At 32.1% G+C, this 230,686-nt stretch carries 212 protein-coding genes, 2 tRNA genes, 2 pseudogenes and 1 riboswitch (2 of these 217 only partly in view); of the genes and pseudogenes, 110 read left to right on the forward strand and 106 right to left on the reverse strand.

Annotation, left to right across the window (positions count from 1 at the left end; genetic code table 11):
• From rplU to NMK29_RS22450, 6 genes are all read left to right on the forward strand, one after another.
• On the forward strand, window positions 1-384 hold the 3' portion of the coding sequence (gene rplU, locus NMK29_RS22425) for a 50S ribosomal protein L21 (protein WP_108804844.1). The gene continues 297 nt to the left of window position 1, outside the view; 384 of the gene's 681 nt are visible here — the last part of the coding sequence; its start codon lies off the left edge, out of view; its stop codon occupies window positions 382-384.
• Between the two features lie 36 nt (window positions 385-420).
• Window positions 421-681 carry a 50S ribosomal protein L27 gene (gene rpmA, locus NMK29_RS22430; RefSeq protein WP_027394801.1) on the forward strand — a complete coding sequence of 87 codons (261 nt, stop codon included), beginning with the start codon at window positions 421-423 and terminating at the stop codon, window positions 679-681.
• Window positions 682-774: 93 nt separating this feature from the next.
• Window positions 775-1,110 carry a hypothetical protein gene (locus tag NMK29_RS22435; RefSeq protein WP_108804845.1) on the forward strand — a complete coding sequence of 112 codons (336 nt, stop codon included), beginning with the start codon at window positions 775-777 and terminating at the stop codon, window positions 1,108-1,110.
• 109 nt (window positions 1,111-1,219) lie between these two features.
• Complete coding sequence (locus tag NMK29_RS22440; RefSeq protein WP_108804846.1) at window positions 1,220-2,809, forward strand: tetratricopeptide repeat protein; 1,590 nt, start codon at window positions 1,220-1,222, stop codon at window positions 2,807-2,809.
• A 177-nt stretch (window positions 2,810-2,986) separates the two neighbouring features.
• Window positions 2,987-5,854, forward strand: coding sequence for a TonB-dependent receptor (locus tag NMK29_RS22445; RefSeq protein ID WP_108804847.1), 2,868 nt, complete (start codon window positions 2,987-2,989; stop codon window positions 5,852-5,854).
• Window positions 5,855-5,871: 17 nt separating this feature from the next.
• Entirely contained in the window at window positions 5,872-6,882 is a 1,011-nt protein-coding gene (locus NMK29_RS22450; RefSeq protein ID WP_108804848.1) for a phytase, read from the forward strand.
• Window positions 6,883-7,000: 118 nt separating this feature from the next.
• On the opposite strand, the gene ahcY is transcribed toward NMK29_RS22450, so the two are convergent.
• Complete coding sequence (gene ahcY / locus NMK29_RS22455; protein WP_108805468.1) at window positions 7,001-8,317, reverse strand: adenosylhomocysteinase; 1,317 nt, start codon at window positions 8,315-8,317, stop codon at window positions 7,001-7,003.
• 138 nt (window positions 8,318-8,455) lie between these two features.
• Here ahcY and NMK29_RS22460 point away from each other — a divergent pair, with 138 nt between their 5' ends.
• The 8 genes from NMK29_RS22460 (at window position 8,456) to NMK29_RS22495 (ending at window position 14,551) form a co-directional block, all read left to right on the forward strand.
• Window positions 8,456-9,085, forward strand: coding sequence for a 4'-phosphopantetheinyl transferase superfamily protein (locus tag NMK29_RS22460; protein ID WP_027394807.1), 630 nt, complete (start codon window positions 8,456-8,458; stop codon window positions 9,083-9,085).
• 34 nt (window positions 9,086-9,119) lie between these two features.
• Entirely contained in the window at window positions 9,120-9,380 is a 261-nt protein-coding gene (locus tag NMK29_RS22465; RefSeq protein ID WP_027394808.1) for a hypothetical protein, read from the forward strand.
• Complete coding sequence (gene pnuC / locus NMK29_RS22470) at window positions 9,364-9,996, forward strand: nicotinamide riboside transporter PnuC (protein ID WP_108804849.1); 633 nt, start codon at window positions 9,364-9,366, stop codon at window positions 9,994-9,996. Before NMK29_RS22465 ends, pnuC begins: the two co-directional genes overlap by 17 nt.
• Complete coding sequence (locus NMK29_RS22475; RefSeq protein ID WP_108804850.1) at window positions 9,957-10,526, forward strand: AAA family ATPase; 570 nt, start codon at window positions 9,957-9,959, stop codon at window positions 10,524-10,526. The genes pnuC and NMK29_RS22475 overlap by 40 nt, the downstream gene beginning before the upstream one ends.
• Window positions 10,523-12,088 carry a DUF4301 family protein gene (locus tag NMK29_RS22480; protein WP_108804851.1) on the forward strand — a complete coding sequence of 522 codons (1,566 nt, stop codon included), beginning with the start codon at window positions 10,523-10,525 and terminating at the stop codon, window positions 12,086-12,088. Before NMK29_RS22475 ends, NMK29_RS22480 begins: the two co-directional genes overlap by 4 nt.
• A complete protein-coding gene (gene arfB / locus NMK29_RS22485) occupies window positions 12,085-12,486 on the forward strand; it encodes an alternative ribosome rescue aminoacyl-tRNA hydrolase ArfB (RefSeq protein ID WP_108804852.1) in 402 nt (133 codons plus the stop codon). Before NMK29_RS22480 ends, arfB begins: the two co-directional genes overlap by 4 nt.
• Before the next feature lie 199 nt (window positions 12,487-12,685).
• The gene (locus NMK29_RS22490; RefSeq protein WP_108804853.1) at window positions 12,686-13,015 is read left to right on the forward strand and encodes a hypothetical protein; all 330 of its coding nucleotides are present in this window, start codon (window positions 12,686-12,688) and stop codon (window positions 13,013-13,015) included.
• A 183-nt stretch (window positions 13,016-13,198) separates the two neighbouring features.
• Window positions 13,199-14,551, forward strand: coding sequence for a sigma-54 dependent transcriptional regulator (locus NMK29_RS22495; RefSeq protein ID WP_108804854.1), 1,353 nt, complete (start codon window positions 13,199-13,201; stop codon window positions 14,549-14,551).
• Here the strand turns inward: NMK29_RS22495 and NMK29_RS22500 are convergent.
• Complete coding sequence (locus NMK29_RS22500; RefSeq protein ID WP_108804855.1) at window positions 14,548-16,983, reverse strand: hybrid sensor histidine kinase/response regulator; 2,436 nt, start codon at window positions 16,981-16,983, stop codon at window positions 14,548-14,550. The two genes, NMK29_RS22495 and NMK29_RS22500, sit on opposite strands and share 4 nt — an antisense overlap.
• 317 nt (window positions 16,984-17,300) lie before the next feature.
• On the opposite strand from NMK29_RS22500, the gene NMK29_RS22505 reads away from it, so the two are divergent.
• From NMK29_RS22505 to moeB, 9 genes are all read left to right on the forward strand, one after another.
• Window positions 17,301-19,484, forward strand: a complete 2,184-nt coding sequence (locus tag NMK29_RS22505; protein ID WP_108804856.1) for a TonB-dependent receptor — start codon at window positions 17,301-17,303, stop codon at window positions 19,482-19,484.
• A gap of 63 nt (window positions 19,485-19,547) precedes the next feature.
• Window positions 19,548-19,645, forward strand: a riboswitch (TPP riboswitch).
• An 83-nt stretch (window positions 19,646-19,728) separates the two neighbouring features.
• Window positions 19,729-19,929: a sulfur carrier protein ThiS gene (gene thiS, locus NMK29_RS22510; protein WP_108804857.1), complete on the forward strand. Its 201-nt coding sequence runs from the start codon at window positions 19,729-19,731 to the stop codon at window positions 19,927-19,929.
• Window positions 19,930-19,974: 45 nt separating this feature from the next.
• Entirely contained in the window at window positions 19,975-21,834 is a 1,860-nt protein-coding gene (gene thiC / locus NMK29_RS22515; RefSeq protein ID WP_108804858.1) for a phosphomethylpyrimidine synthase ThiC, read from the forward strand.
• Between the two features lie 76 nt (window positions 21,835-21,910).
• Window positions 21,911-22,519, forward strand: a complete 609-nt coding sequence (locus NMK29_RS22520; protein WP_108805469.1) for a thiamine phosphate synthase — start codon at window positions 21,911-21,913, stop codon at window positions 22,517-22,519.
• Between the two features lie 7 nt (window positions 22,520-22,526).
• Window positions 22,527-23,282, forward strand: coding sequence for a hydroxymethylpyrimidine/phosphomethylpyrimidine kinase (locus tag NMK29_RS22525; protein WP_108804859.1), 756 nt, complete (start codon window positions 22,527-22,529; stop codon window positions 23,280-23,282).
• A 6-nt stretch (window positions 23,283-23,288) separates the two neighbouring features.
• Window positions 23,289-23,915: a thiamine phosphate synthase gene (locus NMK29_RS22530; protein WP_108804860.1), complete on the forward strand. Its 627-nt coding sequence runs from the start codon at window positions 23,289-23,291 to the stop codon at window positions 23,913-23,915.
• A 7-nt stretch (window positions 23,916-23,922) separates the two neighbouring features.
• A complete protein-coding gene (locus NMK29_RS22535) occupies window positions 23,923-24,693 on the forward strand; it encodes a thiazole synthase (RefSeq protein ID WP_108804861.1) in 771 nt (256 codons plus the stop codon).
• Window positions 24,686-25,798: a 2-iminoacetate synthase ThiH gene (gene thiH / locus NMK29_RS22540; RefSeq protein ID WP_108804862.1), complete on the forward strand. Its 1,113-nt coding sequence runs from the start codon at window positions 24,686-24,688 to the stop codon at window positions 25,796-25,798. The genes NMK29_RS22535 and thiH overlap by 8 nt, the downstream gene beginning before the upstream one ends.
• Before the next feature lie 30 nt (window positions 25,799-25,828).
• Complete coding sequence (moeB, locus tag NMK29_RS22545) at window positions 25,829-26,890, forward strand: molybdopterin-synthase adenylyltransferase MoeB (protein ID WP_108804863.1); 1,062 nt, start codon at window positions 25,829-25,831, stop codon at window positions 26,888-26,890.
• Here the strand turns inward: moeB and NMK29_RS22550 are convergent.
• Window positions 26,887-27,321 carry a hypothetical protein gene (locus NMK29_RS22550; RefSeq protein ID WP_108804864.1) on the reverse strand — a complete coding sequence of 145 codons (435 nt, stop codon included), beginning with the start codon at window positions 27,319-27,321 and terminating at the stop codon, window positions 26,887-26,889. The genes moeB and NMK29_RS22550 overlap by 4 nt on opposite strands.
• A 170-nt stretch (window positions 27,322-27,491) precedes the next feature.
• On the opposite strand from NMK29_RS22550, the gene greA reads away from it, so the two are divergent.
• The 3 genes from greA (at window position 27,492) to NMK29_RS22565 (ending at window position 28,896) form a co-directional block, all read left to right on the forward strand.
• Complete coding sequence (gene greA, locus NMK29_RS22555) at window positions 27,492-27,968, forward strand: transcription elongation factor GreA (RefSeq protein WP_108804865.1); 477 nt, start codon at window positions 27,492-27,494, stop codon at window positions 27,966-27,968.
• A 120-nt stretch (window positions 27,969-28,088) separates the two neighbouring features.
• Window positions 28,089-28,478 carry an HIT family protein gene (locus NMK29_RS22560; RefSeq protein WP_108804866.1) on the forward strand — a complete coding sequence of 130 codons (390 nt, stop codon included), beginning with the start codon at window positions 28,089-28,091 and terminating at the stop codon, window positions 28,476-28,478.
• A 1-nt stretch (window position 28,479) separates the two neighbouring features.
• On the forward strand, window positions 28,480-28,896 hold the full coding sequence (locus NMK29_RS22565) for a thioesterase family protein (protein ID WP_108804867.1): 417 nt from the start codon (window positions 28,480-28,482) through the stop codon (window positions 28,894-28,896).
• 7 nt (window positions 28,897-28,903) lie between these two features.
• On the opposite strand, the gene NMK29_RS22570 is transcribed toward NMK29_RS22565, so the two are convergent.
• Both NMK29_RS22570 and NMK29_RS22575 read right to left on the reverse strand, forming a co-directional pair.
• Window positions 28,904-29,263 carry a hypothetical protein gene (locus tag NMK29_RS22570; protein WP_108804868.1) on the reverse strand — a complete coding sequence of 120 codons (360 nt, stop codon included), beginning with the start codon at window positions 29,261-29,263 and terminating at the stop codon, window positions 28,904-28,906.
• A 37-nt stretch (window positions 29,264-29,300) separates the two neighbouring features.
• Entirely contained in the window at window positions 29,301-30,515 is a 1,215-nt protein-coding gene (locus NMK29_RS22575) for a HAMP domain-containing sensor histidine kinase (protein ID WP_108804869.1), read from the reverse strand.
• Window positions 30,516-30,651: 136 nt separating this feature from the next.
• On the opposite strand from NMK29_RS22575, the gene NMK29_RS22580 reads away from it, so the two are divergent.
• The 4 genes from NMK29_RS22580 to upp all read left to right on the forward strand — a co-directional run bounded on the left by NMK29_RS22580 (window position 30,652) and on the right by upp (window position 33,473).
• The gene (locus tag NMK29_RS22580) at window positions 30,652-31,527 is read left to right on the forward strand and encodes a flavin reductase family protein (protein ID WP_108804870.1); all 876 of its coding nucleotides are present in this window, start codon (window positions 30,652-30,654) and stop codon (window positions 31,525-31,527) included.
• Between the two features lie 8 nt (window positions 31,528-31,535).
• The gene (locus tag NMK29_RS22585; RefSeq protein WP_027394832.1) at window positions 31,536-31,910 is read left to right on the forward strand and encodes a DUF3127 domain-containing protein; all 375 of its coding nucleotides are present in this window, start codon (window positions 31,536-31,538) and stop codon (window positions 31,908-31,910) included.
• 243 nt (window positions 31,911-32,153) lie between these two features.
• Window positions 32,154-32,792: a leucyl/phenylalanyl-tRNA--protein transferase gene (gene aat, locus NMK29_RS22590; RefSeq protein ID WP_108805470.1), complete on the forward strand. Its 639-nt coding sequence runs from the start codon at window positions 32,154-32,156 to the stop codon at window positions 32,790-32,792.
• A gap of 27 nt (window positions 32,793-32,819) precedes the next feature.
• Window positions 32,820-33,473 (forward strand): uracil phosphoribosyltransferase, encoded by a 654-nt coding sequence (gene upp / locus NMK29_RS22595; protein ID WP_108804871.1) that lies wholly within the window; start codon window positions 32,820-32,822, stop codon window positions 33,471-33,473.
• Window positions 33,474-33,480: 7 nt separating this feature from the next.
• Here upp and NMK29_RS22600 read toward each other — a convergent pair whose 3' ends face one another.
• Together NMK29_RS22600 and NMK29_RS22605 are read right to left on the reverse strand one after the other, a co-directional pair.
• Window positions 33,481-33,888, reverse strand: coding sequence for an ACT domain-containing protein (locus NMK29_RS22600; protein WP_108804872.1), 408 nt, complete (start codon window positions 33,886-33,888; stop codon window positions 33,481-33,483).
• 2 nt (window positions 33,889-33,890) lie between these two features.
• Window positions 33,891-34,454: a DNA-3-methyladenine glycosylase I gene (locus tag NMK29_RS22605; protein ID WP_108804873.1), complete on the reverse strand. Its 564-nt coding sequence runs from the start codon at window positions 34,452-34,454 to the stop codon at window positions 33,891-33,893.
• Window positions 34,455-34,690: 236 nt separating this feature from the next.
• Here NMK29_RS22605 and NMK29_RS22610 point away from each other — a divergent pair, with 236 nt between their 5' ends.
• The gene (locus NMK29_RS22610) at window positions 34,691-35,302 is read left to right on the forward strand and encodes a thioredoxin family protein (protein WP_199915064.1); all 612 of its coding nucleotides are present in this window, start codon (window positions 34,691-34,693) and stop codon (window positions 35,300-35,302) included.
• Window position 35,303: 1 nt separating this feature from the next.
• Here NMK29_RS22610 and NMK29_RS22615 read toward each other — a convergent pair whose 3' ends face one another.
• The 7 genes from NMK29_RS22615 to NMK29_RS22645 all read right to left on the reverse strand — a co-directional run bounded on the left by NMK29_RS22615 (window position 35,304) and on the right by NMK29_RS22645 (window position 39,994).
• The gene (locus NMK29_RS22615) at window positions 35,304-36,008 is read right to left on the reverse strand and encodes a hypothetical protein (RefSeq protein ID WP_159092317.1); all 705 of its coding nucleotides are present in this window, start codon (window positions 36,006-36,008) and stop codon (window positions 35,304-35,306) included.
• A 31-nt stretch (window positions 36,009-36,039) separates the two neighbouring features.
• Complete coding sequence (gene truB / locus NMK29_RS22620; RefSeq protein WP_108804875.1) at window positions 36,040-36,747, reverse strand: tRNA pseudouridine(55) synthase TruB; 708 nt, start codon at window positions 36,745-36,747, stop codon at window positions 36,040-36,042.
• A gap of 9 nt (window positions 36,748-36,756) precedes the next feature.
• Window positions 36,757-37,551 (reverse strand): undecaprenyl-diphosphate phosphatase, encoded by a 795-nt coding sequence (locus NMK29_RS22625; protein WP_108804876.1) that lies wholly within the window; start codon window positions 37,549-37,551, stop codon window positions 36,757-36,759.
• 62 nt (window positions 37,552-37,613) lie between these two features.
• Complete coding sequence (locus tag NMK29_RS22630) at window positions 37,614-37,877, reverse strand: DUF3098 domain-containing protein (RefSeq protein WP_108804877.1); 264 nt, start codon at window positions 37,875-37,877, stop codon at window positions 37,614-37,616.
• Window positions 37,861-38,265, reverse strand: coding sequence for a hypothetical protein (locus NMK29_RS22635; RefSeq protein ID WP_108804878.1), 405 nt, complete (start codon window positions 38,263-38,265; stop codon window positions 37,861-37,863). The genes NMK29_RS22630 and NMK29_RS22635 overlap by 17 nt, the downstream gene beginning before the upstream one ends.
• Window positions 38,266-38,270: 5 nt before the next feature.
• Window positions 38,271-39,104: a prolipoprotein diacylglyceryl transferase gene (lgt, locus tag NMK29_RS22640; RefSeq protein ID WP_108804879.1), complete on the reverse strand. Its 834-nt coding sequence runs from the start codon at window positions 39,102-39,104 to the stop codon at window positions 38,271-38,273.
• An 11-nt stretch (window positions 39,105-39,115) separates the two neighbouring features.
• Window positions 39,116-39,994 carry an ABC transporter permease gene (locus NMK29_RS22645; RefSeq protein ID WP_108804880.1) on the reverse strand — a complete coding sequence of 293 codons (879 nt, stop codon included), beginning with the start codon at window positions 39,992-39,994 and terminating at the stop codon, window positions 39,116-39,118.
• 107 nt (window positions 39,995-40,101) lie between these two features.
• Here NMK29_RS22645 and NMK29_RS22650 point away from each other — a divergent pair, with 107 nt between their 5' ends.
• The 6 genes from NMK29_RS22650 (at window position 40,102) to NMK29_RS22675 (ending at window position 47,822) form a co-directional block, all read left to right on the forward strand.
• The gene (locus tag NMK29_RS22650; RefSeq protein ID WP_108804881.1) at window positions 40,102-41,034 is read left to right on the forward strand and encodes a ketopantoate reductase family protein; all 933 of its coding nucleotides are present in this window, start codon (window positions 40,102-40,104) and stop codon (window positions 41,032-41,034) included.
• Window positions 41,035-41,093: 59 nt separating this feature from the next.
• Window positions 41,094-43,907, forward strand: a complete 2,814-nt coding sequence (gene leuS, locus NMK29_RS22655; RefSeq protein ID WP_108804882.1) for a leucine--tRNA ligase — start codon at window positions 41,094-41,096, stop codon at window positions 43,905-43,907.
• A 90-nt stretch (window positions 43,908-43,997) separates the two neighbouring features.
• On the forward strand, window positions 43,998-44,279 hold the full coding sequence (locus NMK29_RS22660; RefSeq protein ID WP_234424318.1) for a SemiSWEET transporter: 282 nt from the start codon (window positions 43,998-44,000) through the stop codon (window positions 44,277-44,279).
• Window positions 44,280-44,412: 133 nt separating this feature from the next.
• Window positions 44,413-45,528, forward strand: a complete 1,116-nt coding sequence (gene ald / locus NMK29_RS22665) for an alanine dehydrogenase (protein WP_027394848.1) — start codon at window positions 44,413-44,415, stop codon at window positions 45,526-45,528.
• 105 nt (window positions 45,529-45,633) lie between these two features.
• Window positions 45,634-46,326: a zinc metallopeptidase gene (locus tag NMK29_RS22670; protein ID WP_108804883.1), complete on the forward strand. Its 693-nt coding sequence runs from the start codon at window positions 45,634-45,636 to the stop codon at window positions 46,324-46,326.
• Between the two features lie 80 nt (window positions 46,327-46,406).
• On the forward strand, window positions 46,407-47,822 hold the full coding sequence (locus NMK29_RS22675; protein WP_159092318.1) for an NAD(P)/FAD-dependent oxidoreductase: 1,416 nt from the start codon (window positions 46,407-46,409) through the stop codon (window positions 47,820-47,822).
• On the opposite strand, the gene NMK29_RS22680 is transcribed toward NMK29_RS22675, so the two are convergent.
• The 3 genes from NMK29_RS22680 to NMK29_RS22690 form a co-directional block, all read right to left on the reverse strand.
• Window positions 47,811-49,154 (reverse strand): glycosyltransferase family 39 protein, encoded by a 1,344-nt coding sequence (locus tag NMK29_RS22680; protein ID WP_108804885.1) that lies wholly within the window; start codon window positions 49,152-49,154, stop codon window positions 47,811-47,813. The two genes, NMK29_RS22675 and NMK29_RS22680, sit on opposite strands and share 12 nt — an antisense overlap.
• Complete coding sequence (locus NMK29_RS22685; RefSeq protein WP_027394851.1) at window positions 49,151-49,621, reverse strand: Lrp/AsnC ligand binding domain-containing protein; 471 nt, start codon at window positions 49,619-49,621, stop codon at window positions 49,151-49,153. The genes NMK29_RS22680 and NMK29_RS22685 overlap by 4 nt, the downstream gene beginning before the upstream one ends.
• A 69-nt stretch (window positions 49,622-49,690) precedes the next feature.
• The gene (locus NMK29_RS22690) at window positions 49,691-51,061 is read right to left on the reverse strand and encodes a saccharopine dehydrogenase family protein (protein ID WP_108804886.1); all 1,371 of its coding nucleotides are present in this window, start codon (window positions 51,059-51,061) and stop codon (window positions 49,691-49,693) included.
• A gap of 153 nt (window positions 51,062-51,214) precedes the next feature.
• Here NMK29_RS22690 and NMK29_RS22695 point away from each other — a divergent pair, with 153 nt between their 5' ends.
• Both NMK29_RS22695 and pckA read left to right on the forward strand, forming a co-directional pair.
• The gene (locus NMK29_RS22695; protein ID WP_108804887.1) at window positions 51,215-51,598 is read left to right on the forward strand and encodes a DUF423 domain-containing protein; all 384 of its coding nucleotides are present in this window, start codon (window positions 51,215-51,217) and stop codon (window positions 51,596-51,598) included.
• Between the two features lie 67 nt (window positions 51,599-51,665).
• Entirely contained in the window at window positions 51,666-53,282 is a 1,617-nt protein-coding gene (gene pckA, locus NMK29_RS22700) for a phosphoenolpyruvate carboxykinase (ATP) (protein ID WP_108804888.1), read from the forward strand.
• A 107-nt stretch (window positions 53,283-53,389) separates the two neighbouring features.
• Here the strand turns inward: pckA and NMK29_RS22705 are convergent, their stop codons facing one another.
• Both NMK29_RS22705 and NMK29_RS23920 read right to left on the reverse strand, forming a co-directional pair.
• A complete protein-coding gene (locus NMK29_RS22705) occupies window positions 53,390-54,136 on the reverse strand; it encodes a uroporphyrinogen-III synthase (protein ID WP_027394855.1) in 747 nt (248 codons plus the stop codon).
• Between the two features lie 35 nt (window positions 54,137-54,171).
• Complete coding sequence (locus NMK29_RS23920; RefSeq protein ID WP_108804889.1) at window positions 54,172-54,825, reverse strand: DUF4271 domain-containing protein; 654 nt, start codon at window positions 54,823-54,825, stop codon at window positions 54,172-54,174.
• Window positions 54,826-55,001: 176 nt separating this feature from the next.
• Between NMK29_RS23920 and NMK29_RS22710 the strand changes: the two genes are divergently transcribed.
• Genes NMK29_RS22710 through NMK29_RS22720 form a run of 3 tightly spaced genes read left to right on the forward strand, consistent with a single transcriptional unit; the run spans window position 55,002 to window position 57,615 of the window.
• Window positions 55,002-55,733 (forward strand): polyprenol monophosphomannose synthase, encoded by a 732-nt coding sequence (locus NMK29_RS22710; protein WP_108804890.1) that lies wholly within the window; start codon window positions 55,002-55,004, stop codon window positions 55,731-55,733.
• Window positions 55,734-55,735: 2 nt separating this feature from the next.
• Window positions 55,736-57,076, forward strand: coding sequence for a dihydroorotase (locus tag NMK29_RS22715; protein WP_108804891.1), 1,341 nt, complete (start codon window positions 55,736-55,738; stop codon window positions 57,074-57,076).
• Window positions 57,073-57,615, forward strand: a complete 543-nt coding sequence (locus NMK29_RS22720; RefSeq protein ID WP_108804892.1) for a DUF4296 domain-containing protein — start codon at window positions 57,073-57,075, stop codon at window positions 57,613-57,615. The genes NMK29_RS22715 and NMK29_RS22720 overlap by 4 nt, the downstream gene beginning before the upstream one ends.
• Here NMK29_RS22720 and NMK29_RS22725 read toward each other — a convergent pair.
• Together NMK29_RS22725 and NMK29_RS22730 are read right to left on the reverse strand one after the other, a co-directional pair.
• Window positions 57,584-58,594, reverse strand: a complete 1,011-nt coding sequence (locus NMK29_RS22725) for an NAD-dependent epimerase/dehydratase family protein (RefSeq protein WP_108804893.1) — start codon at window positions 58,592-58,594, stop codon at window positions 57,584-57,586. The genes NMK29_RS22720 and NMK29_RS22725 overlap by 32 nt on opposite strands.
• Window positions 58,595-58,702: 108 nt before the next feature.
• A complete protein-coding gene (locus tag NMK29_RS22730; RefSeq protein ID WP_108804894.1) occupies window positions 58,703-61,615 on the reverse strand; it encodes a CHAT domain-containing protein in 2,913 nt (970 codons plus the stop codon).
• A gap of 244 nt (window positions 61,616-61,859) precedes the next feature.
• On the opposite strand from NMK29_RS22730, the gene NMK29_RS22735 reads away from it, so the two are divergent.
• The 3 genes from NMK29_RS22735 (at window position 61,860) to tyrS (ending at window position 64,564) form a co-directional block, all read left to right on the forward strand.
• Entirely contained in the window at window positions 61,860-62,441 is a 582-nt protein-coding gene (locus NMK29_RS22735; RefSeq protein WP_108804895.1) for an RNA polymerase sigma factor, read from the forward strand.
• Between the two features lie 4 nt (window positions 62,442-62,445).
• Window positions 62,446-63,183: a hypothetical protein gene (locus NMK29_RS22740; RefSeq protein WP_108804896.1), complete on the forward strand. Its 738-nt coding sequence runs from the start codon at window positions 62,446-62,448 to the stop codon at window positions 63,181-63,183.
• 85 nt (window positions 63,184-63,268) lie between these two features.
• A complete protein-coding gene (gene tyrS, locus NMK29_RS22745; protein ID WP_108804897.1) occupies window positions 63,269-64,564 on the forward strand; it encodes a tyrosine--tRNA ligase in 1,296 nt (431 codons plus the stop codon).
• Window positions 64,565-64,695: 131 nt separating this feature from the next.
• Here the strand turns inward: tyrS and NMK29_RS22750 are convergent, their stop codons facing one another.
• The 3 genes from NMK29_RS22750 to NMK29_RS22760 form a co-directional block, all read right to left on the reverse strand.
• Entirely contained in the window at window positions 64,696-65,145 is a 450-nt protein-coding gene (locus NMK29_RS22750; protein WP_027394865.1) for a YHS domain-containing (seleno)protein, read from the reverse strand.
• Between the two features lie 245 nt (window positions 65,146-65,390).
• On the reverse strand, window positions 65,391-66,371 hold the full coding sequence (locus NMK29_RS22755; protein WP_108804898.1) for an acyl transferase: 981 nt from the start codon (window positions 66,369-66,371) through the stop codon (window positions 65,391-65,393).
• A 127-nt stretch (window positions 66,372-66,498) separates the two neighbouring features.
• Window positions 66,499-66,828, reverse strand: a complete 330-nt coding sequence (locus tag NMK29_RS22760; RefSeq protein ID WP_108804899.1) for a T9SS type A sorting domain-containing protein — start codon at window positions 66,826-66,828, stop codon at window positions 66,499-66,501.
• 307 nt (window positions 66,829-67,135) lie between these two features.
• Between NMK29_RS22760 and NMK29_RS22765 the strand changes: the two genes are divergently transcribed.
• Window positions 67,136-68,542, forward strand: a complete 1,407-nt coding sequence (locus NMK29_RS22765) for an MATE family efflux transporter (RefSeq protein ID WP_108804900.1) — start codon at window positions 67,136-67,138, stop codon at window positions 68,540-68,542.
• Between the two features lie 75 nt (window positions 68,543-68,617).
• Here the strand turns inward: NMK29_RS22765 and NMK29_RS22770 are convergent, their stop codons facing one another.
• The 5 genes from NMK29_RS22770 to NMK29_RS22790 form a co-directional block, all read right to left on the reverse strand.
• Window positions 68,618-70,534 (reverse strand): hypothetical protein, encoded by a 1,917-nt coding sequence (locus tag NMK29_RS22770; RefSeq protein ID WP_234424319.1) that lies wholly within the window; start codon window positions 70,532-70,534, stop codon window positions 68,618-68,620.
• A gap of 29 nt (window positions 70,535-70,563) precedes the next feature.
• Window positions 70,564-73,413: a TonB-dependent receptor gene (locus NMK29_RS22775; RefSeq protein ID WP_108804902.1), complete on the reverse strand. Its 2,850-nt coding sequence runs from the start codon at window positions 73,411-73,413 to the stop codon at window positions 70,564-70,566.
• Window positions 73,414-74,425: 1,012 nt separating this feature from the next.
• Window positions 74,426-75,589, reverse strand: coding sequence for a multidrug transporter (locus NMK29_RS22780; RefSeq protein WP_108804903.1), 1,164 nt, complete (start codon window positions 75,587-75,589; stop codon window positions 74,426-74,428).
• Window positions 75,590-75,633: 44 nt separating this feature from the next.
• Window positions 75,634-78,489 (reverse strand): TonB-dependent receptor, encoded by a 2,856-nt coding sequence (locus NMK29_RS22785; protein WP_108804904.1) that lies wholly within the window; start codon window positions 78,487-78,489, stop codon window positions 75,634-75,636.
• A 383-nt stretch (window positions 78,490-78,872) separates the two neighbouring features.
• Complete coding sequence (locus tag NMK29_RS22790; protein ID WP_108804905.1) at window positions 78,873-79,232, reverse strand: toxin-antitoxin system YwqK family antitoxin; 360 nt, start codon at window positions 79,230-79,232, stop codon at window positions 78,873-78,875.
• Between the two features lie 516 nt (window positions 79,233-79,748).
• Here NMK29_RS22790 and NMK29_RS22795 point away from each other — a divergent pair.
• The 3 genes from NMK29_RS22795 to NMK29_RS22805 all read left to right on the forward strand — a co-directional run bounded on the left by NMK29_RS22795 (window position 79,749) and on the right by NMK29_RS22805 (window position 84,041).
• Window positions 79,749-82,136, forward strand: a complete 2,388-nt coding sequence (locus tag NMK29_RS22795) for an inorganic phosphate transporter (RefSeq protein ID WP_108804906.1) — start codon at window positions 79,749-79,751, stop codon at window positions 82,134-82,136.
• Between the two features lie 142 nt (window positions 82,137-82,278).
• The gene (locus NMK29_RS22800; protein ID WP_027394875.1) at window positions 82,279-82,962 is read left to right on the forward strand and encodes a response regulator transcription factor; all 684 of its coding nucleotides are present in this window, start codon (window positions 82,279-82,281) and stop codon (window positions 82,960-82,962) included.
• Complete coding sequence (locus tag NMK29_RS22805) at window positions 82,962-84,041, forward strand: cell wall metabolism sensor histidine kinase WalK (protein WP_108804907.1); 1,080 nt, start codon at window positions 82,962-82,964, stop codon at window positions 84,039-84,041. The genes NMK29_RS22800 and NMK29_RS22805 overlap by 1 nt, the downstream gene beginning before the upstream one ends.
• Here NMK29_RS22805 and NMK29_RS22810 read toward each other — a convergent pair.
• Complete coding sequence (locus NMK29_RS22810; RefSeq protein WP_108804908.1) at window positions 83,979-85,034, reverse strand: glycosyltransferase; 1,056 nt, start codon at window positions 85,032-85,034, stop codon at window positions 83,979-83,981. The two genes, NMK29_RS22805 and NMK29_RS22810, sit on opposite strands and share 63 nt — an antisense overlap.
• Before the next feature lie 307 nt (window positions 85,035-85,341).
• Here NMK29_RS22810 and trmB point away from each other — a divergent pair, with 307 nt between their 5' ends.
• From trmB to NMK29_RS22825, 3 genes are read left to right on the forward strand one after another with little or no spacing between them, the layout of a single operon-like run.
• Window positions 85,342-86,016 (forward strand): tRNA (guanosine(46)-N7)-methyltransferase TrmB, encoded by a 675-nt coding sequence (gene trmB / locus NMK29_RS22815; protein ID WP_108804909.1) that lies wholly within the window; start codon window positions 85,342-85,344, stop codon window positions 86,014-86,016.
• Window positions 86,017-86,029: 13 nt separating this feature from the next.
• A complete protein-coding gene (locus tag NMK29_RS22820) occupies window positions 86,030-86,668 on the forward strand; it encodes a LysE family translocator (protein ID WP_108804910.1) in 639 nt (212 codons plus the stop codon).
• Window positions 86,655-86,987 carry an MGMT family protein gene (locus NMK29_RS22825; RefSeq protein ID WP_108804911.1) on the forward strand — a complete coding sequence of 111 codons (333 nt, stop codon included), beginning with the start codon at window positions 86,655-86,657 and terminating at the stop codon, window positions 86,985-86,987. Before NMK29_RS22820 ends, NMK29_RS22825 begins: the two co-directional genes overlap by 14 nt.
• Before the next feature lie 22 nt (window positions 86,988-87,009).
• On the opposite strand, the gene NMK29_RS22830 is transcribed toward NMK29_RS22825, so the two are convergent.
• Window positions 87,010-87,840 (reverse strand): hypothetical protein, encoded by an 831-nt coding sequence (locus tag NMK29_RS22830; RefSeq protein ID WP_108804912.1) that lies wholly within the window; start codon window positions 87,838-87,840, stop codon window positions 87,010-87,012.
• A 196-nt stretch (window positions 87,841-88,036) separates the two neighbouring features.
• On the opposite strand from NMK29_RS22830, the gene NMK29_RS22835 reads away from it, so the two are divergent.
• From NMK29_RS22835 to NMK29_RS22845, 3 genes are all read left to right on the forward strand, one after another.
• A complete protein-coding gene (locus tag NMK29_RS22835; protein WP_108805473.1) occupies window positions 88,037-89,179 on the forward strand; it encodes an Mrp/NBP35 family ATP-binding protein in 1,143 nt (380 codons plus the stop codon).
• 3 nt (window positions 89,180-89,182) lie between these two features.
• On the forward strand, window positions 89,183-89,422 hold the full coding sequence (locus NMK29_RS22840) for a NifU family protein (protein ID WP_027394883.1): 240 nt from the start codon (window positions 89,183-89,185) through the stop codon (window positions 89,420-89,422).
• Between the two features lie 102 nt (window positions 89,423-89,524).
• Window positions 89,525-90,079 (forward strand): hypothetical protein, encoded by a 555-nt coding sequence (locus NMK29_RS22845; protein WP_108804913.1) that lies wholly within the window; start codon window positions 89,525-89,527, stop codon window positions 90,077-90,079.
• Here the strand turns inward: NMK29_RS22845 and NMK29_RS22850 are convergent.
• From NMK29_RS22850 to NMK29_RS22890, 9 genes are all read right to left on the reverse strand, one after another.
• A complete protein-coding gene (locus NMK29_RS22850; protein WP_199915065.1) occupies window positions 90,076-91,203 on the reverse strand; it encodes an acyltransferase family protein in 1,128 nt (375 codons plus the stop codon). The two genes, NMK29_RS22845 and NMK29_RS22850, sit on opposite strands and share 4 nt — an antisense overlap.
• Window positions 91,204-91,312: 109 nt before the next feature.
• Window positions 91,313-92,491 (reverse strand): AraC family transcriptional regulator, encoded by a 1,179-nt coding sequence (locus tag NMK29_RS22855; RefSeq protein WP_108804914.1) that lies wholly within the window; start codon window positions 92,489-92,491, stop codon window positions 91,313-91,315.
• Between the two features lie 11 nt (window positions 92,492-92,502).
• Window positions 92,503-93,399 (reverse strand): metallophosphoesterase family protein, encoded by an 897-nt coding sequence (locus NMK29_RS22860; protein ID WP_108804915.1) that lies wholly within the window; start codon window positions 93,397-93,399, stop codon window positions 92,503-92,505.
• A gap of 64 nt (window positions 93,400-93,463) precedes the next feature.
• Window positions 93,464-93,898 (reverse strand): hypothetical protein, encoded by a 435-nt coding sequence (locus NMK29_RS22865; protein WP_027394888.1) that lies wholly within the window; start codon window positions 93,896-93,898, stop codon window positions 93,464-93,466.
• A 110-nt stretch (window positions 93,899-94,008) separates the two neighbouring features.
• The gene (locus NMK29_RS22870; RefSeq protein ID WP_108804916.1) at window positions 94,009-95,634 is read right to left on the reverse strand and encodes a hypothetical protein; all 1,626 of its coding nucleotides are present in this window, start codon (window positions 95,632-95,634) and stop codon (window positions 94,009-94,011) included.
• Window positions 95,635-95,655: 21 nt separating this feature from the next.
• Complete coding sequence (locus tag NMK29_RS22875) at window positions 95,656-96,804, reverse strand: NAD(P)/FAD-dependent oxidoreductase (protein ID WP_159092319.1); 1,149 nt, start codon at window positions 96,802-96,804, stop codon at window positions 95,656-95,658.
• Window positions 96,804-97,247, reverse strand: a complete 444-nt coding sequence (locus NMK29_RS22880) for a hypothetical protein (protein WP_108804918.1) — start codon at window positions 97,245-97,247, stop codon at window positions 96,804-96,806. The genes NMK29_RS22875 and NMK29_RS22880 overlap by 1 nt, the downstream gene beginning before the upstream one ends.
• A 6-nt stretch (window positions 97,248-97,253) precedes the next feature.
• On the reverse strand, window positions 97,254-99,467 hold the full coding sequence (locus NMK29_RS22885) for a LodA/GoxA family CTQ-dependent oxidase (protein ID WP_108804919.1): 2,214 nt from the start codon (window positions 99,465-99,467) through the stop codon (window positions 97,254-97,256).
• Window positions 99,468-99,483: 16 nt separating this feature from the next.
• Window positions 99,484-101,742, reverse strand: coding sequence for a tyrosinase family protein (locus NMK29_RS22890; protein WP_108804920.1), 2,259 nt, complete (start codon window positions 101,740-101,742; stop codon window positions 99,484-99,486).
• Between the two features lie 844 nt (window positions 101,743-102,586).
• On the opposite strand from NMK29_RS22890, the gene NMK29_RS22895 reads away from it, so the two are divergent.
• Window positions 102,587-102,874 (forward strand): hypothetical protein, encoded by a 288-nt coding sequence (locus NMK29_RS22895; RefSeq protein ID WP_108804921.1) that lies wholly within the window; start codon window positions 102,587-102,589, stop codon window positions 102,872-102,874.
• Between the two features lie 55 nt (window positions 102,875-102,929).
• Entirely contained in the window at window positions 102,930-103,895 is a 966-nt protein-coding gene (locus NMK29_RS22900; protein ID WP_108804922.1) for a sodium-dependent bicarbonate transport family permease, read from the forward strand.
• A 124-nt stretch (window positions 103,896-104,019) separates the two neighbouring features.
• Here NMK29_RS22900 and NMK29_RS22905 read toward each other — a convergent pair whose 3' ends face one another.
• Window positions 104,020-104,937 carry a LysR family transcriptional regulator gene (locus NMK29_RS22905; protein ID WP_108804923.1) on the reverse strand — a complete coding sequence of 306 codons (918 nt, stop codon included), beginning with the start codon at window positions 104,935-104,937 and terminating at the stop codon, window positions 104,020-104,022.
• Between the two features lie 179 nt (window positions 104,938-105,116).
• On the opposite strand from NMK29_RS22905, the gene NMK29_RS22910 reads away from it, so the two are divergent.
• The 9 genes from NMK29_RS22910 (at window position 105,117) to NMK29_RS22950 (ending at window position 114,604) form a co-directional block, all read left to right on the forward strand.
• A complete protein-coding gene (locus NMK29_RS22910) occupies window positions 105,117-105,341 on the forward strand; it encodes a hypothetical protein (RefSeq protein WP_108804924.1) in 225 nt (74 codons plus the stop codon).
• A gap of 274 nt (window positions 105,342-105,615) precedes the next feature.
• Entirely contained in the window at window positions 105,616-107,424 is a 1,809-nt protein-coding gene (locus tag NMK29_RS22915) for a sodium:solute symporter family protein (protein ID WP_108804925.1), read from the forward strand.
• Between the two features lie 128 nt (window positions 107,425-107,552).
• Entirely contained in the window at window positions 107,553-108,329 is a 777-nt protein-coding gene (locus tag NMK29_RS22920) for an N-acetylmuramoyl-L-alanine amidase (RefSeq protein WP_108804926.1), read from the forward strand.
• Between the two features lie 111 nt (window positions 108,330-108,440).
• Window positions 108,441-109,112: a hypothetical protein gene (locus NMK29_RS22925; protein ID WP_159092320.1), complete on the forward strand. Its 672-nt coding sequence runs from the start codon at window positions 108,441-108,443 to the stop codon at window positions 109,110-109,112.
• Between the two features lie 7 nt (window positions 109,113-109,119).
• Complete coding sequence (locus NMK29_RS22930; RefSeq protein WP_108804928.1) at window positions 109,120-109,704, forward strand: hypothetical protein; 585 nt, start codon at window positions 109,120-109,122, stop codon at window positions 109,702-109,704.
• A 176-nt stretch (window positions 109,705-109,880) separates the two neighbouring features.
• On the forward strand, window positions 109,881-110,267 hold the full coding sequence (locus tag NMK29_RS22935; protein ID WP_108804929.1) for a hypothetical protein: 387 nt from the start codon (window positions 109,881-109,883) through the stop codon (window positions 110,265-110,267).
• A gap of 33 nt (window positions 110,268-110,300) precedes the next feature.
• Window positions 110,301-110,846: a hypothetical protein gene (locus NMK29_RS22940; RefSeq protein ID WP_108804930.1), complete on the forward strand. Its 546-nt coding sequence runs from the start codon at window positions 110,301-110,303 to the stop codon at window positions 110,844-110,846.
• Window positions 110,847-111,004: 158 nt separating this feature from the next.
• Window positions 111,005-112,750, forward strand: coding sequence for a tetratricopeptide repeat protein (locus tag NMK29_RS22945; protein ID WP_108804931.1), 1,746 nt, complete (start codon window positions 111,005-111,007; stop codon window positions 112,748-112,750).
• 204 nt (window positions 112,751-112,954) lie between these two features.
• On the forward strand, window positions 112,955-114,604 hold the full coding sequence (locus NMK29_RS22950) for an alpha/beta fold hydrolase (protein ID WP_108804932.1): 1,650 nt from the start codon (window positions 112,955-112,957) through the stop codon (window positions 114,602-114,604).
• Window positions 114,605-114,651: 47 nt separating this feature from the next.
• Here the strand turns inward: NMK29_RS22950 and NMK29_RS22955 are convergent, their stop codons facing one another.
• Complete coding sequence (locus NMK29_RS22955; protein WP_159092321.1) at window positions 114,652-115,050, reverse strand: two-component system response regulator; 399 nt, start codon at window positions 115,048-115,050, stop codon at window positions 114,652-114,654.
• A gap of 160 nt (window positions 115,051-115,210) precedes the next feature.
• On the opposite strand from NMK29_RS22955, the pseudogene NMK29_RS22960 reads away from it, so the two are divergent.
• Window positions 115,211-115,453: pseudogene (locus tag NMK29_RS22960) on the forward strand (OmpA family protein); the annotation flags it as partial.
• Window positions 115,454-115,645: 192 nt separating this feature from the next.
• Here the strand turns inward: NMK29_RS22960 and NMK29_RS22965 are convergent.
• The 5 genes from NMK29_RS22965 to NMK29_RS22980 all read right to left on the reverse strand — a co-directional run bounded on the left by NMK29_RS22965 (window position 115,646) and on the right by NMK29_RS22980 (window position 119,535).
• A complete protein-coding gene (locus tag NMK29_RS22965; protein ID WP_108804935.1) occupies window positions 115,646-116,329 on the reverse strand; it encodes a hypothetical protein in 684 nt (227 codons plus the stop codon).
• 65 nt (window positions 116,330-116,394) lie between these two features.
• Entirely contained in the window at window positions 116,395-116,517 is a 123-nt protein-coding gene (locus NMK29_RS23835) for a hypothetical protein (RefSeq protein ID WP_255411833.1), read from the reverse strand.
• Window positions 116,518-116,546: 29 nt separating this feature from the next.
• Window positions 116,547-117,035 carry an Imm52 family immunity protein gene (locus NMK29_RS22970; RefSeq protein ID WP_108804936.1) on the reverse strand — a complete coding sequence of 163 codons (489 nt, stop codon included), beginning with the start codon at window positions 117,033-117,035 and terminating at the stop codon, window positions 116,547-116,549.
• Entirely contained in the window at window positions 117,036-119,201 is a 2,166-nt protein-coding gene (locus NMK29_RS22975; protein ID WP_108804937.1) for a Tox-REase-5 domain-containing protein, read from the reverse strand. It abuts the gene before it with no gap.
• 252 nt (window positions 119,202-119,453) lie between these two features.
• Window positions 119,454-119,535: transfer RNA gene (locus NMK29_RS22980), tRNA-Leu, on the reverse strand.
• Between the two features lie 122 nt (window positions 119,536-119,657).
• On the opposite strand from NMK29_RS22980, the gene NMK29_RS22985 reads away from it, so the two are divergent.
• The 4 genes from NMK29_RS22985 (at window position 119,658) to NMK29_RS23000 (ending at window position 124,879) form a co-directional block, all read left to right on the forward strand.
• Window positions 119,658-121,046 carry a dipeptidase gene (locus NMK29_RS22985; RefSeq protein WP_108804938.1) on the forward strand — a complete coding sequence of 463 codons (1,389 nt, stop codon included), beginning with the start codon at window positions 119,658-119,660 and terminating at the stop codon, window positions 121,044-121,046.
• Between the two features lie 134 nt (window positions 121,047-121,180).
• Window positions 121,181-121,552: a BlaI/MecI/CopY family transcriptional regulator gene (locus NMK29_RS22990; protein WP_108804939.1), complete on the forward strand. Its 372-nt coding sequence runs from the start codon at window positions 121,181-121,183 to the stop codon at window positions 121,550-121,552.
• Window positions 121,549-123,651 (forward strand): M56 family metallopeptidase, encoded by a 2,103-nt coding sequence (locus NMK29_RS22995; RefSeq protein ID WP_108804940.1) that lies wholly within the window; start codon window positions 121,549-121,551, stop codon window positions 123,649-123,651. The genes NMK29_RS22990 and NMK29_RS22995 overlap by 4 nt, the downstream gene beginning before the upstream one ends.
• Before the next feature lie 127 nt (window positions 123,652-123,778).
• Window positions 123,779-124,879, forward strand: coding sequence for a DUF4407 domain-containing protein (locus NMK29_RS23000; RefSeq protein WP_108804941.1), 1,101 nt, complete (start codon window positions 123,779-123,781; stop codon window positions 124,877-124,879).
• A 60-nt stretch (window positions 124,880-124,939) separates the two neighbouring features.
• Here the strand turns inward: NMK29_RS23000 and NMK29_RS23005 are convergent, their stop codons facing one another.
• The 4 genes from NMK29_RS23005 to NMK29_RS23020 form a co-directional block, all read right to left on the reverse strand.
• Window positions 124,940-126,184: an FAD-binding oxidoreductase gene (locus NMK29_RS23005; RefSeq protein ID WP_108804942.1), complete on the reverse strand. Its 1,245-nt coding sequence runs from the start codon at window positions 126,182-126,184 to the stop codon at window positions 124,940-124,942.
• A gap of 15 nt (window positions 126,185-126,199) precedes the next feature.
• Complete coding sequence (locus tag NMK29_RS23010) at window positions 126,200-127,210, reverse strand: 4-hydroxyproline epimerase (RefSeq protein ID WP_108804943.1); 1,011 nt, start codon at window positions 127,208-127,210, stop codon at window positions 126,200-126,202.
• A gap of 2 nt (window positions 127,211-127,212) precedes the next feature.
• Window positions 127,213-128,796 (reverse strand): aldehyde dehydrogenase (NADP(+)), encoded by a 1,584-nt coding sequence (locus NMK29_RS23015; RefSeq protein WP_108804944.1) that lies wholly within the window; start codon window positions 128,794-128,796, stop codon window positions 127,213-127,215.
• A gap of 83 nt (window positions 128,797-128,879) precedes the next feature.
• A complete protein-coding gene (locus NMK29_RS23020) occupies window positions 128,880-129,800 on the reverse strand; it encodes a dihydrodipicolinate synthase family protein (RefSeq protein ID WP_027392990.1) in 921 nt (306 codons plus the stop codon).
• Window positions 129,801-129,938: 138 nt separating this feature from the next.
• Between NMK29_RS23020 and NMK29_RS23025 the strand changes: the two genes are divergently transcribed.
• On the forward strand, window positions 129,939-130,799 hold the full coding sequence (locus NMK29_RS23025) for an AraC family transcriptional regulator (RefSeq protein ID WP_108804945.1): 861 nt from the start codon (window positions 129,939-129,941) through the stop codon (window positions 130,797-130,799).
• Here NMK29_RS23025 and NMK29_RS23030 read toward each other — a convergent pair.
• From NMK29_RS23030 to NMK29_RS23100, 15 genes are all read right to left on the reverse strand, one after another.
• Window positions 130,776-132,545 (reverse strand): DNA mismatch repair protein MutS, encoded by a 1,770-nt coding sequence (locus tag NMK29_RS23030; RefSeq protein WP_108804946.1) that lies wholly within the window; start codon window positions 132,543-132,545, stop codon window positions 130,776-130,778. The genes NMK29_RS23025 and NMK29_RS23030 overlap by 24 nt on opposite strands.
• 72 nt (window positions 132,546-132,617) lie before the next feature.
• A complete protein-coding gene (locus NMK29_RS23035; protein ID WP_108804947.1) occupies window positions 132,618-132,974 on the reverse strand; it encodes an MmcQ/YjbR family DNA-binding protein in 357 nt (118 codons plus the stop codon).
• Window positions 132,965-133,366 (reverse strand): GNAT family N-acetyltransferase, encoded by a 402-nt coding sequence (locus NMK29_RS23040; RefSeq protein WP_108804948.1) that lies wholly within the window; start codon window positions 133,364-133,366, stop codon window positions 132,965-132,967. Before NMK29_RS23040 ends, NMK29_RS23035 begins: the two co-directional genes overlap by 10 nt.
• 4 nt (window positions 133,367-133,370) lie before the next feature.
• Window positions 133,371-133,985 (reverse strand): DUF4230 domain-containing protein, encoded by a 615-nt coding sequence (locus tag NMK29_RS23045; RefSeq protein WP_108804949.1) that lies wholly within the window; start codon window positions 133,983-133,985, stop codon window positions 133,371-133,373.
• Between the two features lies 1 nt (window position 133,986).
• The gene (locus NMK29_RS23050; RefSeq protein WP_108804950.1) at window positions 133,987-134,343 is read right to left on the reverse strand and encodes a DUF4260 domain-containing protein; all 357 of its coding nucleotides are present in this window, start codon (window positions 134,341-134,343) and stop codon (window positions 133,987-133,989) included.
• Complete coding sequence (locus tag NMK29_RS23055) at window positions 134,340-135,092, reverse strand: cyclase family protein (RefSeq protein WP_108804951.1); 753 nt, start codon at window positions 135,090-135,092, stop codon at window positions 134,340-134,342. Before NMK29_RS23055 ends, NMK29_RS23050 begins: the two co-directional genes overlap by 4 nt.
• A gap of 39 nt (window positions 135,093-135,131) precedes the next feature.
• A complete protein-coding gene (gene hemW / locus NMK29_RS23060; RefSeq protein WP_108804952.1) occupies window positions 135,132-136,268 on the reverse strand; it encodes a radical SAM family heme chaperone HemW in 1,137 nt (378 codons plus the stop codon).
• A gap of 22 nt (window positions 136,269-136,290) precedes the next feature.
• Window positions 136,291-137,628 (reverse strand): hypothetical protein, encoded by a 1,338-nt coding sequence (locus tag NMK29_RS23065; protein WP_108804953.1) that lies wholly within the window; start codon window positions 137,626-137,628, stop codon window positions 136,291-136,293.
• Window positions 137,625-138,182: a crossover junction endodeoxyribonuclease RuvC gene (gene ruvC, locus NMK29_RS23070; protein ID WP_027392999.1), complete on the reverse strand. Its 558-nt coding sequence runs from the start codon at window positions 138,180-138,182 to the stop codon at window positions 137,625-137,627. Before ruvC ends, NMK29_RS23065 begins: the two co-directional genes overlap by 4 nt.
• 36 nt (window positions 138,183-138,218) lie before the next feature.
• Entirely contained in the window at window positions 138,219-138,698 is a 480-nt protein-coding gene (locus NMK29_RS23075) for a hypothetical protein (RefSeq protein ID WP_108804954.1), read from the reverse strand.
• Between the two features lie 119 nt (window positions 138,699-138,817).
• Entirely contained in the window at window positions 138,818-140,017 is a 1,200-nt protein-coding gene (locus NMK29_RS23080; RefSeq protein ID WP_108804955.1) for a tetratricopeptide repeat protein, read from the reverse strand.
• Complete coding sequence (locus NMK29_RS23085) at window positions 139,998-140,369, reverse strand: BlaI/MecI/CopY family transcriptional regulator (RefSeq protein WP_108804956.1); 372 nt, start codon at window positions 140,367-140,369, stop codon at window positions 139,998-140,000. The genes NMK29_RS23080 and NMK29_RS23085 overlap by 20 nt, the downstream gene beginning before the upstream one ends.
• Window positions 140,370-140,408: 39 nt before the next feature.
• Complete coding sequence (locus tag NMK29_RS23090; RefSeq protein ID WP_108804957.1) at window positions 140,409-142,511, reverse strand: peptidylprolyl isomerase; 2,103 nt, start codon at window positions 142,509-142,511, stop codon at window positions 140,409-140,411.
• Window positions 142,512-142,538: 27 nt separating this feature from the next.
• On the reverse strand, window positions 142,539-144,419 hold the full coding sequence (locus NMK29_RS23095) for a M56 family metallopeptidase (RefSeq protein ID WP_108804958.1): 1,881 nt from the start codon (window positions 144,417-144,419) through the stop codon (window positions 142,539-142,541).
• A gap of 320 nt (window positions 144,420-144,739) precedes the next feature.
• On the reverse strand, window positions 144,740-145,162 hold the full coding sequence (locus tag NMK29_RS23100) for a hypothetical protein (protein WP_108804959.1): 423 nt from the start codon (window positions 145,160-145,162) through the stop codon (window positions 144,740-144,742).
• Window positions 145,163-145,314: 152 nt separating this feature from the next.
• On the opposite strand from NMK29_RS23100, the gene NMK29_RS23105 reads away from it, so the two are divergent.
• Window positions 145,315-145,815, forward strand: coding sequence for a DUF456 domain-containing protein (locus NMK29_RS23105; RefSeq protein WP_108804960.1), 501 nt, complete (start codon window positions 145,315-145,317; stop codon window positions 145,813-145,815).
• A 543-nt stretch (window positions 145,816-146,358) separates the two neighbouring features.
• Here the strand turns inward: NMK29_RS23105 and NMK29_RS23110 are convergent.
• The 6 genes from NMK29_RS23110 to NMK29_RS23135 all read right to left on the reverse strand — a co-directional run bounded on the left by NMK29_RS23110 (window position 146,359) and on the right by NMK29_RS23135 (window position 151,229).
• Window positions 146,359-146,432 (reverse strand) — tRNA-Asp (locus NMK29_RS23110).
• Window positions 146,433-146,518: 86 nt separating this feature from the next.
• Entirely contained in the window at window positions 146,519-147,448 is a 930-nt protein-coding gene (locus tag NMK29_RS23115; protein WP_108804961.1) for a DUF58 domain-containing protein, read from the reverse strand.
• Between the two features lie 125 nt (window positions 147,449-147,573).
• Window positions 147,574-147,891 (reverse strand): thioredoxin, encoded by a 318-nt coding sequence (gene trxA, locus NMK29_RS23120; RefSeq protein WP_027394894.1) that lies wholly within the window; start codon window positions 147,889-147,891, stop codon window positions 147,574-147,576.
• Between the two features lie 179 nt (window positions 147,892-148,070).
• Window positions 148,071-148,913 carry a multiheme c-type cytochrome gene (locus NMK29_RS23125; protein ID WP_108804962.1) on the reverse strand — a complete coding sequence of 281 codons (843 nt, stop codon included), beginning with the start codon at window positions 148,911-148,913 and terminating at the stop codon, window positions 148,071-148,073.
• A 101-nt stretch (window positions 148,914-149,014) separates the two neighbouring features.
• A complete protein-coding gene (locus NMK29_RS23130; protein WP_108804963.1) occupies window positions 149,015-149,299 on the reverse strand; it encodes a hypothetical protein in 285 nt (94 codons plus the stop codon).
• 49 nt (window positions 149,300-149,348) lie between these two features.
• Window positions 149,349-151,229, reverse strand: coding sequence for a tetratricopeptide repeat protein (locus tag NMK29_RS23135; RefSeq protein ID WP_108804964.1), 1,881 nt, complete (start codon window positions 151,227-151,229; stop codon window positions 149,349-149,351).
• Window positions 151,230-151,539: 310 nt separating this feature from the next.
• Here NMK29_RS23135 and NMK29_RS23140 point away from each other — a divergent pair, with 310 nt between their 5' ends.
• Both NMK29_RS23140 and NMK29_RS23145 read left to right on the forward strand, forming a co-directional pair.
• The gene (locus NMK29_RS23140; protein ID WP_108804965.1) at window positions 151,540-153,090 is read left to right on the forward strand and encodes a thiol-activated cytolysin family protein; all 1,551 of its coding nucleotides are present in this window, start codon (window positions 151,540-151,542) and stop codon (window positions 153,088-153,090) included.
• Window positions 153,091-153,209: 119 nt separating this feature from the next.
• Complete coding sequence (locus NMK29_RS23145) at window positions 153,210-153,704, forward strand: RNA polymerase sigma factor (protein WP_108804966.1); 495 nt, start codon at window positions 153,210-153,212, stop codon at window positions 153,702-153,704.
• 228 nt (window positions 153,705-153,932) lie between these two features.
• Here NMK29_RS23145 and NMK29_RS23150 read toward each other — a convergent pair whose 3' ends face one another.
• The 3 genes from NMK29_RS23150 to NMK29_RS23160 form a co-directional block, all read right to left on the reverse strand.
• Window positions 153,933-155,309 (reverse strand): hypothetical protein, encoded by a 1,377-nt coding sequence (locus tag NMK29_RS23150; RefSeq protein ID WP_234424320.1) that lies wholly within the window; start codon window positions 155,307-155,309, stop codon window positions 153,933-153,935.
• Between the two features lie 424 nt (window positions 155,310-155,733).
• Entirely contained in the window at window positions 155,734-160,119 is a 4,386-nt protein-coding gene (gene dnaE / locus NMK29_RS23155) for a DNA polymerase III subunit alpha (protein ID WP_108804967.1), read from the reverse strand.
• Between the two features lie 239 nt (window positions 160,120-160,358).
• Window positions 160,359-161,243 carry a DUF6252 family protein gene (locus NMK29_RS23160; protein WP_108804968.1) on the reverse strand — a complete coding sequence of 295 codons (885 nt, stop codon included), beginning with the start codon at window positions 161,241-161,243 and terminating at the stop codon, window positions 160,359-160,361.
• Window positions 161,244-161,607: 364 nt separating this feature from the next.
• On the opposite strand from NMK29_RS23160, the gene NMK29_RS23165 reads away from it, so the two are divergent.
• Genes NMK29_RS23165 through NMK29_RS23175 form a run of 3 tightly spaced genes read left to right on the forward strand, consistent with a single transcriptional unit; the run spans window position 161,608 to window position 163,394 of the window.
• A complete protein-coding gene (locus tag NMK29_RS23165) occupies window positions 161,608-162,138 on the forward strand; it encodes a 30S ribosomal protein S16 (protein ID WP_027394899.1) in 531 nt (176 codons plus the stop codon).
• A 14-nt stretch (window positions 162,139-162,152) separates the two neighbouring features.
• Window positions 162,153-162,677: a ribosome maturation factor RimM gene (gene rimM / locus NMK29_RS23170; RefSeq protein WP_108804969.1), complete on the forward strand. Its 525-nt coding sequence runs from the start codon at window positions 162,153-162,155 to the stop codon at window positions 162,675-162,677.
• A gap of 3 nt (window positions 162,678-162,680) precedes the next feature.
• On the forward strand, window positions 162,681-163,394 hold the full coding sequence (locus NMK29_RS23175; RefSeq protein WP_108804970.1) for a tRNA1(Val) (adenine(37)-N6)-methyltransferase: 714 nt from the start codon (window positions 162,681-162,683) through the stop codon (window positions 163,392-163,394).
• Between the two features lie 107 nt (window positions 163,395-163,501).
• On the opposite strand, the gene NMK29_RS23180 is transcribed toward NMK29_RS23175, so the two are convergent.
• A complete protein-coding gene (locus NMK29_RS23180; protein WP_108804971.1) occupies window positions 163,502-163,813 on the reverse strand; it encodes a hypothetical protein in 312 nt (103 codons plus the stop codon).
• Window positions 163,814-164,204: 391 nt separating this feature from the next.
• Here NMK29_RS23180 and NMK29_RS23185 point away from each other — a divergent pair, with 391 nt between their 5' ends.
• The 5 genes from NMK29_RS23185 (at window position 164,205) to NMK29_RS23205 (ending at window position 168,772) form a co-directional block, all read left to right on the forward strand.
• Window positions 164,205-165,383 (forward strand): acyl-CoA dehydrogenase family protein, encoded by a 1,179-nt coding sequence (locus tag NMK29_RS23185; RefSeq protein ID WP_108804972.1) that lies wholly within the window; start codon window positions 164,205-164,207, stop codon window positions 165,381-165,383.
• 86 nt (window positions 165,384-165,469) lie between these two features.
• Window positions 165,470-166,147: a glycerophosphodiester phosphodiesterase family protein gene (locus NMK29_RS23190; protein ID WP_108804973.1), complete on the forward strand. Its 678-nt coding sequence runs from the start codon at window positions 165,470-165,472 to the stop codon at window positions 166,145-166,147.
• On the forward strand, window positions 166,147-167,355 hold the full coding sequence (locus NMK29_RS23195) for an NAD(P)/FAD-dependent oxidoreductase (protein WP_108804974.1): 1,209 nt from the start codon (window positions 166,147-166,149) through the stop codon (window positions 167,353-167,355). The genes NMK29_RS23190 and NMK29_RS23195 overlap by 1 nt, the downstream gene beginning before the upstream one ends.
• Window positions 167,356-167,357: 2 nt before the next feature.
• Window positions 167,358-167,915 carry a DUF1697 domain-containing protein gene (locus NMK29_RS23200; protein ID WP_108804975.1) on the forward strand — a complete coding sequence of 186 codons (558 nt, stop codon included), beginning with the start codon at window positions 167,358-167,360 and terminating at the stop codon, window positions 167,913-167,915.
• A 74-nt stretch (window positions 167,916-167,989) separates the two neighbouring features.
• On the forward strand, window positions 167,990-168,772 hold the full coding sequence (locus NMK29_RS23205) for a hypothetical protein (RefSeq protein ID WP_027394907.1): 783 nt from the start codon (window positions 167,990-167,992) through the stop codon (window positions 168,770-168,772).
• 88 nt (window positions 168,773-168,860) lie between these two features.
• Here NMK29_RS23205 and NMK29_RS23210 read toward each other — a convergent pair whose 3' ends face one another.
• Window positions 168,861-169,418 (reverse strand): TetR/AcrR family transcriptional regulator, encoded by a 558-nt coding sequence (locus NMK29_RS23210; RefSeq protein ID WP_027394908.1) that lies wholly within the window; start codon window positions 169,416-169,418, stop codon window positions 168,861-168,863.
• Window positions 169,419-169,445: 27 nt separating this feature from the next.
• Window positions 169,446-169,919 carry a TspO/MBR family protein gene (locus NMK29_RS23215; protein ID WP_108804976.1) on the reverse strand — a complete coding sequence of 158 codons (474 nt, stop codon included), beginning with the start codon at window positions 169,917-169,919 and terminating at the stop codon, window positions 169,446-169,448.
• Window positions 169,920-170,019: 100 nt separating this feature from the next.
• Here NMK29_RS23215 and NMK29_RS23220 point away from each other — a divergent pair, with 100 nt between their 5' ends.
• From NMK29_RS23220 to NMK29_RS23230, 3 genes and pseudogenes are all read left to right on the forward strand, one after another.
• On the forward strand, window positions 170,020-171,105 hold the full coding sequence (locus tag NMK29_RS23220; RefSeq protein WP_108804977.1) for a diphosphomevalonate/mevalonate 3,5-bisphosphate decarboxylase family protein: 1,086 nt from the start codon (window positions 170,020-170,022) through the stop codon (window positions 171,103-171,105).
• Between the two features lie 47 nt (window positions 171,106-171,152).
• A pseudogene (locus NMK29_RS23225) lies at window positions 171,153-172,089 on the forward strand (mevalonate kinase).
• A gap of 15 nt (window positions 172,090-172,104) precedes the next feature.
• Window positions 172,105-173,013: a geranylgeranylglycerol-phosphate geranylgeranyltransferase gene (locus NMK29_RS23230; RefSeq protein ID WP_108804979.1), complete on the forward strand. Its 909-nt coding sequence runs from the start codon at window positions 172,105-172,107 to the stop codon at window positions 173,011-173,013.
• A gap of 64 nt (window positions 173,014-173,077) precedes the next feature.
• Here the strand turns inward: NMK29_RS23230 and NMK29_RS23235 are convergent, their stop codons facing one another.
• The gene (locus tag NMK29_RS23235) at window positions 173,078-173,422 is read right to left on the reverse strand and encodes a hypothetical protein (protein ID WP_108804980.1); all 345 of its coding nucleotides are present in this window, start codon (window positions 173,420-173,422) and stop codon (window positions 173,078-173,080) included.
• Between the two features lie 457 nt (window positions 173,423-173,879).
• Between NMK29_RS23235 and NMK29_RS23240 the strand changes: the two genes are divergently transcribed.
• The 3 genes from NMK29_RS23240 to NMK29_RS23250 are packed head-to-tail and all read left to right on the forward strand — an operon-like array spanning window position 173,880 to window position 176,489.
• Window positions 173,880-174,836 carry a carbon-nitrogen hydrolase family protein gene (locus tag NMK29_RS23240; protein WP_108804981.1) on the forward strand — a complete coding sequence of 319 codons (957 nt, stop codon included), beginning with the start codon at window positions 173,880-173,882 and terminating at the stop codon, window positions 174,834-174,836.
• Between the two features lie 48 nt (window positions 174,837-174,884).
• On the forward strand, window positions 174,885-175,724 hold the full coding sequence (locus NMK29_RS23245; protein WP_108804982.1) for a pseudouridine synthase: 840 nt from the start codon (window positions 174,885-174,887) through the stop codon (window positions 175,722-175,724).
• A 30-nt stretch (window positions 175,725-175,754) separates the two neighbouring features.
• On the forward strand, window positions 175,755-176,489 hold the full coding sequence (locus tag NMK29_RS23250) for a protein phosphatase 2C domain-containing protein (RefSeq protein ID WP_108804983.1): 735 nt from the start codon (window positions 175,755-175,757) through the stop codon (window positions 176,487-176,489).
• Here NMK29_RS23250 and NMK29_RS23255 read toward each other — a convergent pair whose 3' ends face one another.
• From NMK29_RS23255 to NMK29_RS23280, 6 genes are read right to left on the reverse strand one after another with little or no spacing between them, the layout of a single operon-like run.
• Window positions 176,490-177,317, reverse strand: coding sequence for an alpha/beta hydrolase (locus NMK29_RS23255; RefSeq protein WP_108804984.1), 828 nt, complete (start codon window positions 177,315-177,317; stop codon window positions 176,490-176,492).
• Entirely contained in the window at window positions 177,307-177,750 is a 444-nt protein-coding gene (locus tag NMK29_RS23260) for a hypothetical protein (RefSeq protein ID WP_108804985.1), read from the reverse strand. The genes NMK29_RS23255 and NMK29_RS23260 overlap by 11 nt, the downstream gene beginning before the upstream one ends.
• On the reverse strand, window positions 177,747-179,126 hold the full coding sequence (locus tag NMK29_RS23265; RefSeq protein ID WP_108804986.1) for a mannosyltransferase: 1,380 nt from the start codon (window positions 179,124-179,126) through the stop codon (window positions 177,747-177,749). Before NMK29_RS23265 ends, NMK29_RS23260 begins: the two co-directional genes overlap by 4 nt.
• Window positions 179,126-180,598, reverse strand: coding sequence for a cellulose synthase family protein (locus NMK29_RS23270; protein WP_108804987.1), 1,473 nt, complete (start codon window positions 180,596-180,598; stop codon window positions 179,126-179,128). The genes NMK29_RS23265 and NMK29_RS23270 overlap by 1 nt, the downstream gene beginning before the upstream one ends.
• Window positions 180,598-181,290 (reverse strand): glycosyltransferase family 2 protein, encoded by a 693-nt coding sequence (locus tag NMK29_RS23275; RefSeq protein ID WP_108804988.1) that lies wholly within the window; start codon window positions 181,288-181,290, stop codon window positions 180,598-180,600. The genes NMK29_RS23270 and NMK29_RS23275 overlap by 1 nt, the downstream gene beginning before the upstream one ends.
• A complete protein-coding gene (locus NMK29_RS23280) occupies window positions 181,291-181,785 on the reverse strand; it encodes a toxin-antitoxin system YwqK family antitoxin (RefSeq protein ID WP_159092323.1) in 495 nt (164 codons plus the stop codon).
• Window positions 181,786-182,015: 230 nt separating this feature from the next.
• Between NMK29_RS23280 and NMK29_RS23285 the strand changes: the two genes are divergently transcribed.
• Both NMK29_RS23285 and NMK29_RS23290 read left to right on the forward strand, forming a co-directional pair.
• A complete protein-coding gene (locus NMK29_RS23285) occupies window positions 182,016-183,287 on the forward strand; it encodes a sensor histidine kinase KdpD (protein WP_108804990.1) in 1,272 nt (423 codons plus the stop codon).
• Window positions 183,288-183,573: 286 nt separating this feature from the next.
• On the forward strand, window positions 183,574-184,851 hold the full coding sequence (locus NMK29_RS23290; protein ID WP_108804991.1) for a sensor histidine kinase KdpD: 1,278 nt from the start codon (window positions 183,574-183,576) through the stop codon (window positions 184,849-184,851).
• A gap of 76 nt (window positions 184,852-184,927) precedes the next feature.
• Here NMK29_RS23290 and NMK29_RS23295 read toward each other — a convergent pair whose 3' ends face one another.
• Window positions 184,928-186,565 (reverse strand): 4Fe-4S dicluster domain-containing protein, encoded by a 1,638-nt coding sequence (locus NMK29_RS23295; RefSeq protein WP_108804992.1) that lies wholly within the window; start codon window positions 186,563-186,565, stop codon window positions 184,928-184,930.
• A gap of 3 nt (window positions 186,566-186,568) precedes the next feature.
• Window positions 186,569-187,870, reverse strand: a complete 1,302-nt coding sequence (locus NMK29_RS23300; protein ID WP_108804993.1) for an NAD(P)/FAD-dependent oxidoreductase — start codon at window positions 187,868-187,870, stop codon at window positions 186,569-186,571.
• Between the two features lie 309 nt (window positions 187,871-188,179).
• On the opposite strand from NMK29_RS23300, the gene NMK29_RS23305 reads away from it, so the two are divergent.
• The 9 genes from NMK29_RS23305 to NMK29_RS23345 all read left to right on the forward strand — a co-directional run bounded on the left by NMK29_RS23305 (window position 188,180) and on the right by NMK29_RS23345 (window position 196,530).
• Complete coding sequence (locus NMK29_RS23305; protein WP_108804994.1) at window positions 188,180-188,890, forward strand: DUF547 domain-containing protein; 711 nt, start codon at window positions 188,180-188,182, stop codon at window positions 188,888-188,890.
• Window positions 188,891-188,961: 71 nt separating this feature from the next.
• Complete coding sequence (locus NMK29_RS23310) at window positions 188,962-189,882, forward strand: hypothetical protein (RefSeq protein WP_108804995.1); 921 nt, start codon at window positions 188,962-188,964, stop codon at window positions 189,880-189,882.
• 162 nt (window positions 189,883-190,044) lie between these two features.
• Entirely contained in the window at window positions 190,045-191,043 is a 999-nt protein-coding gene (locus NMK29_RS23315; protein ID WP_108804996.1) for a glycoside hydrolase, read from the forward strand.
• Window positions 191,036-191,773, forward strand: coding sequence for a hypothetical protein (locus NMK29_RS23320; protein ID WP_234424321.1), 738 nt, complete (start codon window positions 191,036-191,038; stop codon window positions 191,771-191,773). The genes NMK29_RS23315 and NMK29_RS23320 overlap by 8 nt, the downstream gene beginning before the upstream one ends.
• 62 nt (window positions 191,774-191,835) lie before the next feature.
• Window positions 191,836-193,098, forward strand: a complete 1,263-nt coding sequence (locus NMK29_RS23325) for a POTRA domain-containing protein (protein ID WP_108804997.1) — start codon at window positions 191,836-191,838, stop codon at window positions 193,096-193,098.
• A 58-nt stretch (window positions 193,099-193,156) separates the two neighbouring features.
• The gene (locus NMK29_RS23330) at window positions 193,157-194,419 is read left to right on the forward strand and encodes a POTRA domain-containing protein (RefSeq protein WP_108804998.1); all 1,263 of its coding nucleotides are present in this window, start codon (window positions 193,157-193,159) and stop codon (window positions 194,417-194,419) included.
• An 89-nt stretch (window positions 194,420-194,508) separates the two neighbouring features.
• Window positions 194,509-195,069 (forward strand): TetR/AcrR family transcriptional regulator, encoded by a 561-nt coding sequence (locus NMK29_RS23335; protein WP_108804999.1) that lies wholly within the window; start codon window positions 194,509-194,511, stop codon window positions 195,067-195,069.
• 51 nt (window positions 195,070-195,120) lie between these two features.
• A complete protein-coding gene (locus NMK29_RS23340; RefSeq protein WP_199915066.1) occupies window positions 195,121-195,531 on the forward strand; it encodes a nuclear transport factor 2 family protein in 411 nt (136 codons plus the stop codon).
• Between the two features lie 24 nt (window positions 195,532-195,555).
• Window positions 195,556-196,530: an alpha/beta fold hydrolase gene (locus tag NMK29_RS23345; protein WP_108805001.1), complete on the forward strand. Its 975-nt coding sequence runs from the start codon at window positions 195,556-195,558 to the stop codon at window positions 196,528-196,530.
• Between the two features lie 54 nt (window positions 196,531-196,584).
• On the opposite strand, the gene NMK29_RS23350 is transcribed toward NMK29_RS23345, so the two are convergent.
• The 10 genes from NMK29_RS23350 to NMK29_RS23395 form a co-directional block, all read right to left on the reverse strand.
• A complete protein-coding gene (locus NMK29_RS23350) occupies window positions 196,585-196,788 on the reverse strand; it encodes a hypothetical protein (protein WP_159092324.1) in 204 nt (67 codons plus the stop codon).
• 100 nt (window positions 196,789-196,888) lie between these two features.
• Window positions 196,889-197,494, reverse strand: a complete 606-nt coding sequence (locus tag NMK29_RS23355) for an FMN-dependent NADH-azoreductase (RefSeq protein ID WP_108805003.1) — start codon at window positions 197,492-197,494, stop codon at window positions 196,889-196,891.
• Window positions 197,495-197,498: 4 nt separating this feature from the next.
• Window positions 197,499-198,368, reverse strand: coding sequence for an NAD(P)-dependent oxidoreductase (locus NMK29_RS23360; RefSeq protein ID WP_108805004.1), 870 nt, complete (start codon window positions 198,366-198,368; stop codon window positions 197,499-197,501).
• Between the two features lie 92 nt (window positions 198,369-198,460).
• Window positions 198,461-199,327 carry a helix-turn-helix transcriptional regulator gene (locus NMK29_RS23365; protein ID WP_108805005.1) on the reverse strand — a complete coding sequence of 289 codons (867 nt, stop codon included), beginning with the start codon at window positions 199,325-199,327 and terminating at the stop codon, window positions 198,461-198,463.
• 75 nt (window positions 199,328-199,402) lie between these two features.
• Window positions 199,403-199,978, reverse strand: coding sequence for a YceI family protein (locus NMK29_RS23370; RefSeq protein ID WP_108805006.1), 576 nt, complete (start codon window positions 199,976-199,978; stop codon window positions 199,403-199,405).
• A gap of 1 nt (window position 199,979) precedes the next feature.
• Window positions 199,980-200,468, reverse strand: coding sequence for a hypothetical protein (locus tag NMK29_RS23375; RefSeq protein ID WP_108805476.1), 489 nt, complete (start codon window positions 200,466-200,468; stop codon window positions 199,980-199,982).
• A gap of 7 nt (window positions 200,469-200,475) precedes the next feature.
• The gene (locus NMK29_RS23380; RefSeq protein ID WP_108805007.1) at window positions 200,476-200,877 is read right to left on the reverse strand and encodes a hypothetical protein; all 402 of its coding nucleotides are present in this window, start codon (window positions 200,875-200,877) and stop codon (window positions 200,476-200,478) included.
• Window positions 200,878-200,999: 122 nt separating this feature from the next.
• On the reverse strand, window positions 201,000-202,115 hold the full coding sequence (locus NMK29_RS23385) for an AraC family transcriptional regulator (RefSeq protein WP_108805008.1): 1,116 nt from the start codon (window positions 202,113-202,115) through the stop codon (window positions 201,000-201,002).
• Window positions 202,116-202,139: 24 nt separating this feature from the next.
• The gene (locus tag NMK29_RS23390) at window positions 202,140-202,850 is read right to left on the reverse strand and encodes a TIGR04283 family arsenosugar biosynthesis glycosyltransferase (RefSeq protein WP_108805009.1); all 711 of its coding nucleotides are present in this window, start codon (window positions 202,848-202,850) and stop codon (window positions 202,140-202,142) included.
• A 27-nt stretch (window positions 202,851-202,877) separates the two neighbouring features.
• Window positions 202,878-203,591, reverse strand: coding sequence for a DUF547 domain-containing protein (locus tag NMK29_RS23395; protein WP_108805010.1), 714 nt, complete (start codon window positions 203,589-203,591; stop codon window positions 202,878-202,880).
• A gap of 231 nt (window positions 203,592-203,822) precedes the next feature.
• Between NMK29_RS23395 and NMK29_RS23400 the strand changes: the two genes are divergently transcribed.
• Window positions 203,823-204,092 (forward strand): hypothetical protein, encoded by a 270-nt coding sequence (locus NMK29_RS23400; protein WP_254097298.1) that lies wholly within the window; start codon window positions 203,823-203,825, stop codon window positions 204,090-204,092.
• A complete protein-coding gene (locus NMK29_RS23405; protein ID WP_254097300.1) occupies window positions 204,055-205,044 on the forward strand; it encodes an NADH oxidase in 990 nt (329 codons plus the stop codon). Before NMK29_RS23400 ends, NMK29_RS23405 begins: the two co-directional genes overlap by 38 nt.
• A gap of 54 nt (window positions 205,045-205,098) precedes the next feature.
• On the opposite strand, the gene arsM is transcribed toward NMK29_RS23405, so the two are convergent.
• From arsM to NMK29_RS23440, 7 genes are all read right to left on the reverse strand, one after another.
• Window positions 205,099-206,067 carry an arsenosugar biosynthesis arsenite methyltransferase ArsM gene (gene arsM / locus NMK29_RS23410; RefSeq protein WP_108805012.1) on the reverse strand — a complete coding sequence of 323 codons (969 nt, stop codon included), beginning with the start codon at window positions 206,065-206,067 and terminating at the stop codon, window positions 205,099-205,101.
• Between the two features lie 29 nt (window positions 206,068-206,096).
• Window positions 206,097-206,909 carry a purine-nucleoside phosphorylase gene (locus NMK29_RS23415; RefSeq protein WP_027394944.1) on the reverse strand — a complete coding sequence of 271 codons (813 nt, stop codon included), beginning with the start codon at window positions 206,907-206,909 and terminating at the stop codon, window positions 206,097-206,099.
• Window positions 206,906-207,517 carry a TIGR04282 family arsenosugar biosynthesis glycosyltransferase gene (locus NMK29_RS23420; protein WP_027394945.1) on the reverse strand — a complete coding sequence of 204 codons (612 nt, stop codon included), beginning with the start codon at window positions 207,515-207,517 and terminating at the stop codon, window positions 206,906-206,908. The genes NMK29_RS23415 and NMK29_RS23420 overlap by 4 nt, the downstream gene beginning before the upstream one ends.
• Complete coding sequence (locus tag NMK29_RS23425; RefSeq protein ID WP_027394946.1) at window positions 207,517-208,017, reverse strand: rhodanese-like domain-containing protein; 501 nt, start codon at window positions 208,015-208,017, stop codon at window positions 207,517-207,519. The genes NMK29_RS23420 and NMK29_RS23425 overlap by 1 nt, the downstream gene beginning before the upstream one ends.
• Window positions 208,018-208,126: 109 nt before the next feature.
• On the reverse strand, window positions 208,127-208,813 hold the full coding sequence (locus NMK29_RS23430) for a DUF2064 domain-containing protein (RefSeq protein WP_108805013.1): 687 nt from the start codon (window positions 208,811-208,813) through the stop codon (window positions 208,127-208,129).
• Between the two features lie 2 nt (window positions 208,814-208,815).
• A complete protein-coding gene (gene arsS, locus NMK29_RS23435; protein ID WP_108805014.1) occupies window positions 208,816-209,871 on the reverse strand; it encodes an arsenosugar biosynthesis radical SAM (seleno)protein ArsS in 1,056 nt (351 codons plus the stop codon).
• 60 nt (window positions 209,872-209,931) lie between these two features.
• Window positions 209,932-210,267: an arsenosugar biosynthesis-associated peroxidase-like protein gene (locus NMK29_RS23440; protein ID WP_027394949.1), complete on the reverse strand. Its 336-nt coding sequence runs from the start codon at window positions 210,265-210,267 to the stop codon at window positions 209,932-209,934.
• A 719-nt stretch (window positions 210,268-210,986) separates the two neighbouring features.
• On the opposite strand from NMK29_RS23440, the gene bglX reads away from it, so the two are divergent.
• The 4 genes from bglX to NMK29_RS23460 all read left to right on the forward strand — a co-directional run bounded on the left by bglX (window position 210,987) and on the right by NMK29_RS23460 (window position 219,473).
• Window positions 210,987-213,236, forward strand: coding sequence for a beta-glucosidase BglX (gene bglX / locus NMK29_RS23445; RefSeq protein ID WP_108805015.1), 2,250 nt, complete (start codon window positions 210,987-210,989; stop codon window positions 213,234-213,236).
• A 3-nt stretch (window positions 213,237-213,239) separates the two neighbouring features.
• The gene (locus NMK29_RS23450; protein WP_108805477.1) at window positions 213,240-215,513 is read left to right on the forward strand and encodes a glycoside hydrolase family 3 N-terminal domain-containing protein; all 2,274 of its coding nucleotides are present in this window, start codon (window positions 213,240-213,242) and stop codon (window positions 215,511-215,513) included.
• 138 nt (window positions 215,514-215,651) lie between these two features.
• On the forward strand, window positions 215,652-218,438 hold the full coding sequence (locus NMK29_RS23455) for a LuxR C-terminal-related transcriptional regulator (protein ID WP_108805016.1): 2,787 nt from the start codon (window positions 215,652-215,654) through the stop codon (window positions 218,436-218,438).
• 21 nt (window positions 218,439-218,459) lie between these two features.
• A complete protein-coding gene (locus NMK29_RS23460) occupies window positions 218,460-219,473 on the forward strand; it encodes a LacI family DNA-binding transcriptional regulator (RefSeq protein ID WP_108805017.1) in 1,014 nt (337 codons plus the stop codon).
• A gap of 2 nt (window positions 219,474-219,475) precedes the next feature.
• Here the strand turns inward: NMK29_RS23460 and NMK29_RS23465 are convergent, their stop codons facing one another.
• Complete coding sequence (locus NMK29_RS23465) at window positions 219,476-221,527, reverse strand: glycoside hydrolase family 65 protein (RefSeq protein WP_108805018.1); 2,052 nt, start codon at window positions 221,525-221,527, stop codon at window positions 219,476-219,478.
• Between the two features lie 196 nt (window positions 221,528-221,723).
• The gene (locus tag NMK29_RS23470) at window positions 221,724-222,755 is read right to left on the reverse strand and encodes a LacI family DNA-binding transcriptional regulator (RefSeq protein ID WP_108805019.1); all 1,032 of its coding nucleotides are present in this window, start codon (window positions 222,753-222,755) and stop codon (window positions 221,724-221,726) included.
• A gap of 702 nt (window positions 222,756-223,457) precedes the next feature.
• Here NMK29_RS23470 and NMK29_RS23475 point away from each other — a divergent pair.
• The 4 genes from NMK29_RS23475 to NMK29_RS23490 form a co-directional block, all read left to right on the forward strand.
• Window positions 223,458-225,143, forward strand: coding sequence for an alpha-glucosidase (locus NMK29_RS23475; protein ID WP_108805020.1), 1,686 nt, complete (start codon window positions 223,458-223,460; stop codon window positions 225,141-225,143).
• A gap of 279 nt (window positions 225,144-225,422) precedes the next feature.
• Window positions 225,423-228,515: a SusC/RagA family TonB-linked outer membrane protein gene (locus NMK29_RS23480; RefSeq protein ID WP_108805021.1), complete on the forward strand. Its 3,093-nt coding sequence runs from the start codon at window positions 225,423-225,425 to the stop codon at window positions 228,513-228,515.
• Between the two features lie 12 nt (window positions 228,516-228,527).
• The gene (locus NMK29_RS23485; protein WP_108805022.1) at window positions 228,528-230,066 is read left to right on the forward strand and encodes a RagB/SusD family nutrient uptake outer membrane protein; all 1,539 of its coding nucleotides are present in this window, start codon (window positions 228,528-228,530) and stop codon (window positions 230,064-230,066) included.
• Window positions 230,067-230,155: 89 nt separating this feature from the next.
• On the forward strand, window positions 230,156-230,686 hold the 5' portion of the coding sequence (locus NMK29_RS23490) for a VCBS repeat-containing protein (protein ID WP_108805023.1). 2,781 nt of this gene lie beyond the right edge of the window; the window shows 531 of its 3,312 coding nt (coding positions 1-531); its start codon is at window positions 230,156-230,158; its stop codon lies off the right edge, out of view.

Here is a 230,686-nt window from a genome sequence, read left to right on the forward strand (position 1 = left end):
AGTATAGTTGCTTCTGGAGCTAAAAAAGCTGCACCAAAGAAAGAAGCTAAGAAAACTGAAAAGAAAGTAGAAGCTAAAGTTGCTGCTCCTAAAAAAGAAGAAGCACCAAAGAAAGCTGCTCCTAAGAAATCAGCTAAAGCAGATGATCTAAAAAAGATTGAAGGTATCGGACCAAAAATAGCTGAAACTTTAAAGGCTAATGGAATCGTTACTTTTGCTGATCTTTCTAAAGCAGATCCTAAGCAAATTGCAGAGTTCATTAAAGATGTACGTGGAAATCACGTTCCTGATACTTGGCCTAAGCAAGCTGAAATGGCTGCTGATGGTAAGTGGGATGAGTTAAAAGAATGGCAAGATAAATTAGACGGCGGGATTGAAAAATAATCTCCGTTATTATTAACGATATAAAACCTTAAGAAAATGGCTCATAAAAAAGGAGTTGGTAGTTCTAAGAATGGTAGAGAATCAGAATCGAAACGTTTAGGTGTTAAGATTTTTGGTGGACAAGCTGCCATAGCCGGTAACATCATTGTAAGACAAAGAGGTACGGCACACAAACCAGGTGAGAATGTTTATGCTGGTAAAGACCACACGTTACACGCAAGAGTAGATGGTGTAGTTAAATTCACTAAGAAAAAAGATAATAAATCTTATGTTTCTATAGTTCCTTTTGAAGCATAAGAATATTTTCCTTTGTAATAAAGATGAAGCCCTTTTCAAATTAATTTGAAAAGGGCTTTTTATTTAAACTATAACTCTTAAAATATAAATTTCATGAAATTATCAATGCATAGAATTTTGTTCTTTTTTGTTTTTCTGGTAACCACAACCACCGCAATATCTCAGGAAATACCAAAATATGATTATTTAGAAATCATTGTAGTCCAAAAAGCTAATAATAGTGGGCGGGTTAAAAGGGTGAAAGTACAAGAACAAAAATCATTGGAAGGTAAGCAGATCACGATTAAAGAAATCGAAGATTTAGAAGGGACTTCTGATTTGTTAAACTATATGAATGCTGCTAATTGGGAGTTCGTAGATCGTCAATCTGTGGTGTCCGAAGAAAATGATCCCGTATGGATGAGTTATATTTTTAGGAAGAGGAAATAAAAGACTAAGGTGTAACATAAAAATAATATCTAAATAACATTCTATAATAGGTGTATCACTAGATTTATAAGATTTTTACTTTTTAGTAAGAGTTTTGTAATAGATTGTTATGAGACAAGAATTGTCATGGTTACTTATATGTATATTGTTAATTATTTCTTTTTGTAAAGTTGTTGCACAGGTTGATAATAGTTTAGAAAAAGATAAGAAACAGATTAATGATGCATTGCAGGTTTTAAGAGTAGAGTTAAGAACTGCTCAGAAAAAAGGATCACCTATTGGTATTGCTGAGAAGTATTTTCTTTTAGGTGGCTTTTATCAAAATGCAAGAGTATATGATGAAGCTTTAGAACAATATAATAAGGCTCTAGTTTTAATTGAAGAGAAAGACACTCTTTTTGTCCTTCTGAAAAACGAGATAGGTAACATATATCTCTCTACAAAGAATTTTCCTAAAGCCAAGCAGTATTTTAATCAGAGCAAATCAATATCCTCTAAATTTGGATATAAAAAAGGAGTAGCTATTGCTAAAAGATTGCTAGGGTCTTGTTTTGAAAAAGAAGGCGATTATCTTAGAGCTTTGCAATATCAAAAAGAGAGTCTTAAAATATTCTCGGAACTTCAGAATATTGAAGGTGTTGCTGTTGTAAATGAAAACTTAGGAAGTATATACGAAGATTTAGAACAGTACGATGTAGCTTATGAATATTTTAAAAAGTCAAATGAGTACTTTGAAAAAATGGATAAGGCTGGAAAAATTAGCGTTTTTAATAATTTAGGAGATATATGTAGAAAAACTGGAAATTATAGTAAAGCTATAGAATATACGAATAAAGCGCATCAATGGGCGCTGTATTTTCAGGATAAATATCAAATTAAAAGCGCTCACAAGGATCTTTCTAAAACTTATAACCTTATGGGAGATTTTAAAAAAGCTTTTGATCATCTTTCCAAAAGTGAAAAAATTAATGAAGAGCTTATTCTGTCTGAAAATATTAATCAACTGAATACACTTCAGGTAATTTATGAAACCAAACGAAAAGAAGCTCAAATAAGTGCATTATTGCAACAAAAAGAAATTAGTCGTGCTAATCAAAATCTGTTATTAGTTAGTTTAGCTGCTATTATGTTAATTGTAAGTGTCCTATATATTTATTATCGAAAGAAAGGGAAAGAGAGCTTAAAAATTCAGGAGTTTGAACAAAGAACTTTGAAAGCAGAATTAGAGAAGAAGGAGTTTGAAGAAAAAAACTTACAAAGGGAAATTCACTTAAAGACATCTACATTATCCAGATATAGCCTTCATCTGTCTCAGAAAAATAAAATTTTATCTGATTTGTCTTCTACCCTATCTAATATAGCGGATAGAAAAGGGATAGATGTAAATACCAATATAAAACGTATAGTAAAAGAGATTAATTTCAACTTAAAGCAAGAAAGAGAATGGGACGAATTCCATAATTTTTTTAAAGAGATTCATCCAGATTTTATTAAGAGATTATCCCAGTTATCTGAAGACAAACTATCACCTTCAGAATTGCGTTTAGGAATGTTATTACGACTCAATTTATCTTCAAAAGAAATTGCTTCTATTCTTAGAGTTACTCCGGATAGTGTAAGAGTAGCTCGATATAGATTACGAAAAAAACTACCTATAAACCAAAAAGAAGAGTTGGTCAATTTTATGATTGCTTTGTAGTAAAAACCAGAAAAATGAACTGTTCTTTTAGTCTATGTTATTGTAATGTAAAAAAATCTTAATTGTTGCCTTGTTGTTTATCGTTATTAAGAAAAATGTTTATCCTTTGTTGCTTTACGTTTTTAAAGTAAAACATTGTGTAGCAGTAGTTTTATAGTGATTTTAAAACACTAACAAATGACACCAATCAAATTACTAAAATTAGTATCTGTAACGCTCATTTTCTTTTTGAGTACACATTTTGTACAGGCTCAGAAAGGTTCTGTTAAAGGAATTATTACCGATGAGAATGGAATTTCCATGCCAGGAGCTTCTATTATAATTAATTCGATAAACAAAGCAACCATTTCTGATTTTGACGGAAAGTTTACACTTGTTAATATAGAGGAAGGCAGCTATATGATCTTAGTGAAATATCTTGGATATGCTGATTTACAAAAAAAAGTGAATGTCTCTTCTTCTCGAACTACTTTTGTCTCTTTATCACTGCAAGCAGAAGGTGTTCAATTAGATGATGTTACTATTTCGGCTTATGGAAATAGCGGGCAAGCAAGAGCTTTAAATACGCAGAAGAATAATATTAATATTACTAATGTAGTATCAACGGATCAAATAGGAAAATTTCCTGATGCTAACATTGGAGATGCGGTAAAGCGTATTCCAGGGATAACTATGCAGGTAGATCAAGGAGAGGCACGAAATATTATTGTAAGAGGTTTATCTCCTCAGTTAAATTCTGTAACATTAAATGGAAGTAGAATCCCTTCTGCAGAAGGTGATAATAGAAATGTACAGATGGATTTAATACCGTCCGATATGATTCAAACCATAGAGGTTAATAAGGCAGTAACTCCCGATATGGAGGCGGATGCTTTAGGAGGGTCTGTTAATCTAGTAACTAGAACAGCTCCACAAGGGTTTAGGCTTTCTGCTACCTTGGGTTCAGGAATTAATTTCATTACAGATAAAAGAATATTAAATGGTTCTTTTTTAGTTGGAGATCGATCTAAAAACAAAAAGTTTGGATGGATGTTATCAGCATCAATTAATGATAATGATTTTGGGTCTGACAATATCGAGGCGCAATGGACAGATGAGTTTGAGTTTTATACAGGTGTTGATGATGCCGATGGCGAACCAATATTAGATGAGGTTTCTGTAAATCCGTATACTAATGAATTTCAGATAAGAACATATCTCGTTCAGAGAATTAGAAGAAGTTTTGCAGCAAATTTTGATTACGAATTTGATAATAACAATTCGATGTATCTGAAAACAATCTATAACTGGCGCGATGATAGAGAAAATAGATTTCGATTAGAGCATCAAATATTAGATGCGGAAGATATAGAAGCAAGCGATTTTGAGGTGGTGAATGGGAATCTTACTCGTTTTCCAGTCCAAGTAGCGCGACAAACGAAAGGCGGAATAGATAATAATAGGAGTAAAAACCGAAGATTAGAAGATCAGCGTATGCAGAATTATAGTTTAGGTGGAGATCATTTGTTTGGAAATGTTAAGATAGATTGGATGGTCTCATTTGCTAAAGCGTCAGAGGAAAGGCTTAATGAAAGATATGCGGAATATCAATCAGAATATAGTATAATTAATGATAACTCTGATCCAGAATTTCCGATATATATGCCTGTTAATAGTGCTGATGCTAATGATGTATCTGCTTTTGAATTTGGTGAGATTACCGAAGAAAATCAATATACAGAAGAGCAAGACATTAACTTCTTTGTAAATGCTGAATTATCCTCGGATTTTTTTGGTAAGGGTAATGGAACTATAAAGTTTGGAATACGAAGTAGATTGAAAAGTAAATTAAGAGATAATGACTTTTTTGAATTTGATTTAGAAGGAAGTGTTCCTACGTTGGGAAATGTTCCTACCCGTAGTTATAGTGATCCTGATTTTCTTGCTGGAAGTCAATACCAAGCTGGATTATATGCAGATGAAAGATGGTTGGGAAGCCTTAGTCTTGTAGATGGAGAATCGGTTCCTGATGAGTTTTTAAGAGCTAATTATGATGTAGAAGAAGATGTGTTGGCAGGATATCTTATGGCGAATCAAAAGCTTTCAGAAAAGTTTAGCCTATTGGCAGGTATTAGATTAGAACATACCAAAATTAATGCTACTGGAAATCAAATTGAAGATGAAGAAAATAGAGTGGGTGAGGTAACAGAAGAGCAATCATATATAAATGTGTTGCCAGGAATACATTTGAAATATGATCTTAATTCGCAAACCGTTTTTAGATTTGCTTGGACCAATACATTAGCAAGACCCAATTATGTTGATTTAGTGCCATCTCTTGATGTATTATTTGGGGATGAGGAGATTGTTACGGGTAACCCTGATCTTGATCCAACTACTTCTATGAATTTTGATGTAATGGCTGAACATTATTTTAAATCAGTTGGAATATTATCTGGAGGTTTATTTTACAAAAAAATAGATAATTTTATTTATACTTTTAGAGGAGAAACTGAGGATGATGGATTTGGTGCAGGTACAGAGGGGTTTGATATTTTTCAGCCACTTAATGGAGAAAATGCTTCTATTTTTGGAGCAGAGTTATCTATTCAACGTCAACTAGATTTTTTACCTGGTTTTGCTAAGAATTTTAGTGTATATCTTAATTACACATTTCTTACTTCTAGTGCAGATGGAATCCGAAATGAAGATGGAGAAGAACGATCAGATCTCGATCTTCCGAATACATCACCAAATATGTTTAACGGATCTTTAGGATATAACAACAATAAGCTAAGTTTACGATTGTCTGCTAATTTTTCTGATGCATATATAGATGAGATAGGTGGAAACTCTTTTGAAGACAGGTATTATGATAAGCAGTTTTTTCTGGATTTTAATGTAAGCTATGCAATTACGAAGAATTTAAGTGTTTATGCAGATTTAAATAATATTACCAATCAACCATTACGTTTTTATCAGGGAATATCAGAAAGAACAATGCAGGCAGAATATTACGAAAGACGCCTTACTTTTGGTTTGAAATATGATCTTTTTAAGAAATAATACAGATAATTTATTTTATGAAAATTTATAGACTAATTCTTGTAGTGAGTGCTTCACTTATTATTTCGTGCGATAAAAAAGAACCGTTAATCAAACCAGATTTGATTACAGAAAAAGTGTTATATGATACTGATGACCCTGCAATATGGGTTCATCCAACTGATCCTTCGAAAAGTATAATTTTTGGAACCGATAAAGATACTAACGGGGCTATTTATGCCTTTGATTTAGATGGGAAGGTAATTCCTGAAAAAGTGATCAGAGATATAAAATACCCAAATAATATCGATTTGGAATATGGATTTAGGTTAAATGATTCTACTACAACTGATATTATTGTTTTTACTGAAAGAGAAAAAAATCAAATCCGCTTATTTTCGGTTCCTGATATGAAACCACTTGATGATGGTGGTTTTCCTGTTTTTGAAGATGAAAAAAACCTAGAGTTAAGAAGGCCTATGGGAATAGGTTTGTATAAAAATCCGGATAACCATAGTGTTACCGCAATTGTAAGTAGGAAATCAGGACCCGAAAATGATTACCTCTACCAATATCAACTGGTAAGTGATAGTTTGGGAGTACACGCTAAGTTAGTTAGGAAATTTGGAAAGTTTAGTAAGCAAAAGGAGATAGAAGCAATAGCAGTAGACGATGAGCTTGGGTTTGTGTATTATTCTGATGAAGGTGTTGGTATTAGAAAATATTATGCAGACGTTAAGATGGGAAATGAAGAATTAGCTTTTTTTGGAGGTGAATTTTTTAAAGAAGATATTGAAGGTATTGCGATTGCTTCCAAAGAAAATGGTCAGGGTTTTTTAATTGTGTCTGATCAGCAAAAGGGACAATTTAATGTTTTCTCTAGAAAAGATAATAGTTATATTAAGGCTATAAATTTAGGAACTACAGCAACAGATGGGTGTGATGTAGTTACAATTCCCTTGGGTACTACTTTTACAAAGGGTCTTTTTGTTGCAATGAATGAGCAAAAGGATTTTTATTTCTACGATTTAAGTAGATTGGGGTTGTAAACTTATTTATAGTTTAAGCTGAAAAAAAAAACTCCTTGTCTAAAACAAGGAGTTTTTTATAATATATTCCTGCTAAAAACTTAAATTCAATTTTAAGTAGAGGAATTATTATCTGATTTTAGTATCTGTAATGTTCAGGTTTAAAAGGACCTTCAATAGTTACACCAATATATTCAGCTTGATCGTTTCTTAATTCTGTTAATTCTACTCCGATCTTCTCTAAGTGTAATTTTGCTACTTTTTCATCTAAATGTTTTGGTAGCATATATACTTCATTACCATATTTTTCACTGTTTTTCCAAAGCTCAATTTGTGCTAACGTCTGATTTGTAAAAGAATTACTCATTACAAAACTTGGGTGACCTGTAGCACAACCTAGATTTACTAAACGACCTTCAGCAAGAATGATTACATCATTTCCGTTTACGTTATACTTGTCGACTTGAGGTTTGATAGTATCTTTAGTGTGACCATACTTTTCGTTTAGCCAAGCCATATCGATTTCATTATCAAAATGTCCGATATTACATACGATAGCTTTATCCTTTAATGCTTCAAAATGATGACCCTGAACGATATCTTTATTTCCTGTTGTGGTAATTACAATATCACTATTTCCAATAACAGTTTCTAGTTTTTTTACTTCAAAACCGTCCATTGCTGCTTGTAGAGCACAAATAGGATCAATCTCAGTCACAGTAACGATACTTCCTGCACCTTTAAAAGAAGCTGCAGTACCTTTACCAACATCACCATAACCACAAACAGTAACTCGTTTTCCTGCTAGCATCACATCGGTTGCTCTTCTTATTGCATCTACTGCACTTTCTTTACATCCGTATTTGTTATCAAATTTAGATTTAGTAACAGAGTCATTTACATTGATAGCAGGCATTGGTAACGTTCCATTTTTTACTCTTTCATATAATCTATGAACACCTGTTGTAGTTTCTTCCGATAAACCTTTAATTCCCTCAGCTAATTCTGGATAACGATCTAATACCATATTTGTTAAATCACCACCATCATCAAGAATCATATTTAATGGTTTGCGATCTTCTCCAAAGAATAAAGTTTGCTCAATACACCAGTCAAACTCTTCCTCGTTCATGCCTTTCCAAGCATATACAGGAATTCCTGCATCAGCAATAGCAGCTGCAGCTTGATCTTGTGTAGAAAATATGTTACAAGAACTCCAAGTAACCTCTGCACCAAGAGCTTGTAATGTTTCTATTAACACAGCAGTTTGGATAGTCATATGAAGACACCCTGCGATACGAGAACCTTTAAGAGGTTGTTCGTCTTTATATTCTTCTCTAAGGGACATAAGACCTGGCATCTCAGCTTCTGCTAGTTCGATTTCTTTTCTTCCCCAGGCAGCTAATGAAATGTCTTTAACTTTGTAAGGAACATAAGGTACTGTTTTGGTACTCATAGTATCTGTTTTATGTTTATGAAGTGCAATAATTTTAGTATTTCGCACTAAATTATTCTAAATTCGTCTCCTGAAAATCAAGATACTGATGTCCTGAATTTCAGTTTGCAAAGGTACATAATAACTTTAAGAATTCACATGCCTCTTTACAAAACTATAACAGTAGATGATAGTACTAATATATTGATTTGGAAGATAGAAGAGTCTTTTGAAACTCTATCTGAAGGAATTAAGTTAACAGATCATTGTCAGAATCGCGTTGATAATATGAAATCTGATATGCATAGAAGAGGGTTTATGAGTGTCCGTCATTTATTAGCAGTTTTTGGATACAATGATCACGATTTATATTATGATGATTTTGGTAAGCCACATCTAAAAGATGGAAAGCAAATTTCAATAACACATTCTTACGAGTATGCAGGAATTATTATAAGCGATAAACTTGTGGGTATTGATATTGAAAAACAACGCGAAAAAATTCTTAGAATTGCTCATAAGTTTGTAGATTCTGAACAAGATTTTGTAAATCAACAAGAGGACAAAACCCGAGTGTTGACTGTTATTTGGGGAGCAAAGGAATCCTTGTATAAATTATATGGTACTGCAGGGTTGAGTTTTGAACAAAATATACATATTATGCCATTTGATCTAAATATGCCTTTTACTGCAGGTAGTATTCATTATAATGAAACGATTAGTCATTATGATATAACTTTTTTAGAATTTGATGGGTTTACCTGTGTATATGCTTTGCCCTATGTCTGAGTATAAGAACTAGAATTTTTGAAAATTTGACAAGATGCAGATATCAATAGAGTTAACACTTACCCCTTTACAAAATGATTTTGAAGAACACATTATTAAGTTTATAAAAAGACTTAGAGATTCAAAATTTATAGTATTAGAAAATCCTTTGAGTACTCAGGTATATGGAGGTTATGATGAGGTAATGCCGTTTTTAACTAAAGAAATTAGGAAAGCCTTTGGAGATATGGAGCATGTTTTGGTTTATATGAAAATGGTAAAAAGTAATAGAAGTGACTATGAGCCAAATTTTTGATTTTCTTTTCGGACAATATGCAGAATATTCTACACTAGATATTTCTTTAGAAGTTATTGCGGTATTGTTCGGGATAGCAAGTGTTTTTTTTGCTTGGTTTAATAAAATATGGGTGTATCCTACGGGATTAATTAGTACTTCTATTTATGTGTATTTACTATTGAAATGGTCTTTATTAGGTGATATGATGATCAACGCATATTATTTTGTGATGAGTATATATGGTTGGTATATATGGACGAGGAAAGTAGATGAAACACATACGACTCCAATTTCTAGAACCACTTCTGGAGAAAAGAAAATACAATTTTTGATTTTTATAGGGACTTTAGTTTTTGTATTTGTTGTTTATAGAACATTTGATAAATGGAATGATTGGACCGCATATGTAGACACATTGACAACGGCAATATTTTTTGTCGGGATGTGGTTAATGGCGAGAAGAAAAATAGAGAATTGGATTTTTTGGATTATAGGAGATATTATTTCTATTCCCTTGTACTTTTATAAAGGGTTTACTTTTACAAGTTTTCAGTATGTGATCTTTACATTTATGGCAATTCAAGGATATTTAGCATGGAAGAAAAGCTTAGACAAGAACCTAGTGACTGCATAAGAATTGTATTATTTGGTCCTGAATCAACCGGTAAAACTACCTTATCCAGACAATTGGCAAATCATTATAATGTTTCTTGGGTGCCAGAATATATGAGAATATATCTTCAAAATAAATGGAATACTCTTAGAGAAGTTTGTGTATACGAAGATTTGATTCCTATTGCTACTGGACAAATGGAATTAGAGAATAAGGCCGTTAAAAAGGAAGATAAAATAGTGTTTTGTGATACAAATCTTTTAGAAATTAAAGTGTATTCGGAAGCGTATTATAATGGATCCGTTCCAGAAATTATACGGAAATTTTCGCAAGAAAACACATATGATTTGTATCTTTTGACCTATATTGACACTCCTTGGGTTCCTGATGATTTAAGAGATAAGCCACATCAGAGACAAGAAATGTTTTTGCGATTCAAAAAATCTTTAGAAGAGAATAATTGTAATTATATTATTTTAAAAGGAGATTCTGAGACTCGCTTTAAAAAAGCAAAAACTAACATTGACCAAATAATAAACGAATCAAAGTGAATATTACAGATAAGGATATCAAACTCATTAGATCAAAAGAATTAACTGTAGAAAAAGTATTATCTCAGATAGAGACATTTAAGAACGAGATTCCTTTTGTAGCATTAAGAAGTGCTGCTAGTTTAGAGAATGGAATTTTAAAGTTTTCTGAACACTATCAATCTGAGCTAACTAAATTATATGAATCAAGATCTACTAATTTAGATACAACTAAGTTCGTTCCTGCTTCTGGAGCCGCAACGAGAATGTTTAAAGAGTTGTTTAAGTTTTTAGATAATTACGAATATCGAAAAGAAAGTCTGAATTCATATACCAACCATGAGAAAGCTAATGCAATACGACTTTTTTTAATAGGACTAGAGAAGTTTCCTTTCTATGATATAGTTATGCAAAAAGTGAAAAGTTCTTATCCTAATTTTGCATCACTCTCAGAAGGACGACAGCTTCACATTTTTGTGGAAATGATGTTGAAGGAAAAAGGATTAAATTTTGGAGCTTATCCAAAAGGACTATTACCGTTTCATAAATATACTAGTAGCATATCTACTTCTTTTGAGGAACATTTGTTTGAAGCTGCCGGGTATAATAAAAATATTAACGGTGATTCTAAATTACATTTTACAATTTCTAAAGAACATTTAGATGCATTTAAAGATGAATTCGAAAGAATTAAGAAAAAAGTGGAAGCAGAGACTGATACAAATTTTATAATTACATATTCTTTTCAAAAATCAGAAACAGATACAATTGCAGTAGATGAAAATAATGAACCATTTAGAAAAGAAGATGGATCATTGTTGTTTAGACCAGGAGGGCATGGTGCCTTAATAGAAAATCTGAATGATTTAGATTCTGATATTATATATATCAAGAATATTGATAATGTAGTGGTTAGGAAATACCAGGATGAAGTGTCTGGGTATAAAAAAGTATTAGCAGGTAAGTTAATTGAGATTCAGGATGAAGCATTTAGAATATTAAATGCAATTGATAAAAAAGCTCCTACAGAGGCAGAATTAAAGGATATCAAGAAATTTTTGGTGGAACAGCTAAATGTAAGACTGCCTTTGGATTTTGATAAGTTTTCAGAAAATTATAAACTTCAATTTTTAAAAGAATCATTAGACAGACCAATTAGAGTTTGTGGTATGGTGATTAACGAAGGAGAGCCTGGAGGAGGACCTTTTTGGATTAAAAAAGAAAATGGAAGATTGGTTTTACAAATTATAGAAACACCACAAATAAATTCGGAAGATAATAGACAGCAGGATATTTTAAAAAGTGCTACGCATTTTAATCCAGTGGATTTGGTTTGTGGCGTTCGAGATTATAAAGGTAATAAGTTTAATTTATTAGATTTTGTCGATCCTGATGCTGGGTTTATAACTACAAAATCACTAAATGGTAAAGTTTTGAAAGCGTTAGAATTACCTGGATTGTGGAATGGAGCTATGGCGAATTGGATAAGTGTTTTTGTAGAAGTTCCATTAACCACATTTAATCCTGTTAAAACTGTAAATGATTTATTAAAGTCTGCGCATCAAGTAAAACTTTTCTCGTGAATACCGCTATCATAATTAATGAATTTAAGTTTAAAGCGGTTAGAAGTTCCGGTGCTGGCGGGCAACACGTAAATAAAGTATCTTCTAAAGTTGAACTTGTTTTTAATATATCCGATTCTAAAGGGTTGACTGATGATGAAAAGTTGATAATTACTCAAAAGTTAACTTCAAGAATTACCAAATCTGGTGACCTAGTATTATATTGTGGGGATACCAGAAGCCAGCATAGAAATAAGGAACTTGTAATTAGTAGGTGTTTAGATGTTTTAAAAGCAAGCTTATATATTCCTAAACCTAGAAAACGGTCTAAACCTACTAAATCTTCAATCAAGAAACGATTAGAAAGCAAAAAAAAACAAGCTTTAAAAAAGTCTAATCGTAAAAAACCACTGTTGTAACGGTTACCGTTCTGAAAGTGTGTAAAATTTCTACACTTTTGTGTGGATTTCATAAATTTCTACAGTTTTTTGTTTTCATAAAAAATACTTAAACACCTATAAAACAGTGCATTATGTTATTTTCTTTAGCTATTAAGTTTTTGGAACAATTATTCCTATTTATAATATCGTAAGACAAGTTTTTACAATAATTATAAAAATGAAAAATTTACAAATGATCATCGCGATAGTAGTTAGCATTATATCAGCACAAGGAGTGATTGCTCAAGATGAGTTGGCGGAAAATGACGGATGGGAATTTATGGATTATGAATATGAAGTACAGGAGTATGCAGAGATTGAAATTGTAGAATTACCAATGTCAATTCAAGATGCTGCTGCAAGAGATTTCGAAAACTTACGTATATACAAAGCCTACATTTCTAAGGATAATACCTATAAAATTATTCTTAAAGGTAAAGATAACTACACTAAAGTTGTATTTGCTAGCGCTAATGGCGAATGGATAAAGCCAGACGACAAATCTTAAATCTAGGGGTAGAAAAGGATATCGTTTTGCAACCAAAAGACGATATAAAGTTGTTTAGTGCTAAAAAGAGACCCAATCCCAAGGGTCTCTTTTTTATTTTTTACGTTTCTTTGATGTAGAGAATTATTAAATGTTTTTAATGTTTAATTTTATGTAATACATTTAGAATTAAATGATGTCAATATGTCCAAATTACTGATTGTTGAAGATGATGTTGCTTTTTGTACAATGCTTAAAACTTTTTTGCAGAAAAAAGGATATGAGGTATATACTTCATTTTCTGGTGGCGAAGCGGTTTTGCAAATTCAAGAGCACACATTTGATGTTGTACTTACCGATGTAAGGTTACCGGATAGAGATGGAATTACCTTATTAGAAGATATTAGAGCAAAAAACCCGAAAACTCAAGTAGTAATTATGACGGGTTATGCAGAGATTAATATGGCGGTTAGTGCTATTAAGCAAGGGGCTTTTGACTATGTTTCTAAGCCATTTAATCCAGATAAGATACTTCAGATTATAGAAAATGCCTTAAAAGCTGATATTAAGGAACTAGAACCAAATGTAAATAAAGAGTCTAAGAAGAATGATGTGGTTATTGCTAATAATAATTCCTTTGTAAAAGGAATTAGTGATGCTTCTAAAAAACTAAATGAATATGTTGCATTGGTAGCACCTACACGTATGTCAGTGCTTGTAATAGGAGATAGTGGTACCGGAAAAGAATATGTGGCTAGTAGTATTCATAAAGCTAGCAAAAGATCAGATAAACCTTTTGTTCCTGTTGATTGTGGTGCAATTCCGAAAGAAATAGCTTCAAGTGAATTTTTTGGTCATATTAAAGGATCTTTTACAGGGGCAGTAAATGACAAAGTAGGACATTTTGAAGCTGCTAACGGAGGTACACTGTTTTTAGATGAAATAGGTAATCTTAGTTATGAATTGCAAGTTCAGCTACTTCGGGCGTTACAAGAACGAAAAATCAAGCCAGTAGGTAGTAATAAGGAAATAGAGGTGGATATTAGGGTTATTGCTGCTACCAATGAAGATCTTAGTAACGCTGTTAAAGAAGGAGAATTTAGAGAAGATCTGTACCATCGACTAAATGAATTTTCGATAAAAGTCCCTCCATTAAAAGATAGAATAGAAGATTTGATGCTTTTTGCGAATTATTTTTTAGAAGAATCTAATGTAGAACTAGATAAGCATGTAGTAGGTTTTGCGGATGAGGTATTGGATACTTTTAAAAAATACGATTGGCCAGGAAACTTAAGGGAGTTGAAAAATATTGTAAAGAGATCAGTTTTGCTATCTCAAAATGAGATGATAACTATGGATATACTACCTAGTGATATAGCGTATGCTTCTCATAATTCTAAACAAACGTACGGTTTGTTTAAAAATCAGAATGAACAGGAGTTGATTTTGGATGCTTTAGAAAAAGCAAATGGCAATAAGGCTAAAGCAGCACGTATGTTGGATATCGATAGAAAAACACTATACAATAAGTTAAAACAATACGATATAAGTCTTTAGTTTTTGACTTTTAATTTATTGATTAAATCTTCTATTTTGTGTATTCCTTCTTCCGTAAGTGAAAGTATTTTATTAGGTGTGAACTCGTAATCGTCTTGATGTTCTAAAGTGTTTAAAATAGGAACAATTTCCCTTGCTTTTATTTGCTTAAACATGGGTAACATTTTATGAGCTAATCTTTTAATTTGTTCAAAGTCTTCATTACTAATGGCAGATTTTAATTCTGTTATGTGATCTATTGTGCTATTGCAGAAAGTTTCTAAAATGGCATAAAGAGACTCTGAATCTCCTTGAGCAAAAAGCATTAGATCGTTTAATGAGTAATTGGCGTCTTTTTCTTGATCAGACGTGTTATTTTCATACCCAAGATCTACATCGATGGTTTTAATTTTTAAAACACCTGCGATTAAATCTATTAAAGCTTGTGGAGCATATGGTTTACGAAGGCTTCCAGAAAAACCTGCATCTTCATATTCTGATAAAGAAATTGCAGTTCTACCTGATAACGCAATAATTGGTAAATCGTTATATTTAGAATTATTCTGAATTTCTTTTAGTAGTTCAAAACCATCCATTTTAGGCATTTGTATATCGGTCAGAATTAGATCGTACTCGTTTTTGTTTAAAAGCTCCAATGCATCTATTCCATGTTCTGCTATATCATACGACAACCCTATTAGTGATACTACCTCACTAGTTAAATCTAATTGACTAAGATCATCATCAACGATAAGCACTTTTTTATTAGTGAAATGCTGAATTTCTACAGATTCATTGTCTTCTTCTGTAATTTGAGTTTTAGCAAGTTCAATAGGTATACAAAATATAAAATTACTTCCTTTTTCAACTTCACTCTCTAACTTGATTTTTCCATTAAGTAGTTTGATTATTTTTTTGGTAATTGCTAGACCTAAACCAAAACCACCATATTTTTTTTCCGTATCGTCATCTCCTTGGGAGAATTCTTCGAAAATGTATTTCTGTTGTTCCTTAGTAATTCCAATACCGGTATCTTTTACAGAAATTACAAGCTCCTTTTCCGCAAGACCGTTTTCAGTTATTTTACCATCTATAGTAATTGAACCTTGATCAGTAAACTTATAGGCGTTGTTTAATAAGTTAGTGAGAATTTGTTTGATTCTAAATGGATCTCCTAAGTACTGCTTGTTTAGACTTTTATCCACGTTTATAAAAACCTCTAGGTTTTTAGTATCGTTCACAGGGATGATACTGGTAATAGTATTTTCTATTAACTTTTTAGGAGAAAAAGGTAATTCTTCTATAACCATTCTACCAGCCTCAAGTTTAGATAGATCCAAGAGATCATTTACTAAATGAAGAATATAATCAGAGGATTTTTTTAGATGTCCTAAATAGTGTTTTTGTTTATTAGTTAACCCTGTTTTTTCTAATAAATCGGAATACCCAATAACTGTATTTAAAGGAGAGCGAAGATCGTGAGTCACTGTGTTTATTAACGATTCTCTAGTTTTTAGTAAAGTTTCTTTATAGGTCTTTTCTGCTTCTAATTCGTTTCGATATTTCTGACTCTTTGATACATCTTTGGTGATCAAAAAGAGAAAAGTAATAGCGATTATTAAGCTAATTGCAGTAATAATTATAATGAATTGAGCAGTTTTATCAAGAATATTATTAGATCGTTCTAGTTTCGCCACATATTCCTTTCGCTCATTATCTTCTATAGCAGCCATCAAATCTCGAAGCTGTCGAGTAATAATTTGATCGTTCTTTAAGAGTTTATTTTCTCTAGCTTTGATCTGTCTTTGGTATCTTCTTTCTTTTTCCTCAGCATCCGAAAGTGCCTGATAAATAGATCTGGCAATAGAATCAATAGTTTGATTGGTTAAACGCTCTTCATTATCTTTTCTCGTATATTCTAACCAAGCTATGATAGCCTCTTTTTTTTGAGGACTATATTTTCTAAAGCGTTTATCATAATCGGTATAATTCCCAAAATTCTCATTCTTCTTTAGTTGGTCCATTACATTTTCCTGCAACCCTTTTTCTTTACTTTGCTCATATATTGCAATAAGTTTCTCAAAGTTTTGGTTTTTATTGTCAATTAAAACCTTAATGCTGTCAATTTTTCTGGATTGTAATGTGTCAAGAGACATTGTACTAACTCTATCTATGGTACTTATAATAGAATCAATTTTTGTTTTATAATTTTTGAATTTCTCTGTATCTGAGGTTTGGATGATATTTCTTGTTAGACTTTCTGCCTCGTAAAGACCGGTTATGGCTTCGCCAACTAAGAAAAGTTTTTCATTGTTATCATTTTTAATTTTAGTGATTTCAGAATAATTGCTAAACTGCCTGTAGATCACCCAAAAAGCAATTACTGCAAGTACAATTGCCAGTGTGTAACCAGCAATTATTTTTAACGTAATAGAACGTTTTGTATTTTTCATACTATACTAACTTCAAAAAAACAGAAGCATTGTTTTTATCTTTAATAAAGTTACAATAAATCAATTAAACATAGTACTTTTGCGGCAAAATCTCAAAGGGGTGCAACGTCTTAAAAAATAATTTTTTTAGACAAAGCTGAGATCATACCCGATGAACCTGGGCAGGTAATGCTGCCAAGGGACGCTAGAAGTTATTAATGTCCTTGGATAATAGTACTTTAGGGAATAATAATTATGCTTTTTATGCAGTGTAATTATATTAAACTAATTTTAATCGTTGAATAATTACTCCTTTTATTCGTATCAATATTTTACGAATGAAAAACATATTGTTTTATCTCATCATCTTTTTATTGAGCCTACAGATCTCAGCTCAGGAAAAGCAAAAAGATTCCATAACCAATAAAGTTGAAAAACTGGATGAAGTTCTAGTTAAATCTGTTCGTGTTGATGCAGATTCGCCAATAACACATTCTAATCTTTCTAAAGAAGAATTGGCTACTCGTAATCTTGGTCAGGATATACCAATATTACTTAACTATTTACCAGGCGTTGTAACTACCACGGATGCAGGAGCAGGAGTCGGGTATACATATATTAGAGTGAGAGGTAGTGATGCATCCCGAGTAAATGTTACTTTAAATGGAATTCCTTTTAATGATGCGGAGAGTCAAGGTACCTTTTGGGTTAACCTACCTGATTTTGCATCTTCTGTAGAAAACTTACAACTTCAGCGTGGAGTTGGAACTTCTACCAATGGTTCTGGAGCCTTTGGAGCTAGTTTAAATCTACTAACGGATGCTGTTTCCGAAAATGCAAATGCAGAAATTTCTAATTCATTTGGGTCTTTTGGTACAAGAAGACATAATCTTAAGTTTAGTACTGGATTGCTCAAGGATCATATAGAAATTGCAGGTCGTTTATCGGCAATTGCATCTGATGGGTATATTGATAGAGCATCATCGGATTTGAAATCATATTTTTTACAAGGTTCTTATGTAGATGACAATACATTAATTAAGGCAGTTGCTTTTGGAGGGCATGAAATTACATATCAATCTTGGTTCGGAATAGATGAAGCAACTTTAGAAAGTGATCGTACTTTTAATCCTGCAGGTCAATATACAGATGAGGACGGAAATACACGTTTTTATGATAATGAAGTAGATAACTATAAACAAGATCATTATCAATTACATTGGAACCAGAAATATAATAATTATTGGTCTACTAATGTGGGACTTAATTATACGTATGGTAGAGGGTTTTTTGAGCAGTATAAAGAGGATGAAGATTTTGCTGATTATGACTTTACTCCTATTGTTATCGGTGGTGAAACTATCAATACTACAGATTTAGTTCGTCGTCGATGGTTAGACAATGATTTTTATGTAATTAATGCCACCGCTAATTATAAGAATAATAATTTGGATGTTGATTTTGGTGCATTTTATAGTTTTTATGACGGTGATCATTTTGGAGAAGTAATTTGGGCACAAAATGCTGGAGGATCAGAAATCAGGGATAATTATTATTTCGGTAATGGAAAGAAAAATGAGTTTACCATTTTTGGAAAAACTACCTATAGAGTTAACAATAAATGGAGCGCATTTGTAGATTTACAAGGGCGTTTTGTAGGGTATAAAACAACTGGTTTAACATCCGATCGAGTTCCATTAGAAGTAGACGAAGACTATGATTTCTTTAATCCAAAATTGGGAACTACTTATCAAATCAATACTTCTAATCAGTTATATGCATCTTATGCAAGAGCGAATCGCGAGCCAAGAAGAAGTGATTTTGAAAATGGAATTAATAAGGCAGAAAAACTTAATGATATCGAATTAGGGTGGAGATTTAATAAAAAGAGAACAATAGTAAATGCCAATTTATATTACATGTGGTACAAAGACCAATTAGTGCTTACTGGAGCATTAGATGATGTAGGAGCGCCAGTAAGAGCTACAAGTGGAGAAAGTTATCGTTTAGGGATAGAAATTGATGCTGATATAACCATTACGGACAAATTTATTGTAAAGCCTAATATAGCTATTAGTACTAATAAAAATAAAGATTTTGTAACTTCTAGAGATGGTAGTTTAGTGAATTTAGGAAACACTAATATTTCTTATTCACCAAATATAGTAGCAGGTAATATGTTTATATACCAACCTATTAAAAATCTTCAGCTTGGATTTCTTTCTAAATTTGTTGGAGAACAATATATGGGTAATATAGATAGTGAAACTTCTAAATTGGATAGTTTCTTTATAAATGACCTAAATGTAGTATATGAGATCAAAAACATTCCAGTATTTAAATCTATTGTGCTAACAGGTTTGGTGAATAATATTTTTGATGCAGAATATGTGTCTAATGGATATTTCTTCACTTTTGATGATGATTTTAGTAATCCAGGGACAGTTACAACGGTTGAAGGAGCAGGATTCTATCCACAAGCTGGAATTAACTTTTTACTTGGAGCAACATTAAAATTTTAAACTAAAAGACCTAGAAAACTAACATTTCTTAGTATAGTTTTCTAGGTTTTATTATTTTTATCAAATGAACTTTAGGGGTGACTCCTTATTATGGAGTCTGAGAAATACCCTTTGAACCTGATGCAGTTAGTACTGACGAAGGGAAAAGTTAATCTCATTTCTTATATGATACGATATATAAGAATATGATTTTCTTCTCAAAGAATAGGTTTTACCTAAAGTTTATGGATTTAAATCTAGATAAATGACCATAAACGTTAATAATCAAAAACAAATTATTTCAGAAAATAGTTCGATAGATTTTCTATTAGAAGAGTTGTCACTTTCTAAAAACGGAATTGCTATTGCAATTAATAATCAAATCATAACCAAAGATACATGGAGTGATACCATCGTTAAGGTAAATGATGATGTTACAATCATTCGTGCTACACAAGGAGGATAAATAAAATACTAACTAGGCTTATTAAAAAGTTAAAACTACTTACTTATGAAGAAAAAAGATACTGCACCACAGGAGGGGAAAATAACAACAACTCCTTTTCCAAGTTCTAAGAAGATCTACGTAAATGGAAATATCCATCCAAAGATTAAAGTGGCTATGCGAGAAATAGAGTTAAGTGATACTGTAGATTCGATGACTCGTAAGAAAACACCCAATGAATCAGTAGTAGTGTATGATACCAGTGGGCCATATACTGATCCGAGCAAAGAAATTAATGTACACGAAGGGATTGAGCGTATTCGAGAACAATGGATTTTGGATCGTGGTGATGTAGAAGAATTGGATAATTTTTCTTCAGAATATTGTAATCAACGTCTAAATGATGCAAGTTTAGATCATCTTAGGTTTAACCATTTAAGAAAGCCTAAGAGAGCAAAAGCAGGAAAGAATGTTTCCCAAATGTATTATGCGAAGCAAGGAATCATAACTCCTGAAATGGAATATGTTGCTATTCGAGAAAATCAAAAAATTGAAGAAGCTACCAGAATTGCTAATCAACATCCAGGTCAAGATTTTGGGGCAAGTATTCCTAAAAAAATCACAGCAGAGTTTGTAAGAGAAGAAGTAGCTAGAGGAAGAGCAGTAATCCCTTCTAATATAAATCATCCAGAAGCAGAGCCAATGATCTTGGGGCGTAATTTTTTGGTAAAGATAAATGCCAATATTGGTAACTCTGCTACAACTTCTAGTATAGAAGAAGAAGTAGAAAAAGCGGTTTGGGCTTGCCGTTGGGGAGCTGATAATATTATGGATCTTTCTACAGGTCAGAATATTCACGAAACAAGAGAATGGATCGTTCGTAATTCTCCAGTACCAATTGGTACAGTGCCTATTTATCAAGCTTTAGAAAAGGTAAATGGAAAAGCAGAAGACCTTACTTGGGAAATTTTTAGAGATACCTTGATAGAGCAAGCAGAACAAGGAGTAGATTATTTTACGATACACGCAGGTGTACGTTTAGCATATGTTCCTATGACAGCAAAAAGAGTTACAGGAATTGTTTCTCGAGGAGGTTCTATTATGGCAAAATGGTGTTTAGCGCATCATAAAGAAAGTTTCTTGTATACACATTTTGAAGAAATATGTGAGATTATGAAATCCTACGATGTAGCTTTCTCTTTAGGAGATGGTTTACGTCCAGGGAGTATAGCTGATGCTAATGACGAAGCACAATTTGCAGAATTAGAAACGCTAGGTGAATTAACAAAAATTGCTTGGAAACACGATGTACAAACTTTTATAGAAGGACCAGGGCACGTTCCTATGCATATGATTAAACAAAATATGGATAAGCAATTAGAGGCTTGTGGAGAAGCACCTTTTTATACATTAGGTCCTTTAACAACCGACATTGCACCAGGATATGATCATATAACATCAGGAATTGGTGCAGCAATGATAGGTTGGTATGGTACAGCCATGTTATGTTATGTAACTCCTAAAGAACATTTAGGTTTGCCTAATAAAGAAGATGTTCGCGTTGGTGTGATAACCTATAAGTTAGCGGCTCACGCAGCTGATTTAGCAAAAGGACATCCAGGAGCACAACATAGGGATGACGCATTGAGTAAAGCTCGATTTGAATTCCGCTGGGAAGATCAATTCAATTTAGCTCTAGATCCAGAAAGAGCCAGAGAATATCATGATGAGACATTACCGGCAGAAGGAGCAAAGATTGCTCATTTTTGTAGTATGTGTGGTCCAAAATTTTGTTCTATGAAAATCTCACAAGAAGTACGTGATTATGCTGCTCAAAAAGAAATTGATGATCAGAAAGCTCTAGAAGAAGGAATGCAGGAGAAAGCAGAGGAGTTTAAAGAAAAGGGAAGCAAAGTATATCTATAAGTATAAGTTGTCGGGCATTGAGTTTCTGTAATTATGATACTCAATGCTTGATATCCAATTACCTGACACCAAAAAGATGATTATAGTATTAACATCAGAAAAACCAATTCCTAACGAAGCCAATCAGATTAATCAATTATTTAAAGCTGGTTTAGAAATATTACATCTTCGTAAACCGACTTTTACGATTGATGGATATCGATCTTTGTTAGATTTAATAGAGGCTAAATATCATAATAGAATAATGACGCATCAGTTTCCTGAGCTTACTCAAGAATATAAATTAAGAGGGATTCATTTACAAGAGCAAGCACGTATTGATCTAGAAGATGCATTAGAAGTTACTATTAAAGTTTATACTAATAAAGGGTTTTCTGTGACAAGTTCTTTTCATTCTAAAGAGGATATTGAAGCATGTAAAGCAGATTTCGAATATGTTTTATTAAGTCCGGTTTTTGGATCAATTTCTAAAGCAGGTTATGAAGGGAAAGGTTTTGACGTAAACGACTTGAATCATACCATTATCGGAATGGGAGGAATTAATGAAACTACTTTACAAAAAACCTATGATTTAGGATTTAAAGGAGTTGGTGTTTTAGGTGGTATTTGGAATACTGAAGATCCTATAAATAGTTTTTCTAAAATACAGGAAGCAAATAATGTAGTGTTAAAAAACACGATTTAGATTCTATATGCAAAATCGTCCTAATGTACTTACAATTGCCGGTTTTGACCCTTCTTCGGGAGCGGGATTAACAGCAGACATTAAAGCTTTTGAAGCTTTAAAATGTTATGGAATAGCGGTTTGTACGGCAAATACTATTCAGAATGACAAAGATTTTGAGGTATGTCATTGGATCGAAGAACAAATTATAAAGGATCAGATAGAAGTTTTATTGAAAAGATTTAAGATTGATTATGTAAAAATCGGGATTATCCAAAATTGGAAAGTACTTCTTGATATTACTAACTTTCTTTTAGAGAAGAATAGTAATATGAAAATTGTCTTAGATCCAGTTTTGAAATCAAGTTCGGCTTATGATTTTCATGCGCTTTCAATTGTAGCACCTGAATTCGAAGAGATATTAGATAAAATATATCTTTTGACTCCAAATTATAGTGAAATTAAGGCTTTTTATCCTGATAAAACTATTGAAGAAACGATACAACATATTTCTAATAAAACGAATGTATTGCTAAAAGGAGGCCATCGAGAAGAAATGCTGGGAAAAGACGAATTATTTACCAAACAGGGAACATGCTTTGTGTTAAATCCTAAAAACAAAAACATGACTGAAAAACATGGAAGTGGTTGTGTATTATCATCAGCTATAACAGCATATTTATCTCAAGGTTTTCCGTTATTAAAATCCTGTTATAGAGGAAAGCGGTACATAGAAAAAGTGCTAAGTTCTAACACCTCGCTTTTGGGGTATCATAAATTCTAAAATATAATGACTACACTACAATATATCTCTCAAGGCGAATCTCCACAAGAACATTTACAACATATTGGGGAAGCATGTGAAGCTGGTGTTCGATGGGTACAATTACGTTTAAAGGATATGGATCCTGCTACGGTATTAAATACAGCTTTAAAATGTAGAGAAATCTGTGATCAATATGCAGCTGTTATGATTGTTAATGATAGCGTAAGCATAGCAAAAGCTTCTCAAGCTGATGGTGTGCATTTGGGATTAGAAGATATGAATCCTAAAGAGGCAAGAACTATTTTAGGAGATAATTTTATTATCGGAGGTACCGCTAATACATTACAAGATTGTATAAAACATAAGGAAGATGGAGTGGATTATATAGGATTAGGACCTTTTAGACATACCAATACCAAAAAAAAGTTAAGTCCAGTATTAGGATTAGAAGGATATCAAAAAATTATTTCAGAATTGAATGATGATAATACTCCAATAGTCGCAATTGGAGGTGTTGAGCAGAATGACATAGGTCAAATTTTAGATACTGGAGTAAATGGAATTGCTGTCTCGGGAATGCTTACAAAGCAAGATGATTTAGAAGAAAGAATAAAAAACATAAAAAAACTAATGGCTATAACCGAAAGCTAAACATACAATGGATACATTAAAAATTGCAGACAAAGAGTTTTCGTCTAGGTTGTTTACTGGAACAGGAAAATTTAGTTCGTCGAATCAGATGAGAGAAGCATTAATAGTTTCTGAAAGTGAGTTGATAACGGTGGCACTTAAAAGAGTTGATGTTACAAATGAAGAAGATGATATACTGACTCATTTAGATCATCCAAGAATTAATTTACTACCAAATACTTCTGGAGTTAGAGATGCTAAAGAAGCTGTTTTTGCTTCTCAATTGGCAAGAGAAGCTCTAGAGACTAATTGGATTAAATTAGAGATTCATCCAGATCCAAAATATTTATTGCCAGATGCTATTGAAACATTAAAAGCGGCAGAAGAGCTGGTAAGACTTGGTTTTGTTGTGATGCCTTATATACATGCAGATCCTGTTTTATGTAAGCGATTAGAAGAAGTAGGTGCGCAATGTGTGATGCCCTTAGGAGCGCCAATAGGAAGTAATAAAGGGTTAAAGACATTGGATTTTTTAGAAATAATTATAGATCAAAGTAATGTTCCTGTAATAGTAGATGCCGGTATAGGTAGTCCATCTCACGCAGCTCATGCAATGGAAATCGGTGCTGATGCGGTCTTAGTAAATACAGCTATTGCTGTTTCGGAAGACCCAGTAGCAATGGCTAAAGCTTTTAAAATGTCGGTTGAAGCAGGTAGGTTGGCATATAAAGCTAAATTGGCTCCTATCAAAAAACACGCGGAAGCAAGTAGTCCTTTAACAAGTTTTTTGAATGAGTAATTTCAAAAATATATTTGATCAATATAATTGGGACTCTGTCTTATCTGATATTCTTAGGAAAACTGAACGGGATGTTCAGAAAGCTTTAGATACAAGTAATAGGAATATTGAGGATTTTAAGGCTTTAATTTCTCCAGCGGCTAAACCATATTTGGAGCAAATGGCACAATTGAGCTATCAGGTTACAAAGAAACGGTTCGGAAATACGATACAGATGTATGCCCCCATGTATCTAAGTAATGAATGTCAAAATATTTGCACATATTGTGGTTTTAGTATGACTAATAAAATTCCTCGCAGAACTTTAACCAATGAGGAAATACTTAAAGAAGTAGCTTTTTTGAAATCCAAAGGCTATGATCACATTCTTTTAGTTACTGGAGAAGCCAATAAAACCGTTGGAGTTGATTATATTGATAATGCAATTAAATTAATACATTCTCAATTTGCTAATATCACTATAGAAGTACAACCATTAGATCAAAAAGATTATGAGTTATTGATTGATAGTGGTTTATATGCGGTTTTAGTATATCAAGAAACATATCATAAAGGAGAGTATAAAAAACATCATCCGAAAGGAAGAAAATCAAATTTTGATTATCGATTAGAGACTCCAGATAGATTGGGACGCGCAGGAATTCATAAAATAGGTCTAGGTGCTTTATTTGGTTTAGAAGATTGGAGAGCTGATAGTTTTTTTACTGCTTTACATCTGCAGTATTTACAGAAGACGTATTGGAAGACCAAATATTCTATATCATTTCCCAGGTTGAGACCTCATAGTGGCGGATTAGAACCAAAAGTTGAAATGACAGATGCTGATTTAGTACAGTTAATCTGTGCATTCCGTTTATTGGATGAGGATGTCGAGTTGTCTATGTCCACCAGAGAAAGTGAAGTTTTTCGAGAAAACATTGTGAATCTAGGGATTACTTCTATTAGTGCAGAATCAAAGACAAATCCAGGAGGCTATGCTGTGGAACCTCAATCATTAGAACAGTTTGAAATTTCTGATGAACGTTCTACAGAAGAAGTAGTAAAGATGTTAAAGTCTAAAGGTTTGGAAGTAGTTTGGAAGGATTGGGCTCATAATTGGAAATAAATTGTAATACCTTTATAGTTTGTTTGTAAAATGCTAGATAAAGAAGAGAAAATACAATATAGCCGTCATATTTTATTAAATGAGATAGGTTTAGAAGGCCAAGAAAAATTAAAGTCAGCTAAGGTTTTAGTGATTGGTGCAGGTGGATTGGGCTGCCCGATTTTACAATATCTAACTGCCGTTGGTATTGGTACTATTGGGATTGTAGATTACGACGTTGTTGATCAAACAAATCTTCAAAGACAAGTTTTATATACGATAGATGATGTCGGAAAATCAAAGGCTAAGGTAGCTTCAGAAAAATTATCAAGACTAAATTCTTTTGTGTTTTTTAAAGTATATGAAGAGAAATTAGATAAGGATAATGCATTAGAACTTTTTTCTGAATATGATATTATCGTAGACGGAAGCGATAATTTTCCAACTCGTTATTTAGTAAACGACGCGTGTGTGATCACTGATAAACCATTAGTATTTGGCTCTATATTTAAATTTCAAGGACAAGTGTCTGTATTAAATTATGAAAATGGTCCTACATATCGATGTTTGTTTCCTAATCCTCCAGAACCTGGTGCTGTTCCTAATTGTTCTGATATAGGAGTATTGGGAGTATTACCTGGGATTATTGGTAGTCTTCAGGCAAATGAAGTGATTAAGATAATAGTAGGAATAGGTAAAGTTTTGAAAGGGAAGTTACTTTATTTTGATGCGCTTACTTTACAACAGCAAATTTTAAGTTTTAATAAAAATGAAAGTATCCAAGTGGATCAATTAGTAAATGACTATGATTTTTTCTGCGGGATTAAACCACATACTTTCGAGGAAATTTCTGCTGCCGAACTAAAGAAAAATTTAGAAAATTATCAAATTCTAGATGTTAGGTCTCAAAAAGAATTTGAGCATTTTAATATTGGAGGTATTCATATCCCTTTAGATACGATATCCACCAGAACTTCTGAGCTAAACAATAAAAAATCAATTATAGTTTGCTGTCAGTCCGGTTTACGTAGTAAGAAAGCGATCGAAATTATTAATGATTTTAGAGATGACCTTCATTTACTTAATCTAAAAGATGGTTTGTCTACCTATTAATTAGAAACGACTAAAATATTCCCTTCTCTTCTAATTTGATATCTTAAAAGAGGAAATCCTCCTTCTCCTTCCAATTGTTGTCCATTAATAATTTCATACGCATTATCATTTCCACAATTAGATTCAGCTCTAATTCCTGTTACGCTCAATGCTGAACAGCTACTAGGAGTGATGTTAGGATCACTCAATTCAAAAGCAGAATACAACGTGTTATCTATATTATAAATAATAACTCCTTTAATCCCTACTCCTTCGATTCTGATTACTTCGAAGTTTCCAGGAAATTTAAGCTCGTTAAATTGTGGTAAGTCTAAATTTACCGTATGATTAAAACCTATAGAAGGGAGATTAGGGTTGCTAGAACGACCATCATCACTGCTACAAGAGAGTATAAGTGCTGAAATAAAAACTACTAATATTATCTTTTTCATTTTTTTGTTGTATTAATAATAAAGAGATATATTCTTTACTAATCCAAGTGCAATTTTTTAAATGACCAAATTAAGTAAAAATGTGATTCGGTATTATTTTTTATTATATTTGTTTATAGTTAAAGTCCCATAGCCGTGGGATTTTTTGTATTTATATAAACGATGAAGTTATGAGCAAAGTATCTTATTACACTGCAGAAGGGCTAAAAAAGTTAAGAGACGAATTAAATAACCTTAAAGATATAGAGAGACCAAAGGCATCACAGGCTATTGCAGAAGCTCGTGATAAAGGTGATTTAAGTGAAAATGCTGAGTATGACGCGGCAAAAGAAGCACAAGGATTGTTAGAGATGAGAATTTCTAAATTAGAAGAAACATTATCCGGAGCGCGCTTAATAGATGAATCTCAATTAGACACTTCAAAAGCACTAATACATTCTACGGTTAAAATTAAAAACCAAACGAATGGTGCACAAATGACTTATAAGTTAGTTGCACAGAGTGAGGCTGATCTTAAAACAGGTAAAATATCTGTTGATTCACCTATTGGAAAAGGTCTTTTAGGAAAAAGTGTTGGAGAAGTAGCAGAAATTCAGGTTCCTAATGGGATTATGAAATTTGATGTTGTTGAAATTACACGAGAGTAAAATATTACAGGTAGTTGCGAAAACCTTTCTTAAAAAAATGAGAAAGGTTTTTTTATGACCTTTATTTTGCCAGAAATATCCTATATTTCGTTTTAATAAACCAACTAAAAGTTTTAACGGATGTCTACCCTGTTCACTAAGATTATTAATGGCGAAATACCTTCTTATAAAGTTGCTGAAGATGAGCATTTTTATGCTTTTTTGGATATAAATCCCAATGCCAAAGGACATACTTTATGTATTCCTAAAAAAGAAGAAAACAAAATATTTGATCTCGATGAAGAAACTTATATCGAATTAATGCGTTTTTCTCGCAAAGTAGCTAAGGCAATTGAAAAATCAGTTGTTTGTAAGAGAGTTGGTGTTGCAGTAGTAGGCCTAGAAGTACCCCATGTGCACGTTCATTTAATACCAATTAATGAAATGAAAGAAATGACTTTTCAATCAAAAGTATCAATGACTACAAATGAATTTGAACTGTTAGCCGAAAAGATTCAATCGAATTTATAAAATGAGTACTACTTCAGAATTTAAATTGTCACTACAATTAAGAATTGATTGGAGTGAAATGGATACGTATCAGCATGTAAATAATGTGAATTTCATGAAGTATATGCAAAGTGCTCGTGTTCAGTTTTGGGAAGTTTCTGGATTGGCCAAATTACATGCCGAAACTAAGAAAGGACCAATGCTTGTTTCTACAAAATGTGATTTTAAAAATCCTCTTTTCTTTCCTGGAAATGTATTGATTAAAACCAGAGTAGCGTTTATAAAAAACTCTAGTTTTGGATTGTATCATGAACTTTATAACGATAATGAAGTATTATGTGCTATAGGTAATGATGTAGCAGTTTGTTTTGATTTTAGTATAGATAAGACTTTTAGTATCCCGGATGAATTACGGGAAGTAATGAGTCAGTATGTGTAATACATAATTACATTTGAAAAAGATCTGGACGCAGAAGAAATATACCTAACGCCACAGCAATAATAACTACTACAATGACTATTAGATAAAATAACCCAGTAAATTTAATTCCTGATGGTTTTAGGTTAATGGTCTTTTTGTGATAATTATATACTCTTTCGATATCATCTGTCCAGCGTCCTGGAAAAATAGTAGTCTCGCATTTTTTGCAATCCATGCTTTCAACAACTTCTTTCTTGGTTTTGATAAAAAGTTTAGAAAATGATTTCTTTTGCTTGAATGAAAGTAATAGACTTTCCGTAGAATAACATTCTGGGCAATTATTATTTAGAACAGTTTCTTTTAAAACAATATACTCGGTTTTCACTTTATAAGGTTTGTAACTTATAACGTTTATAAGAGAATTATGTTATAATAGCAGTATCAGATTTACTTAATGTAATCTGAAAAGTAGTGCCCTTGCCTATTTCCGATCTTAAAACTCTAATTTTACCAGAGTGATAATCCTCAATAATTCTTTTAGCTAGCGAAAGACCAAGCCCCCAACCTCTAGTTTTAGAGGTATAACCAGGTTCGAATATTTTAGTAAACTTACTTTTAGGAATTCCTTTTCCAGTATCCGTAATTCTAATATATACACGTTTGGAGTCTTGGGATAAATCAATATTTAAATCTCCTTTACCACGCATTGCATCAATAGCATTTTTAACTAAATTTTCAATAGTCCAGCTATACAACTGAGAATTTAAATGAACTGGAATAGGTTTTTCAAGTAAATTAATTGAAAAATTAATCAACTTAGAACTTCGAGATTGTAAATAAGTGTATGCCTCACTTGTTTCTTGTACAATGTCTACTTCTTCTAATTTAGGAATAGACCCGATTTTAGAAAAACGCTCGGTAATAACTTTTAATCTAGAAATATCTTTTTCTATTTCTACGATATATTCTGGATTAACGTGTTCTACTTTTAAAATTTCATTCCATCCAACTAAAGAAGAAAGAGGTGTCCCAATTTGATGAGCGGTTTCTTTAGCCATGCCAGCCCAGAGCTTATTTTGTTCACTAGCTTTAGAAGTAGTAAAGAAAAAATAAATAACACCAATCAAAAGAAAGATGATCAGGGCAATTGCTATTGGGTAATATTTTAATTTATTTAGAATAGAAGAATTTCCATAATATACATATTGCACTGTTCCTTTAAGATCTAGTACTATCGGTTCATTTTCAGATTTCATACGTTCTAAATAATCAACCAGTTCTTCTTCGGTAACATTATCAGGTAAATTAAGCGTTGTGCTCGCTATGTTTATTTCTCCTGATGGACTTTTGATTAACTCACTTTCAGAATTTGTAATTATTGTTGGAATAGTAGTATTGGTACGATTAATAAGGTTAGATAATTCTAAATATTCGTCTAGGCTAAAATCACTAGATCCATCTATTCCAGAACTACTTAAGGCTTTAAATGATTGTGCCCAAACTTGCATTTTAATATTTTCATCCTTTTTTAATCGTTGCAGAAATATGGACGTATTCCATAAGACTAGACCTGTAATAACAAGAACTGCAAATATTATAAAGTAACTAGCTAGATTACGTTCATCAGAAAAATTCATAAAAAATGTGTTACCAAACTCTAAATATAAACGTTTTAAAACTAATTTATTGTTTCTAAACTAAGGTAAGTAAAACCAATCGATTGAAACCTAAGAGCTATAAAGTTTAAGTATCTTTGTGTAATAGATTTTATTTATGATACGTATAGATCCTTCAGAAGTTTCCACAGGTAAATTACATGGAATGATGCTTGGAGCAATTGGTCCTAGACCTATCGCTTTTGCAAGTACAATAGATGAAGCAGGTAACCCTAACCTCTCACCTTTTAGTTTTTTTAATGTTTTTAGCGCTAATCCTCCAATTCTTATTTTTTCACCTGCAAGAAGAGTTAGAGATAATTCTACTAAGCATACTTTAGAGAATAGCATAGCTACAAAGGAAGTGGTTATCAATATTGTTAATTATGATATTGTTCAGCAAATGTCATTATCAAGCACAGAATATCCAGATGGAGTAAATGAGTTTGATAAAGCTGGTTTAACGATGTTGCCATCCGAAAAGATAAAATCATTTAGAGTAGCAGAAGCTCCTGTTCAGTTTGAGTGTAAAGTGAATGAGATAGTTTCTTTGGGTAGTGAAGGAGGTGCTGGGAATCTTGTTATTTGTGAAGTATTATTAATGCACGTGAAAAAAGACATACTTGATAGTGATGGTAAAATTGATCAACACAAAATTGATCAAGTTGCTCGTATGGGTGGTAATTGGTATACAAGAGCTAATATGGGTATGTTTGAGGTTCCAAAACCACTAAGTACAATCGGCATAGGTATAGATGCTTTGCCCGATAATGTAAAAAATAGTACTGTGTTTACTGGAAACGATTTAGGAAAATTAGGTAATGTAGAAAGAATACCTGCAAATATTGAGGTTCAAGATTTTGTTAATAACAATAGTGATATTAAGGATAAAATTCAGGATGCTAACCTAATAGAAATTCATAAATTTGCACAGCAGTATTTGGATATGGATGATATTAATACTGCCTGGAATATTTTAGCAGCAATACAATAATTAAAAAGATGGAAGTACAAGGTAAAGTAAAGATGGTCGGTGAGACACAAACTTTTGGGAACAATGGTTTCAGAAAGCGTGAGATAGTGGTTACTACAGAAGAACAATATCCGCAACATATAATGGTAGAGTTTGTTCAGGATAAATGTGATTTATTAAACAGCTTTCAGGTAGGTCAGGATGTAAAAATAAGTATCAATTTACGTGGTCGTGAATGGGTAAACCCTCAAGGAGAGACTAAGTATTTTAACTCAATCCAAGGATGGAGAATAGAAAACTTACAAGCAGCTGCTCCTTCTGGTTCAGCTCCTATGCCACCAGCAGATGCATTTGAACCTGCAACAAACCTTAAGGAAGAAGATCATGATGATTTACCATTCTAGGTAAATCAATATATATAGCTTAGCATTAAGCCTGTTCTAGTGCCTAGTGAAAAAGTAAAAAGTCCGATACATTAGTATCGGACTTTTCATATTGTGGTTTTAGGTTAACCTTTTAATAAAACTCAAAAAAGCAATGATGAACAAAATTTATCTTAAAAGGTTCTAACAAATATTGCGATTTTTTTGGTCAATTCAAACAACTAATTGATATTTAACGTTGTAGAAACGTTAGAGCATTCAGATTTGTATATACTTAATGATTCCATAGATTTTCCACCCGTGTCTGCGGCTAATAAAGACGGGTTATTGGCGATAGGAGGAGATCTTTCTATCCCTAGATTGTTGCACGCATATTATAACGGTATTTTTCCTTGGTATGATGATGATCAACCAATTTTATGGTTTAGTCCTGATCCCAGAATGATTCTTTTTCCGGAAGATCTTAAGATTAGTAAAAGTATGAGAAAACTGATTCGAAATAATTCTTTCGAAGTTACTTTTAATAAAAATTTCGAAAGTGTAATTAAAAATTGTGCAACTATCGATCGTACGGATCAATTAGGTACTTGGATAACTTCTGATATGCAAGAGGCATACATGATGCTTCATGAGATGGGATACGCTATTTCTGTAGAGGTGTGGGAAAATTCAGAAATTGTAGGGGGTTTATATGGTATATGGTTAGAAGACAAAAAATTATTTTGTGGAGAGAGTATGTTTTCTAAAGTAAGTAATGCATCAAAATATGGGTTTATTAAGTTAATTGAGTTTTTACAGATAAAAGGATTGCAATTGGTAGATTGTCAGATTCACACTGATCATTTAGAAAGTTTAGGAGCAAAAGAAATCTCAAGAGATGCTTTTATGGAATATTTAAAGTAGTTTTATATCTATTAAATTTTACTTAGTATGATTATTCACAATCTTGAAACTGAAAATTCTATTTTAAATCAATTTATTAGTGAAATTAGGGATCAAGTGGTTCAAAAAGATAGGATGCGTTTTAGAAAAAATATAGAACGTATAGGAGAAGTTTTAGGTTATGAATTAAGTAAAACTTTAGAATACACTACAAAGAGTGTTCAAACACCACTAGGCAATAGAGAAATTTCTGAACCAGAAAAAGCATTGGTTTTGTGTTCTATTTTACGAGCAGGTTTGCCCCTACATCAGGGACTGCTTAATTATTTTGATACTGCAGAGAATGCATTTATATCTGCTTATAGAGATCATTCTGATAATACTGATGATTTTGATGTAATTGTTAATTATCTGGCATCTCCTTCTTTAGAAAATAAAACATTGTTATTGGCGGATCCTATGCTTGCCACAGGAAAAACGTTAGAGAACACTATAAATGCTATGAAAAGTCATGGAAAACCAAAGCAAATTCATATCATATCTGTTATTGGCTCTCGTAAAGGTGTAGAATATATTAAGGATGTTTTTCCAAAAAATACGCATCTTTGGATCGCTGCCATAGATGAAGAATTAAATAGTAAAGGTTATATTATTCCTGGATTAGGAGATTCTGGGGATTTATCATATGGAACAAAATTATAAAGCTCCACTACTTGTTCGGATAATTTTGCGATAATCTTTTAAGAACCTCAATTGTTTTTTCTGCATCCTCCGTGTTAACGAAAATATGATCATGAAAATAACCTGCAATAACGTTGCAACTTATTTCATTAGCTGCTAATTCTTTAGAAAAAATTGCAGTAAGCCCAACTGCATCAAGAGAAGAATGAATTTTTAGTGTTATCCAAGAGGCAATAAATTCGTATTTTAAGTTCAGATTATCAGCTGTTTCGCGTTTTAGAACGAGTGTAATCCCTTCTTGTTCTTTGAACTCACAGATAATATCTTTTCTTTCGATTAAATCTGTCGCTTTTACTGTAGTAAATACATACACTCCAGGTTGTAGTTCTGGAGTCATTTTTTGAATTAGGTTAGTTAAATTCTTTTCGCCGGTCATTTTTAAACTTCATTGTATCTAAAACAATCTACAGTGTGATCATTTACCATTCCGATAGCTTGCATAAATGCATAAATAACAGTTGATCCAACAAACTTGAAACCACGTTTTTTTAAGTCCTTACTAATAATATCAGAAATTTCTGTGGTAGCAGGACACTCTTTATGATGTTTCCATTTATTTACAATAGTTTTGTTGTCTATAAACCCCCAAATATAAGAGTCAAAACTTCCGAACTCTTCTTGGATTTTCATGAAATTTTGAGCATTAGTAATTGCGGAATTTACTTTTAGTTTATTTCTAATAATACCAGCATTTTGAAGTAATTCTTCTTTCTTGGATTCATTATATTGCGCTACTATTTTATAATCAAAGTTGTCAAAAGCAACTCTAAAATTTTCTCGTTTTTTAAGAATAGTAATCCAGCTTAATCCAGCTTGAAATGTCTCTAAAACAAGAAACTCAAATAGAAGACGCTCATCGTGTAGAGGAACTCCCCATTCATTATCGTGATAGGATTCATATAAAGAATCTCCCACACACCATCCACATCTATGCTTTTCCATAATCTGATTTTTTGATTTTTTAAAAATACATTATTCTAGTATATGTTTTGAAATCATAGGAGATTGTTTTTTACTGAAATCAAAGTTATCATTTACTAAAAAGATAATTTTATCTAAACAATAAATGAAGCATAAAATGTATTTTTGAAAAGCTATTTAGTTATTCGGTATCGAATATTATTTGTAAGTTTTAAGCTTTTATATCGTCCTATTGTGTAAGATGTAAGCAAATAAACATGGAGACAACTACAATGACAATAAATGAATTAATAGAAGGAGGAATAGAGAATTCCTATTCTTATCAAGAATATAGAAATATAGTGAGCAGTTTGTTGGCTGAAGGAAAATCAACCGGACATGAACAATCTGATGCACTCACTAATTATAGTATGTTAAATGATCGTAGAATGAAACGATTAGACAAGACTATAAAAATTAATGAAACTATAGTAGATACGGTTTCAAAAGCGGAAACAAACATTACTTGGTTAGTATTAACAGAAGGTTGGTGTGGTGATGCTGCGCAATCCTTACCAGTAATCAATAAGCTTTCTGAAATGAATGAAGGAATTGATCTTAGAATTGTATCAAGAGATGATAATGATGAATTAATGAATAATTTTTTAACTAATGGTGGAAAATCTATACCTAAGTTAATAGCATATGATAAAGATACGCAGCAAGTAGTAAATACTTGGGGTCCAAGACCATCAGTGGCTACTAAAATGGTAAACGATTATAAAGAGGCGCACGGAAGTTTAGATCCTCAGTTTAAACAAGATTTACAAGTTTGGTATAATAAAGATAAAGGACAAAATGTGGCGGAAGATTTGGTGAAATTATTATAATTTACCCTCCATAATTGAAATAATAGGTAATAAATCCTTTTTGTTCTTTTAAATCTGAAGAAGAAAATAGTGCATCTTGTGCATAGTCTAAAGCATTGTCAAAAAGACATTCATTCCTAGTAGTGGATTTCTTTTTGTCAATTTTAGCATCAATCACATAGCCGTTTTGGTTCACCTCAATTTTTACAACAACTTTTCCGCTTCCATTACAGGTATAAATAGGATTAGGGATATCCTTTTTTTCTCTTCCTTTTAAGGTAAAGGTAACAGAGCTATTTCGATTGTTTACCTCTTCAGTAATTGGTTTTTCTTCTTTTTTTGCCTCAGGAACTTCTTCAGTTGTAATGTCTTCTTCAATTGCTTCTTGACCTTCGGTAAGTTGGTCACTATTAGACGTTTCTTCCGTTGCTTCTGCAGTTTCGGTAAGTGATTTTATTCTTTGTTCAAAATCTTCAGAATCTTCAAAATCTTCATTAAAGGCATCGTGAGTTCTTTTGGAAGCTATTAATTGTCGATCTTCTTCTTGCGGAATTTCAGGTTCTTCTTCTTTAGTAAGTTCTTCCATTAATTCTTCTGGAATTTCCATAAGAATCTCAGATTGTTCTTTTTTCTTATTGACCATGTTAACATTATAGAGTGTCATAACGAAAATACCCATCAACATTGATGTGATTATTAAAGCTTTATGTTTTTCTATAAATTCCATAGGTATCTATAACTACTTTTCTTCTTGAATATTATGCAGTTTCAATTTCTGTACGCAACTGTTTCTCAAATGTTTCGGGACTGATAGCATCATGTACCGAGAATTCACCTATTTTAGTTCTTCTTAAAACACTTAGGTGACCACCACTTTTTAATGCTTTTCCAAAATCGTTCGCTAATGATCTAATATATGTTCCCTTTCCGCAGACTACTTTAAAATCTACTTCGGGTAATTTTATTCTTGTAATTTCAAATTCTGTAATTGTAATTTTTCTAGAAGCGATTGTTACTTCTTCTCCTTCGCGAGCATATTCATAGAGTCGTTTTCCATCTTTTTTTAAAGCAGAAAAAACAGGAGGATATTGTTCGATTTCACCAATAAATTGTTTTGTAGTGGTGTGTATTATTTCCTCCGAAATATGATCTATAGGAAACGTTTGATCAACTTCTGTTTCTAAATCATAAGAAGGAGTGGTTGCTCCTAGCGTAATAGTTCCAGTATATTCCTTGGTTTGTCCCATAAATTCTTGTATTCTTTTTGTGAATTTACCGGTACATATAATAAGTAATCCTGAAGCAAGAGGATCTAAAGTTCCTGCGTGTCCTACCTTTATTTTTTTAATCCCAAAATTTTTACGAATTAACCAACGAAGTTTGTTAACAACCTGAAAGGATGTCCATTGTAAAGGTTTGTCGATCAAAAGGACTTGACCGTCTTTATAATCTTGTTCGGTTAACATTATTGGGGGCTATTTAATAAAACCAAAAATGATGGCTACAACGCCAACAATAATACAATATAAGGCAAAATATGATAATTTACTCTTTTTTACTAAAGAAATCATCCAAGTGCAGGCAAAAAGGCCTGATATAAATGCAGCAATGAACCCAAGAATTAAAGGTGTATTGCTTTCTGTAGAAAAATTTAAATCTCCACTCAATAAGTCTTTTCCAATTTTACCAAAAATTAATGGAATTACCATTAAGAAGGAAAATCGAGCCGCTTTTGTTTTGTCATTACCAAGTAATACAGAAGTAGAAATGGTAGCACCACTTCGGGAAATTCCAGGTAACATAGCAATCGCTTGCGCAATTCCTATAATAAAGGCATTAGATGTAGTAACTATCTTATTTGTATCCTTAGCTTTATCCGCTAGCCATAAAAGAATTGCGGTAATAATTAGCATAAAACCTACTAGAAGAATATTTCCTCCGAAAAGTTGTTCTAATTGTTCTTCAAAAAATAAACCAACTAATACTGCAGGAATCATAGATACTATAATTCTTAAAGAAAACATGGTTTCATCATTCTTTTTGAATTGCAGAAGACCTTTGATAATTTGAAAAATATCTTTTCTAAATATAACAATAGTACTAAGTGCAGTTGCAAAATGTAAGACTACTGTAAATAGTAATGATTCTTCTGGGACACTTTCATCACCAAGAATGGCTTTACCAAGCTCTAAATGGCCACTAGAAGAAACAGGTAAGAATTCCGTAAGCCCTTGAATAACACCTAAAATAATCGCATCAATAGTTTCCATAAGGAACAATTTGTAAAATTCGATGCAAATATATAATTACCAGAATAGAAATTGTTTGTTTGTTAGCTTTTCTTCTTATCAGGATTCAATAAAATAGCGTAGACCTCAATTCCGAAACCAATTAAAACGACCATAGGAGCTAATCGGATTCTTCTGAAACTATAGATATCAGGATTAAAAACGTTAGGATCGTCACTTCCTCCTCCTGCCATAAGAATAAATCCTAGTGCAATTACTGCAATTCCGATCGCCATTACTACATAGTTCTTTTTACCAAAAACAAAATCCGGTTTGTGTACTGAAGTATTATTAGAATGTTTGCTCATGAATATCGTTGTTAATTTCATTAAAAATTACCTGATCATCAATCATTAGTTTAGCTATATGCCCCATGATCTTGTCAGGTGTAAATATAGTCCATCTATGAATAGGATACAAAACCACTTTTTTATTTAGTATTTGATCTTGTAACTCTTCTATGGTTAATCCATATTCTAATCCACGATTGATATAATAGTAATGAGTATCGTTTTCTAAAGTGATAGCAATGTCAAAACCACTTCGTTCTTCTATGTTAGAAACAACTCCTGTTATTTTTATTACATCATCTGGTTGTACATTTTGTATAGGTTTAAAGGTTTGAAAAGCAATTGTTATAAAAACTATAAAAAGAACAAAAGAACAAGCAAACCAAATTTTCCCTAATTTTTTCATATGCTTTAAGTTTGAGAAGTAACTACTTCTGTTTTCTTGATTTTCAAAATTATTAAAATTGTACCAGCAACAATAAATGGAATACTAAGCATTTGCCCCATGTTTAATACCAAACTATCCTCAAAAGCTACCTGATTCTCTTTAGAAAATTCTATGATGAATCTAGCAGAAAACATTAGAATCAAAAATATGCCAAATACAACTCCATTTTGGTTAAAGAATATTTTCTTTTTGTTTATAAACCAGAGAATCGCAAAAATAGTTAGAAAAGAAAAGGCTTCGTACAGTTGAGTAGGATGTCTAGCGATTAAATCATCTTTCATAAAAACGACTCCATAGTTGCTATTGGTTGGTTTGCCATAGATTTCTGAATTCATGAAATTTCCAAATCGAATAAAAGCACATCCTATAGGGATTACAATAGCTGTTTTATCCATAATCCATAAAAAAGGTAGTTTGGTCTTTTTTATGAAAAATGAAATAGCAATTAAAATTCCAATTGCACCACCATGGCTAGCAAGACCTGTAAAACCAGTAAAATTCCAACCATCAGAAGATATCTTAAATGGGAGAAAAATTTCTAAAAGGTGCTGTGAGAAATATTCAAAATCGTAAAATAGACAATGTCCTAATCTTGCACCCACTAGAGTTCCTACGAATATGTAGTTGGCAAGTGTGTCTAGATTTTTTAAAGAAATATTTTCTGTTATAAATATCTTTTTTAAAACAGCATAACTTAATAAAAGTCCTATTACAAATAACAGCCCATAATATTTCAACGGAAAAACACCAAAAAGGGTAGTGATTTCTGGGTTAACGTTCCAATAAATTGGTTCCATGAATTTACTTTTTAATAATATAATTCATCAGTTCTCAGATTTAGAAAACGTTGTGTAGCAAAAAATGTACTAATCCAGGTAATTAAAATCCCGATCCCAAAAACTCCACCGAATAAACCAATCAATAATATTTTGTCACTAAGTAATGTTAACTCCGGAAAAGCCTTATCTAAATAATATAAAACTACTCCAACTCCAATTAGCGCAACAATAGCACCTATCATCCCTAAGCGAACACTTTTCCAAACAAAAGGTTTGCGTATAAACCTTTTCGTGGCGCCTACCATCTGCATAGTCTTAATAATAAATCGTTTAGAATAAACGGAAAGTCTTATAGAACTATTAATTAAAAGTACTGCGATAAAAGTAAAAATCCCACTAATCAACAACACCCAAAAGCTAATTTTCTTGATGTTATCATTTAGCAAGGATATAAGCGGTTTATCATATGTTACTTCGTCAACAAAATCTTTTTTGGTAATAGTAGTAGTAATTTCATCAATTTTTACTTGATCTACAAAGTCGGCTTTAAGATAAACATCAATTGAATTTTGTAAAGGATTATAACCAAGAAAATCCATAAAATTCTCTCCTATATCTTTGCTGTGCTCTTCGGCCGCTTCTTCCTTAGAAATGTAGGTAGTTGATTTTGTGTATTCTGCAAGTGCTAAACTTTTTTCCATCTGTTTTATCTCTACTTCTTTGGCAGTATCTTTTAAATAAATGGTAAGTGCAATTTTTTCTTTAAAGTGATCAGCTACTTTTTTAGTGTTTAATACCAAAAGCCCTAATAAACCTAAAAGGAAAAGTACCAGAGAGATACTAATCACCACAGAGAAGTAAGAGGATATTAGTCTACGCTTCTGATATTTTTCGAAAGATGAGCCCATAGAGATTTGTTTTGCAGGTAAAAATAATAAAGAATAGTTAACTAATTTTGGTTTCTTAATAAATAACGCAAACTTACAAGCATTGTTATTTTAATATAGCTTATAATATGCATACAGTAATTATTGGTGTTGGCGGTGTTGGAGGATATTTCGGAGGGAAAATATCTCATTCTGGACAAAAAGTATCTATGATTGCTAGAGGAAACCATCTTCAAGCAATACTTAATAATGGATTAAAGATTAAAAGTATTGATGGGGATTTCGAAACTCAGCCTTTTCTTGTAACGGATAATATCGAAAAAGTTGATAAGGCGGACTTGATATTAATATGTACTAAATCTTGGCAGGTAAAACAAGCAACCGAACTGATTAAACCAATTCTAAAAGATAATACCCTCGTGATTCCTTTGCAAAATGGTGCAGATAATGCGGAGAAAGTGATGTCTGTAATTGATAAAAAGCATGTATTAGGCGGATTGTGTAAAATTTATAGTAAGATAGAATCTCCTGGAATTATTTCACATTTTGGTCATACTCCAGAGGTGATTTTTGGAGAATTAAATGAAAATACTTCGCAGCATTTATTAAAAGTAAAAGAAGTTTTTGATAAATCAGGATTTAAGAATAGAGTTTCAGAAAAAATTCAAGTAGATATCTGGAGTAAATTTATGTTCATTGCTACCGTTAGTGGCCTAGGGGCATTGACAAGAGCAACAATAGGAGAAATGTATGCGCATCCAGAATTGAATAAAATGCTTAAGAATACTGCTCTCGAGATATATAAAGTCGCTCTAAAAAAAGAAGTTGTAATGCCACCAAACATTGTGGAGGGAATTATGAATTTTATAGGTAAACAGCCGTATACTGCAACAGCCTCTACACAGCGGGATATTATGGAGGGTAAGCCTTCAGAGTTAGATAATTTTAATGGATTTATTGTGAAAGAAGGTGAAAAACTAGGCGTAGAGACACCTACAAATACATTTATTTATAGTTGTTTACAACCAATGGAAGCAAAAGCTAGAAAGGCTAAAAACTAAGATAAAAAAGTACACTTAACTCGCATAAAATCGTAAATTTGCGGTCTTAATTTCAGATCATGAGTTACGATTTTAATACGATTGAAGCCAGATGGCAAGCCTATTGGGCAGAGAATGGAACGTTTAAAGCTGAAAATAATAGCGATAAACCAAAATATTATGTACTTGATATGTTCCCTTATCCGTCTGGAGCTGGACTTCATGTTGGGCATCCATTAGGATATATTGCTAGTGATATCTATGCTCGATATAAACGACACAAAGGTTTCAATGTATTACATCCACAAGGATATGACTCATTTGGGTTGCCAGCAGAGCAATATGCTATCCAGACTGGGCAACATCCTGCAATTACTACTAAGGATAATATTGCTAGATATCGTCAACAATTAGATAAGATTGGTTTTTCTTTTGATTGGAGTCGAGAAGTTAAAACGAGTGATCCTACATTTTATAAATGGACTCAGTGGATTTTTATTCAGCTTTTTAATTCTTGGTATGATAATAACGCTGATAAAGCAAGACCAATTGCTGAATTAGAACAATTGTTTTCCGAAGAAGGAAATACAAATATTAATGCAGTATGTGATGAAGATGTGATTGTTTTCACGTCTGAAGATTGGAATGCTTTTTCATCTAAAGAAAAACAAGAAGTATTATTAAAATATAGATTAACCTATCTTGCCGAAACAGAAGTTAACTGGTGTCCGCAATTAGGAACAGTGTTAGCAAATGACGAAATCGTTAATGGAGTTTCTGAACGTGGTGGTTATCCGGTGATCCGTAAAAAGATGACGCAATGGAGTATGCGTATTTCTGCATATGCACAACGTTTAATTGACGGATTAAATACGATTGATTGGCCACAGCCTCTAAAAGATTCTCAAACGAATTGGATTGGTCGTTCAGAAGGAGCAAGTGTAACCTTTAATGTAAAAGGTCATGATGAGGTGATCGATGTGTTTACTACGCGTCCCGATACTATTTTTGGTGTAAGTTTTATGACATTGGCTCCAGAACATGAATTGGTAGCTAAAATTACTACTCCCGAACAAAAAGAAGCGATAAATACATATATAGAAGCTACAGCAAAACGTAGTGAACGTGATCGTATGGCTGATGTAAAAACAATCAGTGGTGTTTTTACAGGTGCTTACGCAGAGCATCCATTTACAAAAGAACCTGTGCCGATCTGGATTGGCGATTATGTGTTAGCGGGATACGGAACTGGAGCAGTTATGGCTGTACCTTGCGGAGATCAACGTGATTATGATTTTGCAAAACACTTTGGGATTGATATTCCTAATATTTTTGAAGACGTAGATATTTCTGAAGAAGCTTTTGCAGATAAAGACAATACGATTATTGCTAATTCTGATTTCTTAAATGGTTTGAAATATAAAAAAGCAGTAAAAACTGCGATTTATGAACTAGAGAAATTAGGTCAAGGAAAAGGTAAAATTAATTATAGATTGCGTGATGCAGTATTTAGTCGTCAGCGATATTGGGGAGAGCCGTTTCCGGTATATTATGTAGATAGTATGCCGCAAATGATTGAGCTAAAACATTTACCAATAGAATTACCTGAAGTAGAAAAATATTTACCAACCGAAACAGGTGAACCGCCATTAGGTAGAGCAGATGTTTGGGCTTGGGATACTACTAAAAATGAAGTCGTATCTAATGATTTTATAGATCATGATACAGTTTTTCCTTTGGAGTTAAATACCATGCCGGGTTGGGCGGGAAGTTCATATTACTTTAATAGATACATGGATCCTAATAATGAAGATGAGGTTTTTTCACAGGATGCAATTAACTACTGGAAAGAAGTAGATCTATATATAGGAGGAAGTGAGCACGCAACTGGTCACTTATTATATGCACGTTTCTGGCAGAAATTTTTATTTGATAGAGGAATTGTTCCTGTGGATGAATTTGCGAAAAAGTTGATCAACCAAGGGATGATTTTGGGTACAAGTGCAATTGTTTATAGGGTCAGTGGCACGAATAAATATATTTCCAAAGGATTGAAAGATCAGTACGATGTAGAGGAACTTAGAGTGGATGTTAATATGATAAATGCATCTGATGAGTTATTGCCTGAGGATTTAAAAAATTGGCAACCGCAATTTAAGGATGCAGAATTTGAACTTGAAAATGGTAAGTACATTGTCGGGAGAGAGGTAGAGAAAATGTCTAAAAGATGGTTTAATGTGGTAAATCCGGATGGTGTTTGCGATCAATATGGAGCTGATAGTTTACGATTATACGAAATGTTCTTAGGACCATTGGAGCAAGCAAAACCTTGGAATACAGCAGGAATTACTGGTGTGCATGGATTTTTAAAGAGATTATGGAAACTATACCATAATGGAGATGTGTTTGGTGTGACTGATTCAGAACCCACAAAAGATAACTTAAAGACATTGCATAAAACCATCAAAAAGGTAGAAGAAGATATAGAGAACTTTTCTTTTAATACTTCGGTAAGTACCTTTATGATTGCAGTAAATGAATTAACTGCTCAGAAATGTAATAGCAAAGAAATTTTAGAACCGTTATTGGTACTGGTTTCTCCTTACGCTCCGCATATTGCAGAAGAATTATGGAATAAATTAGGCCATAATGAATCTATAGCTACAGCTGCTTTTCCAGTTTTTGAGGAAAAACATTTGGTAGAAAGCACAAAACAATATCCTATATCCTTTAATGGTAAGATGCGTTTTACAATGGAACTTCCTTTGGATTTAAGTAAAGAAGATATTGAGGCTGCAGTTATGGCACACGAAAAAACACAACAACAATTAGATGGACGTACGCCTAAAAAAGTAATCGTTGTACCTGGAAAGATTGTGAATGTTGTTGGGTAGTTCTTAGAAAGAAATTTATGTCAGTTTGAGCCTGTCGAAGACTTTTGTGTTGTAATACTTCGACAGGCTCAGTGTGACTATAATAAGTTTATGACTTTTTTAGTAACAGATATGATCAACTCAGTAGAAATTCTTGGATTTGTTGCAGCAACCTTAACAACAGCTGCTTTTTTACCACAGGTGTATAAAACCTGGAAGACTAAATCTGCTGAAAGTTTATCACTATCTATGTTATTAATTTTTGTGACTGGAGTATCATGTTGGCTGGGTTATGGTCTTTTGATAAAAAGTTTACCTATAATTTTATGCAATCTGATTACTTTGATATCAGGCTTTTTATTGCTCTATTTTAAAATTCGCTATAAAAACTAAAGAAAACTGCCAATCCTGATTGTTTTTTAACAAGTTTTACTAAGTTTTGGTAAATTACGGATAAGATATTTTTTAAGTGTATTTTATTGGTTTATTTCAAGAAAACTTCTATTTTCGACCCAAAAATAAGAATATGATAATTGGTGTTCCTAAGGAAATCAAGAATAACGAGAACAGAGTAGGTGTTACGCCTGCTGGTACGATGGCACTCGTTGGACATGGTCACACTGTTTTCATTCAGCAAAATGCTGGTCTTCAGAGTGGTTTTAGTGACGAAGAATATATTGAGGCTGGTGCAAAAATATTACCTACTATAGAAGAGGTGTATGCAACGGCAGAAATGATTATAAAGGTGAAGGAGCCTATAGAACCAGAATATAAATTGATCAAGAAAGATCAATTATTATTCACTTATTTCCATTTCGCATCAAGTGAGCCTTTAACAAAAGCTATGATCGAGAATGGATCGGTTTGTATCTCTTACGAAACAGTAGAAGATCCTGATCGTAGTTTGCCATTACTTACACCGATGAGTGAAGTAGCGGGACGTATGTCGATCCAACAAGGAGCTAAATATTTGGAGAAACCATTAAAAGGAAGAGGAATTCTTCTTGGTGGTGTGCCTGGAGTTGCTCCAGCTAAGGTATTAGTTCTTGGTGGTGGTGTAGTAGGTACTCAAGCAGCTAAGATGGCAGCAGGAATGGGAGCTGATGTAACTATTCTTGATATTAGTATGAAAAGATTACGTTACCTAGATGACGTAATGCCTGCCAATGTAAATACTGAATTTTCTAACGAATATACAGTTCGTAAACATATAAAAACATCTGATTTAATTATTGGAGGTGTATTAATACCAGGAGCAAAAGCGCCTAAGCTTATCACTCGTGATATGCTTAAAGATATGCGAACAGGAACGGTATTGGTAGATGTAGCTGTAGATCAAGGCGGTTGTTTTGAAACTACAAAACCAACTACACATCAAGATCCAGTTTATATTATAGATGATGTGGTGCATTATTCTGTAGCAAATATGCCAGGAGCAGTACCTTATACGTCAACTTTGGCACTTACCAATGTAACTTTGTCATATGCTATCCAATTAGCAAATAAAGGTTGGAAAGCAGCTTGTGCAGATAACGAACCTCTTAAAAAAGGATTAAACGTAATCAATGGAGATGTTGTGTATCCTGCTATTTCAGAAGCATTTAACCTTCCTCTGGAAGATGTAAATAACTATTTAAGTTAAACTCGACTTATTGGCTAACTCAAGTTTATTTAACTGAAAACCTCGTCTTTATGGCGAGGTTTTTGCTTTTATTGTTGTAAATTTAATAACAAAAAGTTTTTAATTATGATGGGATATTATGTAATAGCAGGGATTATCTTCTTAGTAAGTTCTTATGTTAGTAATAAACTAAAAAGTAAATTCAAGCATTATTCTAATGTACACTTACAAAATGGAATGAGTGGAGCTGAGATTGCTCAAAAAATGTTGGATGATAATGGGATACGTGATGTAAAGGTTATTTCGACTAAAGGACAATTAACGGATCACTATAATCCTAGAAATAAAACAGTTAATCTAAGCGAGGTAGTGTATAGTCAAAGAAATGCAGCCGCTGCAGCCGTAGCAGCTCATGAGGTGGGTCATGCAGTACAACATGCAACAGCATATAGTTGGCTTACAATGAGATCTAAGATTGTTCCGGCTGTAGGTATTGCTAGTAAGTTGTCGAACCTTGTTATCATGGTTGGTTTAGGATTGTCTTTTACAGGTTCTTTACTTGGAAATACAATCTTTCTAATTGGTATTATTTTGTTTGCAGTGACTACATTATTCGCTTTTATTACACTTCCGGTGGAGTATGATGCTAGTAATCGTGCGTTAGCTTGGTTAGAAGATAATAGAATGGTTAACCAAGAAGAATATAATGGTGCAAAAGATGCGTTAAAATGGGCAGCAAGAACTTATTTAGTAGCTGCTTTAGGATCCTTAGCGACATTACTTTATTTTATATCCATGTTTTTAGGCAGAAGAGATTAGATAATATAGAAGGATATTAGCCTTTGTCTTGTTTTTATTTCAGTATCTTTTGGCACTAATTTTATATATAAAATAAATTGGTGAAAAAGGTAATTATCATTGGTGCTGGACCAGCAGGATTAAGCGCTGCGTATACGCTAAGTAAAAATGATATAGATGTGGTGGTTTTTGAGGCATCTCCTAATATTGGAGGAATGTCTAGAAGTTTTGACCTTTGGGGACAAAGAGTAGACTTAGGGCCGCATAGGTTCTTTTCTAAAGAACCTAAAATCAATAATTTTTTTGATGAAATAATAAAAGAAGATTATACATTAGTAAGTCGTCTTACACGTATATATTACAAAAAACGTTTTTTTGATTACCCTCTTAAATTGTTAAATGTACTGAGTAATCTATCAATTGCTACCATTTTTAGTATTCTATTTTATTATGGAAAACAGCGCATATTCCCAATTAGAAATCCGGAAACCTTCGAAAAATGGGTTACTAATCGTTTTGGAAAAAAGCTATATACTATTTTCTTTAAATATTATACAGAAAAATTATGGGGTATACCCTGCTCTAAAATTGATGCCGATTGGGCTGCGCAACGAATAAAAGGACTCTCTTTGTTTGAAGCGGTATGGAACGCTTTTAAAGGAAATAAGGGAAATAAACATAAAACTTTGGTGGATGAATTTTCATATCCCAAAAATGGTACAGGTACTCTATATGAACGTTCAGCTAGTTATGTCGAGGAGAATGGTGGCGTTATACATAAAAATAAGCCTGTTCAGAGTATAGTTATAGAGAATAATCAGTGTAAAGGAGTAATAACAATAGATGGAGAGAAACATGAAGCTGATTATGTAATATCATCTATGCCGCTAACCTCTTTGCTCAAAGGAATAGGTTCTGTTCCAAAGTCGGTTTTAGACGCCTCTAATAAGTTATATTTTAGAAACACAATTTTGGTGTATTTAGAGATAGATAGAGATGATTTATTTGAGGATAATTGGATTTACGTGCATTCTCCAGAAGTTAGACATGGGAGAATTACTAATTTTAGGAATTGGTGTCCAAGTTTAAATAAAGGTAAAAACAGCACTATTCTGTGTTTAGAATTTTGGGCTTTTGATGCAGACCCAGTATGGAAAGAAAAGGATCAATATCTTAGCGATTTAGCTATCAAAGAGCTGAAAACTCTAAAATTAATAGGAGAGACAGAAATAATAGAAAATACCAAGATTGTACGAGTTCCTAAATGTTATCCTGTATACGAAATAGGATATCGTAAGCATCTTGATGTTATAGAAGATTATCTTATTGGGATAGACAAATTAACTCCAATAGGTAGATATGGTGCTTTTAAATATAATAATCAGGATCATTCTATTTTAATGGGAATCCTAGCAGCAGAGAATATCGTAAACAACACCAAAATTGATTTATGGAAAATTAATACAGATACAGAATATCAGGAAGATGGTGAAGTTAAGGATGTATTAATTCAATAATTTCTTTCTTTTTTTCTCAGTGTAGTAACTCTTTAGTGAAGTTGTTAAATTACTAAAGCCTAATACGGATATAATTAAATAACTAGGTAGAATAGGTACGAAAAATCTTGAAGCTCCCAAAGGACCTGTCAGTGCAACGATATATAAAATAATAAATAATATTGTTGCTAATATGAAACTTGTTTCACGATAATTCTTTATCCAAAACCAAATAAACCCAACGCCTTTTAAGAGGTTAAAAATCAAAATAATACTCAGGATAAAAAGAAGGGGTATTGGTTGGTTTTTTAGAAAGGTTATTGCTCCTCGAACACCTTTATTATTAATATGGTGCAGTAGACCAACTTCTGGGTTCTCAGAATGCATTTTGAAAAAATTAAATAAATCAAATCTACCCGGATCTATAAATATTCGTACACATCCTTTTGCGTGAAATATACCGTAGCCTACGATGTCATCTTTTAGATACGAGATCACCTCTCTTTTTATAAAATCTTGTTGCTTTTTGTAACTATTAATTGCTATTGCATCTTGTTTGATTTGATTAGAAATTGTTCTCGCTTTTTCTGCACCGAATTTATTCTCATGAAAGTATTTTAGATTCCATTCTAATAAATTAATGTTCTGAATGCTCGAAAAATCAGAACTTCCGGTTCTTTTAAAATTCCACGATACGTATAAGATAAAAATTAGGATTGGTAAAATAGCGCTAAAAGGGCTAAATCGGATTTTGGTTTTTTTATATAGTAAATAAGTGATAAAAATATTAGGAACTATAAATAAATAAAAAACAGGTTTTGTTAGAAACAATAGTATTATAACTATTTGATACCAAAGGACATTTTTCCAAGAAGGGGTTTTTAAGCACTGATGCAATCTATAGATGAGCAGTACTATAATGAATTGAAAAAAAATCTCACTCATTATAAGATTGCTGTATATGAATTGATTTATAGATGTAATAATAAAAAAGAAAAAGAGACCATTATTTATTTTGAAATTATTTTCCTCAAACACTTTTTTGATCAGTAATATGCTGCATATGGAAATAAGATTTTGACACAGTAATATTCCTATTTTGGTTTTTAAAAATAAAGAAGAGATAATGATAAATATACTATATAAAGGAGGTCTTTTTGTATAATGTCGGTAATCTATAGCGTCATTCAAATCTCTTGAGTAGAATTCGAAATTAGTTAAAATGTTCTTAGCTAATTCATAATATTCATAGGAGTCCATTAAGAAAAAATCTCCAATGAAAATTTTTATTATCAAGAATAAAAGATGAAATCCTATTAAGCCAATAGTAAAAGGACTAATCTTGATTGTCATATTTTTATCTGTCTGCTTATTTGTTGGTCTAAAGATATAAATGTTTCGGTTCTTGAAACACCTTCGATGGCTTGTATTTCTTTATTTAATACATTCATCAAATGTTCATTGTCTTTACAAAGGATTTTAATAAAAATAGACCAATTTCCAGTGGTGTAATGACATTCGATAACTTCAGGGATATCTTTTAACTGTCTAACCGCTTTTGGGTTGCTGACAGCTTTATCTAAGTAGACTCCGACAAAAGCCATAGTTTTGTATCCTAAAATTTTTGGATCGATAATAAATTTAGATCCCGCGATAAGGCCAGAAGCTTCTAGTTTTCTTAATCTTTGGTGAATAGCAGCACCCGAAATACCAATTTTTCTGGCAATTTCTAGGATAGGTCTTCGCGCATCTTCCATAAGGTTACGAAGAATCTCTTTGTCTATACCATCTATTTTTAGATTACCATATTGGCTTTTCATAAAGATATATGATTACAATTATTAACCAAAAATAGAGGATAAGATTTAAAATCAGAACTTTTTTTAGAATTATCCTTTAACACCATCAGGATTATATCCCAGGTATTCACGCTCTTTTTCATTAAATATAATTCCGTACTCTTCTAGTTCTTTTAGTATAGGTGCGTATATTTCTTCTGTAATAGGTATTTGTACTCCGGTAGATGTGATTTCTTTATTTAGTATTTTTAACGTTGCCATTGCCACAGGAAGTCCAACAGTTTTTGCCATAGAAGTGTATTTTTGATCTTCTCCAATGCTAACCATGGTAGCGTCTATTTGTTTGCGCTCTCCATTAAGTTCATATCCAAACTTATGGTACATAACAATCATATCTTTATCACCTTCATCTAATGTCCATTTGTCCATTAAAATTTTTTGTAGGATCTGTGCTGGTGTTGCATTAGGAATCCCGACTTTTTTATCAATGTTAAAAATGTCGAGTTCTAATAACTTATCCCATATTATATCATCTTGATCGATTTTTAGATAGTGGCGTAGCTTTAATTCTACTGAATCTGTGGGTGAGTATGCTAGAAATGAATTTGTGAAATCACGGTAACTCATATGCTCTGAGTTGGTTAGTGTGTAATCATCTGCAGTCATTCCTAATTGCACAAAAATATTCCAAGCTTTAGAAAATCCAACTCTTCTTATTGTACCGCGGTACAAAGTTAGAATGTCTTCTAAGCCATATATGCTTTGGTATTTTAATGAATTTCTATTCGCATATGCTTCAAAACGACCATATTTTTCTACTTCTAGAAATTCTGTCCTTCTAAATAGTTTATGATAAGGGATGTATTTGTAAGTTCCTTCTTGAAGAAATTCTGCAGCACCTCCTTGTCCCGCCACGACTACATTTCTAGGATTCCAAGTGAATTTATAGTTCCAAAGATTGGTGTCACTTTCTGGGGCTACTAATCCTCCAGTAAAAGATTCGAATAAAATTATTTTACCACCTTGATTTCTTATTCTATCAATCACTTGCATAGCACTCATGTGATCAATACCAGGATCTACTCCAATTTCGTTCATGAAGATAAGTCCTTTTTTCTTAACTTCTTCGTGTAGTTCTTTCATTTCCTTGCTCACGTAAGAAGCAGTTACCATTGATTTTTCTAATCTTAGACAATCTTTGGCAACTTCAATATGAAATCTTGCAGGTAACATGGAAACTACAATATCAGCATCTTCGATAGCTTTTTTTCTAGAGTTTTGATCAAAAACATCTAGGGTAATAGCCTTGGTATTAGGATGGTTAGCAGCTAATGCTTTTGCGTTTGAAAGAGAAATGTCTCCAATGGTAATATCTAAATTTTCAGAAATAGATTTGTCCTGAAAATATTTGATTAAAACTGCTGTTGATTTACCTGCGCCAATGACTAGTATCTTTCGCATATCTAAATATTATTTTGATAACTTTGATGCGAATGTAGTAAATACATCAAAAAGTAAGTTCTCTATTTTGGCGTATTCGTTATATTTTGAGATAAAATTTGTCTAAAATTCATTTTTTATTTAAAAAAATGATCAATTATTGCTGAAAAAGGAATGAATAAAACAATTTTGATTACCGGAGGAGTTGCGGCTTTACTAGCTGTACTATTAGGAGCATTTGGAGCACATGGATTGGAGAAACTCGTAGATGGGAGTAATATCGAATCCTTTAAGACGGGTATTCGTTATCAAATGTATCATGCAATTTTTTGCATTATTTTAGGTAACATGACTATAATACAAGATGTTGCCAAAAAACGTATTTTTTATTTCTTCTTAATAGGAATGATTCTTTTTTCCGGGTCAATTTATCTTTTGGTTATGGATGAATTATTAGGAATTTCTTTGTCAAGTATTGGATTTATTACGCCTTTAGGAGGGTTGATGTTAATTCTTGGTTGGATTTTCTTTATAATTTCTCTTGTTAAGATTAAGTGATTTTTTTGACGGTTGGTGTAGTTTTTATTTATAATTTTGTCAAACATAACAAACACAACATATTTTTATGGAACCACTGTATCCAATTACGAAAACGATTTCGTTAAAGCATTACGGTATTGAAAATGCGACAATACGCTACCAGTTATCTCCAGAAGAGCTTCAGGAAGAAACGGTGCAAAAAGAACAAGGAAAACTTACCAAAAATGGGACACTAGCTGTTAATACGGGTGAGTTTACTGGTCGTTCGCCAATGGATCGTTTTATTGTAAAAGATCAAATAACCGCCGAAAAAATTTGGTGGGGTGATATCAATATTCCTTTCGAGCCAGATGCTTTTGATAAGCTGTATGACAAAGTTATCTCGTATCTTTCTGGTAAGGAGATATTTGTAAGAGATAGCTATGCTTGTGCAGATCCTGATTATAAACTAAACATAAGAGTGATCAATGAGTATCCTTGGTCTAATATGTTTGCTTATAATATGTTTCTTAGGCCAACAGAAGAGGAGTTAAAAGGATTTGATCCAGAATGGACGGTGATTAATGCTCCGGGTTTTATGGCTGATGCATCTGTTGATGGTACACGCCAGCATAATTTTGCGATATTAAATTTTACTAAAAAAATAGCACTTATTGGTGGAACCGGATATACTGGTGAGATCAAAAAAGGTATTTTTTCTGCATTGAATTTCATATTACCTGTATATAAAGATACTCTTCCAATGCATTGCTCAGCTAATGTAGGTGAAAAAGGAGATACAGCTATCTTTTTTGGTCTTTCTGGAACAGGTAAGACTACTTTGTCTACGGACCCTAATCGTAAATTAATTGGGGACGATGAACACGGATGGACAAAAGAAAATACTATTTTCAATTTCGAAGGTGGTTGCTATGCGAAGGTAATTGATCTTTCTGCAGAAAAAGAACCAGAGATATATGGAGCCATTAAAAAAGGAGCGATTCTTGAAAATGTAATAATGGATAATGATGGAGAGGTTGATTATGCAGATACTTCTATAACTCAGAATACACGAGTAAGTTATCCAATTTATCATATTGAAAATATTCAGGAGTCTTCTATTGGTAAAAACCCAAAGAACATATTCTTTTTAACTGCTGATGCATTTGGTGTAATGCCTCCTATTTCAAAGCTAACTCCAAGTCAAGCTGCATATCATTTTATATCTGGGTATACGGCTAAAGTTGCTGGAACTGAAGCTGGAGTTGTAGAACCGACACCTTCTTTTTCCGCTTGTTTTGGTGCGCCATTTATGCCATTACACCCAGCTAAATATGCTGAGATGTTAGTTAAGAAAATGAAGGATACTGGTGTTAATGTATGGTTAGTGAATACAGGATGGACAGGCGGTCCTTACGGTGTAGGGACTAGGATTAAGCTTAAGTACACACGTGCTATGATTCAGGCGGTTCTTAATGGTGATCTAGGATTATATTCCTACGATAACTATCATATTCATTCTGTGTTTGGAGTTGCCCAGCCAAGAGAGTGTCCTGGAGTTCCAACAACTGTTCTTAGTCCAAGAGCTACTTGGAATAATGATGAAGAATATTATAAAACTGCATTTAAGTTAACAAATGCGTTTAGAGAGAATTTCAAAAAGTTTGAATCGTATGCAAATGAGGAGATCCGTAGAGGAGGTCCACAACGATATGGTTTTTAGAGATAACTAACGAAAAGTAATTTTCAGAAACAATAAAGCCAGGAATTTAAATTCCTGGCTTTATTGTTTTATTAAACTATATGTATAAGTAGTTATATAGTATATATTTATTTTTTGTTTGCTTCTTTAATGTATTTCTGTAATGCCATAGTCATTGAAGGTGTTTCTGGAGTGGGAGCTTGTATGTTCACTTCCAAGTTATGTTCTTTAGCAGCTTTTACTGTAGAATTTCCAAAAACGGCAATACGTGTATCATTCTGTTTGAAATCAGGGAAGTTTTCAAATAGTGATTTTATCCCAGAAGGGCTAAAAAACACTAGTATATCGTAAAATACATCTCTTAAGTTAGAGAGGTCACTAACTACTGTTTTGTAAAAAATAGCTTGCTTCCATTGTACCTTTAAATTGTCTAAAGTATCTGGAATTTCTGGCTTTAATTTATCTGAAGAAGGTAATAAAAACTTCTCATTTTTATATTTCTTAATCAAAGGAGTTAACTCTTGAAAAGTACGTTTACCTACGTAAATCTTCCTTTTTCTATAAACTACATACTTTTGCAAGTAATAAGCAACTGCCTCACTCTGACAAAAATACTTAAGAGCGTCAGGAACTTTAAAACGCATTTCTTCAGCAATTCTGAAAAAATGATCTACAGAGTTTCTGCTGGTAAGTATAATAGCAGTGTATTGCGATAAATCCACTTTTTGTTGTCTCACTTCCTTAGCATCTACGCCCTCTACGTGAATAAACGGTATAAAGTCAATTTTTACCTTTTCTTTCTCCTCAAGTTCGAAATAAGGCGAATTTTCTACTTTAGGCTCTGGCTGTGAGACCAAAATCGTTTTCACTTTCATATATAGTCTTTATTTCTAATACGTCATCCTAATAATTATATAATTAGCTTGTACAGCATAAAATAGGGTGCGATTTCAAGAGCGCAAAGATACAAAATAAAATAAAACAAGTTGTTTAAAATGACGTTTTCATTCCTTCTGTATACAGAAAAAAGTATGATTAGGTTTAATAGTAGTAAAGAAACTATCAATATAATCATAACAATTTTTGAAGGTTTCACACTATAAACGAATAATAAATTAAGAGGTAATAAAATAACCCCCAAAAAATTACGATATGATATTTTATAGAATAAATAATCTTCAATCAAAGTTTCGATTGAAAATATTGTCGAAATAATCTTTTCAATTAAAATTTTACATATAAAGACAAAAAGGTAAAGAGAAGCAATTTTAAAATAGAACATCATATCAATACTATCTCCTTGCCATTGGAAAGCCTCTATACATAAATATGCAAAAAGAGATATAGAAAGAATCTGTGCTAAAATAAGAACGGAGTTGAAAAATGTAGAAAGTTTATTTCCTTTTTGATTAACAACTACATATTTGTTAGTGTTAAAAAGCATTATAAATTCAGAAAAACGAATAGAATTTATAAGTTTAGCAGATGCTAATAACGTAATTGATACCATAATTACTATGGTGATCCAATCTGTCGAAATAAGTTCTCTCGCAATAAATTTCATACTCTTTTAAAGAGGTAAAATTAAGTCATACGTATAACATAATAAAATAAAGTGTTGTAAATAAAGATGCAACACTATTTTTTTGGGATAGTTATATAAATAAACAATAATAATAGCCTTAAAAACTGAAAATAATCTAGTGATTATTTAGTTATATTTGCCTGAAAACAGCTTAGATGGTGGATGCCGTAGTAATTATTCCTACCTATAATGAAATTGAAAATGTGGAGCGTATAATAAAAAATGTGCTTGCACTCCAACGTGATTTCGATATTCTGATTGTAGATGATAACTCTCCAGATGGTACAGCAGCAAAAGTTAAGGTGCTGCAGGAAGAGTATCCGGAACATTTGTTTTTGTTGGAAAGGGAAGGTAAGTTGGGGCTGGGTACGGCTTATATTACAGGATTTAAATGGGCTTTAGAAAAATCCTATGAATATATTTTTGAAATGGATGCGGATTTTTCACATAATCCAAATGATTTAATAAGATTGTATAATGCTTGTGCTAAAGGGACATCACAGGTAGCGGTAGGATCGAGATATGTAACAGGTGTGAATGTTGTTAATTGGCCAATGAGTAGAGTACTTTTATCTTGGTTAGCATCAAAATATGTGCGCTTTATTACTGGAATGAATATTCATGATACTACAGCAGGTTTTGTTTGCTACAAAAGAGAGGTTTTGGAAAAAATCGATCTTAATAAAATAAAGTTTGTTGGATATGCTTTTCAAATTGAAATGAAGTACAAAGCTTATTTATCAAAATTTAAAATAAAAGAAATACCCGTAATATTTACGGACCGAACACGTGGTACTTCTAAGATGAGTAAAGGAATTATTTCTGAAGCTGTTTTTGGAGTTTTACGAATGAAATTAAAGAGTATGTTTAATAGTTATGAAATATGATCATGAATAGTGTATTGATTAAGAATGCTAATATTGTTAATGAAGGAAAGATTTTTAACGGAGATGTATACATAGAGAATGGCTTCTTTAAAGAAATAGCTTCCCAAATTAGTGCTAAATCTCCAGATGTGCAGGTGTTTGATGCTGAAGGAAAATATCTTTTGCCAGGAGTTATAGATGATCAAGTTCATTTTAGAGAACCAGGGCTAACACATAAGGCCACGATAGAGACAGAATCTAGAGCTGCTATAGCCGGAGGAATTACCTCTTTTATTGAGATGCCAAATACAAATCCACAGACAACTACGATAGAAAAGCTTGAAGAAAAGTTTGATATAGCGGCTAAAACTAGTTATGCTAACTACTCTTTTATGTTTGGAGGGACAAATGATAATCTCGAGGAAATACTAAAAGTAGATCCGAATAATGTAGCAGGTCTTAAGTTATTTTTAGGTTCCTCTACAGGGAATATGTTAGTTGATAATCCTGAAGTGTTAGAAAAAATATTTTCATCGACGGACTTGTTAATTTCGGTACATTGTGAGGATGAGGAAACTATTAAAAATAATACTGCAATATATAAAGAACGATATGGAGATGATATTCCTATTGATATGCACCCTATAATTAGAAGTGAAGAAGCCTGCTATTTATCATCTTCTAGAGCTGTTGCTTTAGCTAAAAAAACCGGAGCGAGGTTGCATGTTTTTCATCTTTCTACGGCAAAGGAATTAGAGTTATTTACAAATAAAATACCATTAAAAGATAAAAAAATTACGGCAGAGGTATGTATACACCACCTTTGGTTTTCTAATGAGGATTATAGGCAAAAAGGTACTTTGATAAAATGGAATCCTGCTGTGAAAACATCAAAAGATAGAGATGCTTTGTTTCAAGCATTGCTTGATGATAAATTAGACGTGATTGCTACAGATCATGCTCCTCATACTAAAGAGGAAAAAGACAATGTATATACAAAAGCTCCTTCAGGAGGACCATTAGTACAGCATGCATTACCTGCTATGTTGGAGTTTTATCATAGAGATAAGATTTCTTTAGAAAAAATTGTAGAGAAAATGTGTCATAATCCTGCGATCTTATTTCAGGTAGAGAAGAGAGGTTACATTAAAGAAGGGTATTGTGCTGATGCGGTTTTAGTGGATCTAAATGCTCCGTGGACTGTTAATACTGATAATATAGCATATAAATGCGGTTGGTCACCATTTGAGGGAACTACCTTTAAGTCAAGAATCACTCACACGTTCGTTAATGGAAGTTTAGTATACAAGAATTTTAAATTTTATGACGTGAAAAATGCGCAACGATTAACTTTTGATAGATGAAAAAGAGCTTAGTATATAGTGTTTTTGCAATCATTTTGGTTAGTTTTTCTTGTCAAAAATTAAACTCACCAGATAAGCCTGATAATCTTATTGCAGAGGACAAGATGGTTGAAATACTTACAGATATTGCCTTTGTAAAAGCGGCAAAAGGAAGTTATAAAAAGGTTTTTGATATCCAGAAAATAAACCCGGAATCTTATATTCTCGAAAAACATGGGATTGATAGTTTAGTTTTTGAAGCTAATAATAATTGGTATACCAGTCAGTTGGATCAATATGAAGAGATTTTCAATAAAGTGAAAAGTAATTTAGAAGTCTCAAAAATTAAATTTGAAAAATTAAAAAAGGAAGAGGATTCATTAAAAAAGATATCAGACTCTATTAAAAGGGTAAAAAATAACCTTAAAGATGATAAAATTTTACCCGAAGATCTGGATGAACTAGAATCGATTAAGGAAGAACTAATGGACGTAGAAAAGGAAAATGCTGTAAAGAAAAGAAGCCTTCCTAATGCTGCTTCTGGAAAAAAGAAGCAGTAGTTTCAATAGCTTTTTCCATAGGAGTGAAACTATAGGTAAGTTCTTTTTTTATTTTATCATTTTCGTAAAAGGAATTAGAGAAAGCACTTTTTATAGAAGACTTAAATATGGTTCTTTTTGTTCTAAAGAATATATGGCTGAACTTTTGTAAGTAAAAGGCAACTTTCATTAAAAATGGAGATACTTTCTTTTTGGGAGTAGGTTTATTAAGTGCCTTAGCAATCATTGAGAATGCACTTTTAAAGCTCAAGTTTTCTGAAACTAATATGTATCGCTGATTTTTTATTTCACTATTCATAAGTCGATGCATTATTTTTACTACATCATTTACAGCTACATATCCTGTGGTGCCTGTGGTATAGAATTTCATTCCTTTATGGATTTTCTTAAATAAATATCCACTTCCAGAATTATAGAAACCACGACCAATAATAATACCCGGATTTACAATTACAGTATCTAATCCTTCTTGTGTACCACGCCAAACTTCCATTTCGGCACCATATTTTGTAATAGCATAAACAGAATCAGAAATTTCTGGATTCCACTCCGAAGTTTCATTAATTGGTTTTTGTAAATTGTTTTCGCTTATTGTTGCTATGGAACTTACATAGCAAAGCTTCTGTATATTATGAATCAGCGATAAATTTACAATATTAGCAGTGCCTTGTATATTAGTTTTACGAAGTTTTTTATAGTGAGAAGGGTTAAATGATATCATAGCTGCGCAATGGTATACATGAGTGATTCCATCAAAAGCGTTTGTAAGATTAGGAATATCATTAAGATCGCCTTGTACCCAATCTATAGTATCGAATGCATTTTTATCTTCAGGTTTACAGCATTGAACAAATATATTTTTTGCATATTCTTTTTTATCAATTGTTCTGTATAATGCGCGTACTTGATGCTTTTCTTCAACTAGTTTAATTAATAAATGAGTGCCTACTAAGCCTGTAGCTCCGGTAACTAATATCATAGTTTTTGTTCTATAATACTAATGTAAACAATTAGTGATTAATAATAAGTTTGGTTCGTTAAAAAGTAGTAACCTTTTGGATGAATAGTAGCTCTAGTTATGAAAGTTTTATAAAGTCTGTTTTTTCTTTTTATACCAAAAATATCCTAGAATAAATAAAATTAGTATTGAAACAATAATCATGGGCCAATACCAACTATAGTAGCTGTTAAATTTAATCGGAGCAGTGTCTCCTAAAACATAAAAACCTCCCCAATAAAAAGGATGTATACGATTTATATTGGCGTTTTTTAAGTATTGAAGTTTTGCTTGTTGTAAAGCTTCTGCTTTACTCATGCCTTCCTTTAAATTGGTATAAAAATATTTCATTAAATCAGGCGTGGTTTGATCAGATACTTCCCAACTACTCAATAATAGACTTTTAGCACCAGCATACTGGAAAGCAGTTCCAAGACTCATGATACCTTCACCTTTGGCGATTTTTCCTGTTCCAGTATTACACGCACTGAGAACGGTAAGTTCTGCAGGGATGTTTAAAGCAAACAATTCGTGACTATGTAAAAGATCGTCTTCTATTGAATCATTACTTTGAGTAAAAAAGAGTTTCGAGTTTTCAGGTTTTTCGTTATCGACCTCACCGTGTAATGCAAGATGTAGAATGTTGTATTGACTTACATTTTTTTTAAAATTCTTTTCTACAGCTTCTAATCCATAAAAGTAATTTCCATTGATAATGTTTGCAATTGATTTGATTTCTTTTCGAGTTCCAGGAAGATCGTTTTCATATTCAGTAAGAGCAGATAAGCTAATAGTATTTGAATTTTGTTGGTCAGTGTTATTTGAGAAAGAAAATGCCAGACATTCCTTCTGCATCTGTGTGAAATTGAAAACACTTTTTTCTCGTGGTGCTAGCAATAAGTTAGCAGAGTTTGCATATGAAATTACATGTTCTTTCAATAAATATGATAACTCTTTTGGATTGTTAGTGTCGTCTTTTTTACTTAATAATAAATCAAAATTAAGATGCCATAAAGCTCCGTCTGGTACAATGATTAATTCAGTCCCAGTAAATAAATGCTTTAAAGGAGCTATTAAATTCTGATATAAATCATAAGCAACCGTTTTATATTCTAGTGTTTGCTTACCTGTAATTGTTCTCCTAAATTCTTTAATTTTTTCTTCTAATTCAGGACCGTTTAGTTCCTTTACTTCTATTTTGTTTTTGGTAATTATAAATGCATAAATGATATCATCGGATACAAAGAATTCCAATAAAGTAGTGTTGTTTTTTAGTGTTTTTTGAATATCATCAACTAGGATAATTGTATTTTGATATTTCAGTCTATGATATTTAGGGTAGTTATTTTTTATAATGATGGTTAATGAGTCTTCTATGTTTTTTAAGCGAGATAACTTGTTTTCATATTCTTGAATTCTTGAATTATTTGCAGTGGATTTAGATTTTTCTTCTATGATTCTAGATTGATAAAACGCTCTATTAATTCTTTGATTTTTTTCTAACTCTAATAATTCTTTAGATAATCCTGCAAATTCCTTTGTCTTTGATTCATTGATTAAATCTTTAAGTGTGTTGGCTTTGCTTTTTTCGATATAGTAAATTATCTTTTCAAGAGTCTGTTGTTCCTCTATTTCTTTATAAAATAGGAATTGAGTTTTTATAGCATCAGAATAAACTTCTCTTGCGCTGGAGGCAAATGCTATTTTATCTTGATAATTCTGATAAGATTTTCTGATGTAATCGATAAGGATGTCCGCTTCCTCATATATTTTTAGGCTGATACATAAATCTTCTATATTTTCATTTTCAATATATTTAGATTGTAATGTTTTTGCTTTTCCATGAAGAACGGTCAGCAGTAATTTTAAATCATAATACTCGCTGGGATCAAAAAAGGTTTCATCATTATTAGATGATTGGTCTTTTTTGTTTGCAATTACAGCTTTGTTATAATAAGTAATCGCTGTGTTAAAATCCTTCTTTTTGTCATATGCTTTGGCAATATTATAATAGAAGTCGGATGTAAGTAAATGATTTGTTCCATATGTTTTCTTAAAGGTGTCTAACCCCTTTTCATAATATTTAATGGCTTCTTCAAATTTCTTTTTTCTGATATAAATACTAGCGATTCTTAAGTTCAGATTTACAATTTTAGGATCGTTTAGATCTAAAATTGAAGAGTAAGCTTTAAGAGATTTTTGATAATAATCTAGAGAAAGGTCATATTCTTTTTTACGGTTATATATATCCCCTATATCAGAATAAAGTTTGGCGACTTTTAAGTTATTTTGACCATAAGCATTAATGTATACGGCTATACTTTTTTGGTAGTAGGATAACGATTTTTCATACTCCTGTTTATTACTATAAAGAGCTCCAATATTTTGGTAGCTTTTTCCATTTTCTATATAGTTTTCACCAAATAATTTAGTTCCTATCTTTATGCTTTTGTCATAGTATTCGATAGCTTTAGTGTTTTCTCCATTCTTGGTAAAGACTACTCCTATGTTATCGTATATAAAAGCAGTCATATCTTTTTTTCTTAGATATTGAAATGTTATTAATGACTTTTCATAATTTTCTAAAGCTAAATCATATTGGAATAGGTTTTTATAAGTAACACCGATATTTAAAAATCCGTAACCTGCATAAAAATGATACCTTCCATATCTTTTGATGGCAAGATTTAAAAAGGTTTTAAAATAATCAAGAGCAATTTCGTGTTGCCCAATATTTTTATAGATTAGACCAATTCGATCGTAATAAATAATAGTTTTTTCATGATTCTGTCCATATATTTTAAGCTCAACATCAAGTGCTTTTTTGAAATAAATAACAGAGCGCTCTAGTTTCTTTTCTGCTAATAGTGATTCTGCTTTTTTTAAATATTTGGCAGCTAAAATACTATCCTGAGCTGATTGTGCGGAAACTTTGTTAAAAGGGATGACAAGAATAAAAAAGCATAAGATCTTTAGATAAAAAAGATATTCTAGTCGTTCCATAGATTACAAGATAGGCAAATGGTGATTAACTTATTCCACCTCTTTATATAATAACTTATTATTTTAAGTTAAGAAAAGAGGATGTTTTTGAAAATTGTCTTAAAATTGTTTTTTATAAGATTTCAATCAAAAATAGATAACGTTATCTATTTATTTATAGCATAGAAGGTAAAAATGTTACTTTTACTAATAAAATAAAATTTAAAATAAAAGGTAACAGATTGCCGTTTGATGACATTAACCTATGAGTATTAATGAAGAACGAAAAATTTTAGAAGGAATTGCAGCAGGAGATGCTAAGGTTATTAAATCTTTCTATAAAGACAATTATAATTACATTAAAGGATATATCTTAAAGAATTCTGGAGATGATGTAGATGTAGAAGATGTATTCCAGGATGCAATGATAGTTATTTATCAGAAACTTAAATCAGGTACATTAGAGATGAATGTTTCGATACGAACCTATCTTTATGCAGTATGTAAGAATATTTGGAGAAGTAGATTACGAAAGAAAAAGAAATTAATTGTGGATAATGATGCGATAGAGGCTAATGAAGAAATAGAAGCGTCTATAGCAGAGGACATAGAAAATAGGGAACGTGAGCATGTATACAGGAAATATTTTCTTAAACTAAGTGATAGTTGTAAAGAATTACTAAATCTGGTTTTTGATGGGAATAGTATGAAGGAGATCGCAAATATCACAGGGTATTCTGATGGATATACAAGAAAGAAAAAATTTGAATGTAAAAAATCACTTCTTGAAAAAATCGAAAAGGATCCCATGTATAAGGAGTTAAAAATAACTTCGTTAAAAGAATAATGGTATGGAAAGGACTCAGGAATTATTTGAAAAAATAGAGAGATATTTAGATAAAACATTATCCGAAGAAGAAGCAATTGCTTTCGAAACGGAAATGGCTACTAATCCAGAACTTAAACACGAAGTAGAGAAACACGAAGAATTGCATAAAGTTTTAAGTGATACAGATGTGTTGGATTTTAAGAAGAAATTACAAAAAATTGGAGAAGAAGTGAAAAATGAAAAATTAGAAGAAACTAAAACGTCATTTTTTCCATATCTAAAAATTGCGGCTTCTATAGTTGTGATTATTGGTGCTGGAACATTGTTATGGAATACGTTTAACTCATCCAATGATTTTTCTAATTTATATGGATCTTATTATGAATTATATCCAGTAGAAGATGCTACAAGAGGAAATATTCTAGAGCAATTGGATATTATTATGAAGAATTATGACCAAGGTAATCATGATAAGGTGGTAGAGGAGCTTGAAGAAAATGCTTCTTTAGTCACTTCCGAGCAATTAGAACTTTATTTAGGGAATAGCTATCTCCATATAGGAAAAGAAAAAGAAGCGCTATTGCAGTTTGAAAAAATAAAAGAGGATAGTAAATATCACGAAGGTGCTAGTTGGTATCGAGCTCTTACCTATCTTAAGTTAGGAAATACAGATACTTCTTTAGAAATCTTAGATGATATCATCAAATTTGATGGAATTTACAAAGAGAAAGCAATACAACTGAAAGGAGATTTAGAATAGTTGTATTAGAAATGATTTCTTAATTATTCATAGTAGTATATAATCCATATTTCTATCTTTGCCGCATAAATTGAATACTACTAAAATGGCCGTAAACTTTATAGAAGAACTACGCTGGAGAGGAATGTTGCATGATGCCATGCCTGGAACAGAAGAATACCTAATGGAACAGATGAGAGCTGCATATGTAGGGTTTGATCCTACTGCAGATTCTTTGCATATCGGGAATTTAGTTCCAATTATGTTGTTGGCACATTATCAACGAGCGGGTCATAAGCCATTTGCTTTAGTTGGAGGTGCTACTGGAATGATTGGAGACCCTTCTGGTAAATCTGCTGAGCGTAATCTCTTAGACGAAAAAACGTTACGTCATAATCAAGAGTCAATAAAAGCACAGCTAGCTCAGTTTTTAGATTTTGAAAGCAATGCCGCTAATGCTGCAGTTTTAGTAAATAACTATGATTGGATGAAAGACTTTTCATTCCTTGACTTTATTAGGGATGTAGGTAAGCATATTACGGTAAACTATATGATGGCTAAGGATTCTGTAAAGAATAGAATTTCCTCTGAGTCTTCTGATGGAATGTCTTTTACAGAATTTACATATCAATTGGTACAAGGATATGACTTTTTACATTTATATAAAGAACATGACTGTACGCTACAGATGGGAGGTAGTGATCAATGGGGGAATATCACCACAGGTACCGAACTAATAAGACGTATCGGCGGTGGAAAAGGATATGCTTTGACTTGTCCGTTGATTACAAAATCGGATGGCTCTAAATTTGGTAAGTCAGAAGGAGGAAATGTTTGGTTAGATGCTAAAAGAACATCTCCTTATAAGTTTTACCAATATTGGCTAAATACTAGTGATGAGGATGCAGAGAAGTACATTAAGATTTTTACATTTTTGACTAAAGATGAAATAGAAAATTTGGTTACTGAACATGCTGAAGCACCGCACCAAAGAATTCTTCAGAAGAAATTAGCTGACGAAATTACAATTATGGTGCATTCTCAGGAAGATCTTGATAATGCGATTAAAGCTTCTAATATTTTATTTGGAAGATCTACTTCTGAAGATTTAAAAGGGTTGGATGAAGCCACGTTTCTAGACGTTTTTGAGGGAGTTCCGCAAGCTGAAATTCCTAAGAGTATCATTGCTGATGGATTGGATGTAATTGGCGCGCTAGCTGAGCATACCGGTTTTTTGAAATCTAATGGAGAAGCTAGAAGAGCGCTTAAGGAGAACTCTATTTCTGTAAATAAAGAAAAAATTAAAGAAGGGTATTCAATAGCTACTGAGGATCTGATTAATGATCAATTTGTATTATTACAAAGAGGAAAGAAAAACTATTTTGTAATTAGAGCGGTATAAGTTTTTTGAGCTCATTAAATAACATAAAAAACAAAGCCTACCAGAATTTCTTCTTAGTAGGCTTTGTCAACTAACCAATCAATTATTGAAAAAAACTTAGCGTTCTATATTGTTTATCGAAACTTATTCGATTATTTTTTCGTTTTTATTTTTTGCCAATTCACATCGGCTTTTTCTTTTAATACCACAGCACCTTCTTCATTCCATTTTGTCAATGTGTTTATTCCCCAAGAATTGTAGAATAAGTACAGTTTTCCATCTCTAATTTCATATGTTTCAGGATCAATGTCTACTTTTTCTGCTTTTGCTCCAACCGCATAAGCGCAGTATCCTCCGTATTGTGGGATAAACTTTTCTGGATTGCTTTTAAATTTCTCCAGATTAGATTGACTTACAAATTTATATTTTGCATTATCATAGGTTGCCGTATATCTACTATCACCCTTTGTCGCTTTATTATTAAAGTATTCAGTAACATCATATCCTTCGGCTACAAATCCCTTTTTTACATTATAATCAACTTGCTGTGCTGAGACTGTTGTAGCTAATCCTAAAAACAATAAGACTATGAACTTTTTCATTTTATGCAATGTTTTTTTGTTGTTACATCCATTCAGTCGTTAAAAAAACAGAACATTACAATTTTAACATAATTATAAGTTTTTTTAGTATAGTTGAATACAAGTTCTATGTATTCTCAATCTAAATTTTCTTTCACTTATAAATACGTTTCATAAAAGTGAAAGTTGCATAAAAAACAAAAGTTTTTTAAAAATTGTTCTTTGTGAATTTTTAAGTAAATAGATGATCTATAAAAGAAACAAGGTTATAACGTCATTAAGTTGCAACCTCTAATATCACTGTTGTCAAATCGACCGAGAATTTCGAAACTTCCGTCATCATAGGTTTTTCCGAGGTCTTGTGTAGCAATAAACGAACATGAATTTATGTTTGCCAAGTCAATAATATTAATTCCTCCTGTTTTATTCGTTTCTAGAGGAGTAAGTGCATCCTCAGGATCTCGTGTAGAAATATTCATCCATGGTGGACAATGAAAAAGACCATCACCTTTAGAATATGCTTGAGATAATAACTCTGTCATGCCGTATTCACTATGGATTTTAGAAATACCAAATCCTTTTTTTAGAATTTGATGCAGTTCTTCACGAATGATCTCTTTTCGTCGACCTTTCATTCCTCCCGTTTCCATAACAATAGTATTCTCATTAAGTTGAATATCGTTACTTTCGATAAGATCTAATAGAGCAAAAGAAACACCAATCAATATAATTTTTTTATGTTCTTTAGTAAGTTCTTTAAGGGTCGTGATAAGCTTTTTAGTTTCATCAAGGTAAAAACCACTATTCGTTTGTTTACTGTTCTTAATTAATTTATCCGCCATATATACTAGAGAAGAACCTTCGCGTTCTAGATAAGAAGGTAAAAGTGCCAATATTGTATAGTCTGTTATATCTCCGTAAAAGTAACTGAATCCTTTAGAGAAGCTATTTTCATAAATGCCTAAATTGGTTACATAATGTTTACTGGTAATACTACCAGTTGTTCCACTACTAGTAAAAACTTGTTGAACATTAGAGGGTGAGCTAGTAATTTTTTCTTGTTTAAAAAACTCTACAGGCAGGAATGGGATTTCTTTACTTGTGGTAACAGCACTTTTGGTAATTCCAAGAAGATTACAAAAACGTTGGTATACCTGGCAATTAATATATTGATGTTGAAATACTCTTATCGCCATTTTTTCAAAATCTTCATTATTTTGAATCGTAAAAATTGTCTCAGAGAGCATATAGGCGTGTGGAGGTTATTTTAAAACAAAGGTATAAAAAAAACACACTACATGAAATAGCGTGTTTGTATGTTATAAAAACTAGCTTTATTAAATATTTTTATTACTACTAATAAAATATTACTAATTATTGTCTAATTAATTTTTTAGAAAAATCTTCTTCTCCGATCTTAATTTTTAAAACATAAACACCAGGAGGGAGCGATGAAATATCTAACTGCTCTTTAGTTGTGATTACCTTAAATAATACGGTTCTACCTAAAACACTATAAACTCTACAAGTCATTGATTTCCCAGATTTAGAAGTAATATTAAGAATATTACCAGAAACCGGATTTGGAAATACTTGAACTTCTTCTTGATCGTCTGTTTTTATAGTGGATTGTGCACTAACTCCAGTAGAAAAGGAGAGTACAAAAATGCCAGTAAGTATGAGTAGTAAGTAGATTTTTTTCATAAAACTTTATTTTGGGACCATAAAAGTACAATATTTTATTAATAATTGAGTTAGGGTTGTCGTTTTTAAATGTTAAATCTCTACAAAAAAAACGATTTTATTTTCTTAATTACGGTTTTACCATTTTTAAATCCCTGTTTTGATTTTTGTAGTTTCATAAAAAAAGTAGATATTTGTTTATTATGAAGTTATAAGGAATTATGTACGTCTTTTTGGAAATATCGGTCTCGGTATTATGTAGCTAAAGAAATCTTCTTTAGCTAGTTTCCATTTATATCTTTTTTTTTTCAACGTAATTCTTTTATTTATGACACAAAATAAACTTACTCTCACCAAACTGTTCTCATATTTTAAATTAGCCGTTAGTGGCAAGGAACAACAATTTACGTCCGGAAGTATCCGTAAGGCTGTTTTTATGCTTGCAATTCCTATGATCTTAGAGATGATGATGGAATCTATTTTTGCTTTAGTTGATGCGTATTGGGTTTCTAACTTAGGCGCAAACGCAATTGCTACTGTAGGTTTAACAGAATCAGTGATTACTTTAATTTATGCTGTGGCAATTGGACTCAGTATGGGTGTTACCGCAATAGTAGCTCGCAGAGTTGGAGAAAAGGATATTGAAGGAGCTTCACAAGCAGCAGTTCAATCTATTTTTTTAGGAATTTCTGTAGCGGTAATTATTAGTGTAATAGGGATACTTTATCCGAAAGAAATTTTAGCTCTTATGGGTGCTGAGGCAGATTTAATAGCTGATGGATATGGGTATACTCAGGTTTTATTAGGAGGAAATATAACAATTATGTTATTGTTTCTGATTAATGCAGTTTTCCGAGGAGCAGGAGATGCTTCTGTTGCTATGAAAGTTCTAATAGTTTCTAATTTGTTAAATATTATTTTAGACCCACTTTTTATTTTTGGGTTTGGACCAATTCCAAGTTTTGGTGTACAGGGAGCCGCTATTGCAACAACAATTGGTAGAGGTAGTGCGGTACTATTACAACTTGCAATTCTTTTCTTTGGATGGAGTAAAATCAAAGTGGCTTTTAAGGATATTGTTCTTAGATCGAAAGTGATGATTAATTTAATTAAGGTATCTCTTGGCGGGATTGGTCAGTTCATTATAGGTACTTCTAGTTGGGTATTTTTAATGCGCATTATGGCGGAGTTTGGGAGCGAGGTACTTGCAGGGTATACTATTGCAATTAGAGTATTGATGTTTACATTAATGCCATCATGGGGGATGAGTAATGCGGCTGCAACATTAGTAGGGCAAAATCTAGGAGCAGCTAAGCCAGATCGAGCAGAACAATCAGTATGGAAAACCGGGAAATACAATGCTTATTTTATGATTGTTGTATCTGTACTATATTTAATTTTTGCAGAGGTAATTATCAAGATTTTTAGCAGTGAGCCTGAAGTGGTAAAATATGGAGCTTTAAGTTTACGAGTAATTGCGGCAGGTTATGTGTTTTATGCATATGGTATGGTGATTATTCAATCTTTTAATGGAGCAGGAGATACCAAAACACCAACTATTATTAATTTCTTTTGCTTTTGGGTGTTTCAATTACCATTCGCCTATTTGGCTGCAATAGTATTGGATTGGGGAGCTATGGGAGTTTTCTTAGCAATTACATTTGCAGAAGTGTTAATTGCTGTTGTTGGAATTATATGGTTTAGGAAGGGCACTTGGAAATCAGTAAAAGTATAAACAAAAAACACCCTCAAATTTGAGGGTGTTTTCTATATAAGATGAGATTTTATCTCTTTCTTTTATAATTTAGTTCTATAAAGAAGTTGCCCAAGCAAAATCAGCTGCTACTGTCGTAGAAGTACTATATGTTGTAGCTTCTGCTGCATCAGCACCATCAGCTTGTAAGTTAGAAGCTGGCGCGCTATCTCTAAAATCAAACTGAGTATCAAATCCAGTTAATGAAAGACCAGTAATAGTTGCTCCAGAGTTGTTTTTGATTTGTATCCCTGTTCCTCCCATTGTAGAAACTGCAGTAAAGTTAACCAGTGTTGGGTTGTTATTTACACCATCAGCTTCGATGGCAGTAGAGAAATCAGCGATGGTGATGTTTACGAATGTGTTCGTAAGTGTACCGTTCCATCCTTCAGTCCAGTCTACAGCATCATCTTCAAGATTTTCTGCATAGAAATTAGTCATGTTTACAGTTCCTCCGAAGAATTCAACTCCGTCATCAGAACCTCCGATAACAGCAACGTTAGTAATTGTAGTTCCACTACCTACTGCATAAAGAGTTAAACCATTGAACTGAGAATCAGCATTGATCTGAGCACCTGTATTTTTAAGAACTAAGTAATTAATAGTACCAGAATTATCTGTATCGTTAGTACCACCATAAACAAGACCACCTACTTCAGCAATAGCGTTTACTCCTTCGGTAGTAGTAGCGTCACCACAAATAAGCAATCCACCCCAAGCTTGACCGTCATTTGACTCCATTACTACTGGATCAGCCATTGTTCCCTGGATATCTATAGAAGCTCCTTTTAATACAGCTAAGTAGTTTGCAGTTCCAGACTCAGAAGTAATTGTAGTTCCAGCTGGAATTGTTAAAGTAGCACCATTACTTACTAAAACAGGTCCACTTATTTCGTATGCTACAGAAGCATCAAGCGTAAGATCGCTAGAAATAGTAGCAGGAAGTACGTTACCAGAACCAGTTCCTGCATCAATTACCCAAGCAAATAAACTAGCGTTTGTAGAAGATGTACTAAATACAGCGTCATCAGCAGTATCTGCATCAGCTCCGTCAATTTGTAAGTTAGAAGCTGGAGCGCTATCTCTAAAATCGAAAGATGTATCAAATCCAGTTAAAGTTAAACCGTTGATAGTAGCACCAGAATCATTTTTGATTTGGATTGCAGTTCCTCCAGTAGAAGAGATTGCAGTAAAATTAACAAGTGTTGGGTTGTTATTTACACCATCAGCTTCGATTGCAGTAGAGAAATCTGTAATTGTGTTTAAAACATATCCGTTAGTAAGTGTTCCATTCCAACCTTCAGTCCAGTCTACAGCATCATCTTCATTGTTCTGTAAGTACATGTTAGTTACAGATACTGTTCCACCAAAAAATTCTACTCCATCATCAGTACCATTAATAATACCAACATTGTCAATCGTAGTTCCAGAACCTACTGCATATAACGTAAGACCATTAAATTGTGAATCTGCATTTATTTGAGCACCAGCATCTCTAATTATTAAATAATCAATATTTCCAGAGCTATCTGCGTCATTAGTTCCTCCATAGATAAGACCACCTACTTCTGCTGTAGCATCAGAACCTTCAGTAGTGGTAGCATCTCCGCAGATTACTAAACCACCCCAAGCTCCTGCTGTACCATTAGAACGCATAATAACTGGATTAGCTGCTGTTCCTTGAATATCAATATCAGCACCTTTTAAAACCGCAAGGTAGTTTTCAACACCTGATTCAGATACGATTTCAGTACCTGCAGGTATAGTAAGAGTAACTCCTGACGCAACAGTTACAGTTCCTGTAATTGAGTATGTAACACTAGCGTCTAATGTAAGATCCTCACTGATAAGACCATTTAATATAGAATCATCAATAGGTGTTATTGGTCCACCATTGTCATCATCACTACCACAGGAAACTGAAAGTAACCCCGTAATTAGTGCAAAGCTTAATAATTTACTTAACGTTTTCATCATTGTTTATATTTAATTAAAATAAAGTTTTAAAATTTATAACTAACACTTAAAGAAGTTTCTATTCCTGTAGAATAAGATAAAATGGTGCTCTCAAATTGATCACCACTCACAACCTCTTGAATGAATTGAGATCTTTTTATAGTTGGGTTTAATAAATTTTTGGCGGTTAGACCTATGCTCCAGCGGTCATTAATTTCTTTATTAGCAATAAAGTCTAATGTCACAAAACCTTGTTCTATAATTTCACCATTGAAAAATACGTCGGGTTGTTGTTGATTTCTGGGAGCTCCTAATGCAAAAATCTTATCTGATGTATAGTTACCTGTTAGTGTAAGTTCATATGGGAATTCTTCACCAGAATTAAAAGTAAGTGCTAGGTTAGAGATCCAGTCAGATGCACCTTCTAATCCAATTTCGGTTCTGTTCCCATACTTAAAGGTCTGTTCAAGAGTTCCGTCTTCTCTAATAACATCTTTTAAATCCTGCACGTGATCTAAATAAGATATGTTTCCACTAAGTCTTAAATTAGGATTTGATTCTCGTTTCTTAATTATATATACTCTTCCTTCTAGTTCGAATCCTAAAATACGAGCTCTATCACCTGTATTGAAGTAAGAGAAAATATCCTCTCCTCCTCTTTGTAATCCACGGTTTATAGGATCTTCAATTCTTTTATAGAATGTACTAAAGGATAGTAATTCATCACTTTCTGGGAAAAATTCTACCTTGAAATCTACGTTGTAGTTTGTAGATCTTTCAACGTTAGGATTTCCCTGAAATACCTGTCCAACTTGCGATACGTATTGGAAAGGCGCAATTTCTTTAAATTCAGGTAATGTCTGCCCTAAACTTCCTGAAAGACGTAATGCTAACTTTTCATTTACTGCATATTTTAAGTTAACATATGGGTATAGGTTATCATATTCTTTGTTAGAAGAACCAATTCTAGCTTGACCAGTAGCAGGGTTCACGAAGTTTCCTACATCAAAGCTAACATCGATTTCATCTTTCTGATAACGAACACCAACTTGTGCTGTGAAGTTGTTAAATATTCCCGTAAAGTTTGCGTTACCAGAATAAGAAAGAAGCTCTGCGTCATAAGTATCTATTGGCTGCGTATTAAGTTGTAGTGCACCAGTGTCAAAATTTTGTTGAGTGAAGATATCACCTAAAGCATCTATTGATGTAGGGTTGATTTCTACATTACCTTCTTCAACTCCGAAAAATTGAGATAAGAAATCTCTGGTTTTATTTCTAAAATCTCCACCAATATTTAATACAAAAATATCTTCTTCATCTTCGTTTTGCTTAAGAACCCATTCATCAGAAATTCTAGCATTAATTTCTTGATCGGTAATTTCTTGAACAGATTTTCTTTGCTGAAACCCTCCGGTAAATCCAAGTTCTATAATCCCATCTTCGTTCTCAGGTGTATTTGGGTTGTCATTAAGAATATTTACCTCATTACGAATTCTATTAGGTTCGTTAGCTACTAAATAGTTGAATCCAGCTGCCCATTCTAAGTTATTCTTTTCAGAAAGTGTATGTTCTCCGATAAGTTGTGTTGCTGATAGAAAAGTGCTCTTTATATTTTGATCTCTAAGAAATTGAGATCCTTCTTCGATATTATCTAGTTCTTCGAAAAACTCTGTAGTACGTTCACGTCCTGCTTCTAAGGTTTCTTCAAAAACTTTATTTATAGCAAAAGTGTTGAAAGATAATTTATGATCATTGTTAACTTTGTATTGTGTATGAAACATAGCAGTCGAATTCACTGTACGTAACCAACGTCTTAAATCATCTTCTGGTACGATGTCCCGTAGGTTTCCTTGATCATATTCTCTGAATAAACCTTCACGATACTCATAATCAACGGATTGACCTCCACTGAAATAAACTTTCCAATTTCTTTCTTCACCTAAGATACCTCCAACATTAAACCCAAATCCGTAGTTAATAGGTGTGGATGCTTCTGTAGTATTCCAAGACTGTTGAGTTAAAGCGTTTACAAGATTATTAGCTTCAAACTCACGGCTATATATTCCTAAAGAAATATCATTGTTATTAGCTGTTGTCTTAAAATTGCTAAAAATATCACTATCTGCAGCATTCGAATTAACTCCTGCACTAACACTTACACCAATATCTTTGGTTTTTGTAACCTGTTTAGAAACGATGTCGATATTTCCAGAAGCAAGATCCGCCGAATTAGAAGGAGCAAAGGTTTTACTTATGGAAACATTTCCAATAAATCTTGTTGGGAATAATTCTAAGTCTATATTTTTTTTGTCGATGTTGTCGGAAGGTATCGGTAATCCATTAAGAGTAGTGCTTAGATAACGATCACCTAAACCACGTACATAAATATCTCCAGATCCTTCTGCTTTAGATACACCAGATATTTTGGTGGTAGCTGCGGAGGCGTTAGATACTCCAAGTCGTGTTAGTTGTTCTGCTCCTATACTCTCTTTTATTTGAACTGCATTTTTTTGTTCTAATAATAAAGCTTCTTCTCTTTCTCTACTTGTTTGCACTTTTATCACGACTTCTTCAAGCGCTGCTGCAGTAGCGCCAAGAGCAGTGTCAATTACAGTTACCTTATTAGGCTCTATAACTACATCAGGAATACGTAACGTTTCATATCCCGTAAAACTAAATTCTAAGGTGTATGTTCCTGGAGTGATGTTAGTGATTTCATATTTTCCATCAAAATCCGAGGATGTACCTTGAGTTGTACCTACAATAACAATATTGGCAAATGGTAATGGTTGGTTGTTTACTTCTTTGTCTAGAAGTGTTCCGGCAATGGATCCGGTTTCTTGTGCAAAATTTAATCCAAGATAAAACAGTGCGATAACTGTGAAAAATTTTCTCATTTCGTGTCCTTAAAAAATCTGATACAAATAAATACGGTTTTACAGTAAGAAATCTTATCCTACTATTATCCTTAGTTTAAGGGATTGTAATTTGGTATAAATGAGAGAAAAGTTGTTTTTAGTACTCTTTTTTATTTTGTTTTACCGATTAAACCTCAAAAACAAAATACTGATAATCAGGTAGTTAAAATACATTTCGTTTTACCTGCTAAAATTGATTTTGTTTTTTAAAAATCACAGGAGCAGATTACGTTAATTTGTATAAAACTTTACAAAAAGATTATCTTAGTGTTAAATGGGGGCTATTTTAGATTTTTGGGTTAACAATCAGATAAACTCGTGCTAACTATACTTAATATATTTTTGTATTTTTTTAGGAATTACCTTAAAATTCTCTTGCATTTATAATAGTCTTATTTGTAAACTCTTAAAAAAGCTTCTTTTTAAGAGTTTAATAAAAAAGAGAAGGCTGAAGAGAAACATTATTGTTGTTGGATAATAATGATCTTCCAGCCTTCTACGAACACGTATCTTTATATCAATCGAATATCTTCTGATTCTTAAAGAAACTGAACTGATAATTTTGTATTTGTTTAAATATTTTTTTGGGATAAAATCTGAAAGCAAATTACAGGAGTTTAGCTGTGATTTGTTTTAACTTATTATTATTCTTGAATTAAGGAAGTGTAACTTTTACCAAAAAGTAATAGATAGGTTTGATTTAGGTTTTTAGCACTGTGATTTGGTTTTTTTAGATAGCATCGAGAATTAATTGTTTGTTTTTCAGTAGGTTTTGTTGCGTTTACTGGTTTTGAGCGTGTTTATTATGATATTTTAATAATAGACTTTTTTATTTTTAATTATTAAAAAAGTATTATCTCAACGTTAAATGACATTAAACTTTCAGAAGTGCTTTACAGTTATTTAAAATAAGATCTCGTAAAAAAAAGCATCTTGAAAATCTTCAAGATGCTTTTAAATAGCTTAATATTAGCTGAATTCTTATTTCGAATTAGTTACGAGTCCATCCAGAATTCCATGAGTTGTAATCTGCACCAGTTCCATTACCAACACCAGTGATTACATCTGCTTCTCCAAAAGTGGTTCCAGTATCATTTTTAAGAGTAAGAGTAATATCATCAAAAGTGATATCTGTAACAGAAGTTTCATCGCTTAATACACCGTTTCCAGTCTCGGTATCATCAAGGTCAAAACCTTCTGCAAAACCTTCTAATAACACATTGGTAAATACAGCTCTTGTTCCAGCACGTAATCTGATAGCTTCATTCTCATTAGAAGAACCAAGTCCATTAATGGTTAGGTTTGTAACTGTAGGAGCAGACCAAAATACAGGATTAGAGTTGTTTCCGATATCTGTATTAAAACCATCACCTTCTATTCCTTTGTCATGAGATTGTCTGTGCTCGATATATACATTTGTTAAAGTTCCTGTAAATCCTTCAGTCCAGTCTACAGAATCATCCTGCGAACCTACAACAGATATGAATGAAGCGTTAACCGTTCCTCCAAAAAACTCTACTCCATCATCTGCTCCTTCAAAAGCTTGTATGTATTCTATTGTAGTTCCATTTCCTACTGCGTAGAATGAAAATCCATTATTTTCTGAAGCTGCATCCGCTGCACCACCAGAATATTCGATACGAACGTATCTAAGGATCCCTGAGTTGTCATCTACTACACTACCACCGTATGGTAATCCTCCAATTTCGGAAGTAGAAGTTGCGTCTCCTCCAACAACGGAGTTTATAGGTGCTTTACCTAATAAGATTAAACCTCCCCAGTCTCCAGGATTAGGAGTTGAGGTAGCAGAAGTAAATACAATTGGGTTAGAAGAAGTTCCTTCTGCGTTGATTATTCCTCCTTGTAATACAGCGATGTATACATCAGATCCGGTTGCTGCACGTACAACTACACCAGGCTCTACAGTTAATGTAAAACCTTCAGGAACTATAAGTGCGCTAGTAAGCGAGTACTCAGTATTTGACTCAAGAGTAAGGTCTTCTGTAAGAGTACCTCCTATAACTTCACTCGTAGGATCAACTGGAGAACCATCACCATTGATGTTAATCGTTATGTCTGATGTATCGTCACTTGCACATGCAGCGAAAAGCATTGCAATGACAGTAATTTTTAAAAGAAATATGTTTGCTTTCATGATTTTTATTTTAATTAATTGTATTCGTGTTCGTTTTAATTGGGTTAAAATGTATATTTAAATTGTAATCCGATATTTACTCCTCTTTTATAACTAGATAGCGCAAATTCATCTATTGGATTTATTTCATTAGTTGCATTTCTACTAAATGGAATGCCTAAAGTGGTAAGTACATCTTCTGATATAGTAGCATTTTCTCGAACTCTTTCAATCGTTGGGTTCAACAGGTTTTTAACACTAAGGTTAATTTCAAAGTTATCACGTACTTTGTTTTTCCAGACGAAATCTAATGTCGGCACTCCCTTTTCAACTATGTTTCCTAATTGTCCTGCTCCTAATGCATCGATACGATCAGAAAAATAAGAAAACACAAGGTTTGCTACAGGCTTATAATCTCCAAAAGTTGGCGTATAACTTACATCAGCATTGATCAAAAATGGTGATGCACCTTGTAGTTGATCAGAATCTCTATTAAAATTGGTATTGAAGGTTCCCGAAACAGTTTTTAAATCTTGTTTTGTAGCTGTATACGTAACGTTTAGACCTGCAGAAAGAAGACTTTCTTCTTCAGTGTTTAATAACAATGCTTTACGTGCTTCTAATTCAAGACCAAAAACTTCTGCTTTATCTCCTGTTCTAAAGAAACGTTGTGTTCCTGTAGCGTCATTCGCAGATACTAAGTTTACAGGATCGTTAATTTGTTTTGCAAAAGCAGCAATAGAAAATATCTGCCCTCTATTAAAGAACCATTCGTATTTTAAATCTAGATTGATAATAGAAGAGAATGCAGGATCATTTAATAGGTCTGGATTACCACCGATACGATCAGTTACATTTTCATATACAAATGGAGCAACTTCTTTAAATTCTGGATTAGAAACGGTTCTACTCACAGAAAAACGTAAATTTTGATCCTCGTTTAATGCATATTTTACATTTAAGCTAGGTAATAAAAAAGTCTCTGTTGCCTCATTACGTCCAGGATTGTTAAATGCAAGGTTGATTACATCGTATTCAATGCTTTGTTTGAATGATTCTACACGCAATCCAGGAACAAATGTCCATTTCTCTCCGTATTTATAGATTGCATTAGCATATAATGCGTGTATATCTAAGTTTCCAGTATAAGTGTTTTCTGGAAGTCCCGGAAGATTTGTGTTTCCTAATCCAGCTGAAGGATCTAAAGCATTTATCACTACTGTATTATAGGTAACACCTAGATTATCAATATTAAAAATTGAATTGAAATCATTAACATCAGTAACTTCTGTTCTTGGTTCAATAATACTTAATCCAAAACGTTGATTATCAAAATCACGTTGTTTTATACGTCCGTTATATCCAAAATTGAAGGACAGATTTTCTGATTGCTCGTACGCTACGTTTATACGACCGTTCCATTCTTGGTCTTCGATATTTTGAAAATAGCGTTGGTTGTCAAAATCTACGTTACGGAAAAGAACTGGGTTTGTAGTTGGATCATTATCTAATGCCAGATCAAACTGCTCTAATGCAATACGCTTTCTATCTGGTTGACGAGCAAGAACACTGTTAAAACCAATTCCGTAATCTACTTTTATTTTTTCATTAATGTTACTAACTCCAGATAGTTGATTCACATAAATCATGTCTTGTTCGAATTGAACATTTTGAGTAAAAAAACCAAAGTCGTCAATATCTGCAATAGTATTTCGATTAAATCCTTTCCCATCAATTCCAAAACGCTCTATATCATCTTTAGCATCGTTAATAAATAAAGAAGTAAACTTTATTCTATGATCAGGATTAATACTATATACAATATTTGCCATTGCAGTAGTAGTACGGCTATATTCAAAGCTTTCAGCATCTCTAAATATTTGATTCTCTGCGGCAGTTACATTTGCTGCTTGTCCTCTTGCGTATTCATAACTACTTCCAAAAGAAGCGGTTCCAAAGATGCTTAGTTTTGATTCCTCACCAATTTCCCAGGATTTCCCCGCTGTAATTGATCCAGAAAGTCCAACCGGTCCTTCTGATGAAACAGGATCAATACCGTGAGATAGTACAACAGCAAATGGATCATTTTTATATCTATTGTAAAATCCAAAGAATCCCGTTCCTTCACTTTTTACGAACTTTTCTCCGATTGCAGCTGTGTTTATTGTATTACCTAGATCTACATTAACATATGCTTTTCCGACGTGTTCTTTGGCAATAATATCTACATTACCTGCTGCAAAATCACCATAAAAATTGGCAGCATATGTTTTGCTTACACCTATGTTCTGAATAACATCAGATGAAAAGAGACCAAGATCTATATTTTTCTTATCTACATTATTTGCTGGTAATGATAAACCATTAAATGTAGTGTTCAGGTATCTGTCTCCAAGACCTCTAACATAAACATTACCTCCACCTTCTTGTTTTGAGATTCCAGAAATTTTAGTAACAGCTCCAGCAGCGTTACTCACACCTTTGTTCGAAAGTTCCTGAGCTCCAATGCTCTGTTTCTGAACTACAGCACCTTTTTGGTCTAAAAGAAGTGCTTGCACACTTTCTTTTTTTCTACTAGTTGTTTTAATAACAACTTCATCTAAGGCTGCTGCACTAGCACCAATGGATGCGTTTACAGTAGTAGTTTCATTTGGTTTTACGATAACTTCTTTTTCAAGTGTTTCATATCCAACAAAACTAAATTCTACAACGTATGTTCCGGGTTCTAAATTTTCAATAGTATATAGACCATCAAAATCTGTAGTAGTACCTTTACTAGTTCCTTTGATTAAAACATTAGCAAAGGGTAATGGTTGACTGTTTGCTTCTTTATCAAGCAAAGTACCGGCTATAGAGCCAGTTTCCTGCGCACTAACTATTCCAACAACGAATAGTGCACAGAGAATAACAATATTTCTCATAACGTGTTCTAAATTCGGTGCAAATAACGTTAGCTATTGTTACTTGTGCGTTACTTAGAAATTAAATAAGAGTAATTATAGTGTTATGTAATTGTTACCTAAAAAGGGTTGATAAGATTATTGTGATTAATTTTTAAGAAAGTGATTTTTGTATAAAGTCTTAATTTATAAGGTGTTTAGAGGTGATTTGTTTTTGTTTACCTAATTGTTAAGAAGCGTGCTATTTGTAGTTTATGTAAATTTATTTTTAAAAAATGAATTTTGAATTCTGTCTATAAACTTCGAAAAGGAAATGTTTTTTTTTAGTTTTATTGAGATGTGTATAATAAAAAAACGCCCAGAATTTCTGAGCGTTTCACATTAATTATATTGGCAAATTTTAATTATTGTTCGTAATTAACAACAACGTCACTTTTATTGGACCAAGTTGTTACAGATGCGATGTTATTATCTGAATAATTTACTTCTGATAGTTTTTCACCTTTCCAAAAGAACCATTTTCCAGTTTTCACTCCATTATTATATTGTCCCATAGCGATTTTCTTTCCAGATACATCGTATGATTTCCATTCTCCGTGTAACTTTCCTTCTTTATTGTAAAATCCTTGTTGACGGATTTCACCATTGTCATAAAAGTAAGTTCCTTTTATAGAGTTTCCTTCTTTTTCGAAAGTAGGTTTCGCATCTTGAGCCATCATCACTCCAGAAAAAAGGATCGCAAGTGTTAATAATAAATTCTTCATAATATATTTTTTAATTGGGGATTCTTAATGATTACATTACAAATGTAACACTAATTTTACTTTTAAGCAACATTTGCGTAACATTAAGTTAACATTAAAAATATAATTAATTGAAAATGAGAATTTTATAATTTAAACATTGTTGTTTTTGTTAATATTCGAAGTTGTAAATTAAGAAAAATGAGTAGTTCAATTAAGTTATATGCATTGGGGATATATAAAGTTAAACTTCGATAGGGCCAATTTTTTAAAGTGTTGATTTCTTTAAAAATTTCTCAAAACTAGTATATAATAAGGCCTGAAAAAACATTGCATTAAAACTGATTAAAGTTTTTAATAAGAAGGGGTTTTTTAAAAGTTGATTTGTATAAATGATCTTCGTCTTGAGATGATTATGATTTTAATCATAATCGGGACGCGCATCATTTTTAGAATAGAGAAAAAAGATAACATTTCAATAACATACGACTAGATTATTAGTAACATTTTTGTGGTTTATAAGATTGTAAGAAAAATATGAACGACATTTATATTTTAATGATTGTTGCGCTAGCTATTTTAGCTATCGCTGATTTAGTGGTTGGGGTTAGTAACGATGCGGTTAATTTTTTAAATTCTGCGATAGGATCTAAGGCGATTTCTTTTAGAACTATTATGATTGTTGCTAGTATAGGAATAGCTGCAGGAGCAATATTTTCCAGTGGATTAATGGAGGTTGCTCGTAAAGGTATTTTTGTTCCTGGCGAGTTTTATTTTGATGAGATCATGATCATTTTTATGGCGGTTATGATTACCGATATTTTGCTATTGGATTTTTTCAATACTTTAGGTATGCCAACATCAACAACGGTTTCTATAGTTTTTGAATTGTTGGGAGCAGCGGTTTGTGTCGCTTTGATTAAGATTGCTGCGGATGCAGATCTTTCTTTTGGAGATTTAGGAAATTATATAAATACTAAAAAAGCAGGTGAAATTATTGCGGGGATTTTACTCTCTGTAGTGGTTGCATTCTCTATAGGAGCAATTGTTCAATACGTGTCCCGATTATTATTGTCTTTTAATTTTGCTAAAAAAGCAAAGTGGGTAGGAGCATTGTTTGGAGGAATTGCATTAACAGCAATACTTTATTTTATTTTTATTAAGGGTATTAAAGGAACCAATTACGCTAAATTAGTAGTTGATACATTTTCTAATGACACTAATTTGGGATTTTTAGAATGGGCTAACTTGTATTTTGAAAGTTCTTATGAAACAATTAAAGAATTGGCAGCTGCTAAGAAAGATCTGTTTAAGATTGATGCAGAGGCAGGTACAATTTCTACTACTTTAAGAGGTTTTTTAGAATCTAATGTTTTGTCTATAGTAGTTGCTGGATTCGGATTATTATCCTTGATCTCTTATGTGTTTATGAGCTTTTTAAAAGTAAATATATATAAGTTGATTATAATAGTAGGAACTTTTGCGTTAGCGCTTGCTTTTGCGGGTAATGACTTGGTTAATTTTATAGGTGTTCCTATCGCTGCTTGGGAAGGGTATCAAATGTGGAGTTCCTCTGGAGTGCCAGCTACTGAGTTTTTGATGTCTTCATTAAGCGGTAAAGCAGAAACACCAACCCTACTTTTATTAGGAGCAGGACTTATTATGGTTTTAACACTTTGGTTTTCTTCTAAAGCAAAAAATGTTGTGAAGACCTCGATTGATTTATCGCGTCAAGGAGAAGGAGATGAGAAATTTAGTCCTAATTTTCTTTCAAGAGGTGTAGTAAGAGGAACGGTTTTTATTTCTGAAGTTATATCATCAATTACACCTGCTTCATTTAAGAAGTTTTCGGATAAACAGTTTGAACAAGTTGCAGCTCCTGTAGTTGCTAGAAAAGAAGATCTTCCGGCATTTGATATGGTAAGAGCTGCTGTTAATCTTATGGTCGCAGGAGTGCTGATTTCTATAGCAACTTCTATGAAACTACCGCTGTCCACAACCTATGTGACATTTATGGTAGCAATGGGTACCTCATTAGCAGATAGAGCTTGGGGAACTGAAAGTGCCGTGTATCGTGTAGCAGGAGTATTAAATGTAATTGGAGGTTGGTTTTTTACAGCAATCAGTGCATTTTTGGCAGCTGCTTTAATAGCATTTTTGATCAACTTTAATCAGCCGATAATGACGGGTGTTTTATTGTTGGTAGCAATTATACTGTTAGTAAGAAATACTATTAGATATCGTAATAAAACTAGAGCAGATAAAGCAGAAGATAGTCTTAAGAAATCAGAGAGTAGTTCTATCCAAGGAGTGATTGAAGAAAGTGCTGGTAATATTAAATCTTTTGTAAATAGAGGGAATAAAATTTATAGTAGTACCGTAGATAGTTTGGCAAAATATGATCTTGCATCTCTTAAAAAGAGTAGAAAAGGAATTGCTAAATTAGAAACTGAGGTCGAAGAATTAAGAGATAGTATTTTCTATTTTATTAAAAACCTTGATGAATCAAGTGTAGGAGCTAGTAGCTTTTATATTTCGATTCTAGGACATTTAGAGGACATTACTCAGTCTTTAGATTATATTTCTAAAAACAGTCATAAGCATGTGAATAATAATCACAAAAAACTACGATTTAACCAAATCAAGGATCTTAAAGAAATCGAGGATCAATTACAAGAGTTTTTTGTTAGTATCAAGAATATTTTCGATAGTAGAGAATTTAATGGTCTGAATAGTATTATTGAAGAAAAACAAGGATTGTTTACATTAGTAAATGATAAAATTAACAAACAAGTAGAACGAACAAGAACAGAAGAAAGTAGTCCTAAAAATACAACGCTCTATTTTGGACTTCTTATGGAGACGAAAGATCTTATAACGGCTACTATGAATTTGCTAACTACTTATAGAGATCATCAAGATTAATTATTGAATCAATTTTATTAAGTTAACTTAATGTTATGCTTATGAAATTTTTACGTTAGTTTATTGTTTCCTGGATGAATGTTTATCAATACTTCATTTTAACCTTAGTATATTTACGATAGTGAAGTAATTCAATAAGAAAATGAATAAAAAAGATATTACAATTTTACTAGTAGATGATGAGCCGGATATTTTAGAAATAGTTGGCTATAATTTAACTGCCGAAGGCTATAACGTCTTAACGGCAGAAAATGGTAATGAAGCTGTTAAAATTGCTAAGAAGAAAAAACCGCATTTGATCATCCTAGATGTGATGATGCCAGAAATGGATGGTATTGAGGCTTGCGAGCAGATTCGTAAAATACCAGATTTACAAAATACAATTATTACTTTTCTAACAGCTCGTGGAGAAGATTATTCTCAAGTAGCAGGATTTGATGCTGGAGCAGATGATTATATAACAAAACCTATTAGACCAAAAGTATTGGTTAGTAAGGTAAAAGCTTTGCTACGTAGATTAAAAGAAGATGACTCTAATGATAATGTTGTTAAGATAGGTAATCTTGTTATTAATAGAGATGAGTATAAAATTGTAAAAGACAAAAAAGAAATAATATTACCAAGAAAAGAGTTTGAATTACTATCTTTATTAGCCTCTAAACCAGGTAAAGTCTTTAAAAGAGAAGATATACTTGATAAAGTTTGGGGTAATGAGGTAATTGTAGGCGGACGTACTATTGATGTTCATATCCGAAAATTGAGAGAAAAATTAGGAGATGAAAGTTTTAAAACAATAAAAGGAGTCGGCTATAAGTTTGTAGTATAATGGCAGAAAATTTTAAGAGATCGTACAGGTTTGCATATCTGTCATCTTTGTACATAACGTTATTATTAACGCTCTTAGTGAGCGTTTTTTTATATACCCAAAATCAATTTAATCTACTATTTATAGTGGGTTTTATTTTGCTGTGTTATGGGATATGTTTTCTTATTATACAATATCGTGTTCAGAAATTTATTTATCGAAGGGTACGAAAGATATACGATGATATTGAAATGTTGGATATGGATACTTTAGGCGAAAGTCCAGTTACGACAGATATGAAAACGTTAATTAAGGAAGTCGAAAAATTTGCTCAAAAACGAAAAACGGAAATAGAAACCCTAAAGGTTAGAGAAGATTATCGTAAAGAGTTTATGGGTAATGTTTCTCATGAGCTTAAAACACCATTATTTACAGTGCAAGGATATATTCTAACACTGATTGATGGAGCGATGAATGATCCTGCAATTCTAGATAAATATTTAAATCGTGCTAATAAAGGAGTAGAACGACTTATCTATATCGTCAAAGATTTGGATATGATCACCAAATTAGAAGTGGGAGATTTAAATCTTAACTATACTAATTTTGACATTATAGAATTAGTACAAAGTGTTTTTGATCTATTCGAAATGAAAGCGTCAAAAAAGAACATTGCTTTGACTTTTGATATGAATTATCAAGATCCAGTAATTGTTCATGGAGATAAGGAAAGAATCCAACAGGTACTATCCAATCTGATTGTTAATTCTATTAAGTATGGAAAAGAAGATGGTACAACAGAAGTAAGTATAGAAAATCTAATTAAAAATAAAGTAATCGTTAGAGTAACCGATAATGGCGAAGGTATTGCCCAAGCCCATATACCAAGATTATTCGAACGTTTTTATCGAGTAGATAAAAGTGGTTCCCGTAAAGAAGGAGGTTCTGGACTCGGCCTGGCTATTGTAAAACATATTATCGAAGCACATCATGAACGCATTTATGTAGAAAGTGATTATCGCATAGGAAGTGAATTTTCATTTACTTTGGAAAAAGTGAAAAAGTTCCCTGTAGTCGATGTCGGTGCTAAAACTACTTAACCCTTTATAAGCATTTAAATCATACAATTTCTTTAGTGTAAACTCATTCTGTTTGCAACTGGGAACTAGCTTATTGTTAGTAAGTCGTTCTGCCAGGTATTCTTGTTCAAATTGACCAGGAGTAGGTATAAAAAAGGCTTTTTTCTTTAATTTGGCAAGATCCATTACAGTCGTATATCCTGATCTAGAAATTATGATATTACTGCTGTTAATAGTGTTTTCTAAGGCTATTCCAGTAAGGTAATTATGTATGGTGATATTGTTTTTTACATAGGTCTCCTGATTTTCTTCAATAATTCCTCTAACAAAAACTATTTTTTTATCACTGCGTTCAAATTCCTGAAACAGTTTTTCTTCTAGCATGGTTCGTTGTGGTTCCGGCCCAGATAATAATACCATAATATCATATTTCTTTGGCAAGTTTTGATAGTTAAACCTGCTTAAAGGGCCTAGGTAAGTAACAGGGATGTTACTGTGTTTTGGATGACCTAGTTCTCCACTTAAACTTGGATCATCCGCCATATCAGGAACCCAACAAACATCAAATTTCTTAATGTATTTATTATGGATTTTTGTACTAATAGAAGTTGTTTTCCCACTTAGAACCGTAAGCTGATGGGTAATAAATACAGATGGTAAGCTTTTATATCTAACCCCCATTCTATTATCGGATATAATACCATAAAAATCATCAGATTCTACAATACGTTTAGTCGCTTTTTTTTCGGCTGTAATTGCGTGTGCAATTTTCGGGCTATTAAGCAACATCTTTAGTTTAAAATTACTAGCTTTTTTAGAATATTCTATATTATAGGAAGGAATTTCTTCTGTTCTTAATTCTGGAAATTCTTTTCTTAATAAAGCTAGTGCTGCTCCATCAGAGGCTATAACAGGTTCGAAACCTTCGTGAATTAAGGCATGAATTATCGGAATACAGCGGGTTGCATGACCTAAACCCCAATTAAGGGGTGCTACAAGTACTTTTTTACTCAAAATCTAAGGTTTTGTAAGTTAATCATTCAAAAATTGCTAGTGCTATTTTAAAATTAATAGTATTCTTCTAAGTATATATTTCCTTAATTTTACCAAAAAATTATGTTTAGGTTAGTGCAATAATCTTTTCATAATATTAAAGATGTATAAAAAGAGTGAAATCAACAATACAATAGCGTAATGGATGTATTGTATATGTTTTTAAGTAGTTAGGATTGATTCTTTTTAATGAAGAAAAAGAAATCAAGACTTATATGTAACATAAAACAAGTTAAATAGTCAAATACATATAGAAGAAGATAAACACGTGGGAAGTAAGAATAAATTAAAGCGGTTTAATGAGAATAGGAGTTTTCAGAATGTAGTAGAGCCTACAAGAGAAGAAGTACTTAGTAATTCTCTGGGATTTAAAGGGAAATGGAGAGAGAATTTTTTTAAAAATGAAAATCCTATTATATTAGAACTAGGATGTGGTAAAGGAGAGTATACTGTTGGATTAGCTGAAAAATATCCTGACAAAAATTTTATTGGAATAGATATTAAAGGTGCTCGGTTTTGGAGAGGAGCTAAAACAGCTATTGAGAAAGAGATGAACAATGTTGCTTTTATTCGTACTCAGATAGAGTTGGTGGATCACATTTTTGATACAGGAGAAATTGATGAGATTTGGATAACTTTCCCTGATCCGCAGATTAAATATAAGCGTACAAAACATCGTATGACCAACCACGACTTTTTACAACGCTATAAAAAGATTCTTAAAGCAGATGGAATAATGCATCTTAAAACAGATAGTGAATTTATGCATGGATATACGCTAGGATTATTACACGGAGAAGGTCATGAAGTGTTGTATGCTAATCATAATGTATATCATCAAGAAGGATCTCCAGAAGCAGTAACTTCCATTCAAACTTTTTATGAAAAACAATATTTGGAAGAAAATAAACCTATAACTTACATCCAGTTTAAAATTACCTAATTGCGTCATCGATTTGGAAACTACTAAACTCTTTCTCGTTACTTTTTTTGCATCCTTGGTAGGAGTTATTCCTCCAGGATTAATTAACATGACTGTGGCCAAGACATGCTTAGAAAGAGGTAAGAAAAATGGTGTCTTAGTCGCTATAGGTGCTTCTGCGGTGGTTTTTATACAAGCTTTACTAGCTATTTTACTCGCAAAATATATATTTTTTAATCCTTATGTAAAAAATATGTTGCTCAGAACAGGTGCGGTAATATTTTTCTTAATGGCTGTTTATTTTTTTGTAAAAGCAAAACAAAGAAGAACTAAGATTAAAGTATATAAACATGCAGGTTCGCGTAGTCTTTTTAAAGGAATGATGATGTCTCTTGTAAATGTGTTACCGATACCCTATTTCTGTACTATAGCAGCAGCAATGAGCGTTAGTGGAAAGATACAATATGATGCATTGAGAATCGTAGCCTTTGGGATTGCTGCGGGAACAGGAACTTTTGTAACCTTATATTTCTATGTGCTTTCTTTTCTTAAAATAGAAAAGAAGACGGCTTCTATAACAAAGTATTCTAATTATTTTATGGGAATACTAATGTTGGTTTTGGTTATGCTAACTTTAGCTAGAATAATATATACTTGGGATGAAGGATACTAATGATAATTTTTTTGATAGAGTTTACGAAGTGGCAAAACTGATTCCTTATGGAAGAGTAACTTCCTATGGTGCTATTGCAAAATATCTTGGAGCAGCAAGAAGCGCGAGAATGGTGGGTTGGGCTATGAATGCTTCTGGTAAACAAGAAGATGTGCCTGCCCATAGGGTAGTAAATAGAAAAGGAATTTTAACTGGAAAACATCATTTTGATGGAACGAACTTAATGCAACAGTTACTAGAAAATGAAGATGTTGAAGTAATTGATAATCAAATACAGAATTTTGAAAAGTTATTTTGGGATCCCATGGAAGAATTATAGATTTCTTACTACTTCTTATTTCTTAAATAAAAACTCCTAAACCAACAGAAAACGTAGAAAAACCAATACCACCAATTCGTAGGTATTCATATCCTCCATTAAATTTAAATTGGTTGATATGATAGTTAAGCAATGCATTGAACTTATCCGAAGAACGTGTGTTAATTAAAGATTGGTTATAATTTAGTTCTATACTTAGTGGTTTTGCAAAAAAGTATTCTGCTCCGATAGCATAGGTAAACCCTAACTCCTCTACATCTCCAGCAATATAAGTGGCACCCATACCCCAATAGGCATTAAATTTTTCTGTACGAACTCTATAATATTTTGCTAGAAATGTAAATGTAGCAAGAGAATTATTTCCAAAAAAAGTATTGTTCTCCCATAATTGCAGGTAATCCGCTTCAATACTAACTCTCTTTAAAAATCTAAAATCCGCATTGATATGATTGCCATATAATTCATTGTTTTCGGCTATAAATCGATTGGTTAGGGTAACTCTAGAAAGGTTGGTGTCTCCATCCCAATTATATGCATAGTTTCCCCTATTAGAACTATGATAAGGATATTTAGTGATAAATGCATTACTAGCAAGATGCTCTTTTTCTGTAGGACTTTCAATTAAACCATAATAGGTTGCGTATAACCCCATTTCTATAAAAACCATAGCTAATCCAATCCAAAGAGAATTATCTTCATAAGAAGAACTGGATGATGATCTAGATCTAGAAGATGATGAGTAATAGTTGCTACTTTTATTCAATCCTTTTTCTGCTTTTTCTAGTTTTCCTTGACCAAAGGAATAGGATGAAATGATGATGCATAATAATGAGAAAAGAAGTGTTCGTTTCATAAGTAATGATTGATTTAATCTAGAAATTCTAGTTTATCACAAACCATACCATTAAAGCATATAAGCATATTGTTACTGATGATATAGTCATAGGAGATTTCAATATTTATAGGTTTTAGAATCTTAACTTTTAGACCTATCTTTGCCTTCAGAATCATTCTATATTGATTCGTTTTTAGAAAAAGGAAAAATACACATGAAGTTAGAAAAATCAGAGATATTAAAAGCTTTGGAAACGATTACAGTTGCTGGAGAGGGAAAGAATATGGTGGAGAGCGGTGCCGTTAAAAATGTTATCACTTTTGGAGATGAAGTAATCGTTGATTTAGAATTATCTACTCCTGCATTGCACATTAAGAAAAGAGCAGAAGTTGATATTATGAAAGCTATTCATGAAAAGGTATATGAAAAAGCTAAAATAAAAGTAAATATTAAAGTAGAAGCACCCGCTCCTAAACAATCAGAAAAAAATGTAATCAAAGGAAAAGCAATTCCTGGTATTAAAAATATTATTGCAGTCGCTTCTGGTAAAGGAGGTGTTGGTAAATCTACTGTGACTTCTAATTTGGCAGTAACCTTATCAAAAATGGGATTTAGCGTTGGGCTATTAGATGCAGATATCTATGGACCATCTGCTCCGATTATGTTCGATGTAGAAAGAGAGAGACCATTATCAGTAAAGGTTGGTGATAAATCCAAAATGAAGCCTGTAGAGAATTACGGAGTAAAAATATTATCGATAGGATTTTTTACGCAACCCAATCAAGCCGTTGTTTGGAGAGGTCCAATGGCAGCAAAAGCATTAAATCAGATGATTTTTGATGCCGCTTGGGGAGAATTAGATTTTCTGTTGCTGGATTTACCTCCAGGAACAGGTGATATTCACTTATCGATTATGCAATCTTTACCGATTACAGGAGCAGTAGTAGTTAGTACACCTCAGAATGTAGCACTTGCCGATGCTAGAAAAGGAGTAGCAATGTTTCAACAAGAAAGTATTAGTGTACCTGTATTAGGTATTATAGAAAATATGGCATATTTTACTCCAGAAGAGCTTCCTAACAATAAATATTATATCTTTGGTAAAGAAGGAGCTAAACATCTTGCAGAAGATATTGAGGTTCCGTTTTTAGGAGAAATACCCTTAGTACAAAGTATACGTGAGGCAGGAGATGTAGGTCGACCTGCAGCATTGCAAACAGCAACTCCTATAGAAAAGGCTTTCGAAGAATTAACAAGAAATGTTGTTCAGGAAGTTGTGGATAGAAATGAAAACCTTCCACCAACAGAGGCGATAAAAATAACAACAATGGCAGGGTGTTCTGCAGTAAAAAAATAGAAAATGACATCTGAAGAATTAAAGATTAATGTAGAGAAAGCACTAGATGAAATTCGTCCTTTTTTAGAAAGTGATGGAGGTAATATTTCATTAGTAGGTATTGAAGATGATAAAAGAGTCAAAGTTCAGTTGGAAGGAGCTTGTGTTGGTTGTAGTGTAAATCAAATGACTTTAAAATCAGGAGTTGAGATGACTATCAAAAAATATGCTCCTCAAATCGAAGAGGTTGTAAACATCGAATAAAGATAGATGTAATAAATCTTATAAGTAATATGCTCAAGAAAACTACTTTTCTTGAGCATATGCTTTTTAGTTTCAATTCTAAAAACCTAAAGAGGGATAGTAATGAAAAAATTAGTTTATCTACAGATTATTAGTTTTGGATTAATTTTTTTAATTACAAGTTGTAGATCAAAAACTACAGAACGTATAGATATAACAAATACGTTATTAAGAAATGACACACATTTAGTAGTAGAAAAAACTAATAAAAACACAACTCATAGAGGTATTATAACAAATTCTAATTACGGCACTACTCATAGCTATAGTTATAAACTTACAGTTAATAATGGAGATGTCAATTGGAATGGAGGCACAGCAGAGCCCAAACATCTTCTTTTTTGTAAAGATTCTACATATATCCATTATCTAAAAGAAAAATATATCACTATAAAATCGAAAGATTCAGCTGGTAATATAGTAGAAAAAGACGGTTATTATGAGGTTCAAGATGTGTTTGAAGTTCATGTAGATAAGCGTTATTTTTTCAAATTCTTTGGAGATGAATATTGGATAGAAATACCATTTGAAAGCTATAATCTTAAAAAAGGATCGTGCACAGAATACACAGTCCCAAATGACAATGAACTAACAATACCTAATACCTCAATAGACTAATGATTATCTTTTTTTAGTCCCAAAAGTGGTTGCAACAAAGGAATCTTCAATATCAGGAAATGATAGATTACCCAACTTCCTAAAAAAGTCCCTACTACCATTACAATAAATTTTGGGAGTATATTCCATTCTAAATTCATTAAATAATACCCAATTATAATCGTGATTGTTTGATGCAGAATATAAAAAGGATATACTGCTCTATTGCAATAAGATAGAATTCCACTCTTTCTATTTAAATACTTTGCAGCATAACCAAATAACACTAATATCCAAGACCATAAATTAGTTACTTTAACCAACGCTTCAGTAAAGTGAATAAGAAAACTGTCTTTTCCTTGTATCCATATAAAAAGCTGAATGGAAAAGGCAATAATACCAATAACTAGTGCTTTAGATTTTATATTCTCGATCGATTGCCAGAATTCTTTACCAATAGCTATTAATATAAAACCAAATAAAAACAAGGTCATAGAGTTAATAAAATTGAACCAATCATCAATTAAGGCATGCGTAATATCAAAGAAAGGTTCTATTAAAGATTCTATTAGATATAATGGTATAATAAATAGATATAATCCATAGGGTTTTTGAATTTGTTGTCGTATCCAATTAATGAATCGTGATGGATTTCTCTTAATTCTTATAAATAAAGGAGAAAGAATAATGGAGAATATTAATAAGTATGGTAAAAACCAAAGATGATGCCAGCTGATATTTCCTTCTGGATAAACTCCAATAAAAGCTTCTGTTGCTAGATAAGAAAAATAAGATCCAGTAAATTGATTTGTAACCAATCTTTCGAAATAAATCTGAGGAGGTACTATTACCAGCATACCAAATATCAATGGAATACCAAGTCGTAAGCATCGCTCTAAGTTGAACTTTGATAAACTTCGTTTAGATAATGCGTAATAAGTTCCCATGCCTGATATGACAAATAGTATAGGTAAACGCCATTGATTTAAAAATAGCATTGGCCAACGCATTCCTTCAGAAATTTCATTGTTTTTAATATGCCATCCCCAAGGAACAAAAAACATCCCTACGTGATAAAAAATGAGTAAACCAAATACAATAACCCGTAACCAATCTAGGTCGTAACGACGAATATTTTTGTCCATATCTTTTGAAAAATTTGTTTTTCCAAAAGTGAAATATTTCTTTTCGAATTGGATTGAAAATTAATCGAATTATGTGCAGAATTGTAATTTTAGACATTTTATTCTACGGTCAAGTAGCTTTTTTTAGTGTAACAAATGCTTTAGGAGACATAGCTACATGTTTTCTGAAAGAATTGTAGAACGTTGATTTTGAGTTAAATCCAACAGAATTCCCTATAGCTTCTATAGTTAAGTGACTGTAATTAGGGTCTGTTAAACGTAATTTGGATGTTTCAATTCGGTACTGATTAATAAAATCATTAAAATTAAGTCCAGTAGATGTATTGATGACTTGGGATATATAATTAGAACTTGAATTTAGCTCTTCTGAAAGTTTTTTTAATGAAGCGGAACTTTGTAGGTAAAATTTATCCTTTTCTATAAATTCTTTGATTTCCTCTATCGAGATCTTTTGATCTTTAAAACTAGAAGTTTCGTATTTTTCAGCAATCCATGTGTTTTCAAAAAACCTAGATTCGGACACCATAATTAAGGCAATTATAATAACCGTAAAATTTACAAAAACCGTTATGTAGTGATCTCCCGAATCATCTTCATAATTCAAATAAATTGAAAAAATTATAATAAAAACGATCAGAAATGAAATAACTAGATTACGAGTAAAGGAGTATTTATTATGAATCGTTTTTCGACTAAGACTTGTGTTTTGTCTTCGTAAATAGAAGTAAAGGATTCTAAATGATAACAAGATGTATATGGTAAAGCTTGCAAGAATTAGCCATCTAAACTCATCTTTGATCAAAAGGTAACTATAGTCTATATTGTTGGGGACGGACGCTGTTTTTAATTTTGGGAAATATGCGTTGAGATAGGCATTGAGTTTAATCGAATCAGATTGAAGATAGTATTGCAGCTGAGAAATACCATACAAAATAGCAGGAATTAGATGCAATCCACTATGTTTTAATGCGATCCTTTTTCGCTTTAATAAGGTATAAACAAATAGATATATGCTTGGCCCTAGAATAAGTACTAGAGGCTCACTAGAATCATTAAACCCAATGGTATATTTCATTAAACCGGTATAACATAAAAAGTTATCCAGTGTAATAGTGCCTTGTATAATAAGGAATAGTGCAAGAAACCGAAATGCGATGTTTTTTTTATAGCTTCGTAAAAGAATTACAAAACTCAACAGGAAACCTATAGTGATTCCTAAAAACATGATATAGGAAAAAACGTCGTGCCGAATTGGAATCTGATCGAGTATTTCGTTTAAATCCTGCATTATTAACTATGTTATTCTGTAATAAAATCAGTTAATTTTTGAGGTCCTTCCAGTGGAACTCTAATTATTTTTAGAGAGCCATCTTCTGTAGTAGCAATTTGCCATTTTATCAAGGTGATACAACCGTTTTCTATTTCGATTCCAGTAATTGATCTTGGATGTACACAACTACCATCATTAAATAGGGCTAATTCGCCCGCTTCAGGAAAACGAGGACGATGCGTATGACCAATAATAGTAAACTGATTTTTTTGATTAGCAATCCATTTCTTGATTCTTCGCTCTACCTTGATAGTTTCTTTATAATTTTTGGCAGGACTTGTAGGGTCTGCTATTCCTACCACTTGTAGAGGCTTCCATAAAAAACGAACCAAAAATCTATTAATTCTCCAACCTACATAATTCATGAAATCTGCTTGATGTCCGTGTAATAAAAAAATCTCTTGATTGGATGTTGTGTGTTTTAATATAATAGCTTCTTGGAATATTATATCCGGAAAAAGTGGTGTTTCTTTATTTGTTTTTCGATCAAAATAAGAGCTTAAATATTTTTTTACATATTTTGGATCTCGATATACCATATCATGATTTCCCCAAATCATTTCTAATCTATTTTCAAAAAAGAATTTCTGCAATAACTCATAGACATTTTTATGAGCTCTAAGAATGATTTCGAAATTAAGATTTTCCCATAGTTCATCTCCATCTCCTAATTCGCAGTAGGTATATCCTTCATTATAATAGTGTTTTAGTGCATGAAAATAGATGTTTCTATTATTAGCAAAGTCATCTGCAAAACTATTGTCTCCTCGATGACAATCGCTAAATAAGATGAACTTAGAACTGTCATCAAAAGAAATAATTTTTGCATTTTTATAAGCACGATCCAGACGGGATTGGGATGACATATACAGTACTTTTTGTATAAATATACAATACTATATGTTTTTATGGGATACTATTTAATAAATATTAAGGATGACTAAGTACTTGTTTTTTCTTTAAATGAAAATTACTTAGAATCATTAAAAAAGCAACTATATATAACCACCACGTTTGACTGTAGTTGAGGTAATAGGTAAGAAGTAAAATAGATAGCCCAAAAGTGTATAGAAGAATATTAATCCAAGATTTGTTTTTGTAATGTCTCCACATTAAGATTATACTTCCTGATAAAAATATAGTAAGAATAACATACTTCCATTTAGAATTATAGTCCAATTTACCGAGTCCAATAAAACTAAAGAAAGAAGCATAAGCTGCCCAACAGAAAGCGCATTTTGGAAATAAAAAAAACACAACAGCAGATAGAATATTCAAAACATTAATTTTCTTGGTATGTTTACCAACCTGCTTTGTAGAAACTTCTGTATTACAAGAACAAGAGTTTTGTTTAGAATAGTACATTTGCTGCTGCGTTTTTAAAGTTAAACTTGATTTTGGGCAAAAAGGGTATTTAATTTATTAGAATAAAGTCTTATGTTTTTTGATATAATTTAACTTCACTATATATTAGATTAGTTGGATAGTTTTTTAGGTTTTCCTTCTTCCCATTTCGCTTTGCCTAGTAGCCAACTAAAATCACCACTTAATTGATCTCCCGATGTTAATTTTCCATTTTTGTATTCATAGATTCCGGCACTAGAATGACAACCCATACAACTTTCTGTACCAAAAATGGTAATGTCACTAGCAGGATTTCCCTCCATTAGGTTAGAGGCTGATTGGTTTCCTGACTGAAAAAAAGTTTCCATAGTAATATTAGTCAGCAAAGCCAGATTCGGATTGCCACCAGGTTTATTGACTACAGAATTTGGGACCTTGTATCCACTTTCTGTATGATTTCCTGGGAGTACATTTTGATCTGTTGGATATTGAGTGTCAATTAACTGATAATATTGCCAAACACTCTTTTGTTGTTTAAAATAAGCTTGCATTTTTTCATTTACTCGAGTTACTCGCATAGGAATATCTACCATACGTTTAGCTTGAGTTTTCATAACATCGCTATTAGCAAAATACTTACTAGTTTTATTATTCGAAATAGTCCAAAAATCACCGTGTATTCCTTTGTTATGTGTATAGGTTGTACCACCATTTGTCACGTCGATATTTACAGGACAAATCTCACAGTTAGGATCTGTAAGAGAAGGAGGGATTACAGTTGTTTTTCCATCTTTTTCGATGATATTTTGATCTAAATTATCAATATGTTCAAAAGTAGACCATACCCATTGCTTTCCAGTTGGAGTTTTTTGACTAATATGAAAACCGATCATACCCAAATCCTTTTTGACTAAAGAAGAACCATCTGGGCCAATAATATATCCTTCTTCCTGATAGTATCGATCTTTATGATCGCTATCGGTAAGGATTTTCCATGCAAATTTAATTTCTATAGCACCAAGTTGTTTCCCGTCATAATTACCTTTAGGAAAATCTGCGATTACTCCATTTTCAGAAAATTTGGTTTGTCCATTAATATTATAGAGCTTATTTGTAATAATATAATCAAACTCTTCCTTATTCATTAATACTTCATATACCACTACATTCCCATTTTGATCAAAAAGTTTTCCTGCAAAAGCCTGGTCTACTTCATCAGCGATATCGAAATTTTTTGGGGTTGTTGGTGTCCTAGAAGAAAGTACTACTCTAGCGTTTGTATTAGTAAGAACATCATTAGATAATCCTAATCCTGAAGCAGTTCTTGGACTCCCCCAAGGTGCAGGTGTTTTGCCGTCTGCGCGGTATACCTGAAAAGCTTCTTTCCATCCTAACCAAGTTGGTTCCCCTTTGTCTGTAAATTTTGGTGTTGGAGCTCCCTTGTCATTTCTAGGCCACATAATTGCTATAAAAGCTTGCCAACTGTATTCATTAAATTTTTCGTTAAGCTTAAATAGTTGGTTTTTGTCTTTAAGCTTTTTTTGAACTATTGGATTTACATCTACAGGGATATCAGCAGAAAATTTTACTGGAGGAGGTATTTTTTTGTAATCATCATTATTTATGGTTATTTCTGCTGTATCATTATTTTCTTCCACAGTTACTTTATCGTTACAGGAAAATAATATAAATGAAATACATAAAATAGCTATGACTCGATTTGTATTCGATTTAAAAAGTTGTAATGCATGTTTCATAATATGAAGGTTTAAGGTTAATTAGTTATAGTTGATGTTTGTGTGTCTTCTTTTCCAAAAAGGAGATGAGGTAAATCGACTTTCCTGGTTATAATATTCTTGTCTCTTTTTCTGGTATCCTAGATAATCATTTGTTATGATTTGTTGATATTTATGTAATCCAGATCGGTTACCTTTTAAATCATCTAAAGTTGCGTAGGCAGCAAATTGACTCATAGCTAAAGATTTAAAAATTCCTAAAGATGAAATAGGGTCATAACTAGATGCTGCATCACCTACTGCTAGCCAAGAGTTGCCTACTACAGAACTTAAATATTGTGTGTGTGCTGCGACCACTCTAGGTTCCGAAAGTTTTTTTGTTTTGCGTGTCCTAGAATAGGTATAACAGGAATTATAAAGCAGTTCATTAAAAACAGTTGTTTTTTTTAATTGCATTTCATTGGCAATGTCAGTATCTGTCATGTATCCAATTACAAGTGTTTTATTTGGTAAAGTAGCGCTGTACCACCAACCGTATGGATCAGATTCTACACAAGTTCCATTTCCTAACCTAGATTTATTTTCATTTTGATTAGAAATATCGTAAAAGCGATAAATCCCAACCATTTGATCTTCCTTTATTTTAAAAGTTTTTTGAAGGCAAGAAAAAGCAGCTTTTTTTCCTGTGGCGTCAATTACGAAGCTGGATTTTATGGCAGTTTGTCTTTTCTTAGTGTTAATTTGTAGGTACCAATAGTTTGAGGTCTTTTCTGAAGATATTACGCTTGTCTCGAAATAGGTAAAGACTCCTTTTTTTTTAGTTTCTTTAATCATAAATTGATCAAAAACTATCCTATCTAAATGCCATCCATATCCATAAGGAGAATATATATATTCATTATGATATAATTCTGAAGAACCCCAAGCTGCAGAAGTTCCGTATGCATTGATGAAATTACATTTTAAAAAGGATTTCCATATGCCTAAATTTTGTAATTGTTGAGATGCGTGTGGCGGTAATGTTTCTCCTATTCTATAGGAGGTTGGGTCTTCAGTTTTTAGTTCAGAAGCACGCTCGATAATTGCAATGTTTAGGTGTGGAGCTTCATTTTTTAAAGAAATAGCGGTAGCACATCCAGCAACACCTGCGCCGATTATAATTACATCATATTTGATAGCGTCGTTGTTCATTAACTTGGGTCTTGTTTTACAGCGATCCATTGAGCAACTACTCCAGCTGGAGCTGTTGATTTTCCGTTTGGTCCCGTTGGATGTGGTATTTCTCTAACAATTGATCCAACAATAGCTGGTCGCTGATCTATACCGTTCATCCAATTTGGCACATAGTATCCCAAATAATTATAGATCCATTCGGCACCACCTACAATTCCTTTTCCCTGAAACTGTAGTGTAAAAGGATTTCCATATCCAATACTACCTGTTAGTTTAAGTTCCCATCCAGGACCGTATATTAAACCATCTAAGGTCTGCATAGGCGCTTCGTTTATTTTGATATTTCCTCTTCCAAATTCTAAAGAATCAAAATCTGCATCTAGATCAGGATTGCTTAGAAAACTTCGATACGTCCATGTTCCAGTTAGGATTTCAGGAACTGAATTAATTGGTGTGTTCATAATGTCTTAATTTCTGTTATTTTCCTTATTAGATTCTCCAAAACTTTGCCCTAATACACGATCTCCTGGTTTTACAGGTTCTCCTAAAGCTTCATTATTACGTTCTATCTGATAAAATTGTCTTGTAATTCCGGTTCCTTCAGTTATTAAAAACCCTAGGTCTTTCCAGGCTTGAACCATTTGTAAATCTCCAGCATTGTTATTAGGGATTCCAGATGCCCAATAAACCTGTGGACCATTTAGGGATTCAGGCACTACAATAGGCCTGTGAGCAGGCCACCAAGGAATGTTATACGCTATTTGCTGTTCTACCGGATCTCCAACGGATTCAGGATAAATAGTATTCCATTTTTCATAGGTGGTATTTATATTCTGAAATGTACATTCATGAAAATCTGCTTGCCAAGGAATTCCTATATATTTGGTAAGATCCCCTGGTTCTAGACCTTTAGAAAGGTTTGGAGCTGCACTGCCATCTTGATTGGCAATAGGTTGAGGAAGGCTTAGTCCTCCTGCTATATATGTAGCGTGTTTGATTCTATACGGTTCACTATAGATGGCAGGATTATCTACAATCCAAGAGAGTTCTCCTCCTGGACAAAAAGCACCGCCTAAAACATTACTCAGTACACCTCTGTCAATTCCAATTCCAGTTTTAGGCGGACTAGACCAAGGATTGGTGCATTTTTTATTATTTTCTCCCCACTCAACACATTCATTTACAAATTTTCCGCTAGCCCATTGTTTTAAAAAGAATAATTGTGTTTCTGTCATGGATAGAAACTTTTGAGGAGCAGTATTACTAAGTGGATTATCACCACAAAGCATTGGCATTAAACGTGGTTTGTTTGAAGTAGAATTATAATTGCCTTCCACTTCATAGTCGTTTAGTTGATCGGTTTGCCTCATAATCCCTAAAATAAATTGTCTTAATCTGTAATAAGGATCTTTTCCATTTTCTGGAGGAATAGAAAGTGTTTCATAATTCAAATTTCCTCCAGTTCCTCTATTATGTGGGTCTCCACCTCCAAAAAAATCAAAAACAAAAGTGTATTTGAAGTCATCAGGCCTTCGTAATTGAGGCCATAATTCTTTGTAAAATTTTGGATAATAATCTGGGTTGTATCGGGCTTCGTTTCTCCAGATGTCTAGCTCTTCTGGAGTTTGTGGGTTATTGTTTTCTTTGGTGAATGGAGGTACCCCGAAGACTTGTGGATCATATGCCATTTTACGAACAAAAAGATCATACATCTTTTCATCCATTGTGATCATATCTTCCATTTCAGGAACATATCGTGGATAACCAACCACAACCCAAGCAGGAACCTGTACGTCCATAGTTCCAGTAGTTTTGGTTTTTATTTCTTTATCACCTTCATAAGTAATATCTGTGAAGGTGTACTCGATTTTTGCAGTCACAGGTCCATCTGAAATATCATCAAACCAGCCATTGTTATTAACAAAACTTTCTATAACAGGAGTTTTTGTGGAGCCTGAATTTCCATTTCCTCCTAATACAATCAATCGGATGTTTTTTTCTTGCTCATTCACTAATAAACTACCTAATGTTTCTATAGAATTTGGTTGTATATCCGAAGGAGGAAAAGTTTGTGGATATGATACTTTTTTATATTTACTAATATCCATTTTTTTACTTTCTGAACCGAATTTGGCAAAAGCACCTTTATTATTTTTAAGGTTTACTGTTAGCGGTCCTGGATCAATAATCAGTTGTCTTCTTAAGTCTGGTTGCGTAACTTCAGGATTTCTAAGAGGATGATTAGGTGCATATCCTTGCTGTCCGTTCGTTTCTTGAAACTCATACCAAGAAGCTTTTTTGTTAGCTAAATGTACTGTCCAATCAATGTCGGTTACTTTTCCTTGGACTATCCGAGGAGCTGTTACAGCAGTTTGATATACAAAATCATAAGTTCCTCCTATTTTAATTTCTTCTCCTTGAGTATCTTTTTCGCTTTTATAAGCAAATACTCTAAACCTTGCTGCTTGTTTTTTAATTTTAGAGAGATCACTACTATCTTTAAAAGAGCTTACTCTTATCGGATTTCCTTTTGAGTCTTTTTGTTCTCTTCCCATTTCATCACAGGCAATAGGTAATGTCCCAGGTTGCTCTGGAGTAAGATAGAAGTCATCCTCTGTATTACCAAGTCTTGCAATTCCAATACTTGGATGAATTTTAAAAGTAGTATATGTGTTGTCCATTATATGTTGCTTTTATTTAGTCCATGAAGTTTAAGGATACACCATCGATATATACCGCATTATCAATCTGTTTTCCATCAATACCTAAGATCACTAGTTGTATTGTAATATCTTTATCGCCATTGTTTAAGAGGCGTTGTACAGCATCGGTAGCATTAATTTTATAGTTTCTGGGTTCATGGTGGTGTAGTTGTCTATAATCAAATTGTCTTGTTTTGTCCAGAGGTAAATTACAATGTCCTGGACCTCCATAACAGCTTCCGTGAAACGTAGAAATTTCTTCTACAAAGTGTTCATTCCCATTAGTAGGAGTGTCGATAGTAGCCTCAGGTGAGTTTAAGAATACTCTGATATGAGCATTTTGTAGATTTCCTCGTTGTACTCTATGAATTTTAATTTCTGCTTTGCGATGCGTATCTAATGTATTTGAAGAAACTTTAGTCGGTGCGCTATTAAATTTTATTAATCCTACTTTACTTGATACATCATAAAAGACAGAATCTTTCATATAGGTATATCCTAGTTTTTGAATACTCATAGTATCCTGAACTGTCATAGACCACGGTGCTAGAACCGCATTCATTTCTTGAGGAGTTCCAGTATGTAATTCCTGCCATCTAGCCCATAATCGATCAACATTAGAATGATGTGCCCAAAACAACGGATCAAAAGCCGTTATTCTATTGTCTGTCATCCATCCATATATTGGATTTTCCTTGCTTTGAGGATCAGGAGTTAGCTTTAACTTTTGGTATATTTTTTTCCATTCATCACTATTATCTGGGTAAGTAGGATTAGTGCCACCAGAGAAGTTATGCATACCATTATGTACTTTTTCCAAAGATCCATAATGATGATCGTATGATGGTCCTCCTCCAAAATCACCAAAGTTATCCAATGAAAGAAGTAAATTGATGTCATCTTTTGTTGGGTATTGAGAAAGAGGTCCCATAGATCCTGGCCATCGATTCGGGAACCATAATGGATTAGTTTCTTTTAAAGTGTCGTAAATGGTTCTTATTTTGTCTGACCATACAGCTACATTATTTACATTGATAATTTCGTAAGGAATTCCTGCAGCTTTTAAGAAACGTAAGCCAGAATTGTATATGGTACCTTTTTTTACAATTTTTTCTAATGCCGAAACTTCTTTTTTATTTAGTATGGATTTACCTTCAGAAGTTTTTTTGTCTTTAAGTTTGTCTAATCCTTTTTGAGTTAGATAACACCCATAAGCTTCTGGGAGTATTCCTAGATCGTATTCCTTATTATTAAAGGTGTTTTTGTTCTGATCTGCATAGTCAGTCCATGACCAATATGGCAAAGCAATATTTGGGTCATAATCTTGTAGTTTCTGCTCGAAAAAATATAAATATAGTCGATGCCAAGTGGTAAATTGCTCCCATCCATGCTGACAAGAATCTGTATGAATCCTTGCCCAATAGTCAAAACTTCTTTCATCTTGCCAATAATCCGTATATTGAAACATACAGTTTAGCGCTTCTCTAAACGTTTTTAGCTCGTCAGGAGTTAGTGAACTTACTTCTTTTCTGATCGTTAACCCTTTATTATCTCGATGATCTTTATTGGTTTTATTTGTAGATACTTGATGCAGTAATTCTCCCTTAGCAAGTGCTACATGATTATTGGTAGTAGAAGCTCGTAGTATTTCTGATTGATTATTTTTCTCTTCCTCTAGAGTTAAGGGACAATCAGCATCTATCCAGTTAGCAATAGTCTGTATTTGATCCGTTGAAGCAGAGGCATCTGCATCCCATAATAGTTTTGGGAAAATACTATCATCAAATGGATATTGACCTTTAAGTCCTATAATAATGGCAGAATGATCACTTCGTTTTTCAGTGGGATTATTGCCACCGCCGCTAGAACCTCCCGATGGCCAGCAATCTCCTATTGATTCTAATGTAGGTGGCTGTTGCACAGCAGTTACGGCTGGTTGTAATGAAGCTGTATCGGAGGCCTTTTCTTTTGATCCGCAGCATCCAGTATTATTATTAGCAGGTTGTTTTGATGAGATTGATGAGGATGATGATGAACTCTTAGTTCCACAACATTCATTAGGATCTTGATTAGAGTCATTACCACCTTTAGGCGCAATTAATCGTTGTCCATATAAGGAGGCCTTCATAAAAGTTTCTGGATCTAACCAAAAAGCATGTAACCCTTGATAACTAGGAACTGTTTTTCCTTGTAATAAATTAAGGATTTCTTTTACCTGTTCATATTGAGATTTTATTTTCTTTTTACCAGACATAATAGTGAGTTATATTTTAGTTAAGCCCTGCTTCTCAAAGCTATATATTTAGGGGAATTTTTAGTATAGGTAGAAACACCTGTTTTATCGTTTTTAATTCGTGTTTAGTTTTGAAAACAGGAGTTTTTACGCTTTTTATTGTTTGGAATAATGATGGAGCTTTGAGGAAACACCTCCTTATATTTTTTTAAATTCTAAATAACAGGTCTAACTAATATTCCATTTTAGAAACAAAAAACGAATGTAATTGACTATAGCGCGAATTACTTGTTACAGGCATTTGCGCAAGGAGGAAAATTTACACAGTTATCCTATAATCAACAATTTTGATAATAACCAGATTAAATGTCCATTATTAAGTTTCCACATATTTATGTGGCTTTTTTTACACTTCTTTTCTAAGAGGCGTCAGAAGAGAGTATGTTTTTATGAATTAACAAACATTTTAAGTCATAAAATAATTTTATGTTTTATATTGAAAATATAAATAAAAATATATGAAAAAATGTTCTCACTTTTGTTTCGAGTTTAAACAAAATTTTACGTAAAACGTTGCTTAACATATTGATGAAACTGAATTTTTATTCGGTTGAAAACAGAAATGTAATTGTAAGCTAAATATCACTTGACATGAAAATAATTAATAAAATTTTTCTTGCTGGTTTATTCTTTATAATTCTTCTTTTATCCTCTTTACAGGATTATTTATTTATGAAAGAATTAGTTATATCAGGTTTTGTAATTCTTGTTGTTTTTATTTTTCAAAGTATAAATCATAAGAAGAATCAAAACCTAAAAAGTATTTAGAAATTAAAACAAATAGTAATTAATAAAAATTGAAATTATGGTACTTACAGATCAAAAAGTTAAACTAATGGACGGAGTTTTTAACCCATCAGAAGCATCAGATATCCTTAACATTTTTATAGATAAAAAAATTAATTTTCATAAGCTACAGAGATTATGTATTACTGAGCAAGATTGTAATGATGATACACCTCAATTATATAGTAGGATAGATGAATTAATGAAAGCAAAAGAATCAATAAGAGAGACTATAATGGAAGCTCGAAGAGAAGGTTTGGAGTTGCAGATTGAGAGTGATATCCAAATTACTTTAATTAAAAAATAATCTAATAATTTTTAAACATATCCAAACTTAAAAAGTAGATAGTATTGTCTTTATTATGGATTTACATTTATTAATTGATAATTTAACTAATCCTGCCTTATTATTTTTTTTCTTAGGAATTATAGCAGCACGACTAAAGAGTGATTTAGAAATTCCAGGAAACTCATCAAAATTTATTTCTTTATACTTATTACTATCTATTGGATTTAAAGGTGGTCAAGAACTTTCTCATAGTGAATTAACATTAGAGATCATATGGTCTCTTATTTTTGGGGTAGTATTGGCACTCGTTGTGCCGATATACACATTTTTTATTCTAAGGCGAAAGTATAGTATAGAAAATTCGGGGGCGATAGCTGCGTCCTACGGTTCAGTAAGTGCGGTAACTTTTGTAACCGCACTTTCTTTTTTAGAAATGGAGCAAATCTCTTTTGGAGGACATATGGTAGCCGTTATGGCTATTATGGAAGCGCCTTCTATTATGATAGGTGTTCTTTTAATGTCGATAATGAATAAAAATACTAAGGATGCTATTCCGTTAGGAAAAGTTTTAAAGCACGCATTAACCAATGGAAGTGTTTTACTCATTATTGGAAGTTTGGTCGTAGGGTTTTTGGCAAGTCAAGAGCAAGCTGCAGATATAAAACCATTTACAACAGATATTTTTAAAGGGTTTTTGGCAGTATTTCTATTAGATATGGGAATTACCAGTGGAAAAAAGATTTCTTCTTTCTTAAAGAAAGGTTGGTTTGCAGTACTCTTTTCTATAGTGATCCCATTGTTTAATGGTATTCTAGTAGCCTTAATTAGTACTACTTTTATCGAAAGTATTGGAAATAGGTTCTTATTGGCAATCTTAGCAGCTAGTGCTTCTTACATAGCAGTGCCTGCAGCTATGAGATTAGTTGCACCAAAAGCAAATCCAGGTCTTTATGTTCCAATGGCATTAGCAGTAACTTTTCCATTTAATATTACAATAGGGTTACCTTTATATCTGTATTTGGTACAAATATTTAACTAGTAATAATGGATATATTTTAAAACAGGTTCAAGATTTTAATCTTGAACCTGTTTTGTTTATGATGAATAACATAACTATTTATTATGTTATAAGGCATATGTATTAATCTTCTATATATACCTTATCAATTAAAAAAATGAAACTTGTCTTTAATTATTTCATCTTTTTGTTCCTCAACATATTTTAGAAAAGCTTCTGCGACTAAAGAAAACTTTTTGTTTTTTAACCAAATTAAATTCCAGATTGATTTTATAGGGAAACCTTGTACAGGAATGATTTGTAAACGTCCCGCTTCTAGATCGTTTCTGATACCAATAAGAGGCATTATTGAATATCCTAACCCTGCAATTACTGCTTGTTTAACTGCTTCGTTAGAAGTTAATTCCATTTTTTTTCTAACAGGAAGATCATTTTTTTCTATATAGGTTTCCATAGTATGTCTGGTTCCAGAACCAGACTCTCTATAAATTAAAGGAAGTTCGGAAAATATGGATTTTTGATATTTTTTCTTTGTAAATTTTTCTGAGGTGTTACCTACTAGATACAATTGATTCTCCATAAGTTTTGTTTTCTCAATTTGTAGATGTTTTGGTAATACAGAAACAAGAGAAAAATCAACATTATTTTTTTCTAAACTATTAACAACCTGTTGCTTATTGGTTACATCAAGGATGAGGTCTACACCTTCATGTTGTTTCATGAAATCTGATAAAAAATAGGGTATAATATATTTTCCGGTCGATACAACAGAAATTTTCAAAACACCGGATAGATGGCCTTGATACGCTTTTGTTTTGTAACTAATTTGATTGACTTCATCTACTATTTTTTGAGCTGCAATTGCAATTTCTTTTCCAAAATCGGTGATATAAAGTTTTCTTCCGATAACTTCAGTAAGAGGAATGGGAAATTGATCTTGAAAGTTTTTGAGTTGAATTGATACAGCGGGTTGCGTTAAATGTAATTCTTCGGAAGCTTTAGTAATACTTTCTTTCTCCGCAATTTTTAAAAAAATTTGCAGCTGATGCAATGTATAATTCATAAATAAAGTTAATAGATATGATTACAAATATAAATAAAAATATATGAAAAATCTGTTGTAAATTAGAGGTAAGAGAGAATAATGTGAGAGTGTGAATTAATATAAGGATAGAATAGATTTGCCTAACATTTTTCTTCGTTTTATTTAGAATTAAAAGTTTCATTTAAAATGTATTTTCTATGGATTTATTAAAAAAAGCACGAGAGTTTCAGAAGAGAAGTATGAGTAATATGAGTACAAGTGATCGAGTTTCTGCATCCAGAGAAGCTAAATCATTAGTACTAAGTATTAACGAAATTTATAAGAAAAGTAAAGATCCCTACTTAATGGATATCATGAAATTGATAACAGAGAAAAAACGTAAAATCGATAAAAGATTAAAAGGAAGATTATCTGTGATATGATTCTTTATAATTCTAAAAAACATCGTAAGATTAGCCAAAATTTGAATTAGTTAGAAAGTTATAAAACGTCCAAAATAGTTTTTTGTTTGTAATGCTTTCATTATTGATTGCTTAAAAGTAGTTATTTACTTAAATAACTACTTTTTTATATTATTTTTAATTTGTAGATAATTATTTAAATAAATGAACCACTGACAAGTGTAAAACATTTATATTGACAATAAAATAGCCTCCACACTACAAATGTAATTAAGAATACAGCAAATACAATCACATGAAATTAAGCACACTCGACTATACTATTATCATAGTTATATTACTTACTACATTATTTATCGGTCTGATCGTTTCAAAAAAAGCAGGTAAAAGTACATCAGAATATTTTTTGTCAGGTAGAAATATGCCTTGGTGGTTATTAGGGTTCTCTATGGTAGCAACTACCTTTTCTACTGATACTCCAAACTTCGTGACGGACATTGTAAGAAAAGATGGAGTTTCTTCTAATTGGATGTGGTGGGCATTTTTGATTACAGGACTCCTAACGGTTTTTATATATGCTAAATTATGGAGAAGATCTAATGTTAGCACAGATATTGAGTTTTATCAACTACGTTATGGAGGTACTCCTGCAATTTTTCTTAGATCGTTTAGAGCGCTTTATCTAGGTTTGGTTTTTAATGTTTTTGCAATGGCTGGTGTTACTCTTGCTGCAATCAAAATAGGTAGTATTATGCTCGGTTTAGAGCCTTGGGAAACTATAGTTTATGCGGGAGTGATTACTGTTATATTTAGTGCTCTTGGAGGTTTTAAAGGTGTTGTTTATACTGATTTATTATTATTCTTTATAGCTATTGTAGGAGCAATAGGAGCAGCATATTATTTAGTGAATATACCAGAGGTTGGAGGGCTTCAGAATTTAATAAAGCATCCTAATGTGTCTGATAAGTTGTCCTTATTGCCAGATTTTAATGATAAAGAAGCACTTATAACACTATTGATAATTCCTTTAGCAGTGCAATGGTGGAGTTCTTGGTTTCCAGGAGCAGAGCCTGGAGGTGGTGGTTATATAGCGCAACGTATGTTAGCTGCTAAAAATGAAAATCATGCAATCGGAGCGACATTCTTTTTTAATATTATGCATTATGCACTGCGACCTTGGCCATGGATTTTAGTAGCGTTAGCTTCGTTGATTGTATTTCCAGATATAGCTAGTATTCAAGAAGCTTTTCCAAATGTAGCAGAAGATAAATTAGGGCATGATTTAGCATATTCGGCTATGTTAGCAAAATTACCAAGTGGACTTTTAGGATTGGTATTTGCTTCTTTAGTTGCGGCTTATATGAGCACTATATCTACACATCTTAATTGGGGATCTTCTTATATCGTAAATGATTTTTATAAACAACAAATAAAGAAAGAAGCATCCGAGAAAGAACTGGTTATGGTCGGAAGAATATCAACGGTTGTACTTATGGTTTTAAGTGCATTGTTTGCATTGTATCTTAAGAATGCAAAACAACTTTTTGATATTATCATCATGTTTGGAGCGGGTACAGGACTTATCTTTATTCTTAGGTGGTTTTGGTGGCGAATTAATTCTTGGAGTGAGATATCAGCCATGATTATTTCAGGAGTAGTTTCATTAATATTCGCTTCTCCGATTGGAGATAGCGTATTTGGAGATGATGCAATTATGTCAAGTTGGGCAAAGCTTCCGACAGTTGTGTTTATAACAACAATTGCCTGGATAACTATAACTTTATTGACAAAACCAGAAAGTGATAGTGTTTTACAAAACTTTTATAAAAAAATACAACCAGGAGGACCTGGTTGGAAACATGTTATTACAAAGGCAAAACGAGATAATATTGATATTGCAGATAATATAGAAGGATGGAGTGTGCCGTCTGGTATACTAGCATTGTTATTAGGATGTTTCTTGGTATATGGAGTGCTTTTTACAACTGGGCATATAATTTATGGAAATTTACAAGAATCATTAATTATTGGATCAGGAACTGTAATCTCAGGTATTTTATTAGTAATAGTTTGGAGAAAAATAGGTAAAGATCTTATTGTTTAATCAGTTGTTTTTATAAATATTCGATTTTAAGAAGTGTCGTAAAATTCCCTTTATTTGGCGGTTTTGAGATAGTTAGTAGACATAACCAATAGTAATTTTGATGTAAGTAATCATAAATTAAATGTGGTATGAAGGCAACTAGTATAATCAAACATGAGAAAAACTTTTTTGATACCGGTCGAGATTCAGCTGGAAAAGAATTTTTATTAACTCGTAAAGAGGTTCCGATTCAAGGTGCCTTGGAGATGATGTCTTATACGCAATGCAGACCTAAAAATGGTGATTCATCATTTTATGTTCAGGAAAAACATACCAAAAAACAAATAGTATTACACTATACAGCAGGCTATTTAAAAGGGGATATAGCAGCTTTGTCTAAGCCTAATTACAGAGTCTCCGTACCTTTTATTATTGCTAGAAATGGTACAATACTTAATATGTGGTCTTCTGCATATTGGGCATATCATTTAGGTTCTAAAGCAGTAGGAGGAAATACTAAAGGAGGTAAAAGAACCATCGGAATCGAGATGTCTAATATTGGGTTTTTAAAAAGAATCGGTGATCAATTAGTAACCGTATACAATGATACTGATGTGTATTGTCATATAAGCGAAACTAAGTTTTATAGAAAGTTAGATATACCTTTTCGCGGAGAACAATACTTTGCCACATATACCGCCAAGCAGTACAAAAGTTTACTTGTATTACTTCGTTATTTAACTTCAGAATATGATATTCCTACTACGTTTTTGCCAGAGGATAAACGATATGATATAGTGGCAGAAGAAGAGTTGGTAAACTTTAAAGGGATTACATCTCATGTGAATTATCGATCTACTGGCAAATGGGATATAGGTCCAGCTTTTGATTGGAGCTTAATTATCAATGGGTTACATGATTCTTAAAGTCGGAAAATTACTTGCATTTGCCGTTTTTGTCATAACAAGATAAGCGTGGTTTGCCATAATTTTGATTCAATCTTAATCTTAGTATTAATTCTTTAAAACTCCCTAGATATGAAAAATAAGTATGTGTGTTTGATTAAGTTTTGCATATTAATTATGATATATAGTTGTGCAAGCTACGGTCCAAAAAATAAAGATCTGTCTTTGGTTTTGTCCAAAACCCAACAAGCTATTAGTGGTTTAGAAGGGAAAATAACTGCTACAAGTGATAATAATCTACAAGCGGCTTATAATGAATTGATAGAAAAAAGCACTACGCTATTTCCTGTTTTAGAAAAGTGTAATGATAAATATGCACTTACTCCAGCATATGTGTCAACCTTAGAAGCTACAGAAAATACCTTAAGAAATCTGAATGAGCAGTATGAAACAATAACGGATAAAACGTTTGTTTTAAAGGCAATATCAAAAGATTATGAAGCTAAACTGCAGACCATAAAAAATACAGCACAAAATAATGCGACCACAACAATTAAAGTGATGGTAAACTCCAGTGAAAATGAAGGCTTTTTTGTTTTTGGGAAATTATCTTATGAGCAGGATTTGGATATTAAACGCTTTCGATTTAATCAACCAACACAAAACGCTTCTCTAGATTTTGTCCCTGGATATTATCTGTTTTGGTTGGAAAAAGACGGATTAATAGGAGAACCAGAATTGCATCTAATTATGAGCAATTCTGGAGAAGAAGAAAAACAGCTAGTGCTAAAAACCCCAAAATAATTATACAATGCTAGTAAATAGATTAAAAGAAGTTTGGAAAGAAATAACATTATTAAGCACCTGGATTGCATCTATTACAGGAGCATTTATTATTCCGTTACCTTCTTGGTATGCTACAGATGACAATACTGCTTTTCTTATGAAATTTGGAGTTTTTATCGCGACTGCATTGGCTGGATTTCTGATCTTGTATTCATTAAGACATAAAATGATTAGAACTTGGATGCGATTATCACTTCAATTTTTACTAATGTTTGTTGGGATCTATGCGACCTATCATTTTTTTAGAGAGGCGAATACACTTCCATATGTAGATCATGACATTGTAATCGGTAGTGAATTGATAGCGAACAATCCATTCGATACTTTTAAGGAATCTCATGGATTTTTACCAGAAAGAAAAGAGCGCATGTTGATCCTGTTAGGAGATCCAGAAAAAGCATGGACCAAGGATAGTATTGTAAGTAATAGAGTTCAATTAATAATAATGCTATTTCTTTGTTACCTATTGTCTGCAGGGTTTATTATCTCTTTTTGTAACCTAATTATCCTGTACAAGGAAAAATATAAGATTAAAATTGAAGAAAACTAAAGAATTCCTATAAAACAAAATGATATGCAGATAACTAGAAATTCAACTAATAATCAAAACTTAAAGCATAAATTATTGAAACCAGTATTTTTTTTATTTCTAAAATACTTATGTTGATTTATTGATATGTTTTACGATATATTTACGAATAGATTAATTGATAAAAATTTGACCTTGTGAAAAATACTACTACGAGTTTAATCCTGCAGATTGTAGCACTACTTTTTTTAGTGGTTATTGGGTATCTGATCTTTAATTCTAGTTCTAATTGGAAGATATTATCATCAGAACTGAACAAGGCAAAAGAAGAATTGAAGCAATCAAAAGAGGTAATTGCAACAACCAAATCTCAGTTAGAAAGTTCTAGAAAAGAATTTGAACAAATGAAGACTCAAAAGGATTTAATTATTCATAAACGAGATTCATTAATACTCTCATTTAAAAGGAAAAATGCTAAAGATTGGTCCGAATTAGAACGTATCAAAGACTCTATAAAGCTTACGAATGATCAATTGGCAAAAGACCGAGCAATATTAAACAGTGTTTTTGGAATAGAACAATAAAGAATATTTAGCTATTAGTAAATTAACTATCACATGAAAAAAATCATCTTCATCCTCTTATTTCTATATACATCGGTATCTTTTTCTCAGGAGATCGATTCCCTTAAAGTAATTGAAATTCCTGAAAGTTATGCCAACTTTAAAGGAGAACCTTTTATTGTAAAAAAAGATAGCCTATATCTATTTAGAACTCCTGATGTATTTTTAGTCAATAAGAAATCTTTTTTAGCCATTAAGAATGTGTATCAAAGTACCTTAGAACAGGATAAAATGACTAAAGAATTGATAGAGAAATATTCACAAACATTGCGCAGAAATATTGATTTAGAACGTAGTTTACAAACTAATTTTGCTGCTAGCGATAGTCTAGATCAGAAGGTATATGAAAAGACTCAGGCGACTTTGTTAAATACCCAAAAAGCGCTAGACTATACCATAAACAGTCTAGAGAGAGCAACAAACAGTCTTGATATTGTAGATAAAGCTGCCAAAAGACAAAGAAGAAAAGGTGTTTTTGAAAAAATCCTTATCGGTGTTGCGGGTATTGGAGTTGGAATTCTGGTTGGAGTTTCATTGTAAAAATAATCATCATATTTTTATAGTATAATCTTAAAGAATAGTTATACAATCTTATAATACTTCATTTAACATTTCATATTAGTTTCTTTAGGGAAATGATGAGTAGTTTTACAGTAAACTGAAAAAATACTAATAGCACCTTTTGTAAATACTTTTTAATGACTTTTTCTAAAGTTTACTTTTTTCAAATCAGACTGTATCAATATAAAACAAGTCTAATAGTTTGTATTATCCTAGGACTTTTTTTATCACCTAATTCTTTCTATGGGTTTCAGAAATTAGAAAAGGTCGATAGTCTTCGTAATTTAATAAATACAAATAGTAGAGAGAATGCAGAAAAGGTAGATTTGCTTAATACCATAGGTTTTGAGTATTGGATTGTGGATGCAAATCAGTCTATTAATTTTGGAAAAGAAGCATTGCGTATATCTAAAAAAATTGGATATAGTAAAGGTCATGCTAGAGCAAACCGAATAATCGGAGTAGCTTACTGGGCACAAGGACATTTAAATAAGGCTTTGACCTACCTCAATACATCCTATAAATTATATAGTAATATAGAGGATCAAGTAGGGTTAGCAAATACAAAACTCAATATAGGGATGGTATATGCTGATCTCAAAGAATATACAAAAGCATTAAATTTTTATGAAGAAGCAATTAATGAATTTACTGCTTTAGGTTTAAAAGGGAGAATAGCAACCACATTTAGCAAAATAGGAACTATTCTTATAGAGCAACAAAAAGATGAAGAAGCACTAAGGTATCTTACAGATGCATTGCGGATGCATACGGATACCAATTTTACCTATGGGATAGCAGAAGCGCATAATAAATTGGGAATATTATACCTTCATAAAAACGAAATAGAGCAGGCCTATTACCATATAAGAAAGTCGATGGATCTTGGTAATAAAGTCAATGATATTGATGGGTTAACTAATAATCATATAATTCACGGGAAAATTTTAAGATTATCAAACAAACTTGATGAAGCTGCAATCGAAATTCAAAAGGGATTGACATCTGCAAAAGAGAATAAACTGAAAAAATATGAACTATTTGCATATGAAGAATTAAAGGAAATCAAAAAATTACAAGCTAAACCAGAAGAAGCTTTGGCTTATTATGATAAATTTATTTTTCTTAGAGATTCTCTTTTAAATTTAGAAAAGTCAAAACAAATTGCTTACCTAGAATTCGAGAACCAGTTAGAAGGAAAAGATAAAGAATTAGTAGCGCTTAAGGAACAAGAAAAGAAAGATGATTTAATTCAATTGATTTTATTTCTAAGTGTTGTTATTATATCAATATTTGGAGGTGTTATCTATTTTATAAGTAGACAACGAACCAAAAAAAGTAAACTATTAGCTTTAAAAAATCGAGAACTTCTAGAGTCAGAACATGCACTTACTCAGAAAGAATTAGAGAACTTAGCTTTAAAACAACAAGAATTGCAACAGCAATTAGATTTTAAGAATAAAGAACTTTCTTCATATGCACTTAATTTTATAAAGAAAAATGAAATTGTTCAGCAATTACAAGAAACTATTCAGAAAATTAAAAAATCCTCTTCTATTGAAAAGCAACAGTTAATTACAGATCTCAATAAGATAATTAGAAAGAACCTAAGTATTGATAAGGATTGGGAAGATTTTAGTCGATTTTTTGAGGATGCACATCAAGGGTTTTATGTTAGATTAAAATCAAAACATCCAGATTTAAGTTCGAATGATTTAAAAATTTGTAGTTTAATTAGGTTAAATCTTAACATAAAAGAGACTGCTAGTATTTTGGGGATATCTCCCGAAAGTGTAAAAACTGCTAGATATCGTCTTCGTAAAAAAATAGAATTAGATCCTAAACAAGAAATTCTCACCTATTTATTACAGTTAGAGCAGTAAGTTGTATAAATATAGTGAAGTAAGAGTAATTATATTTAAATATTTGAAAATCAGATAATTAATTTTTTAATGTCTACCTAATGTACCCCTTATATGCATCTTGTTTTTCATTTAAGTGCACACATTGTATACGTGTTTTAAATTGCTGTCTTCATAAGGCTTTATAATTTTATAGTATTCTAAAACCTATTAAATTATACTCTTATGAAACCTAATACTAGATATATAAAAAGTGGCGAAGTAAATATTGCTTATCAGGTTTTTGGATCTGGAACTGTAGATTTGGTATATATTCCTGGATGGATCTCAAATATTGATTATATGTGGGATTGTCCAGAACTTGTTAACTTTTTACAAGAATTAGGAAAAATTGGAAGAGTAATTTTATTTGATAAAAGAGGGACAGGTCTTTCTGATCGTATTGCTACATTTCCCACGTTAGAGGAAAGAATGGATGATATCAGAGCAGTAATGGATGCTGTTGGATCCGAAAAAGCTGTATTATTTGGTCATTCCGAAGGAGGTTCTGTATCGGCTCTCTTTGCCGCTACTTATCCTGAACGGACTATTTCTCTAGTTTCTTTTGGGATATTTGCCAAAAGAGTTTATAGCTCAGATTATCCATGGGCACCTACTAATGAGGAACGCCAAGAGGTGTATGATATGATCGAAAATAATTGGGGGAGTGGGGATATGAATCTCGAGGCACTTGCCCCTTCTAAGGCTAATGATAAAAAATTTATGGATTGGTTGGCTAGTTATTTTAGGTCAGGAGCAAGTCCCGGTGCTGCTATGATGTTGACAAAATTAAATACACAAATTGACATAATAGATATTTTAGGTTCCATTAATGTACCTACTCTTATATTACAGCGTACGCACGATATTGATGTAAAGATTGAAGAAGGAAGATTTATAGCCGAACGTATTTCAGGAGCAAAGTTTGTAGAGTTAGAAGGAAATGATCACCTCTTTTGGGTAGGTGATACGGAACGGGTTCTTCAGGAAATAAGGACATTTGTTTTGGATATAAAACCTAAACCTGTTTATGAAAAAAAACTGTATACTTTTATGGTTGGACATATACGTACTCCAATAAACCGAGATAATGAATTACATAAACTCATAAGAGAATGTGTAGCTAGATATGGAGGAAATGTAGTGATATATGGTAAAAATACGTTTACATTAACTTTTGAAGGGCCTAGTACAGCAATCTATTGTAGTTCAGAATTATTGGAAATTGTTAAGAGCACCAATGCACAGATATCCATTGGGGTTGATATTAAGGAATGTTCTATAAAAAATTGTATTTGTGAAGAAACAGAAGATTTCGTAACCTTAGTAACGAAACAGAGTACACCTAATCAAATTATAGTAACTCAGACGGTAAAGAATTTATTAATAGGAGTGAATATGAGCTTCATACCTTATGAAACAATTTTTAAAACTGAATTGGGAATTTCTTTAATACTTTTTAAGGCAACTCAAAATCTTCCGATAAAAACGAATGCAATTAATCAAAATAAATCTCCCTATCAAGATTCTTTTTTACAAAAAGTGATTCAAAATATTAATCATCATTTAAGCAATGATTATTATGGTGTAACAATGCTTTGTACCGAAGTAGGGGTAAGTGAACGACAATTGCAACGTAAACTTAAGGCAAGTACTAATATGTCTCCTAATCAGCTAATTTCTTCAATTCGTTTAAATCGAGCAAAGGAATTGATTATTGGTCGACAGAATACCATTGCGGAGATCGCTTTTCAGACTGGATTTTCTAGTCCGTCATATTTTTCTAAACGTTTTAAAAAACAATTTGCTATTAGTCCATCAGAGTTAGTTAGTTAACCGTAGTGATTAAGGAACATTTATTAATCTAGAGTTTATCAAATATTTTAACCTTTAAGATAATATTTATGATACAGTGCTTCTATTATAGTAAGATTTAGTGGTTTTATTAAGTATTCAGGAGCGAAATATTTAGGTTTAAAAACTTGAGAATATTCTTTATTAATTGACGAAGAAAGAATAAATATTTTTGTCTTTACTTTTTTAGAATAAAGTTTTTCAAATCTTTCGAGTAACTCCCAACCATTAATATTGGGCATGTCTATATCTAAAAAAATGATATCTGGTTCAAAAGATTGATCTTTTTCGAATCGCTCAAGTACCGTATTTCCGTTTATAAATTCTTCTATACGTTTAAAACGTTTTGATTTTAACATCAAATATTTGTTGAGGAAATTAGTTGTTTTATTGTCATCAATAAGTATAGTGTGATTAATCCTAGACATGACTCCATTTTTAAAATGAGTGTTAATATACATAAGGTATCAAATAGTGGTTAAAGTTTTGGTATTAAATTATTTAGGTATATCGATGAAATAAACAATTTTCCGATAGGATGTAATTATTAATTATCTTGTTAGTTAATTTTTAAGTGGATTTTTTGTTATTAAAATGGAATCACATACAGATTCAAGATCACCAGATGATTATAATCTTGCCTTATCAGATGGAAGAGCTAAATCAACAAAAGAATATATTATTTCTCAAGGAATTGATTCTAGTCGAATAGAAAGTGCTATTGGTTACGGAGAGACACAATTGATTAATAATTGTGGAAATGAAACTCCTTGTTCAGAAGCAGATCATCAACTTAATAGAAGGTCAGAATTTATTATTACTAAAATGTAATTTGATTCAATATTACAATTGTAAAAAACAAATAAAATAAAAAGAGCCGAATCGTTTGATTCGGCTCTTTTGCAGTTTGAGCAGATCAACATTTATCAAAACTTCGTTGGTTATCATTATTTTGTTGTTCAACAAAAACAATTGTATTAGAAAAAGAATAAAAAACAAAATCAAAGTGCTTCTTTTAAGTAATCAATTATTGAAAAACTCTAATTCTTTTAGAGTGTACTTATCTTCCTTTCCTCTAGTAAGTTGCATGGTTCTTACGATTTCTAATGGGTAATATTTTTCTAAGATTTCGTTATCTTTTATTATTGGATGGTATAAAAACTTGATCTCTTCTGTAACATACATCGATAGTGTAGTAAACATAAATATAGTTTGTCCGGGATCACCAACAGCACTATCCGGAGTATAGTTGTAATTTACTTTATAACAGTTGTATCCGTTAATAATTTTTTGGTCTTCTCTAATTTCTTCTCTCCTAATGACAAAGTACTTTTCTTGCGAATATTTCCTTTGATTTAAGACAATTGAATCTTTTTCTTCATATGTGTAAAAGATAGAATCTTCTCTTTTTAAACCAATAGTATGATTTTCATCTTCTAATTTAAGAGCGGTTTCCAGCATGCTTGGTATTATTACTTGTATTGCAGGTTCAAGAGCCTTTTCTGCTTTTTCAAGATCTTCATCTGTGTTAATCTGATAATTTGTCATCGCTTCAGCCATCATTGATGAACGAACAATTCTAGCAACGCTTTCTTTTACTTTTGATGAATCTAACTTGTTCGTTTTTATAAAGCTTATTTTGCTTATTTCTTGGGAATAACCTATGAAGGAAATAATTATAAATAAAAATAATAAGTTACTTCTCATTTCTAAGTTTTTTGAAATTGGGACCAGTTTTATAATACTAGTCCCAATATATCAATATCTAGACTTTATTGGTAGTTAGAATGTTTGCTAAATCTAGAAATCCAACCTCCTTCTATCATGTGTTTTGCTTTAAGCATCTCACTAATCTCCACAAAATCTATCATTCTATCATTGTCTTTGTAGAACATCTTGTATTCTTTTCTTTTTACTCCAAATATTATATATCCATCAGGTTGCCTTCAAAATCTCTATATTGATCCGGTTGCCAATAATCAATAAAAAACTTTAATAAATTATCCCAGTTTTCTTGAATACGATAATATTCATAGATTTCTCCTTCATATGGAAAATTAAAGACACAATTATTAGAGTTTAGTTTGCCTTCACCACCAAGAGAAGCTCTAATAGTACATGATAAAGAATCTTTAGGAGCACCATTCCAAAAACTAATTAAAAACGAATCTTTTGTTAAAGCAGTTTCTTCATAGTCCGCATATTTAAAAAACTGTTTTTTAACAAACTCATACTCTAATATTACTTTGTTTATTAAAGCTTCCTCACGGGTATTTCCTTTTAAATACCAATTTCCTAATCTAGAATCAAATTTTTTTAATTCTTCCAGAAAATCAATAAAAGCTTCTGTTGATTCTTTTAGGTTTTCTTTTCTATTTAACCAAATAACACTTATTTTATTTATAATCTTCATTTATCTTGGCGTATGTTTCAATATAATATCATAATTAAAGTCTTCCAATAATTTTTCGAAAACTCTTCTAACGGATTCGTGTTCAAAATGCCACTCTATAGGTAAATCACCTGCGGCTTCTCTTTGATTTTTTGCTTGACGTAAAATGGCTTCCTCTCCAGTAAAAAATGGTTTAAAAGTATCGGTTGTCTCATCTATAAAATTTAACATCCCCGATTTAGCATCAACTAAAACAATCTCTTTTAATCCATCAAATTTCACATTTTCAAGAACAAAACTTTCATTCCAAGATTTACCAGTAATAAATTCTTGATAGCTTTTTGCAGCATCACTCATAGATTCGTTAACTATTTTCCATTCTCCTTTTGCTATAACTTTTAAATAATCTGATAAAACCTGTGCAGTAATTGTACCCCCTCCTTTTATGGCTAAAAATGCACCGCCATTAGAACTTGGTGCCAATACTGCTACTATATCAAGAAAAGTTACCGCAGCATCTAGGTAAGATTGATACCATTCTCCTTCTGGTACTGCACGCATTTCTAATCCTTCATATCTAATCTTAAACAATTTACCTACAAGCTCATCACTTATTTCATCAGGAACGATTACACCAGAGTTTTCCATTATGATTTTTACAAATTTGCCTTCTTCTTCATCTGAATAAAACAAATCTTCTGTCATTTTTACCAAATTAAACATAGCATCATGAAAATCATATACTATTGAACCAGTAAACCATGCCATTTTAACTGCTATGTCATCATTAGGGTTGCAACACTGTTCATAAGTTGCGCCTTCTAATGCTATTGTAAGCGCTTGAGGAATGTTGTCATCTAAAACTGCCTGAACAAATCTTTTTTGTTGATTGTTGCCGTTTTTAAGTATCTCAATAGCTTCATTTACAAAATTGGCAGCCTCCTGAGTCCAGTTGTTTTCATAACCTAAAGTTAAAATACTGGTTGCTTCTTCTGAAGATATTAAATCGTTTTCAAGGGCTTCATTAGTTTTTAGTATAAATTCTACTGCTCTAACCGCGTTATCGCTTTCTAAAAAAGAAATTCTTTCCTGTTTGTCTCCATCTCCATTCCATAATTGATTTGAAATTGCAATAACAATCTCTTTTGCTAATATTAATTTTTCTGGCTCATCTTTAAACTTCCATAAAAATTTCCCTGCTGCATTTGCAATATCTTGATTTAATGAAAACGTATAAAAAAAAGACTCTGGGGCAGTAAGACCTAAATAAGTAACTAAGTCTATAGAATCTACCGCAAATTGACCACTTGTATTCAGGCAACTTCCTTCCTCGCTAATAGGGCAGTCACTATTTCGATTAAAGGATTTTATATCTTGATAACAATATACCATGATGTTAGTTATTCTTTCACAATAACTTTCGTGAGAACCACTTTCCGTACAAAGATATTCAATACTTGAAGTTATTAAACAATTAACTCCACCTCCTCCACTTCCTCCTCCATTAGAGTCCGTATCTCCATTATTACCTCCGTTACCATTGCCGTTGTTGTTATTGTCGTTGTCATCCGGATCATTGTTTCCTGACCCTCCAGAACCGCCACCGCCAACGGGAAAACCTCCAGAATCTTGAGACCCCAAATCAGAACAAGGACAAGGAGGGTCGGATCTCTCAGTATCGGTGTCTAAAAATTCCTCAAAAGAGTATTTGTTGATTACGCCTTGAAAACCTTCAAAGTTTTTGTCTTCAAAAAAATAATCTTTAGCAAAATTCTCTTCCATATTATATTCTAAAACAAAAGATGTAGTTGTCTTTTGTCCTAAGGGCTTACTTACTATAAGGTTATAAAAGGTATCAGGTTTTTGGTTTTTAGGGATTATTTTAAAAGTATAGTTGTAGTTTCCATTTATATCTACAACTTCTATAATATCTCCTAAAGGAATATATCCAAAAGGAGTTTCTATAAGAGAACCTCCATTCTGAGATTTTTGACTATACTTATTCATTTTGCTTGACAAGAACTCCTTAAGAATAGGAGTGTTTTTAGCATCTACAAATCGAGTACCAGTTTTCACCGTACTATCTTCAGTTGGAATTTGTAGTTCTTCTTTTTGACAATTTGTAAAACAAGTCAATAAAAGTAGAACTAAAATGCCTTTTGTGAATTGTTTAAAATAATTTTTCATATTTACTTTCTTTATAAAACCTAATCATTAGGTTTTTGTTTCTAGAAGTAAGTGTCAAACTGATGTGATATGTTATCTCAATAATTAAAAAAAAATTAATCGGCGGTAAAACTAATAAAATATCGTATTCGATATTAATATGATTTATCTTTAGTAAATAAGGATTTTGTAGATGGTTGTCTAAATGTTTTCTATACAAGGTATAAAAAAACCTCAATCCCTTTGTTTAGAAGGTTTTGAGGTTTTTCATTGTGCGGGCGGAGAGACTCGAACTCTCACACCTCGCGGCACTAGATCCTAAGTCTAGCGTGTCTACCAATTCCACCACGCCCGCATTATTACTTTTACAAAACTTAGGACTATTTGCAAAAGCGAGTGCAAATATAAACAATACTTTTAAAATAAAAAGTCTCAGTAAATTTTTTTAGTACTTTTAGACAAAATTAACTCAATCCAATGCAAAATACTAAATCTTACGTTCAGGAACATAAAGAGCGTTTCATCAACGAGCTTCTTGAATTACTAAAAATACCATCTATTAGTGCAGATTCTGCATATAAGAATGATGTAATAAAGACTGCTGATGAAATTAAGAAGAGTCTAGAAAATGCAGGTTGTGATCTTGTAGAAATATGTGAAACTCCTGGATATCCTATAGTTTATGGCGAAAAGATAATAAACCCGGATCTTCCTACTGTTTTAGTATATGGCCATTACGATGTACAACCACCAGATCCAATTGATCTTTGGGATAGTCCACCTTTTGAACCAGTAATTAAAAAAACCGAATTACATCCAGAAGGAGCAATTTTTGCAAGAGGTTCTTGTGACGATAAAGGGCAAATGTATATGCATGTTAAGGCAATGGAATTAATGACTAAGACAGATCAACTTCCTTGTAATGTTAAGTTTATGATCGAAGGAGAAGAAGAAGTTGGAAGTAATAGCCTTGGTTGGTTTGTAGAAAGAAATCAAGAAAAATTATCGAACGATGTAATTCTAATTAGTGATACTGGGATGATTGCAAAAGATGTTCCTTCGATTACTACAGGATTAAGAGGGTTAAGTTATGTCGAGGTAGAGGTAACAGGGCCAAATAGGGATTTACATAGTGGATTGTATGGAGGTGCGGTAGCAAATCCAATTAATATTTTGACTAAGATGATCGCTTCATTACACGATGAGGATAATCATATAACAATCCCAGGTTTTTATGATAAGGTAGAAAACCTTTCTGTAGAAGAACGTGCAGAAATGGGAAAAGCACCATTCTCGTTAGATGCCTATAAAAAATCATTAGATATTAATGCAGTATATGGAGAAGAAGGGTATACAACTAACGAGCGTAATTCAATTCGCCCAACATTAGATGTAAATGGAATTTGGGGCGGATATACTGGTGAAGGAGCAAAGACAGTTATTGCAAGTAAAGCATACGCTAAGATCTCGATGCGTTTAGTGCCTAATCAAGATTGGAAAGAAATAACAGAACTCTTTAAGAATCATTTCGAAAGTATTGCGCCAGAGGCAGTAACTGTAAAAGTTACTCCGCATCACGGAGGACAAGGATATGTAACTCCAATAAATAGTGTAGGGTATCAAGCAGCTAGTAAAGCGTATCAAGATACCTTTGGCAAAACTCCAATTCCACAGCGAAGTGGAGGAAGTATTCCGATTGTTTCTCTATTCGAAAAAGAATTAAAGAGTAAGACAATTCTTATGGGATTTGGATTGGATAGTGATGCAATCCATTCACCCAATGAACATTTTGGTGTTTGGAATTATCTAAAGGGTATAGAAACCATCCCGTTGTTTTATAAATATTTTACAGAATTATATAAATAACAAAGAATTTTTTAAGCTTATCTTTTAATTAAACCACTCATTTAGAGTGGTTTTTTTTGTTCTAAATAAAAAAATATTTGGAAATATAAATTTTTATTCTACATTTGTAGAGTTAATTCTAATAATGTAGAGCAATGCAATTATCTAAAGCCGAAGAACAATTAATGAAATACCTCTGGAAACTAGAAAAAGCTTTCATGAAAGACTTACTAGATGCTTTTCCCGAACCTAAACCGGCAACTACTACGGTCGCTACTTTATTAAAAAGAATGACCGACAAAGGATTTATAGATTATGCTTTGTACGGAAAATCCAGAGAGTATTATCCACTGGTAAAAAAGACAGATTATTTTTCGAAGCATGTAAACGGTTTGATAAAGAATTTTTTTAACGATTCTGCATCCCAGTTTGCATCTTTTTTTACTTCTGAGACCAATTTATCGACGACAGAATTAGAAGAGCTTAAAAAGATTGTAGATAAAGAACTTTTAAAGAAACAAAAATGATAGCATATATAATTAAGTCATCCCTTTGTTTAATACTCCTATGGGGATTCTATAAGTTATTTTTAGAAAAAGAAAATATTCATTTTGTAAAGAGGTTTTATTTGCTATTTAGTTTAATTTTTGCATTCATAATACCTTTAATTACGCTAACCTATCAGGTTGAAGTGATTGCCGAACCTGAGGTAGTTTCAGAAATAGCAACTCCTTTATTAGTAGAATCTAATATTGCTGTAGTAGATGAACCGATTAATTACCTTCAGATTGTTTTGTGGAGTATGTATGGGATTGGAGTTTTGATTTTTGGCTTTCGGTTTATCCGAAATATTACAAGTCTTTCTAAAAAAATTAGAACTAATGAAAGACTTGAAGAACGATCGCATATTAATGTTTTACTAAGTAATTCGATCGTTCCGCATACCTTTCTTAGCTATATTTTCGTGCCCAAGAAAGAATTTCAGGATAAAAAAATCCCTGAAGAAGTTTTACTTCATGAAAAAACACATGTATTACAAAAACATACATTAGATATACTGTTTGTAGAAATTCTACAAGTTCTATTTTGGTTTAATCCTTTATTTATTTTTATAAAAAGATCTATAAAGTTAAACCACGAGTTCCTTGCGGACCAAAATGTATTGAAACAACAATTTTCAATACAAAAATACTTTGATTTACTCGTTAATTACCCTGCTAGCTCTAATCAAGCTGTATTATCGAGTCCTATTAATTATTCATTAACAAAAAAACGATTACAGATGATGACTAAAGAATTTTCTAAAAAAAGAACAATACTTAAACTTACTAGTTTAGTACCTATTCTATTTTTATGCATACTATTTTTTAACAACCAAATAGTAGCTAAAGAAGTAGAGCAACCAATTGATGAAATTACGTATCCTGATGTTGAAGAATTAAATACGCTTGAAGAATCTTCAATTATTGTTTTAAAGGATAAAGAAGAAATTAGTGTTGCAAGTAAAGAACAAAATAGTGTTCAGGACGGAGTTACTAAGGAAATGGTAAAAGAATATGATGTGTGGGCAAAAAATATAAATACTAAAATCAAAGGTAACAAACCGATTAACATCAAGCAGAGTGAGATTTATCGTATGATAGATATTTATAGGAAAATGACTGCTGAGCAGCGAAAAGGAGTGGAACAGTTTCCAGATATTCCACCGCCACCTCCAGTTCCAGAATCACCAAAAGTAATGAAGGGAGAAAAAAGCAATATTCCGCCACCACCACCTCCGCCAGCTCCAGAAGGAAAGAAAGGGGAGAAGAGTGATATACCACCACCACCACCTCCTGCTCCTAAGGAGAAAGAATATGACAATAACAAATCCAAAAAATCGGAAAAGATAAAGACGGAAGATGGTTACTCAGAAATTTTGTTATCAGAAGAAGAAGATTGGACAGAAGAGGAAAAATCGGTTTTAAAGGCACAAGTACAAAGAGAATTGGCTAGAGAGCGAGCAGAACTTGCAAGAGAAAAAGCGGAAATTAGAAGAGAAGAAGCAATGGTAAGAGCAGAGGAGTCTAGAATGGGACAAGAAATAGCAATGATTAGTCAAGAAGAAGCTAGACAAGCAGCAGAAAATGCTCGCGAGAATGCTATGATAAGTAGAGAAGCTGCTGAGAAAGCAAGAGCTATGGCTAGAGAAGCTGCACAAGAATCAAGAGAGCGATCAGAAAAATCAATGCGAAAGGCTGAGGTACAAGCTCGAAAAGCTGAGAAGGAAATACGAATGGAAGAAATGAAAGCACGAAAAAAAGCACAAAAAGCAGAGATGGAAGCGCGAAAATTAATGCGTAAAGCAGAAATTAATGCTCGGAAAGCAGAAATGGTAGCAGAAAAAAAAATGCGCAGGGCTGAATTGAATGCTATGCTAGCAGAGCAGAGAGCAGCAAGGATGGCAGAGCGCAACTCACCGGATAAGCTAATAGAAAGAATGACAAAAAATGATGCTGATTTTTATTATAATGGAAAACAAATTTCTGCAAAAGAAGCTCTTAAACTGGTTGAGGATTCTAATAACAACCTTTCGATTGATGCATCTACAAAAAATGGTAAATCGAAAGTGAAACTTAAAGATTGATCAAGAGCTTTATATATTATAAATAATATAAATTATTTAAAACCTCACTTCGGTGGGGTTTTTTGCGCAACATTTATCTAGAAATCAACGTTATAAGTCTATTGTCAATCAAATACACCCTTAGATTATGTTAAAACGATTTTTTATTATGTGCTCAGGAGCAGATGCTGATATTTTGGCTGAAAGCTCTAATGGAGAACAAAACAAGTATGCCGGTATCGGTGCAACTGTATTTTTTACTGCGCTAATGGCTTTTTTAGCAGCTAGTTATGCTTTATATACAGTATTTGATAATTATTTCACTGCCGTTTTCTTTGGATTGGTATGGGGGTTATTAATTTTTAACCTTGATCGATTTATAGTATCTACTATTAAGAAAAAAGAGAATTTTTTAGATGAACTTTTGCAGGCTTCTCCCAGAATTGTTTTAGCCGTAATTATTGCAGTCGTAATTTCTAAGCCTTTAGAATTAAAGATTTTTGAAAAAGAAATTGATCAGGTTCTTTTAGAACAAAAAAACGATCTAACACTTGCCAATCAGGAACAAATAGCTACTCAATATACTCCAATATTGGAAGGCATTGATGCTGAAATAGTAGCGTTAAAACAAGAAGTTAGTACCAAAGAAGAAGAAGTAAATGAACTGTACGAAACTTATATAGCAGAAGCTGAAGGTAGAAAAGGAACTGAATTAGTAGGTAAAGGTCCAGTGTATAAAGAAAAAAGAGAAAAACATGATGCAATGCTTGCTGAGCTTGTGGAGTTAAAAAAGACAAATGCAGAAAAAGTTGCTGGTTTGGAAACACAAAAAACAGAACTTGCTGCTGAGTACGATAAACAGATAGAAGCATCACAGCCAATAATTGATAATTTTGATGGATTAATGGCTCGAGTAAATGCACTTAATGAATTGCCTTGGCTACCTTCATTTTTTATATTTTTATTGTTTTTAGCTATTGAAACTTCTCCAATTTTTGCAAAGTTACTTTCTCCTAGAGGCGAATATGATTTTAAAATTGAAGATGTGGAAGGCGAAGTAAAAACCTGGACAGCGCAAAAAGCAGATCAGCGTAAAATTTTATTAGCAACGGATCATACTGTTAATGATAGAGTCTATGGTAATATTGCAGAAGAAGATGAATTGTATCAATATAAAAAGAAAATTGCCAGAGAATTGATGCAGAAACAACAAGATGCATTTTATAAAAAGCAAACTGATATATTATAAAGTATTATAAATCAAAGACTTGATGGGTAGGCTATATCTGTCAGGTCGAATACTTGTTTTTTAAAACCGTCGATCTGGGTGAAATACGTTTAGATTTAACGATGGTTTTTTATCCGAAATGATTTCAGAAACTAGTTTTCCTGTTGCTGGACCCATACTCCAACCCATCATTGCATGTCCGGTGGCGATGGTTAGATTTTTACATTTGTTGGATTTCCCAATATAAGCCATTCCATCTGGAGAGACAGGTCGTAAACCACTGGCAGCGTCGTTCTTTTCGTTATCAGTAAGAACAATATCAGGATAGTATGTATGAGCAGCTTTGGCAATAGCCTCAACCCTTACTTTGTTAATATTATGATTAATTCCAGCAATTTCCATAGTTCCTGCGAATCGTGTAAATCCTTCCATCGGTGTAATAGCAACTTTAGCCTCTGCTAAGATTGTCGGCATAGTAATACCTAAATTTCTATTAGAATTGATCCGATATCCTTTACCAGCTTCTAACAATAATTTAATTCCAAGTTTTTTACTTAGTATTTTCGACCAAGAACCGGCTGCTAATACAAATTCATCAGCAGAATATGCAGTAGTTGTACTTTTAATGGTGGTAATTTTTCCATTTTCTATTGTTAGGTCAGAAATTTTTTCATTTTTCAAAAAGATCACACCTTGTTTTAAAAGATATTCTTTTATTTCTTCCATAAATAGATGAGGTGTTGTATGTCCATCACATTCATACAAAATAGCACCTTTAGCCTTGAATTGTACGTTAGGTTCAATTTGCTTTAATTCGGAAAAAGAGAGGTTTTTAACGGGTAACCCTTCTTTTTGCGCAAGTTCTCCTACACGGATCTCTTCTTCCAGCATTGAATCTGTCTGACAAAGCATTAATAATCCTTTTCGTTCTAAATGGAACTTAAACTGCTCTTGTTCTTTTATTTCAGAATAAAGCTCTCTGCTTAATAGATTTATATCTTTAATAGCAGAAATGCTGCGGGCTACATTTTTTGAAGAACAAGATTTATTGAATGCCCAAGACCATTCTAAAAACTCTTTATTAAGTCGAGGTTTTATGTATAAAGGACTGGCGGGATTAAACATCCACTTAATTCCTTTCTTCATTACGCCAGGAGCTGCCAAAGGTATGATATGACTAGGAGTGAGATATCCAGCATTTACATAAGAAGCTCCAAAATCCATAGATGACTGATCTATCACTGTTACTTTATGACCTTCCTTATGCAAATAATATGCAGAACAAAGACCTATTATTCCTCCTCCAATAACAATTACTTCCTTCATTTTTGAATCATAAATTTAAATTACCTGAAAACCGTGTGCATATGGGTCATCTTCATCATCGATAATGATAGTGTTATATCCATAAATTTTTGCCCATCCTTGTATACTAGGAATAATAGCTTTTTGATTACCAAGCTCAGTTTCTTCTTCTATTCTTCCAATAAATTTAGAACCGATATAACTTTCGTGTATAAAATCATCTCCTTTTTTCAGTTTTCCTTTTGCATATAATTGGGCCATTCTTGCTGAGGTTCCTGTACCACAAGGAGAGCGATCTATGGCCTTGTCACCATAAAAAACAGCATTTCTCCCTGAAGAGTTAGGATCTAAAGGATCTCCGGTCCAAAGGATATGACTTACATCTCTAATGGTTTCGTTCTCTGGATGAACAAAAAAGTTTGGGTATTTTTTATTAATTCGATCCCGCAAAATTTGTGAATATTGAATCAGCTTAGAAGCTGTAAAATTATGTATTCCGCTAAAGTTTTTCTGAGGGTCTATAATTGCATAGTAATTACCGCCGTAAGCCACATCAAAAATAATTTCTCCAAGTTCTGGACAATCTATAATTAAATCCTGATTAGCAAGATAGGATTTTACGTTTTTTAGTCGAACCCATTCTACTTTTTTTTCAGACTGTTTATAGGTAATCTCAACTAAACCTGCAGGAGCTTCCATTCTTATTTTTCCTGGGGTTTTGGGTTGTATTAATCCTTCTTCGATAGCAATAGTAATAGTTCCAATGGTTCCATGACCGCACATAGGTAAACAACCAGATGTTTCAATAAATAATATTGCAAAATCATTTGAAGAATCGCTAGGTTTAAATAAGAAACTACCGCTCATCATATCGTGTCCACGAGGTTCAAACATTAATCCTGTTCTTATCCAATCATATTCTTTTAGGAAATGTTGGCGTTTTTCGCTCATTGAATTTCCTTTAAGATCTGGATGTCCTGTAGTAACTACCCTAACTGGATTTCCGCAGGTATGAGCATCTATACATTTATAAACAGTTTTAGACATCATTAAATCTGATCATGAGTTTGTTTTCCATCTACTAATCGAGAAATATGTAAAGGGTTCTCGTTTTTAAGTTCATTTGGTAGCAAGTTATTTGGCCAACTTTGATAACTAAACGGTCGTACCCAACGTTTAATAGAATGAATACCAACTGCTGTAAATCTACTATCCGTAGAAGCCGGATATGGACCACCATGGAGCATAGAAGGACACACTTCTACACCTGTAGGCACGCCATTAAAAATTATTCTTCCCACGCGATTTTGTAATGCGTTTATTATGGGAGAATACATTTCAATTTCATCATCTTCACCAAGGATAGTTCCTGTAAGTTGTCCTTCTAGATTAGTAATTACGGTTTCTAATTCTTTTATATCCTCACATTGTACAATCATAGAAAATGGACCAAATACTTCTTGATGTAATGTAGTGTTTTCTAAAAATGTTTTTCCTTCTACTGTAGTTATAGTTTGTTTTGCGTGATTAACGGCTACGTCACTTTCGTAATTAGCAGTTATAATTAAGCCTTTTTGTTGTATCGCATTAGTTTTGTTCTTTTCATAGTTACCAATGATATTTGGATGTAGCATACAAGATGGTTCAATCTTTATAATTTCTTCAGATAAAGTATTTATAAAATTATCAAGCGATTCACCGTTTATTCCAAGGATTAAACCTGGGTTTGTACAAAACTGCCCAGTTCCTAGTGTAATTGATTGTGCATAGGTTTTCGCAAGGTCTGCTCCTTTAGAAGTTGTTGCTTTTGGTAAAAGAATAACAGGGTTTATACTTCCCATTTCTGCAAATACAGGTATTGGTTCTGACCGTTGTGATGCTAAGTCAAAAAGAGCCCTTCCTCCTTTTATACTTCCAGTAAATCCTACAGCTTTTACTTTTGGATGCTTAACCAGTCTAGTCCCAACTTCGATTCCAGAGCTATTAAGATTAGAGAATACTCCATTGGGCATACCTGTTTTTTTAGCGGCGTTTATAATAGCCGAAGCTACTAGTTCTCCAGTTCCCGCATGCATAGGGTGCGATTTTACAATGACCGGACATCCAGCTGCTAATGCAGCAGCAGTATCTCCACCGGCTGTAGAATAAGCTAAAGGAAAATTACTAGCTCCAAAAACAACTACTGGCCCCAGAGGAACTAGCATTTTGCGAATATCTTGTTTGGGGATTGGTTTGCGTTCTAGATTTGCTGTATCAATTGTAGCTTCTACCCAAGAACCATTAGCAACTAACTCTGCAAACATTCTTAACTGACCGATTGTTCTGCCGCGTTCTCCTTTTGCTCTTCCTTCTGGCAGTCCAGTTTCGGACATATATGTATTAATAAGTGTTTGATCTAGTTTCAAGATTTCGTCTGCGATTGTATTAAGAAACTCCGATTTTTTAAGACCAGACACTTTTTTAAATGATTCAAACGCATCTGCAGCAAGAGATATTGATTTTTCTATTTCCTCTGAAGAAGCTTCATGAAAAATAGTTTCATTTTCTAGATTTAGTTTAGGATTAAAAGTTTTATATGTTTTGGTACTTTCTGCTGAAAGTTGATTACCAATGTAGTTTTTACCGCTTATCATTAATGACAAATTAGTGAGTTAGTGTTATAATAATTTAATCTATAATAGGAGGATTTTATTCTCCTAGAATTGTTTGTGTTCTGTTAAGAGACCAAAGATTTGTAATTTGGTAGTACTGGTCTTGTTTTTAATCCATTTTCAATGACCTGTAAAACATTTTGACGTTCTTCTCCAATTAATGGAAGTCTTGGAGCTCTTACGTTTTCTGTTCCAATTCCAGTAGCAACCTCTGCTAGCTTAATGTTTTGTACTAATTTAGGATTTATATCTAACTCTAGCAATGGTAAAAACCAACGATAAATTTCTACTGCTTCTTTAATTCGTCCTGCTTTTTGTAGTTCGTAGATTGCTACTGTTTCCTTTGGAAATGCACAAACTAATCCAGCAACCCATCCATCTGCGCCCATTAGTAAACTTTCTAGAGCCAGAGTGTCTACACCACTTAGGATTTTTAATCGATCTCCAAATCTATTTTTTATACGTGTAACATTAGAAATATCTCTGGTGGATTCTTTTACTGCTTGTATGTTGTCAAATTTGATAAGTTCTTCGAACATATCTAACGTAACTTCAATTTTATAATCTACAGGATTATTATAGATCATAATGGGTAAATCAGTGTTTTTAGCTACTTCTTTAAAATAAACAACTGTTTCTCTATCTCCAGCTTTATATCGCATCGGAGGGAGCATCATAAGACCATTAGCGCCATCTTCTTCTGCTTTTTGAGCAGCTTCAATAGCACCTTTTGTGCTTTGTTCTGCAATATTGATAATAACAGGGACTTTGTCTTTAACAATTTCTACGGTAGTTTTTACGAGAGTACTTTTTTCCATATTGTTTAATGTACTTGCTTCTCCCAATGTTCCGCCCAAAATAATTCCATGAACACCAGCATTTAATTGTGCTTCGATATTAGTAGTAAACATTGATAAATCCAAAGTGTCTTCGTCTGTAAACTTTGTAGTAACTGCTGGCATAACGCCTTTCCAATCTATAGTCATTGCTTATAATTTTGGTTCAAATATATTGTCAATTTTATCAAGTGTATATTTCAAAATTATCTCATTATGATACTATATTATCTCATATTGTAATAATTTACTTAATTATGATTAATATTGATGTAGATACTGCTATGAATGAAAGCCTTACCCTTTAAAATACCCAAATCTTCCACGGATACTTTAATTGTTCAAGAAGATAAGGAAATTGTCTTATATGATAAATTTCATCAGCATGAAGAAATACAAATTTCTATTATTATTTCTGGAGAAGGTAACTTAATTGTTGGTGATACCATTGCTGATTACAAACCAAATGATATTTTGGTTTTTGGGAGTAATGTTCCGCATGTATTACAAAGTTCAGAATCTGCTGAGAAATCTTATATGATTTCTCTTTTTTTTACTAAAGAATCCTTTGGTAAAATGTTTTTTGACCTACCAGAGTTTGAAGGTTTAAATCATTTTTTTAGAAGCTCTGTATATGGGATTAAAGTGCTTTCGCAAAAACAAAAGCTAAAAAAACAGTTTCTCAAAATTTTAAAAAAAGAAGATAGATTAGATCGTTTTATGGTTTTTCTGAAAATATTAAAACTTTTAAAAACGGTTAAAGTAGAAACAATATCTTCATTTATTTCTAAAAGAGCATATACAGATAATGAAGGAAAAAGAATGGCTACTGTTTTTCAAGTTGTAATGAATGAGTTTAATAGAGATTTTTCATTAAAAGAAGCGGCAAGCCTTGCTAATATGACACCAAACGCTTTTTGTCGCTATTTTAAACAACGTACTAATAAAACATTTTTTCAGTTTTTGATTGAGGTTCGAATTGAAAATGTCTGTAGACTTTTATCCAAAGAAACTGAAATAACGATATCAGAAGCATCGTATAATAGTGGTTTTAAGAATCTATCTAATTTTAATAGAAAGTTTAAAGAAATAAAAGGAGTTACTCCGTCTACATACAAAAAGAGATTACACGATTCCCATTTTGTTTAGTAAAAAAGAAGCATTCATATTTTGACAAACACCATCTTTGAATTTATAATCAAAATATAACTCATCATTTATGATTTGCGCATCAAAGAATCTGTTTTTCACCTTATCTAATTCTGTCGCGATTTCGCATAGACTTAAATCGTGTGTTGCTATTATTCCGGTAGCTTGAGCCTTGACTAGTTTTTCTACAAATTTTCGAGATCCAGCTGCTTTATCTTTACTATTTGTTCCTTTCAGAATTTCATCTAAAATAATAAAGTACTCATCGTCTTGTAGTGCATCCACAATTTTTTTAAGTTGTGTTAACTCAGAAAAGAAATAAGAAGCATCATCACTTAGAGAATCCGAGGTTCTCATACTAGTGATTAACTTAATAGGTCGATATACACAGGATTGAGCACAAACAGGTAATCCAATATTAGACATTACAATTTGTAACGCTACAGTTCTAAGAAATGTACTCTTACCTGCCATATTAGCTCCGGTTATGATAAAAAATTCCTCTTTGTTGATTATAATATCATTATCAACCCGTTTTGCTGTTTTTAGCATTGGGTGTCCAAGTTCTTTAGCGTTAATGATGGTACCTTCTTTAATTAATTCTGGATATGTATAACCAGGATTGTTAAAAGCAAAATTCCCTAATGAGTTATAGGCGTCAAAAAAGGCAATAACCTCAAACCATTGATCTACTTTGTGATGATGCGTGGCAATCCATTTTTCTATACGATAGCATTGCATAATATCCCAGAGAAGAAGACCATTAGCAAAAACACCAAACATCATATTGTTTCTTTGGTCTAAAGCATTAAGAATACTTGCAAATTGTTTTAGTATGAGTGATGCCTTTTCTTTTTCGTTAATTACGTTCTGCTGTCTTTCCTGAAGCAAGGTTGAATCAAAACTGCTACTTTCAATTTTATCTACTAGTTTATAATATTGTTCGAAAGTATCTTTTACTTTATTTGCTTCATTGTATAAGCTATTGATTTTTTTTAGTTGAGATCCTGTTATTCCTAAACCAATAAAAAACCAAATTAAGAACATTTGGAAAGTAATAATTTCCAAGAATAATAATACCAGTAACACTACAGAAATAGATGAAATAATAGTAGGAAGAACCTTCATTATTTTAGGAACAAATGGGACATAGTTTTGTAACCACTGTCGAATTGTAGATACTGAAGCAGAAACATCAACAAGTGAGGCAATAGCACTAAATTCCTGTCGCCAAGTTGCTAGATTCCCCAAGTTTTTTATAGCTTCTTGTTTGTCATTGATGTTATTTATGTTATTACTTCTTAATAAATGTGCTAATTTGTTCTTTCCTGCTGCAGTGGCTGTTCTATTTGTATATTGAAAGAAAGATCTATCTCCAAATAAATCAATATCATGGCTATATTTATGAGAAGGGTCTATGAATTCTTTTCCTTTAGATAATTTACTGTAATCTCCACCAAAAACATCAATTTCTAATGTGTTAAGATCGATTAACTTCTGTAGTTTATTTTTTGTGTAAGATAAATTGGTATGGCGATTAACCATTACAATAAAAAGAGCAATTCCTATTACGATACTTCCAACAATAATCTGCGTATTTGGGTACCCAAAATAGATACCGGCTATGATACCTAAGAAGACAAAAAGTCTAATTGTACTAGAAAGAGTTAGTTGTTTTTTTACCTTTTTTAGAGATAGGCTATAAGTGTTTATTTGTGTGTTATAGAATTGTTGAGGATTATTCATTGTATGTTATAGAAATAGAGATATTGATAAAAAAATGAGTGTTTTTTATCGTACTCTATTTTAGTTTTAATATTAAAGATTTTCTAATTCTTGCTTTACTTTTTTTGTTAAACCACTTACTACTAACGCATAAGAGTGATCTATTAATTCACATAACATATTAGTAGCTAAACTGCCAGAAAAGTTAACAGTATTCCAATGTTTTTTACTCATATGGTATCCTGGTTTGATTTCTGAGTGATATTCTCTTAGTTCAATAGCTTTATCAGGATCACATTTTAGATTTACACTAAAAGGATGTCTTTCTAATCCAGTTAGCGCAAACATTTTGCCCATTACCTTAAAAACTAAGGTAGTTTCATCAAAAGGGAATTCTTCTGTTACTCCTTTTTTTGATAAACAATAATCTCTAAAAGTTTCTATATCCATTTTGCCATAATCATGTCTGGATTAGATAGTGCATCAAATCCAAATTGTTTATATAATCCATGCGCGTCAGAAGTGGCTAGCATCCATCGATTAACTTTTTGTAAATCCGGATGCTCCATAATTGCTTCAATTAATTTTTTCGAATACCCTTTTCCGCGATGGTTTTCTGCAATAAAAACATCCATAAGATATCCAAAAACCGTGTAGTCCGTTAATACTCTCGCAAAACCAATTTGTTTGTCATTAATATAAACGCCAAAAGTAAGACAATGTTCTATGCTGGTTATTACTTCTTGTTTTGTTCTTCCTTTTGCCCAGTATGCGGTCGTTAAAAATTGATGAATAAAATCAATGTCTAATTTTGATTTTTCGGTAGAAATTATAACATTCATCTTTCTAGTTTAAGAGTTTTGTGTCAGCATCATTATTGACTTCTAAAGCAGAGTAGTCTAATGTCCATCCTATGGATTCTGCTACTGTTTCCATAAGCGATATAACAGTAAGTAATTCTTTTCCTGCAGATTCTATTAATCCACTTTCTGGGATTTTATCAATAATAAACTGTTTAGCTTCTTGGTTTATATCTGTTAGATCATTAGATGTCATTGGATTTAACCAACCTTCCTTTTTGTCATAATACTTAAAATCAGTTTCTATTGTAAGAAGTTTTGGTTTCGGGAATTGTGTTAGTATGATTTGTTTGTTTTTTGTATCACTTTCCATTTTTATTTTAGAAAGGTCAAAACCAACATGTGCTTTGGCATCAATTAGAATCAAAGCTTTTTTCTTTCCTCTAATGGTTTTAAAGAATTTTTCTTTTACACTTTCATAGTGATAGATTTCTGCAAAATCCCCTTCTACAGTAACAAGTTTACAAACACTTCTGATTTTTTCCATTAAGATGGTAGATTGTGTTTGTATGCCTGCTCTTTTTTTTATGACATTAAATCTGGCAAAAATAAAATATGCCAAAACAGAACCTATTAACAATCCAATAAATAATAATTCCATACTAATTCTTTTTACCTATCTCACCAAGGTGTGTAAATTTAAAACCTTTTTCATATTTAAGACCATACCCTAGAATTCTATCGAAACAAGCATGCGAAAATAAAATAATTCCACAGAGTTGTATAAATTCGTTTGAATAATACATTCCTACGAGGTAAATCAAAATAGCGAGGCCTTTGTGATGAAATAGATTATATGAAAAGGCACCTATTCTATTATTAATCGCATATCCTAGCATCCCTATATCCGGAATCAAAAATAAAGCCAAGAATAACCACCAAGAAAAGGGTAATAGGCTAAATAAATAAATTCCTAGTCCAAGCATAGCTAGCTCTTCTAATTGTAAAGTCGATTTCATGAGGATTCTAATATTTTATACAAAATTGGTTTACTAGGAGAAGCATCATTTTCAAAAGAGGCAATCTGAAGGTTTAAAATATAATCTCCATCTTTAATATCATTATTAACAAATACCATTTCGGTAATGGTAGCATCAAATATTGTTGCTTTTGGATAGTTCCAAAAAGCTTTATGAGCTAATAATTTGCCATCATCTTTTTCTTTATCCACAGACGGTAGATCAATTAATAGGTGTTTTATCCCCAGTTCTCGAATATATATCGCTGCATCTTCTGATAAATAGGGCCAATTAGTATGAGAGTGTTGTTTGCTAATTTTTTCATCTAGATTAGGAAGCGTTCTGATAATTAGAGCTTCTGTATTATAATGAATGAATTCTTGGAGCAGACTTTTCGTAATCACAAAATCTTCACCTTTTTTTTCTGGACTTACACTAATAAGCTCCGCAGTAAAAAAGAATTGTTTTAAGGTGTCATTGATACTATAGAACTCTGTTGTTATATGGCCAACACATTCGGTGTGCGTTCCGTGTCCGTGTGGGTTAAAATGGATATTATTAAAATTCGTAGAGGCACCTTCAGAAACTTTACCAATCCAATTTCCATCTGTAACAGGTTCAATTTTTGGAGCAGGTATATACCATGCGTTTACATTATCAAGGGTTCCTCTTAATAGAATTGAAATATCTAAAGGCTTAGAGAGATCTATTTTGTAAAGACATTCTTTGTATTGTATAGTAGTAATCATGAAGTTGTACTTATACTAGTTTAATTTTAAAGAAACTAGTTACCCTAAATTTAACAAGAAAAGATCACTTGCAATCCCATCACTTAAAAACTTTCCTTTTTTAGTAACAATTAATATATCTCCATCAAGAAACAAGAGATGTTCATCTAGATGTTTTTGAGCCTGTTTTAGTAGATATTCTTTATATGTAAGTCCAAAATCGTCTTCAACTTTTTGAAGAGAAACTCCCCAAATAGTTCTTAGTCCCGTCATTACGTATTCATTGTATTTGTCAGTAGTGGTTAATTCTTCAATTTCTCTTGGAATTTTGTTTTCCTGCAGTGATTTGATATATTTTATATTGTTTTTGATATTCCAGCTACGTTCTTTGCCATTATACGAATGTGCAGAAGGACCAATTCCTAGATAATGTTTGCCTTGCCAATATGCAGTATTGTTTTTACTAAAATATCCAGGTTTTCCAAAATTAGAAAACTCATAATATTCAAAACCTTCTTTTTCCATGGTATCTACTAAAATATTGAAATGCTTTTGTGCTAGTTCGTCTTCTACTGGAGCAATGACTCCTTTTTCGATAAATGATGATAATGCAGTATTGGGTTCTACAGTTAGAGCGTAGCTTGAGATATGAGGAACATTAGTTTCTAAGGCTATTTTTAAGTTTTCTTGCCATCGCTCTGAAGACATTCCTGGAATACCATAAATCAGATCAATTGAGATATTATCGAAATATTTACTCGCTATCGATAAACAGGTCCTAGCTTCATTGTCATTATGAGCTCGGTTCATAAGTTTTAAATCTTCATCAAAAAATGATTGAATACCAATACTAAGACGATTTACTTCGGTAGAAGCTAATGATTTTATATACGCTTCTGTAAGATCATCGGGATTGGCCTCTATAGTAATTTCTACAGTATCGGATACAAGATAATTTTCATAAATAGTATCGACAATGAATTTTAAAGCAGAAACAGATAATATACTTGGAGTTCCACCTCCAAAATATATAGTTTCAATTACTTGATGATCATCAATTTCTGATCTTCTTAGTTTGATCTCATTACATAACGCAAAAACCATTTGATCTCTCTTTTTACCAGAGGTAGAGAAATGGAAATCACAATAGTGACATGCTTGTTTGCAAAATGGAATATGTATGTAAATACCGCTGATGACTTTAAGTTTTTAGAGTTAATTATATTTTAATAAAATAATCTTCATCAAGATTTTTTTCGTAATGTTTTTCTCGAAGCTTGGAATGATTAATAATGTATCCCTCAAAACCGATAAATTTTAGAATCAGTTTTGAAATCATTGTATACAATCTATAAGTCAAATATTGATATTCTTTTTCTATTTTGGTGTAATCCTCTTCATTTTTAATGGTTAAAAGATCATTTATAAGTTTTCCATGAAAAAATTTATTACGTTTTCCAATTATTACCCTTTCTTCAACTGATAAAGTAACCTGCAGTGATTTAAAAACACTTTCGATTTTGATATTATTTTGTGAAAGCTTTTTATCAATCTCATTTATAGATTTCTTCAATAAATTATAGTCGTCAAGCTTAATTTTACTTTTGTATTTTTCAATTGTCTTTATAGCATTATCTCTAACATTAATTGCCTTAATTTTTTGTGGATTTATGACTTTGGATATTTCTTCTATCAAGATTTCTAAAACAATAAAAAGTGTTGAGGGTCTTGTGGTGTAAGAATTATTAAACGATTCAAAAAGAAGTACGATAGCTCCAAAAGTATTATGATTTGCGTTAAGTAAACTAATGAGTTTTTCAAGGCTTTTATCACTCATTTTAGAATCTATAGTATCAAAATCGAAATTTTCATCTTCGATAAAGTCACGATATTCGCCTGTAGTGTTAGTAATTGGTTTCTCAAGTATTTTTGATTTTAAGGACAGTCTTGAAAAAAAGTTAACATTTTGATCCCAGTTCAAAGTTTCCGATTGAAAGAATATCTGTTCTTCTCTAATACAATGACCTTTTAAAAAACCAACCGACCATAAGATACTATTAGTGATATGCTTAAATTCTTCTAGGGTTAAAATATCAAAAGACTCAATTAATAGATAGCTTTTGCTATTACTATTAAAGATTTTTTGACTAATACTGAATTCAATGTTATTTAAAACAACTTTAAATTCTTTTTTATTTTTTTCTAAAAAATCCAAATAAAACCAGCTATTTAACCTAGTTAATAATCTGTAGTAATTTTTTTTTTCACTATCAAAGTTTTTACTTTCAAAAATATATCCTTCAAATTTTGTTTCAGGGAGTATGCCTTTAAGAATAAAATTATTTATTCTTAAATTAACTTTATTGTCTGTCAAAGAGAATTTTGAATCTTTCTGAAAGAAAGATTCATCAATAGGAAAACCAAGTTTAAAGCAAAGACCTTCAGCTTCTTTTTTTATTAAAAACCGTCCTTTTTTATTTGATGTATTTTCAGTTACAAGAAATTCTCTTTCTTTATCTAGATTTTCAAGCCATAAAAGAGTATCTATAAAGTTCATTTCTTAACTCGTTTCTCGTTTTGTTTTACAAACGCTGCCCAACCAGTATAGCTTTTACCTACAATATCTGCTCTACCCATATTATAAAAATGACAAACAGCGGCTGCTAATCCATCTGTAGAATCTAGATTTTTAGGAAGCGTTTTGATTTTTAAAAGACTTTGAAGCATTTTAGCGACTTGTTCTTTACTGGCATTACCATTCCCGGTAATTGCCATTTTTATTTTTTTTGGAGAGTATTCTGTGATAGGCACTTCTCTGCTTAATCCAGCTGCCATAGCAACTCCTTGTGCACGACCTAATTTAAGCATAGATTGTACGTTTTTACCAAAGAATGGGGCTTCAATAGCTATTTCATCTGGGTGATATGTTTCTATGAGTTCTATTGTACGCTCAAAGATAAGTTTTAACTTTACGTAGTGATCGTCGTATTTGCTAAGTTGTAACTCATTAAGTTGTAAGAAAGACATTTTTTTCTTAACAACTTTGATCAAACCAAATCCCATGATGGTAGTTCCAGGATCAATACCTAATATTATTTTTTCACTTTCCAATAGCTTTCAATTTATACAAAACTAAGGAATGTAAGCTTAATTAATACGAATTACTAATGGAAGTTTATATCTTGTGTTTACAGGAGTACTTCTGGTATGAGCAGGTTCTACATCAGGAAGATTATCAATACTTTCTTCTATAATGTTTTTAAAATCTGGAATCTGAGATGTTATAATATCTGGAACTAAAAAGTCTTCAAGAATAATATCTCCATTTTTGGTGATCAACAGAGGAACCCAGATGGTATCGTTAATAGGTTCTTTTACTTTAATTGTTTGATCTTGGAGATAGTTTCCTATTTGTTCATTTATGGTGTTATGGAAACAACGCTCCATTTCTTCTCCAGAAAGGTGTTTACAGTCATCAAATAGAGGAGGTTCTTCAACTTGATTTTTGTCAATTTCATTCCATTTCTCCTTTAAAACTTGTTCTTGATTCTCTTTTTTGATCACTAAGTTGTCACAAGAAAATAATGTAAAAATTAAAACAGATATATAATAAAACCTTTTAATCATTGATTAATTTTAATAGCTATAAAAGAACTTAAGTGTTTCTAAGCGCATAAAATTAAAGTTTTTTTTCAGAAGGTTAATACCAATGTGATAAGAATGCTCTTTTACTTTTGTAAATGGATTTATTTTTTTTCAATATTATTTTTAGTTTTCTCGATTTCTTGTTCGAGTTGTCTAATCCTTTTATTGGTAGTTTGTTTAAGAAAGTTGATGAATGTATTGTCCTCTTTACTTGCTTCTAGTTTTTTTAGACAATCAGTGTAATACTTTAGCTTTACTTTAGGGTCCTTATAATAGGCATCGGCAAAAGTTGCCAGCTGGTATTGCGCATTGTGATAATTTGGGTTTTCTTTAATAGATAATTTCATATGCTTAATGGCATTTTCCCATTCTTCTTTATGCCTATATGTCATAGCAATGTTATATAGGTCTTTATCAATAGGAAGATCCTTAAGTTCTAATGCCATTTTATAACTAATTAGAGCTTCATCATATTTTTTGATAGAAGTGTAGGCTTGAGCTAATCGGGTATACCTTAAAGGGACTTGATTATTAAATGTTAAGGCCTGTAGATATTGTTCAATAGCTTTTTTATATTCATAATCTTTATGATAACATAAGGCTAGAGAAGCGTGAACAAATTCGTTATTATGATTTAACTCAATAAGTTTTTCGAAATATGGTATAGCTTCTGAGTAGTATTTTCTTAAAAGATAGTTTTGTGCAATTACATTAATTAACTCTGGGTTTTCTTGATAAGATGCTAGTCCTTTATTGGCAATATCTTCTACTTTGATGTATTTTCGTTTTTTAAGATAATGTTTTGCAACTTCAAAACAACTTTTCTGATGCGTACTATCTAGTCTAAAGGCTTCTTCAAAATATGTTATTGCAGTAGTATCTTTCAATTTTTTCTTGGCGAGTCCTAAACGATATTGGAAATTTGGATTATCATTATGTTTAGCAACCAAGTCTGAGTATACACTATCTGCTTTTTTAAATTGATTAGTAGAGATCAGTAATTTAGCATATTCTAATTTTGCCGAAAGTAATTCTGTGTTCATTAGAATTACTTTTTCATAATAATTTAAGGCATCCTTATAAGTACCTTTTGCTTTATGAGCTTTAGCTATTTTTAGAAGTATATAGTCATCCTTAGCAGGAATTTTTTTATAATTATGTATAGCCTCAGAAAAGTTTCCTATTGCGTAAAGACTGTCTGCAATTTTTAGCTGAGCGTCTTGAGCCTCAACTTTTATAAAAGTTAAGGCGACTAGGATGCAAAAAAGATATTTTAGGTTTTTAAGAATCGTTATTATCATCTTTATTGATTTCCTTAAGTATGGTTTCGAGGTCGTTCATATTCATGTCATTTTTCTTCACAAAAAAGGATACCATATTTCTAAAAGAACCATTAAAATAATTGTTCATTAATTTATTCAATGATTGATTGCTGTATTCCTCTTTTTTTACCAAAGGAAAATAAACATATCCTTTTCCTTCTTTACGGTGAGATACGAACTCTTTATTTTCCAGAATTCTAATGATAGTAGAGATAGTGTTATATGCCGGTTTAGGTGTTGGCATTTGTTCGATAATAGCAGCCACATTTCCTTCATTGAGTTGCCATAAAAGCTGCATTACTTCTTCTTCTGCTTTGGTGAGTTGTTTCATTTGTTTGACTCTATGTATTTATTTTTTACGTTTAGTTTATTATTGGATTTTTAGTATATATAAATCTCCTGTGTATTGTCCATTCATATCAGAAGTTAACATTGCTTTGGCTTCATCTAGAGAGTCGTATTTTTCTAAATATAGATATAGGTATGAGTCCTTTGGATTTTTAAAATACTTTGGTTGAAAACCTTGTTTTTTTAATCTGGCTATTCCTTTATCAAGATAGTTTTTATGTTTAAAAATATTGGTTATGAGATAGTATCCATTTTGTATATCATGTCCTCCAACGTATGACAAATCTTCGGTAAGAACTGTTTCTTTCTGATTAGGATGTACGATATTTTGTTTTTCTAATACTTTTTTGGAATCATTTTCAATGTTAAAAACGATTGGCAGAGAATACAAGACATTCACCTTTTCTCCTTTAGCCTCTCCTGGGATCATCTTAGGTAATGAAGCAATAACTCTGTTAGCTTCTTCTTCTAATTCTATCGCTGGCCCACGAGATTCAACTTCTGTAACATTTCCTAAAGTATCTATTTTAAACCGTACGTAAATTCGATTTACTCCAGTTAAACCAATGTACTTAGCAATGCCTACATTAAAGTTTCTATTTACGAATTGTTTGATTTCGTCAGAGACACATTTTTTAATTTCCTCATTATTTGTAAGTCCTTTGCAATTCTGTGTTTTTGGCACCTTTTCTACTACTGCATAAGGAATGTTTTGTTCTCTTAAAATTAAGATATGTCTTACATCTACTCCATCTTTTTTTATTTTATCAACGGTTAATAAATGCCATCCAAAAGATGTTCTAAAAGGTTCAGAGATTTCACCTTCTTTTAGACTGAAAGCGACAGCTTTAAAATTTTCATGAAAAGGAGTGTCTTTTTGCACAAAATATAATCCTCCATTACCTTTGGATCCGGGATCTTCTGAATATAGCACAGCTCTACTTGCAAAGCTTTTACCATTTTGAATAATATCGTTTTTAATTTCTAAAAGTCTATCAACGATTTTTTGATCAACCTTAGATAAAGAATCCTTATTGATTGTTTTTATTTGTTGCTGGATCTGTATTTCTTCTTCTTTTGGACTAGTTTCAATAATATCAGTTGTCTGATTATCATCATTTATTTTAGTTTCTGTCGGAGCCTTTTTTTCTTCCTCAATAACTTTGAGGTCATCTTCTTTATTAGAAAGTGAATTTGTCAATTCTTTAATCTCATCTGTTATTTTTTCGGATGAAATATTTGCAATAGCAACAGCTTTTTGAGAAAAAGCAGTGAATGTAAGCATAACAATCAATAAGGGCACAATTGCCAAGTATTTTAATTTAGCATTTGATTTTGATTTCGTTTTTTGAAGCATAATGATTCTTTTTTTAAGTAATTTATGATTGAAGAAATTATTAGTAAACTTTACATTTTTAGTCTCGAAATTAGAATTAAGTAATTGTTCATAATATGCTCTCTTTCCTAATTGTCTAATGGCAGATGCATCAGAAATATATTCGTGTAAAGTGATGATTCTAGAATGGTATATATAGATCAATGGGTTAAACCAAAAAAGGATTTTGATTATTTCGAACCAAATTAGATCTAATGTGTGCTTTTGTTTTAAATGTACGATCTCATGAATTAGAATTTTATTTTTTTCTGTTTCCGATAATTCATTTCCAACGTATATAGTATTCCAAAAAGTGAAGGCATCTTTACTATCAGGTAATATTCTAACAGGGAATTTATTGATCATCCCTTTAGAAGATTTTTGTTTTAAAGAACGAATGATTAGTATTTTTTTAATAAACAAGAACACGGCTACAGAAATTCCGATTGTATAAAGAACTAACCACCAATTTATCTGTAAAGATGCAGAAGAAACAGTATTTGCTATTTCCACTGTATTGTCAGAAATTCTTTCGCCAATAAAAACAGTTGGTAAGTTAACTACATAGTTGTCTGGGATCGTTTCTTGTATGCTTTTTACCTTAATGAAGGGTAATGTTAAAGAAAGTACAGAAGTAACCAAAAGATATACTCTATTTACAGTAAAAAAAGTATCTTTTTTATGAAACAAGTCGTACGCTAATAAAAATATTAACTGAAATAATATGGTTTGAATACAATATTGAAGCATATCTTTTAGTATTTATAGTTTATTCTATTAATGTGTATGTTCGTCCAACATGTCTAAAGTCATAGCATATGATGGTACATTAAGACCTTGTGGGGATATAACTGTATTGAAATCAAGGATATCTTGGCCTTCTTCTTCTATTTTTTTGTTGGTAAACGAAAGTACGCATTTTTCGTTCTTTTCTTCTTTTTTATAACCTTCTCCATATACAATTTTAAGATTATAAGTGCCTTCTGGGATATTTCTAACAAAGTATTCAGTGTCCTTAGGTAGATGAACAGTTCTTGTACTTTTCAGTGTTTCTAAGTTAACAATATCAATGATTACTTCGGTATTTTTTCCATTGGTTAATTTTAGATAATTATCTAATTTATAATCATATCTGGATTCATCATAATTTGCACAATAAGGCTCAGCTTCTTTTTTGGATATATCATTGGGGATGTTAGCATGAGCTTCCTTGTTATACTTTTCAGCCAATTTTTGAGCATTTTTGAGCATTTCCTGATCAGATTGTTCTGTTTTTTCTTTACCGGTTTTATTAATGGTTTCTAGCGCATAATCATTTTGTTTTTTTAAATTTTCTGGAAGTAGATTAAGTGCTAATGAGTATGATGGAACGTTTTTTCCTTTTTCATTTATGATAACATTATAATCGAGAACGTCTTCTCCAGTTTCGGAAATAAGCTCTGTTGCAAAACTCCCCGAACAATAACCATCTTTTTCCTCTTCTTTATATTGATGTCCATAAATGGCATCTACTCGATATGAACCTTGAGGTATGTTTCGTATAAAATGAATTTGTGACTTATATATTACAGCTGTTCTAATAATTTCATTTGTAGTTAAAGAGACAATTTTGGCAATTATATCAGCATTTTTTCCATTTGTAATTTTTAAGTAATTATCTAACGTATAATCATACTTAGAACCTTTGTTAAGACAGGAAGGCTGATTACTAGTTGTTATTTTTTCATTAATATCAGTGGTCTCTCCTTCTACTATAGCAGGGTTTTCTGGATTAGAGGTACTTTCATCTTTACAAGAAGTGTAGGTAAGGATTCCTGTAATTACTGGTATTAATAATAGGTATTTAAATTTGGCAATAGATTTTGATTGGGACTTTTGTAACATAAGTATTCGTTTTTTGATTAATGATTGATTGAAAAATTGATTGATAAAAGTTATTTTTTCTGTTTGAAAAGCAGAATTAAGTAACTGTTCTATATAATTTCTTTGATTTACTTTATGTATAGTAACTGAGTCAGCTATATATTCATGAAGTAGTGTGATACGTGCTTGATAGATATATATTAATGGATTCCACCATAATAATACTTTTAATATTTCGATACTTATTTGATCAATAGTATGTTTATGATTTACATGAACTAGTTCGTGAGAAATAATGTTTTTCTTTTCTTCTTCTGTTAAAGAATCTCCTAAAAAAATGGTATTCCAAAATGAAAATGCGTGAGAGCTATTAGGGAGTATTACTATTCTTTTGTCAAAAGCTTTAGAAATATTAGAAACATTTCGCAGTATATGAAGTTTATGAAATTTGAGTATCAGAAGTACAACATTGATGGCTATTCCTATTACGTAAATTATTAACCACCAATTGGTAGAATCAGAAAAAGTATCAGTGTTGTCCTTAGTCGTGGTTGTATTTAAGATAGTACGCGTAGTAGTTGCTTTAATTGTTCTTTCAATAGTAGAAACATAAGCTTCTGTAGTACTTGAATTTAGAAAATCGATTTCAATAAAAGGTAATATTAGAGATAAGAAAGGAACTATTAATAGATATAGACGATTCCAATTAAAGAAAGTGTCTTTTTTATGTAATATGTCATATATCAGAAGAAAAACTAGCTGGAATATTAAGATTTGGAGGAGGTAATAAAACATATTTTCTTTTTTAGTAAAACAGTTAAGGTATTAGCCAATCCAGAGTCTGAATATTCGTGTTTAAAAAGAATATATCAGACTCAAGTTGACAACCCCAATATTGTTTTTTAGATAACTATATCTGTTCAACTAATAGTTTAGTTGAATGACAAATATATGTATTTTTTTGTTTTAACTAAATTTTTAGTTAAAAAAAATATGAAAATTTCGCTACGGATTGTTATTCTTGGATTTTATAGATGATTTCTATGGATATTTGATTTTATCCAATTGCGGTTTCAAAAACTAAATAATGCAATGTAAGGTATACTGCATTCTATTTATAGATTGGTAATAGTATTTTTTACCTCAAATTGTATTAGGATAGTATAGAATTCCTTAGAATCTGCTACTGATGTTGATAGGTCGGATGCTGGAATTATATCAGGAAATGACATCAATGTCCTAATAGCTTCTTTTTCTAATTCTGGAGAAAACCCTTTTACTTGAATATTATTGATTTGACCATCATTTGAAATGTTAAATCTCGTGTAAATACGATTGAGTCCAGATTGCGCGTATGAAGAGACAGATATAACATCATAATTATTTTTAGCATATTGTTCTATATCTTTACATACACAATGTTTTCTTACACGTTCAATAGTTTTGTTTTTACAATTAACTGTTGTAGGATTGTTTTGGGAACACACAAAAAATCCAGTAAAAATCATAATTGTAGTAATAAGAATACACTTTTTCATTTCTGGGGGTAGAATAGGTTGATAAAAGTATTTTATTTTCCTACAAATTTAGACCTTGTAATAAGTTTAAGTGTTAATACAACTTTAAGGATTAGATTAAAAAAGTAATATTACAGTAACAATATACCTTTTTAATAGTCTAATAAATTACAATGGATATAGCATTAGTCATAATAGGGTTTATTTTATGTTTAGTAGGTATTATTGGTAGCTTTCTACCAGTATTGCCAGGACCTTTTACTTCTTGGGTAGGTCTTTTGATATTACATTTTACTAAGGTTATCCCTCAAAACTGGACGTTTCTTGGGATTACATTAGCAATAGCATTAGTAGTTTGGGTACTTGATTATATAGTGCCTGCATGGGGAACCAAACATTTTGGTGGTACCAAGTATGGGATGATAGGTAGTTCTGTGGGGCTTATCATAGGATTATTGTTTCTAGGTCCATTAGGGATTATTATAGGGCCTTTTGCGGGAGCATTCATCGGTGAACTTATAAAAGATAGTAACGATTCTTCTAAAGCCTTAAAAGCAGCTTTTGGTTCTTTTCTTGGTTTTCTTGCTGGTACCTTTGTAAAATTTATAGTATCCGTAGCTTTTGTGATATTATATATAAATAAGGTTTGGGAGTATTGGGGAGAATTGTTTTAATTATAAACAATAAAAAAGAGCGTCTCCACGCTCTTTTTCTTCACACAAATCATCTTAATTTAGGGGCTTATTCTAAAATTAAAACTCACTTTTATAAAAACTTTCATCTTGGGGATAATGAAAGTACTAACTCATTTTCACTTTGTAAAGATAGTAAAAAAAAACCTTTCTACCAAATTAATTGTGTATTTTGTCTGTTAAAAAATGTATTTTAACAAAAAAATATACATTTTTATTAAATTTAGTAGGTTTAATACTACAATTGTTAAATTTAACATCATTGTCTCATGATAAGGATGTATTTTTCCTTTTTTGGAATATAAGATATCGTATTACAAGTTTTAAAGTGGCTTTTATGATTTTATTCCTTCTATTTTGTAGGTTTTAGAAGGACAATAAGTATGTAAATTAAAAAAAGCCTCTCCATTTTCAGGAAAAGCTTCTCATTGGTTTACTAAACCACCCATGCAAACGGCATGGGACAACACAACTTCGTTAATTGCAAAAAAAAGCTTCAATGTTAGTTGAAGCTTTTGCAATTTGCGGTCTGGACGGGACTCGAACCCGCGACCCCCTGCGTGACAGGCAGGTATTCTAACCAACTGAACTACCAGACCATTGCCTTATTGCGGATGCAAATATACACCTCATTTTAAAACCCGCAAATGTTTTTTCAACTTTTTTTAGTTTATTTTTTGTCGATTTATACAAATTTCTGCCTTTCAACAAGATATGTTGTGAGAATTTTGTCAAAATCTTTTGTAATATCAGCTTCTACATATTTTATTTTATACTGTGAACATTTTAACTTGAGTTCATAAAAATAAGATGCGACTGCTTTTTGATAATTTTCTTTAATATTATCTGCATATAAATTTACGTGCTCACCAGTCTCTACATCTATAAATCTGGTAGGACGATTATTAAAATCAAAGTTTAGCTCCTTAGTGCTATCAAAGGTATGGAACAGCACTACTTCGTGTTTGTTATATTTAAGATGTCTTAAGGCTTCAAATAATTTTTCGGGACTTGACGTGGCCTGCAACATGTCTGTAAATAAGAAAATCAAAGATCTACGATGGATTTTTTCTGCAATTTGATGTAAAAAAGTATAGGTATCGGTATTTTTTGAAGTTGGAGTAGAAGTTACAATTTGACTTAACTTGCTCAGAAGCATTTGATGATGCCTCTCGCTACCTTTTTCTTGAGAATAATAATCATAAGTATCACTGTAAATACTTAATCCAATAGCATCACGTTGTTTTTTGAGTATATTCATTAAACAAGCAGTTGCCAGTACCGAAAAACTAACTTTATTTAGCGATCCTAAATGATGTTCTTTAATCTCTGGATAATGCATTGAAGAAGAATTATCAATAATAATATGACATCTTAAGTTGGTCTCTTCTTCATACCTTTTAGTAAATAATTTATCTGTTTTCGCATATAGTTTCCAATCTATGTGCTTTGTACTTTCTCCGTTATTGTATACTTTATGTTCTGCAAATTCCGCAGAGAATCCATGAAAAGGACTTTTATGCATTCCAGAAATAAAACCTTCTACCACTTGTTTAGCTAAAAGTTCAAGATTAGTAAAACCTCCGGTTTTGTTAATTTCATTTTGGATATTCATCATCCCCCGCTTTTATTAAGAGTATTTGTTTTTAATAATTCAAACAATATACGGATACTAATTTATTTTCTATAAAAAAAGGGTAGACAATCCGTCTACCCTTTTTTTATAGAAAATATACTTTCTTAGATTAAAGAATCTAAAGCTTCTGCATAAACATTCTTAGGAGAAACACCTACTTGGCGACCAACTACTTCTCCATTTTGAAAAACTAATACAGTTGGGATATTTCTTACTCCATATTTTGCAGCAAATTCTTGATTTGCATCTACATCTACTTTACCTACTACTGCTTTTCCATCATACTCTTCGCTGATTTGTTCGATGATAGGACCTACCATTCTACAAGGACCACACCATGCTGCCCAAAAATCAACTAATACCGGTTTATCACTCTTAAGTACTACTTCATCAAAAGTAGCATCTGTTATTTCTAATGCCATAGTTATTTATTGTTTAAATTTTTATTCATTTTTAATTTCACAAAATTAGTCAATAATTCTCCCAAAGCTTACAGTCATAATATTAGTTTTGACTATAGGGGTATTGAATTTGCTGATACCCAAATATACTATTAAATTATTCTGACTTTAATAATTGTTTTTATTCTTTTATTTACTGGTTAATTATTCTTTAGGTTATAGATGCCTATAAGATGTGTTCTAACATCAACAGAAATTTCTTCATTTTTTGAAATCTGTATCTTCATCGTTTTGCTTTTTACTAAAGGCATATGACATTGGATACAGTTATTCCCCATTTTTTTAATTTCATTTTTATCACCAGAACAATTGATTGGTTTTGATAACGATGTATGGCAATCCATATATTTCTGATTAAATGAAGAGATGTTTCCTCTTTCCTTTTTATGAGGATTATGGCAGGTAGTACAATCAAGAAAATTGCTATTTGTAAAACATTTACTTGCTTTTAGTAAACCGTATTGATTTCCATGTACATCAAGGTTTTTTAAACTGGACTCATCGTAATCAGGAAATGAAAATTTCTTTAATGTATCTCCAATTGCAAAAGAAAATGCACGTTCTGTAGTTTCTGTTCTCAATCCAGAATGACATAGCGCACATGCATCTAATCTTTGCTGCCGTGATAAAGAACCGTATTGTATAATATGTTTAGCAATTTTGTCCGTAGGGTTTTGTTTATGATATACCACGTGTTTTTTTACAGGGCCGTGACATCTTTGACAATCAATACCATAAATTAAGTTCTCTTTGTGAAATTGATTGCTGTTTTTGTCTCCCGTAATATTTTGCGCGTATGTAGTGTGACATTCTAAACAACGTTCTAATACGGGTCTTGCTGGAGCTAGTTGATCTGGAGCTCCAGGGCTATTAATCCAACTATCCGTGGGAGTAAAATAAGATGCCTGTAGTTGCAATAAATTATTGTTATTCCACATTAAATATGATTGTCCTTTGGTTCCTGAGCCTACCACAATATCCATTTTGGCGGAGTAAAAAGGAGTGTTTTGATTATTAAATACAGGTTCTTGATAAAACCCAGAATCCTTTTTAGTAAAATTAAAAGTGACCTTGTCGTTTAGATTTAGTGTGTTTTTATTTTGTCAAAACTACCTTTAATAGTGGTTTCATTTGCAGGTTGCAAAGAATTGAAATGTGCAGTTTTATAATGATCTTCAACTATTTGAGCGTGGCATTCTACACAAGTAGCAGAGTCTATAAAATCCATTCCGTTGATATGAGTAGCAATCGGAGTAATGGCGATATATTCACTAGTGTTATCTGACTTTTTTATATAAAAAGCGAAATAGCTGATCATACCCACAATAATAGTAATTATACTAGCTATGTATAAAGTACGTTTTTTCATGAAATTTTAGAATCTATTACAAGATAGGGTAATTTAATGTTTAATAACTTCATAAGCTGTTCAAGAATTGATATAGATCCGTTTCTTTGTCTAAATTCAGTTTCTTTTTTAAACGATATTTTGATTTTAATACACTATCTGGTAAAACGTTGAGCATAGTAGCTATTTCTTTGGTAGTAAGATTCATTCTTAAAAAAGAAGCTAGTCGTATTTCTTTCTCAGAAATTTCCGCGTAGATTGACCTGAGTTTATTATCAAAGTTGTTATGCACATCTGCGAAATAAGATTTAAACACTTCCCAATCTTTGTCTTCTGCGCTTTCTTTTTTTAATAATAATACCAAACGTCTGAATTCTACTTTAAAAAGTTCTGGTGAATTTTTAATACGTTCTAGGTTTTCTTTTAATTCCTGAATAAAGCTGTTTTTTTGCACTAAGTGTAGCGTTTGCGAAGTAAGCTCTTTCTTTTTAAATTCGATTTCTTGTTTGTAAATTTCTTCTTGTTTTTCGCGCTCTATTTTGTTCTTTTTTATTCGTTGTTTGAATCCGAAGAATAGTAATCCAGAGACAGCTATAAACGAGATCATTCCTCCAGCATATAATGTTTTACGAAGATTGCTGATTTCTACCTGTTGGTTTAGGTTTTTTATTTCTTCTTTTTGCAAAGCAATCGCAGCTTCTTTTTTTTCGGTTTCATATATAATCTTGAGTTCCTCTATCTGCTGTGACTTTTTAGTATTGAATATGGTATCACTTATTGTTTTTAAATTTTTAAAATCACTTAATGAATTTTTAAAATCCCCAAGCTTTTCATAGGATTCTGATCTATTAAAATAGCCTATTTGTAGGTTTCCTTTTACACCGATTTCTGTAGCTAGTTTTATAGATTTATTTAAAAAAGCCTTTGCTTTAATCGGATTATTTATAGAATTATATGTTTTACCCAGATCATTTAATACTTCAATAATTTTATTTTTATTATCTGTTTTTTGTAATATAGATAAACTTTGATCAAGATAGGTAATTGCTTTTTTGTATTGTTTTATTCCTGTATGGGCTTTTCCAAGATTATTCAAAATTGTAGCTTCTAAGGTAGTTACTCCCATTTCCCTAGAAATAGGTAAACCTTTGTTTAGGTATTTAATTGCATTTTCATAATCTTTTAGATAAAAATATGAGTTGCCAATATCATTTAATGCTTGAGATTCGTATAATCTGTCGTTTTTTTCTTTGTAAATAGTAAGTGCTTGCTTATTATATTCTATGGATTTATCATAGTTTTTTAAGTAAGCCTCTATACTGGCTAAATGATTTAAAGCATCAGCTTTTCTAATTTCATCATTAATTTGCTCAAATATTCGTAAACCTTTTAAGGTTTCTCTTAGTGCTATATTATAATTTCCTTGATATAAATTTATTGAGCCTATAAAATCGTAAGACATACCTAGTCCCGAAGAGTCGTTTAATTTGGTTGTATAAATTTTAATGTTTTCATTCAAAAGTTCAATTGCCTTTTGATAGTTTCCAGAAGAGTATTCTAAAATTGCAATTCCGTGATTTACACCGGTTATGCCATCAAAATTTTGATTCTGATCATATATTTTGAGAGATTTTAAGTAAAATGTTTTTGAAGAGTCAACCTTATCGGTATTACTATAATATACAGCTAAATTGTTAAGAGCTTTAGCTATTCCTTTAGAGAAATCAATTTTTTTTGAAAGCTCCAATTGTTCTAGTGCATATTTTTTTGCTTTTTCCTGATTATTATAGAGGAAGTGGTTAAATAATAAATTAATTGTAATTGCTTTGACTGAATCATCCTTATGCGAGTGATATGCTTTTAGCAAACTATCTAATTTTTTATCATTTTGACTGTATATATTTTGAAGACTAAAAAGAAATATGAATAGAATGAAAGTAGAGAACTTCATGAAAATGATTATTTAGTTTCCATCTAAGTTAGGAAATAATTAATGGAATAAGATGGTTCCGTCCATTTAGAAAACAGATGTTTTTTTCATTAAAAGGCTCTTAAAATCGATTTTCTTTTTTATTACGAATCGCGTAAGCCATTGAAAACATTAGAGAATATTTACGGTAAACTTACAATTAGGTAAAGGGTTATAAATTTTTGTAACTCATTAATTTTTAATAAGTGTCCATACTTTGTCCATCCCAAAAATTAGGCTTCAGCTGCGTTTTCAGATAGTTTTGACTCGTTGAATCATTAAAACATAAATCATGAAAACTTCAATTTTAAAAATGCCCCAAGCATTTATTTTAATTTGTATTATATCTACATTAATAGCCTGCAGTTCTTGTAGTAAAGATGAAGATCCTATTCCTACAGAACCTACAAATCCTGAAGCCAATACTATCAATGATTTTATTAATAATCTTGACTATGATGCTAACCAGTTATTAGGTGTAGAAGAGACAGGTGGTGAGGCGTTATTAAAAACGGCAGGAGAAACTAGTACTGATGAATCATATGATTCTGGAGTGGAAACAACTTGTGTACGTGTGGATTATAACCTTAAAGCCAATTTTGAAGATGTTGCTATTTTGAGACCTACAAATGGTATCATATGGCCAGGTGCTTTAGTGATAGGGAATCAGACGATGAGAGACGGTTTGCCTGAAGCATTTACGTTAGGGAGGGCACCTATGACTATTCGATTGGATTTACCAGGTATTGGTGAGGCCGGAAATATTGGAGTAGAGGACCCTAGAAATTCTAATGTGCAATCTAAGATCGATGAAGCATTAGAATATTGGAATGCTAATGCGTATCAAGAAGGGTATGTAAATGCTTCTAATTCTTCGTATTCGGCAAGTACATCCTATAACTCTAAACAAATGAGCTTAGAAGTAGGGATGAATACCGAATGGGCAACAGGAGATGTTTCAGCTCAGTTTAATTACGAAACCACATCTACAAGAAGAGTTGCTATTATGGTGTTTAAACAAGTTTTTTATACAATAACTATGGATACACCGGATAATCCATCAGATGTTTTTGGAGCAGATGTACCATTAACACAAATTGAGAATGCATTTAATTCTAATACGCCGCCAGCATATGTACATTCGGTAAATTATGGTAGGATTATTATGTTTAGAATGGAAACCACTGCCGAAGCTACAGAATCCGAGTTAACGGGAGCTTTTAATTATGCAAGTGGAGTAACGAATGCATCAGGAGATGTAGAAGCTAAGTATAAAGAAATATTGAATGAATCCAATATCACTACAGTAACTATTGGAGGAAACGCTGCGGTAGCTTCTGAAGCAGTATCCGCACAAAATTTTGGAGATTTACAGTCTATTATCAAAGGAGAAAATGCAGTGTATAGCAGAAATAATCCTGGGGTGCCTATTGCGTACACTATACGATTTTTAAAAGATAATAGTTTGGCAAAAATGGGATATACTACAGATTACGTAGCATTAAATTGCACTACCGCTATGCGTGAACATAATCGAATAGTATTTAAGAATAGAGTAGTAGATAACTTCAGAATAGGAATTGAATATAAAATTAAAGATGGAACTAGTGTTCCTTATTCGCAAATTGTTTGGGTAGAGAATAAAGTAGATGGAGAGAATACTACAATTACTCCACCAGACGGTGCTTACGATATCTTTTATTATATCGACCGAGCAAAAGCGGGTACTGGTTATGAAAATAAATGGACAGATAACATTGGAGGATATGTACATGATTATGAAGATTGTTTTGAATCTTATCGAGAGCCTTGGTTAGAAGTAAAAGTAAGAACCTGTCAATAAAAAATAGTATTATCTCTTTGCAAAGTTGGTGTCTAAAGTTGTAGTTCAACAACTTGATACCGGTTTTAATACCCTTCTATTTTAATTATTTCAAATCAATTACAAAGTATAAGATATTTATGAGTTATATAATAAATGAAGATATATTTCAAAGTCCATTATATAATAACAATTCTTTGTCTGTTAAAAATTTTTACGAAGACAATTTTTCAATGATAAAAAACTATGTTATTCAGAATTCAGGAAATGAGGAAGATGCTAAGGATTTATTTCAAGATGCTTTAATAATAGTATACGAAAAATTAAATTCAGATTCTTTAAGAATACAGTCATCATTAAATTCTTATTTTTTTGGAGTTTGTAAGAATTTGTGGAAAAATATACTACGCAGGAAAAAGAAGTTGTTATTAATTAGTAATTCTTTTAATGAGAATTCTTTTGTCGAAGATCAATTTGATCAGAAAGAATTGAATCATATTTATGTTAGAAATTTTGAGAAACTTAGTAACTCAAATAAGAAGATATTATGTCTTTTTTTCAAAGGAATAACAATGCGAGAAATTGCTAAAATAAATGGGTATACTGAAGGATATGCAGGAAAAAGAAATTTCTAGCAAAAATGACATTAATAAAAATGTTGGAAAAAGATCCTGCCTACCAGGAGTTATTTCTTGATAAACTATGTTAGAAGTGGAAGCTTGTCAATAAAAAATAGTATTATCTCTTTGCAAAGTCGGTGTCTAAAGTTGTGATTCAGCAACTTGATGCCGGCTTTTTTTGCAAAAAAAAGCTCAGCACCTATAGGTTACTGAGCTTTTTCAAAAGGTTTATAAAAGTTACTACTAATTATTTGTAGGTATTCCTATTTGAGTACCAATAACACTAGCATCAGGTTGTGTAATAACAGGACAGTTGATAATGGCTCCTGTAGCCGTTAATAGATCTGATAACGAATTTGCCAATGGGCTAGGATTTGCATTTCCTCTAAAAGGAATTAGAACTCCTTCTTCGAGAAGTTGATTTACTTGGTCAAAACTTCTTAAGATTGGACGATCTGATTCTGGAATTGTAAACTCAGTTACATGTGCATCCCACATAGGAGCATATCTTGTATCTCTAGGATCTATTGGAAATGTATTTGTGGGATCTTGTACTTGTTGATCACTTAAAGAAGCCGTATTTAAGCCTTGTACCCCAAAACCATCAGTATCAGTTGTTCTACCATTTGCTGTAGGACTAAATGGCAACATGGACCCTCCTGGGAATAGACCAAATGTTGGTAAATTAGCTAACCTTGGAGCAAAAACTCCTAATTCTATAGCTGCAGGTCCTGGATCTGACGTGTCAGTAACAATATGAAAATAGTATGGTTTACCGGCTTGCCATCCATCTAAAAGTTGCATTACAACTGATGCCTGATCAATAGCTAAATTAGGATTGTTTAAGTCGTCTTGATCTTCGATACTATTTCCGTTTGGATTTGGAATTCTATCATGGATACCAGTACTGTTAGCTACTAATTGTGCGTTAACAACTACACCACTTGGTAATACTACATAAGAAGACCATTTAGAATCTGCAATAGCACCAGGGTTAGCTTCTGCAGGAGGGAAACCGAATAACAATCCATCAGGCGCTCCAGCTACTAATGATCTTTTTGGAGAAAAATCTACAGATCCTTCAAAAACTAATCTTCCGTTACGATTAAAATATGCTTTTTGCTCTCCTCCAGATCCAATTGATGCAGCCATTCTAGGGGAAAAAATAACACCTAGTTTTTTGGCCATAAATTTGTCAGAAGCTTCTGTAATTACATAATAACCTTTTCTAAGGTTTCCGTCAGGCAATGTTTCCCAACCTTGAAACATTGGAAATCTAGCTGTAGGTCCAGCAGGAACAACAGATCTATCAATTCTATAATCAATTCCTAAAACACTAGGTAAAAAAACATTTTGTGATTCTGTAAATCTTAATGCAGGATTAAATACATTAAATGGAACTCCACCATCTCTATGAATACTGGTTAAAAGAACTTTAGCTTCTTTTAGCGCTCTTAGAGATTGAAATAGTCCTTTAGATTGAGCTTCTTTTTCTAAAGCGTCTTCAGCTGTTTCGCTCGTTGTTAATTGTTCTTCTGTAACCACAGTGTCGTCTGTGCTGCAGGCCATAAATAATGAGATAGTGAAAATACTTAAAAGTATGGTTTTAAAATTTTTCATTTTTTGTGTTTTTAATAGTTATATTCTGAAAAAGTAAATAGAAAAACAATTGGCCAATCGTTTTATATAAGGGTCTTAAGATCTTACATAGTTTGAGACGACATCGATATTTTGTACTTACAAGAGGTAATGTTAAAACGAGAGAAATAATATTTATTGAACAAACTAAATAGTATTTAAAATATTGATAATCAATATTTTAAATTAGACACTTGTAAAGATTGTTAATTTTAAAAAACTTAGTTTTTAACAAATAATTATTATATTTTTTCACTTTTTAAGAGTGTGTGAAAATTTTATAAGTGTTAGGTAACTAACATGTAGTATTGCTATTTTTGTTTTTTTTATAGGAAGGTTTTTTAGATTTTCTATTTTATAAAGAATCTAAAAATCTCTAGTTATAAAAAAGGAATTACTATAAATTTTAATTCAATTTATAGTATACAGAATCGTTTTCTAAAGCGGTTAGTAATTCTGGAGAAATATTAACTTTTTGTTTTCTGCTTGGCATATGTAATTTTAGCTTTTCTGCCATTTCGAAGATTACAAAATTCAATGTATGATTTCCAGAATGTTCAGTTAATAATTCTTTTAAGCCATCAATTCTTTTATCAGATAGATCATTAATATCTAATTGTATTGTTAGTTTTCGGGCATATGTTTCCATTACATCATGCAGTAATTGAAAGCTATTAAATTGTATTCTTGGATCTCCTTTTTTGCCAGTATCCCTGTTTACCCATCCTTCTTTAATAAAAGCTTTTGCATAAACAAAGGTGCTTTGTACTAAAAATGGTCTGTGCTTCAGGTAGTCCTCACCAAAAATTCTAAATTCATGGGCGGTATTATAATCTTCTATAGTAAAGGTTGCCCAACCCTTTCCGTTTTTAGAAGTTCGATGTTCTACACCAGTAATTACACCTCCAAAGGAGATTTCACGATTTAGATTGTTTTCTAAATCAGCAAAATTAAGAAGGTTTCCATTGCAGAAATATTTCATTTCGTATTTAAAATCATCTAATGGATGACCAGATAAATAGATTCCAACTACTTCTTTTTCTCTGGCAAGTTTTTCCATGGTTCCCCATTCTTCGCAAGGAGGAACTACGGGTTCAGGTATCTGTACATCACTAGCTTCTCCAAATAAACTTACTTGAGAAGAATTTTCATTTTCTTGATATTTAGAACCATATTTCATAGCTTTTTCTAGAAATGTAATTCCATCTCCATCTTGATGAAAATATTGTCCTCTATGTGTTTCTAGAAATGAGTCAAAACCACCTGCGAGCGCTAAACTTTCAAACGCTTTTTTATTGGCAGCACGTAAATCAATTCGCTTTGCCATGTCAAAAATAGATCTGTACGGACCATCCTCTTTTCTATTTTCTACAATAGTCGCTACAGCTCCGGTTCCTACACCTTTTATTGCTCCCATACCAAATCGAACAGCACCGTCTTTATTTACGGAGAACTTTCTGTAAGATTCGTTAACATCTGGTCCTAATACATCTAATTTCATGCGTTTACATTCTTCCATGAAAAAAGTAACTTGCTTAATATCGTTCATGTTATTAGAAAGAACAGCGGCCATATACTCAGCCGGATAATGTGCTTTTAGATAGGCAGTTTGGTAGGCAATCCAAGCGTAGCAAGTAGAGTGGGATTTATTGAAAGCGTAAGCAGCAAAAGCTTCCCAGTCTTTCCATATTTTTTCTAATTTGTCTTCGGCATGACCCTTTGCGGCAGCTTGTTCAATGAATTTTGGTTTCATTTTATCCAAAACAGCTTTTTGCTTTTTACCCATCGCTTTACGAAGTACATCGGCTTCACCTTTAGTGAAATCCGCAAGTTTTTGGGAAAGTAGCATTACTTGCTCCTGGTATACCGTGATTCCGTATGTTTCTTTTAAGTATTCTTCGCAGGCCTCTAAATCGTAAATAATTTCTTCAGTACCGTGTTTTCTATTAATGAAACTAGGAATGTATTCTAATGGACCTGGACGATATAATGCATTCATTGCAATAAGATCGGCAAAAACAGTAGGTTTAAGTTCCTTCATGTATTTTTGCATCCCAGGAGATTCATATTGGAATACACCAACTGTTTCTCCTCTCTGGAATAAAGCATACGTTTCTTCGTCATCTAGAGGGAAATTCTCTGGGTCGAGATCTACATCATGTTTTGCTTTTACAATTTTAACCGTATCTTTTATTAGAGTCAGTGTCTTTAACCCTAGGAAATCCATTTTTAGTAATCCAGCATCTTCTACGACTGAGTTATCAAACTGCGTACAGTACATATCTGAATCCTTCGCTAATGCTACCGGAACAAATTTCGTAATATCATCAGGTGTTATTATAACTCCGCAGGCGTGGATTCCTGTGTTTCGTACAGAGCCTTCTAATATTCTTGCTTGATTTAAAGTTTCGGCTTCTAAGTCATTACCCTCAGCAATTTTAAGAAGTTCGTGTACTTTTTCTAGCTCATCACTTCTAAATTTCTTTTTTAATGTAGCTTCATCTACTCCAAATATTTTCCCTAGTTTGGACATATTAGGAATCAATTTGGCAATACGATCCGAGTCTCCAAGAGGAAGATCAAGTACACGAGCCGTATCTCGTATAGATGATTTTGCCGCCATAGTACCATATGTAATAATTTGTGCTACTTGATTGGCACCATATTTTTCAATCACATAGTCCATTACTCGTCCACGTCCTTCATCATCAAAATCAATATCAATATCGGGCATACTTACACGATCCGGATTTAAGAATCTCTCAAAAAGTAAATCATACTTAATTGGATCTAGGTTAGTAATCCATAAACAATAGGCAACAGCAGATCCTGCTGCGGACCCTCTTCCTGGGCCAACAGATACTCCCATGTCTCTTGCAGCACGGATAAAATCCTCTACAATTAAGAAATATCCTGGATATCCGGTTTTTTCAATTACTTTTAGTTCGAAATCTAGTCTTTCGTCAATAGAAGGAGTAATCTCTCCATATCGTATTTTTGCACCTTCATAAGTGATATGTCTTAGATATGCGTTTTCTCCTCTTTTGCCTCCATCTGCTAGATCTTCTTCGAATTGAAATTTTTCAGGAATATTAAATGCTGGTAAAAGTACATCTCTTGCGAGTACAAAAGGCTCTATTTTGTCAATAACCTCTTGTATATTAATAATTGCTTCAGGAAGATCTTTGAATAAATTTTTCATCTCCTCAGAAGACTTAAAATAATATTCTTGATTTGGCAGACCGTAACGATATCCTCTTCCTCTACCAATTGGCGTAGCCTGTTTTTCTCCATCCTTTACGCATAAAAGAATATCGTGAGCGTTAGCATCTTCTTTTTCACAATAATAGGTGTTGTTAGAGGCAATTGTTTTGATATTGTGTTTTTTAGAGAAATCTATCAGAACTTGATTTACGCGATTTTCATCCTCTTGATTATGGCGCATAACCTCTATATACAGGTCATCTCCAAACTCTTCTTTCCACCACAATAAAGCTTCCTCTGCTTGTTTTTCACCAATGTTTAATACTTTACTAGGAACTTCTCCATAGAGATTTCCAGTGAGTACAATGATATCCTCTTTATATTGTTTAATGACTTCTTTGTCAATTCTTGGTAAATAGTAGAATCCATCTACAAAACCGATAGAAGACATTTTTGCTAAATTGTGATATCCATTTTTGTTTTTGGCAAGTAGAACTATTTGATAACCGTTATCTTTTCTCGTTTTATCTTTATGATTTTCACAAACAAAGAATTCAACACCCACGATTGGTTTTATTTCTACACCTGTAGGTTCTTCGCCATTTTCTATTGCTTCTGCATTTGCTACTTTTACACTTTTGTTATGATTGGTAACTGCAGACACGAAATGAAAAGCTCCCATCATGTTAGCATGATCTGTCATCGCTACTGCTGTCATTTTATGTTTAGCAGTTTCTTTTACTAAATCAGGAATACTAGTAGTTGATTGTAAAACAGAAAATTGAGTATGGTTATGGAGGTGTGCGAAATTTACAGAATTTAGGGCGGCAATATTGTCTTTAATCTCTTGTTGAGAAATATCAGAACCTCCTTGTTGATTCAGAGCTTCTTGTATTTTTTGAGAAGCTTTCTTTAGATTTATGTGCTTAAGACCTATTAATTGAATAGGTTCTTTATTAATTTCTTTAAAGTTTTGGAAATAATCAGGTTGTACATCGAGTTCTTCTTGAGTAAAAACTTGTTTACGTATTAGTTCCAGAAAACACCTAGTAGTAGCTTCTACATCGGCTGTTGCGTTATGTGCTTCTCCAAATGCGGTTCCAAATAAATACTGATGTAATTCTGTTAACGTAGGAAGTTTAAACTTTCCTCCACGTCCTCCAGGAATCTGACATAAGCTAGCAGTAGTTTCTGTACAGGTATCTAGTACAGGTAATTCTTGTAGAACATTATCAACACCAAGTCTATAAAACTCAGCTCCCATGATATTGACATCAAAACCTACATTCTGACCTACAACGAATTTAGTTTTGGATAAGGCAATATTAAATTTCTCTAAAACTTCTTCTAGAGTAATACCATCTTGTTCTGCTAGAGCAGTGGAAATTCCGTGTATTTTTTCTGCGTCATAAGGAATATTAAATCCTTCAGGTTTTACTAAATAATCTTGATGCTCGATACAGTTCCCCATTTCATCGTGTAATTGCCAAGCAATCTGTATACACCTTGGCCAATTATCAGTGTCACTTATAGGAGCGTCCCAGCGTTTAGGTAAACCTGTGGTTTCGGTATCAAAAATTAAATACATAAAAAGATCAGTTTCGAGAAAGTTCAAGCTTCCAAAGGAAGTGATTCACAAAAATAACCAAAATGATAGGTTACATTAGTTAAAAGTTATTCAGATTTATTAACTATTAATGCCTGAAGTATTCTTTGTGATATTATTAAAATTGAAAAGGTGTTGAATAACTACCAATATTTGATGTAAGTAAAAAGCGTTCACTAACTGGGTTAGTGAACGCTTTTCGGATTATAGTTGAGTTGTGATTAATATCCGTACTCAAAACGCCCCTCGGTAACAACTACTCCACTTGTAGTGGTGAATTCAAAACTACCGCTGATACATTTTGTTTCAGTATCATGAGAAGTTATTGTCAATGTTCCGGAGACAGCTGATGCTTTATCGTTGTATAAACTGTACGTTGCACTGTAAGCGCCTGATCCAGTTAAAGAATGCTCTCCAACAGTTACGTCAATAGGGAAAACAATAGTTATTTCTTCATTTTCATTACTTGCTTTGATCAAGATAGAAGGATTGTTTACTCCAAATGGTATAGCATCGTGATCATCAGTAATCATTTCATTACCATTAATCATAGCTACTAAAGATGCATTAAGTAGACAAGGGTTTATTTCTGGGTCTTCTTCCTCTTCCTCTTCTTCCACATTAATAATGATCTCTTCCTCCTCTTCAACTTCAGGAACGAAATTTTCAATAGGTAATCTATAAAACCACCCATTTCTAAAACTTACGGATTTACCATTCGTCCCCTTTAAGTCTTCAAAATAGAAATTACCAGAAACTTGATTGTTATAAATTTCTGTAATTACGATTTGTCCGTTGCTTATTCCATTCTCCGAAATAAACTTTATATCATTTTCTTCAAAACTTACTGTATTGATAGCTTGTTGTTCTAGTCTATAAGTTCCTAAATCCGTTGACGAAGTAGTAAAACTTATCGATTCATTACCTGTATTTCCTACAATCACTAATGTGCCATCATCATGGATTATAGCTTTTTTGATCTCTGGTCTAAATAATTTTCCGTCAATAGTAGCTTGTAAACCGGGTGTGTTAACCTCGATGTCAGTGGTACAAGAATTAAGAAAAAGGCATATAATTGCCAGTATTGGAGTAATTTTTTTAATCATACGCTTGGGGCTTTAAAAAATCTAGTTACAGATAACTGTAACTAAAATTACTTATGCAAACATATCATGAAAATCTGTATTAAACAATTTTTTTACAAACAAAATCACTTTTTTTGACGATTAATGTCAAAATAATATCGACGAAATGCACAAAAAACAATATTTAACATTGAAAAAGTAAGTTTTTACGGTTTTTGATTTGTGTTACTTATTTGCTTTTAAGAGTTCGTTTTTTTAATAAGACTAGTATTAGGTAAATTTCTATTAGAATTAAAGATTAATTATTTTGAAGCTAATTTGCTAAAAATGATTACATTTGCGCACTTAATTATAATCGGGGTCGAGTACCCAAAAATTAATTCATATGTCTGTTAAAATTAGATTACAGAGACACGGTAAAAAAGGAAAACCTTTTTACTGGATCGTAGCAGCTGATGCTAGAGCAAAAAGAGATGGTAGATTTTTAGAAAAAATCGGTACCTACAATCCAAACACTAACCCAGCAACAATTGACTTAAATGTAGATGGTGCTGTAAAATGGTTACAAAATGGAGCGCAACCTACTGATACGGCTAGAGCTATTCTATCTTATAAAGGAGCAATGCTAAAAAACCACCTTGCAGGAGGTGTTAGAAAAGGAGCTTTAACTGAGGAACAAGCTGAGGAAAAATTCAATGCTTGGGTTCAGGAAAAAGAAGGTTCTGTAACTGCTAAGAAAGATTCTTTGGCAAAAGCAGAAGCTGATGCAAAAGCAAAAGCTATTGCTGCAGAAAAAGAAGTAAACGCTAAGCGTGAAGCTGAAGCCGCTGAGGCTGAGGCTGCTGCAAAAGCGGAAGAAGTTGCTGCACAAGCAGCAGAAGAAGTAACTGAAGAAGCTAGCAACGAGGAAGAATAGTTGCATTACTGACGATGAAGAAAGAAGATTGCTTCTATCTAGGCAAAATCGTAAGCAAATTTAGTTTTAAAGGTGAGGTATTGATAAAACTTGATACTGATGAACCTGAAAATTATGTAAAAATGGAATCAGTTTTTATTAATTATAATAAAAATTTGGTTCCATTTTTTATAGAAAAAAGTTCACTTCATAAAAGTGATTTGCTTCGAGTGAAATTTGAAGATGTAGACTCAGAAGAGGATGCAGATGATCTAATGAAAGCAGAAATATACCTGCCCTTAAGTCTTTTGCCAAAACTGGAAGGAGATAAATTTTATTTCCACGAAGTAATTGGTTTTAAGATTGTAGATGCTGCTTTTGGAGAGGTAGGTATTATTAAGCATATAAATGATAGTACTGCTCAAGCTCTTTTTGAGATTGATCGTGATGGTATTGAGATATTGATACCAATGAATGATGAATTTATAGATAAGGTAGATAGGAAAACAAATACGGTTTTTGTAAGTACTCCAGAGGGATTGATAGATCTATATCTGTAATATATGTCTAAGCCATTTCGTTTTAAACAGTTTATTGTGCATCAGGATAGGTGTGCTATGAAAATAGGAACTGATGCTGTTTTATTAGGATCTTGGGTTCCTGTATCGGATAATGTTTCTTCCATCCTTGATGTAGGAACAGGAACCGGTGTAATTGCCTTGATAATGGCTCAGCGTTCTTATGCGGAGATTATAGATGCAGTGGAGATTGATGCTGCTGCCTATGAGCAATCGGTGGAAAACTTCGAAGCTTCTGATTGGGGTGATCGTTTATTTTGCTATCACGCTTCTTTTCAGGAATTCTTTCAAGAGATTGATGATAAATATGATTTATTAATTAGTAACCCTCCATTTTATACTGATACGTATAAAACCGAAGATGCTACTCGTGATGTAGCTAGGTTTGAGGATGCGTTACCTTTTGAACATCTTTTTATAGGAGCTTCGCACTTACTTTCTGAAAAAGGTAAGTTTGCAGTTGTACTGCCTTTTAAAGAAGAAAATAACGCCATAAAGATCGCTAAAAGTGCAGGATTGTTTCCGGAAAAGATAACTAGGGTTCAGGGAAATCCTTCTTCTGAAATTAAGAGAAGTTTGTTGTTGTTTGGTTTTGATCAGGTTGAAATCGAAAAGGATGAGCTAATTATTGAAACTGGTAGGCATCAGTATACTCCTGAGTATATAGAGTTAACTAAAGATTTTTATTTAAAAATGTAAATAAAAAAGAGGAGCTATAAATAACTCCTCTTTTTCCAAATTCAATCACTCTACGAAGTTTAGTCTATATCTCTATAAACAAACACTCTTAAAGATTTTTAATACGGTTAGCTCTTACCAATCCAGTTTCCTTCAGCATCACACAGTACTTCAACTGTTTCACCGTCTTCTTTAGTAAGTTCTAATTTAAACTCAGATGCATCTTCTTTTGCAGCGGCTTTGCTTATGGTTGCACCAGCAAAATCTTTTGCTACAGCGTCAAGTACTGGTTGAGGTAAATTTTCAACAGCTAATTCAATATATTTTTCTTGAGTAATAACTTCTACAGTTTCATCAGCAGATGTTTCCTGAGCATTTATATTCTGAGTTCCTAATAAAAGTCCAAAAGCTAATACTGGTAATACAAATAAATTTTTCATTTTGTTTTTAGGTTTTAATTATTCTTTATTTCGATGATTAGTTAATTGGAATAATTATGCCAGACGATGTTTTTAAACGGTTTTGAATTTAAAACACTGATAAACAGTATTTTAAATAAAACATTAATAATGTTAAGGGTATCTAAAATGTGTAGAAATAAGGTGAGGAATGCGGAAATTTGCATCAAATTATATGGGTTTTATGTCTGTATGGGACTTTTTATATTCAGTATACCTGTATTTAAATTCTAACTATTAATTATCCTCAGCGTTTTATAATATATTTTAAGAAGTCAAAAAAAATTGGTTGCTCTTTTTTCATTAATTACATTTGTTAGCGGTTTAATAACCATAATTTTGAAAATAGTATAAAATATAAATATAAAATATAATGAAGCCCGATCTTTTTGAAGCACCAGACTATTATAATTTAGATGAACTTTTGACAGACGAACATAAATTGGTTCGTGATGCAGCTCGCAGTTGGGTAAAACGAGATGTGTCTCCGATTATAGAAGAATATGCGCAACGTGCAGAATTTCCTAATCAAATTATTAAGGGGTTAGCAGAAATAGGAGCTTTTGGGCCTTATATTCCAGAAAAATATGGTGGTGCAGGATTAGATCAGATTAGTTATGGCTTAATTATGCAGGAAATAGAGCGAGGAGATTCTGGAGTGCGTTCTACCGCATCAGTACAATCTTCATTAGTAATGTATCCAATTTGGAAATATGGAACTGAAGAACAACGAAATAAATACCTTCCTAAGTTAGCATCCGGAGAATTTATGGGATGCTTTGGTCTTACCGAACCTGATCATGGATCTAATCCAGGCGGGATGACGACTAATTTTAAAGATAAGGGAGATCATTATTTATTAAATGGAGCTAAGCTATGGATATCAAATGCTCCTTTTGCAGATATTGCTGTAGTTTGGGCAAAGAATGAAGAAGGAAGAGTTCATGGACTTGTTGTAGAAAGAGGTATGGAAGGCTTTTCTACACCAGAAACACATAATAAATGGTCATTACGTGCATCCGCAACCGGAGAGCTTATTTTTGATAATGTAAAAGTGCCTAAAGAGAACTTATTGCCAGGAAAAAGTGGATTAGGAGCTCCACTAGGTTGTTTAGATTCTGCGCGTTTTGGGATCGCTTGGGGTGCAATAGGAGCCGCTATGGATTGTTATGATACTGCATTACGTTATTCTAAAGAAAGAATTCAGTTTGATAAACCAATTGGAGGGACTCAGTTACAGCAAAAGAAATTGGCAGAAATGATTACTGAAATTACTAAAGCACAGTTACTAGCTTGGCGATTAGGGGTTTTAAGAGAAGAAGGAAAAGCCACCTCTGCACAAATCTCTATGGCAAAGAGAAATAATGTCGATATGGCGATAAAAATAGCACGTGAAGCTCGACAAATTCTTGGAGGAATGGGGATTACAGGAGAATATAGTATTATGAGACATATGATGAATCTAGAAAGTGTGATTACTTATGAAGGTACTCATGATATTCACCTTTTGATAACTGGTATGGATATAACAGGGATTGCAGCTTTTAAATAATTAATAATTTAAAGAAAACACAAATATCTTGAATAGTAAGATGTTTTGTGCTAATATTTTTGTGGTTTAGAAAACAGTTTTTAATTATGAAGATAATTGGACATCGTGGAGCAGCTGGATTAGTTGCGGAAAACACAGTAGAGTCGATAGCTGAGGCTTTTAAATATGATGTTAAGGGAATTGAAATTGACATTCATAAATGTAAATCAGGAGAGCTTGTTGTGATCCATGACGAAACCTTAGAGAGAACAACACATGGTAAAGGGAAAGTTTCGGAATTTACGTTACAGGAATTGAAAAAATATAGAACAAAAGAAGGGTATAGAATTCCAACACTTAATGAGGTGCTAGATTTTATAAACGCCAAATGTATACTTAATATTGAGCTAAAAGGAATTGGAACTGCTGGTCCAGTCATGGAGCTTTTAGAACGACGAATCAAAGATTCAGATTGGGATTATGATGATTTTATCTTGTCTAGTTTTGATCATTCTCAGCTGTTTCAGATAAAATCGAAAACTTCCAAGTTTAAATTAGGGGTTTTGACGGAAAAAAATATTCCATCAATACTTAAGGTTGCAGAAGTACTAGAAGCATTTTCTGTCCATCCACCAATACTTTCTTTACAAAAAGAAGAAGTCACTTCAGCAAAGAACAATGGGTTTAAAGTGTATACATGGACCGTAAATGATTCGTCTAAGATAAAGTCGTCAAAAACTTGGAAGGTTGATGGTATCATTACAGATTTCCCTAATTTTGCTTAATGCAATATGATTTCTTAATAATTGGTGGAGGTGCCGCAGGGTTTTTTACAGCTATAAATGTGGCAGAAAAGAATCCTAAGCTTAAGATAGGGATTCTAGAAAGAGGGAAAGAGGTCTTATCCAAAGTAAGAATTTCGGGAGGAGGGAGATGTAATGTTACTCATGCAGAGTTTGTTCCGGATGAATTAAGTAAGAATTACCCTAGAGGAGAGAAAGAACTTATAGGTCCTTTTCATACTTTTATGACTGGTGATACTATGGAATGGTTTAGTAGTCGTGGAGTAGAATTAAAAATAGAAGACGATGGAAGAATTTTTCCTGTTTCTGATTCTTCACAGACTATTATTGATTGCTTCCTTTCAGAAGCAAAAAAACTTGGTATTGAAGTTTTAAAAAATCATGTGGTCAAAAACTTTCATAAGGAAGAAGAAATTTGGAAGGTAATTACGAATCAAGGTGATTTTGAAGCTAAAAAATTAATGTTAGCTACCGGAAGCAATCCTAAGATATGGACAAAACTTAATGAGTTAGATCTTAAAACTATTGATGCCGTCCCATCATTATTTACATTTAATATAAAAGATAGTAGAATTAAAGAATTGCCAGGAATCGCTACAGAAGCTTCGGTTGCAGTAAAGAATTCCAAATTGACTAGTGATGGTCCTCTGCTTATTACGCATTGGGGTATGAGTGGTCCCGCTATACTTAAATTATCTGCTTGGGGCGCGGTAGAGTTGAATTCCTATCAATATAATTTTGAGATTATTGTTAATTGGCTACAGGATTATACTAAAGAAGAGGTGGTAGATATACTAAAGTCACTAAAAAATAAAAATCCTAAGCAACAGGTTTTTAAATATGCTCAATTTGAATTACCAAAAAGGTTATGGCAGAGCTTAGTTCTAGCGTCTGGGATACATAATACTACTCGATGGGCAGATATTAATAAATCTCAATTATTTAAATTATCAGAAGAATTGACTCAAGGAATTTTTAAGGTCAAAGGGAAGAGTACCTTTAAAGAAGAGTTTGTTACTGCTGGAGGAATTGATCTTAAGGAGATTAATTTTAAAACTTTTGAAAGTAAGAAATATAAGAATCTATACTTCGCCGGAGAAATATTAAATATTGACGCAATTACAGGAGGGTTTAATTTTCAGAATGCCTGGACAGGTGCGTATATTGCTGCTCAAGCTATTATATCTTAAATATGAATACATATATAGTCTTATTGAGAGGAATTAATGTTGGAGGTCATAAAAAGATTAAAATGGCCGATCTTAAACAACTTTTTTTAAGCTTAGAATTTACCTCGGTGGTTACATATATCCAAAGTGGTAATGTTTCTGTTCAACATAGTTCAGAAGATATTCGATCGTTAGAAATGAGAATTAGAGTTGGTATTGAGGAGCGGTTTGGTTTTGATGTCCCTGTTTTGATGATTACTTATGAAAAATTAGATAAGATACTTAAGAATAATCCATTTATTGATAAAATAAAAGATGATGAGCTTGAAAGTAAAAAAATGTATTTTATGTTACTATATGATCATCCGGATATAAAAGTTGCGGAAGAACTGTCTTTAGTTTCTTTTGCTCCAGAAGAGTTTAGTATAACCAAAGATGTAGTCTATTTATTCGCTGCAAATGGTTATGGTAAAACAAAGCTTCATAGTAATTTCTTTGAAAAGAAACTAAAGTGTCAAGCTACAGCTAGAAACCTTAAAACAATGAATAAATTATTGGAATTAAGTTCTTTACCTAAATAGGTTGTATAAATACTTCTCGGAAATCTGTGTAAATTTTCGTATATTAAAAAGGTTTAACCATTACCTTATACACTATGAAAAAAATTACACTAATACTTATTATCGTTTTTATCTATAATAACGCATATGTTGCTCATGCGAATGACAAAGAACCTATAAAAAAATTATTGATGGATTATATCAATAAGATTAATGATTTAGAAAGAGGAGCAAAAAAAAATAGTGTTTTATATCTATTTGATGAGAAATATAGTGGAAATACAGTTTATGTTAATCTATCAGGAGCTTTGGTCAGAAAAGATTATGATAAAAAGAATATTTCTTCGCAATTGGATGATATCATTAATGATGATAATTATAGTTTTAAACTTACACTAGATAAAGTTGTTTTTCAAAACCAAAAAGAGAATGCAGGAATCATTTCTGCAGTGGTTAATTTTGAGTCATTTATAGATAAGAAATTAGCAGAGAGGGGAACCATGTTGATGGACTTGGTGGGTGTAAAGGTTAATGAGAGGTGGAGGATTGTTCAAAATAATATGGTGAGGGTTTCAGAAGCAAAAGATATAGGAGAGTGTGTTTGTTATATGTATGGAAATGGAGACACTAAATTTGTTACAGAAGTTTATTTTCCTGCAGGATTAGAATACGATCAAAAATTGGAGTCTTTTCAGATTACTAAAAAGGATGGAGTAAGAGTTATTAAATCGCATAGTGATGAATTTTCTTGGAAAGGAAACGGAGGTGTCTATTATAAAGGTAAATCTATAGGAAAGACAAAAGAGCCCAAAAAAGCCATACAAGCAGCGGTCAAAAAATTATATAAAGATTCCTGCGTAGATGTAATATTTAATTAGGCTAGCTCAAATATAATACAACAATAATAAAAGTATCCTATCGATATATGTCTGTAGGATACTTTTATTATTGTTGTATTTTTTAAAATTAATCTCTAAGAAACCCTTTCCAGGATATTTCTATTGCTTGATTAATATGTTTATCTAATAATTTCACTTTTTCATTTTCGTGAATTTTTACTAGGGATACGACATTTCCAAAAAACAATTCTTCCATAACCATGGAGTTATATGATTTGAATACTTTTTGCCGAATACCTGATTTAAAATAATTCTCGATCTCCCCGTAATATTGTCTCGCTTTATCTTTTAAGGATTGAGGGATTTCTGGAGATCTTGCAATCTGTTCAGAAAACACAAAAGCTAATGGGTTGTTCACGAAATAATGAAATAGATTAAGCCACATAATTGAAAACTGCTTTTTAATATCGTCCTCAGGGACATTACGCATAACAACAGTTCCAAAATCTTGAGTAAGCATTAAATAGAGTTCTGTAATAATTTCCTCTTTATTCTTAAAATGGTGATATACAGTTCCATTGGCAACACCAGATTCTTTAATAATTTGCGAAAGAGAAGTTGCCCGTATTCCTTGTTTTGTGATTAATTCTAAAGTTGTCTGTAAGACAATTGACTTTTTGTTCATAAAAATTTTTATTCCTTCATTCTTGGTTTAGTTAAGTTGCCAAATAGCAAAATTCAATGCAGTTGCATAAGCAACCCATATCAAGTAAGGGATAAGTAGGTAAGCGGCTGTTGAGTTAACAACTTTAAACCACCTGATTGTAAACAATAAAAGGATAAACAGGGCAAGTATATCCACAAGTGCAATCAATGGATTACGTAATCCAAAGAAAAAAATGGACCACGCAGCATTGAGTAAAAGTTGAAACCCAAAATGATATAACGCAGTTTTTACCCATTTATGATAAAAACCTTTACTCCAAACAATTCCGGCAGCAATTCCCATCATAATATATAGGACTGTCCATACTGGAGCAAAGAGCCAATTTGGGGGCGTAAAGGAAGGTTTTTGCAGTCCTGGATACCAAGTGGTAATCGATGTTTGCGTAGCAATACTACTCAAAAAACCAATTACTAAGCATAACAAAACGGCAATACCAATACGCAGTATTTTTTTTTTCATTCGAATTAGTTAGTTAAATACTAAAATAGCAATTTATTTTTACTAGCTTACTTTTAAAAGCATATAACAACTTATCTTTGCCAAAATTATTTTTTACGTTATGGGTGATTATAGTCAGTTTGTCACTAAAATATCTTCTGTAGTTCTTGATAAAGGATCTATTTCTTGTACATCACCGAGTAATATTGCCTTAGTGAAATATTGGGGAAAACGACCAGTGCAATTACCAGAAAATCCTTCTATAAGTTTTACGTTAGATACTTGTAAAACGAAGACTGTATTAAGATATGAAAAGTTAGAAAGTATTTCTGAAAATTTCCAGTTTGAATTATTTTTTGAGGGAAAACCCAAGCCAGATTTTAAACCAAAAATTCAAAGTTTTTTTCAAAGAATAATTACTTATGTTCCCTTTCTTAAACAGTATAAATTTATAATAGAAACGAGTAATACATTTCCTCATAGTAGTGGAATAGCTTCTTCTGCAAGTGGGATGAGTGCTTTGGCATATTGTTTAATGCAGTTAGAAAAGCAGTTAAACCCTGAAATGACTAAAGAAGAGTTTGTTCAGAAAACTTCCTTTTTATCTAGATTAGGTTCAGGAAGTGCTAGTAGAAGTATAGAAGGGCCGATTACAGTTTGGGGAGCGCATAAAAATGTAGAAGGAAGTAATGATGCATATGCGGTAAAATTTCCTTACACTATTCACCAAAATTTTAAGAATTATCAAGATACTATTCTTCTTGTCGATAAAGGAGAAAAACAAGTGAGTAGTTCTGTCGGTCATGATTTAATGCACGGTCACCCTTTTTCGTCTGAAAGATTTAAGCAAGCAAACGAAAATATTGATAAACTTAAAAGTATTTTAATTTCTGGAGACTTGGATAAGTTTATTGAAGTAGTGGAAAATGAAGCATTGACCTTGCATGCAATGATGATGACTTCTTTACCTTATTTTATTCTTATGAAACCTAATACATTGTCTGTTATTAATAGGATTTGGGAATATAGAAAAGAGACAGGATCTAAAATTTGTTTTACTTTAGATGCTGGAGCTAATGTTCATATATTATATCCAGATTCGGAGAAGGAACAGGTAATTGACTTCATTAAGAGAGAGTTAGTTGTATATTGTGAGAAAGGACAGTATATTTGCGACAAAATAGGATTAGGTGCTAAATTGTTGTAACTTTATCCTAATTAGTTAGACAAATTGGATAAAAGGAATACGAACAGATGAAAGGACCACTTTTTTACTCTAAGATATTATTGTTTGGAGAATATGGGATAATTAAAGACTCGAAAGGACTTTCTATACCCTATAACTTCTTCAAAGGAGCTTTAAAAGTATCAGATAATCCTGATGAACAAGCAACTAAATCCAATAAAAGTTTAATTGATTTCACTAGTTATTTAGAGAGTGTTCAAGATAAAAATATCGTAGAATTCGATTTAGAAAGATTGAAAAACGATGTAGCATCTGGGATGTATTTTGATAGTAGTATTCCTCAAGGATATGGAGTGGGTAGTAGTGGGGCACTTGTAGCAGCAATTTATGATAAATACGCTACGGATAAGATTACGGTTTTAGAAAACCTTACTCGTGATAAATTGCTAAGATTGAAAGAGATTTTCGGACTCATGGAGTCGTTTTTTTCATGGAAGTAGTTCTGGTTTGGATCCTTTAAACAGTTATTTAAGTCTTCCAATTCTAATTAATTCTAAAGATAATATAGAACCGGCAGGAATTCCGTCGCAAAGTGTGGATCATAAAAAGGGAGCTGTATTTTTATTGGATAGTGGTATTGTAGGGGAAACTGCTCCTATGGTAAGCATTTTTATGGAAAGCATGAAGCAAGAGGGATTTCGATCAATGCTTAAGAATCAGTTTGTTAAGCATACTGATGCTTGTGTTGATGACTTTTTAAAAGGAGATATAAAATCATTGTTTTCTAATATTAAACAGTTGTCTAATGTTGTATTAGATAATTTTAAACCAATGATTCCTAAGCAGTTTCATGCATTATGGAAAAACGGGATAGAAACTAATGATTATTATCTTAAATTATGTGGTTCTGGAGGCGGCGGTTATATATTAGGTTTTACCCAAGATTTTAACAAAGCCCAAACTGCGCTAAAAGATTATAAATTAGAAGTGGTATACAACTTTTAATAGAACTACAGTAGGATGTTTTCTAGAAAAAATAAACTCATCCTACTCAAATTATTGAGCCTATTTTCTATTGTTAGAGGATACAATGTACTCATTATTGTTTTAGCTCAATATCTTACTTCGATTTTTATTCTAGCCCCTCACATCCCTTTAAGAGATGTGCTTTTTGATGCAGATTTGTTTGTTATCGTTTTAGCGTCTGCAGGGGTAATTGCAGCAGGATATATTATCAATAATTTTTATGACAGGGAAAAGGATCTTATAAATAGACCTCAGAAAACAATGTTAGATCGTTTAGTAAGTCAACGAACTAAATTAACAGGATATTTTGTGCTTAACTTTCTTTCAGTAATATTAGCCAGTTATGTTTCTTTTAAAGCGGTATTGTTTTTTTCTTTGTACGTCTTTGGGATATGGTTGTATTCTCATAAGCTAAAAAGAATGCCTTTTCTAGGTAATTTCGTAGCATCTACGTTGTCAATTACTCCTTTCTTTGCTGTTTTCATTTATTATAAAAATTTTGATGAAGTGATTTTTGTTCACGCTACCTTTTTGTTTTTGATGCTGGTGATGAGAGAAATGGTGAAAGATCTAGGAAATCTTAGAGGCGATGTAGCTCAAAATTATAAAACGATTCCAATTATTTATGGAGAATCAGCTTCGAAAAAAATGATTAGTTTATTAGTGTTAGCTTCGTGTCTGCCTATTTATTTACTACTTACAAAGTATGAAGTAGGCTACATGTATCTTTACTTTTATGTTTGTCTAACATTATTGTTGTTATTTCTGATAGCGTTATGGAAATCAGATGGAAGAACACATTATGTATGGTTACACAATATTTTAAAATTAATCATTGTATCTGGAGTATTTAGTATTGTACTAATTGATGTTAATATGATACTGGATAGACTGCTTTGGTAATAAAAAAGCAGCTATATCATTCAGACATAACTGCTCTTTTAAACAAGGTTTGTTTTAGTAAGTTTTAAGCTTCAGGGTTTAATACTTTTAGCTTAATCTTAAATACTTTGTTGCCAGTTTTGATGGCGTCAGTGTTAACTTTTTTGTAATTTAATCTAGACTTTACGTACTGTTCTATTGCCTGCTTTTCTGAATCTACTGTAAGGATTACAATTTCTCCTTTAGCATTTAAGATAAACTCAATGTTAGCTTTAATTTCGTTACTCTCTAATCTAATTTCTGGTCTGTCTAATAAAAGAGCAATTTCATTTCTTAGTTTTTGCTCTGAAGTTTCTTTAGTGTTTTTGTCATTAGCAAAAATTTGAGTTGTTGCTAAAATGGCTACTACTAATACAATTAATTTTTTCATTTTTTACGTGTTTTTATTTGAGTTATAAAATTTTACTTGTTTTAATTTTACAAGACAAATGTAGAACCGATACGTAATTATTTTTGAGTTTATATTTTATTAGAATGTATTGCTAAGTTTACCTTTGCGTAAAAAAGAGAACGTTTTAACATAAATTGAACTTTGAATAATATATACTTTTTATAAGTTTACTTTGGGAGTATTTAGGAGGATTGATTTTTTTGATGTTAAATTCTCAAGTCTTAATCTTATTGCGATACGAATAATTGAATTTTTGGATCTGTTTTAATGTTACCATAATGTTAAGTGATGGTTTAACCGTAAAGCGATTGTTTAGGTTTAAGTGTTTGAAAATCAATTTTTTAAATGTTAATTATTCGTTAACTAAACTCTTAAGGATTTGTGAATAATAACTATAAATCTGGATAAATTTAAAAATCAATTTTAGACATTCTTTATGAAGGATCAATTACTTACTGTGGCTTTAGCTCAGATATCGCCAGTTTGGTTGGATAAAAGTGCTACACTAGAAAAAATAAAAAAATCAATTATTGAAGCGGCACAAAAAAATGCAGAGCTTATTGTTTTTGGAGAAACTTTACTGCCTGGATATCCTTTTTGGGTTTCACTAACCGATGGAGTTCAGTTCGACAATAAGATCCAGAAAGAAATTCATGCTCATTATGCTCAGAATGCAGTAGTTATAGAGCGAGGAGATTTAGACGGAATTTGCGATTTAGCAAAAGAGAATAATATAGCAATCTATTTAGGTGTTATCGAACGACCATTGGATAGAGGAGGTCATAGTTTATATGCATCTTTAGTTTATATAAATGGGGATGGAGAAATTAAATCTGTACATCGTAAGTTGCAACCAACCTATGAAGAAAGATTGACTTGGGCTCCAGGAGATGGCAACGGGCTTCGGGTACATTCGCTTAAAGCATTTACGGTGGGAGGTTTAAATTGTTGGGAGAACTGGATGCCATTACCTAGGGTAGCATTATATGGACAAGGAGAAAACCTACATATTGCTGTTTGGCCGGGAAGTGATTATAATACTAAAGACATTACTCGTTTTATAGCAAGAGAATCAAGGTCTTATGTTATTTCTGTATCTAGTTTAATGCGAAAAGAGGATTTTCCTTCTACGACACCACATTTAGATGAAATTTTGAAAAAAGCACCTGACGTTTTAGGTAATGGTGGTTCCTGTATTGCTGGACCAGATGGAGAGTGGATTTTGGAACCTATACTTCATAAAGAAGGCTTGTTAATAGAAACTTTAGACTTTAATCGTGTATTGCAAGAACGCCAGAATTTTGATCCTGTAGGACATTACTCCCGACCAGATGTAACGCAGCTTAATGTAAATAGAGAGCGTCAAAGTACTGTTTGGTTTGGTGAAGAATAGTTGTCATTTCTAAAAACGAAACAACTATCTTTGCAAAAAATGTAAGATATGAGTCGTGGTGATAATTCCAATAGAGGAAAAGGAAGTGGAAGACAAGGTGGAAAACCTAATAGAAAATCATATAGTAAAGGTAAGGCTCCCATAAAGGGCAATAATAATTCACCTAAGAAGATTTCTGATCCCGATCAAATTCGATTAAATAAGTTTGTCGCTAATTCTGGAGTTTGCTCTAGAAGAGATGCCGATTTGTATATACAAACAGGAAGTGTTTGGGTAAACGGGAAACCAGTTACCGAAATGGGATATAAGGTTAAATTAACAGATGAGGTTAAGTTTGATGGTCGATTAATCACACCAGAAAGAAAAGAATATGTGTTGCTTAATAAGCCTAAAGGTTTTGTGACTTCTACAAGTCCGGAGAAAACAAGAACAGTAATGGATTTAGTTGCTAATGCATCCAAGGCAAGATTAAAACCAGTAGGTAGATTAGAACGAAATACTACAGGTTTGTTACTTTTTACTAATGATGTAGATTTAGAAAAGAAGTTAACTCATCATAAAACGGGAGTTCGCAAAATTTTTCATGTAGAGTTGGATCGTAATCTAAAGTTCGAGGATTTTCAGAAGATAGAAAAAGGTGTGCGATTAGAAGAAGGTTTTATTTCGGTAGATGAGATATCTTATATAGAAGGAGCTGCTAAAAATGAAATTGGGATACAATTAATGTCTTCAAAAAACGGTATCGTAACTAAACTTTTCGAACATCTTAATTACGGTGTTGTAAAACTAGATAGAGTTATTTTTGCTGGATTAACTAAAAAAGATCTGCCTAGAGGTCACTGGCGAATACTTACAGAACAAGAGGTGATTAATATGAAAATGATGTAGAATTTTTTTATTTTCGCGGAGTATACATTTATGAAGATATATTCTGCACTTAAAATAGGTAACTTTCACACAAATTATTGCGAAGATTTTTTAATAAAAGAACAGCTTAGTTCAAATCGATTTATGATTGCTGTGATGGACGGTTGTACTATGGGAAAAGAATCTGTATTCGCATCAATTCTTATAGGAAAAATTCTTAGAAATGTAGCTAAAGAGAAGTTTTATACGGATTTTATAGAAAGTGATTCTTCTGAGTTAGTTTTATGTTTAAAAGAAATCCTTCAAAAACTGTTTAATCAGCTTAAAGTGTTTAAAAATAGTTTAGGTATCGAAACAGAAGAATTATTATCAACCTTAATTATTGGAATAGTTGATAAAAAGACTTCTACTGGTGAGTTTTTGACAATTGGAGATGGTTTAATTTGTTTTGATAATAATGTTATCGAATATGAACAAAATGATAAACCAGATTATTTGGGATATCATTTAAATGAAGATTTTAATTCTTGGTATTTATTACAAAAACAAAGACTATCTATAAAATCCTTTAGAGATTTGTCTATCTGTACAGATGGTATTTTTTCTTTTAAAAATTTTAAAAACAAAAAACATCAGAAAAAAGAAATGGAGATTATTCAGTTTTTATTGAAAGATAAGACAGGAATTGAATATGACTACTTTCTAGAAAAGAAAATTCAAGATTTAGAAATTAGAATGGACCAAATTCTAACAGATGATCTTGCTATTATTAGAATTATTGTATGATTAATACCTATCCAACAATTCCTTTAACTCGTCATAATATTGTTTAGAAAGATAAATACCATTATGACCTGCCCCCTTAATAAGTGTAAGTTCAATTTTATCCGGATATAATTGTTTTAATCGTTTAGAATGTTCTTCTGGTTTAATCAAAAAGTCTTTGGAACCATGAAAAACACGAATAGGGCAATTGACTTCTCCTAAAAACTTATACGACGGGATTTCGTAATTAATTAATGATTGTGGAACAGGTGCTATATTTGCTATGAATTCATTCCAGGCGTAATATGGCGCTTCTAAAATAAGAAGTTTAGGATTATTTTTTGCTGCAGTATATGATGCAAATCCAGTCCCTATGGAATACCCTAATACAATAACGTCTTTTTCGTCATAACGAGTTAGGGCATAATCGTATATTTTTTGAGCATCATGATAGAGTTCGGATTCTTCTTCATAGAAACTGTCGCTTTTACCATATCCTCTATAGTCTACGAATAAAACATCAAATTTATTTTCTGTATATAAATACGCTCGCTCTCCCCATTCATGAATAGCTCCTGCATTACCATGAAAATATAATATTAACCCTTTGCTAATAGAATCTGTTTTAAATAACAATGCATTTAGATTGATATTCTCTTCTACAGCTATGTTGATCTCTTCAAATGGCTGATCAAAGGAATACGAATAATCTTTGTCTAATACTTTTGGGTTAAAAAAGAAACGTTCTTGTTTTACATATAAAAAGATATATATAAAGAGAATCAAAATAATAATGACTCCTACAAATCGTAATAATCTACGTCCTATTTTTCTAAAATTAATTTTCAAGATATTGTTGCGTGTTTTTTAGTACAAAAAGGGTTTTTGTCAACTCTGTAAAAAGTGCAATACCTTCTTCTTTTTTATTAAAAAGCTTGATAGTATTCGCCCCAAATAATTCTAATATTTTATCATTTGATAAAGAGTTAAAATTGATAAAGAAAGTATCTCCAGAATGATGTTCAATTTCGAAGACTCCCGAATCTATTTTTTTAGAATCTTTAAATAAAGTAAATTGATTTTGCGTAATTTTAAGCTGATAATCACAATCTAATCTAGTTGAATTAGATTCGCAAAAATGTCTATCCGTTCTATATTTACATAGATCCCAGTTATTTTGTAATAATTCTGTGATAGTTGTAGTATCTTGAGAAAACGAAAAGCTACTAATAAATACTGTTATAAGTAGAAAGTGTAGTTTGTTATTTAGTTTAAAACTCAAGTATAGATAGATTTTAATGAAATTTTTGAAGTGTTTTTTAATACTTCAAAAATAAAAATACCAAATACAATACTATATTCCAGAGCAACAAACCATAAATTTTCTTTAAAATCAGGGTTGATATACGCCGTGTAGCTACATATAATAAGAAATGACCACCAAATAGGAAATCTATAGTTAGTGAATATACAAAGTGATAAAGGAACTGCTATATACCATGGATGAACGGTAGTCGATAAAAAATAGTAACTACAAATACCAATAACCATAACGGTAATTAATTCTGATGTCTTTTTGTTCTTTCTAAAAAATGTGAGAATTAATAGAATTCCAATAACGATTAATGGTAATATCTTTCCTACCGTGCCAATTATATTCCAACCAATGGTTTGATATCCAATCCAACGAATAATGTAATAGATACTCGCATTAAATTCAAAGTTCTGAAACCAAAGGCTAATGGTTTTGCTAAAGTTTGCTATGAACTCTGCAGATAAAAAAGGAGTAAATAGAAGTACAGTAGTTATAATAACAATACTATAAAAACCCACAAGTTTGAAAAAACGATATTTAAGTTTAGATGTATTAAATCCTGTTACGAATTTTTGAAAAAACAGTGGTAAAAACAGTAAAGGGATTAATTTCACAGATACAGAAAATGCCAGTGCCATTGCTGCCCAATACCAATATCCCTTTTGCAATAAATACAAAGACCAAATAATAAAGAATATCATAACTGCCTCAAAATGTAAGTTTCCGGCGAGTTCAATAATAACGAAAGGGTTTAAGATATACCAAAAGATTCTATGCTCTGGTATATGCAACATTTGCAATAACTTTCTCCCAAAGAAAAAAGTGCCAATATCTGCCAAAATGATTAATAATCTCAAAACAATTGCTGCGCCTAGAATGCTGTTTCCAGAAAAAAGACCCGCGATAACATAACAAAATTGACTTAAAGGAGGGTAATTTGTATAATGACTGCCATTAAGAGTGCCCATTCCATTATATAATTTTTGTGCTTGAGCAATTGGGGCATTACCTTCTGCAATCCATGTTTCTGGTAAGGATAGATAAGGGTTAAATCCTTCCAATAACATTCTGCCATCCCAAATAAATCTATAAAAATCTTGAGATAGATTAGGTATTGCAAAAAGAAATAATATTCTAAAAGCTAAAGCAATACCTGCTAATAGTTTAATGTTACTAGAATTAATTTTAATGATTCTATAGGAAATAAAAAATAAACCAACCCATAAGGCAGACATTTTTACGAAATCAATGCGTTCTAATTGATAAGCAAAACTCCAATAAAATATGGTACAAATTAATATTAGTAATATGGAAAACTTATTGTATTTCCATAATTCGTTCATTATAATTTAGAAGTAACTGATTTAAAGAATACAAATCCAAATCCAAGAAATAACATGATATGAAATAGAAACAATCCAAAATCCTGTAGTTTAAAAGCACTATATAAAGCAAAGGCAAAGTAGCACATAAGTAAAGCTTCAATAATGGTATTTCCAGAAATATTTTTGTTTACATACTTATTTCCTTTCCACGAATCTTTTAAGGTGTTGATATTAAATTTTGGAGTTCTAACAAATTCACTTTTCTTTCCAAAATGACCTTCTAAAACTGCCATAGAATTATGTACAGAGAATCCCATAGCTATAGAAAAGAAAGTGAAAAACATTTTTATATATTCTATGAAATTCCAAAAACCACCACTATGAATTTTCTTGAATGTATGCCAATAACAGAAGAAAAATATCACAGTACTTAGTGCAAAAAAGGCAATTACATTAAAGTACCAGCTAAACATTGGGTTACTATTTTTGATATACATCACAGGAACACTTAATACCGCAACTAATAGTACTAATAAAAACATGCTGCTATTCAATAAGTGAAAGAAACTATGAAACTTAGTTTTAAAAGGAACGGTTTTATCTTTAAGCATTTTCCAATACAATTTTTGAAAATTTTCTGCCGCACCCTTATTCCATCTAAATTGTTGGGAGCGAGCTGCACTAATAACAACAGGTAATTCCGCTGGAGTTTCTACTTCTTCAAGATATTTGAATTTCCATTTTTTTAATTGGGCTCTATAACTAAGGTCTAAGTCTTCTGTCAGTGTATCACCTTGCCAATTTCCTGCATCCTCAATACATTTTTTTCTCCATACTCCTGCGGTTCCATTGAAATTAATAAAGTGATCTTTATAATTTCGTCCTACTTGCTCCATAGTAAAGTGAAAATCCAATGCAAATGCCTGAATTTTAGTTAACATAGAGTAATTTCTATTGATATGTCCCCAACGAGTCTGTACAACACCAATATTTTCTTCTTTGAAATAAGGAATTGTCTGCAGCAGCCATTTTTTTCCTGGTAAGAAATCAGCATCAAAAATTGCTACGAACTCTCCTTTGGCTATTTTCAATCCTTCTTTTAGAGCACCTGCCTTAAATCCTTTTCGATCTTCTCGGCAAATATGCTGAATGTCAAGCCCCGTTTTTCGTAGTTTCTCTATTTGAGTAGCAGTGGTATGAACAGATTCATCCGTAGAATCATCTAATACCTGAATTTCTAACTTATCCTTTGGATACTCTAATAGCGCAATATTATCAAGTAGTCGTTCCATTACATATAGTTCATTATAAACAGGTAATTGAACTGTTACATAAGGGGTTTCTTCTTCTTTAGAAAGATCAAAAGTAGGAGATTTGTCATCCAGTTTGCGTGATTTGAGATAGTTGAAAAGTAAATTCAACTGCGCTAAACTGTACAAGAAAATTATTAATAACGCTAATGTATAAATAACAATGATAGCAATATCCATTACGCAAAGCTATATTTAAAAATCCAACTTAAAATCTTAACGCCTGCAAAGATAGCACCTTTTATGGTTCCTGAAACTTTTGAGACACCTATTCTCTTTTTGTATCGAACCGGAACTTCTATATAGGAAAAACTCCTTTTTATTGCTTTTAACTGCATTTCTACAGTCCAGCCATATGTTTTATCCTGCATATTCAGTTCTAAAAGCTTATCATATTTAATTGCTCTAAAAGGTCCAAGATCTGTAAATTTTGCACCAAAAAACAATTTCATTAAGCTTGTTGCAAGCCAATTACCGAAAATCTGAGGGATTGTCATTGATCCCGACTCTCGTAATTTTTTATCTCTAGCACCTATTACCATATCAATATCTTGATCTATTATAGGTGCGACTATTTTTGTCAATTCTTCAGGGTAATCGCTAAAATCACCATCCAGAAAAACTATTATTTCTGGAACAGCTTGTTGTGAGGCAACATAATCAAGTCCTTTTAAACAAGCATATCCGTATCCCATTCTTTCTTCTTTTAGTACAGTAGCTCCAGCCTGTCTTGCTACCTCTTCGGTATTATCCGTAGAGCTATTACTTACCACAATTATTTCAGAAACTAAATCAGGAATTTCATTAATTACGTGGCCTATAGAGTCTTGCTCATTAAAGGCAGGTATGATTACTTTGATTATGGGATTCATTTATAGCGAAGCGTTGGGGTTGTCTTTTTTGAAGCTAAAAACATCTGTCCATTCTCCGGTTTTCTGATCGTCAACGTATTTTTCTGCTTTAAAAAGCTTATCATTTTTATATAAAAGGCAATACCCGTTTTTTTGATTATTTTTATATTGGTACTTTCTAGTAACACGATTTTTCTTATTACTTGCGGCAATATCGTAAATAATCCACCATTTTTCTGCTTTATCGTTTATAAAATGTCCTTCTTTGATTAGTTTATTACTTGATGAGTAGAAATACCAATACCCTTGTTTTTTATTATTCCAAAAATGTCCCTGCTCAGAAATAGTACCGTTAGGGTAATAAGAATACCAATAATCTATTTTTTGGCCATCCATTTTCCAACCTTCGGATTTTATAGATCCATCATTGTAGTATTCTTTATGATATTCTTTTTCTACAGAAGTTTGAAAGGAAAAGCATACAAAGGAAATAACAATATAAAGTACGTATTTCATCATTTTAATCATTGGTTACGAGCTTAGACGAAAACTATTAGAGATACCTACAAATTATTTTAAAAATCTAAATCAAAGCGGTTTTAAATGTACGTATAAAACTTACTTTTTTTGAATTGTTTATATAAAAATATGTATTTTATCGATGATTTTGGTATATTTGTCGATAATTAGAAAAGATTACATTATTTTATTTCTCTTTTTTATTTTAAAAAAATATAATCAAATTTATGAAGTTGAAGCTATTAACATTTGATAGTACCTGGAAATATGATAGAGTATTAGCACCTTTTTTCTGTGTGATACTTCCAGCTACGGCACTTCATGGTTATATAGAATATTTAAATACTGGATTTAGTCTGTATTTCTACAGGGATATTGCTAATATTATCATTCTTACTTTAGGACTAGTAATCCTCAAGCTTGATTTAATAACTAAAAAGGGATTAATCGTGATATCTTTATACACTATTAGATTTGCTATTGATTACACTTTTATTGTTGGTTATTTTGATTCCAGTTTTGCGTTTGAATATAATTTTATACACGTTCAAATGATTTTTGCTACGGTTATATTTGCTGCAGGTACGTTGATTCATGCGAGGCATCTTTTTATATTAAATACGATGAATATTTTGTTTGTCATCTGTTGTGCATTAACAATTGGTAATGAACATTCGGTTATGAGATTTATCTTTTGCGGAGTTTTGGTTTCTGGAGGTGGGTTTATAGCCTATGCAGGTAAAAAGTTTGTACAATCACTTTTTAGAAAAATTAAGTCTGCAAGAGTATTGATTGAGAAACAAAATACTGAGTTAAAAAAGATGAATGCCACAAAAGACCAGTTGTTTAGAATTATTGGTCATGATTTGAGAACCCCCTTTCATCAAATGAATTTGCTAATCGAGCTTATTTCAGAAAGTAAGGATGAGAATGAAAAGTTAGAATACCTTACTCTTATAAAAGAATCAGCTACTCAAGGAAACGAACTTTTGGAAGATTTGTTAAGCTGGGATGAGAAAGATGTGGATCATAGTGATATAAACTTAGAAGAGTTTTCAATTGCAAAAATTGTAAATAAGACTTTCGAGTTTTATAAGTTTAATAGCGATGTTAAAGAAATCACGTTGATTAATGAGGTGCCAGAAAATATAAAATTGAGAATCAGTAATTCTATGATGGAAACTGTTTTTAGAAACCTAATTGGAAATGCTATTAAGTTTTCTCATCCAAAATCGAAAATTATAGTTAATTGTAGTATTAATAATAACCATATTAACATATCGGTGGTAGATAAAGGCGTAGGTATAAGTTCAGAACAATTGAAAGTTCTATTTTCTGATCAGGTTAAATCAACATCCGGAACCGCTGACGAAAAAGGAACTGGCTACGGATTAGGAATTGTAAAAAAACTTGTAGAACAACAAATGGGCTCACTTTCAATTGATAGTGAATTGAAAAAAGGAACAAAAGTAGTACTCACTTTTCCTTTAGTTGCTTAATACTTATAAAATAGTAATCTATTCTATTACTTCTTTTCTTACACATTAAAACGAATTTGCAATATTCTGTTATAAGAGTAAGATATTCTAATTAAACATTCTTCATTCTTGTTGGTATTTATAAGCTGATGTAAAAGATGAATGTTTATTAATTTTTTCTTACTTAAAATAAAATACACATCTAATTTGCGCATTTCATCGATTATTTTATTAATTTAAACGATGTATTGAATTTTTTTATTATATTGAAATAAGTTTTAACGGGGCTAAATAAATCGATGTTAATATGAATAGTACATCTAAAAAGTTACCCGGATTTTTTCAGTTTGATAAGGTTTTGTTTACCGTAATGTTTATTGCATTACCAGGAATAATACTTGATGGCTTAGTTGAGTTTAATGAAGCTGGATTAAGTGCTTATTTTAATAGAGCTGTTGTCACATTTTCTATAGTTACTCTTGGTTTAATATTGCAGAGAAGCGGTTTTATTAGAAAATCAAAACTTCTTACTTTATCCGTATATACTATCGTTTTAGGAATGATGTCCACTATATTTTTCGGTGTAGATGATCCTAATTTTATATTTGAATCATTTTTCCTAAAAGTAGAAGTAATTGTATCTCTTTTGTTTTTTGCAGTAGGTATGTTGGTTCATTTTAGGCATATAATTTTCTTGCTAACGATTAATTTTCTTTTTATAGGATTATGTATGTTTTATTATCCTAACTTTCCTTTAGAGAAGTTTGCTTTTTATTTTGTTATTGTTAGTGGTGGTGGTCTTATGGCATATTTCTGTCAGCGTTTATTGGTACAGTTATCTAGAAAAGTTAAAGAAGCAAATAGATTAATAAGTATCAAGAATGAAGAATTAAAAGAAATGAATCAATCCAAAGATGATTTGTTTAGGATTATAGGTCACGATCTTAGGACTCCATTTTATCAACTTAGATCATTAATTGACATGGTAGATGAAGTAGAGAATGATGAAGAAAGAGATGAGATACGAAATATGATAAGACAAGCTGCTGATAAAGGGAATAATTTGTTGGAAGATTTGTTAGAGTGGGGAAACATTTACAAAAAACAATCACAAGTTTTACTGGAGACAAAAGAGATTTCTGTTATCGTGGATAAAGTTTTTGCGTTTTCTGATTTAAAAACAAAAAATAAAGAGATTAGTCTAATAAATAAGTTGCCTAGAGATCTAAAAGTAACTATAAATCCAGCAATGATGGAAACTGTAATGAGAAATTTGATAGCAAATGCCATTAAGTTTTCCCACCGAGGTTCTGACATTATTGTAAAATCAGAAAAAATAGGTGGACAGGTAAGAATAGCTATAGAGGATAATGGAATCGGAATGTGCAATGATAGCCTTTATAATCTTTTTGAAAAAGAGAAAAACAATTCTACTACTGGTACAGAAAATGAAAGAGGTACAGGATTTGGTTTAAGTATAGCTAAAAAACTAGTAGAAAAACAGAATGGAGTCTTAGAAATAGAAAGCGAATACAATAAAGGAACAACGATTAATTTATATTTCCCAAATACAATGAGTGCCTAATTTACGAACTAAACTTTTGTAAATAAAAAAACAGCCTATTTTAGGCTGTTTTTTTGTGCTATTATTATTTTTGAATTTACTTATTATTCACATAATCCATAAGATCTACATCATTTCCTAACAGAATCTCGTTAGAATTGATTCTTCCATCTAAGTTATCGTTCTCTAATTTTAATACACCTCTTGGACATACCGCAGAACAAATACCACATCCTACACAACTTGATCGTACAATATTCTCTCCTTTTTGAGCATATGATCTTACGTCGATTCCCATTTCACAATAGGTGGAGCAATTACCACAAGAAATACATTGACCTCCATTAGTAGTAATTCTAAATTTAGAAAATAATCTTTGTTGAATTCCTAATATCCCTGCCATTGGGCAACCCATACGACACCAAACTCTATTTCCAAGAATTGGATAAAATCCAGTACCAATAACACCAGAGAAAATAGATCCAATACCAAAACCATAAAAAGCTCTAAGCGCACTATCTCCAGTATAGCTGTTATTGTTTAGGCCAAATGAGAAGTATTTAGCCTGAATTTGTATTTGACTCAAGTCGATAAAACTGATTAAAATAAGAAATGCAATAGTAAAGATGAAGAAGCCAGTTGCCCCAGCAACAGCACTTTTGTTAAGTTGCTTTCTCTTATAATACAAAATACCTGCAAAAAGTAACGTTAAAAATACTCCTACACTTATTAAAAATACATTTTTTGTAAACCAGTATTTAGTAGCGTCATATCCTAAAAAGGTTGAAATTGTTGCAACAGTCATAATAACTGAAAACACTAATACCGTATGGATCATCCACCTTTCTATTTTCCATGCTTTTACACTCTTATCAGATAATTGACGGAAAGAATCTCCTGCAGTTTCTGCAAGTCCTCCACAACCACAAACCCAAGAACAGTACCATCTTTTTCCATATTTGTATGTTAACCAAGGAGAAATTACAAACACCATTAATACAGCTAAGATTAAGAAGAATAAACCAATATTTTGTGCATTAATAAATTGATCTACTCTCCATTGTTCAAACGCATAGTAATTAAGCGGCCACATATTTTTTAGATCATTATAAGGTAAAGAGAACGTATCCGAATTTAAACGTGCCATTAATTCAGGAATCACAAAAGCAAATGCGGTTTGAAAAAATATAACACTCACCGTACGCAGTTGTTCATAACGATTATGTTTATATTTCATTATAAACTTTATTCCAAACCCTATGATAGCTATAGTATACAATGTTCCATACACGAACCATTGACTGGCTTGCTCATTTTTAAACGCATAACTCAAAGGGTCAAATAAAGCAATTAAGCCGGTATTAGCACCATCTACTCCTTGTCCTAAACCTAATAAATCAGCAAAAAAGTACAAGACAACATAAAACCCTGTAAGTACTATTCCGGCGATCCAAGCAAGGACTCCTCTTGATGATATGGAATTAAACCAAACTGCATCATTTTTTATACCTTCTAATTTTTTGTCATATGTACCTTTAGAGAAGATAACAATACCTATAGTTATAGCTGATAATGATAAGGTAAGCCAAGTAGCTTTATTAGGTAAATTGAGATTAAAGGTAGCTAGTAATAATATAAGTAGTCCAGTCATTCCAACTAGAACACCAATCTTTTGTTTCGTATTTAGGCTCTTAGGAGGTTGTCCTGTTAATGCCATGTTTCTTTCTACTGCCATTGTTTATGCGTTTATTGTTTGTTGCTTTTGGAAAGCATTTAAAATATCTTTTTCGAAATGTTTGAAGAATTCAGGATTAAAATTGGCTTCTAATAAATTGGAGATGACATAGTCTACATCTCTTTTTTCGGTTAACCATTTGTCAAATACCTCGTGACGCATTCGAATCCCAAAAGTGTTTATCCCTAGAAACTCTCTAGTTTCTTTATGATAAGAAACGGTAACACATTTTGTATCATCTTGATGTATCCAATGGAATTGTTCTTCATATTCTTGAGGTCTACCAAATACCCATCCATATGTTTGATATTCGATGTCCAAGAATTTGGCACTGTTAAACCAGTGACCAGGCTTATACTCTAGTTTATTTCCACAGATCGTTTGTGCAACAGTTTCGCCCATCATTCTTCCGGTATACCATACTGCTTCTATTGGTCTTCTGTTTCCAATAGCTTCATGTTGTTCTGCACAATCACCAATAGCATATATGTTAGAAATATTTGTTTCTAAGAAACGATTTACTTTAACACCTCTTCCTAATTCAATTCCAGAATCTTTTAAGAAATCTACATTGGGAGATACACCAGCGGTAAGCCCAACAACATTGCAAGCTATTTCTTCTCCTGTTTCTTGAATGATTATTGACTTCACTTTTCCATCTTTATCAGAAATGATTTCTTTTAGGTTGGAACCTAAACGCAGGTCAATGTGATGATTCTTTATATGTCGGTTAATCATTCCACTTTCTCCAGCAGGAAGAACGCCATTCCAGAAACTATCTTCTCTTACTAAAAAAGTAACAGGGATTCCTCTGGAGTTAAGCATTTCTGCTAATTCTATTCCGATTAAACCACCACCAACAATAACAGCTCTTTTACAAACTTTATTATTAGGAGCATGTTTTTCTAAATTTTCAAGGTCCTGTTTATGGTACATTCCCATAACACCATCTAGATCTTGACCTGGCCATCCAAATTTATTTGGTTTAGAACCTGTAGCAATTATTAGTTTATCATACTGCAGACTTTCTCCATCTTCAAAAATCAATTGACTTTTTTGGTGATCTACTTTTGATACAAATCCTTTCTTTAATTCAATACGATTTTTTTCCCAAAACCAATTTTCATAAGGTTGTGTATGTTCGAATTTCATGTGTCCCATGTATATATACATCAACGCAGTACGAGAAAAGAAATAATCTGTTTCGGCAGATACGAGAGTAATCTTTTTATCAGACATTTTCCGGATATGCCTTGCAGCAGTAACACCAGAAATTCCGTTGCCGATAATTACAATATGTTCCATAGAGGTATGTGTTAGTTGATTTTCAATTTTAGTTCTTAAAATGAAGCTTCTGTGCGTAAGTCGTTTATAAATATAAGAACTTAACCAGTATTAATAATTTAGAATTAATCTAAAAAGCTAGGTTTTTGTAAGTTTTAGTAAAGAATTCGAACAAGGGTTTTCTTTATAAATGAATAAAAAAATCTTTCAAACAAATTGAAAATAATTTGTAAGTAGCATATAGACGCTCCGACTCAATGCCCGTTACCAAGGTAAACTTAACTTGTATTCAACCAACTTCATAATAAGAAGTTTTTAAAACTTAAAACAATGAAAAAAATAATTTTTATACTGACTTTGCTAATGGTTACTGTTAGCTTTTCGCAAAGTACAACAGAATTTTTCACTAAATCTGATGCGTTTTTCAAAAAACACGTAGCAAATGGAAAAGTGAATTATAAGGCAATAAAAAATGATCCAAAGGAATTGGATGAATTATTGAATATAGCTGCTAATTTAAGTGTTTCTAAGAGTGATGCTAAAACTTTTCAAGCATTTTATATTAATGGATATAATCTATCAGTAATAAAAGGAGTGATAAACAATTACCCTACAAAATCACCGCTTGATATTAAAGGTTTTTTTGATAAGAAAACATATACTTTAGCAGGTAAATCGACAACATTAAATGATTTGGAAAACAAGATTCTTAGAAAGAATTTTCCATCAGAAGCTCGTTTTCATTTCGCTTTGGTTTGTGCAGGTTTAGGTTGTCCTCCAATAATTTCTGAGGCTTACACTCCTTCGCTTCTAGAAAAACAATTACAGCGTCAAACTACGATAGCATTAAACAATCCTAATTTTATTAAAGTAAAAGGAAAGAAAGTACAACTTTCTCAAATTTTCGAATGGTATAAAGGGGACTTTACTCAAAATGGTTCAGAAATAGATTATGTAAACCAGTTTAGAAAAGAAAAAATTCCTGCGAATGCAAGAATATCATACTACCCATATAATTGGAGTTTAAACGTAGCAAAATAATAATAAACCTATAAATAAGGATAACAAGTAATCCAATAAATACTTAATCTAATAATAAACATATTTAAATCATGAGATTAACTAAGAATATAATAACCGCATTTTTTTTATTACTAACCGTAAGCTTTGGATTTGCGCAAGATGATGATGCAGAGGATAATGGTTCTGTAATACAAAACCTTACTCCTTCAAAATTGATTGGAAAAGGACAAGTAGATGTTAAATGGTTTAATAATCTTTATACACAAACTCGTATTGCAAATGCTGACGGAGATGTATCTTCTGCAGATAGAGAGAATTTCTTTACTTCGACATTAGATGTTTTCTATGGAATTTCAGAAAATAGAAGAATAACCGTAGGTGCGATTATTGAATTTAGATCTAATACAATAGGAGACCGTGGTGCTTTTGATGTCTTCAGTTTTGATGGAGAAAGTGGATCAGCAAGAAGTGGTATTACCAGTATTGCTCCAAGTGTAAAATTTGTCCCTTTTAAAAGTCTGAGTAATTTTTCTGTACAAAGTAGCTTGGTGATTCCGACAATAAAAAGTGAGTTTGATGATGGTGTTTTCTTTGATCAAGATGGGTTTGTTTTTCAAAACAGATTCTTTTATGACCTTGCTTTAGGTAATAGTAATAAGTGGCAGCTTTTCTTTGATCTAAATACTGAATATAATTTTGGTAAGGAGCTTGAGTTTAATAGCGATGGCAGATCAGAAGGTAGTTTTGCCAATGACAGCTTTCGTCTTACTCCTGGAGTGTTTTTAAGTTATTTTCCGAGCTCTAAGTTTACAGCACAAGTATTTGTACAACATTTTCAACTTATTGATTTAAATAATGATTTTGAGCAAGATCTAACTGCAGTAGGAGCAGGAGCAAAATATCAGCTTACAAAATCGCTTAATATTGAAGCATTATGGAGTTATTTTGCAAGAGGAAATGATTCTGGTCTTGGAGAATCATACAATATAGGTTTAAGATACGTATTATAGAAAACAAACATTCTCTGGTTTGAGGTTAACTTTGTATAACATTATAACAAACCAGAGGAAATAATTTTCAAGGTTTAGAACAAACATTTAGCTTAGGTTTAAGAGCAATATTTTAAGCACTATAAAATATAAATTGTATTTTCAGCGGTATAAAAAATAATCATGAAACGTTTTTTTATACTGCTGATTAGCATTTGTTTTTTGAACTGTTCTGGACAGCAATCTAAAATCAATGGGATTAGTTTTGTCGCATCGCCAAAAGAGATTAATGAGACAAATATAGATCCTGTTGTAAAAGTAAATGCAAATTGGGCTGCTGTGATGCCATTTGGATTTGTGAAAAATTTGAAAGAACCATCAGTTGTTTTTAATACAGAAAGGCAATGGTGGGGGGAGAGAGCAGATGGAGCAGAGCGTACCATTGAATTACTAACCCAAAAAGGGATTAAAGTCATGCTGAAGCCACAGATTTGGGTTTGGCGAGGTGAGTTTACGGGTAATATTTCTATGGATTCTGAAGAGGATTGGAAAACCTTAGAAAGCTCTTATGAAGGGTTTATTATGCTGTATGCTAAATTGGCGCAAAAATTAAATGTTCCAATATTATGTATTGGTACAGAATTGCACACTTTTGTACAGAAAAGACCCGAATATTGGAAGCAGTTAATACAGAAAGTTAGATCTGTTTATGAAGGTAAGTTAACCTATGCAGAGAATTGGGATCAGTTTGCAAATGCTCCTTTTTGGAATCAATTGGATTATATAGGTGTAGATGCTTACTTTCCGGTTTCTGAGAGTAAAACGCCTAGTGTAGAGGAGATGAGGGAAGGTTGGCAAAAGCATAAAAATAAGATAATAGCATTACAAAAAACAATAGAAAAACCTGTTTTGTTTACAGAGTTTGGATATAGAAGTATACATTATACAGGGAAAGAACCTTGGGCTTCTGATAGAGTGAAAGGAAATGTAGATTTAAAAGCTCAGAATAATGCGTTAACAGCATTATATGAGGAGTTCTGGAAAGAACAATGGTTTGCCGGAGGATTTCTTTGGAAATGGTACCACGACCATGATAAGGTGGGTGGAGAAGATAATAATAGATTTACAATACAAAATAAACCATCAGAAAAGTTAATACAAACATTGTATAAAGATGATTAAAACCAATTATATCGTATATGTCTTATGTTGCATTCTATTGGCTTGTAATAAAGATCAAGATACGATTCTATTGGATGAATCTCTTGCATCTTTGGTTGTTCTAAATGATATAGAAATCGATAATGTAATTGCTTGTGCTTCTGGATCTGAATCAGATGAAGACGTCATTATTGCATACCTATACCCAAGACCAGGAGTAACAGATATTAGATATTTTGAAACAGCAAATATAGAAGCTGATAAAAATGATTATCAAAACTACCAACGGGTAATGATAGCACCAACAGATATTTTTAATGGATATCTAAAAAAATTCACAAGAACTACAATTGAAGAAAAGTGGGTAATTATTACGTTTTTTGAAAATGAAAAATTGCATTTATCAAATCCAATTAGATTAAAACATCTAACAAAACCTACAGAGTTTACAGATGAAGTGATTGTGAATACAAATAGCGAAAATATGCCAATATTTAATTGGGAAGATGGATTGTTTAATGATAATAAGATATATTTTCAAGTAGTTTCTGATACTGATGATGAATTGCTTTCTGGAACCTATACTTTTCAAAAACAATTCCAATATTATAAAACGGATAATGTAGTTTTAAATATCACCCAAGAAATTCCACCACAATTAGACACAGCTAATTCATATAATTTTACTCTTATGGGAGTCAGTGAAGATAATTGGGTGAATTTGTTTATTCAAAAAAGATTTCAGCCCTAACTTTATTTAATCTTTTATGTAAGATCATAACATGTTTTTCGTCTACGAGTTTAAAATATGTTATGAAGAAAATCTTAATAGCACTGATTTTCTTTGTGTATCAAGGAAGTTTTTCTCAAGATGCTCTAGTGTCAGAACTACAAATTTCAGGACTAAAAAGGACAAAAGAATCCTTTATTAGGAAATTAGTTAAGGTAAAACCAGGTTCAGTATACGATTCTCTGAGGGTAGCTACGGATATAGAAAGACTTAAAAGACTTCCTGGTATTGCAAATGCAGAAGCAATAGTGCAAAAAAATCAAGGCTCAGAGTATCAAATTATCTATACTATTGAAGAAAATTTTACTATTATTCCGGGGCTTAGTATAGCAACCGATAACAACGGTGAATTTGCATATAGGGTATCCCTTTTTGAGTTTAACTTATTCGGAAGAAATCAAATATTAGGAGGATTTTATCAGCGAGATGTGTTTGATTCTTATGGTGGATATTGGGAAGCTCCTTACCTTTTTACAAATAAGTTTGGTTTTGGTATTAATTATAAGAATCTAGTTTCTCAGGAGCCTATTTTTCTTGACAATAATAATACGATTAATTATAAATTCGATACAAGAGCTTTCGAAGTTAATTTGTTATACGAATTTAACTTTCACCATAAAGCGCAGGTTGGAGTTAACATCTCTAATGAAGAATATAATTTTATAGAAGGAGATTTACCTTCAGAAATTCCTACGCGCCTTTCTGCTAGTAAAATAGCTTACCGAGGAGAGTATGAGTATAACGATATTGATATTGATTATCAGTATGTATCTGGTTTAAGAAGTCTTTTGGATTTTCGATTTGTTACTGGCGGCGATGGTCTTTTAGATGATTTTTTTATCGGTAGAAACGATTTCGAATATTTCAAAAGAGTGGGTAAGTTAGGAAATTGGGCTAATCGCCTTAGGTTAGCATATGCTTCTAACGATGATACTCCATTTGCACCTTTTGCTGTAGATAATCAATTAAATATAAGAGGTGCGGGAAATACTATTGATAGAGGGACTGCGGCAATAGTTTTAAATACCGAGTATAGACACACGTTATATGAAAAAGGTTGGTTTGTAGTTCAGAGCAATGTTTTTATTGATACAGGTACCTGGAGAAATCCAGGAGGAGAACTCGTGGAGTTAATAGATGGTAGTACACTAAGATTTTACCCAGGAGCGGGCATAAGATTGATACATAAAAGAATTTTTAATGCGGTTTTTAGGTTAGATTATGGATACGGAATTGGAAATGATGCAACCAATGGTATTACCTTTGGGATTGGACAATATTTTTGATTTGCAGTGCAATAAGGTGTACCTTTGTTATAAAATTGCTTCAAATATTTAGAACTAAATGCGAAAAAGACTCACTCTTGTCTTCCTAACTTTTTGTTTTTGTTTTTTAGGAAATGCTCAGAAAAGAAATATTTCTGAAATAGTAATTCAAGGAAATAAAAAGACAAGAACAGCGGCAATTATAAAATTGAATTCTGTTAGAGAAGGGGAAGTATTAGATTCTATTAAGATAGAAGAAGATATTAAACGGTTGAAACGATTACCTAGCATTGCGCATGCATATTATCAAGTTCACGAAAAAGAGAATGGTTATCAAGTAGTTTATGGAGTAGAAGAAAACTTTACTATAATTCCGAGTGCTAATGTATACACTACTAATAATGATGAATTTGCATTTAGAGTAGGCTTATATGAGTTTAATTTATTAGGGCAGAATGTCACTTTAGGCGGGTTTTATCAAGATGATATTTATAGCTCTTTTGGATTAAATATAAGAGCTCCATATTTATTTACTAATAAGTTTGGTTTGGCATTTAATTACCAGAATCTTACTACACAGGAACCTGTTTTTCTAGATAATGGTACTGCGGATTATAAATACAATAATACGTCATATGAAGTTTTAGGATTGTATCAATTTAATTTTCGAAATAGAATAGAATTAGGTGTAAATTATTTTAATGAAGATTATACATATAGAAATGGAGCTACAGGACCTAATGTGCCACTTGATTTTGATGTAAATAAAGTACTTTTTAAATTAATTTATGAGTATAACAATTTAGATTATTATTTTCAATATGTCTCAGGATTTAGAAGTGTGGCAAACTTTCAATACGTAATTAGTACGGAAAATGTGTTACCAGATTTTTTAATTGGGTGGAATGATTTTATGTATTATCATCGAATTGGTAAAAAAGGAAATTGGGCATCTAGATTGAGAGTAGGTTTAGCAACCAATGATGATTCTCCTTTTGCACCTTTTGCTGTTGATAATAATCTAAATATTAGAGGGGTTGGAAATACAATTGATAGAGGAACTGGTGTTATTGTTTTGAACACAGAATATAGGCATACTTTATATGATAAAGATTGGTTTGTATTACAAAGTAATGTTTTTGTTGATGGAGGTAGTTGGCGAAATCCTGGCGGAGATTTTGGGGACTTCGGAGAAACTCAAAATTTCAGAGTATATCCAGGAGTAGGATTGCGATTTATACATAAACGTATTTTTAATGCAATCTTTAGAATAGATTATGGATATGGAGTTACCGAAGATGCTACTAATGGATTTGTATTCGGAATAGGGCAATATTTTTAATAATCAAAAATTAGTTTTTTTGTTAAAAACAAGTTAATTAATTACCGAACGTTTGGTAAAAAACTAATTATCTATATATTTGCTGTGTTATGAGACCAGTAAAAGTAGAAGATAAACAGTTGATGGAGGGCCTTAATCAGGTTTTTAGATCTAAAGGGTATGAAGGAGCTAGTCTAAACGAATTGGCAGAAGGTGCCGGTTTAAAAAAAGCAAGTTTGTATCATAGATTTCCCGATGGAAAAAAGGGAATTGGTCTTGCAGTCTTATCGTATTCTTCGGATTGGTTGCATAAGAATCTGTATGAATTACTGATGGATAAAAAAGTTTTGAAAGAGGAAAGGTTGGAAACGACTTTAACCAGAATAAAGGAATTATACGGTGATGGAAAAGAAACTTGTGTGCTTAGATCCTTATCAATGGAATCTGGAATGGAAATATTTGGAGATCAAATAAAAGAAGAGATGGATAGATGGATAAGAAATTTCACAGAATTTGGATTAGAGTTCGGACTTAGTAGAGATCAATCAACGAGAATTGCAAAACAGGGTTTAATAAGTATACAAGGAAGTCTTGTAGTAGCTAATGCAATGTCTGATAACAGCTTGTTTTTGGATACTTTAGAAGATATAAAACTTAAGTATAAAGCATAATATTTTTTTATAATAATAATTTACCGAACGTTCGGTAACAAAATTTTAATAATGGAAAAAAAATTCCCTTTGCCACCTTTTACAGAAGAAACGGCAAAACAAAAAGTTCAGATGGCAGAAGATGCCTGGAACAGTAAAGATCCAATAGCTATATCAACGGCTTATAGTTTAGAAACCGAATGGCGTAATCGAAATCAATTCATCAATGGACGAGAAGAAGTACAGGAATTTCTCAGAGATAAATGGAAAAAAGAACTCAATTATAAACTTAGAAAAGAATTATGGGCATATCAAGATAATAGGATTGCAGTGCGATTTGAGTATGAATATCAAAATAAAAACAATCAATGGTACAGAGCATACGGTAATGAAAATTGGGAGTTTGATGAGAATGGTTTTATGGAAAAAAGATATGCCAGTATTAACGATTTAGAAATATCAGAGACAGAAAGAAAATTATAATCTAATTTAAATACATACATAAAGATGAAAAATCAAAAGACAAAGCGTTTTATGGTATTGCTTGTGATTACTCTTACCACAAGTGTCTTAGCGCATGGTTTACCCCTTAAGAATAATTACGAAACTACTATAGAGAATACGGTTAAATATAAAAAAATCAATATACAAGGAATAGATGTTGCCTATAGAGAGGCTGGTAATCCTAAAAATCCGGCGATTGTATTATTACATGGATTTCCTTCTTCGTCTCATCAATACCGTAAAGTATTGAATGCATTATCAGATGAGTTTTACTTAATTGCACCGGATTATCCTGGTTTTGGGAATAGTGATTTTCCTAGTGCTACCTCTTACGAGTATACTTTTGATAATTTAGCTAATACTATTGAGGTTTTCTTGGAAAAGTTAAAAATTAGGTCTTATGCATTAATGATTCAAGATTATGGTGCTCCAATAGGTTTAAGAATTGCGACTAAGTATCCAGAAAGAATAACCGCTATTATAAATCAAAATGGAAATGCCTATAAAGAAGGTTTAGGACCTGCCTGGAAGGATGTTAAAGCATTTTGGGCAAATAGATCTCCAGAAACTGAGAAGGCTTTGTTACCTGTGTTTTCTATAGAAGGATTAAAATGGCAATATACTCACGGTACCAGAAATCCAGAAAATGTGAATCCAGATACTTGGCATTTGGATTACTTACGAATGTCAAGACCGAATGCTCATAAAGTCAACTTAGATCTGTTTTATGATTATCAAAACAACATAAAGTTATATCCGAAATGGCAAAAGTATTTTAGAGACAACCAACCTCCACTATTAATTGTTTGGGGTAAAAACGATGCCTTCTTTCCAGAAAGTGGGGCACAAGCTTTTAAAAAGGATGTAAAAAGTATTGATTACAATATTTATGATACTGGACATTTTGCTTTAGAGGAAGAAAGTAAATCGATTATCAAGAAAATTAGATTTTTCCTGAAAAAAAATGGAGTTAAATAATAGCTACAAAATAGAACAAGGATCTAGTTGATAAACTAGATCCTTGTTTCATTATTATTCAAATATACCTGAAATACACATATGCGTTTCTCTTGTTCCTAAACAACAACCATTTGATAAAGGATATCCACCACAAGATTGACATTTTTGAGCGTCAACAGGATTAGGGCAAGCTCCAAGATTACCTCCATTTACAGACTTTTGTTGATCTTTGCTAAGAGTTTGAGCGTTTTTTAAATTTAAAATGTTCTTTAACATAATTAAGGTTTTAAGAATAATATTTCCCCAAACATTTAGAGACACTTGAGGTTTATGTCTATGCAATTCTTAACGCTAATATGGGGAATTTGTTGCTTTTTTACAATTTATTTATGATTTCAGAAATTGTTTGTTTTGACTGTTTAAATACTTCTTCATTCATAGTGGTTCCTTCTAATGGCAAAAAGGTTACATCAGTTATCCCAATAAGACCTAAAACTGTTTGTAAATAGGGTTGAACAAAGTCTAAGGCTTTCATTTCATTTGAGTTATACACGGCTCCAGCTGAGGTAATGATATAAGCTTTTACATTTTTGACTGTACCATAAAATTGACCTTGGTCATTTATCCCAAAAGTACTGTTAATTCTAACTATGTGGTCAATCCAAGCTTTTAAGGCGGATGGAATACTAAAGTTATACATAGGCGTACTTATAAGTAGGATATCTGTTTCCTTTAATTCTTCAATGAGTTCATCCGATAATTTTGTAGCACTACTTAATTCGTCACTAAATTGTTCTTTAGAAGTATAAAACCCTTCAATTGTTTTTTGATGTATGTGTGGTATAGGTTTATTTATAATATCTCTAATTATAATTGAACCTTGTGGATTGCTTTTTTGCCAATGTAGCTGAAATTGATCTGCTATTTTTCGACTATCTGAGTTGTTGATTCTAGAACTGGAATCTATTCTTAGTAATTTCATAGTTTTATTTTTTAAGGTTTAAAAATTCATATACTGCGCTAAAATCTAGATCTCCATACCCATGCTGTTTTGCTTGTGCATAGATTTCCTTAGTAATTGTAAGATTAGGGAGCGCTACATTTTGCTCATATGCGCAAATAGTGGATAGGTGTAGATCTTTTTGTATCCACTTTAAGGGGAAATTTGTTTCATAATTAGAGTTTTCAAGTTTTGAACGGATTGCTGACATTACGGGAGGAACAACGGGTGTGCTTAGTAGTACATTGAATAATGTTTCTTTTTCTAAACCCATAGCTTCACCCATCACTAATGCTTCCGAAAAAGCAACCATAGATTGTCCTAATAATTGATTAATTAGCATTTTCATAGCAGCACCCATTCCTACTTTTCCTAAATGCAATGTCTTTTTTCCCATAATATCAAGTAAGAATTTAGTTTCAGTAACAGAAGCTGAATCGCCTCCTAACAAAAAAAGTAATTCACCGCTCTCAGCAGGAGCTTTAGTACCTGCTACTGGAGCGTCGAGATAACGAATTCTATGTTTTTTTGCGATGATATCCATCTCCTTGGTAAATGATGGATTTACCGTGCTGCAATTAATCCAAATACTATTATCCTTAAGAGAAGAAAGAAAACCTTTGCTGCCAAGAGCAACTTCTTTTACAATTTCTGGAGTAGATAGCATTGTGATTAAAACATCTACGTTTTGTGCAACTTCTTTAGGGTTTTCTGCCCATGTTGCTCCATTATCCAGTAGATGGTTTGCTTTTTCTTTGGTTCGGTTGTATACAATAAGTGAATGGCCGGCTTTTTGAAGATTAGAAGCCATTCTACTTCCCATTATACCTAATCCTATAAATCCTATTTTATTCATTTGTATATGTTTTAATTCTTATACAAATGTCACAGAAAGTGAAAAAAATAAGTTTTCGAAAAAACTAAAAGTTGTGTTTTTCGATCAAAAACTTAGATCATAATGTCTTTTCGGTATTTAATTTGAAATTGCTTAGGAGAAATATTGAATTTTTTTTGAAATGTCTTAATGAAATGTGGGGTGTTTTCGTATCCAACTTGTCGTGCGATACTTGTAACAGAATCGTTAGTGTCTTTTAATAAAAAAGAAGCTTTTTCTAACCGTCTTTCGATCAGCCACTTTTTAGGAGAAATACCAAATTTAGATTTAAAATCTCTTCTAAATGTCGAGATACTTCTTCCAGTAAGATAAGAGTAATCTTCAACGTCCAGTGGTTTGTCAAAGTTATTATTCATAAAAGTCTGAATGTTTTTTTTAGCTCTTTTTTTTAATTGAAAAAGCTTTGACAGAAATTCGCTTCCTTGTTTCGAAATACTGATCAGATGCAGTAATTCTAGTAGTTTTGGTCTTGTGAATTGATGCTGATTTTTACCTCTGTAAAGGGTAAGAAGAGTATCTGTAAAAAGTCGTAGATTTTGATCATACTCTAGTACTAAATTTGTTGAGGTATCTTCCTTTGTAAACACTTCGAAATTATTCAAAAATTCATCTGTAATTTCTTCATCAAAGAAGAAAACAACGGCTTCGAAAGAGTTATCCTTAGGGATAATATCTGATATCATATATAGCCCTCTTGGTAAAAGAATGATTTGATTTTTTTGAACTATGGTTAAATCACCTTCTGGGGTTTCGACTTGTAATCCTCCATTTAGCACTAATGTTAATGCGTGAGCAGCTAAATACCTTTCATTCTGAAGATCCGCTTGTTCTACATTTTTTAGAATTACACAAGAAAGACCGTCTATTAAAACTTTTTCTATTCTAGGATGTTGATAAAATACTTGAGGAACTACTTTCATAACAAGCGAAAATCAATAGAATGTATATAATTAAATAACGGCTTTTTATAAAAGTAGTGATTTTCGGTCAAAAGTTTAATCAGAATCGAATTTCAGCTTACATTCTAGGGTAAATTCATCTGCAATTGCATTTTCTTTCATACGTTTAAAAATACTTGGAGAGTTATGATTAACTCCATATTTAGTTCTGTCAATTGTATGATTAAATGTAATAGTAATTCCAGAGTCATTGTATTCTATGTTAACAGGAATACGTTCCAGGTTTGTTTTTCCTTTAATAGTCAGTTTACCTTGTAGAATAGCTTTATGATTTTCAATCTTTGTAGTTTTTTCTAGAGAAAATATAGCTTTTGAATATTTTTTAACCTCAAAAAAATCTTCGTTTTTTAAATGATTTTTGAGATCGGTATTTTCATGATCTAAACTTTTCATATCAATGGTAATATTCATAGCGGATATTACTGTATCACTTATAATCATGGCACCTTTTTTTGCGTCAATCGTACCTTTTAGAGAATAAGAATTAAATGCCGCTTTGCCTGTCCAGAAAAATGTTGATTTTTTTGTATCTAATTCGAAACTCTGGGCGTTTATACTTTGTAGTCCTAATAGTAGAAAAAATACTATGGATATAATTTTTAGTGTTCTCATTTTAATTCAGAAGTTTATTGGTTGTTTCTATTTTTTCATATCCACATACGGTTTCCCCATCCTCAGTAATGCCTATAAAGTACCACATAGCCCATCCGCCAAAGAGAGAACTATCTGTTCGCCAGTTTTTTGTCCAAGTATATGGTTGAGACTGTTTCATAAGTTCTTTTTTAGTGTCAAAGTTTTTATTTAATTCTTTTAATGGATATGATTTCCTAAGATTCCAAGTGTTATTGAAGAACAGATAAGCACCATATTCTATGATTTTAATCTCACTTTCTTTACATAGGATAGCTGTGTTATGTTTCCAATAGAATCGATTATCAATCTTAATTGCATCAATTTTTTTTGGAAAGTTATTTACTTCAATTGCCTTACGAAGTGCTTTTAATTTATCAGGTAATTCTTCATTTATGGGAGTTCCATATTGTATTTGTGCGGTCAATGAATTTAAGGTAGATGCTATTAATAGTGCAATTATTATTCTCATGGTGTTATTATTTAATTTTTTCTGCAATCCAAACTGCTAAAAAGCCTCTATCCACAGCATGAGTAGAACCGTATAATTTTCCGTTTTTATAGTAAAAGCTTGTGTTATAACTTCCGCTATTGTCACCAGATATCAGAGAAACATAAACAACATCTAATTGGGTATTAATTCTTCCTTCTTGTATTTTAACTCCTTCTCGATAAAATGTACCGTGTACAGTTTTGGAGTTAATTTTATCAATACGCATCATAGCAAAATTAGAGTCTGTTTTATCCTGAGGACTCATATCTAATTTCCATTCACCTATTAATAATTGTAAGTCTGTATTATTTTCTTGAGAAAAGGCGGAGAAAGCGGTGATGAAAAGAACGAGTAAGCTTACTTTTTTTAGAATTGCAAAATGTTTCATTTTTCTGATTTTAGAATTTGTATGAGACAAATATTGACCAAATGCAGAAAAAAATCGTTTCAATTTGCTAAATGAGACGGATTTTAGATAAAAACAAGGTTTCAATTTTTTAATTGAAACTTTTAAAACTTTGTTTTTAGAGCGCTAGGAGGTTTTCCTGTAATTTTTTTAACAGTTCTATTAAATGAAGCTTTAGAATTAAAACCAGCATCATAAGCTAAAGCCAGAAGTGTAAGATTATCATTTTTAGGATTATTAAGTAATCTCTTTACTTCTTTAAAACGAAGTTCGTTTATATAATCAGTAAACTTTTTCTGGTAGATTGTATTTAAGCATTTAGTGACTAAATACGGTTTTACGGAAAGTTGTTTTGACAATGAAGCTAGGGTAAGCTCTGGATTTTTGAAGAGTTGTTCCTCCTTCATTTTAGTTTCTAAGGTTTTACCGATATTTTGTAGCTGCTCTTTCTCTTTGTCAGAAATGATTGCAATTTGTTTGAATGCACTTTCTTTTCTTCGAGCAAAACCCTCTAAACCTAACCAATAGGTAATAATTGCCATGCCTATAAATACTGGGTGTCCGTAGAAAAAATTACTTGCAAAATTGAAGAAGAAAAAATCGATTAATATCCCAACCACATAAATGATAGAAAATATTTTCATTACTAAAACAACTCTTTTTATCCAGTCGAGTTTTTCTTCAAGAATTTTATATCCTTCTACTTGTATTGTATTACTAAGTATTTTTTCAGCTTTAATACTATAAAAAACAATTAGTGCTCCAGAAACAATAAACATAGTAGGGTAATGCATCCATACTACATATCCCCAATACCCTAACCAAGAGAGGCTCTCCCGAGTGCCATCCCAGTAAAAGTTTTGCGCTTTTATAAAAAAGCTCCAAGTAAATTCTATTAGTACAGGAAGGAAGTGAATCCAATCTTTTCTTAAAAATTTGAACTTGGGATTAACGTAACTTTTTATAAAAAAATATATAAGTGTTCCATATATCCAATTGTATTCTAATAGTATATGATACCAAAAATCATATCGTCCTAGCCCAAAAATATTTAAGGTCTCTACAATTAGGCGATAAGAGAAAAAGAATAATATAGTGGCAAGAAATCGATTAGCCAAGTAGTGTACTCCTTGTTTTTGCCATAAAATAATACCAAAAATGATTCCTTGTATGGCACCAATACATAATAATATAACCAAAAATATCTCTAACGTTTCCACTGGATTAAAGATAAAGAAGAAGATTTAAGAAACAACTTTTTCCTTATAATATCGATACAAATCTTCTGATGAAGCTCCTAACCATCTTCTCATATGAATATTTAGAAAGTGATATTGTAATCGCCAAACTCCTACTTCTCTATAGCGTCTTGCAGAAGTAATAACATATTTAGGGATGATAACAAATTTATCAATAGCAAAAAGGCGGTCTACTAAATCGTTATCTTCATAAACGATATAAGCTTCATCATATCCATCTATTTCTCTAAATAATGAAGCCGTAATGAATTGACTTTGATCTCCTCCACGACAGCGCTTACTTTCGAATTGAGTGAGCCAACCTAAGAATCGAAGCCACCAATGTTTAGAATCAAATTTCATTCTAAAACAACCGGCTTCATTGCCTTCATGAATTTGTTGAATAATATCCTTATCATAACCATCAGGAGGAAAAGAATCTGCGTGTAGGAAATAAAGTATTTCACCAGAAGCTGCAGCAGCTCCTGTATTCATTTGTTTAGCACGACCTTTCGCTGAAGATACTAATTTAATAGGTGTTTTTTGTGTATTTGCGAAATCTGTAACAGTTTTTTGAGATTCATCCACGCTTCCTCCGTCAACTACTATAATTTCTTTAATGAAATTTGGGGAGGAAGAAGTTTGTATCAAATGGGAAAGCAGCTTACAAATTGTAGCTGCTTCATTAAGAATGGGAATTATGATAGATATTTTCAAAAGGGAACTATTATTTAAAATATAAAATTACTCATTTAAACTCCAATCGTATTTTTTATATCCTTTCTTTTTTTGTTTGTCAATCTTAACTTCTGAATATTTATTGATAAAAGCCTTTGCATCTTCACCATCAATTTTAAAATCTTTTTTGAACCAGCTGAAGATTTTAGATACTTCTACTACCTCTTCGGTGATTGTATTTCTTTTAGGGTCATTAATAAAATTTTTAGTTAATGTTTCCAGCGCATTATCTACATTTCTAGCAGTAAAGGCTCTATTCCAAACTATTGGGCAAGAGAAAGAAGCACAGTTAATAGCAAAATGGATTCTAGGATCTCCTAATTTTCTAAGAATCTTGTGTTCTAATTCGTTTAAACTGTGTAATACACCATTAATTTTAAAAAACTGTCTACCCCAAGGATCTTTAATGTCTTTTATACTTTTTAGAGGGTAGTTATCTATGATTAATTTTATAGTGTACGCATTATACGCATTAATCCAATACGCTAGTTTTTCTTCTTTACTCCAAGAAGGTGTTGGGGGATTATCAGAAAGATAAGTGAAATATTGATAGAGTTGAGAGCTATCTCTCATAAAGCCTTTATAATCAACTTTACCATCTTCAGAAACATTAATTAGTAGTATTTGATCCCAAATCGCGTGATCAAGTTTTTGTTGCGCTTTTGTTTGAAAAGAGAAAAATGTAATTAGTATGAATACAAATATTTTAGGGGTTTTCATTCTTTAATCTTTTAAATATATCCAGATGTAAGTGTTTTTACAAATGGTTAAGTAGGTTCAACTTTTGTTTATTTTTTTGTTTTCCAAATAACCAATACTATATTAAATATTCGTTAAATACTTGATCTTAGTCCAAAGTTTATGCCACTCCTTACAAAGATAGTTATTGCTATTTTTTGACATTGCAGGTTAGTTACCTATTCCGTATTATTGTAATCGAACTATTTTTATATGATTAGTACAGATTTTAAACTTCCTTGTGGGGTAATATTGAGCAATAGATTAGTAAAATCTGCAATGACAGAGCGGATTAGTAATAGCAAATTTGAACCTACAGAAGGGCATGAACGGTTATATAGAGATTGGTCCAAAACTGGAGCGGGTTTATTAATAACGGGTAATGTGGTTATAGATCGAAAGCATCTAGAATCTGCAGGAAATGTATGTTTTGATGATGAAAAAAATGCTTCCCAAATTAAAATCTTGGGCGCACGAAGGTAAAAAGAATGGGAACCATATATGGGTACAGATTTCTCATTCTGGAAGACAAACAAATAGGTTTGGTACAAATAGCCCTTTAGCACCTTCTGAAGTACAATTGAAAAAGTTAGGACTTTTTGGCAAACCTAAAGCTATGACTGAAAAAGATATACAAGATGTAATTGAACGTTTTGTACAAGCTGCTAGAATTGCTAAAGAAGCCGGTTTTACTGGAGTTCAAATCCATTCTGCTCATGGGTATTTATTGAGCCAGTTTTTATCACCTCATACTAATGTTAGATCCGACAGTTGGGGAGGGGATATAAAGAATCGAAGTCGGTTATTACTTACTATTATTAGAAAGGTTCGAAAGGTAGTTGGGGTCGATTTTCCAATTTCCGTAAAATTGAATTCTGCCGATTTTCAAAGAGGTGGATTTACAGAAGAAGAGTCGTTAGAGGTAATAAAAATGTTAGACGAAGAAAAAATCGATTTACTTGAAATATCTGGTGGAACTTATGAGAAGCTAGCATTTTTTACCATGAATGAAGAAGACTCAGAACTTAAGGAAAGTACCAAACAAAGAGAGGCTTATTTTATTGATTTTGCCAAGAAGATTAGAGCTGTTAGTAAATTACCCTTAATGGTTACAGGGGGTTTTAGATCCTATGATTTTTGTAATGAAGTTTTGATCAATGGAGAGGTAGATCTAGTTGGTATGGCGAGGCCATTTATAACAAATAGAGAAGATATTCCAAAATTCCTAAAAGGTGAATTACCGTATCTTAAGAACCTAGTTCTAAGGACTGGTTTAAAACAATTTGAGGATGCAGCAGAAGGTGGTTTTTATGCCAGACAGATTATAAGATTTTCTAAAGGCAAAGGTTTGAAAACTACTATGAACCCTTTATGGTGCTCAATGTTTTTGATTTTATATGAATTCAAAAAAGCAATGATAAAAAAGTTGTCTTAAAAGAAATATCCCTAAAACCATTGTTTTAGGGATATAATTTCTGATTTTATTGTATTAGCAACATCCACCACCATCGTAGTGATATGTGGATTCACTAATATAAATATCATTTCTTCCTAAATCAGCAAGCGCGCCAGCAGTTTTGTCGCAAACTGCGATTGGTTGATTTTTTAGTAAAACATGTCCTTTTTTATCATCAAAATAATCTTCATCACCATAATAAATAGCTGCTTTCCCAGTAAAGATACAAGGTCCGTCTTCTGGCATTGGATCTTTGATCGCAGCTACTTCTATAGATTCTATATAGATTAATTCATCAGTTTCATAATTTTTAGGATCTAGAATACGATATGGCTTACGAGCCCTAATTTCTATAGTTCCAAAACCGACATCAGTTAATGCTTTTACATATTCTGCTATTGGTAGACTACCACTAAGACATAGTGCTCTTAATCGTTCATCATTTCTAAGTGTGTCATTCATTGGTTGTTCACAAGTAGGGTCACTCATTACCAATCTACCATGAGGTTTTAATACCCGATACATTTCCTCAATTGCTTTTTTTAGATCTTCTGCCTTAAAAATGTTGAATAAACAATTTTGGGCGGCTACATCAATACTATTATCTTCTACCGGAAGATTTAGCGCATCACCGAATCTTAGATCTACAAAATCACTATTAAACCATTCATTTTGTTCTTCAGCCTCTTTAAAGTTTTTATGAGAAGCATCTAACATTTCTTGAACTACATCAATACCGATTACACCACTTTTTTGGCGTGAGAAATATGAGAATTGTAATAATTCCATTCCTCCTCCAACACCGACATATAAAACTTTTGGATTATTAGTTAAATCACGAGCATTTACAGTACTTCCGCAACCATAATTCATTTCCTGCATGATTTTTGGTATTTTTAATCCAGGTAATTCCCAAATAGGATTTGTAGTACAACATAATCCTATATCTGGAGTCAATGCTGCTTCTTTATATACATCGTGTGTGGTTTCTAAATAACTCATATTCTTTTTTCTTTTTAAAGTGGGGTTTTTTATAATGACTTTATTAATTCTTTAAATAAAAGAATCATTTCTGGTTCAGCTTTTCCAGCCATCGCAATAATCTCATCGATATCAACTGGTTTTAGATTATCAGGATCACATTCATCAGTAAGAACAGATACAGCTGCAACATTCATTTCTAAATGATTAGCTACAATTACTTCTGGAACAGTACTCATACCAACAGCATCCGCACCAATTATTTTTAAATAACGATATTCTGCACGAGTTTCTAGCTGTGGGCCAACTACAGATGCATATACACCTTTATGTAAGTTGATGTTATTCTCTTTTGCTATTGCTTCCAGTTTATTACTGATCTTTTGATCATAAGGAGCACTCATATCTGTAAAACGTGTTCCTAATTGCTCAACACCTTTAAATGCTAACGGGGAACCTCCCTGAAGGTTTATGTGGTCTTCTATAAGCATTAATTCTCCTTTTTTGAAGTTTAAATTAATGGCCCCAGAGGCATTAGAAACAAGAAGTGTTTTGATTCCTAATTCATTCATAATTCTCACTGGATATGTCACATCTTGTAGCGAGTATCCTTCATATAAATGAAAACGACCTTGCATCACTACTACATTTTTACCTTCTAGTTTTCCATAAATTAGTTTTCCTTTATGAAATTCTACTGTAGCTGTTGGGAAATTAGGGATGTGATTGTAGCTTACTTCTTTGAGAATCTCTATTTGTTCTAATAACTGCCCTAGACCTGTTCCTAATATGATACCTATTTCAGGATTTTCAAACCCTTTTTGTTGTAAGTATTCAGTTGTTTCTTTAATGTATTTAATCATTTTGCTAAGCTTAATAAATGTTGAAAAACGGAGATGTCTTTGATATCTTCATAATAATCTACATCATTACGTTCTTCTAATAATTTGACGTTAGTTTGTTGTATATCGTTTAATGTATTTTGTAATACTGTATTTGTCCCCCAGGATTTATTTTGAAAAACTTTTGAATTCAAAGATTTCATTCCGAATAAATAATAACCTCCATCTTCTGCGGGACCTATTACATACTCATTATTTTTCAGAGCTTCGAAAGCATTTTCTATATCATGCTGACTTAGATCGTACATATCACTGCCTATTATGATTATGTTTGTATATCCCGATTCAAAACCGTTTTGGAAAGCGTTGTACATTCTAATTCCAAGATCTTTTCCTTCTTGTTGTTTTTTATTATATATGGTTGGATCCCAAATATCGTTTTGGCCAATTCTTGTGGAATAATGTACTTCTTTTGTAACCGAAAGATTTTTGGTAATAGTTACGGTATGATCTAATAATAGCTCATAAACCTCTAGAGCGGCTTGATTTCCTATAGTAGCAGCTAAGCGAGTTTTGCACTTACCTAATTCTGGATTTCGAGTAAAGATCATTAATAGGTTCTTTTCCATCACTTTTTATATACTTTTTTTCCTTTATGTAACCATTTCCCCCATTGTCTGGAAAATGCATGTATTTGGTTTGTTTCTTCTCCTTTAGCATTAATTACTTTATGATCCTTATTTTTCCATTCAAAGATCCCTCCATATAAATTATATATATTATTGTAACCTGCTTCTTTTAGTTTTTCTGAGATATCTTCTGATCGTATTCCTAAGCTGCAGTAAACAACAATTTTAGATTTTTTAGGAATGTTTTGATCTGATAAGAAATCCATGTTAAATTGATCATACCCTACATGTATAGCTCCTTTTAGATGACTTGTTTCGTATTCAATAATTTCCCTTGCATCTAATAAAATAACTTTGTCTTTTATGGTACTTAATTCTTTTACTGAGATGTATGGAATACTTTCATTATTATATTGGTCAAGTAATTCTTTAAGCGAATTCTGACTAAAAACCAAAAATGGTGATATAATAAAAGTTAGTACTACAATTATTGTTTTCATATAACATATGTTACCTGCTGTAACATTACATTGTATTATTAAATATGGACTTGTTTTCTAAAAGTTATTGATAACTTTTTTATGAAGAGAAGGCTAGAGTAATAATTAATTAAACGTAAGCCCTGAAAGAAGGTGATCCTTTATTGTAAAAAGAGGAGAGTAGATAAATGTCTTTTAGTTGTTTACTCCGATCGAATATCTCTTTTTTTGTATTTACAATCTGAGATATTATAGTTGTAAGAATTCTAGAGAACTTAGTACTTAGCTTAGCTATAATTTTTAGATCTTCAAGTGAATCAATATCATGTAATACTTCGAGTCTAGTCACTTCAATTTTTGAAGTATCTATCATTATTGATAAACTCTTTGCTAGTTTTTTTGATTGCCATGGAAGTTCTAAAAAAGTACTTAAATTGAATTGAGATTTATGCAATCCCATTAGGTAAAACCCTCCATCCGATGATGGACCTAAAACAAATTTTTTATTTTCAAGTTGTTTAGCACTATCTAATAAATGCTTTTTATTAAGGTGGGGAGTGTCGTTTCCTATTGTAATTACATTTTCATATCCAAGCGCATAAGTGTCTTGAATTGCATTTACAAAACGTTCTCCAAAATTACTACCACTTTGATTTTTTTCTGTAAATACAAAAAAAGGAAGTCCAGAGCTTTCTACGACTCTTAGTGTTTTTTTAGTAAGTTCAGTAAATAGTTTTTCGCCACCAATAATAGGTTTGTTTAGAAGCTCTTCTTTAGAAGAGTTTGCAAAAACTAATATGGCGGTTTTTTTATTCATTTTTATGCTACAGTTCCTTGACAACTACTACCAGCTCCGGCAGTACAGCCATAGCAGTGTTGTGAGATAATAATATTTCTCTTTTGCAGTAATTCTTCATTATACTCACTAATATGCTTTACCTTACTAGCCACTTTAAGATCTAGCATTTGGTTAAAATCACAATCATATAACCAACCATCCCAACTAATAGAAATAGTATTAGTACACATTACATTTGCCACTGCCGACGGATTATAAGCCTCTACTAATGCGTACATATAATCTTCATAATTTTCAGAGGCAATTAAATAATCCAGAAATCTACTGATGGGTAAATTAGTAATTGCAAACAAATTATGAAAGTGAATTCCAAAATCTTCTATAAGAGCTTTTTTAAATTCTTTTTCCATAGATACTTGATCACCTGGTAAAAAAGCACCTGAAGGATTATAGACTAGATCTAATCTAAGATCACTATCTGGCATCCCATATCCTCGTTCGTTAAGTTCTTGCAGTGCTTTTATGGATTTATCAAAAACTCCATCTCCGCGTTGCTTGTCAGTTTTTCCTCTAGTCCAATGAGGCATAGAAGAAACCACGTGTACATTATGTTTTTTAAAGAAATCAGGAAGATCATAGTACTTTTTATTCGCTCTGATAATAGTTAAATTACTACGTACGATAAAATCTTTAATTCCCGCTTTACTCGCTTCTTCTACAAACCATCTAAAATTAGGATTCATTTCAGGAGCTCCTCCTGTGAGATCTAATGTGTGCGCCCCGGTTTTTCTTATGACTTCTAAGCATTGTAGCATAGTTTCTTTGGTCATAATTTCTTTACGATCAGGTCCTGCATCTACATGACAATGTTCACAAACTTGATTACACATATATCCTACATTGATTTGTAGAATTTCTAATTTATTAGGACGTAGTGGATTATGTCCGATTTCTGCAATTTTATCTGCAAACTTTGGTAGCTCTCCATTGGCAAAGATTCCATTATTAAGAATTTCTAATTGTCTATGAGAATCAGCTAGTTCGTTATTTCTCTTTTTAAGTGACTTAGTAGCCATATATTATTTTTATCATTGATAGTATCACGTTATCAGATTACCATAACCAAGGTGATCGTCTTACATCGATAACTTTTCATATTTATTCATCATTTGTACTCCGTGAACTAAGGTTGCGCCACTTTCTATAGCAGCTCCAGTATGGACAGCTTCCATCATTTCTTCTTTGGTAATACCTTTTTGAAGTCCATCCTTAGTATAAGCATCAATGCAGTAAGGACATTTTACCACATGCGAAACGGCAAGTGCTATTAAAGATTTCTCTCTAGCGGATAGTGCACCTTCTTCAAAAACCTTTCCGTAATAATCAAAGAATTTTGTTCCTAGCTCTTCACTCCATTCAGTTATTTTTCCAAATTTCCTAAGATCCGCAGGATCATAATATGTTTTAGACATATGTTGTCGTTTTTAAGTTACAAGCATTTATTATTAGTCGTACAATAAGAATCAAAACTTACAATAAATCTCAAATTATTTAATAAAGACTAAAGTCAACATTATGAAGATAAAATAAAAGTTAATGTTAAATAATTAAGTGTTTTTGTTATAAATTATTTATAACCAGCTAATAAAAACAGATTGTTTAAAAATTCAATAATGTTTTAATCTGTTTTCAATTTTAGAAGTTTTTAGTTGTACTTGTTAAGATATTAAGATGCAGTTTTGGTTAAAAAAAATCACACTATTGTCAATTGAAACTATAAAGCGGTTTTAGATAAAATATTTATTTAATCTATATTAGGTTTGATTTCATAGATACTGATTCTTTTTAAAATTTTAACACTTTAAAAGTATAAATCATTGATTTACAGTAATATTTTTAAATATTTTTGAATTTGAAAGAAACCTTGTTCATTACATGTACATAGAATGTTAAGATTGATTGATTGGTTTAAAATACAATGTAATGTTGTAGCTTTATCATTATTGATGACAAAAAATCTAAAATATTTATTTACTCTTTAACGTGTTTTTAGGTAGATATTTATTAAGAAGGTTTGAAAGATAGATTTGTAAATACATTTATTGCTAAAAATTAAAATATAAGTATAGTGAAGAATTGTAAAAAATATAACTTTAGGGGTGTAAGTTTAGTTATAGTGGGGCTTTTTTTAATGATACCGAAATATAGTTTCTCCCAAAATAAGAAGGAAAAAGAATCTTCTGATCGTATAGAAAAGAAAGTAGATTCTCTTATAGCTATTATGACGCTAAAAGAAAAAATAGGTCAGCTTGTGTTATATAATGGAAGCTGGGATGTAACTGGGCCACCTTCTGATGTAGGCAATAAAGAAAAATATGAAAAACTTAGAAATGGTGAAGTGGGAGCAATGCTTAATGCCACTTCTGTAGCGGGAACTAAGGAATTGCAGAAAACGGTTATTGAAAATTCAAGGTTAAAGATTCCATTACTTTTTGGGTATGATGTGATTCATGGCTTTAAAACAATTTTTCCAATTCCTTTAGGAGAAAGTGCAAGTTGGGATTTAGAGGCAATAAAAAAGTCTTCGTCTATAGCCGCAAAAGAGGCAACAGCTTCTGGAATAAATTGGGCATTTGGACCAATGATGGATATTTCGAGAGATGCTCGTTGGGGTAGGGTTATGGAAGGAGCTGGAGAAGATCCTTTTTTAGCTTCTAAGATTGCGGTTGCAAGAATCGAAGGTTTTCAGGGAGATGATTTGTCCAAGAATAATACACTAGCGGCTTGCGCTAAACATTTTGCTGCATATGGTTTTGCAGAAGGTGGTAGAGATTATAATACAGTAAGTATTGGAGAATATGAATTGCATAATACTGTGTTGCCTCCATTTAAAGCTGCTGTGGATGCAGGTGTTGCTTCTATGATGAGTTCATTTAATGAAATTGATGGTATACCAGCAACAGGACACAAAGGATTGCAGAGAGATATTCTAAAGAAAACCTGGGATTGGGATGGATTTATAGTTTCGGATTGGGCTTCTATTGCAGAAATGGTATTTCATGGATACGCTAAGGATAAAACACATGCGGCAGAATTAGCAATGAACGCTGGTAATGATATGGATATGGAAGGTAGAGCTTATGAAGCAGGTTTAGAACAGTTAGTAAAACAGGGAAAGGTCGATGAAAAATTAATTGAAGAAGCAGCTAAGCGAATACTTAGGGTTAAGTTTAAATTAGGATTATTTGATGATCCATTTAGATATTGTGATGAAAATCGTGAGAAAAAAGATATATATACTAAAGAGCATTTAGAAGCGGCTAGAGATGTAGCAAGAAAATCTATTGTTTTGCTCAAGAATGATAAAAATATTCTACCACTTAAAAAAAACATGAAGAGTATTGCCGTAATAGGACCATTGGCAGATGATAAGGATACTCCTATTGGAAGTTGGAGAGGTATGGCAACACCTAATTCTGCAGTATCTCTTTTAGAAGGAATTAAATCTAAAGTAGAAAAAACTACTAAAATATCATATGCAAAAGGAGTGGAACTAGGCGTAGGAGAAAGGAGTTTTGTAAGGGATTTAAAAGTGAATAGAGATGATTTTAGTGGTATTGAAGAAGCAGTAAAAGTAGCTAAAGATGCAGAGGTTGTTGTTTTAGCTATTGGAGAGGAAGCTTTTCAATCTGGGGAGGCAAGAAGTCAAGTAAGTATTGAATTGACAAAACCGCAGCAAAAATTATTCGAAGAGATTTATGCAGTAAACAAAAATATAGTAGTTGTACTTATGAATGGTCGACCTATGGCAATCTCTAATGTTGCAGAAAAAGCACCTTCTATCTTAGAGACATGGCATTTGGGTTCAACATCAGGGAGTGCAATTGCTGATGTGTTATTTGGAGATTATAATCCTTCAGGTAAATTACCAGTCTCTTTTCCAAGACATGTTGGGCAATTACCTATATACTATAACGTAAAGAATACAGGAAGACCGGTTAATGCTGACGGAATGGTGTTTTGGTCGCATTATACTGATGAAAAGAATGATGCCTTATTTTCTTTCGGACATGGATTAAGTTATACGAAGTTTAATTATAAAGATTTTAAAATAAGTTCGCCATCTTTTACTACTGGAGGGGATTTGTCAGTCTCTGTGACAGTTACTAACGTAGGTGATAGAAAAGGGAAAGAAGTAGTTCAGCTTTATATTCGAGATTTGTTTGGAAGTTTAACACGTCCGGTTAAAGAGTTAAAAGACTTTAAAATAGTAGAATTAAACCCTAAAGAAAGCCAGACAGTAACTTTTAAAATTGACGAAAAAACAATTCAATTTTATACTGCCAATAAGAAGTGGGAAGCTGAACCTGGTGATTTTAAAGTATTCGTTGGAGGTAGTTCAAAAACAGATTTAGAAATTAATTTTTCTTTTAAAAAATAAATGATGCGAAAATTATATATAATAGTGCTGGTGCTAACAGTAATCAGTTGTGATTCTGAAGTTAATAAAAAGAAAAAGGAATCTGTGATAGAAACCCCTGCAATGAATACAGAAATAGATAACAAAGTAGCTTCGTTACTGTCAGAGATGACTCTTGAAGAAAAGGTGGGGCAAATGACACAAATCACACTCGATGTGGTTACCAAGGGCGACAATCAGTTTAGTTCGGCACAACCCTATGAGTTAGATTCTGCATTAGTTCATAAAGCTATTCATACTTACAAGGTAGGCTCAATACTTAATACTCCGGGAGTACCACTATCTAGACAAGATTGGTATAAAACTATTAAAAATTTTCAAGATGAAGCGGCTAAAACTCCTAGGCAGATTCCTATTATTTATGGTATTGATGCAATTCACGGAGTAAATTATACTATCGGAGCAACATTGTTTCCGCAACAGATAGGATTGGCAGCAACATTTAATAAAGATTTGGTAAAAGAAGCGGCAAAAATTTCTGCATATGAAACTAGAGCGTCTTCAATACCTTGGAATTTCTCTCCTGTTTTAGGGTTGGGAAGAAATCCGTTGTGGCCTAGGTTGTGGGAAACGTTTGGAGAAGATGTTTATTTAGGGAAAACAATGGGTGTTGCCATGGTAGAAGGTTATCAAGGAACTCTTGGGGATCCGAATACGGTTGCCTCTTGTATGAAACATTATCTAGGATATAGTGTTCCACTTTCTGGTAAAGATCGAACACCAGCTTGGATACCTGAAAGAGAACTAAGACAGTATTTTTTACCTGCGTTTAAAGAAGCTGTAGATGCTGGATCGGTAACGTTGATGATCAATTCTGGAGAAATTAATGGAGTTCCAGTACACGCTAGTAAATTTTTATTGACTGATGTGCTTAGAGGCGAATTAGGTTTTCAGGGTATTGCTGTTACAGATTGGGCGGATATTAACTATCTACATACTAGACATAAAGTTGCAGAGACGATTAAAGACGCTATTAAGATCTCAGTTAATGCAGGAATAGATATGAGTATGGTTCCACATGATTTTGAGTTTTCAGAATTGTTAGTCGAATTAGTGAAAGAAGGAAGTGTTTCTGAAGGAAGAATTAACGATGCTGTTTCCAGGATATTAAAAGTTAAAATGCAATTAGGGTTGTTTGAAAACCCTGTTACGGACCCAAAAAAATATCCTGATTTTGGATCTGATAAGTTTGCTGAGGTTAGTAAAAAAGCAGCTTTAGAATCTTTTACATTGTTAAAAAACAACAATAATATTTTACCTATAGCAGGAAAATCTAAAATATTAGTTACCGGGCCAACTGCAAATACGATGAGATCGCTTAATGGTGGATGGTCTTATAATTGGCAAGGTAGTGAAGCTGATAATTATGCAAAAGATAAAAACACCATTGCTGATGCTTTTACAAAATCAGGTAATGCTACATTTACGCAAGGAGTATCTTTTGAAGGAAAAAACAACATTAATGAAGCTGTGAAAGCAGCAAAACAAAGTGATGTGATATTATTGTGTTTAGGTGAGAATTCTTATACAGAAACTCCAGGAAATATAAATTCAATACTATTGCCAAAGGATCAAGTAGAGTTAACCAAAGCATTAGCTAAAACCGGAAAAAAGATAATACTTGTTTTATTAGAAGGAAGACCGATTATTTTTAATGAAATAGAACCTCTAGTAGATGCGGTTTATATGGGGTATTTACCAGGAAACTATGGAGCTGATGCTTTAGTAGATTTGTTGTTTGGTTTAGAAAATCCATCTGGTAGATTGCCAATAAATTATCCTAAACATCCTCATGCTTTTGTGAATTATAATCATAAACATTCTGATAACATTGCTGTATCTAATTATTATGAATCGGATTATGATCAGCAGTATGAGTTTGGTGATGGATTGTCTTACACTAGTTTTAAGTATAGTGATTTGTCATTAAGTTCTACTCAAATGACGCAAGACGGATCAATTAAAGTATCTGTAAAAGTTACTAATACTGGAAATAGAAAAGGAAAAGAAGCTGTGCTTTTGTTTGTTAGTGATCTCTACGCTAGTATTACACCAGAGGTTCGTGCCTTAAAAGGATATGAAAAAATAGATTTAAACAAAGGAGAGTCAAAAGAAGTTTCTTTTACAATAACAAAAGACGAATTGTCTTTTGTAAACGAAAGTTTGGAAACAATTGCTGAATCGGGGGAATTTGAAATTAGTATTGGAGATTTAAAGAAAAAATTTGAGCTTAAATAATTATCAAGATTTAATATTTGCATTTTGTTTAAAATGAATATTGATAGCTTATTAATATTTTACAAACCTATAGTTTGTGTAATGTGTTAAGATTTTAATGGTATATTTGATAAGCTTACTGATGTAAAAACTTGTCTAATGTGTCGTATTTCTATTATATTTTACTTTTTAGTTGTTTCGGGTTTTTCCCAGTCTATAAGCGATAAAACACTTCCTAAAATAACGCACTATGATACTAAGAATATGGGTTTTAATGCTCAATCTTGGGATGTTAAACAGGATGAAAATGGTTTAGTTTATATAGCTAATGGGAATGAAGTGTTGGTGTTTGATGGAACCGATTGGACATCAGTAGCTACAAATCCTGAAATGGTAAATAGAAGTTTATTTGTTAAGAATAAAGACACTATTTATTTTGGTGCAGATGGACATCATGGTATGTTAATTAATAATGGTTATGAAGATTATAAGATTCAACCATTAAGAAATAACAAAAAAGATGTTGCTGCAGATATTGAAGAGTATTGGAGAACTCATTTCATTAATAAAGAGATTGTTTTTCAAACTTTCAGGAATTTGTATGTTAATCAAGGGAATATTATTACGAAAATCCCAGCTCCATATCGATTTAAGTGGAGTTACAATATAGATAATCAGATATATGTTAATGATCTTAAATATGGTATTTTTCGGTTAGAAGAAACCAATTTGATTCCTGTAGTAAGTGATCCTGATATAAATGAGAATATTATAGGAGTTACAAAGGTTAATCAAGATTTAATTATTATAACAGATACAAAGGGACTTTTTAAACTTCAGGGAGATCAATTGATACCTATTAGTTTTTCTGATTCTAATGATATTCAAAAAGCTCAGATATTTTCTTTTCTTAAACTTAAGGATAATAGAATTGCATTGGGAACGGTTTCTAACGGACTGTATTTGTTAGATTTAAATTCTGGAGAAACTCACAACATTAATAAAAGAAATGGGTTGCAAAACAACACAATTCTTTCTATTTACCAGGATTATGAAGATAATCTTTGGTTAGCCTTAGATTATGGAGTGGATTATGTAGAGTTAAATTCTCCACTTACGTATTACTACGATTATTATGGAGAGCTTGGGACTACGTATGCCGTGGTAAAAGAGGGAGGATTGTCTTATCTAGGAACTAATCAAGGTTTGTATGTTGGAAATAAGATAAGTTCTAATACTAACGATGAACTGGAATTGTTACTTAATGGCCAAGTTTGGAATATAGAAAAGGTTGATGATAAAATATATGTAGGTCATGACAAAGGTGCTTATTCGTTAGAAGGGAAGGTTCTGACAAGAATGGGAGAAGATTTAGGAGCATGGAATTTTAGAAAATTTAAGATTTCGGGACAAGAAGAAGTCTTAATATCTGGAAATTATAACGGAGTTTCTTTGTATCAAAAAAAAGATGGAGAATGGGAAGGTTATAAATTAGCTGGATTCGAAAAGTCAGGGCGTTATCTAGAAGTAGATGAAAACAATAATATCTGGGTAGCATTAGGAAGTAATGGTGTTTTCAAGTTTAGTTTGGATTATGAAAATAAGCAATTAAAAAAGCTTGGTTTTTATCCCATAAATGATTTTGATGGAAATAGATTATCACTTTCTAAAGTAGAAAATAAGATTGTAATTACATCTAATTTTTATTCTTATACTTATTCAGAAAACACTAATAACTTCAAGAAATCCGAGATAGGAGTTGATAGAGGATATGCACCTCGTATTTATAAAAAAGGAGATGAAATTTGGTATTTAGATAATGATAAAGTCGTTGTAGAGGATTCGCAGGGATTAACGGTGCTCCACGAATTAGAAGATCAACTTGTTCCAGATGTAGTTAATGTTTTTTCCTTAAGTAATGCTCATAAGGTTATACCTGTGTTTAATGGTTTTGCCATGTATTCTAAGAATAAAAAAACGATTAAAGAGGGTATTAAAAGTGAAATTTTAATCAGAAATTTTGTTTCTGTTAATAGTGGTAAGTCATATAATTTTGATGATAAAATACCCTTTTCTGATAATGATCTTAAAATTAATTATGCATTACCTATTTATGGTCAAGAAATCGAATATCAAACTCGTTTAAATGATAACGAATGGAGTGAAAATACCACTGCAACTGAAAAAACACTGTTTAACCTTAAAGAAGGAGATTACACTTTTAAAATTAGAGCTAAATATAATGGAGACTATAGAGAGAGTAATTTTAGTTTCACCATAAAGCCACCTATTTATAGAACAAATTGGGCATATCTGTTATATCTATTGTTGTTTTTATTACTAGTTATTTCGGTTATAGGAATTAATCGATATAAAATGAAAAAACAAGAGCGAATTCTGTTAGAAGAAAAAGCCAGAAAACTTAAAAAACAAGAAGAAGAACATCGCGCTCAGAAATTAGAACAAGAACATAAGATTATTGAATTGAATAATTCTAAACTTCAAGATGAGATAAAAGCTAAGAGCAGAGAGTTAACTCAAATAGCATATGTTAACCTTAATAAAAATAAAATTTTAAAGAAAATAAAAGACAAAATTGTTAAGGTACAAAATGCTTCTGATCAAAAACTTCCAACCAATAGCTATAATGAATTGGTTAGGCTAGTGGACTATTACATTACAGATAAAGAAAGTAAGCTGTTCGAGATTAATTTTGATAAATCACATCAAGAATTTTACGAAAAACTTTCGAAAAATTACCCTAATCTTACTTCCAAGGATTTAAGGTTATGTGCATACTTAAAAATGAACCTTTCTTCAAAAGAAATTGCACCGTTATTAGGAATTAGTTCACAAAGTGTCGATGTAAGCAGGCATAGATTAAGAAAAAAGCTTAATTTAGGCTCCAAAGATAATTTGACTAATATCCTTATAAGTCTTAAGTAAGGATTTCTAATCATTAAGGTCATGAGAAAAAAGGTTACCCTAAAACAGCTGGCAAAGGAATTGAATTTGTCTATTTCTACAGTATCTAAGTCATTAAAAAATGATTCAGAAATAAGTCAGAAAACCATCAATAGAGTTCATGAACTTGCTAATTTTTATAATTATAAGCCTAATGCGCTGGCAGTAAGCCTAAAAAGTAATAAAACCAATACAATAGGTGTTCTGTTGCCAGAGATTCTTAATCATTTCTATGCTAAGGTGTTATTTGGTATTGAACAGGAGGCGTCTAAAAATGGATATAAAATAGTTACCTGCATAACTAATGAATCTTATGAAAAAGAGGTTGAATATGTAGAAATGCTTAATTATAGTAGTGTTGATGGCTTTATCTTAGCGTTAAGTAAGGAGACGCAAATGCTTAATAAATTTGATCATTTCAAAGATTTGAAAAGAGATAATGTACCATTAATCATGTTTGATCGGGTAAGTGGTGAAGTGGATTGTGATAAAGTGATTGTTGATGATAAGCATGCATCAAAAACTGCGATTAAACATTTGATAAAAACAGGATGTAAAAATATAGCCGTAATATCAACTATTTTTGATCTTAGTGTTGGTAGACTAAGGTTAGAAGGTGCTCGAGAAGAAGTTTCGGCAAATGATGGAGTTACTTTAATAGAGCTGCCAGTAAAAAATATTGAAACAGAAGAGAAAGAGATAGAATCTTTTATTAAAAATAATAAAATAGATGCAGTACTTGGATTGGATGAGACTGCTGCTGCCGTTGCAATAAATATGTCCAATAAGTTAGGGTATAAGATACCGGATGAAATCTCTGTAATTGGTTTTACAGATGGTATATTGTCTAAGCATTCATATCCTAAATTAACTACAGTTTCTCAACACGCTGAAGAGTTAGGGACAAAAGCAGCAAAAATGCTGCTTGATAGAATATCAGACACCTCAGAAAATAATTATAAATCCAATACAGAGATTGTTAATACCTCATTAATACTTAGGGACTCCACCAATTAGTGTTACTCAATTATAAATGTTTTCTTTTCTGGGCCAACTCCAGTAATAGTTAATTTTTTCCAAGCAGATGGTAATATTGGTTTTTTTTGGATAATTCCGTTATCTGTAAGATGAAGTCCTCCGAAACCGAAAATAACAGTTTGTAACATTCCTCCCGCTCCAGTTGCAAAATATGGATTGTTACTTGTAGCAGCTTCTGCTAATGCTCCAAAAGGAGGTCTTTTATTTGGTTCATAACTTCTTTTAAAAAGTCTGAACGCATTTTCTGCATCGCCTAAACGAGCATAAATAACAGCAAATACACTTTGAGCCATTGCAGGTCCTTCTTCTGCAAGTTTAGGTTCGTAATATGATAAATCTTTTAAAATTGTTTCCTTATCAGTAACGATGTCAAGAGGATACGATAAAAGATTAACATCTGCTTGTTTTATTCTATCTCCCGAATATGTGCTGTGTTCCTTGGTGGTTCCATCTTTAAACTTATGAATGATAATTTTATCTGCTACTTTATTCCAAGTTTTATTTGGAGTAACACCTATTTCAGTGGCTGCAAGCGAAGCATATTGTAGACAAGTAATTGCGGATCCATTGGTAAATGCATTGTCATCTACATTTGGGGCAAATTCGTTGGCGCCTACTACATTTTTGATAGAATAAGATCCATCAGAGTTTTTAGTTGATCTACTTACCCAGTAATCAGCTACTTCTTTTAATAAAGGATATCCTCGTTCTTTAAGCCATTTTTTATCTTTAGTTACTCGATAATAGTTCCAGAAGGCAATACCTACATCCGCCGTAATATGATGTTCAAAAGTTCCTGTTAATGCCCAAGCAGGAGTTGCTTCTTCTCCAGTATCATCACTTTCCCAAGGAAACATTGCTCCTTTGTATCCAAAATTAATTGCTTTTCTTTTTGCTACATCCAATCTATCGGACCTGTAATTTACTAGAGAACGAGCAATGTCCTGATTTAATACTAATAATGGTGGATACATCCATAATTCGGTATCCCAGAAAATATGGCCGTTATACCCTTGCGAACTTAACCCCATTGGTGCGATACTAAGGTTAGAATCACCTCTGGAGAATGCATATAAATGATACAAAGCTAACCTTACATCTAACTGAGACTGTAGATCTCCATCTATTATAATATCCCCTTTCCATAGGTCTTTCCATAAACTTTTGTGCTGATCTAATAGATCTTTTTGAGGTGTTAGTAGATTGAAGATCACAAAACGTTCGCTTTCATTTTGAGGATCAAAAAAATCTTGAGTTGAACATTGAGCGGCAGTCCAAGCAAATTTATACTGTTTTCCTTTAGTAATTTTTTTTTGAAAAGATAATCGATTATCATATTCCGAGATTTTAGTATGAGTCAATTCGGGACGCTGATCTTCTCTCCCAGAATTGACGTTATGCCATACAAAAGTAGCAGAGGTTCCGACAGTATGTTTACCTAATCTACTTTTGGCAACTGTTTGAAGAATTGGCATTGTTGTTTCAGCATCTTTTAATATTCTAAAGGTACTCAATGGAGTTTGATACTCTTTTGGTGTATTTATTTTGCCTACCACCTTAATGTCGATATTTTTTAAGGCTTTTATTTCGAAATCAATATATCCAGAGTAAGGGACATTTCTAAGAGCATATATGGTGTATGATACTTCTGCAATAGAATTATAATTAAACGAAGTTGTGAAGCTTGCTTCTTTCATATTTAGCGTCTGTTTCCAGCCACTAATATTATCGTTGTTCAATTTGGTGTTGTTTATGTATAGATCAAGGTTCCCGAAGTTCATTCCAGAAAGTATTCTGCTAACTCCAAGTGGAGATTCTTTGTCATAAACGTTGTTGAGAATAATCCTATCTATCTCTAATATATTAGAAGAAGGGAGAATTCCAATTCTCCCATTAGCTGTTACAATGCCAGTGTAATTTGCGTTTTCCTTGGTGGTTAATGTCCATCCCTCTTTTTGCGCATTAATAGGGTTAATAATAAAAAGAAGTAATAAAATTAAAATAAGTGAGTTCGATGAATTCTTAAACTGCATAATGCGATGATTTTAATAAATTGAGTTATAAGCGTTTTATAATAAATGGTTTACTCAATTTACTAAAGAAGATTTAAAAATTAAGATCAGATGTTTAAATACAATAATACAACCGCTTGTATTATTGTATTTTTTGAAAAACAGAAGATTTGTTTAAAATTCATCAATACTTTTAGTAGATTACTTTACTAGTTTTTTAGGTGCTTTCTCGCTCTGTTAATTTTGTTTCTAACTTAATTATTATTTTTTTATGATCGATGTCATCGGGTTCATTAAGTTGTTTGATTAAGAGTTCTGCTGCTTTTTGCCCCATTTCAAAACTAGGTTGAGATACACAGGTTAAAGTAGGAACAAATACTTCTCCTGGACCTAGATCACCAAAGCCGATCACTGCAACTTCATCCGGTATTTTTTTTCCAATCTTTAATAATGTCTTCATTGTTAAGAGCCCGTAGTTATCTGTGCAAGCAAAAACAGCATCTGGAGAGATTTTTAGACTACTAAAAAAATCAAGAATTTCTTTGTCTTCAAATTCCCTATCCAACGAATTACAATGTAATACTAATTCATCATATAATGGGATGTTGTAATTTTCCAATGCTGAAATATATCCTTTATATCTATCCTGAAATACTTTCTTTTGTTTAATACCTCCGATAAACGCAATTTTCTTGTTTCCTTTTTTGATAAGAAATTCTACAGCTTCATAAGAAGCTTTTTCATCATTTATCAAAACATGATCAGCTCCTGAGACTTCTTCTCTTATATTGTCAAATAATACAATTGGCATTCCTTTGTTAATCAGATCATTTAAATGTGCAACGTTTTCTGTTTCATGAGTTGGAGATAGAATAATCCCATCAACAAGACCTCTTTCAAATGAAATCAAGTTTTCTTTTTCGAATTTATAAGAATTTCTAGAAGAACTAATTAATATTTTATAATTATGATTTCTTGCATATTGATCAATTCCTCTACATACCTCAATAAAGAAGGGTTCGTCATATCTAGGAATTAGAACACCTATAATATTAGTTTTTCCAGAACTAAGACTTTTAGCAATTTGGTTGGGCATATATCCCATAACCTTTGCCATTTTAAACACTTTTTCTTGAGTACTTTTCTTTACCCTAGGATTTTGATCTAATGCACGTGATACAGTTGCAATAGAAATATTAAGTCTTCTTGCGATATCTTCAAGTTTTACTCTTCTTTTTTTAAAACCCATTAAAATTAGTATTAAAAAATTATCAATAAATCTTTAATTTGACTAAAAAAACAATAATACAAACGTTTGTATTGTATTAATAGAAGATTTATTTCTCTTGGGTGTTATTTGTTATGTAAATTGTAATAACGTTAAGCTTATAATCAATAGATGCGTTTAGATCTATTCAATAATAAGGTTATACTAAACTTTTCCCCCAAAATAAAGTGTTCAGACTTTTATGTGCGAACTACTTATGCTAATTTATAATAAATAATATTAAGGCGTACGTTTTTTAAGAAATTGAAATGTAGTTTGATAAGATGATTATGAGTAGTTTTCTTAGGATTGTATAGAAAATTATTAAGTATATGTCTATATAAAATCTATACTTAATCGATAGCTTTCTTTATTTTTTGTTTTTGTAGAGACATTATTTTTTTTATTTAAAACATTGATAAAGAACATGTTGAGTTGTTTTTGGCCTTGATTTTTATCCATTGTATAGGTAATGTAAAGATTTGGATGTTTGAAATTCTATACGAATAATGTTGTAGTTTTGGTAATCAAATGGTTTAATAAATATGAATATCGATATTTTTTAACTGTTTTTTTGTTGAATCTATTAATACGTTGTTTTTTCGACGACTTTTAGAGTATGAATTTCTAAATCCTTTATCGTAAGTAAGAGTAAAGATTGTTTAAAAATTAAAAGAATATTAAGTGAAGCTTACTTGGTTTAGAAAAGGAACAATTTATCAAATATACCCGCGTAGTTTTAATGATAGTAACAACGATGGTATTGGAGATCTTAAAGGTATAATAGAAAAATTAGATTATATAAAGAGTTTACAAGTTGATATTATTTGGTTGAGTCCAATTTTCAGTTCGCCAAATGATGATAACGGATATGATATTAGTGATTATTGCTCTATTATGCCTGAGTTTGGAACAATGGATGATTTCGATGAGTTATTGAAAGAAACCCATAATAGAGGGATGAGATTGATATTGGATCTTGTAGCAAATCATTGTTCAGATGAACATAGATGGTTCGAAGAGGCTAAGAAATCAAAGGATAATCCATACAGAGATTATTTTCATTGGAAAAAACCTGGTTTAGACGGGGAAGTTCCAAATAACTGGAAATCCTTTTTTGGAGGAAGTGCTTGGGAGTTAGATGAAGCCTCTGGGGAATACTATTTACATCTATTTACAAAAAAACAACCAGACCTTAATTGGGAAAACCCAAAGGTGCGAGAAGAGATTTATAATGCAATGCGATTTTGGTTGGATAAAGGGGTAGATGGTTTTAGAATGGATGTTATTCCTTTAATTTCAAAACCTGTGGGGTATCCTGATGCACCTGATTTTGGATTCAGAAAAATTATTGAAGAGGTCTATGCAAATGGTCCTACCGTTCATAGATATTTAAAGGAGATGAACGAAGAAGTAATAAGTAAATATGATGCATTCTCGTTAGCAGAAGGAGTTGGAATTGATGATAGTAAAGTTGGGCTTTATGTTAATGAGGATAGGAAGGAATTAGATATGTTGTATCATTTTGACATTTTAGAATGTACGATCATTAATGGAAAATTTGAAGAAGTTTCTCCGTTTAATTTGGTTCGAATAAAGCAAATCTTTAAGAAATGGAGAGATGCTGTTCATCAAACTGGTTGGATTGCTAATGCTATGGGTAATCATGATTTTGCAAGAATGGTATCAAGGTTTGGAGACGATACGAAATATCATTCAGAGTCTGCAAAAATGTTGATAACAATGTTGTCTACACAAAATGGAACTCTGAATATTTATCAAGGTGATGAAATAGGTATGACCAATATATCCTTAAGTAATATCGATCAAGTAAGAGATGTACAGTCTTTAAATTTTTATAATGAGAATCAATTGACAAAGAGGTATTCAGAAGATGTAGCTCTGCAAATGATTAATAAAGAAGGTAGGGATAATGCAAGAACCCCGGTACAATGGAGTGATGAAATAAATGGAGGATTTTCTTTAAATGAACCATGGCTTAAGTCAAATCCTAATTATAAAGATATAAATGTTAAAAGTCAAGATGATGATTCTACTTCGATATTAAATTTTTATAGAAATTTATTAAAAACAAGAAAGAAACATGATGTATTCGTATTTGGTGATTTTGAAGAAGTAGAATTTGATAATCCTAATTTGTATATCTACAAAAAGACATTTGGAGAAGAGGAAATAATGGTGTTACTAAATTTTAGTAGTTCTGAAGAATCTTATTTTTATAAAAATGGAAGTAGTATTGGTAATGGTTCTAAGGTTCTTATTAATAATTATGAGGATATACTAATAGAGGATAAAAGTATTCTTTTAAAACCATATCAAGGAGTGATATTGGATTTAGGACGAAATTAACGTATAGCAAATATGAATCGAGTAGAAAGTGAAATTAGTTTTTGTTTGTTAGCGAAGGAGTTTTTCTGATAGAAATTCCTTTATAAGAGGTAACATAGGGGCATCTTAAAATTGTAACTTTTGTTTTCAAATATTTATTTGTGGTTATAATTCTGTCAATTGTTCTAGTATGACTAGGATGCCCCTGTTACTTAATTTTTTAAGAAAAATTCAGATTTTTAACGATAAAAGTAATAATAATTAACAACTAAATATTTAAATTTAATCAAACTCTAAATTATGAAAAGTATGATACTTAAAAAACTCATGTTTCTTTTAGTATTTATCTCGGGGAATATGATGTTTGCACAGATCACAGTTACAGGGGTGACTTCGGATGCAAACGGACCCATACCTGGGGTAAATGTCCTCGTAAGGGGAACTACCAATGGAGCGATTTCTGATTTCGATGGAAACTTTACGTTAAACAATGTAGCAGAAGATGCTACCTTGATTTTTAGTTATGTTGGATTCCAAACGAAAGCGGTATCAGTTAATGGGAAAACTGTTATCAATGTTACCTTAACGGAAGATGCTGCAGAATTAGAAGCAGTTGTGGTAATTGGATATGGAACGCAATCTATTAAAGATGCTACAGGTTCGGTTGCAGTGGTAAGTTCTGAGGATTTTAATCAAGGATCAATTGTCTCTCCTGAACAACTTATTCAAGGTAAAACTGCGGGGGTGCAGATTACGCAAGCAAGTGGAGAACCTGGAGCAGGTGTTGCTTTGAGGATTAGGGGGACAACTTCGGTTAGATCAAATAATAACCCTTTATTTGTAGTGGATGGGGTTCCATTAGCAGGAGATGATACTGCAGCTGGAGGTAGTGATTTGGGATTAGGAACAAGTTCTGCAAGAAACCCTTTGAATTTTATTAATCCAAATGATATAGAGAGTGTAAGTATTCTTAAAGATGCTTCCGCTACAGCGATATATGGATCAAGAGGTGCTAATGGTGTTGTTATTATAACCACTAAGGCTGGTAGAGGAGCTCCAAAAGGAGTTTTTGAATACTCTTCTTCTTTTAGTATAGCAAAACCTGCTCAAGAATTTGATTTATTAAATAGAGAACAATATTTGGCAGCTATAGATCAATTTGGAGGTAATGTTTCTGCTCAGGACTTTGGTGCTAATACAGATTGGCAAGATGAAATCACTAGACAAGCAGAGTCGATAAACAATAGTTTATCATATTCTCATAATTACCAAAATGGAAATGTAAGAGCATCTTTTGGTTATGGTAAACAATTTGGTGTGGTAAAGAAAAGTTCTTTAGAAAGAATTACAGGTAGAATTAATGCTACTCACCGTTTCTTCAATAATAAATTGAAATTAAACTTACAAGGTACTTTATCCAGAGTAAATGATGAAGCTCCACCAATTACTAATAATGCTGGTTTTCAGGGTGATTTATTAGGAGCAGCTTATTCCGCTAATCCGACATGGCCAGCTCAAACAGGTTTTGAACCAGGAGGATCAAACATTAATCCTTTAGCACTGCTTAATTTTAGTCAAAATGAAACTAAAACAAATAGATATTTAGTTAATTTTTCTGCGGAGTATGCAATTACACCAGAATTAAGTGCTAAGGTAAATTTAGGATATGATAATTCGGAGTCCACGGCTATAAATGTATTATCTGGTAACATAACTGGTTTCAATAATGGAGCTCCTGGAAATGGAAGAGGTACTCTTAATGATATTGATGTAGAGAATAGACTTTTAGAATTTACTGTAAACTATGAAAAGGAGTTTGGTAATTCTAAATTATCTGCACTTGCAGGATTTTCTTATCAAGATTTTGGTAGAGAAGGTAGGATCGTTCAAGGTTTCGGATTTGGGACAACAGATTTAGATCAAATGGGTGATAGTTTAGAAGCTTCAGCTAATTTGATAGAAAGTTCAATTGAAGGATCTTTCCAGCAGTATGGTGTAGCTCCAAACGGATCTTTCGTAAATAGATTATTTCCTGATATAGTACAAGGAGAAGCTTTAAATGCACCTTCTACACCAGTTTCTTCAGTTTTAGGAGATACATTCGATTTTACAGATGAGTTACAGTCATATTTTGTTAGAGGTATTTATACAATTGCTGATAAATATATTTTAACAGCTACAGTAAGAGCAGATGGTTCATCAAGATTCGGACCTAATAATAGATATGGGTATTTTCCTTCCGGTGCATTTGCTTGGAAGTTAGACCAAGAAGATTTTATAGGAGAAGCTTTTTCTACCTTAAAATTGAGAGTTGGATACGGTATTACAGGTAATCAAGATGGACTTGGATTTGGTAACTTTACAATTAGACGTAGGTTTAGTCCTGGAGGAATTGCTCAAGATGGTGTTATCAATGCTCCTGGAACGAGTCAAGTATCTTTTGTTAATGACGATTTGAAATGGGAAGAAACTAGCCAAGCTAATGTTGGTATTGATTTTGGATTCTTTGGAGATCGTTTAACTGGTACAGTAGATTTTTATCATAAAGACACAAAGGATTTATTATTAAGTGCTGCAAACGCTCAGCCTACTCCGCAGCCATTCAGTTTTACCAATATTGATGGTAATGTGATTAATCAAGGGGTTGAATTTGCGATTAATTATGATATAATTCAACAAGATGAGTTAAACTGGAATTTTGGATTTAACATTGCATATAATAAGAACGAACTTCAGAATTTTGATGGGCAAATTCAATCAGGTCAGATTAGTGGACAAGGATTGACAGGAGCTTTTGCACAATTATTAGCTCAAGATCAACCACTTTTTTCTTATTATTTAAGAGAATTCGCAGGGTTTGATGCAAATGGTCAATCTATTTATCCTAATGGAGATGTTCAGGAGTTTGTAGGTAAAAGTGCCTTGCCAGATATTAATCTTGGTATCTCAACAAGTTTTGAATATAAAAATTGGGATGCATCAGTATTTTTTGCGGGTCAATATGGACACTACATTTATAATAATACAGCTAATGCATTTTTTACAGCGGGTAGTATAAATGGAGGAAGGAATGTTACAACAGATGTTTTAACAAATGGAGAATCGGCATCTAATGCTCCTGATGTATCTACACGATTCCTAGAAAAAGGAGATTTCTTAAGATTACAGTCAGCATCAATTGGATATAATTGGCCATTATCTGGAGAAGGAGTTTTTAAAAGTCTTCGACTTTTTGCGAATGGACAAAATCTTTTCGTTATTACAGACTATAGTGGTTTAGATCCAGAAGTAAATGTGAGTGCTCCACTAAACGGTATACCTACAGCAGGTATTGATTACACAGCCTTTCCAAGACCAAGAACCTATACATTTGGTATAAATGCAACGTTTTAAAAAATTAAGATTATGAAAGAAAAGAAATTTAAATTTGGATTATCGGCATTAATGTCAATAATGCTATTGGTCTCCTGTACAGATTTGGAGATAGAGCCTACTGATTCGGTAATTGAAAACTTAACTGGAGAATTTTCTGGAGTTGGAGATGTGGATGCAGCAGTTACGAATGTTTATAATTCATTATATGGACAGATTGGGAATCAAGCTGATTTATATGCTTTAAATGAAGTTACTTCGGATGAGTTGTTAATCCCTACCAGAGGAACTGACTGGGGTGATAATGGATTATGGAGAAACTTACATGAGCATACTTGGAGCGCAATTCATCCTTTTGTGTTAAACAACTGGAATAACATGAATACGAATGTTTTTAATACTACAGAAATTATAGATCCGCGAAGTGGTGCAGATGCTTCGCAATTAGCACAAGCTAAGTTTTTAAGAGCATTTAGTATGTTTTGGATTATGGATATGTATGGTCAAGTTCCTTTTAGAGAGCCAGACGAAGGTCCGGAAATTGATCCTAGAGTATTTACAAGAGCTGAGGCTTTAGATTTTGTAGTTACAGATTTAAACGAAGCAATTCCTGATTTACCAGTTGTAGGCCCTAGTGCTTCTACTAATAGAGCTTCTAGAGCTGCAGGTAATTATTTGTTAGCTAAAGTACTTTTAAATAAGCATATTTATAATGGTTCAGGTACTCCTGATGCTACAGATATGACTGCTGTGGTAAATGCTGTAGACGCTATTGCTGGAGATGGTTTTGGGTTAGTAGCCGGTTATTTCGATATTTTTAAACAAGATGTCGATAATGAAACTATTTGGTTTGCAGAAACAGGTGTAGGAAATAGAATGTGGAATGGTCTACATTATAATCAAAATGCTCCAGATAATGGTGGAGGAGGATGGAATGGTTTTTCTACTTTAGCAGAGTTTTACGATCTTTTTGAAGGAGATCCTAATACTAATGTTCCGGGTAGTGGACAAGAAGAAAGAAGAGGTTTTGTGCCTACGGACGGATCTAATTTAGGTATTGGTTTTGGTTTTTTAATAGGACAACAGTATGATGAAACTGGAGCAGCGTTAACAGATAGACCAGGACAACCTTTAATCTTTACTCGAGATTTCCCTGGTTTATTAGGGAATGATGAAAGAAATGGAATTCGTACTATAAAATATCACCCAGAAAATGGTTCTTTTACAAATCATGAAATTGTATTTAGATATGCGGATGCGCATTTAATGAAGGCAGAAGCGATTTTTAGAGGTGGTGCTTCTGGAGATGATGCATTAACGATGATTAACGAATTAAGAACAATTAGAAATACTTCCACTAGTTTAACCGCAGTAACTGAACAGGATATTCTAGATGAAAGAGGAAGAGAATTATATAAAGAATTCTGGAGACGTAATGACCAAATTCGTTTTGGTAAGTTTGCAGAGACTTGGGGGCTAAAAAGTAATACTGAAGATTTTAGAGTGTTGTTCCCGATTCCTTCTGGAGCACTTATTTCGAATCCTAATTTAATACAAAACCCTGGTTACTAACATATTAAATTGCTAAGATTTGTTAGAGTAGAGCCCTTCAAAAATTGAAGGGCTCTACTAATTAATATATTCAAATTTAGATATCACAATTGTTCAATTATTTAAAAAATATCTGTTGTAACTTACTACTAGTAATTGTATTAATTTCTTGTAAAAAGGATAGAGAGCGTCATTTTTTTGAGTTATTGTCAGAAAAAGAAACGAGTATTTCATTTAGAAATGATTTAAAAGATACTCCAGATCTTAATATTCTTACCTATCTCTATTATTATAATGGAGCAGGTTTGGCAGTTAACGATTTTAATAATGATGGTTGGGAAGATATATATTTCGTGTCCAATCAGGATGAGAATCAATTGTATCTTAATCAAAAGAATTTTAAATTTAAAGAAGTTACAACGGATCTACTAAAGGATACTAATGGTTGGTCTACTGGCGTGATAACTGTAGATATTAATAATGATGGATTACAAGATATATATGTATGTAAAGTTGGAGATTATAAAGGTTTAAAAGGGAAGAATAAATTGTTTGTAAACCAAGGACCAGATAGCGATGGTATCCCAGTTTTTGAAGAGCAAGCTTCGCTTTACAATCTCGATATCTCTAGTTTTTCTACT

Origin of the sequence: Aquimarina sp. Aq107 (assembly GCF_943733665.1) — a bacterium.
Taxonomy (GTDB): domain Bacteria; phylum Bacteroidota; class Bacteroidia; order Flavobacteriales; family Flavobacteriaceae; genus Aquimarina.

What these genes read in the sequence shown, in the direction of transcription:
- rpmA (WP_027394801.1), top strand. Translation starts at nt 421, where the DNA reads ATGGCTCATAAAAAAGGAGTTGGTAGTTCTAAGAATGGTAGAGAATCA.
- NMK29_RS22435 (WP_108804845.1), top strand. Translation starts at nt 775, where the DNA reads ATGAAATTATCAATGCATAGAATTTTGTTCTTTTTTGTTTTTCTGGTA.
- NMK29_RS22440 (WP_108804846.1), top strand. Translation starts at nt 1,220, where the DNA reads ATGAGACAAGAATTGTCATGGTTACTTATATGTATATTGTTAATTATT.
- NMK29_RS22445 (WP_108804847.1), top strand. Translation starts at nt 2,987, where the DNA reads ATGACACCAATCAAATTACTAAAATTAGTATCTGTAACGCTCATTTTC.
- NMK29_RS22450 (WP_108804848.1), top strand. Translation starts at nt 5,872, where the DNA reads ATGAAAATTTATAGACTAATTCTTGTAGTGAGTGCTTCACTTATTATT.
- ahcY (WP_108805468.1), bottom strand. Translation starts at nt 8,317, where the DNA reads ATGAGTACCAAAACAGTACCTTATGTTCCTTACAAAGTTAAAGACATT.
- NMK29_RS22460 (WP_027394807.1), top strand. Translation starts at nt 8,456, where the DNA reads ATGCCTCTTTACAAAACTATAACAGTAGATGATAGTACTAATATATTG.
- NMK29_RS22465 (WP_027394808.1), top strand. Translation starts at nt 9,120, where the DNA reads ATGCAGATATCAATAGAGTTAACACTTACCCCTTTACAAAATGATTTT.
- pnuC (WP_108804849.1), top strand. Translation starts at nt 9,364, where the DNA reads ATGAGCCAAATTTTTGATTTTCTTTTCGGACAATATGCAGAATATTCT.
- NMK29_RS22475 (WP_108804850.1), top strand. Translation starts at nt 9,957, where the DNA reads ATGGAAGAAAAGCTTAGACAAGAACCTAGTGACTGCATAAGAATTGTA.
- NMK29_RS22490 (WP_108804853.1), top strand. Translation starts at nt 12,686, where the DNA reads ATGAAAAATTTACAAATGATCATCGCGATAGTAGTTAGCATTATATCA.
- NMK29_RS22495 (WP_108804854.1), top strand. Translation starts at nt 13,199, where the DNA reads ATGTCCAAATTACTGATTGTTGAAGATGATGTTGCTTTTTGTACAATG.
- NMK29_RS22500 (WP_108804855.1), bottom strand. Translation starts at nt 16,983, where the DNA reads ATGAAAAATACAAAACGTTCTATTACGTTAAAAATAATTGCTGGTTAC.
- NMK29_RS22505 (WP_108804856.1), top strand. Translation starts at nt 17,301, where the DNA reads ATGAAAAACATATTGTTTTATCTCATCATCTTTTTATTGAGCCTACAG.
- thiS (WP_108804857.1), top strand. Translation starts at nt 19,729, where the DNA reads ATGACCATAAACGTTAATAATCAAAAACAAATTATTTCAGAAAATAGT.
- thiC (WP_108804858.1), top strand. Translation starts at nt 19,975, where the DNA reads ATGAAGAAAAAAGATACTGCACCACAGGAGGGGAAAATAACAACAACT.
- NMK29_RS22520 (WP_108805469.1), top strand. Translation starts at nt 21,911, where the DNA reads ATGATTATAGTATTAACATCAGAAAAACCAATTCCTAACGAAGCCAAT.
- NMK29_RS22525 (WP_108804859.1), top strand. Translation starts at nt 22,527, where the DNA reads ATGCAAAATCGTCCTAATGTACTTACAATTGCCGGTTTTGACCCTTCT.
- NMK29_RS22530 (WP_108804860.1), top strand. Translation starts at nt 23,289, where the DNA reads ATGACTACACTACAATATATCTCTCAAGGCGAATCTCCACAAGAACAT.
- NMK29_RS22535 (WP_108804861.1), top strand. Translation starts at nt 23,923, where the DNA reads ATGGATACATTAAAAATTGCAGACAAAGAGTTTTCGTCTAGGTTGTTT.
- thiH (WP_108804862.1), top strand. Translation starts at nt 24,686, where the DNA reads ATGAGTAATTTCAAAAATATATTTGATCAATATAATTGGGACTCTGTC.
- moeB (WP_108804863.1), top strand. Translation starts at nt 25,829, where the DNA reads ATGCTAGATAAAGAAGAGAAAATACAATATAGCCGTCATATTTTATTA.
- NMK29_RS22550 (WP_108804864.1), bottom strand. Translation starts at nt 27,321, where the DNA reads ATGAAAAAGATAATATTAGTAGTTTTTATTTCAGCACTTATACTCTCT.
- greA (WP_108804865.1), top strand. Translation starts at nt 27,492, where the DNA reads ATGAGCAAAGTATCTTATTACACTGCAGAAGGGCTAAAAAAGTTAAGA.
- NMK29_RS22560 (WP_108804866.1), top strand. Translation starts at nt 28,089, where the DNA reads ATGTCTACCCTGTTCACTAAGATTATTAATGGCGAAATACCTTCTTAT.
- NMK29_RS22565 (WP_108804867.1), top strand. Translation starts at nt 28,480, where the DNA reads ATGAGTACTACTTCAGAATTTAAATTGTCACTACAATTAAGAATTGAT.
- NMK29_RS22575 (WP_108804869.1), bottom strand. Translation starts at nt 30,515, where the DNA reads ATGAATTTTTCTGATGAACGTAATCTAGCTAGTTACTTTATAATATTT.
- NMK29_RS22580 (WP_108804870.1), top strand. Translation starts at nt 30,652, where the DNA reads ATGATACGTATAGATCCTTCAGAAGTTTCCACAGGTAAATTACATGGA.
- NMK29_RS22585 (WP_027394832.1), top strand. Translation starts at nt 31,536, where the DNA reads ATGGAAGTACAAGGTAAAGTAAAGATGGTCGGTGAGACACAAACTTTT.
- upp (WP_108804871.1), top strand. Translation starts at nt 32,820, where the DNA reads ATGATTATTCACAATCTTGAAACTGAAAATTCTATTTTAAATCAATTT.
- NMK29_RS22600 (WP_108804872.1), bottom strand. Translation starts at nt 33,888, where the DNA reads ATGACCGGCGAAAAGAATTTAACTAACCTAATTCAAAAAATGACTCCA.
- NMK29_RS22605 (WP_108804873.1), bottom strand. Translation starts at nt 34,454, where the DNA reads ATGGAAAAGCATAGATGTGGATGGTGTGTGGGAGATTCTTTATATGAA.
- NMK29_RS22610 (WP_199915064.1), top strand. Translation starts at nt 34,691, where the DNA reads ATGGAGACAACTACAATGACAATAAATGAATTAATAGAAGGAGGAATA.
- NMK29_RS22615 (WP_159092317.1), bottom strand. Translation starts at nt 36,008, where the DNA reads ATGGAATTTATAGAAAAACATAAAGCTTTAATAATCACATCAATGTTG.
- truB (WP_108804875.1), bottom strand. Translation starts at nt 36,747, where the DNA reads ATGTTAACCGAACAAGATTATAAAGACGGTCAAGTCCTTTTGATCGAC.
- NMK29_RS22625 (WP_108804876.1), bottom strand. Translation starts at nt 37,551, where the DNA reads ATGGAAACTATTGATGCGATTATTTTAGGTGTTATTCAAGGGCTTACG.
- NMK29_RS22630 (WP_108804877.1), bottom strand. Translation starts at nt 37,877, where the DNA reads ATGAGCAAACATTCTAATAATACTTCAGTACACAAACCGGATTTTGTT.
- NMK29_RS22635 (WP_108804878.1), bottom strand. Translation starts at nt 38,265, where the DNA reads ATGAAAAAATTAGGGAAAATTTGGTTTGCTTGTTCTTTTGTTCTTTTT.
- lgt (WP_108804879.1), bottom strand. Translation starts at nt 39,104, where the DNA reads ATGGAACCAATTTATTGGAACGTTAACCCAGAAATCACTACCCTTTTT.
- NMK29_RS22645 (WP_108804880.1), bottom strand. Translation starts at nt 39,994, where the DNA reads ATGGGCTCATCTTTCGAAAAATATCAGAAGCGTAGACTAATATCCTCT.
- NMK29_RS22650 (WP_108804881.1), top strand. Translation starts at nt 40,102, where the DNA reads ATGCATACAGTAATTATTGGTGTTGGCGGTGTTGGAGGATATTTCGGA.
- leuS (WP_108804882.1), top strand. Translation starts at nt 41,094, where the DNA reads ATGAGTTACGATTTTAATACGATTGAAGCCAGATGGCAAGCCTATTGG.
- NMK29_RS22660 (WP_234424318.1), top strand. Translation starts at nt 43,998, where the DNA reads ATGACTTTTTTAGTAACAGATATGATCAACTCAGTAGAAATTCTTGGA.
- ald (WP_027394848.1), top strand. Translation starts at nt 44,413, where the DNA reads ATGATAATTGGTGTTCCTAAGGAAATCAAGAATAACGAGAACAGAGTA.
- NMK29_RS22670 (WP_108804883.1), top strand. Translation starts at nt 45,634, where the DNA reads ATGATGGGATATTATGTAATAGCAGGGATTATCTTCTTAGTAAGTTCT.
- NMK29_RS22680 (WP_108804885.1), bottom strand. Translation starts at nt 49,154, where the DNA reads ATGACAATCAAGATTAGTCCTTTTACTATTGGCTTAATAGGATTTCAT.
- NMK29_RS22685 (WP_027394851.1), bottom strand. Translation starts at nt 49,621, where the DNA reads ATGAAAAGCCAATATGGTAATCTAAAAATAGATGGTATAGACAAAGAG.
- NMK29_RS22690 (WP_108804886.1), bottom strand. Translation starts at nt 51,061, where the DNA reads ATGCGAAAGATACTAGTCATTGGCGCAGGTAAATCAACAGCAGTTTTA.
- NMK29_RS22695 (WP_108804887.1), top strand. Translation starts at nt 51,215, where the DNA reads ATGAATAAAACAATTTTGATTACCGGAGGAGTTGCGGCTTTACTAGCT.
- pckA (WP_108804888.1), top strand. Translation starts at nt 51,666, where the DNA reads ATGGAACCACTGTATCCAATTACGAAAACGATTTCGTTAAAGCATTAC.
- NMK29_RS22705 (WP_027394855.1), bottom strand. Translation starts at nt 54,136, where the DNA reads ATGAAAGTGAAAACGATTTTGGTCTCACAGCCAGAGCCTAAAGTAGAA.
- NMK29_RS23920 (WP_108804889.1), bottom strand. Translation starts at nt 54,825, where the DNA reads ATGAAATTTATTGCGAGAGAACTTATTTCGACAGATTGGATCACCATA.
- NMK29_RS22710 (WP_108804890.1), top strand. Translation starts at nt 55,002, where the DNA reads ATGGTGGATGCCGTAGTAATTATTCCTACCTATAATGAAATTGAAAAT.
- NMK29_RS22715 (WP_108804891.1), top strand. Translation starts at nt 55,736, where the DNA reads ATGAATAGTGTATTGATTAAGAATGCTAATATTGTTAATGAAGGAAAG.
- NMK29_RS22720 (WP_108804892.1), top strand. Translation starts at nt 57,073, where the DNA reads ATGAAAAAGAGCTTAGTATATAGTGTTTTTGCAATCATTTTGGTTAGT.
- NMK29_RS22725 (WP_108804893.1), bottom strand. Translation starts at nt 58,594, where the DNA reads ATGATATTAGTTACCGGAGCTACAGGCTTAGTAGGCACTCATTTATTA.
- NMK29_RS22730 (WP_108804894.1), bottom strand. Translation starts at nt 61,615, where the DNA reads ATGGAACGACTAGAATATCTTTTTTATCTAAAGATCTTATGCTTTTTT.
- NMK29_RS22735 (WP_108804895.1), top strand. Translation starts at nt 61,860, where the DNA reads ATGAGTATTAATGAAGAACGAAAAATTTTAGAAGGAATTGCAGCAGGA.
- NMK29_RS22740 (WP_108804896.1), top strand. Translation starts at nt 62,446, where the DNA reads ATGGAAAGGACTCAGGAATTATTTGAAAAAATAGAGAGATATTTAGAT.
- tyrS (WP_108804897.1), top strand. Translation starts at nt 63,269, where the DNA reads ATGGCCGTAAACTTTATAGAAGAACTACGCTGGAGAGGAATGTTGCAT.
- NMK29_RS22750 (WP_027394865.1), bottom strand. Translation starts at nt 65,145, where the DNA reads ATGAAAAAGTTCATAGTCTTATTGTTTTTAGGATTAGCTACAACAGTC.
- NMK29_RS22755 (WP_108804898.1), bottom strand. Translation starts at nt 66,371, where the DNA reads ATGCTCTCTGAGACAATTTTTACGATTCAAAATAATGAAGATTTTGAA.
- NMK29_RS22760 (WP_108804899.1), bottom strand. Translation starts at nt 66,828, where the DNA reads ATGAAAAAAATCTACTTACTACTCATACTTACTGGCATTTTTGTACTC.
- NMK29_RS22765 (WP_108804900.1), top strand. Translation starts at nt 67,136, where the DNA reads ATGACACAAAATAAACTTACTCTCACCAAACTGTTCTCATATTTTAAA.
- NMK29_RS22770 (WP_234424319.1), bottom strand. Translation starts at nt 70,534, where the DNA reads ATGAAAACGTTAAGTAAATTATTAAGCTTTGCACTAATTACGGGGTTA.
- NMK29_RS22775 (WP_108804902.1), bottom strand. Translation starts at nt 73,413, where the DNA reads ATGAGAAAATTTTTCACAGTTATCGCACTGTTTTATCTTGGATTAAAT.
- NMK29_RS22780 (WP_108804903.1), bottom strand. Translation starts at nt 75,589, where the DNA reads ATGAAAGCAAACATATTTCTTTTAAAAATTACTGTCATTGCAATGCTT.
- NMK29_RS22785 (WP_108804904.1), bottom strand. Translation starts at nt 78,489, where the DNA reads ATGAGAAATATTGTTATTCTCTGTGCACTATTCGTTGTTGGAATAGTT.
- NMK29_RS22790 (WP_108804905.1), bottom strand. Translation starts at nt 79,232, where the DNA reads ATGAAGAATTTATTATTAACACTTGCGATCCTTTTTTCTGGAGTGATG.
- NMK29_RS22795 (WP_108804906.1), top strand. Translation starts at nt 79,749, where the DNA reads ATGAACGACATTTATATTTTAATGATTGTTGCGCTAGCTATTTTAGCT.
- NMK29_RS22800 (WP_027394875.1), top strand. Translation starts at nt 82,279, where the DNA reads ATGAATAAAAAAGATATTACAATTTTACTAGTAGATGATGAGCCGGAT.
- NMK29_RS22805 (WP_108804907.1), top strand. Translation starts at nt 82,962, where the DNA reads ATGGCAGAAAATTTTAAGAGATCGTACAGGTTTGCATATCTGTCATCT.
- NMK29_RS22825 (WP_108804911.1), top strand. Translation starts at nt 86,655, where the DNA reads ATGAAGGATACTAATGATAATTTTTTTGATAGAGTTTACGAAGTGGCA.
- NMK29_RS22830 (WP_108804912.1), bottom strand. Translation starts at nt 87,840, where the DNA reads ATGAAACGAACACTTCTTTTCTCATTATTATGCATCATCATTTCATCC.
- NMK29_RS22835 (WP_108805473.1), top strand. Translation starts at nt 88,037, where the DNA reads ATGAAGTTAGAAAAATCAGAGATATTAAAAGCTTTGGAAACGATTACA.
- NMK29_RS22840 (WP_027394883.1), top strand. Translation starts at nt 89,183, where the DNA reads ATGACATCTGAAGAATTAAAGATTAATGTAGAGAAAGCACTAGATGAA.
- NMK29_RS22845 (WP_108804913.1), top strand. Translation starts at nt 89,525, where the DNA reads ATGAAAAAATTAGTTTATCTACAGATTATTAGTTTTGGATTAATTTTT.
- NMK29_RS22850 (WP_199915065.1), bottom strand. Translation starts at nt 91,203, where the DNA reads ATGGACAAAAATATTCGTCGTTACGACCTAGATTGGTTACGGGTTATT.
- NMK29_RS22855 (WP_108804914.1), bottom strand. Translation starts at nt 92,491, where the DNA reads ATGCAGGATTTAAACGAAATACTCGATCAGATTCCAATTCGGCACGAC.
- NMK29_RS22860 (WP_108804915.1), bottom strand. Translation starts at nt 93,399, where the DNA reads ATGTCATCCCAATCCCGTCTGGATCGTGCTTATAAAAATGCAAAAATT.
- NMK29_RS22865 (WP_027394888.1), bottom strand. Translation starts at nt 93,898, where the DNA reads ATGTACTATTCTAAACAAAACTCTTGTTCTTGTAATACAGAAGTTTCT.
- NMK29_RS22870 (WP_108804916.1), bottom strand. Translation starts at nt 95,634, where the DNA reads ATGAAACATGCATTACAACTTTTTAAATCGAATACAAATCGAGTCATA.
- NMK29_RS22875 (WP_159092319.1), bottom strand. Translation starts at nt 96,804, where the DNA reads ATGAACAACGACGCTATCAAATATGATGTAATTATAATCGGCGCAGGT.
- NMK29_RS22880 (WP_108804918.1), bottom strand. Translation starts at nt 97,247, where the DNA reads ATGAACACACCAATTAATTCAGTTCCTGAAATCCTAACTGGAACATGG.
- NMK29_RS22885 (WP_108804919.1), bottom strand. Translation starts at nt 99,467, where the DNA reads ATGGACAACACATATACTACTTTTAAAATTCATCCAAGTATTGGAATT.
- NMK29_RS22890 (WP_108804920.1), bottom strand. Translation starts at nt 101,742, where the DNA reads ATGTCTGGTAAAAAGAAAATAAAATCTCAATATGAACAGGTAAAAGAA.
- NMK29_RS22895 (WP_108804921.1), top strand. Translation starts at nt 102,587, where the DNA reads ATGGTACTTACAGATCAAAAAGTTAAACTAATGGACGGAGTTTTTAAC.
- NMK29_RS22900 (WP_108804922.1), top strand. Translation starts at nt 102,930, where the DNA reads ATGGATTTACATTTATTAATTGATAATTTAACTAATCCTGCCTTATTA.
- NMK29_RS22905 (WP_108804923.1), bottom strand. Translation starts at nt 104,937, where the DNA reads ATGAATTATACATTGCATCAGCTGCAAATTTTTTTAAAAATTGCGGAG.
- NMK29_RS22910 (WP_108804924.1), top strand. Translation starts at nt 105,117, where the DNA reads ATGGATTTATTAAAAAAAGCACGAGAGTTTCAGAAGAGAAGTATGAGT.
- NMK29_RS22915 (WP_108804925.1), top strand. Translation starts at nt 105,616, where the DNA reads ATGAAATTAAGCACACTCGACTATACTATTATCATAGTTATATTACTT.
- NMK29_RS22920 (WP_108804926.1), top strand. Translation starts at nt 107,553, where the DNA reads ATGAAGGCAACTAGTATAATCAAACATGAGAAAAACTTTTTTGATACC.
- NMK29_RS22925 (WP_159092320.1), top strand. Translation starts at nt 108,441, where the DNA reads ATGAAAAATAAGTATGTGTGTTTGATTAAGTTTTGCATATTAATTATG.
- NMK29_RS22930 (WP_108804928.1), top strand. Translation starts at nt 109,120, where the DNA reads ATGCTAGTAAATAGATTAAAAGAAGTTTGGAAAGAAATAACATTATTA.
- NMK29_RS22940 (WP_108804930.1), top strand. Translation starts at nt 110,301, where the DNA reads ATGAAAAAAATCATCTTCATCCTCTTATTTCTATATACATCGGTATCT.
- NMK29_RS22945 (WP_108804931.1), top strand. Translation starts at nt 111,005, where the DNA reads ATGACTTTTTCTAAAGTTTACTTTTTTCAAATCAGACTGTATCAATAT.
- NMK29_RS22950 (WP_108804932.1), top strand. Translation starts at nt 112,955, where the DNA reads ATGAAACCTAATACTAGATATATAAAAAGTGGCGAAGTAAATATTGCT.
- NMK29_RS22955 (WP_159092321.1), bottom strand. Translation starts at nt 115,050, where the DNA reads ATGTCTAGGATTAATCACACTATACTTATTGATGACAATAAAACAACT.
- NMK29_RS22965 (WP_108804935.1), bottom strand. Translation starts at nt 116,329, where the DNA reads ATGAGAAGTAACTTATTATTTTTATTTATAATTATTTCCTTCATAGGT.
- NMK29_RS23835 (WP_255411833.1), bottom strand. Translation starts at nt 116,517, where the DNA reads ATGTTCTACAAAGACAATGATAGAATGATAGATTTTGTGGAGATTAGT.
- NMK29_RS22970 (WP_108804936.1), bottom strand. Translation starts at nt 117,035, where the DNA reads ATGAAGATTATAAATAAAATAAGTGTTATTTGGTTAAATAGAAAAGAA.
- NMK29_RS22975 (WP_108804937.1), bottom strand. Translation starts at nt 119,201, where the DNA reads ATGAAAAATTATTTTAAACAATTCACAAAAGGCATTTTAGTTCTACTT.
- NMK29_RS22985 (WP_108804938.1), top strand. Translation starts at nt 119,658, where the DNA reads ATGCAAAATACTAAATCTTACGTTCAGGAACATAAAGAGCGTTTCATC.
- NMK29_RS22990 (WP_108804939.1), top strand. Translation starts at nt 121,181, where the DNA reads ATGCAATTATCTAAAGCCGAAGAACAATTAATGAAATACCTCTGGAAA.
- NMK29_RS22995 (WP_108804940.1), top strand. Translation starts at nt 121,549, where the DNA reads ATGATAGCATATATAATTAAGTCATCCCTTTGTTTAATACTCCTATGG.
- NMK29_RS23000 (WP_108804941.1), top strand. Translation starts at nt 123,779, where the DNA reads ATGTTAAAACGATTTTTTATTATGTGCTCAGGAGCAGATGCTGATATT.
- NMK29_RS23005 (WP_108804942.1), bottom strand. Translation starts at nt 126,184, where the DNA reads ATGAAGGAAGTAATTGTTATTGGAGGAGGAATAATAGGTCTTTGTTCT.
- NMK29_RS23010 (WP_108804943.1), bottom strand. Translation starts at nt 127,210, where the DNA reads ATGTCTAAAACTGTTTATAAATGTATAGATGCTCATACCTGCGGAAAT.
- NMK29_RS23015 (WP_108804944.1), bottom strand. Translation starts at nt 128,796, where the DNA reads ATGATAAGCGGTAAAAACTACATTGGTAATCAACTTTCAGCAGAAAGT.
- NMK29_RS23020 (WP_027392990.1), bottom strand. Translation starts at nt 129,800, where the DNA reads ATGACTATAGATTGGAAAGGCGTTATGCCAGCAGTTACTACAAAGTTT.
- NMK29_RS23025 (WP_108804945.1), top strand. Translation starts at nt 129,939, where the DNA reads ATGAAAGCCTTACCCTTTAAAATACCCAAATCTTCCACGGATACTTTA.
- NMK29_RS23030 (WP_108804946.1), bottom strand. Translation starts at nt 132,545, where the DNA reads ATGAATAATCCTCAACAATTCTATAACACACAAATAAACACTTATAGC.
- NMK29_RS23035 (WP_108804947.1), bottom strand. Translation starts at nt 132,974, where the DNA reads ATGGATATAGAAACTTTTAGAGATTATTGTTTATCAAAAAAAGGAGTA.
- NMK29_RS23040 (WP_108804948.1), bottom strand. Translation starts at nt 133,366, where the DNA reads ATGAATGTTATAATTTCTACCGAAAAATCAAAATTAGACATTGATTTT.
- NMK29_RS23045 (WP_108804949.1), bottom strand. Translation starts at nt 133,985, where the DNA reads ATGGAATTATTATTTATTGGATTGTTAATAGGTTCTGTTTTGGCATAT.
- NMK29_RS23050 (WP_108804950.1), bottom strand. Translation starts at nt 134,343, where the DNA reads ATGAAATCGACTTTACAATTAGAAGAGCTAGCTATGCTTGGACTAGGA.
- NMK29_RS23055 (WP_108804951.1), bottom strand. Translation starts at nt 135,092, where the DNA reads ATGATTACTACTATACAATACAAAGAATGTCTTTACAAAATAGATCTC.
- NMK29_RS23065 (WP_108804953.1), bottom strand. Translation starts at nt 137,628, where the DNA reads ATGAACTTTATAGATACTCTTTTATGGCTTGAAAATCTAGATAAAGAA.
- NMK29_RS23075 (WP_108804954.1), bottom strand. Translation starts at nt 138,698, where the DNA reads ATGATTAAAAGGTTTTATTATATATCTGTTTTAATTTTTACATTATTT.
- NMK29_RS23080 (WP_108804955.1), bottom strand. Translation starts at nt 140,017, where the DNA reads ATGATAATAACGATTCTTAAAAACCTAAAATATCTTTTTTGCATCCTA.
- NMK29_RS23085 (WP_108804956.1), bottom strand. Translation starts at nt 140,369, where the DNA reads ATGAAACAACTCACCAAAGCAGAAGAAGAAGTAATGCAGCTTTTATGG.
- NMK29_RS23090 (WP_108804957.1), bottom strand. Translation starts at nt 142,511, where the DNA reads ATGCTTCAATATTGTATTCAAACCATATTATTTCAGTTAATATTTTTA.
- NMK29_RS23095 (WP_108804958.1), bottom strand. Translation starts at nt 144,419, where the DNA reads ATGTTTTATTACCTCCTCCAAATCTTAATATTCCAGCTAGTTTTTCTT.
- NMK29_RS23100 (WP_108804959.1), bottom strand. Translation starts at nt 145,162, where the DNA reads ATGAAAAAGTGTATTCTTATTACTACAATTATGATTTTTACTGGATTT.
- NMK29_RS23105 (WP_108804960.1), top strand. Translation starts at nt 145,315, where the DNA reads ATGGATATAGCATTAGTCATAATAGGGTTTATTTTATGTTTAGTAGGT.
- NMK29_RS23115 (WP_108804961.1), bottom strand. Translation starts at nt 147,448, where the DNA reads ATGAATATCCAAAATGAAATTAACAAAACCGGAGGTTTTACTAATCTT.
- trxA (WP_027394894.1), bottom strand. Translation starts at nt 147,891, where the DNA reads ATGGCATTAGAAATAACAGATGCTACTTTTGATGAAGTAGTACTTAAG.
- NMK29_RS23125 (WP_108804962.1), bottom strand. Translation starts at nt 148,913, where the DNA reads ATGGATATTGTGGTAGGCTCAGGAACCAAAGGACAATCATATTTAATG.
- NMK29_RS23130 (WP_108804963.1), bottom strand. Translation starts at nt 149,299, where the DNA reads ATGAAAAAACGTACTTTATACATAGCTAGTATAATTACTATTATTGTG.
- NMK29_RS23135 (WP_108804964.1), bottom strand. Translation starts at nt 151,229, where the DNA reads ATGAAGTTCTCTACTTTCATTCTATTCATATTTCTTTTTAGTCTTCAA.
- NMK29_RS23140 (WP_108804965.1), top strand. Translation starts at nt 151,540, where the DNA reads ATGAAAACTTCAATTTTAAAAATGCCCCAAGCATTTATTTTAATTTGT.
- NMK29_RS23145 (WP_108804966.1), top strand. Translation starts at nt 153,210, where the DNA reads ATGAGTTATATAATAAATGAAGATATATTTCAAAGTCCATTATATAAT.
- NMK29_RS23150 (WP_234424320.1), bottom strand. Translation starts at nt 155,309, where the DNA reads ATGAAAAATTTTAAAACCATACTTTTAAGTATTTTCACTATCTCATTA.
- dnaE (WP_108804967.1), bottom strand. Translation starts at nt 160,119, where the DNA reads ATGTATTTAATTTTTGATACCGAAACCACAGGTTTACCTAAACGCTGG.
- NMK29_RS23160 (WP_108804968.1), bottom strand. Translation starts at nt 161,243, where the DNA reads ATGATTAAAAAAATTACTCCAATACTGGCAATTATATGCCTTTTTCTT.
- NMK29_RS23165 (WP_027394899.1), top strand. Translation starts at nt 161,608, where the DNA reads ATGTCTGTTAAAATTAGATTACAGAGACACGGTAAAAAAGGAAAACCT.
- rimM (WP_108804969.1), top strand. Translation starts at nt 162,153, where the DNA reads ATGAAGAAAGAAGATTGCTTCTATCTAGGCAAAATCGTAAGCAAATTT.
- NMK29_RS23175 (WP_108804970.1), top strand. Translation starts at nt 162,681, where the DNA reads ATGTCTAAGCCATTTCGTTTTAAACAGTTTATTGTGCATCAGGATAGG.
- NMK29_RS23180 (WP_108804971.1), bottom strand. Translation starts at nt 163,813, where the DNA reads ATGAAAAATTTATTTGTATTACCAGTATTAGCTTTTGGACTTTTATTA.
- NMK29_RS23185 (WP_108804972.1), top strand. Translation starts at nt 164,205, where the DNA reads ATGAAGCCCGATCTTTTTGAAGCACCAGACTATTATAATTTAGATGAA.
- NMK29_RS23190 (WP_108804973.1), top strand. Translation starts at nt 165,470, where the DNA reads ATGAAGATAATTGGACATCGTGGAGCAGCTGGATTAGTTGCGGAAAAC.
- NMK29_RS23195 (WP_108804974.1), top strand. Translation starts at nt 166,147, where the DNA reads ATGCAATATGATTTCTTAATAATTGGTGGAGGTGCCGCAGGGTTTTTT.
- NMK29_RS23200 (WP_108804975.1), top strand. Translation starts at nt 167,358, where the DNA reads ATGAATACATATATAGTCTTATTGAGAGGAATTAATGTTGGAGGTCAT.
- NMK29_RS23205 (WP_027394907.1), top strand. Translation starts at nt 167,990, where the DNA reads ATGAAAAAAATTACACTAATACTTATTATCGTTTTTATCTATAATAAC.
- NMK29_RS23210 (WP_027394908.1), bottom strand. Translation starts at nt 169,418, where the DNA reads ATGAACAAAAAGTCAATTGTCTTACAGACAACTTTAGAATTAATCACA.
- NMK29_RS23215 (WP_108804976.1), bottom strand. Translation starts at nt 169,919, where the DNA reads ATGAAAAAAAAAATACTGCGTATTGGTATTGCCGTTTTGTTATGCTTA.
- NMK29_RS23220 (WP_108804977.1), top strand. Translation starts at nt 170,020, where the DNA reads ATGGGTGATTATAGTCAGTTTGTCACTAAAATATCTTCTGTAGTTCTT.
- NMK29_RS23230 (WP_108804979.1), top strand. Translation starts at nt 172,105, where the DNA reads ATGTTTTCTAGAAAAAATAAACTCATCCTACTCAAATTATTGAGCCTA.
- NMK29_RS23235 (WP_108804980.1), bottom strand. Translation starts at nt 173,422, where the DNA reads ATGAAAAAATTAATTGTATTAGTAGTAGCCATTTTAGCAACAACTCAA.
- NMK29_RS23240 (WP_108804981.1), top strand. Translation starts at nt 173,880, where the DNA reads ATGAAGGATCAATTACTTACTGTGGCTTTAGCTCAGATATCGCCAGTT.
- NMK29_RS23245 (WP_108804982.1), top strand. Translation starts at nt 174,885, where the DNA reads ATGAGTCGTGGTGATAATTCCAATAGAGGAAAAGGAAGTGGAAGACAA.
- NMK29_RS23250 (WP_108804983.1), top strand. Translation starts at nt 175,755, where the DNA reads ATGAAGATATATTCTGCACTTAAAATAGGTAACTTTCACACAAATTAT.
- NMK29_RS23265 (WP_108804986.1), bottom strand. Translation starts at nt 179,126, where the DNA reads ATGAACGAATTATGGAAATACAATAAGTTTTCCATATTACTAATATTA.
- NMK29_RS23270 (WP_108804987.1), bottom strand. Translation starts at nt 180,598, where the DNA reads ATGGATATTGCTATCATTGTTATTTATACATTAGCGTTATTAATAATT.
- NMK29_RS23275 (WP_108804988.1), bottom strand. Translation starts at nt 181,290, where the DNA reads ATGAATCCCATAATCAAAGTAATCATACCTGCCTTTAATGAGCAAGAC.
- NMK29_RS23280 (WP_159092323.1), bottom strand. Translation starts at nt 181,785, where the DNA reads ATGAAATACGTACTTTATATTGTTATTTCCTTTGTATGCTTTTCCTTT.
- NMK29_RS23285 (WP_108804990.1), top strand. Translation starts at nt 182,016, where the DNA reads ATGAAGTTGAAGCTATTAACATTTGATAGTACCTGGAAATATGATAGA.
- NMK29_RS23290 (WP_108804991.1), top strand. Translation starts at nt 183,574, where the DNA reads ATGAATAGTACATCTAAAAAGTTACCCGGATTTTTTCAGTTTGATAAG.
- NMK29_RS23295 (WP_108804992.1), bottom strand. Translation starts at nt 186,565, where the DNA reads ATGGCAGTAGAAAGAAACATGGCATTAACAGGACAACCTCCTAAGAGC.
- NMK29_RS23300 (WP_108804993.1), bottom strand. Translation starts at nt 187,870, where the DNA reads ATGGAACATATTGTAATTATCGGCAACGGAATTTCTGGTGTTACTGCT.
- NMK29_RS23305 (WP_108804994.1), top strand. Translation starts at nt 188,180, where the DNA reads ATGAAAAAAATAATTTTTATACTGACTTTGCTAATGGTTACTGTTAGC.
- NMK29_RS23310 (WP_108804995.1), top strand. Translation starts at nt 188,962, where the DNA reads ATGAGATTAACTAAGAATATAATAACCGCATTTTTTTTATTACTAACC.
- NMK29_RS23315 (WP_108804996.1), top strand. Translation starts at nt 190,045, where the DNA reads ATGAAACGTTTTTTTATACTGCTGATTAGCATTTGTTTTTTGAACTGT.
- NMK29_RS23320 (WP_234424321.1), top strand. Translation starts at nt 191,036, where the DNA reads ATGATTAAAACCAATTATATCGTATATGTCTTATGTTGCATTCTATTG.
- NMK29_RS23325 (WP_108804997.1), top strand. Translation starts at nt 191,836, where the DNA reads ATGAAGAAAATCTTAATAGCACTGATTTTCTTTGTGTATCAAGGAAGT.
- NMK29_RS23330 (WP_108804998.1), top strand. Translation starts at nt 193,157, where the DNA reads ATGCGAAAAAGACTCACTCTTGTCTTCCTAACTTTTTGTTTTTGTTTT.
- NMK29_RS23335 (WP_108804999.1), top strand. Translation starts at nt 194,509, where the DNA reads ATGAGACCAGTAAAAGTAGAAGATAAACAGTTGATGGAGGGCCTTAAT.
- NMK29_RS23340 (WP_199915066.1), top strand. Translation starts at nt 195,121, where the DNA reads ATGGAAAAAAAATTCCCTTTGCCACCTTTTACAGAAGAAACGGCAAAA.
- NMK29_RS23345 (WP_108805001.1), top strand. Translation starts at nt 195,556, where the DNA reads ATGAAAAATCAAAAGACAAAGCGTTTTATGGTATTGCTTGTGATTACT.
- NMK29_RS23350 (WP_159092324.1), bottom strand. Translation starts at nt 196,788, where the DNA reads ATGTTAAAGAACATTTTAAATTTAAAAAACGCTCAAACTCTTAGCAAA.
- NMK29_RS23355 (WP_108805003.1), bottom strand. Translation starts at nt 197,494, where the DNA reads ATGAAATTACTAAGAATAGATTCCAGTTCTAGAATCAACAACTCAGAT.
- NMK29_RS23360 (WP_108805004.1), bottom strand. Translation starts at nt 198,368, where the DNA reads ATGAATAAAATAGGATTTATAGGATTAGGTATAATGGGAAGTAGAATG.
- NMK29_RS23365 (WP_108805005.1), bottom strand. Translation starts at nt 199,327, where the DNA reads ATGAAAGTAGTTCCTCAAGTATTTTATCAACATCCTAGAATAGAAAAA.
- NMK29_RS23370 (WP_108805006.1), bottom strand. Translation starts at nt 199,978, where the DNA reads ATGAGAACACTAAAAATTATATCCATAGTATTTTTTCTACTATTAGGA.
- NMK29_RS23375 (WP_108805476.1), bottom strand. Translation starts at nt 200,468, where the DNA reads ATGAGAATAATAATTGCACTATTAATAGCATCTACCTTAAATTCATTG.
- NMK29_RS23380 (WP_108805007.1), bottom strand. Translation starts at nt 200,877, where the DNA reads ATGAAACATTTTGCAATTCTAAAAAAAGTAAGCTTACTCGTTCTTTTC.
- NMK29_RS23395 (WP_108805010.1), bottom strand. Translation starts at nt 203,591, where the DNA reads ATGAAAACCCCTAAAATATTTGTATTCATACTAATTACATTTTTCTCT.
- NMK29_RS23400 (WP_254097298.1), top strand. Translation starts at nt 203,823, where the DNA reads ATGATTAGTACAGATTTTAAACTTCCTTGTGGGGTAATATTGAGCAAT.
- NMK29_RS23405 (WP_254097300.1), top strand. Translation starts at nt 204,055, where the DNA reads ATGCTTCCCAAATTAAAATCTTGGGCGCACGAAGGTAAAAAGAATGGG.
- arsM (WP_108805012.1), bottom strand. Translation starts at nt 206,067, where the DNA reads ATGAGTTATTTAGAAACCACACACGATGTATATAAAGAAGCAGCATTG.
- NMK29_RS23415 (WP_027394944.1), bottom strand. Translation starts at nt 206,909, where the DNA reads ATGATTAAATACATTAAAGAAACAACTGAATACTTACAACAAAAAGGG.
- NMK29_RS23420 (WP_027394945.1), bottom strand. Translation starts at nt 207,517, where the DNA reads ATGGAAAAGAACCTATTAATGATCTTTACTCGAAATCCAGAATTAGGT.
- NMK29_RS23425 (WP_027394946.1), bottom strand. Translation starts at nt 208,017, where the DNA reads ATGAAAACAATAATTGTAGTACTAACTTTTATTATATCACCATTTTTG.
- NMK29_RS23430 (WP_108805013.1), bottom strand. Translation starts at nt 208,813, where the DNA reads ATGAATAAAAAAACCGCCATATTAGTTTTTGCAAACTCTTCTAAAGAA.
- arsS (WP_108805014.1), bottom strand. Translation starts at nt 209,871, where the DNA reads ATGGCTACTAAGTCACTTAAAAAGAGAAATAACGAACTAGCTGATTCT.
- NMK29_RS23440 (WP_027394949.1), bottom strand. Translation starts at nt 210,267, where the DNA reads ATGTCTAAAACATATTATGATCCTGCGGATCTTAGGAAATTTGGAAAA.
- bglX (WP_108805015.1), top strand. Translation starts at nt 210,987, where the DNA reads ATGATACCGAAATATAGTTTCTCCCAAAATAAGAAGGAAAAAGAATCT.
- NMK29_RS23450 (WP_108805477.1), top strand. Translation starts at nt 213,240, where the DNA reads ATGCGAAAATTATATATAATAGTGCTGGTGCTAACAGTAATCAGTTGT.
- NMK29_RS23455 (WP_108805016.1), top strand. Translation starts at nt 215,652, where the DNA reads ATGTGTCGTATTTCTATTATATTTTACTTTTTAGTTGTTTCGGGTTTT.
- NMK29_RS23460 (WP_108805017.1), top strand. Translation starts at nt 218,460, where the DNA reads ATGAGAAAAAAGGTTACCCTAAAACAGCTGGCAAAGGAATTGAATTTG.
- NMK29_RS23465 (WP_108805018.1), bottom strand. Translation starts at nt 221,527, where the DNA reads ATGCAGTTTAAGAATTCATCGAACTCACTTATTTTAATTTTATTACTT.
- NMK29_RS23470 (WP_108805019.1), bottom strand. Translation starts at nt 222,755, where the DNA reads ATGGGTTTTAAAAAAAGAAGAGTAAAACTTGAAGATATCGCAAGAAGA.
- NMK29_RS23480 (WP_108805021.1), top strand. Translation starts at nt 225,423, where the DNA reads ATGAAAAGTATGATACTTAAAAAACTCATGTTTCTTTTAGTATTTATC.
- NMK29_RS23485 (WP_108805022.1), top strand. Translation starts at nt 228,528, where the DNA reads ATGAAAGAAAAGAAATTTAAATTTGGATTATCGGCATTAATGTCAATA.